Raw genomic sequence first — 230,686 nt, 5'->3', positions numbered from 1 at the left:
CCGCTGCTCGATGTCTTCATGATCGACATGCGCAGCCACCGCGATTCCACTTTGAACCGGCGCGACGACCACAGCGACACCTGCATCCTCGGCGCGGCGCAACTGGCCTGGCTGAAGCGCGAGCTGGTGGCTTCCGACGCCACCTGGAAGGTGATCGCGGCCGACATGCCGATCGGCCTGGTCAGCGAGGACGCGATTGCGCTCGGCGACGGCCCGCCGGAACGGCGCGAGCATGAGATCGCCGATTTGCTGTCGTTCATGAAGCGCGCCGGCATCCGCAACATTGTCTGGCTGACCGCCGATATGCATTACACGGCCGCGCATCACTACGATCCGAACGGCGCGATCTATCAGGATTTCGAGCCGTTCTGGGAGTTCGTCTCCGGCCCGCTGCATGCGGGCACCTGGGCGCCGGCCCCGCTCGACAATACGTTCGGCCCGAAAGCCATGTTCCAGAAGGGGTGCAGCGGCGAGAATCTCGCTCCCTGTTTCGGCCTACAGTTTTTCGGCCGCGTTGACATCGACGGCAAGACCGAAGTCATGACCGTGACATTGAAGGACGTCGACAACCGGGACCTGTGGTCGGTCGATATCGAGCCCCGCCCGGATGCGCGGCCCGGCCGGATCATGGCGCAGCATATCTGAGGCGGCGTTGTTAGGGGGCGCACCAGCAGATAGAAGCCGACCACGATTTGCACGGAGAGGGCGATGATCACCCCCGAGCACGGCGGCGAACGCCCTTACCATCGCACCCCGGACTTGGTCCTGATTGCCTTTCGCGCGGCGATCTCCAGAGGTCAATTTCGCTCAGTGAAATAGATGGAGCGTCGCGCGTCGGCTTAACGCGGCGGGAAGCCAACGTGGCCTTGCCGACGGACAGGCAGTGTGCAAATCCCGGCCTTGAGCCGGCCTGCGATTCATTCTGTTCCGTCCGCCGGAATTCGGGTTTTCGCTACACACCGCCGCGGCTCCAGTCCATACTGGATCGCATCAAAGGGAGGTCTTTCAAATGCGTGAAGCTGTCATCGTTTCCTATGCACGTACGGGGCTGGCGAAGTCCGGCCGCGGCGGGTTCAACATCACCCCGCCGATGTCGATGGCGGCTCACGCCATCAAGCACGCCGTCGAGCGCGCCGGCGTCGACAAGGAATATGTCGAGGACTGCTATCTCGGCAATTGCGCGCATGGCGCGCCGAATATCGGCCGCCAGGCCGCGCTGCTCGCGGGATTGCCGAAGTCGACCGCCGGCGTCTCGGTGAACCGCTTCTGCTCCTCCGGCCTGCAGACCATCGCGATGGCCGCCAACTCGATCCGCTCTGACGGAGCTGACTGCATCGTGGCCGGCGGCGTCGAGAGCATCTCGATCCCCGGCGGCGGCTCGCCCAAGGAATCGATCGATCCGGACCTGCTCAAGGTCGCGCCCGATATCTTCATGGCGATGATCGATACCGCCGATATCGTTGCCGAGCGCTACAAGCTCAGCCGTGAATATCAGGACGAGTACTCGCTGGAATCGCAGCGCCGCATGGCCGCCGCCCAGCAGGCCAACAAGTTCAAGGACGAAATCGTCCCGATGAAGACCAAGATGAAGGTGGTCGACAAGCAGACCAAGGCGGAGAGCATCGTCGACTACACCGTCGACCGCGACGAGTGCAATCGTCCCGACACGACGATGGAAGGCCTTGGCAAGCTCGAGCCGGTCAAGGGCCCGGGCAAGTACGTCACCGCCGGCAACGCCAGCCAGCTTTCGGATGGCGCGGCGGCGGTCGTTCTGATGGAAGCCAAGGATGCCGAGAAGCGCGGTCTCAACCCTATGGGCCGCTTCGTCGCCTGGGCGGCGGCGGGCTGCGAGCCGGACGAGATGGGCATCGGCCCGATCTACGCCGTGCCAAAACTTCTGAAACGTCATGGTCTGAAGATCGACGACATCGATCTCTGGGAGCTCAACGAAGCCTTCGCCAGCCAGTGCCTCTATTCGCGCGACAAGCTCGGCATCGATCCGGAGAAGTACAATGTCAACGGCGGCTCGATCGCGATCGGCCATCCCTTCGGCATGACCGGTGCGCGTCTCACCGGCCACATCCTGCAGGAAGGCCGTCGGCGGAAGGCCAAGTGGGGCGTCGTCACGATGTGCATCGGCGGCGGCCAGGGCGGCGCCGGCCTGTTCGAGATCTATAGCTGAGATTTTTCGAACGCAGCGACACGCAAAACAAAGAGAATGGCCCCGCGAGGGGCCATTTTTCGTTTGGGGGCATCTGGACCGAACACGTGCCCCGATCCGAGGCGTCAGTAACGATACTTCTTCTTGATGACCACGGTCCTGTGGCCATGATGGTGTCCGCGATGCCATCCGCGATGTCGCCTGAATTCGGCACGCGCGCCGTGATGGTGGTGATGGTGTCCTACATGGTAGCCGCGCTTCTTGATCACGACGGTCTCGGCGCCCGCAATCGACGGCGCCGCAATGATAAGCGCGCCGAGTGCGGCAATGACGTATCCAAGCTTCTTCATCCAATCCTCCTCAATTGAGCGAGGATAGAACATCAGATTTTGCACAACGTTCCCGCGGAACTTGAAGAGAATTCTGAACGCATGTTCAGACGCGTGTGCGATGCAGCCCGAATCGATCATTGTCCGATCGCTTCTTTTGTTGTGGCCGTGTCTCGCATGCGTGCGCCCGCGAGAGGTAAAGCTGTGAACGTCGATGCAGTGAGCGCCCACTGGAAACCGGCAGCGCGGCGCTTCAATCCAGCGTGGGACGAGGATGGGCAGGTTTTACTCTTGCTTGCGGAAGGCTGGGAGCGGGCGCATCATCGCGCCATAACAAATCAAATTGGGGAGGCTGCCATGAGCGGGGTTTCACGCCGTCATTTCCTGAGCCTGACAGGATCGGCCGCGGTCGCAGCGATGTCCGGAAGCGCCCATGGCGCGATGGGGCCGAATGACAAGTTCGACCTCGTGATCAAGGGCGGCGACGTGCTCGATCCGAGTCAGTCGCTCAAGGGCAAGCGCGATATCGGTATCCGCTGGGGCATGATCGAGGCCGTCGAGAACGAGATTCCGGCCGCGCGCGCCGCCAAGACCATCGATGCCTCAGGCAAGCTGGTGACGCCCGGCCTGATCGATCTGCATTCGCACGTCTACCCCTATGGTTCGGCGATCGGCATTCCCGCCGACGAGCTGGTGCAGGCCCAGGCCACCACCACGGTGGTGTCGGCAGGCGATGCCGGCGTCAACAATCTCGCGGCGCTGCGGCGTTACATCGTGGCGCAATCGCGGGCGCGAATTTACGCCTTCGTCCACATCGCCAACAACGGCCTGTCCGGTTTCCCGGTAGCCGAGCTCTACAACATTGACTACGCCCAGGTAGATGCCTGCGCGATGGCGCTTGCGGAAAATCCGGACTTCCTGCTCGGCGTGAAGGTCAGGATGTCGGAGAACGTGATCGCCAGGCACGGGCTGGAGCCGCTGAAGCGCGGCATCAAGGCCTGCGAAATGTGCGGCTGGCCGGCCAAGATGATGGTGCATATCGGCGGCGTCGAGACCAAGGAGCTGATGTCGGAGATTCTCGACCTGATGCGGCCGGGCGACGTGCTGACGCATGCCTATTCCGGCGCGCCGAACATCGGCGGCGTCTTCACCAACATCGTTCAGGACGGCAAGCTGCTGCCGGCAGCGCTCGCCGCCAAGCGGCGCGGCGTGATGTTCGACGTCGGCCATGGCGGCGGCAGCTTCGATTTCACGGTGGCGGAGGTCGCGCTTCCCGCTGGCTGCACGCCGGATACGATTTCCTCCGACATCCACGTCTTCTCCGGCAACTCGCCGGGCATGCCGTATTTGCCGAATGTGATGAGCAAATTCATCACGCTCGGCCTTACATTGGAGCAGGTGGTGGCGGCGGCGACATCGACGCCGGCGAAAATCATCAACCGCGCGCCCAAGATCGGCACGCTGCAGATCGGCGCACCCGGCGACGTCGCCATCCTGGATCTGGTGGAGGCGCAGACCTCGTTCGTCGACACCCGCAACAACAAGCGCGAGGGCAAGCTGTTGCTCAAGCCCGTGCAGACCGTGATCAACGGCGTGCCGTTCGGCCGACCCTATCAGGCGCCGTTCGCGGTGCGGTGAGGAATCGTCTCAGGCTGAAGCGAAGGCGAGCCCATCGGTTCGGCCGAGCAGCTTCCTGACGAGCGGCTCGAGATCATCGGGGATAGCATCGCCCCGCCAGGCGACGTGCTGGTCGGTACGCGCAAGGATGAGTTTGTGGCCGCCGGGCGGCGGCGCTTGGTCGCCGGGTACATCGACGATTTCAAACGGGACGCCATTGGCGCGCATCGCATCGGTCAAGGGCGCAACCACGACACCCGGATCGTACCGCAAAAGCGTGTAGCCCGGACCCAACGCATCATAGACGGGCCGTCCGTCCGGCAATTTCGCGAACGGAAGCCGGCATCCCGGCGTCGAGGACGGCGTGAAGTCCGCCATCGTAAAACCCGGATGCCCGGCGCCGTCATAGGCGATGATCGGAGAGCGATCGTAGAAGTACCCGAAGTTGAGGCCGGCACAGCAATATTGCTGCACGTTCAGGTCATAAGCCGCTTGCCCTACCTGCTTGCGGATGGCGTCGCCCTCCGGCCCCGGCTGCTCGATGGCATCAGGAACGGTGCGGCGCTGGCTCAGGACCTTGCCGGCCATCTCCATCGCAAAGCGCGACACTTGTTCGGTGATCGGCAGGCGCTCGGCCTCATAGGCGTCGAGGATGGCGATGTCGGCCCAGCCCTGCAGATAGGCGGCGAGCAGCCATGCGAGGTTCGTTCCGTCTGCGATCCCGGCGTTCATGCCGTAGCCGGCGTAGGGCATCCATAAATGCGCGGCATCGCCGCAGATGAACACGCGTCCCTTGCGAAACCGGTCGGCGACGAGGCGGCGGCCGACCCAGTCCTCCTTGCTCAGAATCTCGTATTCGAAGTCGGGGCCGACGCCGAGGATGGCGCGGATCGAGGCATCGCGATCGACGGATTCGAAGGTCTCATCCTCGCGATTGAGATGATTGTGGATCAGCCAATTCTCGCGGCCGTCGATTGCGACAACCGTGCCACAGCGCCGCGGATTGAGCGACAGCGTCATCCAGGCGGGCCGGTCCATCAGGCCGAGCAGGGCGGGCGCGCGGATGTAGGTCGACTGTACGCGCTGGATGATCGGCGTTCCCTGCAGATTGGCGTCGATCGTCTTGCGAACCAGCGACCGCGCCCCGTCGCAGCCAACGATGAAATCGGCGTGAATCTGAAAGGCGGCTCCGGTATCGAGGTTGCGGACGGTTGCAACGACACCCTCATCGACTTCGCAGAAATCCTCGAATGCGGTGCGGTTCAGAATCTGCAGCCCGTCGATGGCGGCGGCGTGGGCGAACAGCACGGGTTCCATATAGATCTGGTTGATCCGGTGCGGCGGCTCGGCCGTCGGCCAACCGGTGTCTGGTCCGCCGGTGGCGCTATAGCGATCGCGCCGGCAGGGAATGAGGATACGCGAGAGTTCGATGCCCGTTGCCGTGGTGCGGTAAGAGCAATCGTTCGGATAGTCGGCCGGCAATCCGGCGTCGCGCAGCTTCTGCGCCAGGCCGATCCTGCGAAAGATCTCCATCGAGCGCGACGAGACGTGGTTGCATTTCACGCTCGGGGGCTCGCCGGCGGCGCGTGTCTCCACGACAGTGACGGATATTCCCCGCGATGCGAGGTCCATTGCCAAAGTGAGACCAACCGGACCGCCGCCGACCACGAGAACGCTGGTCTTCACCATGTCACTTGCCGCCTTGTCGCTTGCTGCATTGGGACGATCATGCATTACTGAGCGCCACAGACATCATCGGGGGACCCTCAATGTTTCCGTCGATCCGGCAAGGCATGATCCGTACCCTTGTTGTTGCTTTGTCGCTGTCGTTGTCGGCGATTGAAGCAGCAAACGCATATCCCGATCAACCCATCAAGATCATCGTGACGTTTCCGCCCGGCGGCAGTGCCGATATCGTAATCCGCGCCCTGCAGCCCCTGCTTTCGGAAACGCTGCGTCAGCCTATTGTTATCGAGAACAGGGCGGGCGCGGGCGGCAATATCGGGATCGGCGCGGTGGCGCAGGCAGCGCCTGATGGCTACACGCTCGGGGTGGCCGCAGCCGGCGTGCTGACCGTCAATCCCCATCTCAACCGCGCCGCGATGGCGTTCGATCCGATCAAGGATCTGGCGCCGGTCACCTTGCTGGCGGAAATCCCGTTCGTGCTGGTGTCTTCGCAACAATCGGCCATTGCCTCTGTCGCCGATGTCATTGCCAAGGCCAAGGCTCAAACGGCGGGCCTGTCGATCGGCCATGGCGGCAATGGCACGGCGATGCACCTGACCTCGGCCTTGTTCAACCAGAAGGCCGGTGTCGGAATTCAGTTGATCGCTTATCGCGGCACCGCGCCGGCGACGACGGATGTTCTTGCCGGCCATGTCCCGCTGGCCGTGCTGGATATCCCTGCATCCAAGCAGTTGATCGGCGACGGCAAGTTGAAGGCGCTCGGAGTTTCCGCCGCGAAACGCGTGGCCTTCCTGCCCGATGTTCCGACGCTGGCGGAGCAGGGCCTCTCCGGATTCGAATCCGTCGGCTGGTTCGGCATCGTCGCGCCCGCCGGCACGCCGCCCGACGTCATCAAAACGCTGAATGCCGCCTTCGTGAAGGCGTTGAGCGATCCCGCGGCGATCGAGAAAATCCGCGTTCTCGGCGCCGAACCCGCGCCCACCTCGCCTGAGGCATTTGCAAAATTCATCCAGAGCGAAAGCGTGAAATGGGGCAGGCTGATTACCGAGGCCGGCATCAAGGCTGAATAGGACACCAGCCACGGCTCAACTCCGCACCCGCTTCTCCACATTCGCGATCCGTGCCGGCACGCCGAACTCCTTGCGGCAGACTTCGGCGAGCACGGCGACGCCCTCGCGGATCTGTTCATGCGAGGGACTTGCGAAGCACAGCCGCAGCCGGCTGCCGGCATAGGCCTTGTCGGTCGACCATTCAGGCCCCGGATTGATGGCGACGCCTGCGGCAAGCGCGGCCTGATAGAGTTTTAGCGTGTCGACATTGTCGGGCAGCTTCACCCACAGGAAGATGCCGCCCTCGGGCTCCTCGAAATCGGCCGAGGTGCCGAACTGCTCGCTGAGCGCTTCCATCAGCGTGTCGAGCTTGGCGCGCAGGCCGCGAGTCAGCTTCGGCACGTGGGTCGAAAAATGCGGCGCGCAATACTCGGCCAGCACCATCTGCTCCAGCGCGCCGCTTCCGGCGTCGGTCTTCAGCGCCAGCATCCGCGACATCATCTCCCAGGGGGCCACGATGAAGCCGACCCGCAGCGCCGGCGCGATCGACTTCGAGAACGAGCCGATGTGGATGACGCCGCCATGCTTGCTCATGGCGTAGATCGCGGGCGGACGTTTGCCGGCCCAGATCAGGTCGGCGTAGCAATCGTCCTCGAAAATCGGCACGCCATATTGCTGCGACAGTTTCAGCATCTCGGCGCGCCGCGCCTCCGGCAGGATGCTGCCGGTCGGGTTCTGCACGGTCGGGATGGTGTAGATATATTTCGGCGTGATGCCGCGGCTTTTATGGTCGGCAAGGGCTGCCGCCAGCGCATCCATCCGCATGCCCTGCTCGTCGAGAGGGATGCCGATCGCCTTGACACCAAGCCGCGTCAGCCGGGTCAGCGCGCCCTGATAGGTCTCCTGCTCGACCAGCACGGTGTCGCCGCGCGCCAGCAAGGTTTGATTGACGAGATCGAGCGCCTGCAGCGAACCGGAGACGATCATGATATCGTCGGCAATGCAGGCGATGCCGGCGTCGCGCTTGAGTTTCGCACTGAGGAATTCGCGCAAGGGGCGATAGCCCTGCGGGCCGCTGGCGAGGCCGTAGGTCGCGAGCGTCTTGCCCTCGCGCCGGAGTACGGTATTGACGGCGTCGATCAGGCCATCGACCGGAACCTGCTCGGGATCATTGTTGCCGCCGACAAAGCTGTATCTGGCAAGGCCGGTCCACCGCGCTGCCGGCGCCGGCAATCCGGCGGGCAGCAAGGACGCAAAATCAAAGGAAGCGGTAGACATGAATGTTCACTCCATCTTGTTTCTTGTTGAGAGGGCCGACCGGGCGGCTCTCCGTCTCGTCGTCGGCGATGAAGACATCGACGGTCGCGAGGGGTTTTAACGCAATCGGGGACTTGAGGTAGCTCCCCGCCATCTTGCCTGATGTGTCGAAATAGGCGATCCGCTCGGGGATCAGCGGGCGGGAGTTTGCGAAATTCTGTTCGATTCCGCCTGCGGTCCGGGCGCTCGCGGTGAGGGCGTAAGGGATCGACAACACGGCCAGAATCGCGACAAAAGCCCCCATTCTATGGCTGTGACACATTGCTTGTTTGACCCTTGCGCCGAGACCTCTAGGTTGCAAAAGGGGGAAATCCGGAACCATGCACGAGCTTATTCGCGATATCACCTTATGCATCCTGTTCGCCTGGGGGCTCGGCCTGCTGGCGCATTTTTCTCGGCAGCCACTGATTTTGGCCTACCTTATCGCCGGGTTCGTCATTGGTCCATTCGGCATGAAGTGGATCGAGTCGCAGGATTCGATCACCGTCATCTCCGAACTCGGCCTGATCTTCATGCTGTTCATGATCGGGCTGGAAATCGACCTGAAGAAGATCGTGCGCGCCGGCAAGGTGATTCTGTTTGCCGCGGGCGGGCAATTGGCCGGCGGCGTCCTGCTCGGAATATTGTTCTTTATCGGGATCGGCCTGTCGATGGGGAGCGGGCATTTCGACGCGCTCTATCTCTGCATCGCCTGCGCGCTGTCGAGCACGGTCATCATCGTCAAGGTGCTGTACGAGAAGCGCGAGCTCGACACGCTGCCCGGGCGGATTACGCTCGGTGTGCTGGTGCTGCAGGACGTCTTCGCGATCCTGTTCCTGGCGGTGCAGCCGAGCCTCGACAATCTGCAAGTGAGCGTGATCCTCTTGTCGATCGCCCGGGTCGGCGTGCTGGTGGCGACCGCGCTGGTGCTCAGCCGCTATGTGCTGCCGTGGCTGTTCCACCAGATCGCGCGCCGGCCCGAGCTGATCCTGCTCGGCGCATTGGCCTGGTGCTTCCTGATCGGCGAGATCGCGGAGAGGCTGCACCTGTCGCGCGAGATGGGCTCGCTGGTTGCTGGCGTATCGCTGTCGACATTCCCCTATGCGCTCGACGTCACCGCCAAGGTGACGACGCTGCGCGACTTCTTCATCACGCTGTTCTTCGTCTCGCTCGGCATGACCATCCCGATCCCCGGTGCGTCGGTGATCGGGCTGGCGCTCGCGATCGCGGCGTTCACCGTCGTCAGCCGCATGGTGACGACGTTCACGCCGCTTTATCTGATGAAGCAGGGACTGCGCGCGAGCCTGTTGCCGGCGATCAACCTGGCGCAGATTTCGGAATTCTCGCTGGTCGTGATCCAGACCGGCGTGACGGCACACCATATCAGCCCGGAAACGTCGAGCGCGGCGTCGTTCGCCTTCGTGGTGCTGGCGGTCCTGAGCACCTTCGTCATGGGCCGCAGCGACCAGGTCACGCGCGGCCTGATCGGTCCGCTGAAGCGGATCGGCTTGCGCGATCTCGATCACAAGCATGAGGCCGACGGAGGGCACGAGGGCGGGCACGGCGAGGCGCGCCGGATTGTCATTCTCGGGTTCTTCCGCGCGGCCAGCGCCCTGGTTGCCGAGATCGAGCGCCTCAATCCGGCGGCGCTGGAGCAGATCACCGTGATCGACTTCAATCCGCTGGTGTTTAGGACCTTGACGGACCGCGGCATGCACGTGGTCTATGGCGACATCAGCAACGTCGATACGCTGGTGCATGCCGGCGTCGGCAAGGCCGAGTTGATCATACTCAGCATCCCGGATTCGTTGTTGAAGGGCGCCGACAACGAAAAGCTGGTCCGGCACGTCCGCTCGCTCAACCCGACCGCCAAGATCGTCGCCACCGCGGAGATCCTGGCCAACGTCAACGACCTCTACGAGGCCGGCGCCGACTACGTGACGGTGACGCGGCTCAGCGACGCCCACGAACTCTACAAGGTGATCGAAGCCGCCCAGGCCGGGCTCCTGGAGGACAAGCGCGCCGAGACCGACGCGCTGCTCAGCGAGCGCCGCGAGGTGCTGCCTTAGGGGAAAGACGGTGTCGCAGGGCTGACTTCTCTGACAGCCCGGCATATCTAAGGCTGATCGGGCTGAGATCGGCCGATACCGCCGGGTGGAGATCGTCAGTGATTTTTTCCGTTCCGGCAGTATCACAGCAAGGTTCTTCCACTGCGCCCGCCGGCTGAGGTGCTGCCCTGCGTATTGACGCTGGCGCCGGCCATGGAGTCCGGCTAATGCACTGACTAAAGCTAGCTAGATTTCGCGAGATTTTGAGAAATGGCCGATAGTATCCAGGAAGTTCTGCAAGCCTTTGCCAAAGGCGAACTCGTCGTCGTCACCGACGATGACGATCGCGAGGGCGAGGGCGATCTGATCGTTGCGGCTTCGCTCTGCACCGCGGAGAAGATGGCATTCATTATCCGCCACACCTCCGGCATCGTCTGCGCGCCGATCACCACCGACGACGCCAGGCGGCTGCGGCTCGATCCGATGGTGGCGCATAACGAGTCCAATCACACCACCGCCTTTACCGTCTCGATCGACTACAAGCCCGATGGCGGCACCGGCATTTCGGCGGAGGAGCGCGCCTCCTGCTGCCGCGCGCTCGCCAATCCCAACGCCGGCGCCAATGATTTTGCCCGGCCCGGTCATATCTTTCCGCTGATCGCCCGCGACGGTGGCGTGCTGCTGCGCTCCGGCCATACCGAAGCGGCGGTCGATCTCTGCAAGCTTTCCGGCCTGCCGCCGGTCGGCGTCATCTCTGAATTGATGAACGACGACGGCACTGTGATGAAGGGCGAGCAGGTGACGAAATTTGCCGCCACTCACAAGCTCAAGCACGTCACAATCGCTGACATGATCGCTTACCGTCAGGCGCGCGAAAAGTTGATCGAGCGGGTCGCAACGTTCACCACCGACAGCCCGATCGGACCGCTGCAGGGCTACGCCTATCGTTCGCCATTCGACGAGATCGCGCATGCTGCCTTCGTCTATAACGGCGTCGGCGACGGCAAGAACGTGCTGACGCGCTTGCACAAGCCCAATATCGTCAAGGATCTCTTCACCGGCCAGGCGCGGATGCAGGTCGTGCTGGACCATTTCAAGAAGGCCGGCCGCGGCGTGCTGGTTTACTTGCGCGACGGCGCGGCCGGAGTTCCCGTCGAGCCGGTCGGCGAACAGAAGACAGCAGAGGCGGACAGGCACCGGCAATGGCGTGAAGTCGGCGTTGGTGCCCAGATCCTGCGCGATCTCGGCATCACTTCGATCGTCAATCTCACCTCGTCGGTGCACGACTACAAAGGATTATCCGGTTTCGGCATCGAGATCGTTTCCAACGAAAAGTTGGAGTAGTCGTTATTCCGGGGCGCGCGATAGCGCGAACTATGGGGCGCCCTTGCGCCCCTGAGAATCTCGAGATTCCCCAGGGTGCAGTTGCACCCCTGAGGTCTGGTGCTTGCGCACCATCCCGGAATGACGACCACCCAATCCATTTGCGCTTCTGCCGATAGCGCATTAATTTGTCGACAATTTCCATGAGGACAGTGATGCGAAAGGGATTTTCATGAGCGTGCGCCCTCAAGCCAAGGACAAGCCGGAGGCGGCTTCCTTCCAGTGGGACGATCCGTTCCTGCTCGACGACCAGCTCACCGAAGACGAACGCATGATCCGCGACACCGCGCGTGCCTATGCGCAGGACAAGCTGTTGCCGCGCGTCATCAATGCGTATCTGGAAGAGAAGACCGACCGCGAGATCTTCAACGAGATGGGCGAGCTTGGCCTGATCGGTGTCACGCTGCCGGAAGAATATGGCTGCGCGAACGCGAGCTACGTCGCCTATGGCCTGGTGGCGCGCGAGATCGAGCGGGTCGATTCCGGCTATCGCTCGATGAACTCGGTGCAGTCGTCGCTGGTGATGTACCCGATCTACGCCTATGGCGACGAGAACCAGCGCAAGAAATACCTGCCGAAGCTTGCCACCGGCGAGTGGGTCGGCTGCTTCGGCCTGACCGAGCCGGATGCCGGCTCCGATCCCGGCGGCATGAAGACCCGCGCCGAGAAGGTGTCGGACGGCTATCGCATCAGCGGCAGCAAGATGTGGATTTCCAACGCCCCGATCGCCGACGTCTTCGTCGTCTGGGCCAAGTCGGCCGCGCATGACAACCAGATCCGCGGCTTCATTCTCGAGAAGGGCATGAAGGGCCTGTCGGCGCCGAAGATCGGCGGCAAGCTGTCCCTACGCGCCTCGATCACCGGTGAGATCGTGATGGACGGCGTGGTGGTGCCGGAGAGTGCGCTGCTGCCCAACGTATCAGGCCTGAAGGGACCGTTCGGCTGCCTCAACCGCGCCCGCTACGGCATCTCCTGGGGTGCAATGGGTGCGGCGGAAGACTGCATGCACCGCGCGCGGCAATACACGCTCGACCGCAAGCAGTTCAACCGGCCGCTGGCGGCAACCCAGCTCGTGCAGAAGAAGCTCGCCGACATGGAAACCGAGATTGCGCTCGGCCTTCAGGCCTCATTGCGCGTCGGCCGCCTGATGGACGAGGGCAAGATGGCGCCCGAAATGATCTCGATCGTCAAGCGCAACAATTGCGGCAAGGCGCTCGACATCGCCCGCGTCTCGCGTGACATGCACGGCGGCAATGGCATCCAGATCGAGTACCACGTGATGCGCCATACCGCGAACCTGGAAACCGTGAACACCTATGAAGGCACCCACGACGTCCACGCCCTGATCCTGGGTCGGGCGATCACGGGGATTCAGGCGTTTTCGTAAAGTGTGAGGGGCGCGCAGAAGCAGCCCCACATTATGCCGTCATCGCCCGCCTTGTGAGCAATTTGCGCACTGGGGCGGGCGATCCAGTACGCCGCGGCGGTTCGTTTCTTCTCGAACGTCAGTGATTACTGGATACCCCGCCTTCGCAGGGTATGACGGGAGTGATGGTAGGAACTCCCCATGGCCGACAACGACGACATCCCGTTCAACCGCGACTTCCCGCTCAAGCCCGGTGCCGTTGACGAAGCCCGTCCCGGCGTGCGGCGTATCCTGTGCAACAATCCGAGCCCGTTCACCTTCACCGGCACGGTCAGCTACATCGTAGGCAAGGGCAATGTCGCGATCATCGATCCCGGGCCCGATGACGAAGCGCACGCCAAGGCGTTGCTCGATGCCGTGCGCGGCGAGACGGTGACGCATATTCTCGTCACCCACACCCACCGCGACCATTCGCCGAACACCGCGCGGATCAAGGCGGCCACCGGTGCGCCCGTTTATGCCGAGGGGCCGCACCGCGCCTCGCGGCCACGCTTCGAGAGCGAAAAGCACAATCCGGAATCCGGCGCCGACCGCGATTTCAGACCCGACATCGAGGTCAAGAATGGCGACGTCGTCGAAGGCCGGGGCTGGGCGCTGGAGGCGGTCGCAACCCCCGGCCACACCGCCAATCACCTGGCGTTCGCGTGGCCCGAGCGAAAGATCAACTTCGTCGGCGACCACGTGATGGGCTGGTCGACCTCCATCGTCGCGCCCCCGGACGGATCGATGATCGATTACATGGCCTCGCTGGCGCGGCTGGAAGCGCGCGAGGAGGATCTGTATTTTTCAGGCCACGGGCCGGAAATTCCGGAAGGGCCGCGTTACGTCCGTTTCCTGACCCGGCACCGCCAGGCCCGCGAGGCCTCGATCCTGCATCGGCTTGCCAAGGGCGAGACCGACATTCCGACCATGGTTCGCGCGATCTATATCGGCATCGACCCGCGGCTGACGAATGCCGCCGGCTATTCCGTGCTGGCGCATCTGGAAGACCTGGTCGCCCGGGGCATCGTGGCGACCGATGGCGATCCGGTGATTGGCGGGACGTATCGGCTGGCGTAGGGGCGAATAGCGAATGGCGAGTAGCGAATAGGGAAGGGCCGTCCGGCTACTATTCGCTATTCGTCACTCGCCATTCGCTATTTTTTCACATTCTTTGCCTGGGCCTTGGCCGGCGTCTGCGGCTTCTTCGGCGCCGCCGGCTTGGCGTTATCGACGGCGGCGTTGATGTCCTCGATCAGTTTTGAGATGCGGGCGGCGTTGCTGCCGAGGTCGCTTTCGAAATAGCGCGAGGAGGAGCGGATATCGACGCGCGAGTCGTCGCCGTCGGGCGTGATGCGGATCGAGATGTCCTCGCGGAATCCCATGATCGGCGTTCGCGCCACCGCCTCGATGCGGGCGATGCGGCGCGGCGGCTGCGGCGGCCGTTCGTCGATTACGAGCCATTTGCGCTTGTTGACCAGCGCCAGCGTCACCTCATAGGCCCGCTGCGGGGGCACTTCGAGTTCCACGGTCTCGATGTCGGGATAGGCGATCCGCTGCTGCTCGGCCGAATAGAGCCCGGCATAGACCGCGGAGTTGGCGCCTTCGCCGCTGCGCAGCCGGGCCAGCGCCTCGAAGCGCGGAGGATCGATCGGATCGGTGGTGATGTCGTGGATCGGTGGCAGCTTGCGGTATTGCAGAGCGAGGTAGGCCGGGTAGGCGAGCAGAAGGGCGCTGATCAGGAACGCCAGCACGATCCGGCCCATGCCGCGCGAGCCGTTTTGCCAGATCGCGGCAAAGGCGGCGAGGCCCACCAGGATGGAAAGCACGGCCAGACCGAGCGCGCCGAAGAACGTCGCCAGCGCGGGTTTTACCTCCAGGAAGCCGAAGCGGACGATGATGATCGACACCACCACCGCGACCACGGCGAAGATAGCGAGGTTGCGCGACCAGGTGGCGAGGCTGGACACGGGCTCCGACTGGTAAGGAGAGGAAAACCTTCGGGCCATCGGTGAATCTGCCGGGTTTCTGAAATCTGTGTGGCCAGCGGGCCGGCTGCAAACTCGCAAGCTTGAGACCACGGCGTGGCGCGAATTTCAAGTTTGCAGGCAATACTAGAGCATGATCCGGAAAAGTGGGTACCGGTTTTCCGAAAAGATCATGCTCAAATCAAAGAGGTAGAGCGGGCTGACGATTCGAAGAAGAGTCATCCCGCTCTAATGGGGCAAATGCGCTGCGTGCAGCAACCTTACGGGTAACCATCCCTGTAAATTGATTATTAGTTGTACATTGAAGTTGGTCCGATTTTCGTCTACCTCTCGCCGTCTGGTTGTCGTATTTGCCGCAACACGGGACTGTCCTGCACGGGACACCGGCGAGCGCCAGCCAAAGGGGAAACGGCGGGGGCGTCAGCCGGAAGCGCTGCAGGATGATCTCAACTCGTGGTTCTTGTTGCGGGCGGAGTCGCAAAAAAATTGCGGTTGCGCCCCCGGAGTTCTAGGATCGCATAGGGCGCAATCGGCATACGTCCGCGGGGCTGGCGGAAGGCCCCATGAGGGCGAGTGTTCAGTATGAGTGATGCAAAGCACGAACGATATGTCGGCCCGAACGATCCGGCATACTATGCGCCGCGTGAGCAGAGGGAACGAACAAGCAGCGATCAACCGGGCACGATGCTGATGCAGAACGACGATGGCTGGCGTCCGCGAATGCCAACAGAAGGACCGCCCTTGCAGCCCTTCAGCAAGCCCGCACGCCGCCAGGATTCCGAAATGTTCACCAAAGCCGTGGCCCAGGCCATGCAGGAGGCGAGGGAGGCCGCGCCGGTCGAAGCGCCATCTGTGCTCCGCGACCTGTCGGGACGTCGCGCGCTGTTCCAGCAGGTCATCCGTTTCTCGATCGCCGTGGCGATCGCGGCGAGCATCGCGATGCTGCTCGTCATGGCCATTCCGTCGTCGCAGCGCCCGGCCAACCAGGATAATGCGTCGCTTTCGGCCACCTGGCAGTCGGTGAAATCGTCGGTGCTTCCGGCGCCGCAGCCGCAGCCAGCGAGGCGTACGGCGACCTTGGCCGTACAGGACGGCAGCGGGTTCACCAACGATCCCGTGCCGCTCGGCATCCACGTCGGCTCTCCGCCTCCCGACGCCTACGTATCCATCAGCGGACTTGCTGCCAGCGCACGGCTCACATCCGGCAAGCGCGTCGGTCCGAGCGAATGGCGCGTGTCGGCGACGGAGATTTCCGGCGTTTCGGTCATTCCGCCGGATGGCTTCACCGGCCAGATGCTGGTGACGGCGGAACTGCGTGACGGTAATGGCGTGGCGCTCACCGGCACCTCCACGCGGCTGACCTGGGCGCCCGTGCCAAAGGTCCCCGTCGCGGTGCCGCCGGTTGCCGCGCCTGCCCCGATCGCCGCAGCCCCGGTTGCTGCAGCCCCGGTCATCGCACCGCCGCCGGTCGCCATGGCCGCAGCCGCGCCGCCGATGCCGGCCGTGCGGCAACAGGCGGAGGTCGTGCGCAACCTCGATCCGAAGGAGATCGCTGCCCTGATCAAACGCGGGCAGGACCTGCTCGCCGCCGGCGATGTGCAGTCGGCGCGGCTGCTGCTGATGCGTGGAGCGGAGGCGCAGGACGCCCGCGCCGCGCTGCTCGTCGGCACCACCTACGATCCGGCGCGGCTCAGGCAGATGGGTGCCGATGGCCCGCTGGCGGACGTCGCGCAGGCCCGCATCTGGTATCAGCGGGCAAAGGAATGGGGCGAACCCGACGCGCAGCGGCGGCTCGATGCGCTGGCGCTCTCGCGCTGATCTCGGGCGGGCGTGCTACACGCCGCTTGAGTAAGATTTCTTAGGAAGAGGCCGCCTCCCGCTTTGCCGGAAGGCGGCCTCTTTGAATCGAGCCCAGGCTTCGCGTCACGCCGCGGCGTTCGGGAAGCGGTAGCTCTTGAACTGCTCGCGCAGCGCGGTCTTCAGGATCTTGCCGGTTGCGGTGTGCGGGATGCCGTCGACAAAGACGACGTCATCGGGCATCCACCATTTCGCGATCTTGCCATCCATGAATCTCAAGATGTCCTCGCGGCTTGCCTGCTGGCCGGCCTTGAGTTGCACGATCAGCAGCGGACGTTCGTCCCATTTGGGATGGTAGACGCCGATGACAGCGGCTTCCGCGACCGCCGGGTGGCCGACCGCGAGGTTTTCGAGGTCGATCGATGAGATCCATTCGCCGCCGGACTTGATGACGTCCTTGGAGCGGTCGGTGATCCGCATGTAGCCATGCTGGTCGATAGTGGCGACGTCGCCGGTGTCGAAATAGCCATCCTCGTCGAGGATGTCGGTATCGACCTTGAAATAGGCCTTGGCGACCGCGGGCCCGCTCACCTTGAGGCGGCCGAAGGTCTTGCCGTCCCACGGCAGTTCCTTGCCGGCATCGTCGGTGATCTTCATCTCGACGCCGAACGGCGGGTAGCCCTGGGTCTGCAGGATGTCGAGTCGCTCCTCGCCGGTGAGTTCGGCGAACGGCGGCTTCAGCGCGGCTACGGTGCCGATCGGGCTCATCTCGGTCATGCCCCAGGCGTGGCGCACGCGCACGCCCATGTCGACGAACGACTTGATCATCGAGCGCGGCATCGCAGAACCGCCGCACACCACGCTCTTCAGGTGGGGCAGTTTCAGATTGTTGGCTGACATGTGGTTCAGCAGCATCAGCCACACCGTCGGCACGCCGGCGGTATGGGTGACTTTCTCGGTGTCGAGCAGTTCGTAGACCGAAGCACCGTCGAGCTTGGCGCCGGGCATCACGAGCTTGGTGCCCATCGAAGGCGCGGAGAATGCGATGCCCCAGCTATTGGCATGGAACAGCGGCACCACAGGCAGCATGGTCTCGGTGGCGCTGGTGCCGAGCGCGTCGACGTTGTTGGCCATCAGCCCGTGCAGCACGTTGGAGCGATGCGAATACAACACGCCTTTGGGATCGCCCGTGGTGCCCGAGGTGTAGCACATCGCGGCCGCGGTATTCTCGTCAAAGTCCTTCCACGTGAACTTGCCGTCCGCTTCCGCGATCCAATCCTCATAGGCGACCGCGTTCTTCAGCGTGGTCTGCGGCATATGCGCCTTGTCGGTCAGCACGATGTAGCGCTCGACGCTCGGCAGGTTGGCCGCGATCTTTTCCAGGATCGGCACGAAAGTGGTATCGGTGATCACCACGCGGTCCTGCGCGTGGTTGATGATCCAGGCGATCTGGTCGGGGAACAGCCGCGGATTGACGGTGTGACAAATCGCGCCGATTCCCATGATGCCGTACCAGCATTCGAGATGGCGCCAGGTGTTCCAGGCGATGGTGGCGACACGGTCACCGAGCTTGATGCCGTCGCGGTCGAGCCGTTGCGATACTTGCAGCGCGCGTGCATGAATTTCGGCGTAATTGGTGCGATGAATGGGACCTTCGACCGACCGCGTGACGACCTCTTGCGTGCCGTGATACTTCGCCGCGTGTTCGATAATCCGATGGCAAAGCAAAGGCCAATCTTGCATCAATCCGAGCATACGCACTTTCCTCCGATGGTTGTTTTATTGCCGCGCGATCCGCGAACATTGCTGGCGGATCGGGGTTAAGTTCATGGAATTGAAATGAACTTTACCGCGCAGAAAGCAAGCCGAAAATGGGCTAATGGCACCTTTGGCCGCATTGGAGCGGCAATGGTTACCGCTGCCGCGGCCGCGCTGTTGATTGGCATGCCAGTCGAGCCGGCCTGGGCGGCGAAAACCTCACGCGCCGCGCCGTGGGACGACCTGTTCAGGGATTTACAGCCGCGTGCGCGAGGAAAGGCGCGCCGTGTGGCTGTGCCGCTGCCGAAGCCGCGTCCCGCTGAGGCGCCGTCTGCCGAGCCTGAGAAGGCGGCCGAGAAGGAGCAGGCGTCGCCTGAGAAAGACCAGGCCAACGAGCAGGCCGCGCCTGCACCGCAGCCCACGCCACAACCCTCCGCGTGCCGCCTGGCGCTGACGGACGAAGTCGCCATTGCGCCCAGCATCCCCGATATCCGCGGCGCCGGCGGCTGCGGGGGCGAGGACCTGGTGCGGCTTGAGGCGATCGTGTTGCCGGACAAGCGGCGGGTGTCGGTGAAGCCGGCGGCGATCCTGCGTTGTCCCATGGCGTCAGCGCTGGCAGAGTGGATCCGCAAGGATATCGCACCGCTCGCTGAGCGCCTTGGCAGCGCCGTGTCCGATCTCGACAATTTCGACTCGTTCGAGTGCCGTGGCCGTAACCGCATCGTCGGCGCAAAACTCTCCGAGCATGGCCGCGCCAACGCGCTTGATGTGCGCGCCTTCAGGCTCGGCAACGGCCGCCTGATCTCGCTGACCGACCGCACAGTGCCGCGGGAATTGCGCGAGACCGTGCTGCATTCCGTCTGCGCACGGTTCTCGACGGTGCTGGGCCCGGGCTCGGATTGGTACCATGAGGACCACATCCATCTCGATCTGATGGAACGACGCGGCAATTACCGGATCTGCCAATGGGACGTCTGGGACCCGCTGCCGCAGAGAGCGCCGCTGTTGCCGGCCGAACGGCCCGAGGAAGCGCCGCCGCGCGAGGTCGCCGCCAAACCCGACGACGCCAAACCCGACGCCAACAGGTCTGACAAGCCTGATGCAAACAAGTCTGGTGCGAAGCCCGATGCGGCCAAGCCGGACGCTGAATCGAATGGCGAGAAATCGGAAAAGGCCGCGCCGGCGCGCGAACAGAAGCCCGCAACGAAAAAGCGCCGGAAAAACCGGCGCTCTTGATCTTCCACTGCAGTGTAACCAGCGTCGGCTACTGCGCCATCGAGCTGCTGTTGCCGCCGCCCTGCAGCGCCATCTTGGAATTGAACGGCGAGTCGCCCTGCTTGGGTTCGAGCACGACGACCACGGTGCCCGTCTTCACCCGGCTGTAGAGGTCGATGACGTCTTCGTTGGTCATGCGGATGCAGCCCGACGAGATCGAGGCGCCGATATATTCCGGCTGGTTGGTGCCGTGGATGCGGAACAGCGTGTCGCGGTTGCCCTGGTACAGGTAGAGCGCGCGGGCGCCGAGCGGATTGTCGACGCCGCCGGGCACCGAAGCCGGCAGGCCCTCAATACGCTTGTGAATGTCCGCGGTCGGCGTCCATTTCGGCCATTCCGCCATGTTTCCGACGCGCGCGATGCCGGAGAAGGCAAGCGCTTCCTCGCCGACGGTGACGCCATAGCGGATCGCCTTGCCACCGTCCTGGACCAGATAGAGGTAGTGGTTGTCGGAATCGACAACGATGGTACCGGGCAGTTCCTTGCGGTGATAGTCGACGATCGCGCGGCGGAACGGTTCCGGCGGCTTGACCGCGGCGTAACGCGCCTTGGCGAGCTGGGCCTTGTCGTTCGGCTTGAGGGTGGCTTCAGGGGCGGCTTGGTAAGTGGTTGCCGGCATGCAGCCGGACAACGCAAGGCCGGCGGCGAGCAGCCCCAAAATTACTTTCAGCGACGACATGGTGTACTTCCAATCGAAAGTCAGGCGTTCGCAAGCCACAATCTTGCGCCTCAAACGCGACGATTCCATTAATCCCATTATCCGCAAAAGCCGGCTGACATGCCAGCATTTGCGTGTCCGTTCTGCGCTGCGGAAGGCTGGCTGTGGCTTTTATGCCGCAAATTTCGCGACTTCCGGTCTATTTCTAGGCAGGGATGGCGCGGAACCAGATCGCGGCCGCACCGCCGCCACCCCGCTGCCACAAATATCGACTGCCGGTTAATGCGAGGGTCATGAAGCGCTTGCCAGAATCGGGTTTAGTGCCGCTGGGTGGATTTCCACCGTTCCGGAGTTGCCTATGTTTTCGGTGTTTGTTCCCTACGAATCTACCCTGAAGAAGCTCCCGGACGTGGACCCGACGGCATTGCCGGACAATGCGGTCTGGATCGACCTGTTGAACCCGACGGGGCAGGAGGACCGTGCGGTTGAGCGGCTGGCCGGGATTGCGGTGCCGACCCGGGAGGACATGCAGGAGATCGAGATTTCCAGCCGGCTCTACATTGAGAACGGCGCCCGCTACATGACCGCGACGCTGATGTGCCAATCCGACACCGATATGCCGAAGACCACGGCCGTCACCTTCATCCTCGCCGGTCATCGTCTGGTGACGGTGCGCTACGACGAGCCGAAGCCGTTTGCGCTCGTTGAGCACAAGCTGGCGCGCTCATGCCTGCCGGGAATATCGGGCGAGATGGTGCTGATGGAACTGCTCGACGCGGTGATCGACCGCTGCGCTGATATTCTGGAGCGCGCCGGTGCCGAGGTCGACCAGGTCTCGCATGACATCTTCGAGCCGGAAAGCGTACGGCATGGTCAGGCCAAGCGATACTCGCAGATCCTGATCGCAATCGGGCGCAAGGGGGACCTGGTCTCCAAGATCCGCGAGAGCCTGGTCTCGATCGGCCGCGTCGTCACCTTCCTGTCGGCGGTGGTGGAAGGCGCCAAATGGTCCAAGGACATGCGCGAGCAGCTCAAGACCATGCAGCGCGACGTCGTTTCCCTGACCGACCACGCTTCCTATCTCTCCAACAAGATCACTTTCACGCTCGATGCCATGCTCGGCGTCGTCAATCTCGAACAGAACAACATCATCAAGCTGTTCTCGGTAATGGCGGTGGTGCTGATGCCGCCGACCTTGATCGCGTCGGTCTACGGCATGAACTTCAAGGTGATGCCGGAACTCGAATGGCCGCAGGGCTATCCGATGGCGCTCATCATGATGCTCATGGCAGCAGTGCTGCCGTACTTGTTCTTCAGATGGAAGAAGTGGCTGTAGATCACAGTTCCGTGCGGTTCCCGATGTGCGAAAGATCGGCTCAATTCCACCGCTAAAATTTGAGCGGTGGACTGAACGAATGGTCGAAACTTGTCTGCGATAACGCGTCTCTCAGGCCGCGAGGATCCCATGGTTGAGAAACTTATAATGTCGCCACGCAACGTCATCGACCTGGCCCGCTATCAGCAGAGCCGCAGCGTTGGCAAGGCGCAGGCGTTCTCGACGCGGCTTTGCCGGCACTGCGGTGCTGTGCTGGCGGACGGCGAGAACGAGGACGAGTGTTCGAGCACGTTCAACGTCGCTGCGACGACTGCTCTGCGCACTGCGCAGCGGAAGTTTTGCGCGGAGTGAACGGCGAGCATGCGATGTAGCGTAGGATGGGTGGAGCGAAGCGATACCCATCCTTCATCGCGAGCCGGTTGATGAGTTTCGCTGCGCTCTACCCATCCTACAAGATCACGTCATGCACTAAACGTGCTGGCCGCCGTTGATGTGAATCTCGGCGCCGTTCACATACGAACTGGTTTCGGTGCACAGCACATAGATGATTTTGGCAACCTCGTCCGGCGTGCCGAGGCGGTGCATCGGAATCTGCTGCTCGACGATCTTCTCGGTGCCCGGCGACAGGATCGAGGTGTCGATCTCGCCCGGCGCGATCGCGTTGACGCGGACGCCGACCCGGCCGAAATCGAAGGCCATTTCCCGTGTGAGTGACGCAAGCGCCGCCTTCGAGGTCGCATAGGCCGCGCCCGCGAACGGGTGCACGCGCGAGCCCGCGATCGAGGTGACGTTCACCACCGCGCCCCTGGCGTGCTTCAATTCCTCGATCAGTCCGCGCGCGATCATGATCGGCGCGAAGAAGTTGACGTGAAAGACGTGGTTCCAGGTTTCGACATCGGTGTCCATGGTGCCGAGCCGCCCGCCGCCCGGCGCCTTCGGCGAGATCGCGGCGTTGTTGACCAGCGCGTGCAGCTCGTCGTTCTCCAGCCGCCTGCGAATCTCGGAAATCGCACGCACGGTGTCGTCATGACTGCCGAGGTCGACCTCGATGTGATCCTCCGGACCGGCGCCCCACGGGCAGACTTCCGGGAAGGCGTGCCGCGAACAGGTGATGACGCGCCAGCCGGCCGAGGAAAACCGGATCGCGGTGGCATGGCCGATGCCGCGGCTGGCACCGGTCAGGAGCAACGTGCGCCGCGGCGCGTTAGATGAAGAGGGCATTTAGGTTCTCTCGTTGTCCGTTATGCCCGGGGTTGTCCCGGGCATCCACGTCGTGCTGATCACATCGAGGGACGTGGATGGTCGGGACATCCTACACCAAGACGGGTTTCGCGCCTTGGCCCGCCCATGACGCTTTTGAGTTTAGGGATAGAGCCGCACCTTGCTCCAGGCTTGTGACGGCGCATCGCGGCGGAATTCGATGCGGTCGTGCAGGCGGTACGGTCGGTCGTGCCAGAATTCGAAACGCTGGGGCGTAATGCGCCAGCCACTCCAGCCGGGCGGGCGCGGCACTTCGCCGATGACGTATTTGGCCGCGACCTTGGCGATTGCCTGCTCGAAGGCGAAACGGCTCTCCAGCGGCTGCGACTGCTTGCTGGCCCAGGCGCCGATCTGTGCCTGCTTCGGACGCGTCGCGAAATAGGCGTCGGCTTCCTCGTCCGTTACCGGCGTCACGCTGCCGCGGATGCGCACCTGACGGCGCAGCGACTTCCAGTGAAATAGTAAAGCCGCCTTAGGATTTGCGGCGAGTTCGCGGCCCTTCTGGCTGGCGATGTGGCTGTAGAACACGAACCCATCGGCATCAAAGTCCTTCATCAGCACCATCCGGACATCGGGTAGCCCGTCGGCATCGACGGTCGCCAGCGCCATCGCGTTGGGATCGTTCGGTTCGGACTTCACGGCTTCTGCAAACCACTCGGCGAACAGCGCAAACGGTTCCTCGGCCGCGGTAAAATCACCTGATGTTAACGGTGTCGGGTGTTTGATGGAGGTCGTGTCCGTCATGTCAGGAGTCCCAGTTGCGTACCCTCGCGTCCCAGAACGCGTTGCAGCCCCGATACGGGCACGCCCTATATAGGGCATGGGGACGCGTTGGCCTATCGGCGATCGGGTCGAGGGGCGCCGTGATGACGTTGATTTTGATCGGTCTCGGCTCGGGCGGCTGCAGCCTGTCGCGGCCGGATGCCTACGCCAGGATGGGCGCTGCCGACGTCACGGGTGCACTGGGCGAGCAACCGGCCGCCCCACCGGTGCCGACCGAGAGCGATCTCGCCTTTGCCCGCACCGCCGCCTCCGACGTGCTGACCAAGGGCGACAAGGATTCCAGCCAGGCCTGGGAAAATCCGGAGACCGGCGCGCGCGGCTCGGTGACGCCGCTGTCCCAGGCCTATTCTGCGGAAGATGGGCGCACCTGCCGGGATTTCCTGGCGAGTTACGTCAACGGCCGCTCGGAAAGCTGGCTGCAGGGCGCCGCCTGCAAGGCAGGCCATGGTAGATGGGAAATCCATACGATTAAGCCGTGGACGAGGGGATAACGCCTCAAATCGACTTCAAGCGACGTGGGTAGTTGCAAAAATGCAACTGGCTCCCCAGATGAAGCCAAAGCGGGCGAATTGCCCTAAGCTTCAAAAACCGAATTTCCGTGAAGGAGACGTGACGGATGCGCGACCCCTATGAGGTCTTGGGGGTGCCGCGAGGCGCCAGCGCTACGGCGATCAAGAGTGCCTACCGCAAGCTCGCCAAGAAGCATCACCCTGACAACAACAAGAACGATCCGAAGGCTGCGGCGCGATTTTCCGAGATCAACGCAGCCAACGAGATCATCGGCGACGAAGACAAGCGCAAGCAGTTCGATCGCGGTGAGATCGATGCCGATGGCAAGCCGCGCTTCCAAGGTTTTCCTGGTGGCGGCTTTTCCGGCGACCCGCGCGGCCGAGCCGGTGGAGGCGGTTTCGAATCCTACACTTTCCGCAGCGGCGGCGGCCCCGGCGGCATGGGCGGCGCGGGCTTCGAGGACATCCTCAACAGCATGTTCGGCGGCGCAGCCAGGAGCGGACGTGCCGGCGGCGGCCGGACCTTTGAATTCGACACCGGTGGAGTCGGGCTCGATCTCGATCTGAACGTCACCATGACGGTATCGCTGGAAGAGTCGGTCAAGGGCGGGGAAAAGCGCGTCCGTTTGCCGACCGGCAAGGAGCTCAACGTCAAGATCCCCGCAGGCGTCACCGCCGGTCAGCAGATCCGGCTAAAGGGGCAGGGCGAAACCGCGCCGGGCCACCCGCCGGGTGATCTCCTGATTACGATCAGCATCGCCCCGCATCCCTTCTTCAAGGTGGATGGCAGCGATTTGCGCCTGGATCTGCCCATCACGCTCTATGAGGCGGTGCTGGGCGGCAAGGTTCGCGTGCCCACCCTGGGTGGCGCGGTCGAACTCTCGATCCCGAAAAATACCTCGAGCGGCCGCACCTTCCGCCTCAAGGGCAAGGGCCTGCCCAAGCCCGGGGAAACCGGGGACCTGCTCGTCACCACCCGAATTATTTTGCCCGACGGGAACGATAGCGAGCTCGAGGCATTGATGCACAAGTGGCGCGATGGCCACCCGTACAATCCGCGCAGCGATTTCGGATGATTCGGCCGGGTTCGCGGCGCAGATTTTGCGTGGAATTGGATAACGGGGTTCCGAGCAGGAGTTTCCCAAAAAGCGCGCTTTTTCCCGGGAAACAAAGGGTTTTCCGGAAAAGGGGCGGCCTCGAAAGGGGGACCAGCGCGGTACCAAACCCCGATCGAGGCCGCTTGCGCCGATCGGCGGATCGAGCGCTACTCATTTTCGCGTGATCACCCGGTGCATTAATGAGACGCGCCGGTGTTTTGATTCCAGATTTTCGATGTCGGAATTTGGACAAGCGGCGCGGGTGTTGCCAATCTGCCGCATCATGTTGCCTATCCGCCGCTTTTCTCCAGCTGGTCGTAGACGGCCTGGGCGATTGGCGTCAGCCGCTCACGGTCAATGCCGCTGGACACCACCGCATAGGCAACGCCGTCATCGGCCCAGAACAGCGAGTTCTCCTTGCCTTGCTCCTGATATCGCATTTGCGTTGCTTCGGCGTCCGACTTTGCAGTGTAGATCGTAATGCGTTCGCCCGATGCGCTCTCGTACATCATGAAGGATGCGGGCCCCGCGGGACCCGGCAACAGCCGACCGCCGACGAGCTTCAGACCGACCGCCGTCAATTCGGGCGCGCGGACGACCCAACCGCACCGCTTGGACAGCCACTTCTGGAGATGGGCGCGTTCGCTGCCGGGCACTTCGACCGGATGGCGGACCTCCACCACGTAAAGCCGATGCGCATCAAGCGCCTCCGTAGTGAAACTCTGGATCGCCGAGGGCGCGGCGGAAGCGCCGCGCGCCAGCCATCCGACGCCGCCGCCGACGATGAATGCCGCCAGCGCGGCTGCGATCGCGCCGTACACCCATTTGCGCGGCTGTTGTACCAGCTGTTCGATCTCGAGCCGCCTCGGCACCGCCTCGTCGGCGACGGAATCATACCGCGCACGCAGCGCTTCCGCCATCGTGCGCCACGACCGCACCCGCGCGGCATCGTCGGGATGCGCAGTGAGCCACGCCTCGACATCGCCGCGGCGTTCCGCCGGCAGCTCGTTGTCGACGTAAGCATGCAGCTCGTCTTCGGTGACGGGGATGTTGGGATCGGTCATTGTCGTCGTCTCTGTCTATTCGAAACCTGTCGATGATAACGCCTGCCATCACGCTTTGATCATTTCACCCGCCGCAGCGCCGCACGCTCGCCTTCAAGCGAAGCCTTGACGTGCGCGCGTGCGCGGGCAAGCCGGGACATTACGGTGCCGATCGGCACGCCCTGGATGTCGGCAACCTCGCGGTAGCTCAATCCTTCCAGCATCACCAGCAGCAGCACCGAGCGTTGCTCTTCCACCAGCGTCGAAAGCGCGCGCGCGATGTCGCGGCCTTCCGCCTCGGTCCCGCTGGCGTCCGGGTTGTTGTCGAGCAGCGGCATGAATTGCGGCCGCCGCGCCAGCGACCGTCGCCGGTTCTTGTTCAAATTGGTCAGGATCGTATAGAGCCAGCTCCTGACGTCGCCACCGAGAAACAATCGTTCCGAACGCAACGCACGCACCAGCGTGTCCTGCACCAGGTCATCGGCGATATCGGCATCGCGCGCGAGCGCGCGGGCATAGCGGCGGAGCGCCGGTATCATGGCTTCGACACTTTGACGAAACGCGGTCATCGGCGCCAGGTTACAAAGAAGGTTGTCCGGCGTGAACGCCGTATTTCAACATAACACCCAATCGAGGTCTCTATTCCGGCCATTGAGGCGCATGAGAAACAGCGTTAATCCGAATGGCGGATTTGGGCTCGACCGCGCTGGAGCGCTGGTGTACCTCCAAGTCCCATATCGAGCTTGATTGGAAACCGGATGTCGCAAAAATCAGGTCTGATGCAGGGCAAGCGCGGGGTGATCCTCGGCGTTGCCAACAACCGCTCGATTGCCTGGGGCATCGCCAAGGCATGCCACGACGCCGGCGCGGAAATCGCGCTCACCTGGCAGGGCGATGCGCTGAAGAAACGGGTCGAACCGCTGGCCAAGGAGCTGAACGGCCTCCTGCTGGGCCATTGCGACGTCACGGATGCCGCGACGATCGATGCGGTGTTCGATGTGGTCCGCGAAAAGTGGGGCAAGATCGATTTCGTGGTCCACGCCATCGCGTTCGCCGACAAGGACCAACTCGACGGCCGCTATCTGGAGACGACGCAGGATAATTTCTCCAGGAGCATGCTGATCTCCTGCTACTCGCTGACCGCGATCACGCAGCGCGCCGAGAAGCTGATGACAGACGGGGGCTCGATCCTGACGCTGACCTATTACGGCGCCGAGAAATGGATGCCGCATTACAACGTCATGGGGGTTGCGAAGGCGGCCCTGGAAGCCAGCGTGCGCTATCTCGCCGCTGACCTTGGTGAAAAGAACATCCGCGTCAACGCGATCTCGGCAGGGCCGATCAAGACGCTGGCGGCGTCGGGCATCGGCGATTTCCGCTACATTCTGAAGTGGAACGAATACAACGCGCCGCTGCGCCGCACCGTGAGCATCGAGGAAGTCGGCGGCAGCGCGCTTTATCTGTTGTCGGACCTGTCGCGCGGCGTCACCGGCGAGGTGCATCACGTCGATTCCGGCTATCACGTCGTCGGCATGAAGCGCCCCGACGCGCCCGACATCTCGCTCTCCAATTCGGTAGCCAAGGAATAGCCGTAAAGTCCGATGCCTGCGCCCGTGATCTACTACATCCGCCATGGCGAGACGTCGTGGAACGCGGAAGGCAGGCTGCAGGGCGCGCAGGACATTCCACTGAACGATCTCGGCCGCAAACAGGCGGCCCACGCCGGCAACGTCCTCGCCGAGCTCCTCGCGCGCGACGGCCGCGACACGTCCTCGCTTCCGTTCGTTGCAAGCCCGCTTTCGCGCGCGCGGGCGACGATGGAATTGGTGCGCGGCGCCATGAAACTGCCGCCGGAGAATTATGCGCTCGACGATCGCCTGCGTGAGATCGGCTACGGCGTCTGGGAGGGTTCGACGCTGGCCGAGATGCAGGCCGCCGACCCCGTGCTCTATGCCAAACGGCTGACAGCGAAGTGGACGATGGCGCCGGAAGGCGGCGAGACCTATGCCGAGGTGCAGCACCGGATGCGCGACTGGTACGAGTCCGTGCGCGCAGATACCGTCGCCGTGGCCCATGGCGGCACCGCGCGGGCTTTGATGGTGGCGCTCGGTATCGAGACGCCGGCAAGCGCCGCCGACCTCGTGATCGAGCAGGGCGCGGTCTACGTGTTCCGCGACGGGGGGTTACGGAAATACAGTTGAGGATTCTGTATTGACGTTGTATATACAGAGTATATATTCCAAGCAATGCCAAGGGACCGCTCCTCACCCCCCGAAGACTTGGGAAATGTGACCATTGCTGTCGCAGAGCGCTCATCCGTTACGGATGCGAAGGGCAGCATCAACCTGCGCATCGAAGCCAATACCCGACAACTTATCGACGATGCAGCGGCGATCCTCGGCAAGACGCGCACGGAGTTCATGATCGAGACTGCCCGACGGCAAGCGATTGACGTGCTGCTGGACCAGCGTCTGTTCGTACTCAATTCTAAGCGTTACGATGCCTTTATGCACGCGCTTGATAATCCCCCCGCGCCGGGACCGAAGCTGCGGTCGCTGCTGCGCCGAGCGCCGGCATGGCAGAAGTAGAAGAAGCATCGGAACGCCCCGAACCCGGATTATCGGCGCCCGTTCCCCTCACTGCCGAACATGACCTTTCGGGCTTCGACTGCGGCGAACCTGCATTGAACGACTGGCTACGGCACCGGGCTTTGAAGAACGAAAGCCGCTTTTCACGCACTTATGTCGTCTGCGAAGGCAACCGGGCCGTCGCCTATTTCTGCATCTCGGCCGGGGCGGTGGAGCGCGCGGCGGCGCCGGGCAAGGTGCGGCGCAATGCGCCCGACACGATTCCGGTATCGGTCATCGGGCGATTGGCGGTCAGCCGCGACCACGCGGGCAAGGGGCTAGGCGCCGACATCCTCTCGGACGCGCTTCGCCGCATCGCGGTCGCATCACAGAGCATCGGCATTGGAGCGATTCTTGTGCATGCGAAGGATGAAGCGGCGAAGCACTTCTACATGAGATGCGCCGAGTTCATCGAGTATCCGGAAGATAGCCGCACTCTGTTTCTCCCCATCGAAACCGTAGTCGCGGCCTTCGGCTAGCTTCGCGGGTAGTGAGCCGGCCCGGCCATGACGAGAGCTGGCCTATTTGACCCGATGGGCTGCGCGCGTTACCACTCGCAGCGTTATGTTGCCAGTCAACATAAATGATAAATGCTGATTGTTTACATCGACGAGCGTATCTAGCCACCATGTCCCACAACACCTTCGGCCATCTGTTCCGGGTCACGACCTTCGGCGAAAGCCACGGGGTCGCGATCGGCTGTGTGGTCGACGGTTGTCCGCCGCTGATCCCGCTGACATCCGAGGACATCCAGCACGATCTCGACCGCCGCCGTCCGGGCCAGTCGCGCTTCACCACCCAGCGCCAGGAGCCGGATGCGGTCAAGATCCTGTCCGGCGTGATGGCCCATCCGGAAACCGGCGTGCAGGTGACGACGGGAACGCCGATCGCGCTTCTGATCGAGAACACCGACCAGCGCTCCAAGGACTATTCCGAGATCAAGGACAAGTTTCGCCCGGGGCATGCCGACTTCACCTATGAGGCCAAATACGGCCTGCGCGATTATCGCGGCGGCGGCCGCTCGTCGGCGCGCGAGACCGCGACGCGGGTCGCGGCCGGCGCCATCGCGCGCAAAATCCTTCCCGAGGTGAAGGTGCGCGGTGCGCTGGTACAGATGGGCCCGCACAAGATCGATCGCGACAAGTGGGATTGGGACGAGATCGCGCGCAATCCATTCTTTTGTCCCGACAAGGACAAGGCCGCCTTCTTCGAGCAGTATCTGGACGGCATCCGCAAGAGCGGTTCCTCGATCGGCGCGGTCATCGAAGTGATCGCCGAAGGCGTGCCAGCAGGATGGGGCGCGCCGATCTACGCCAAGCTGGACGCCGACCTGGCGGCGGCCATGATGAGCATCAATGCGGTGAAAGGTGTCGAGATCGGCGCGGGCTTTGCTGCTGCCGAATTGTCGGGCGAGGAAAACGCCGACGAGATGCGCACCGGCAATAACGGCACGCGCTTCCTGTCCAATCATGCCGGAGGCGTGCTCGGCGGCATTTCGACCGGCCAGCCGGTGGTGGTGCGCTTTGCGGTGAAGCCGACCTCGTCGATCCTCTCGCCGCGCAAGACGGTGGATCGCGCCGGCGCCGACACCGACATCATGACAAAGGGCCGTCACGACCCCTGCGTCGGTATCCGCGCGGTGCCGGTCGGCGAGGCCGTGATGGCCTGCGTGCTGGCCGATCATTTCCTGCGCCACCGCGGGCAGGTCGGCGGGTAAGGACCAGGCTTTCTCTCACTGCATGGCGTCTGCGATCTTTTCCGCGGCCATCAGGACCGGGAAATTGGTGTTGGCGCATGGCACCACCGGGAAGATCGAGGCGTCGACCACGCGCAATCCCTGCACGCCCTTGACGCGGCCTTGCGTGTCGACGACCGCCATCGGATCGTCCGCCCGGCCCATCCGGCATGAGCAGGAGGCGTGCCACACGCCGATCGCCGCCTTGCGCACGAAGGCTTCGAGCGCCTCGTCGTCGCGCATGACCTGCTCGAACGTAAAACCTTCGACGATGAAGTTATCGATCATGGCGTGACGCAACGCCGCCGGCCCGTCCATCAGCGTTGCGGCAATGGCGGTGAGGATCTTGTTCTTGGTGTTGACCACACCGATCTTGCGCACGCGGTCGGAATACGAGGCCGGGAATGGCTTGTCGGTGACGGCCTTGAGCGGCGCGCTCATCTGCAGCGCCGCCATCTTGCGAAAGCCGCTCATCAGGCGATCCAGATCGCGCCTGTCGGACAGCAGGTTGAACTGGACAATTGGTTCTGCGCGCGGGTCGGTTGAGGCGAGTTTCACCTGCCCGGTTTCCGAATAGGTCTTGTTGACGAAAGTGAGCAGCGAGGCGATCTGCTCGCCGACCGAATGCCACGCCGACTTGGTGAGGACGGCGACGAACATGTCGCCGGCCGGCGTTCCCGGAAGGCCCGAGGAGTAGCGCAGCCCCATCTGGATGTGGCGTCTGGTGTGCGCGTTCATGCGCGCACCACGGCGGACAAACGACGACAGCGCGATCGAGGGATGATCCATCAGACCCTGGCCGACGCCCGCAAGGCCCATCAGGACCGGAATGCCCATTTCCTTCAGGTGCCCGACCGGTCCGATACCAGCACGCAACAGATGCGCCGGCGAATGGATCGCGCCACATGAAAGGATGACCTCGCGACCGCGAAACGCCTGTTCGCGGCCATCGACCAGCGCCTTCACGCCGATGCATTGCGTGCCCTCGAACAGCAGCTCCTTGACTTGCGCGTTGGTCGATATCGTCAGGTTTGCGCGCTTGCGTGTTTCGCGATCAAGATAGCCCATCGCAGCCGAGACACGCTGCTCGCCCTGATTGGAGTGGGTCACCGGAAAGTAGCCGTCGACGAACTCGCCGTTCTGGTCGGGCAGGAACGCATAGCCGGCGAGCTTGCAGGCCTCGCCCACCGCCTGCGAATGTCCTGTCCAATGCTGGTGCGAAATTCGGCGGACGGGGATACGGCCGTCTTTGCCGTGCAACGGCCCGTCGAAATCGAGATCGCGCTCGACCTTCTTGAAGTATGGCAGCACGTCCTTCCAGTTCCAGCCCGCGGCGCCGCGGGCCTCCCACTCCGCGTAGTCGGTCGGCGCGCCGCGGTTGGCCATCTGGCCGTTGATGGAGGACCCGCCGCCCAGTACGCGCGCCTGCTCATACTTGCGGAGCGGCGGGCGGCTTTCATCGGGGTTGTTGTGGCTGACGATTTGGGTCGTGACCTTGAGTTCGGTCCAGTGGAAGCGCGGATCGAAATATGCCAGCCCCGAATAGCTGTCGCGGATCTCGGGCGGTTCGTTGCCGGGCGGCGTGTCCTGGCCTGCTTCGCAGAGCAGGACCTTGTTGGCGCTCCTGGCGGAGAGCCGGTGGGCCAAGACCGAGCCCGCCGATCCGCCGCCGACGATGATGATGTCGTACACTTTGACGTTTCCTGTTATTTTTGCATCGTAAAGCTAGCGCAGCTCCGTCGTCGGGTCACGCCGGGAGCGCGCTTGACCTTTCACGGAGTTGCGCGGCAAATACCGGCGTGATGGATGTCTCAGAACTGCAGAAGCTGACCGACTGGCTGATCGACGGCGGCAGATCCAGGGCCAGCCCGAAGAGTTTCATGGCGGAGACCTGCGAGCGGATGGTGGCGGCGGGCCTGCCGCTGTGGCGCGTCGGCGTCTTCGTTCGTACCCTGCATCCCGAAATCTATGGGCGCAGCTTTATCTGGAAGCCAGGCGCCGAGGTCGAGATCGGTTCGGTCGATTACAATATCCTGCAGTCACCGGATTTTCACACCAGCCCGCTGATCATCGTGTTCCAACATGGGCTGGAAGTTCGAGCCCGGCCCGATGATCCCCAGAGCAGGCGTTTTCCAATCATCGACGATCTTCGCGCCGAAGGCGTCACGGATTATGTCGCCCTGCCGCTGCCCTTCATTGGCGGCACGGTGAACGCATCGAGCTGGACCACCAAGCAGCCGGGCGGGTTCACGGATGAACAGTTGGTGGCGCTGCGGAGTCTTGCGAAGCCGCTAGCGCGGGTGGTCGAGATTCTCAGTTTGAACCGCATGGCCGCGAGTCTTCTGGATACCTATGTCGGCAACAGTGCCGGCGAGCGGATCATGGGCGGCCAGATTCGCCGCGGCCACACCGAGATGATGAATGCCGCAATCTGGCTGTCCGATCTGCGTGGCTTCACGGCGTTGTCGGACCGGCTGCCGGCCGAGACCGTCGTCGATATTCTGAACCAGTATTTCGATTGCCAGGTCGCGGCGATCAAGAAGCACGGCGGCGACGTGTTGAAATATATGGGTGACGGGCTGCTCGCGGTTTTCCCCATCGATGAATATGTCGGCGACGAGCAGAAGGTCTGCTCGCACGTGTTGGAGGCTGCTCACGAATCCCGCGCCAGCGTGGCCGAGCTGAACTATCCGATTGGCGACGCGGTCGAACGTTTTCGTTTCGGCCTCGCCCTGCATGTCGGGCGAATTCTCTACGGCAATATCGGCGGTGGCAACCGGCTCGACTTCACTTGCATCGGTCCCGCGGTCAACCTCGCGGCGCGGCTCGAAAAGATTGCCAGCCAGCTCGGCCGCACCGTCGTCGCCTCCGAAGGCTTTGCCGGAATTTGCCGCGGCGGCTGGAGCGAGCTTGGCGAGTTTCCTGTCGCCGGCTTCGCCAAGGCCGAGCGGGTCTATGGTCTGGCTGACGAAACGTCGGCGAGTTGAGGGCGACTACTCCTCGGGCTCGGTCGTGAACAGGAGCGGATAGCCCTTGGCGCGGCCGGCGTCGGTGGCGCGGGTGGCCTTGGTCTCGGCGACGTCCTTGGTGAACACGGCGACGACGCAGACGCCGCGGCGGTGCGCTGTTATCATCACCTTGTGGGCCTGGTCCTCGGTCATGCGGAATTCGGCCTTCAGCACCGTGACGACGAATTCACGCGGTGTGAAGTCGTCATTGATCAGGATGACCTTGTGCAAGCGCGGCCGTTCGACCTTGGTTTTGACCTTGGTTTTTGGCGTGACGACGGTATCTGCCATTTGTAGTCCCGAAGCGAAGGAAATCCGACGAGCCCGCGGCGTTCAGTTGGCGCGGCGGTCTGCCAGGCGCTGCGCCATGGTCCGATCGCCGCGGCTGACGGCCGTCTCGATCAGTTTACAGGCTCCAGGCCGGTCCTGAAACCGGGGGCGCCGAGAGTTTCAGCTCGATCAAGCCGGCCATCGCGCCGGATTCGGACAGGGCGCTCGCGGTGTGGAACCGGCCGAGCATGCCTGCTGCGGACGAAGTCGATCCTAACCCGAATGTGAAGGACAAATGATTTCAGCGCTTTGCGTCGGCCATTTTGCATGTCACCATCACTGACGTTCGACGGGAGGGCCGCAATGCGCTGGTATGTCTCGATCGGGGTCGTGCTTGTAGCCGGCATGCTCGCTGGCGGCGACGTGGCAGGTATTGCCGCGCCGAACCCAACAAACCAGGCGAACGCCGCTGCTGGCCAACTGGCCGACAAGGACGCCAATCCGACCGTCGACCTCGAACTCGTCCTTGCCGTCGACGTCTCCTATTCGATGGACATGGATGAACTGGCGCTGCAGCGGGAAGGCTACGCGCAGGCGATCGTCTCCAAGGAGTTTTTGCAGGCGCTCAAGAGCGGGCCGAACGGCAGGATCGCGATCACCTATTTTGAGTGGGCGGCATCAACCGACCAGAAGATCATCATCCCCTGGCGCGTGATCGATGGACCCGAGACGGCCGATGCCGTCGCCAACGAGATCGTCAAGACCCCGATCCGCCGGGCATCGCGCACCTCGATTTCGGGTGCGATCAACTTCGCCATGCCGCTGTTCGACGAGAGCCCGCACCGCGGTTTGCGACGAGTGATCGATATCTCGGGCGATGGCCCGAACAACAACGGCGCGCCGGTCCTCATCGCGCGCGATGCCGCGTTGGAAAAGGGCATCGTCATCAACGGCCTGCCGATCATGGTGAAGGAGCCGTCTTATTCCACCATGGATATCGACAATCTCGATTTCTATTACGAGGACTGCGTCATCGGCGGCCCCGGCTCGTTCGTGGTGACCATCAAGGACCGCGACAAGTTCAAGGAAGCGATCCGCACCAAGCTGCTGCTCGAGATCGCCGGCCGCACGCCCGAACGCCCGGTGGTGCCTGCGGCGGGCAGGGAGCCGCGCGTCAATTGCATGATCGGCGAGAAGATCTGGCAGGACAGGTGGGGGAGGTGAATCCGGAATTCGGACTTCACCTCCAAGGGGAAGGTAAGCAAGAAGCGCCTTATCGCCTGAACCGCGCCACCAATTCCACATGCGGCGTATGGCGGAACTGGTCGATGGGTGTGACGCCTTCGATCGTAAAACCGCCGTCGATTAAGATCTTCGCATCGCGCGCGAACGTCGTGACGTTGCATGATACTGCAACCACCGTCGGCACCTTGCTCGCCGCAATCTGGGTGACCTGCGCTTGCGCGCCCTGCCGCGGAGGATCGAACACGACGGTGTCGTAGTCGCGCAGTTCCTGCGGCATCAGCGGGCGTCGGAACAGGTCGCGTGGCTCGGCCTTGACCGGCTTCAGCCCCGAGGTGGACGTCGCGGCTTTCTGCAAGGCTGCTACCGCGCCGGTGTCGCTGTCGAAACCGGTAACACGCGACTTCGCCGCAAGCCGCAGCGCGAAGGGGCCGACGCCGCAGAACAGGTCGGCGATATGTTTGGCGCGCTTGCAATGTTCGGAGACGAGCGCAGCTAGCGCCTCCTCGCCCGCCACCGTGGCCTGCAGGAACGAGCCGGGCGGCAGCGTGACCTGCGCCGCGCCAATCGAAATTACGGGCGGCGTTCGCATCAGCACCAGTTCGCCGTGACGCGTCAGCCGCGCCAGCCGATGTTGTTCGGCGATGCGCGACAGCCGCGCGATCATGGCTGAAGATACCGGCCCGGAGCCGCGCACATCGACGTCGAGGCCGCTATTGGTCGCGGTGATCTGGATGTCGAGCGGTTTGCCCATCGCGATCAACGGCTCGGCGATGGCCCAGGCGGCCTCGATCGCGCCGCTCAATTGGGGATCGAGGATCGGGCAGCGGTCGATCGGAATGATGTCGTGCGAACCGGCCGCGGCATAGCCGACCTTGAGCACGCCATGCGTTCCGATTCGGCCGTGCAGGATGATGCGCCGGCGGCCCGCGCCATGGGCATCGACGAGGGCTGCGACGTCGCAATCGATTCCTGCCTGCGACAGCGTCGTCACCACGAACTCGCGCTTCCAGGCGCGATAGGGTTCGGCGTCCCAGTGCTGGATCGCACAGCCGCCGCAGACGCCGAAATGCGGACAGAACGGTGCGACGCGCTCGACGCTCGCTGTCTCGACCTTGAGCAATCGCCGGCGGTCGGGGTGGTGGCCGGGAACCGGACCGGCCTCTATTGTTTCGCCGCCAAGCGTGTACGGCACATAGATGTTGCCGCCGCCTGATATGGCGACGCCGTCGCCGTGATGGCCGACATGGTCGATGACGAGGCGTTCGCTCTCAGCCACGGCGCGCGCCCATGAAGAACTCGATATTGCCGTCGCCGCCTTTGATCGACGACGGAAACACCTGGATATCGGTGCAGCCGAGCGAGGCGGCGAACGCCGAGATATCGTCGCAGATCGCCTGATGCACCATCGCGTTGCGGATGATGCCGTGCTTGGAGTGCTTTCGTTCCGCCTCGAACTGCGGCTTGATCAGCGCGAGCAGATGCATCGGGGCTGCGGCCAGCGACAGCGCCACCGGCAGCACCGCCTTCAAGGAAATAAAGCTGACGTCGATAACGACGACATCCGGCCGGGCGGGCAGGCGCTTGCCCTCAAACTGGCGAATGTCGGTTTCTTCCATCGATACGACTTTGGGATGGCTCTGCAGCGAGGGATGCAACTGGCCGCGCCCGACATCGATGGCGAAGACGAGGCTGGCGCCGTTAGCCAGCAGTACCTCGGTGAAGCCGCCGGTGGAGGCACCGACGTCGAGGCAGACATGATCCTCGATCTCGATCGGATACTGCTCCAGCGCGCCGGCGAGCTTGACGCCGCCGCGCGAGACGTAAGGGTACGCTGGCTGGGCGGACAGTTCGGCATTGACGGCGATCATCTCCGACGCCTTCAACACGGGCCTGCCGTCGGCCGTCACGCCACCGGCGTCGATCGCAGCGCGTGCGCGGGCGCGGCTTTCGAACAGGCCGCGCTCGACCAGCAGCACGTCCACGCGCGTGCGGGGAGAGGTTTTGCTGTCGTTCTTGTCAGCCAAGTTCAGTCCGATTTGCCGTGGCGCGATCCGCCGCCAAAGCGACGCAGGCCTCGAACGAGGTGAGATCGTGCCAGATATCTTGCGGCCGCTGTCGCGGTGTCACCAGTCTAGCACCATGCAGATCGAGCGTGTGGATCATCATGAGATTGTCGGGCAGGCCGAAATCTTCCACCGCCAGCCCTTCGCCGTCGATCAGGTGGCCGGTGGCGGATCTGGTCACATCGTAGTTCCGCTTTACCCGCTCAACATAAACCGCGGGGTCGTTGCTATAGGCCAGGCAGAGCTTGCCGCGACCGGCCATGTAGCCGAGTTCATAGACCGTGCCGGCGTCGGCACTGGGGCCGCGAAACGGCGTAAGATTGGCAATGATCGCGTCCGCCGCATCCATCATTGCTTCATTGCCCTTGAAGATCGAAAGCGACGCGTCGGCGGCGGCAAGGTTAACCGCGTTATCGAGCGGGTAGAGACCGGTCAGCCCATGTCGGGCGCAGATCGCGGCCTTGCTGCGCCCGATCTCGATTGAATCCGGCAGGAACACGTCGGGACCCGCCAGATAGATCTTCATGGGATTTCCGGCGCTAAAATCAGTCGAACAGCCGACCGCGGCGGGACTGCGTTCCCTCTCCCGCAAGCGGGAGAGGCGGAACGAGGCCGCGGTAAGACCGATTACACCAACGGCGCTTGCCTCAGGCGAGCTTGACGGTCTCGGTCTTGTAATCCTTGCCGAGCGCGTCGAACACCTTGGCGACGATGCCCTTGGCGTCAAGGCCGGCATAGGCATACATCGCGTTCGGCGAGTCGTGGTCGATGAACTCGTCGGGCAGGATCATCGCACGCATGCGCAAGCCGCCGTCGAGCATGCCGTGTTCCGCCAGCGTCTGCATGACGTGCGAGCCGAAGCCGCCGATCGAGCCTTCCTCGATGGTGAGCAGCACCTCGTGGTCGCGCGCCAGCTTCAGCACCAGATCGACGTCGAGCGGCTTCATGAAGCGGGCGTCGGCGATGGTGGTGGACAGGCCGTGGGCGGCGAGTTCGTCAGCAGCCTTTTCGCATTCGGCCATTCGCGTGCCGAACGAGAGCAGGGCGACCTTGCTGCCCTGGCGGACGATGCGGCCCTTGCCGATCTCGAGGGGGATGCCGACCTCGGGCATTTCGACGCCGCGGCCTTCGCCGCGCGGATAACGCACCGCGCTCGGGCGGTCGTTGATCGCGACTTGCGTGGCGACCATGTGCACCAGTTCGGCTTCGTCGGACGCCGCCATGATGACGAAGTTCGGCAGGCAGCCGAGATAGGCGTTGTCGAACGAACCGGCATGGGTGGCGCCGTCGGCGCCGACCAAGCCGGCGCGGTCGATCGCGAAGCGGACCGGGAGGCTCTGGATCGCGACGTCATGGACCACCTGGTCATAGCCGCGCTGCAGGAAGGTCGAGTAGATCGCGCAGAACGGCTTGTAGCCTTCGGTGGCAAGCCCCGCCGCAAACGTCACAGCATGCTGCTCGGCAATGCCGACGTCGAATGTGCGCTCCGGAAATGACTTGTTGAAGATGTCGACGCCGGTACCCGACGGCATCGCGGCGGTGATGGCGACGATCTTGTCGTCCTTCTCGGCTTCCTTGACCAAACTCTGGCCGAACACGTTCTGGTAGGCCGGCGCATTCGGCTTGGCCTTGGCCTGCGCGCCGGTGGCGACGTCGAACTTGACCACGGCGTGATACTTGTCGGCGGAGGCTTCCGCGGGGGCGTAGCCCTTGCCCTTTTGCGTCACGACGTGAACCAGGATCGGGCCGGTTTCCATGTCGCGGACGTTCTTCAAAACAGGCAGCAGATGGTCGAGGTTATGGCCGTCGATCGGGCCGACATAGTAGAAGCCGAGTTCCTCGAACAGCGTGCCGCCGTCCATCATGAAGCCGCGGGAATATTCCTCGACGCGGTTGGCGCGGTTGGCGAGGATTTTCGGCAGGCGCTTGTTGATCTGTTTGGCTGCGTCGCGCAGCGTGCGGTACGTCTTGCCGGAGTAGAGGCGGGAGAGATAGGCGCTCATCGCGCCGACCGGCGGCGCAATCGACATGTCGTTGTCGTTGAGGATGACGATCAGCCGCGAATTCATCGCGCCTGCGTTGTTCATGGCTTCATAGGCCATGCCGGCCGACATCGCACCGTCGCCGATCACGGCAATCACGTTGTTCTTGCCGCCGGAGAGGTCGCGCGCCACGGCCATGCCGAGGCCGGCGGAGATCGAGGTCGAGGAGTGCGCGGCGCCGAACGGGTCGTAGTCGCTCTCGGTGCGCTTGGTGAAGCCGGAGAGGCCGCCGCCGGTGCGCAGCGTGCGGATGCGGTCGCGGCGGCCGGTCAGGATCTTGTGCGGGTAGGCCTGGTGCCCGACGTCCCAGATCAGGCGGTCGCGCGGCGTGTCGAAGATGTAGTGGATCGCGGTGGTCAGTTCGACGACGCCGAGGCCGGCGCCGAAGTGGCCACCGGTCACCGAGACGGCGTCGATGGTTTCCTGGCGGAGCTCGTCCGCGACCTGCCGCACCTGCTCGATCTTGAGCTTGCGAAGATCCTCGGGCGTGCGGATGGTATCGAGAAGCGGCGTTTTACTATATGTGGTCACTGCGATATTCCAATTTTGCATGTCGGGATAAAGGCCCGACGCGAGACGGGAAGCGCGTTAACCGCGCCGCGAAAATCCAGACCCACCTGCCAGTCCGGCAGGCCGGTACCTGATTTGAAAGCCTAGATGCACTCCGGTTTAAACCATGTGATATGCATCACTTAGTCGCTTCTAACCCTTCCCGGTTCAGTTTCTTTAGCTATTTGAGGTGCTTGCAGCCGTGGAAAATCGCCCGGCAGGCTGCTTTCCCCAGCGCATGGAACGGCAAGCTTTACACCAAAGCCGCCGCCAAAGCCAACCCGGAGCGCGGATTCGGTTCGGGGGCGCAGGGCCGAAAAATCTCGATTTTCAACCACTGCGGCGGGCGGTTGGTTCCAACTTGCTCAAATCCGTGGCACTTGCGGCCGCCGTGGTGGCCGCTTCGATCCTCTTCCAGGCCCGATCGCGCGCTCCGGAATCGCCGGTGGCGACATCAAGCGCGGCGTCGGGGACGGCCATGCGCGCGCTGAGCGGGACCGGCCCGCAGACGATCATGAAGAAGTCGTAGGCGTTGGGCCGTTCGTTGGCCATCACGAACTGGAAATGCACGCGGAAGAACTGCCAGCGGAATTTCTCGTAGTGCTCGGGCCGGATGATGTCACGGAAGCGAACCGGCACGATCTTCGGGTTGCGCCGCGCCGCCCCAACGTCGATGCCGTGGCTCGTGATCGGATCGAACTGGTAGAAATTCATCACGTCCTTGCGGGCCTGACAGTCGATCCAGTCGACCGACGGCTCGACCGCCAGCATCCGCAGATGCTCGCGAAATTCTTTCGATACGGCGTGATAGCCGACGATCGGGAAATTGCCGCCGATGGTCAGCAGCACGATCCGCGGCCCGTGACGGCCGAGCGCGGGATCGAGCTTGAGCGCACGCGCCAGCATTTCCGTGCTCAAGAACGATCCGGAACTATGGCCGACGATGACGATCTCGTCGGCGTCGGTGCTCTTGGCGATATTGACCAGATGCTGCGCAAAGCGGTCGATGCGCTGGTCCCATTCCGGACGCTCGCGGTGCGAGAACTCCCAGGTCCAGATCGTGTCGCACAGGAGATAAAGCACGTAGGTGGCATTCTCGGTGTATTTCAGCACCGTGCCGAGCAGGGCAACGAAGAGGGCGGCCGCGATGGCGATGCTGAATGCGTCGGGAATGCCGATGGCGTTCAGGCCCTTCTCGAACACGAAGGCGATGGCGCCGACACACACGGCCTCCAGCAACAGCATCAGGTGCGGATAGGTGATGAAAGTTGCAAAACGCCAGTTCGCCTTGCCGAAGCGGGCGATGGTGCCGGAGAAGAGGAGACGCCAGTAGATCCAGACCGCGTTGAACACCGTGCGCCAGATCGGCGACGCCAGGTCTTGCTGGATGAAGTCCTCGAACCGAAGGAAGTCGTAGGACGTGCGTGTCTGCCAGTCGGAGGCTGTGGTATCGATGGTCCAGGACGCGATCTCGTCGTCGGACGCCACCTTTGGCCGGCCGATGGTGGCCTGGAGCTGGTAAAGCCGGCCGAACTTGCGCAGCTCGGTCCGGAACATGCGGTAATATTGCGCCAGCCCGCGCGGATCGTAGCCCTGAATATAGATGATATGGCGGTGCTCGACGCGCACGTACTGTCCCCAAATGTCGGCGGACTATATCAGGCTGTGCGGGGGGCAAAGAACTAATTCGGCTGGTCCGCCTCCCACGGCCGGGGCCGCGGAATTTGCTCAATATTCCCGATTGTTGCGCGAACCCCGAAAGACCAGACGGCAGGCTTACTGCACGTCGAGCGGCTCGGTCCCCGTGACCTGGCCGTTCGCATCGGTCGTGATCTTGTCGACGCGGGCCTCTGCCTGCCGCAGCAATTCTTCGCAGCGGCGCTTGAGCGCCTCGCCACGTTCGTAGATCGCGACCGATTCCTCCAGCGGCACCTTACCGTCCTCGAGCCGTTTCACGATCGATTCAAGCTCCTCGATCGCCCGCTCGAAGGAGAGTTTTTTGACGTCCATCTGGTTATTTTCGGCCATATCGAGTTCCCGAATGCGCCCGTTCAGGCGGAATCAAACTATAGCGTTTCAAGCGACGTAGGTACCGGCTCCGCACGTAGAAAACGCGGCAAAACAAAGGGCTTCACAAATCTATTGTGGCAGGGATTTACGCGCCCATCAGCGCCGTGACATGCGCCGCCACCGACTCTTTCAGCCCCTGCAGGTCGTAGCCGCCCTCCAGCACCGAGACAACCCGCCCGCCGGCGCTATGGTCCGCCACATCCATCAGCTTGCGGGTGACCCAGCCGAAATCGTCCGCCTTCAGGTTGAGCGAGGCCAGCGGATCGCGGTAGTGCGCGTCGAAGCCTGCGGAGATGATGATCAGTTCCGGCGAGAACTTCTGCAATTGCGGCAGGATCAGGTTTTCGAACGCGGCGCGGAATTTTGCGCTGCCGTCTTCGGAAGCCAGCGGCGCATTGACGATGGTATCATGTTCGCCGCGCTCGCCGCTGGCGCCGGTGCCCGGAAACAGCGGCATCTGGTGCGTCGAGCAATACATCACGGTCGGATCGTGCCAGAAGATGTCCTGCGTGCCGTTGCCGTGATGGACGTCGAAATCGACGATCGCGGCGTGACCAATGCCGTATTTGCGCTGGGCGTGACGTGCAGCGATGGCGACATTGTCGAAGAAGCAGAAGCCCATCGGCTTCGAGACCTCGGCATGATGGCCGGGCGGGCGCACCGCGACGAAAGCATTCTGATGGGTTCCGGACATCACCGCGTCCGTCGCAGCCACCGCGCCGCCGACGCCGCGCATCACCGCTTCCCAGGTGCCCGGCGACATCGAGGTATCGCCGTCGATATAGATCATCCCGCTCTGAGGGGCGATGTGGCGGAGTTCGCCGACATAATGTTCGCCGTGGCACAGCATGACCGAATCAAGACTGCCTTCGGGCGCTTCGCCGCGCGTGAGCGGCTTGAAGCGCTCTTCCCCCAGCACCTCGGCGACCGCGCGCAGCCGGTCCGGGCGCTCGGGGTGCCCCGGAGGCGTGACATGGTCGAGACAGGCGGTATGGGTCAGAAGCAGTGTCATGCAAAATCCTGGCGTTAGGGCGCGCCGGTAAGGAGCGGCTAATCTAGGCTCTTGAGGGCCGCTCGGAAAGGCCTCCGGCCTTTCCGCTCAGTTGATCCTGGTGATGCGATCGGCAGCGGTCGGGCTGACCGGGCTGTTTGCCGCAAAATAGGCGTACAGCGCGTCGACGTCGTAGATGCCGACCTGCGGTGCGGTTCCTTGCGTGAGCACGGTGAATCCGTCGCCGCCGACGAAAAGGAAATTGTTGACGGTGACGCGATAACTCGCGGCCGGATCGATCGGTCGCCCGTTCAGCATCATCCGCTCGGGCAGCACGCGTTCACCGTCAGGCTTGGTCGCGTCCCACGCATAGGCGAATCCCTTCGACACCTGCAGGATCCGCGGGCGCTTCGGATCGAGCCATTGCTGCTCCAGCATGTCCTTGATCTGCTTGCCCGTGAGCGTCAGCGTCACAAGCTGATTGCGGAACGGCTGGCTGGCGAACACGTCGCCATAGGTCACCGCGCCATCTTCCTTCCGCGTTACGTCGGCGCGCACGCCGCCGGGATTGGTGAACGCGATGACCGCGCCGCCTTTCGTCTCGCTGCTGGTCGCGGCGAGTTGCGCATCTGCGATGATGTCGCCGAGCGGGCTCTCGCCGGCGGCATTCGGCACGCGCGACAGTGTTGCCGTCACCGAGCCCGCCGGACGGTTGGCGATCGGCGCGGCCAGCCGGTCATAGGATTCGATCAGCGCGGTCTGTTGGGCGTCCTTCGCCAGCGTTGCGGTGCGGACGATCGTGTTGTCGGCCTTGGCGCTGATGACGTCGCGCGTGACGGGATCGAGCTTGAGATCGATCGCGGTGACGAGCGTGCCGTATTTGTCGCCGGAGGTAACGAGCCGTCCGTCGATATCGCAGACATAGGCGCGATGAGTATGGCCGGAGACCACGACATCCACCGCCTTGTCGAATTTTTTCACGATATCGACGATCGGCCCCGAAACGCCAGGGCATTCGTTGTAATCGCCGGTCGGCAATCCGCCTTCGTGGATCAGGACGACGATCGCCTCGGCGCCGCGCGCCTTCAGTTCAGGGATCAGCGCGTTCACCGTATCCGCCTCGTCGCGGAATTCCAGGTCGGCAACGCCGACAGGTGCAACGAGACCCGGCGTGCCTTTCAGCGTCAGGCCAATGAAGGCGACCGGAATGCCGTCGAACGCGCGGATTTCGTATGGAGGAAACACCGTCTTGCCGCTGCTCTTCTCGATCGTGCTGGCGGCGAGATAACCGGAATTTCGCGCCCGTAAACGGGTGCGGCCCCTGGCATTTGTCGACCGGATGGCAGCCGCCATTCTGCATGCGCAAGAGTTCGTCCTTGCCCTCGTCGAACTCATGATTGCCGACGGAGGAAAGCGCCAGCCCCATCATCGACAGCGCTTCGATCGTCGGCTCGTCATGGAACATCGCCGACAGCAATGGGCTGGCGCCGATCAAGTCGCCGGCCGCCACGAAGATCGAGTTCTTGTGCCCGTCGCGAAGCTGGCTCACCAGCGTCGCCATGTGCTCGGCGCCGCCGGCCTCGACGGTGATCTTCTTCGCCCTGTCTTCGGGATCGGCGATCGTGATTCCGCCCGGCGGCGGACGGAGGTAGCCGTGAAAATCGTTGATCGCGAGGATGCGCAGGTCCACCGGCGCGGTGGTTTGCGCGAGGGATGGCGTCGCAGGCGCGAACAAGATCAACAATGCAAGGATGGGACGGAGAAGCGAATTCATGGCACTGATCAAGTAGCTTGTTGTTATGTACGTCATTACTGCAAGCGGGGCGCGCATTCGCGCGCCCCGTCAGCTCGCAATGACGGTGGCCACATCCTACATGATCCAGCAAGAGGCCAAACTGTCCCGCCCACCGAAGTGACTACAAGGATAACGCAATGCAGCTAGGCGGAATTCATCATCTGACCGCGATCTCGGCGAAGCCGCGGGAGAATTTGGCGTTTTACACCGGCCTGCTCGGCATGCGGCTGGTGAAGAAGACCGTCAACCAGGACGACGTCAGCGCCTATCACCTGTTCTATGCGGACGGTAAAGCCAATCCCGGCACCGATCTCACCTTCTTCGATTTTCCCGCCGCGCCCGAGCGGCGCGGAACCAACTCGATCTCGCGCACCGGGCTGCGCGTCGCCGGCGAGACCCTCGGCTACTGGCGGGATCGCCTCAAGAAAGCCGGCGGCGTCACCGGCGATATCGTCGAGGTCGACGGCCGGCTGACGCTGCCGTTCGAGGATACCGAAGGCCAGCGGCTGGTGCTGGTCGACGATGGTGGCGTGGGGGAAGCTTCGCCGTGGGAGCGCAGCCCGGTGCCGGCAGAGCATCAGATCCGCGGGCTCGGTCCGATCGTGCTGACCGTGCATGAGCTGTCGCAGACCGCGTCCGTGCTGACCGAGGTCATGAACATGCGCCGCGTGCGCGAGTATGCCGCCCACGGTGCCGAGATACATGTTTTCGAGATGGGCGAAGGCGGCCCCGCGGCGGAGCTGCATGTGCTCGAAGACAAGGCCTCGCCAATCGCCCGCCAAGGTGCCGGTGGCGTCCACCATGTTGCGTTCCGTACCCCCGACGAGGCGCAGTACCACGCCTGGACGCAGCGGCTGAACGAGCTCCGCGTCCCCAATAGCGGCGAGATCGACCGCTTCTATTTCCGTAGCCTCTATTTCCGCGAGCCCAACGGCATCCTGTTCGAGATCGCCACCGACGGCCCCGGTTTTGCGACCGACGAGCCGATGGAAACGCTCGGCGAGAAACTGGCGCTGCCGCCGTTCCTGGAGCCGCGAAGGGCTGCGATCGAGGCGGGGCTGAAGCCGATTGCGTAAATTCTGTAGGATGGGTAGAGCGACTTGTCCGCCGTAGCTCAACGAGCGAAGGCGGAAGCGAAACCCATCGCCATAATTCCGTGGCGCCTTTTGTGGTGTGCGCATGTGTATAGTAGTGTCGATCTATACACATAGCGACGGAGCGCTGGCCATGCGCACCAATATCGAGATCGACGACGCGCTGATGGCGGAAGCGCAAAAAGCCTCCGGACAGCAAACCAAGAAGCAGACGGTGGAGCAGGCGCTCCGTTTGATGATCAGGCTGCGAGGTCAGCAGGAGGTCGGCAAGGCCTTCGGCAAGTACCGCTGGCGCGGCAACCTCGCCCGGAGCCGCAAGGGACGAGCGGCCGGGTGATCGTCGTCGACAGCAGCGTCTGGATCGACTTCCTCAACGGCCGCAATGCGCCGCATGTCCGGCGGCTCCGTGCGCTGCTCGGCACAGAAGAGATCGTTGTGGGCGACCTGATGCTTTGCGAGGTGCTGCAAGGTCTCGACAGCGAGCGGGCGGCGCGAGAGGTCGAAGCCCTGCTGCGCCGCTTCGAGATCGTGCCGATGGCCGGCGACGTAATCGCCACCGCCGCGGCCCGCAACTTCCGTTCACTACGCCGACGCGGCATCACGGTACGCAAGACAATCGATCTGTTGATTGGCACCTGGTGCATCGAGAATCGCCGGTCACTGCTCCACAACGACAGCGATTTCCGGCCCATGGCGCGGTATCTGGGGCTCTCGAGGTGCCAGCGCAGGTGGCGCTAGCCGCGCCGCGAGAAGGCGAGATCATGCTTACGAACGTTGACGCAAACAAGTTCGTTATATCAGGCAAACAACCGCGCCAGCGTGAGGCAGCCTGCGGCGCCTCAGGCTTCGTTCTTCGGAACGTACTTTCCGAGCACGCACTTGTAGCGCTGCAATCGCCATTCGCGATACGGGCCCTTGGCGAGCCAGTCGGCGATTCCAATCTGCGCGTTGACCGCGCAGGCGCTCATGGTGATGCCGGACTGGTCACTGGTGGTGACGATTTTTTCGAGACAGAGTTGGCTGTTGCAGAGAACGGCGACGAGAGTAACGAGCATGGCGACCTTCGTTGCTGGATATCAGTTCGTTTGGCTTGCTTGGTTCAACCTATGCAGGGTTCATGCCAGCCACGGTTCACACCGTGGTCTTCGGGGCGCCCCGTAGGGAAATCGGCCCGTAAAAATACGCACTTCAGCCCCAACGCCTTTTCTGGCGCGGCACGGAAAATAGAACGCTCAGGGAATACAGATTGCGTTGACAGTAGAGTGGCGACGCGGACGATTCGCAAAGCGTAGAACTACGGTTGCCCTGCCGGAATGGCGATGACTGTCGTCAAGCGGCAACAGTTCTGTATTGCACCGGGCGGACTCGCGATGAATTCAGATGATCGGCAGATTTCCGCTTCGAAGCGCACTTCTGACTCAATCCGGACATTGCGCCGTGTTGGTTTCGCGCTCCGTGTGCAGAGCGTTCCCTTCCGGGAGCAGGATGAGACATTCATGCAACAACCATCTTCCTAAATTCCGGAAGACGCATCGTTAAGGAGCGAATGTCTGCTGGTGCGGGTATAATCGCATCAACAGTTCGCGCAGGAGTTTTCGATGTCGAAGTTTGCGATTGGCACGCAAGCCGAACACGTCGTTGACGGTCGTCAATCGGGTACGGTTGTTGCCGCGTTTGCGGCCGTCGACGGAAGCTCCGGGTATGCTGTCGAGACGGACGGTTGTGTAGGCCGGCCGTTCACCGGAGCGAGACTGGCTTTCATACTTGCGAGGCGGGGGGCTGCATGACAGGCCGCCCGACCACGCACGCGATCTCCGCGGCCGAGCTGACGGGGGAGGGTGATGCTGCGCGCATCAGGCATCAGCTTGAGAGCCTGGCTAATGCCTCAAATCGTACGCCCAGATTAGTGGCGACACCTGCGGAAGAGATGAGCGTCGAACCATCTGACGAGGCGCCCTTGCCGGCAGCGAAGCGCAGCCGCTCCTCTTCCGCGTCCGGTCGCGCCAAGGCTAGCAAGAGTACCAAGGCCAAGGCCGCCAAGGCCAAAATAGCCGAAGACAAGACAGCCGAAGACAAGGCAGCAGACGTCAAGGCAACCGAGCTCGGTGGTGAGCCGGAGGCGCCCAACGCGCAGCTCGAGCCGCTGACGGTTTCCGTCGCGCCCATCGTGGCGGAGGCCGTTCCCGCCACGTCTACAGCCACCAGCCGCACCATTGCCCTTGTTGCAGCCCTCGCGCTGGCAACGGTCGCGGCCTATTTTTCAGTCGCCGGCATGGCCGAAATATTTCCCGGTGATCCGGTTGCCGTGATGGTGCTTGCCGCCACGATGGAGGCCGGCAAGCTCGTGATCGCGGGATGGCTGGCGGCGCATTGGCGCCGGACCAACTGGAAAATGCGCTCGGTCATGGTCGCGCTCGTTGCCGGGCTTGCGCTGATCAACGCCGCCGGCGTGTTCGGCAAATTGGTCGAGGCGCATGTCAGCGTCGCGGCCACGGCGCGCTCCGGCGTCACCGAGCGCATCGAAGCGCTGGACGCACGCGTCTCGGCGCAATCGTCTGTCGTTGCCGATTTGACCAACCGCATCGCGCAGATCGACCGTGCCGTGGATGAATCGACACGGCGGGGCCGGGTGACGCGGGCCATCAACATCGCAACACACGAGCGCGCGACACGTGACGGGCTGGATACGCAGCGCCAGACGGCCACCGCAACGCTGGTTGGACTGCAGGCGCAACGCGCGGCGCTGGCCGGCGAACGTTCGCGCATCGAGGCATCCGCCGGACCGATCCAGTATCTCGCGATGATGGTCGGTGCTGCACCCGAAGCCGCGGTTCGCTGGCTGATATTATTGATGGTGCTCTGCTGCGATCCCGCAGCGATCGCCTTGACGGTCGCTGCGGCCAGTTCGCGACGCTAGCTAAGTTAGAGAGGTCGCCGAACCCGTCATCGGCGGTAAGCGCGTTCGTTGGACCGGTTACATGGTCCTGCCTTTCGACAATTTCGCGGTTTTCGCCGGTTTTGCGGTTTTCGCCTGTTTTGCTGCCTTGTGATCGTGCCGCTTGTGATCGTGCCGTGCGGTCACACGGACGCGCTTCTTTGCGCTCGCTTGCACGTCCTGCGTCTTCGTTCCGCCGCGGCGAGAGGCATATTCCTTGCCGTCGATCGGCCCGACGTGCGGCGGATCCCTGTCGAGGTAGGGCCGTCCGATTCCAAATTCCTTGCCGTGCTCATCGATCCATTTCCAGAACTTTTCCGTGGAGACCCATCGCTGCGCCCGGCTTGCGCCGTTGACGCTCACCAGGTCAGCCGCGACTCCGCGGCCGTAGCCGCCACGCAAACTCCCGCCATGGTAGGACCGATCGCTTGCCGCCTTCAGGCCGCTGGCGATTGATTGACGGTAGTCATCGCGAAACGCGCTGGTGATGCCGGGCGACAGCCCGGCCTGCTCCGCCGCGTGGAGCATATGAAAGAGCTTTAGCTTGAAGCTCTTGTCCATGCCGCCGATCACGTAGTCCATCATGCTCATGCCGGCTCTTTCCGCGGCCTTCGGGTCCTTCCACGTAAAATCCTCGTCGACACGCCTGGTAAAGGTTTTGGTGACGGTCACCGTCTTGCCCTTCCTCTTGACCGTCACTTTCCTCCGCTCATGCACCTTGATGGCGTCGATCTTGGGCGCGCGCTCGTAGAGAGCCCACAAATAGCGATCGATGCAGGGCTCCGCGACCAGACATTCCTCGTTGATCTCGATGGTGCGCACTGCCTGCACGGCTTTGTCGGGTACAGAATCGGGCGTCATCGTCGTTGCAATCTCGGCGGAAGAAACTTCCGGCGGCAGTATCTCCGCCGGATCGGTCAGCGTGGCCACGACAACTGGTTTCGGCTCATCCGGGCCCGCGGTCGTGTCAGGAGCTTTCGACGTATCAGGAGCTTTCGTTGTGTCAGGGGCTTTCGTTGTGTCAGGCGCTTTCTCGATCACGGATGCGGTAGGGATCGGCACATCGATGGCATCGATGGCGGCGCTTGCCAGGGCGATCACAGGCGGCGTATGCGTGGGCGCGGCGGTTGCGGTGAGAGATGGCTCTTGACGTTCCACGACTGAAGGCGCGTCGGCGTTCTCGATGGAAGCAGCGGCATTCCTGGTGGAAGCGCTGATGACAGAAGCGCTGACGCGTTCGGTGGAAGCCGAATCGAAGCCAGCGGAACAAATGAGAACCCAGCTCGTTAGAGCCAGGCCCGCGAGAATGTTGATGCGGCGCTGCGCCGTCGTCGCTAATCGCCAAGGGTCCATGATCCGGCCTCCCAAGGCTCCGCATGAGCCTGATTACACAAGCACGCGACAGGGTTCATTCTTCGGATTGCGAAATCAATGCGCAACGGCCGGAGACTACGGGACTGTCTGTTTTTTCAAGGGTGTTGCCTCAAAACCACGAGCGGCACAATGGAACTTGTTGTGTATTTTTGGGACTTGCGTGCGGTACCGGCAAGGGCTTACCCCAGCAATGCCGCATCCGCGCCGTTCACCGCATCGGCACTGTCGGTCACCGTCTTCTCCAGCGAGCCCGCCTGCACGGTAATATTCTCCGCAAAGAACCGCGCGACCGTCACGTAGCGCTGCGGATCGCCGGCATCGCCATGGCTCTTCGCGGCCAGCGCTTCGCCGGCTAGCACGCAGCCGCCAAGCGTCGAGCCGAACAGGCGCAGATAAGGCGTGGCGCCGGCGAGCGCGTCGTTCGGCGCAGACGCCACGCGCTCCAGGAGCCACTTGCTGGCGCGCTCGAGCGAGCCGAGCGCCTCGCGCAGTTTCGCGCCGGTCGTGCCGAAGGCGGGATCGTTCGAGGTTTCGACCTGCTTGACGATGCCGCCGAGTTCGTCGAGCAGCGCCCACACCGATGCGCCGCCATTCGCGGCGAGTTTGCGCGTCACGAGGTCGATCGACTGGATGCCGTTGGTGCCCTCGTAGATCGAGGTGATGCGCGCGTCGCGATAATGCTGCGCGGCGCCGGTTTCCTCGATGAAGCCCATGCCGCCATGAATCTGCACGCCGAGATACGTCACCTCGTTGCCGATATCGGTGGAGAATGCCTTTGCGATCGGCGTCAGCAGCGCGCCGCGCGCGGCCGCATCGGCGCGTACCTTCGGGTCCTTGGCGCGGGCGGAGATGTCGAGCGCCACCGCCGTCGCGTAACAGATCGAGCGCGCCGCGGCCGTCATGCTGCGCATCTGCAACAGCATGCGCTTGACGTCGGGATGCACGATGATCGGGTCGAGCCCGTCGCCCTTCTTGCCGATCGCGCGGCCCTGTTTGCGCTCCTGCGCAAAGGCCAGCGCCTGCTGATAGGCGCGGTCGGCAATGCCGACGCCTTCGAGGCCAACGCCGAGGCGGGCCTGGTTCATCATCGTGAACATGCATTGCATGCCCTTGTTTTCCTCGCCGATCAGGTAACCTATCGCGCCGCCATGATCGCCCATCGTCATGGTGCAGGTGGGGGAGGCGTGCATGCCGAGCTTGTGCTCGACGCCGGACGGATAGATGTCGTTGCGCGCCCCGAGCGAGCCGTCGGCGTTGACGAGGAATTTCGGAATCAAAAACAGCGAAATCCCCTTGGTGCCCGCGGGCGCATCGGGCAGGCGCGCCAGCACGAAATGAACGATGTTGTCGGTCATGTCGTGGTCGCCATAGGTGATGAAGATTTTGCTGCCCTTGATGCGGTAGGTGCCATCGTCGGCGCGTTCGGCACGGGTGCGCAGTGCGCCGACGTCGGAGCCGGCCTGCGGCTCGGTGAGCTGCATGGTGCCGGTCCATTCGCCGGAGACGAGTTTTTGCAGATAGACCTTTTTCAGTTCCTCGCTGCCATGGGCGTCGAGCGCCTCGATCGCCGAGAGCGTGAGCAGCGGGCAGAGGCCGAAGGCGATGTTCGACGCGCTCCAGATTTCGGTGCAGGCGGCGTTGATGGCGAGCGGCAGACCCTGGCCACCAAACGCTTCTGGACCCGAAACCGCGTTCCACCCGGCGGCGGCCCAGCGCTGGTAGGCGTCCGGCCAGCCCGGCGCTGTCGTCACCTTGTTGTCGGCAAGCTTGATGCCGTGTTCGTCGCCCACCCGGTTCAGCGGCGCCAGCACGTCGCCGGCGAATTTGCCGGCTTCCTCCAGTACGGCGGCGGCGATCTCGGCGTCGAAATCGCCGTAATGGCCGGCCTTCACGGCCGCCTGCAGGCCGGCGCCGTGGTTAAGCGCGAGCAGGATATCGGAGATCGGCGCGCGGTAAGTCATGACGAAAATCTCGCTTTTTGGGTAGTGAGCTGCCGCCGTCTTCCCACGAAACCGGGGTTCTCTCAACTCTCCGGTGGGCGGTATCGGTCCCGCCCGGGCGCGAAAAACCGGCCCCGGGAGACCGGAAGCAGTGACCCTTTATAAAGGGTCAGATCGAGGGAGCTGATTTTGGGGTGAAATTCGCCCCCGCTGCCTGTTGAAATGGCGCGGCTCCCTCTATAGACCGGCGGTGCCGGATACGGATCGCATCGGTCCCGCGTCCCGGCCCGGCCTTTTGGGGCGTAGCCAAGCGGTAAGGCAGCGGATTTTGATTCCGCCATTCGGAGGTTCGATCCCTCCCGCCCCAGCCAATTGATATTATGAGGTAATCTTGCTTTGTTCGGGGGTGCCATTCCGAACGGTTTCCGGTGCCTCATTCCGAACGGAATCCCCCGGTTCGTTCTGCTCTGCCAGCCGGTGCGCATGGCGCTTGCGTGTCGCCGACAACATGCGCTTGGCAGTGCGCTTCGCGTAGCCCTCATAGGACTGCTGCGTCCTGTGCGTTGACAGCGCGCGGCCCTGGCCGTCCGTCAACTCCGCTTCCTCCAGTTCGGTCATGCCGCCATGCCGGCAGGCGTCCATGGTGAAGTGCGCCGGAAGGCCCAGCTTCTTGCGCATGCGCTGGACCTTGTGCTGCATCGTCGGGAAGGCAAACGGCTTGGCAACGCCTTTCGAGACTTCGCGCAGTATCATTGACACACCGCGTCGCGGCACTGCTGCCAACACTTCCTCGGCGTCGGCGTAGAACTTGAACACGGTGCCGTCAGGTAGCGTTTCCTCCAGAGGGTGAGGGGCGACGGTACCCGTCTTGTGATGAGCCACCCGGACGATCGTCGGCGCGCTCGGCGCGCGGTAGTCGCTCCATTTGATGTAGCCGGCGATGACGTTCTCGGGACGCTGTAGCCACTCAAAGCAGATCACGGCTACGGCGGCAACTTCCGGCTCGCCTGCGGCGATGCAGCCATGCGCAAAGTCATAGACGTCATCACGCGTGACGGCCGGCTTCGCTTTCTTTACCCGGTTTTCGAGTGTGACGCCCAACCAGGGGTTCGGCACGTCCTTTGGGAATTCGTCCGGGAACAGCCGGTGCACAACCCGCCATGCCTTGCGGCATAGCTTCACGACCTTCTCGGCCGTGCGGTCGCGACGCCCGTTCGGGCCGATGACTATTTTCTGATAGAGCTTGTCCGCGCCTCGTGGCGTGATGGTCCTGATCGGCCTAGACCCAACTCTGTCACCGCTTTTGGTGAGAGCATCACAAAGCAGGGTCATTGCCCATTCGTAGTCTCGTCGCGAGCGGACGGCCACTTTCTTGGTGTAGGCCAAGCTCTGCTTGTATTCACGGAATAGCCAATCGACGGTCCCGATCTTCGGCGCTGCGGGTGTCTCGATCGGCTGGCCCTTGCGCTGCTGATCCCATTCATCGAACAGTCTATTGAGGGTGTTTGCCTTCTCACACGCGAGCGCGAAATCAGAACCTAGAGGCTCGCTTGGAACGGGGCATTTCATGGCTCGGTATTTGGTCGGGACCTCGTAATAGTACGAGGTCGCGCCAGATTTTAGCCTCTTGATCCGAACGTGGCGGGGAAGCTGCAAAGTCACAAATCCTCTGCGATGTCTCCTGGCACGCCCGGGGCTATCGCCGCATCCAGATCGTCCCTCAGCCATAGTTTCCGCCGCCCCTCCAATACGCGTGGTTGGGGGTATTCCTTCCCAACCCTCTGTAAGAATGCCTCTATCGTGGACTCGCCGCAATAGCCGGCTGAAAGCGCGGCGCTCATGCGGCGCGGCCATGATCCTGATGGGATGGCGGCTGGTCGGGCGCGGCTCAAATTCTTCTCCGGTCGGTCGAGAATTGGGATCGACACCAGTCATGACCGGAGATGGTTGTTTTCTAGAACACCGTTGATCATCGAATAGCAATTATAAGAAACAACTATCCCAGCAGATGATCGGTGCGATCTTAATTTTCGGAGACATCCCGATGAGCAATTCGCATCATGCCGTTCGATATTTTTCACGCCGGGAGGCGTCCAGCTATTTGTTGGAGCGCCACGGCATAAGCCGATCACCTGCAACTCTCGCAACACTCGCCTGGAAGGGTGACGGCCCGATCTTTCGTAAGGATGGGCCACGCCGCGCCATTTATACAGATATCGATCTCGATGCGTTTGCGGCGTCAGTCTTGTCCAAGCCGATGCGCTCGACCAGCGAAGCCGCCTGACCCGCAACCGCCGAGGGCAACGAAAAGCCCCCGGCGATTTCTCACCGAGGGCGGGTCTGTTTCCGAAAATCGCTACGTGGCAGTTGCGATATTCGCACAACGGCGCGCCCCTTGCAACCATGTAAGGGCACACACAATGAACGCGCACTGTCGTTCAATCGAAGATTGGACCGTCACCGATATCGATCCGTTCGATACGCTCGATCCGCGCATCGCGGACAAAGCGAGGCGACTTCACCGAGTACATAAGTGGGTATTCTTCCCAAAGGGCTGGATCACTGAACCGGGCGGGTCGCTATTGATTTTCGACGGGCGGCTCTATCCGCTGTGTCGCAAGCGGCCAGACGGCACGGTGGTTATCCTGCCGATGGTTGAGTTCGGCCACCCGCCTCTCTTCACGCTCAGAAGGCCGCGCTTTCTGTATAGTGGAATTGACCATCCCTGCGAGGACGAAGGAACGCAACAGCGCTTGATTGGCGTGGTTCAGCGCCTCGGCTTGGAGGAAGAAGTCTACCGTCGTTATGACGCGCTCCATCGAGAGCTCGCGGCGCGCCGCAGAAACTTCCGACGACTTACCTGCAGGCGATGATCGAAGATGAATGCGCCTATTGAAACTCTCCCGCTCTACGGGTTGGATACGCTCGGCGATGCCCGGCAGGTGATCGTCGTCGGGACCGAGCAGGGCCGCGACGCGCTGGCAGGGGAGACGGCGCGGACGGTCCTGTCCTGGGCGGGCGGAACGCAAGGCGTCAAGCATACCGATTGGACGCCGCTGCGCGGGCGCAACGTCGTGATCTGGCCGGCCGCTGATAGGTCAGCCGATGAGATCGCAAACATCCTGACCGGGCTCAAATGCACCGTGCGCGTCATGGTCGCAGCAGATGAGCCCGTGATCCAGGTCGCCGACGCGATCCGTGACGGCTGGGACAAGGCCCGGCTCGACACGTTCATGCGCGACACCGTTCGCCCGTGGTCGCCGCCCAAGCCGCCTGCGCCAGAGAAGGCCGCCGACATGCCTCCGGCTCCTGCCGGTCCCTTCGTGCAGACTGTAGCGACAAAGCCCGCCCTAGTCACCGAGATCGTGCCGTCTAAACGGGACGCCGCGCCTAACGGTCGGGTCAGTCAGATACTCGGGGTCGAACGGTTCGACGTCGAACTTGAGCAATGGCTGATAGATCGCAAGTGGCTCGTAAAGCTGAACCGCCTATCCGGCGAACTTGAAATCCATCTCCCCGGTGGTGTCGTTCCAATGACAGATGAGCGGCTTGCCGAAATCCGGTTCACGGTCGCGTATGCGGCCAACGGCAAAGAGCCAGCAAAAGACAAGATCGCTGACGCGGTGGCGTTGATCGGCGAGCGGCGCGCGTATCACCCGGTCCGCGACTACCTTGCCGGCCTTCGTTGGGACGGTGTGGAGCGGCTTGATGCCTGGCTAATTGACTACGCTGGCGCTGACGACACGCCGCTCAATCGGGCGTTCGGCCGCAAAATTCTCTCTGCGGCTGTCCGTCGTGTGATGCAACCCGGTTGCAAGTTCGACGCCATGCTTGTCCTTGAAGGTGCTCAGGACCTGGGAAAGTCATCCCTCATCCGTGCCCTGTGCCATAACGAAAGCTGGTTCACCGATCAGCTTGAGGTTGGCGCTGACGCCAAGACGACAATCGAGAAAGCGTCCGGGGCATGGATTATCGAGATGCCCGAGCTTGACGGCATGGGCCGGCGCGACACGAACCGCGTTAAGTCGTTCATCACGACAACGCGGGACCGATCGAGGCTGGCATATGGCCGTTATGCCGTCACGCGGGATCGGCAATTTGTCCTTTTCGGCACAACCAACGAAAGCCACTACCTCAACGATCTCACCGGAAATCGCCGCTTCTGGATTGTCAGGGGCAGTCGGATTGATCCTGCTGGCATTGCGGCGATCCGCGATCAGCTCTGGGCCGAGGCCGTCGCGGCCGAACCGAACGAAGCGCTATGGCTGGATGATCCCGATCTAAAATCAGCCGCTGCGGAAATCACACGCGAGGCTTCCGATTTTGGGCCGTGGTTGGAAATCCTCGGAAGCCGCATACCGGCCGGCCCGCTCAAGATCAAGGTGGTAGATGTCTGGAAGCTCGTAGGGTTCGACAGCGCCGAGAGCATTAACAAGCTGAACAAGGCGCATCACTCTCACATAAAGGCGGCAATGGCAGGGCTCGGTTTCGATCGGAAGGATGGCGGCGTTCGCGATTTGGCCGGCCAGAACGTCAAGGCCTATGTGCGTGGCGACTTGCACCAAGCCGAATGGTGGTGCCCAGGCGATCCGCCGCCGGCAACACATTGGTGACGGCCGCGCTTGATCCGCGCGCAACGTGAACCGGCAGGGGCAGCCCTTGCCGGTTTTTTCGTGCGGGTGGTCCGCTGGTTGCCGCCTATCCACGGGCCCGATGGCTGCAACCGGTTCGCCCTGCTGAACCGGTTGCGGACCGGTTGCAGATTCCGCGAACCCGTTGCACCGCCACCGGTGCAACCGGTTGCCTCGTGAACCGGTTGCAGAAAATCCCTTGAGACATCAGGCTTGTAACCAGTGCAACCACTGCAACCGGTTATTCTATTAAAGTAGCTGCATCCCCCTTAGGCCAGCCGTATGCACAAGTATATACGCGCCTATACATTCGCTTACGGCAAGTCTTAGGAAAAAACCGGCTGCACCGGTTGCAGCCGTTGCGCCGTCAGACGTTGATAAAACTTGATCGAGTGGTGGCCACAACCATTCCGCCCCTATGCGTCGGACGTGATGACACCCGATGCACCCATGCCGGCCCTGACGCCCAAACAGCGACGCTTCGTCGAGGAATACCTGCTCGACATGTGCGCTGGCAAAGCCGCGATCCGTGCCGGCTATTCGAAGAAGACGGCAAATCAGCAGGGTCACATTTTGCTCGATCACCCTGGCATAAAAGCCGCGATCGACGCGGCGAAAATCAAGCGCTCCGAGAAAACCGAGACTGATGCCGCCTGGGTGCTCAAGCGCCTCGTTGCTGAGGCCGAGGCTGATCTTGCCGACCTCTATGACGAGAGCGGCGATCTAAAGCCGATAGACGAATGGCCCGAGATTTGGCGGCAAGGCCTCGTTGCCGGTGTCGAGATTGACGCGCTCTACGAAGGGTCGGGCGAGGATCGCAAGCAAGTCGGCCACGTAAAGAAAATCAAGTTGAGCGATCGACTGCGCCGGCTGGAACTGATCGGCAAGCATGTCCGCGTGAACGCCTTCCAGGAGCAGGTGAAGATCGCGGGCGTCGATGAGTTGGCAGAACGCCTCGCTCGCGTAAAGGCGATAGCCAATGCCGATAGGCTTGCACCGCCGGTTACTCCAGCAGCTTTGCTAGCACCGCCGGCCATGCCCGCCGCGACCGTCGTGCCCGCGTCAGAAGCTGCCCCGGCAGAGCGGGCCGAGCCTGCCGCGCCACCGCCGAAGCCGGCCTACAAGCCGATAATGCCGCCGACCCCTGAGCCGGTCATGTGGCCGTCGTTCGGCGGTACCGCCAACTCCGACTATGACCCTCTAACCTGAAAAGACACCACCATGACAACCGTATCGCAACACGCACAGAACATCGTCGCCCTTGCTGGACAGGCAGACGCGCTGATCGCACAGCTTCGCCCTATCCTGGACAGCATCGCGGCCGAGGAGAACGCGCTTCACCGTGAAGGCGTCAAGGATGGGACACCGTTTGTAAGCGGCGCTGTCTCCGGCCGGCGACGTCTCGCTCACTACGCACGCGGGCTCGTATACGAGCCGGAGCACTCGCAAACCGTGACGGAACTGGCAACGTCTGCCTGGAAGGAGTTCATCTGATGGATACGCCGTTGATGACCGTCGATCAAATCGAAGAGCAGATCGGAGCCGCTCGCGAGCGTCTTGCGGTCCTGGATCAGCAAGCGCAGTCCTTCGCACTCCCGGCCGTCGCAGGCGACCAGGATGCCGCCGCTTCGCTCGCACGCATCAATGCGGACGTTCGGCAGATTACGGCCGATGTGTCGGTGCTGGCTCGCGCAAAGCTTACGATCGAGCAGCAGCAGATGAAGGCAAGCGAAGCGGAAGTTACCGCCTATCACCTTCGCCATTTTGAGATCGCGCAGGATCACGCGGCGGCAATCGTGAAACTCGCTTCCCGCGCCGACGATCTAGTCGCCCAGTTCAAGGCGGTGTTCGCAGAAATGTCCGCAACTGAGCGCAAGATTTGGAAGGCGCTACGTGAAGCGTCCGCCCCACCCAGTGATGCTGTTGTCGGTCGGAAGAACCTCGGGCAATTCGCGATTGCCTCGCTGACCGCGTTTACGACGGGGATCGATAGGTATGGTCAGACGCGCGCGGTCGCTGACGTAGCGGCGAAGGCGTGGGCGGACCTTTTGAAAAGCGACGATATCTGAGGGAGAAAGCCTATGTCTGATGATCCCGCCCATTTGCTCTTTCCGAACGACGCACCGAAGCCGCAGCAGCCGCCTGCGGTCAGCGCCCCAGCGGTGGCGGACGCAAGCAAGGCCGTCAGCCCTGCGTCGCCTGCCGGCCCCGTTGCAGCGACAAAGCCAGACGACGTTGCGGCGAAGCTGTTCAAGGATGACGCGGTTGATAGCAACGCAAAGGCTGTGACCGAAATTCTCGGTGGTTTCGCAGCGAGCGCGATCGGAGACGGCGACGGCGGCGAGCGGGCCCGCGCGATCGAAGCCGCTGGCGATGGCTTGATCGCGGACGCCATGGCTTCCGGAACTGACACCAAAGAACTGTTCGCTGTGGTGAACGTCATTCACGAGCTACAAGCGAACAGCCTCACGGAGCCGACCGCCGAACAAGCCGTTCAGCGCATGACGGAAGGGTTGGAGGTCTGTCGGGCCGAGAATATTGCGGACGCCGATCTTGACCTCGGCCGCCGCTTCGTGATGGAGCACCTCGAAAAGATTGCTCCAGGGACAGCCTACACGCTGGAACGGACCGGTGCCGGCAATGATATCCGGGTCATTCGCGCCGTGATCGCAGAGGCGAAGCGCCGGGGCTTCGGGCGGTGATCCCGTGCCCGTGTTGCAGTCAGGCCGTGTCTGAACCCACCGTGGATATGGTGGTGGATATCCTTCGCATTCCGGCGCTGCAAGCTCGCATGCTCGGCGCTGTCTGGAAGGGGAAAGGGCACCCCGTGTCAACGGAGGCGATCATCGCGGCAATGGATCGCGCTACCGACGTCAAGGCCCATACCTACGATGATTTCAAATTCTCTCTTTGCCATCTGCGCAAGCGCTTAAAGCGTGTCGGCATCGCGATCCCGAATGCGGGATACGCCCAGGGCTACTACCTCAAATTCCCGTCGAAAGGTCAACTTCATGTCTAGCACGCTCATCGATTATCAGGCATGGGAAGCCAAGCGCCAGCAGCAGCAGGCCGAGCAGCAGGCCGCCTCCGCTCAGGTCGTGCTCGACAGCGCGACCACTTCGCCTGACGAATTCGCGGGCGACCTGAACCTTGCGAACGAATTCGGCAAGACGACTGGGCTCCCGGTCCCGCCCGCGCCGATGGTGCAGGAATATCGCAGCACCTTTCAACAGGCGATCGAGCGCGAGAAAAATCGTACGATCCTGACATCCTCGCCGCGTCTGGCGGCATGGCTGCGCAACCCCGAGAACGCTGTCGTCGCCAAGGACGATCTCTCGGGGCTGTCCTGGTGGGAAACCGCGATCGGCGCGGGCCAGAACGCCTTTAGCCGTGGCGTCCGGCGTGTTCCGCAGTCCTATAATCAGTTCCTCGCCAACTCGGCAGCGGAGCGCGCGCAGGATCAGATGCGCGGTTTCAGCGACATCTTGTCCGATCAAACCGCGATCCGTGGCGCTGATGGCAGCGTGATCGCGAACAAGCCGATCGCCAACCCTATCGATCTGCTCAACGCCGGAACGCGCTTCCTGACCTCGCGCTATGCGACGTTGACCGGCACCGATGAGCAACAGGCGGCGGCGTACTTTCAACAGCAAGTCGGCCTGATCAATAAGCGGATCGGGGAAATCCCCCTTTCTCCCGCTGGCACGCGAGGCCGGGATAACTGGAATGAGGCAGCGAAGTCCGGCGACCTGGGGTCGTTCATGGGAGCCATCGCGAATGACTTCGGGTCGTTCTCGGCGTTCCTCGGTGAGACGGCGGCCGAAAGTCTGCCGTCGCTCGCGGCGGTTCTCGGCGTCACAGCCGTCACGCGCAGCCCGGCTGCGGGCGCGACGTTCATGGGCGTCAACTCGGCCGTCACTGAGAAGGGCAGCGCGCCGGCTGAGTTCTTCAAGGAAAAGGGGATCGATATCGCGACGCCGGAAGGCGCGGGCAAGGCGATCTCCGATCCGGCGCTGATGCGCGAGGCGATCAAGCGCGGCGACGCGCGCGGCTTGGTTATCGGCCTGATGGATGGCTTGTCGGGTGGCGTGGCGGGCAAGATGCTCGTCCAATCGCACGCGGGAAACATGATCCTGCAAACGATCACGCAAGCCGCGATGGGTGCGGCCGGCGAGGCTGGCGGCCAAGTCGCGGCCGGGCAGCAAATCAGCCTGGGCGATATCCTGCTTGAAGGCTTTGCCGAGTTCGCCACCGCGCCCGTCGAGGTCGCGGGCATGGGCGGCGGCCGGGTGATGGAGGCCGCGCGCAAGGCCAAAGACGCGGGCGATCGGCGCGCGCTGTTCGAAGAACTGTCAGGGCAAGCGCAGTCCTCGATCCTGCGCACGCGGATGCCTGAGAAGTTTCGCCAGTTCGTCGAGGCCGCAACCGCGAACGGGCCGGTCGAGAACGTCTACGTCCCGGCCGGCCAGTTCGTCGAATACTTCCAGGGGATCGGCGTTGATCCCTATGCCCTGGTCGATGAGCTTGAAGGCGTGTCGCGCGATGATCTCGATGCGGCGATTGCGGGCGGCGGCGATCTGCAAATCCCGACCGCGACCTATGCCGCGAAAATCGCGGGCTCGGAGCATGACGCGTTCCTGATGGACAACATGCGGTTCGATCCCGAACAGTTCACAGCGGTCGAGGCCGCAGAGTTCAACGCGCGGTCACGAGACGCGATGGAGGAGGCTTGGCAGGTTGCGGAGAATGTCCGCCAGTACGAGGAAGAGTTCCGCTCATACGAGCAGGAAATCTATGACACGATGGTCTCGCGGTTGCGCTCTGCCGGTCGATCGACTGATGTCGCTACCACGGAAGCCACGTTGTATCCGGCGTTTTACCGCGTCATGGCCGAACGCTCGGGAATGACCACCAAAGAATTCATGCAGCGATATCCGCTGCCCCAGGTGCAAGGCGCGATCCCCGAAGGCATGCAGCTGCGCGATGTCGATGCGCTGAACCGGACGCTCGCGGAAGCGCGGTCCCGCAAGACGGTCAAGGACAATCGGCAAACGCTCCTGGAGTTCATCGACGCACACGGCGGCATCAACGATCCGGGCGGCGAGTTGAAGGCTCGCAACGCCGAAACAGTCTCGCGCGGCAAGGGCAAGAAGTCGCTCAAGCTGGCGCGCGGTGGCGCGGTCGCCGGCATGCGCGACATGTTCGGCGGCGGCAAGAAACACGGGGCCGATGAGGTCGCGCGCGCGGCGATCGACGCGGGGTTCATGTCCGACGATCCTGCGGTCAATGAGTACAAGACGGCGCTCGCCGAAGGGCGCGAGGTCCCGGATATCACGCGTTCGCTGTTCGACGCGATCGATCGCGAGTTGCGCGGGGATGCGCAGTATTCCTCTCAGCAGCAGGCCAACCCGGCGATTGCTGAGGGCGAAGCGCTGGACAGCATCGAGCAATATCTGTCGGGCCTCGGCGTGTCGCTCGATGACGACGATGCCACGATCAAGCAAGCCATACAGCAGGCTCAGGCTGGCGCGGCCTATGGGCAGTCCAGTGATCCCGGCCCGCGCGGTTCGATCCAGTTTCCGGCCGCTGGTGTCGGCAATGGTGACACGGTGATCCGGCTGTTTCAGTCGGCCGATCTCTCGACCATGCTCCACGAAAGCGGTCATTACTTCCTGACCGTGATGCGGGATTTGGCGACGCGCGGCGAGACCGGCGCGGCGGCCGATTACGCGACTGTGAAAGATTGGTGGCGGGCAAACGCGGCCGATGTCGCCAAGGATGCCGTGCGGGTGAAGCCCGATGTTAAGGTGACGGCTGAGGATGTGCAGGCGGTAATCGACAACGGTTCGACCGGCAACGTGAAGAAAGACGCTGCGATCGATGTCGGCATGCAGGAGCAATGGGCGCGGGCTTTCGAGGGTTACTTGATGGATGGCAAAGCGCCGTCCGTCGAACTGCGTTCCGCATTCGAGAAGTTCCGCGCGTGGCTGATCTCGGTCTATCGCCGGCTGTCCGGCCTGAACGTCACGGTGTCGGATGATATCCGCGCCGTGTTCGATCGCATGATCGCGTCGGATGATGAGATTGCCAAAGCGACGGCGGAAACCGGCGACGCCGGCCCGGTATTCGCCACGGCCGAAAGCATGGGCCTCACGGATGAGCAGTATGCGGCTTTCCTCAAGCTGCGGGATCAGGCGCAGGATGAGGCCAAGGCGCGTCTGCTGCGCGAGACAATGGCTCCGATTAAACGCCAACAGGAGAAATGGTTCAAAGAGGAACGCAAAACCGTCCGTGCTGAGGTCGAACGTGAGGTCAACGCCTTCCCGATGTTCCGCGCGCTGGAGTGGATGGGCAATCGGCGATGGCTTGGCGATCTCCCGCCTGAGACCCTCTCCGACATGCGTCTCTCGCGCGCTGATCTGGTCGCTACCTACGGCGAAGGCGTCCTCAAGACCCTGCCGCGCGGCAAGCAGACGATCTACGCGGTTGAGGGTGGAGTGCACCCCGACGATGCTGCGGCCCTGTTCGGGTTCTCGTCAGGAGACGAAATGATCAAGGCCTTGGAGAAGGCCCCGAAACGCAATGACGCCATCGAGGCCGAAACCGATCGCGTGATGCGGGACCGGCATGGAGATGCGTTGAATGACGGCGCGATCGAGGCCGAGGCCCTGGATGCCGTCCACACGGACAAGCGCGGGATGTGGATCGCCGCTGAACTCAAGGCGGTGGTCGAGGTCTCCGGGGCCGGCCAAGCCATGACGATGAAAGAGGCGCGCGCCACGGCACGGCAGACGATCGGTCGGATGCGGACGCGCGACGCGATGAACGCCAACCGGTTCCTCGCTGCCGAACGCAAGGCGGCCGATGAGGCGGCGCGGCTCGGTGCGACCCTGGCGCGGGAAAAAATCTGGCTCGATAATGCCCGGCGCAAGATCGGCACGGCGGCGCGGGCGGCGGTGCGCGGCGAGGGATCGCCTGGTGCGGTTGCCGGCGCGATCGAGGCGAACAACGCCAAGTTTGAGACCTCGATTGCAAGCTATACCGTTCCGGATCGCGAGGTTATCGGGAAAGACGGTCAAGCCCGGATTATCAAGGGCGGCGATCGGTCAGCGACAAGCCTCGGCTACAACGATCTCGTCGCCAAGCTGATCGACGCCAAGCGCCGGCAGTTACTCAATCACGCGCTGTACTCCGAGGCCAGCAAAGCCGCCGATGAGGTCGAGCGTGCCGAGAACTACGTTGGTCGCCTGAACGGCAAATCCAGCCGCGATGCCATTGCCGGAGCCGGCCGGCGCGACAACGCCCAGTTCGATTACCTCGGCGCGATCGACGAATTGCTTGAGCGGTACGACTTCCGCAAGGTCAGCGGCGCGGCCGAACAGCGACGCGGATCGTTGACTGCCTTCGTGGCTGGCATGATCGCGGCCGGGCGCGAGAACGAGCTTGCCATCCCGGAAAGCGTGATGCGCGACGCCCTGTCCAGGCCGTACAAGACCATCGCCATGGACGAACTGCGCGGCGTGGTCGACAGCTTGAAGAACCTGGAGCACATCGCCAAGCGATGGAATGATCTGATCGACGCGACCAACCAGCGCAATTTCAACGCGACCGTTGATGCGATCGCCGATGGCATCGACAAGCATTTACCCAAGCGCCCGCCTGGCCGCGTGCGCACCGAGGCCGAGCAGTTGCGCAACCTCGCCAGTAGCTACCTCAACAGCGTGTTGAATGCGACCACGCTGCTGCGCGAGATCGACGGCTTCAAGGATCAGGGCGACGCCTATCAGGCGATGAAGGCTCCGATCGACGCCGCGCAGAACCGGCTGATTGTGCGCAAGCAGGATGCGGCGACGGCGCTGGAGGGGCTTTATTCGGTCTACAACAAGGATGAGCGGCGTCAGATGGCGACCCGCATGTTCCTGCCCGAATTGGGTCAGTCGCTCTCGAAATGGGAATTGATCGCGCTCGGTCTCAATACCGGAAACGAGGGCAACCGGTCGCGCCTGACCAAGCAGCCGGGCGACGTCAACCCGCACAAGTATACGGATGACCAGATCAACCACATTCTGGCAAACCGTCTAACGGCCAAGGATGCCGATTTCATCCAATCGGTGTGGGATTATGTCGGCTCGTTCAAAGGCGATATTGCTGCCCGCGAGCGGCGCGTGACCGGCGTAGAGCCGGGCTGGGTCGAGGCGTCGCCGGTCGTGATCGGCGGCAAGCAACTGGCTGGCGGCTATTACCCGATCAAATACGACGCGCGTCTCTCGTCAGTCACCGCTGACCGTGAGACGGTCGATATCGCGCAGTCGCTCATTGCCGGTAAATTCGGCAAGGCTCAGACCAAGAACGGCCACACCAAAGAGCGTACGGCTGTCGGCGTCGGACCCGTGTCGCTCGACATGGGCGTGATGCACAAGCACGTCAATCAGGTGATCTATGATCTGGAGATGAGCGAGCCGGTCGCCAACGCTTGGCGGCTGATCCAGGACGGGCGCGTGCGTGGCGCACTGGAGAATGCCGGCCGATCGGCCGATTTCGATGCGCTGCAAGCGTGGCTGAAAGACGCGGCGGAAGGCGAGCTCGGCGCGACCACGGCTGTCGGTTCCGCAATGATGGCTCTGCGATCCAACTTCACTGCGGCGAAGCTTGGCCTGAACCTGACGAACGCGCTCCAACAGATCAGCGGCGTTACTCAGTCCTTTGTCGTGGTCGGCAAGAAGGACATGGCCGTTGGCATCGCCAAGACGGTGCGCGACCCGGCCGCAGCTGCCGGCGCAGCTGTCACCAAGTCGCCCTTCATGGCGACGCGGCAAACCACGTTCAACAAGGACATGAACGCGTTCCTGGACAGCAGCGCGTCTGGCGCAACCCCGTCACGATGGAAGGAATTCAAGAAGGACTATTGGGGTCCGGCCGCCTTCTGGCTGATGCAGAAAGTGCAGTGGCATTTCGCCGACGTCCCGACGTGGATCGCTGGCTATGAGCAGGGCTTGCGGAAGTTCGGCGGCGATGAAGCGCGCGCCGTGGCTCATGCTGATGGTCTCGTGAAGCGCGCCCAGGGCTCGGGCCTGTTCACCGACAGGTCGGCTATCGAGCGCGGCTCGCTCGGCACGATGACCCGGCAGAATGAGTTCGTGAAGCTCTTCTCCACCCTCGGAAGCTACATGTTTGCGAAGGCCAACGTCGCATACGAGCGCGGCAAGAAGGCCCAGCATGTGTTTGCTGAGAGCGGCGCGTCGCAGGCGTCGGCGCTGGAAGCGGCGTCTTTGGCGGCTGATATGGTGTTGCTGTTCAGCGTCGAGGCTCTTGTTGGTGCCGCTGCCAGCGCCGCTGCCGGCGCAGTGTTCGGCGGTGGTGATGATGGCGACGATGACGAGAACTCCGCGCTGTGGCTCGCCAAGAAAACCGCGCTCTCGGTGATCGGAACGCTGCCGTTCGTGCGGGACATGGCGTCTGTGGCTCAGGGCTATGGCGCTGGCGGGGCGTATGGCTCGATCACTGGTGATCTGGCGAAGCCTGTCTGGACCATCGGCAAGGCCGTTGGCGCGGTCGATAGCGAGTTCAGCCGCAGCGATGCGAAGGCGCTCTCCAATGCGCTGGGAGCCACGACTGGATTTCCCTCTGTGATGACCAACCGGGTAATCGACGCTCTGGCCCGGCAGAGCAACGGCGAGCAGGTTTCGCCGCTCGAATATGCTTTCGGAAAATTCGGAAAGGGGAGGTGATGTCGTTCGCTCAAGAACTGAGAAATGAGGCCCGGAAGATCGCCTCGGCCGGGCTCGTCGGCCCCGCCGAGGAACAGGCGTTGCAAAAGCGGCTCACTGATGCCCTTGCCGGTGAACTATCATTCGCAGACGCGACGCTGATGGCATACGTGGCGGCGGCTGCGGCTGGCGGCAGCGGCGATGGCGTGGGGTCGATGTACGGCGCTTGGTACTCCGGCATCGCGGCGAAGTTCTACGACCGGGCGACCGATGCCCGTGGCGCGGCGCGCCGTCAGTGTCCGGATTGAACCGAACGCGGAATCGTAGATTGGTTCGACAATCGTTGTAGCAGCGGAAGCGACATCGCGCACACGATCGGCACAAACAGGTAGTCGCTCGCGTACCCGCCACTCAGCGCCATCGCGGCGACAACGCTGCAAGCAGCGTATCCACCGATAACGGCCTGCATCGATCTTTTGCTTAAGCCGGCCTCCAGGAAGAAACGGTTGATTGCGATCGGTGAGGCCACCACGGCGATGGTTGCGACATTGATGAAGATGTTCGAAATTCCAAACTGTTCGTAAATGAGACTGCCAAACAGCAACGCGAACACGGTCAGTGCCGCCTCAGCATAATTCAATGCGCTCCACTTCATGCCGCCCCCGCTCCCTCTTGCCTGCGAACCTTAGCATGCCGGTCTGTGCGATAGTCGCAACCGCTGTTGCTAAGATCACAACAGCGGTTGCGATCATGCCCACAGACGCAACTTCCCCATCTCAGGGGCAAATTTAAAGAACTAACCGTTCGCCGCCCATGGTCCCGCCAACCTCAAAACTGGCGGGACCTCATGACTGTTGCGAGCGAAGTAAACCGATCAGGCCCGTACATCGGGAACGGTGTCACCACGATCTTTAATTATGGTTTTCGCATCCTCGATGAGGATCATCTCAAGGTCATTCGCACGGAGGCCGGTGTCGAAACGGTTCTAGTGATCGATACCGATTACATTGTGTCGGATGTCGGCGAAGCTAGCGGAGGGCAGGTCGCCCTGACTGTTGCTCCAACGGCCACGCAAACGATCACGATCCTGCGCAACGTACCGTTTACGCAGGAAACCGATCTCGAAAACCAGGGCGCATACTTTGCAGAAACAATCGAGGCGGCGCTCGATCTTGCCGTCATGCGCGATCAGGAACTGAGCGAGCGAGTGGATCGGTCGGATTCCGCTGCTACTGCTGCTGACCGCCAAGCGACCGCCATTGATAGGGCCGCCGCCGCTGCAAGTGTTGCTGCTGCACAGTCCCTTTTGGCCGAAACAGTCGAAGCAAGGGACATTGCAGTTGCTTTGTCTGGACCGGCTCCAGCTAATACTTTCAAGGCGAATGCGACTGGAGCCACAGCGCCCCCTCAGGACATAACCGGTGCACAAGCAGCGGCGCTGCTTCCCGTGTTTGCCTCGGGCGCTAAGGGAGTTGTGCCCGCGCCTACAGCAGGTGACATCGCAGATGGTGCTTACCTTAACGCGGCGGGCATATGGGTTCCTAAGAAGGTTGTGCGTATACCCGGATGGCTGACTATTATCAGGCACAGCGCCACGTCTACAAACGGAACGTCGTCAGGAACATGGGCATTTCCCGGTAATGCTTTATCTGCAAGTACGGTGATGTTCAACTACGGATCATTTATAACCGGCTGTAAATTGTACAGTGCGCGTTGGGTGGTGGCGTGGAACCCTAATGCTACTACAGCCTCGCCAAATGGCGTTGCTTTAGCTACCGCCGACAGCGGACCTACTAATGTCGTACATATTTCAGTCTTTACTCGGGCGAGCACAACCACTCCTGTAGTAGACGGAGCCGATGTTACCGCTACACTACAAGCACTAATTACAGCGGGCACGTCCAAGTTTATCTGTCATCAGGTAGTTGGAAACGGCACTACCGGGCCTATGATTTATTCCTCTGAGATAGAACTCATGTGGGAATTTACGGGTACGTAGAAGCCACTGCGAGGATGATCCCCCCGCCAAACACCACTGACACGATTAGATAGTGAACTCGTGTCCATTCTTCTTTGTCTTCGCGCATAGCGTTTCCCCATGGCGTCCATTTAAACGGAAGGCTTTTTCCTGGTCGAGGATTTCTTCCGCGCCGAGGTTTGCTCCCGGCGCTCGACCTCGGTTACGACGGCCTCCCGGATGAACTGAGCGCGATGCTTGTCTCCAACGAGGGCATCCACGCGCTCCAGCACCTCGCTGGGAAAGCGCACGAGCGTCGGCGTCATGTTCAAAGGCGGTCTACCCATAGGGTCGGAATAAACGATATCGAATATTGCGTCAACTGTGGAAAATAAACGATATCGTTATTGACGCCATAAACGATATCGTTTATATCTTTGCCATCGTTCACGCACAGAAGGTCATGACCCATGTTAGTCAGCATCAATCAAATGGACGCTTCCTTGATCTCGTTGGGGACTGTGCTGCACAATGCGGCGCTCATGTCGCAAGCGGCAATCGACGCGATCCCGGAGAATGCGGATGTCGCCGACGAAATCAACGTTATCGAACTGGCCATCGCTCCCGTCGATGCTTTGGCTCAATTAATCCTGCGGATGCCGTGCAAGAGTGATGCCGGCAGGGCTGTCCGGTCGCGAGCGCAAGCCTGGATGGACAGCCGCTATTGGACCGCTGCGGAGATCGCGGCGTGAACACCGCGTTCCTGCTCATGGCGCAGTACAACGCCGCTGCGATCATCCCCCTTGAAGTAGTCTGCAAGGACTACTTCAGCCACCTGACGCCGGTCGAGTTCGCGCGGAAAGCTACCAACGGGAGCATCGACTTGCCCGTGGTGCGGATCGAGGCCAGCCAGAAGGCGGCGAAGGGGGTTTACCTGACCGACCTCGCCGCATGGATCGATGCCCGCGTTGAGGCCGCGCGGAAGGAAAACGACCAATTGCACGGACGACGGTGAGTATCCCGCCTCAACAAAAAGGGATCTACATGAAAAAGGCCGCCTCATCGGGCGGCCTTCCTTCTTTATCTCTCGCCGCTATTGACCAGCGACCACCGGGCCGACGATCCGCAGCACGATCGCCGCAGAGCGTAGTTATTGCTGACGAACATTGATGCCGATGCCGACGATTATTAAATCTGGAACTTCTTTTTCTGTATCTTTCGCCCAGACTGGTAGTTTTGCGACAGCCTCCAAAGCAGCCTTCACCGCCTCTGCCCGAGAACTCCATCCGACAACAACACCTTCACCCAGGCCGCTGCCGGTGCTTAGCCACGCCTCACTCCACCCCGCTTCCCTGAACGCTTCAAAGATGTTCTGCGCCAATTCTTTGCCGAGATGGTTCTCGTACATAATTTGCGCTCTGCCCTTCTGGATTTCCTTTAGTTTCGCCGCAAGGTTCGCGATTTGCGGTCTCGTTAAAGGTGCCCAGCTGGTTCCGACCATTTTCCGGATGGTTTGTTCCAAGGACTCGATCTTATCTTTGGCTTGCTCTGGGGTCGCTCCGCTCAGTTTAGTTTTGTACTCAGAGATTTCGGCGTCCCGGTGACCGAGCACCGTGCCTATATCTCCAATCAATGGCCCACCAGAGGAAGGCCGCGACGATCAGAAGTGCCACGATAAATGGGATAGGGGCGTTGCTCACGGCAGCCAGCTGCCCCAAAATTTTGTCCCAGTCCGGCATGGTACTCCCCTCGATCTGATCGACCATAATCGTCGATTCTCGCCAAAGGCGCGACCCCCGGGAGGACGCATGTCGGGTGATGACGCGTTCGTCTACGTGCTGAGAGGGCTAGCAATTCCGAATGGGCAAATTTCATGAGTAACATCAACGGGTGAACGAAGGGGGAAAGTTCGGCTTGTGCCTTGAAAACTAAGGAGAAATCAGCGGATTTTGATTCCGCCATTCGGAGGTTCGATCCCTCCCGCCCCAGCCATGCACTCACTCGACCTAGGAGTGTGGTCAATTTTTGCAGACAAATCCTGCATTTTACGGGGATTTGCGCATACAGAGTCTGTCTCCGGAGATCCCAAATTCGGCAACTTTGACGAGAATCTACCGAAAGTCTCCGGCCTACACCGTAGAAGTTCCCGTTTTTGAGGAGACGATAGGAAGAGACCGGTTCGATCGACACTGCGTGGTAGTCGCGGCAGGTGCGGACACCGCCAGCGATGCCCAGACGCAACATAGCCTTCGGAACACGATTCTTCGATTGCAAGAAGCTGAGTTGCCGCGCACCGGCTACAGGGTGCGCGGCACCTCAGGTTCACGGCTTGAACACGAAGCCCGGTGTAATCGCCACGTCCGCGGGAATCGGCTGCAAGTCGGAAAACAGCTCGGGATAAGTCCTCATAACATTGAGAATAAACTTGGGCTCAATGTGCTTGTTAACATCGAAGGTCGCCTTCAGCACGCCGAGGCGTTGCAGTGTGTCCTGCGCCTTCCACAGCGCGCGATAGTTATGCGCAGAGATGCGGCGGTCCACTTGCTGGATGTTGTACTGCATTGCGGTCTCGGCCACATCGAGCTTCAACCCCGGAATCCAGCGCGTACCGATCGCGGCGGCCTGCTTGGGATTGTTGCGCATCCACTTGTCGGCCTCGGAAACGCCGGCGAGAAATTTCTCGATGGTCTCGCCGTTCTTCTCCATCCAGGGACGCAGCGTGACGTTGAAGCCGAGATAGGAGATGACATCGCCACCACGGATGACCTCGATCGCGCCGGGTACGTCCTTCAAGCCAATCACCGGCACGGGATCCCAGCACGCGAAGGCGTCCACGCCCTTTGCAAGGAGCGCGACGTTCATCTCGGGCGGCGGTGTGTTGACAAGTGTCACGTCGGTCGGCGCGAGACCAGCCTTTTCGAGCAGACCGAGGATGTAGAGATGGTTGATCGTTCCGAACGAAGTCGCAATCTTCTTGCCCTTGAGGCTCTTGAGGTCACCCTTGACTGTTCCAGAGTTGCCGTTGGCGATCAGGGCAAGTGTTGCATCGGATCCGAGCTTGGTGGCGTTGCCGCTGAAGTTGCCGAAGAACACCAGATCCATGCCGCGCAGGATGGCGCCGATGGCGGGTACGCCGGCCTGCACCATGTCGGTCTCGCCCGCCTGTAAGGCATTGAGCGCATCGACACCTGTGGCATAAGGGCGCGCAATGGTCACGTCGAGCCCGTATTTCTCGAAAAAGCCGCGCTCGACCGCAATAGGCAGCGCCAGCATGTCGACGGCGGCAACCATACCGACCTTGAGTTTTATGGGATCCTTGGCTTGCGCGAGTGCCAATGACGGCAGCAACAGCAAGACGCAAAGCAGCATCGCAACTCGTCGCGTTTGAGTCATCCTCCTGGTTGAATTGGCTCGACGCGCGTAACCCAGTAAGGGCGGGCGACGGTCGTCAGGTCCGCTCGTTTCACTCCCCGAACTTCAACGGCATTTTCTTGTGTTCCAGATACCCTGCCGTAAGTCTGAAACCTTTGAACGTGGAAACGCTCTGGCGGGAATGGCAGGGTGACCAGTATATTCACCTTTTCCGGACCGCTCGCGAAGTTCACGACCTTGAACGGCGCGGCGATCGTCAACCAAAGCTCCCATGCAAGGTAGCAGCCCGCCACAACCAGCAGGATATGCGTCTTTCGCGATCGAAGGGCATCGCGCACCATGGTTCAGGCCGACCGCACGAGTTGAAGAACGCGCCCTGTCAGGGCCTTGAATTGGTTATCCTCGTTGAGGTCGTCCCATACCCGAGGCCGCGGCAGGTTCACGGCAATCTCTTCCAGCACCCGACCCTTGGACAGGGCCACCACCCGGTTGGCTAGAAAAACAGCTTCTGCAACGTCGTGAGTGATGAAGATGACCGTGGGCCGCTTCTCCTCCCATATCCGGGTTAGTTCCTCCTGCAACGTCATGCGCGTCTGCGCATCGACGCTCGCAAACGGCTCGTCCATCAGCAGCACGTCTGGCTCGTTCGCCAGTGCGCGCACCACGCCGACACGCTGCTGCATGCCGCCGGAAAGCTCAACGGGATAGCGCTCTGCCGCTTCGGTCAGCTTCGCAAGCGACAGATATTCATGGACGATCTTTTCGCGCTGAGCTTTGTGGACGCCGCGCATCTTTGGGCCGAAGGCGACGTTTTCCAGCACGGTCTTCCATGGAAACAGCGCGAACGATTGGAATACCACGCCGCGGTCGGGTCCTGGACCATTCACCGGTCGGCCGTCGAGCAGGATCTCGCCGCCGGTATAAGGAATGAAACCGGCAATCATGTTAAGGATGGTGGTCTTGCCGCAGCCCGAGGGCCCCACGATGGAGACGAACTCGCCTTGCTGCACGTCGAGCGATACATCGTGCACGGCGGTGACGTTGGTGCCGGCGTAGGGGTCGAAGTACGTCTTCGACAAATTGCGGATGCTGAGATTCTTCACCGCGTGACCAGCCCCCAGCGCTGTCCGGTGGCCCGCTCGATGGGCGCCAGTATCCAGCTATCGACGATGTACCAGAGAATTCCCAGGATGATCATGCCGAGCATGATCTCAACAACTGAGCCGGCCCGGCGCGCGTCGAACATGAGAAAGCCGATGCCGCTGGTGCCGACGATGATCTCTGTTGCGATCAGCGCGCGCCAGCCGTAGCCAAGCCCATTGCGCAGGCCGGTCACAATATTGGGGAGCGCGCCTGGCAATACCACTTCCCAAAGCATGCGAGTCCGCGAGGCACCGAGGCTCAGGGCGGCGCGATGCATGACGATGGGAATTGAGCGGACTCCCAGCACCGTGTTCAGGACCACCGGGAAGATCACCGTGTAGACGATGACCGTCGTCATCGTGATCAAGCCATAGCCGAACCAGATCACCAGGATCGGCAGCCAGGCGATGTCGCCGATGGTCTGAAAGAACAGCAACAGCGGCCACAGCGCCGTCTGCGCGCGTCGGCTGAGACCCACCAGTATACCGAGGGGAATGCCGAGTGCGATGCCCCAGAACGCACCCACGGCGAGGCGCACCATGCTATCCTGCAAATACTCCGGCAGGATGCCCGTATAAACCAGCGATCCAAACGAGCGCACGACCTCCATCGGACCTGGCAGGAACGCGCGCGGAAATATTTGCAACTCGGTGACAATCCACCAGGCCGCGATCACGGGAATGAATGGGGCGAGGGAAGCGATCGACGGCCAGCGCGCCGTCAGGCGCACGCAGTAGCCCCAGATATTGAGAAGAAACGACTCATGCGCGCTGCACCATGCCCCAGCGCTCGATGGTGGCGCGCTCGATCGGTGCCAACAGCAGTCGGTCGAGCAGCAGCCACAGCACGCCGATCACAACCATGCCGAGAACAATTACTTCGGTCTTGTAGAAATCGCGCGCCACAAACAGCATGTAGCAGAGGCCTACGTTGGTGGCGATCATCTCCGCTGCGATCAACCCGCGCCAGGCGAAGCCCAACCCGGTGCGGATGCCAGTGACGATATTGGGAAGCGCGCCTGGCAGCAGCACCTCGGTCAACATCGCCCATCGTCCCGCACCGAGCGATGCAGCCGCATTTCGTACATGCAGGGGGATGGTTGATACGCCGAGCAGCGTGTTGTACGTCACGATGAAAAACACGGCATTGAAGATCACGAAGGTGATGGCGCCGAAGCCATAGCCGAACCACAGCGTCGCAATCGGGATCCATGCGATACCAGCCAGCACCGAGAAAAACCTGAACAGGGGCGTGAGGAAACCGGAGACAATGGGACTGACGCCCATGGCAACGCCCAGAGGAATAGCAACCAACAGCGCGAGCGCCGTGCACACCGCAACGCGCAGCAGGCTCGCACCAATGTGCTGAACAAGGGTGCCGTCCTGTATTCCCTCGATCCCGGCCTGAACAACAGAGGTGAGGAAACAAACGCGGGTTGACGTCGAAGGATGGGACCAAAACCGCCCAGAGGACGATCAGGACCGCAAAGGGAGCGCAGAACCAAAGCGCAGAAGAGAGCCAATGTCGCATCACGCTCGCCTCCGATTGCGGGGGGCGCCCAGTCGACGATTCCGGTGACGGGCGCCGGCGTTCAGATTGAATAATTTTGAATGGGTGAATCCTAGGACCTGCTCCATGGCCTTGCGGGCGTTTTTGGCATCCCCCTTCTTCGATGGCGCGAGCGACGACGGCGTGGTTGGGAAGGTTGCCATCGAACCAACCACCGACGCTGTCGACCGCAACCAAAAACACCGCGCTCAGAATTGTGTCGATCGCGCCGCGAAAGCCTTGCAACACCGGATTGTGCGTGGCGTCAAGAATAGCGAGGTGAAACGCCTTGTCCCGCGGCAGTTGAGGCGGCCTGATTGTCTGAGCTCTTCATCGCTTCCAAAGCGGCATTGATCCGCAGCCGGTCCTCCTTCGTGGCGCGGATCGCAGCGAGCGAGGCAGCGGCTGGCTCAATGATTGAGCGGACTTCCTGGATGGCCAGCAGCAACTCGCGGTCGGGTTTGTCCTCGCCAACCAGCCAGTTCAACACGTCGCGATCGAGCAGGCTCCAGTCGCGCGACGGCAAAACACGGGTCCCGTGGCGCGGCCGGACGCTAACAAGTCCCTTTCCTGACAACGTTTTGATCGCCTCACGAACCACGCCACGGCCGGCGCCGAGGCGGACTTCTAGGTCGTGTTCGGATGGCAGCACCGCGCCGGCCGGGATAATCCCTTGAGCGATCTCTCGCCCGAGCGTCGTCAGCACTGCGTGAATGCGGCCGGGCTTCGAACGCTTCTCAGCGGATTTGGTGCGCTTGGTACGCAAGATCTGTTCGCTCCCGACCGGCGGCTCTTTGGCAACCTGGCAAGGCCATAAAAACACGATCCCGGCGCTGGGCGCAATCATCCGATGTTAAACATCCGATCAAATAAGGGCGGCAATATGGTGCCTACCCGTCTCCGGAATACGAGGTCTGGTCACTTATGCTGGATTTTGCTCACCAGTTTCGAAATCGAGCAGCTGCGTCGACCGTAATCTCATAGGCTGCCGACCTACCGGTGGAAGCATGAAGTAAGTTGTCTCGTCACCTGAGGACGGGGGAAAGGCAATAGTTTACGGTGCTCCGAAAGGATTTGCCAGGATAGCAGTGACACTTTGCTGCGACCCTCGTGACCTATGATCGGCTTGCTGGATAAGTTTGTTGTGTTAGTCAGCGGTAGAGCGGGTGAGGTGAGCATGAAGTCGATTCTCATTACTGGTGGAAGCAGGGGTATCGGAAAGGCTGCGGCAATTCTCGCCGCTGAGCGCGGTTGGAAGGTTGCAATCACATATGTGAGCAAGAAATCAGAAGCTCAAAACGTGGTCGCGCAGATCGGCGCAAAAGGTGTAAAATCGCTCAGCGTTCAGGGCGATGTTGCCTCCGAAGCTGATGTCATACGCGTTTTTCGGACGGCCGTTGACGAATTCGGAACTCTGGACGGAGTTGTCATAAATGCCGGTATCGTAGCTCCTGCTGCGCCCCTGCGGGAGATGGGCATCGAGCGTTTGCGGAAAATGTTCGATACAAACGTTCTAGGCGCCTATCTCTGCGCCAGGGAGGCGTCCGCTGTATGAAGACAGGCTCTATCGTGACCGTTTCATCGCTGGCAGCAAAGACGGGCTCGCCCGGCGAATATATCGATTACGCCGGCTCAAAAGCAGCCATGGACGCTCTCACGGTCGGTCTGGCAAAGGAAGTCGGACCGGCTGGCATCCGAGTCAATGCCATACGCCCGGCATTTATTGATACGGAGATTCATTCGGTCTCCGGAAATCCGCAGCGAGCTCACATCCTTGACGCCCAGACACCCCTCGGTCGAGCTGGCACGGCAGAAGAGGTGGCAGAGACCATCATCTGGTTGCTCTCGGACGCTTCGTCTTACGTGAGTGGCGCTCTCATCGACATGGCTGGGGGTCGATAAAAATGGAAACTGTGAGGCTTTCGCATGGATGCAAATGACGCCGATCTGCCGCTTTCGGGAGTTACTGTTGTCTCCCTCGAACAGGCGATCGCAGCGCCTCTCGCAAGCCGGCATCTTGCGGACTGGGGAGCGCGCGTCATCAAGATCGAGCGACCAGGCGACGGAGATTTCTGCCGGGACTACGACCACGTGATGAATGGCATGTCTAGCCAGTTCGTCTGGACCAACAGGTCAAAGGAAAGTCTGGCTATCGACATCAAGAGTCCGCAAGGCAAAAAGATTCTCGATGCATTGCTTCCGAAGGCAGATGTCTTCATACAGAATCTCGCGCCAGGCGCTGCGGAGCGGCTGGGCTTGGACGCAGCATCACTGGTGCAAAGGTTTCCACGCATTATCGCCTGCGACGTTTCAGGCTATGGGTCCGGCGGCTCCTACAGCGACAAAAAGGCTTACGACCTTTTGGTCCAGTGCGAGGCCGGTGTGCTGGCAGTGAACGGCACGGAAGCCGAGCCCGCGAAAGTCGGACTGTCCGTCGTGGATATCGCGACAGGCATGTACGTTCTCAACGGAGTTCTGATGGCTCTGTACCGCCGCGAGAAGACTGGCAAGGGGACCGCCTTTCAGGCATCGTTGTTCGATTCCATTACGGATTGGATGAGCTATCCGGCCTACTATACGCACAGCACAGGAACACCGCTTCCCAGAACGGGGGCGAAGCACGCGACAATCGCGCCGTATGGTCCCTTCCGGGTCGGAGACGGCAAGACCATCTTCTTCGGAATTCAGAACGACAGGGAATGGAGAGCTCTGTGTTCCGTGGTCCTCGGAGATCCGGGCTTCGCCAACCACCCGCTTTACCGCACCAATCCGCTCCGCATGCAGAACCGGGACGCACTGCAGCGACATATCGAGGATCTTTTCGCTACCAAGACCGGCGAAGAGGCGCTGCGGCTGCTGGACAAGGCATCGATAGCAAACGCGAATATGAATTCGGTCGAAACCTTTCTGCAGCACGAACAGCTTCGGGATCGTGGTCGGGTACGAACTGTGCAGACCCCTTGCGGTCCCGTCATGAGTTTCCTCCCGGCTCTCACCATTCCCGGCGTCTCACCTCGGATGGATCCCGTGCCGGCACTCGGGCAGCACAATCGATCCATTCTCGGCGAACTCGGTCTTACGGAGGAGCCATGACGATGGTCGATCAGCGCCCGGCGCGGGTGTATTTGGCCGTGCCTGCGCATCGGTCAGAGATGGTCGCCAAAGCGGCCGTCTTGGCTGCGGATGCGGTCTTCCTGGATCTCGAGGATGCGGTTCCACCCTCCGAAAAGAGCGCGGCGTTGGACGTGGCCGTCCGTTCGCTATGCTCGCTCGATTGGGGCAAGAAGCTCGTCGCGGTGCGCCTAAACGCGATCGACAGCCCGTTCATCGAGCGCGAAATCCGCGCATTGGGGGTGCTTCCCAGACTGGATTCGGTGATCGTGCCGAAGGCCGAGCGGGAGAGCGACATCACAGGAATAGCGGATCAGCTGCAAGACGCAGCACCGGATCGCGCCAGGCCGATGGAACTCGAATTGCTGATCGAAACGGCGTTGGGACTCGTCAATGTCGACCTGCTCGCCGGTTCTCACAAAAGCGTCGCAGCCCTTCATCTCGGCGTGGGAGACTTCGCGGCCTCAATCGGAGCGCGATCGTCGGAGATCGGGGCTTCGCCAGAAGGATATCGCCAGATGGGATCCGCTCAGAGCGGCTATCCGAGCGTGCCGTTAGACCTCTTCGCATATCCTATGATGCGCGTGCTCGTGGCGGCGCGGGCGTTCGGTCTCCGTGCCGTCGACGGCCCCTGCGGCGCGTTCCGCGACACCAGGTTGACCGAGAGCAGCGCACTCAAGGCGGCCGCGATGGGCTTCGACGGAAAGCAGGTCATCCATCCTGGCCAGATCGAACCTACCCTCCGCGCCTTCCGGCCATCCGATAGCGAACTGGCGCACGCGCGGCGGGTCATCGCGGCGATGGAAGAAGCCGAGGCCATCGGCAGGGGAGCGGTTACCTTGGATGGAAAGATGATCGATTATGCCAACATCCGGATGGCGCGCAGGATAATCAACCTGGGGTCCTAGCAACGAATGTCTGCTTGTGAGCCGAAAGCAGACTGCCACGTGTGCCCGGCAGTGTTCGAAAACGGCTCCCTGCTTTCCGGTCCGTCTCCAAGCTCCCACTTCAGTGATGAGAAGGGCGAAAAGTCTCCAACGTGCAAACCGGGCTTTCGGGACGAAATTCTCGCGATATTTCAAAGGCCGAAACTCAATCGGGAATGTGATGGTTCGATCCCTCCCAGGACAGCCAGCCACTCTCTCCACTAGAGATAGCGAGCGGATTCTTGAGGAAAACCTTGCATTTTGCGGGCTTGCGTGCGCTTCTGGTTAATCTCCGAATCCCAAAAACGGCAACTCTGGCGAGAATCTCCAGAATGTCTCCGGCCAGAACTGCAGAATTCCCGTTTTGGGGAGACTTTGGGCGGAGACAAATTTCGAGCCCACTGCGCGGTAGGGTTGGCAGGCGAGCCCGGCCGTCCTTCGACTCTCGGCCGGCACTGAGTCGATTGAAGTACGGCACGCCGATTGCAAGCACAGCTACTTGCAAAAAGACAGCGCTGACCTCGCACTCAACTTTCTGATGCCTGCTCATCGCGACCAAGCAGACGTGCCGTTGTCTTTGCGCCCGCGTCCGCTCATGACCAGTCGGACGCACCACCACATCCAGCGCATTCCGTCTGGTGGGGCACCGGAGATACAGCTGCGCCTCTCGAAGCCGATTTCGGTCGCGTCCAATGATCGTAACTCCGGCAATTGTGAAACAGTTCACATGACAGGACCGTGAACCAGTTTTATTATGTTTGCTTCCAAATTCTGCATTGAGCCAAGCCTCTTCTCACGAAAGCGCATAGATGCGTCGAGATTTGCAGATCAAGACGGGCAGTCTGGCGGGCACATCCGACTTCAGAGTCCTTGCACCAATCAGAAAAGGGCTGGTCCCTTCTCTGGATGCGGTCACCTACAAAACGCGCGTCAAGCGCGTATTGCGTACCCTACACGCCGGCCGCATAGGCGGATTCGAATATGAGTTCGCCCGCATATTGTCCGACGCCGTCCAGCGCGTTGGGTGCATTCATTCGGTCGGCATCGCCGTTCTTGAGCCCGAGGACAAGGTCCTGCTCACGGTCACGTTCGACGGCGCCTGGGAGTCCTATGTCCGCATCATCTGGCAGAAGGTCTCGCGCCTGCTTGACCTGATTTTTTGTAATACCGAGGATTACGTTCTCGGTTACGAGAACAGTTACGAGAAGTGGGGAATCTGGCTCAAACAGGCGCAGAGTGAAGCGCATTTCCTTTACGCTACGCCGGGTTTGACCGTCGACGATATCCGCTATCTTCAGATGGAAGAACGAGTCTACCGGCGCGAAGCTGGTGACTCCGCCGAGTCGCGCGTCACGCAGATCAGGATTCCCACGACGGAAGAGATCGCCGAGCAATCCATCTTCGCAGTCGGCGGCATGGCCGGCATCGATCCCACCAATGCCGGATTCGGCAAGCCATTGAGGATCGAAGAGGCGGGCCGGCCACCGTTCCGCCAAGGCGTTCGTGCCGTTGTCGGACTCTATCGGCTGGCGGACGTATACCCGCCGGACACCACGGACGGCTTGATCCTGCACCGCGCTGCGCACGAATTGCTCCCGGAATTCAACCGGATGCTGCACGACGGAAGCACTTATCGGCAGGGCATTGAGCGGGCACTCAAGCGCTTCCCCGAAGCTATGCGTTGGCTGGGGAAACCTTGCGATGCACCCCCGGTGAGAAAGTTTTTGCCCGTGCCCTTGCCGGACGAACCGCCGTTGCAGGATCCCGGAAACGTGCAGGGCGGGATTCTTCGAGGCTATCCCGACTTCGATCACGGCTGTATGCTGCTGCTGCAATTCGTATCGCCGCGAGGTCTGGCCGCTTTTCTCGGGGCACTCCAAGTCACGTCACAAGCCGATACGTTGGAGCAGGACACGGTCGCGACCAATATCGCCTTTACGGTCGAAGGCCTGCGTGTTGCCGGCCTGCCCGACGACGAGATACGCGAGCTTCCCGAAGAGTTCGTGCAGGGCATGGAACGCCGGGCCGGTCTGTTGGGTGATTTGCGGATCAACCATCCTCGGCGCTGGCGATTGCCGGCGCACAACTGGCACGAGGGGGTGAAAGCGCGGGACATCGGCGACGATGACCCGGCGCCCCGCATCGATCTGAGCGCGGTTCACGCGGTGGTGCAGGTCCGGCTGCGGGCCTCCGGCCTCGTTCCGACGGTGATGCCGAGGGCCCGGCTCATGGCGTCGATGGAAGTGCTAGTCGCCGCCCATCCCGACGTCAGGCCGCTGTCGCTACAATGGATGCAGCGACAGAGAAACGCAAAGGGAGAGTTTGAAGAACACTTCGGATTTGTCGACAGTAATTCGGACCCGGTGCTAAGCAAGAGCAAGGCGGGTGATCGTTTTTCCAATCAAATCCATCTTGGCGAGCTCCTGTGTGGCTATCCAAATCTTGCCGACAAAAACAGCCCCTTGAGCGAAGCACCGGATCGAGTCAAGGCGCTGCTCCAGGACGGAAGCTTTCTTGTGATACGCAAGCTGCGGCAGGATGTTGCCGCCTTCGAAGGGTCCCTGAGTGAGGCTGTGGATCAGACCTCAGCCGCCGGTCACCCGCTGACGCGCGATGAACTGAAGGCGAAGATGATGGGCCGATGGCCCGGCGGCAATGCAAAGGCCGGAGAGCCCTTGGCGGATGTTGCTGCTCCGGGCTCCAACAATTTCCACTTCGACAACGACCCACATGGCGCTTCGTGTCCGCTCCAGGCACACATTCGGCGCGCCAATCCGCGGAACACAGATCCCGCGAAGGGCAGTCGGCCACCTCGCATCGTCCGCCGCGGGATGTCGTACGGCGCCCCGGTTGATCGACATGCCGGCGATGCACAGAACAGCCTCGGCCAGGAACGAGGTCTGATATTCATGGCCTACAATGCCAGCCTTGGCGAGCAGTTCGAGGTGGTCCAACGCTGGCTGAACGGCGGCAACAGTTCGGCCTCGTATTCCGGCCAGGGAGATCCGCTCTGCGGCCACGCCGAATCCGGACGGCGCCGATACTTCCGCTTCGAACACGGGGGTAACACCGTCCGAATGGCGCTCGACGGCTCGGACCGGCTCCATGAGGAGCCCCGCCCCTTCGTGCGGCTCGAGTGGGGAGCTTATTTGTTCGCGCCCTCCAAGAAGGGCCTTTTGATGCTGCAGCGGCGAGGCGAAGGCACGCAGAGCGGCGCACAGGCCGTATTGTGGAGTGCGGCCAAGGGTGAGATCGAGATCGCCCGTTTGCGCGACATCGAAAAGCACCTCGGCGCGGCGGAAGCCGTGACGGCCTGGAAGTCCGCGCTCGAAGATCCGGATGCTGCTACCGACTTTATCGCCGCATCGATCTGGGCGGCCATCCGCGAGCATCATGGCGGCGTGCTGCAAACTCCGTTTGCGGTTTTGGTGGCGGAGCGAGGCTTGGTCGATGATGTGCTGCTGGATCGCCGCCGCAATCTGTCGGTCAAAGGTTATCTTCCCCGCATGCATGCCTCCTTCGGCGAGATTTATCTGGGGCTGGATGCCGGTCAAGGCGGGGACTACGAGCGCGAATCCGAAGCATGCAATCAGGCGATCACGGATCTCGACAAGGAGTCAGCGTTCGAACGAGCGCGGAATTCGACCAGGATCGCGCTGCAAGCGCTGGTCGACGAGGCCATCGGTTACGCCAGGGCTGACGGAGAATCGAGGTGGGATCTGACGCTGGACGTGCGCGAACTCGTTGACCCGCTGCTTGCTGACTTCTGCGAGGAATGGTTTGGGCTTTCTCCAAATGGCAATTTTTTCAGCCGAAGCGGCTATCGCTGGGATTGGAAGCCGGGACGGCCGCCGAACTACCCTGGTCATTTTCTCGCGCCTTCGCGTTATTTCTTCCAACCGTACCCCGGCCAGGAGGTGAAGAGCGTTGGCGAGGCGCATGGTGTCGCCCTGCGCAGCGCAATGAAGGAGTTCTTGCGCAGTCACCCGCAAATCGAAGCACCCGTGGCACGAGCGATACTGCGTTCCAAACCGGGCCAGGATCTGGATTTTGCTGCACGCACGCTAGTCGGTGCCGTGATCGGGTTTGTTCCAACCGTCAACGGCAATATACTGCGGATATTGAACGAGTGGTTGCGCGAGGGGACCCTATGGTCATTGCGCGCGCGCTTTGCTGATACCAAGGCCGCCAGCAGCTTCCTCGACGCCTGTAATCGTCTCGGTGCCGCCTTTATCCCGGCCATGCAGTTGCGCACGGCGCCCGAGGTGATATGGCGAACCGCCGCAGTTGCGCACACCATAGGCGAGGGGCCGCATCGGGTGGACGTCAAGCCTGGCGAGATTGTAGTCGTTGGCGCGATCTCCGCCACCCAGCAGAGCCTGCAAGAGGGAAATCGCGAGCTTCATCACGCGTTTGGCGGCAACCGCAGGGCTACCCCGCATCCGACGCACGCTTGCCCCGGCGCAGACCCGGCACTTGCCGTTATGCTTGGCTTTTTCAGCGAACTGGTCGAGTCACCACTGGCACTGCGCGCCGGACCGGGCCCACTGACGTTGTCGGTAGATGGACGGTTGCCACCTTCTGCCGAGGCCCGGTCGGGCCGGCTAGCGACTAAGTTGCGCACGCGCGCCGATGTTCTTGATCGAGCCCGGCGGCTCGGTCTTTACAGGGACGCTCAAGCATTCCAGCTCCGCAGGGAGCGGGAGCCAAGTGCGGCGGCGCCGCCGCTCGTGACGATGGGCGATTCCTGGTTATTTGATTACGAAGGCTGGAGTGACCTTGCGTCCTCCCTTCGCGAGAAAGGGTACAGTTTTGTCGGCGGAAACTTGGCCGCCAGTCCTGGCAAGCTGCTGTCAGAGATGGCAGCCGACGACTGCCTCGACGATTTGAGAAGATTTCTCAGAAGTCCAGGGGCTAATCCGCCGAAAGCGTTGCTGCTCGGCGGTGGCGGCAATGACGTGGTGACTCCAGACCTGCTCGCAGATCCGCCGAAGCCGGCACCGCTGTGCGCGTTGTTGGTACAGTCACCGCCACCCGGGCAGGAGGAACTCGTAGAGGCAGAGGTTCGTCGATTCATCGATGGCGAACTGCATGGATACTACAAGAAAATCCTCGACGCCGTGAGATCTGTGAGCCCAATCCCGATCCTGATCCAAGCTTACGATCATCCGATCTCTGATGGGAGAGAGCTGATATATAAAGGCGAGGTCCTCGCAGGCCCCTGGCTTAAGCCCATTTTTGTTGAGAGGGGCTATAACATTCCCATGTTTCCAAATAGCAGCCCCGATTTGGTGCGGGCCAGAGATGTTATGCGGCGTTTGATCGATCGCCTCAACGCTATGGTCGCAGGATTCGCGGACAAGAACCGAAAGATCTATCACGTCAACCTCACTGGGACGCTGGCCGCGCACTTCGGAGACCCGGCGAATTACGCAACACTCTGGGACAACGAACTGCACGCCAACGATGCGGGTTTCGACGTGCTGGCTGCGGTGATTGCGGCGAAGCTGCGGGAACTCAGCATCGATTGATCGAAGCGCCCGTTTCCAGCCAGTGATTTGCCTGCGCCGCATGCCACGGCATGTGGAGCGCTTGCAGCTTCGAAGCTGCTTCAGTCATTGTCTGGCGCGCTTTTTCGGCGTTACCCTGACGAATCAGAAGTTCTGCCAACACGGTCTGGTTCAATGCGGCTTCGCGTGGCGATCCGCGCAATGTTGCCGAAGTTTCCGCCCGCCGTAACCAGCGCCGGCTGCCAGCGAGATTGTTTCGCGCGACCGCAAGCCGTGCCAGGGCGCGACACGTCGCCGCCTCACCCAAGCGCTCGCCCTCGCGCGCGCGGCGCAGTACGTGGATAGCGTATCGTCTCGCACTGACGATGTCGCCATCAGCGGCACAGGCCTGCACCAGCCAGCCATAGTAAAGCGAGGAGTAGAATTTGCCGCGGCGCGCTTCGATCCATTGAACCGCATCGCGTAATTGTTGCAAGCCGGCCGAGCTTCCTGTCTGTGCCCAGCGGGCAAATCCGGCGGCCGCACGACAAACCACCAGGAGCAGCAGGGCATGGGTGTTCTCGGCGATTCGCGCGCTCTCGGCCGCTACGCGTTCGGCTTCCTCCCAGCGTCCTTGCCAAACCAGGGAGACGGCGACCCAGTTGCGCACGGAATTGGCTACCGGGTGCGTCGACTCACCGATCAAGTTCATTGCCTCATCAAGGCAAACACTCGCATCTTCGAACTCACCCCGATCAGCGAGCACACCCGCCTTGCACGAAAGCGCGTAGGCCGAGCCGATGGCGATGCCGCCGCCCGGCCGGCTGCGTTGCTGTTTGGCAAAGACCGCGGTGTTCAGCAGCATAATCGCCTCTTCGTATTGACAGGTCGCGGCGAGTATCTGTCCTAGCGACGCTTCAATCTGGGCCGCCAGGCGCAGGTCGCCATCTTGGCGCGCCAAATCCAGTGCGAGACGCGAGTGGCTCTCCCCCTCGCGGAAGCGCCCGAAGCCGTAGCACATGTAGCCGAGCCAGTAATGAGCACGCGACATCGCATTCGCGTCATCCAGCGATTGCGCCAGCGTCACCGCCTGTTCGAAGGTGGTGAGGTCACCGGTCAATGAAAGCGGATCGAAGATGCTGGCCATGCCCAGCTTGTTGGCCAACAGGCACCATCGCAGCGACTGCGCGCGGGTGCGATTGGATACGCGGTCAAGCGTCTCCATAGCGACGAGATACTGCTCACGCGCGCGGTCCAGAGCGAACGCAGCCATGGCCTTGTCGCCGGCGCGTTCGGCGTGATGGGCCGCGCTTTCCCAATGACCCGCGCCACGAGAGTGGTAGGCGAGGGCTTCGAGCGTGTCTTCGCGATCGGCTTGTTCGTAACGTGCCAGCAGCACGGCTTCGATGCGCTCATGCAATGCCCGGCGTTCGCGCAAGCCGATGGAGTCATACACGGCATCCCGGGTGATGCCGTGCTTGAAGCGCAGTCCGGTGCCGGCCGGGTCGGCATAGAGAAAATCCGCATCCGCCAACGCTTTGATCGTCGTCTCATCAGGCGTGCCGCCGCAGGCCGAAGCCAGCAACCCGATCGGCACAGCGTTGCCTATGACCGCCGCCGCTCGCACTACATCTACCTGTTCGGATGGCAGGCGAGCCAGGCGCGAGGCCACAAGCGTACCGACCCAACCCTGAGCGCCGCGGCCTTCCCAAGAGTCAAGGTTTCCGGCCAAAACGGAATGGCACAGTTCTTCAATGAACAAGGGCACGCCACCGGCATAGCTGTGGATTCGTGCGACCAAGAATGGATCCGCTTGGGGCAACCAGCGTCGTACCGCAAGGTCGGTTTCCGATCCCTGGAACGGATCCAGCGTGAGATGCAGTGCCCCCGAAATCCAGGCCGTGCCGTCTTCGCGGGGCCGACTGGCCAGAAGAACACGCGGGCCACGCGGCACACGCAGCAACGCTTCCAGCAACTGGCGGCTAGCGTCATCGGCCCACTGCCAGTCATCGATTACGAGCAGCAGAGGGCACTTTGCGGCGACAGCCGTGAAAAACGCCATGAGGTCGCCAATCAAGAGGCCGGCGGCGAAGCGGCTGCCACCCGCTTCTGCATTATCCGATATCAGGGCCAGAATTGTCTCCGCACGCGGGCCTAATTCGGCGAGCGAAGACTGCAACGCATTGCGGACGGATCCTGTCGCCTCGGCTTCTGGCTTGTCCCCCCGCCTGCCGAGCAAAGCTCGCAGTATCTGTAAGAAGGGTTGCAAGACTTCGGCCCCGAGATAACCGTCGCAGCTCCCGCGCAACAGCGTCACCGCCCCGCCGTCCCACTGCTTCAGCACCCTTTCCAGCAACCGCGTCTTGCCGAGCCCCGGTCCGCCGACGACAACGGCACAAGGGACGGTGGTCACCTGTTGCTCGTCCAGGAACATCAGCAAACGAGTGATAATCTCGCCGCGCCCAATAAACGGCGTCAGGCCGCGGTCAGCTATGTTGGTCGAGCCACGCCCAACCACGATGCGCACGTTAGGGATCCCGAAAGCCGTGCCGGCTCCACTGTTATCCGGATCAAGCTTGAAGAGGTTTTCGTATCGGCCGAGCGCGCCAAGACTAGTAAGGATCTGGCCGGCGCCAGCGTGCCGCGACAAATGAGCCGCGGTGTTGACCACATCGCCGATCAGATCTAGACGACCGGATTCAATGTCGCCTTGCGCAAGCAACAGCGTGCCTGCATGAATTCCTGAATGCATGCGCAGCGGGAAGTGAGTCGGAGGCAAGACATCGTGGCGCATCTGACCGACCCATTCATGGATGTCGATGGCAGCCTCCACGGCTCGCCGGCCGTCGTCCTCGCCTGAGAGCGGATAGCCAAAGATCACAAGGGCGCCGTCTCCCTGCGTTCTGATCACGCGGCCGCCATGCTTGGCTGCCGCTTGGTGCCAGATTTCCCGCAGGTTACCCAACAGTTCGGCGTAATGTTCGGCCTCCATCTCCCTGCCCAGGGCAGTGGAGCTGACAAGATCCGAGAAAAGTACCGTCAAACGATGACGCGCGCCCTTTGCCGTTTCCAGGGTCGGTTTGTCCATCATTGAGGTGAACGCCGGCTCGCCCGTACAAGGCCAGACACGGCTAATTCCGGACCGGCCACTGGGCATCATACATCTTGAAGATGCATAAGCCTACAGAGACGTGGCAGGGTCTGGTTCGGCGGCGACTCTTCAATGTCAGCATCAATCCGCGGTTTTGTCGGCGACTTTGCGTTCACTGACCAACCGCAACTAAGCTTGCGTCGGTCCGCGTCTGGACTCAGCGGGCTCAATGAGGTGGATCGGCCACGCTCGGTGTTTGGGGCGAGGTAGAATGGTAGCTCCCATCGCGCTATTGCGAGCGTCTCCCAGCTTCCCGACTCTCCCACCGGATGACCGAAAAGTCTCCGGGGCTGGAAACAAGGCAGACAAAGCGAAATTCTCTCGACATTTCAAAGGGCTTTTTTCAATTGGATGTCGGAGTTCGATCCCTCCCGCCCCAGCCAGGCTTTGGCCAGTGAAATTAGTCGCTTCTGGCAGCCGTGGATTTTTGACTCTGACCATTAAACAAAGCTGCGACTGGCTACTCCGAGCAGTTTGGCGACACCCGTAAAATGCTGCGAGTCTGATCCAAGGAGAAGGGTGACCTACGCGAAATCACAAAATCGCAGTAAACGGTGGACCGAAGATGCAAGGAGGTCGTCGAGGGCCAAAGACAGTACTGCCCCGCGTCCAACCTCATGTTCGTTGCGAGGAGATATGGCCGTCGAGGCAAAGATCACGAGCCCCTACCTTCCCAGCCTGGTCAGCGCCGTGCGCTTGTGCTGTTCCATCAGCATCGCCACGAATGCGGTGACCTTGGGCGGGCGGAAACGCGCGGCCGGGTAAACGGCATGGATGCCCCCGGCCGGAAGCGTCCACGTCGGCAGTATGTGCGTTAGTCTGCCAGCCTTGATGTCTTCCATGACCAAGAAATCGGGAAGCACGGCGAGACCCGCGCCGGCGAGGGTCGCGGCGAGGACTGCCGGAGTTGTATTGATGGTCAGCGTTTGATTCATGCGAACCGCCTGCCGCTCAAAATCGTTCTTGGTAAAGTGCCATTGCAGCGGCTTTTTGAGCGCGCCGTTGGTAACGAAGGGCAGGGATGCCAGATCTTTCGGCTGTACCACAGTGCCTCTCTTGACGAGGCCCGGCGCGGCCACCAGCAACTGCCGAAAACTCCCAATTCGTCTGGTCTGCAGGTTCGAATCGTCGAGCCTGCCAACGCGGATCGAGAGGTCGATCTGGTTCGCAACGAGGTCGATCTTGCTGTCGGCCAGTATCAAGTCGACACGGCAGGCCGGATGTTTTCGCGAAAACGCCGCCGCCAGCCGCGCAAGCGTGCATGAGCCATAATCGTTTGGAGCAGCGATCCGCAGAAGTCCCATCGGCTCTGCATTCGTCTGAGCCAGTTCCGCGAATGCATTTTCAGCTTCTCGCAAGATCATGACGCAGCGCGCGTGAAGCAAGCGGCCGGCTTCCGTCGGCTCGACACGCCTGGTAGTGCGAACAAGCAGACCGGTTTTGAGCTCCTGCTCGAGCTTGGCGACTTGCTGGCTGACCACGGTCTTCGTGATACCGAGCCTGTCCGCCGCGCCGGTGAAGGAAGTCGCATCCACGACAGCCGCAAAGTAGGCAAGGCGGTTGAGATTGATCGATTCCATGCCTTGCCTCCGGAAGCGTATTGTAAGTTATTAGCATACAGTATGTACTATTACATGCTATTTATCGATGAATAGAACTCGCTTATCTCGCCGTCAACGAAATCGAAGGCGAGACTGCTCATGCGCGTGACCTATCTAGTCGATCCGCTTTGCGGCTGGTGCAATGACGCGGGACCTGCGCTGGAGAAACTCGCCCGGCGGGACGATGTAACGCTTGAATTTGCGCCGACCGGTCTGTTCGCGGGCGAGGGGGCGCGCTCGATGGATGCGCAATTCGCGGCCTATGCTTGGCAGAACGACGAGCGGATTGCGCGCCTGACGGGCCAGCCTTTTTCCGAAGTCTACCGTTCCCGGGTCCTGGGCAAGACCGGCTGCATGTTCGACTCGGCGCCGGCAACCCTCGGCCTGGTCGCCGTGCGCGTCACCGAGCCCACCAGGGAGTTCGAAGCTCTCAAGGCGATCCAGCGTGCCCGCTATGTGGATGGACGGGACATTGGCAGTCTGCCCGAGGTCGGCGACATCCTTCGGTCGATCGGCCTACCTGCCGCGGCTGAACGCGTGCGAACGCTGGACGATGAACTGACGCAGGCCTATCGCCGGCAAATCGAGGCAGCACGGTCCGAGATGCAGCGGTTCGGCATTTCCGGCGTTCCGGCCTTGCTCGTGGGCGATGGCACCGAACGCCATCTGCTGCGCGGCAACCTCCTGTTCGGTCGCTTGGACCTTTTCGTTTCACAGCTGCAGGCCGCCTGATCCCGCCAATCGGCTCAAGGCTCCGCCGTTTTCACGTAGAGATTGCCGGAATACTTCACTTGCCTCCCGGCAACGTTCGATCGTTTCGCAAAAACCAATGGAGATCCAGATGTACACCCGGAGAGATATCGTGATGAAAACCCTGCGGCCGGCGCAACAGCCGTCTTTGCCTCAGCGGAGTTCGGCCATGCCGCCGAATCCAAATTGAGCTGGAAGCATTTTCCAGCGGGTCCCAACGGATTCTTCCGCGCCCCGGTGCTATTATCCGGCCCGACCGAAGCCCTTCTGATCGACGGCGGCTTCAATTATCCAGATGGCCGCGCGTTGGCCGACGCGATCAAGGCGACCGGCAAGAAGCTTACTGCGATCTACATCAGCCAGTCGGATCCGGATTACTACTTCAGTCTGAAGCCAGTCCGCGACGCCCTTCCGAGTGTGAAGGTGATCGCCGCCGCGGCGACGCTCGAAGCGATCAAAGGCAATGTCGAGAAGAAGCTTGCCGTATGGGGACCGCAGCTCAAGGAGAACGGCCCGCAGACCCTCTCCGATGTCATTCTGCCACAGGCATTTGACGGTCCATCTCTGACGGTCGACGGCGAGACCATCGAAATCATCGCCGCGGAAGGCCTGGCCCACCGTCGCTATCTTTGGGTGCCATCGCTCAAGGCTGTTTTCGGCGGCGTCATGATCTTCTCCGGTGTCCACGTCTGGACCGCCGACACGCCGACAGCTTTCGCGCTGCCTGGATCGCAAACCTCGACAAGATTGCCGCCCGCAAGCCGGCCGTTGTGGTGGCCGGCAATATGAAGCCTGATGCGACAACCGATCCTTCAGGCGTTCAGCACACCAAGGCCTATCTGGTCGCATTCGAAGTGGAATTGGCCAAGGCCAAGGACAGCGCGGCGCTGAAAGCTGCGATGGAAGCGCGGTTTCCCAATCTCGGGATGGGCGTCGCCCTCGATATCGGCTCCAAGGTCGCCAAAGGCGAAATGAAATGGGGCTGATGCGTGCGGCGATCTCAATGATCAGCGCCACCTCATGAAGCCTCGTCGGAGGAGAGCGACCAGCAATCCGCTGGTCGCTCTTCTCACGGCCTGCATTCTTCGGGTGCTGCTTCAGACGGCGGAACGCAGGCTAGCTCGACCCGAGGCCGCCCGCCTGTCGGCACCGACACGCGTTCGCGTCCCACAATGATTGCATCGGTGAAGAGTGGGACGATTACGCGTTCGCGCTCGAGAGGCTTGCCGATGCCGGTTCGACCATCGTCGGCGACGGGGAGGAAGAAGCCAGGCCGGCAAGATATCCAGCCTTTGCCGTCGAGCGAGATGCCGCCGCCCGGCACGATCATGTGGACGTGTGGGTGATGGGTCAGTGCCGAGCCCCAGGTGTGCAGGACGGAAGTCACGCCGACCCGGGCGCCGCCGAGGTGCTTGGGATCGGCACCGGCAACAGATCGGCCTCACGCGCAGCCAGCCAGTCCTTTGCCGCGGCACCCTGGCACTTCGGGCAGTGGGGGTTGCGGCAGGTAATGGGCGTCGCCCATTACCTGCCTTATGGGCAAAGCCGGTAATGGGGAGCTGGCAATCGCGATCACCGTATTTTCCTGTGTATTGCCGCTCTCGAGCTCTCCATTACAAGTCGCCCGTGCGGCCCCGTTGGGTCGGCCACTGATGGCCGGTCACATACGGAGACGGACATGTTGGAGACGTACTTCTCGGCAGCGAAGATGCTGGGGCATCTGCGCAGTGGGCCGAGCGGGCCTTACCTTGACGGGTTTGCAGCGGCGCTGGAGCAGCAGGGCTATGGCCCCGAGACAGCGGTACGCTATTTGCGAGCGGCGGCTCACATCGGCCATGTCATGGCCGAGCAAGGCGCGGGCCTGACGGACGTTGATCTCGCCGCGTTCGGCGAGCACCTGCGCACTTGCCGGTGTCCACGCGCCAAAGGCGGCCGGCGCAACCACCACACCATCTACGGTGCCAGGCTCTTTCGTCGGCACCTCGTCGAGCTCGGCCTTTGCCGGTCCGCGGCCGTGGGGGCAGCACCCGCCGAGCCGCAGCTGGTCGCGGACTTCAAGACGTGGCTGCGCAAGCATCGCGGCGCATCCGATGCCACCGTCAGGCTCTACGCCCGCGACGCCGCGGGCCTGATGATGGAGCTTCGATCTGACCCGGCCGGCTGGAGGCCGAACGATGTCCGCAGTTACTTCCTGGAGCGGGCGAGCAATAGCGGGAGTGGCACGATCGAGAAGATTACGACGAGCCTGCGGGCTTTCCTGCGGTATCTCGCAGTCGCAGGCCGTTGTCAGGCAGGTCTCGAGGGCGCCGTTCCGGCCTACGCTCATTGGCAGCTTGCCGACATGCCCCGGTATCTATCGACCGAGCAGGTCGACCGGCTGATCGCTGCCTGTGACGGCGATGCCGGTGCGCGCCGGCGTGATCGTGCGATCGTACTTTTGTTGGTGCGCCTCGGCCTGCGGGCCGGTGACGTGGCGCAACTGCGTCTCACCGATATCGAGTGGCAAACGGGATCGCTGCGGGTCTGCGGCAAGTCGCGCTACGAGGTCCGGCTGCCGCTACCGCAAGACGTCGGGGATGCGATCGCCGCCTACCTCGAATGCCGGCCGTCTACCCGCCGGAACGATGTCTTGTTCCTGCGCACGATCGCGCCGTGCCGGCCATTCCGACGAGGCGACGGCATCTCGTCGGTGGTGAAGCGTATCATGAAGCGGGCCGACATCGTGCCGCCGGTCAAAGGGGCCCACGCTCTGCGGCACACCGCGGCGACCGAGATGCTGCGCCACGGCGTGCCGCTCGACAAGATCGGCCTCGTCCTTCGGCATCGCGGCATCGACACGACGGCCTATTACGCAAAGGCCGACGTCGCGCTGCTGAAGCAGGTTGCTCAGCCCTGGCCGGAGGCGCTCTGATGCTCGACGCCATCGAGACCTATCTCGCGCTCCGCCGCACCACGGGCTTCGCGATGTCGACCGCGGAGTACCTGCTGAAGAGCTTTGCCGCCTTCGCGGCCGAGCGCGGACAAACGTACGTCGAAACAAAAACAGCGATCGACTGGGCCGCGCTCGGACCATCCGTCGCGCAACGCGATGCACGGCTCAGAGCCGTCTGTCGCTTCGTACGCCATGTCCGGGTGGAGGACGTCGGGCACGAGCTGCCGCCGGCAAATCACTTCGGCGCCCGTAAGAAGCGTCGCACGCCGCACATCTACACGACAGACGAGATCAGTCGGCTGGTCGAAGCTGCGCTGCGGCTTCGGCCAATGCGCGGCTTGCGCCCGCACACGCAAGCGACCTTGATCGCGCTGCTCTCATCCACTGGGCTCAGGATCTCCGAAGCCCTGAAGCTGACGATCGCGGACGTGACCCGCGACGGTCTGCTGATCCGCGAGACCAAGTTCCGCAAGACGCGACTGGTGCCGCTGCACGACACGGCGGCCGCCGGCTTGCAGCGATACCTGGCACGTCGCGGGCCCGGCTCAGACGATGATCCGGTGTTCATCGACAAGCGCAATCGGCCGCTACGCTACATTGCCGTCAAGGAGACCTTCGACAGGCTGGTCGACAAGGCTGGCATCAGATCGACGTCGGCTCGCCGTCCTCGCCTGCACGATCTGCGGCACACGTTTGCGGTGCGCGCGCTGCAAGGCAGCCCTACCGGCCGAGGCCGGTGCGGGGCACACATGGCGGCACTCGCGACCTACATGGGTCACGTCAACATCTACGCGACCTACTGGTACCTCGAGGCCACGCCCGACCTCTTGCGCGATGTCGCCACGGCCGGCGAAGCGTTTATGTCCGAAGGGAGGTCATCATGACGCCGATCGCTCCCCTCATCGAGACGTTCCTGCGCGACACACTCGCTTGCCAGCGGGGCGCCAGCCGGCACACGAGGGACTCCTATGCCTCGAGCTTCCAGCTGCTGTTCGTGTTCGCCGCCGACCGGCTCAAGGTCAAACCATCGGCGCTGACGCTCGAGCAGATCGATGCTGGGCTCGTCAGCGCCTTCCTCGAGCATCTTGAGGACGAGCGCAAAAACGCGGCCGTGACGCGCAACGTTCGCCTGGCGGCGATCAAGTCGTTCTTTCGCTTCCTCGAGTACCGACAGCCGGCAGCGCTCGAGCAGATCCGCCGTGTACTGGCGATCCCGTTCAAGAAAACTGACACGCGCCTGGTGCCCTACCTTCTGCGCGAAGAGCTCCAAGCCGTGCTCGACGCTCCCGATCCGGCGACACGCGATGGCATCCGCGATCGCGCAATGCTGCACGTGGCCGTCTGCGCAGGGCTGCGCGTCTCCGAGCTGACGGGCCTCAAGGTCGATGACATCGACCTGCCTTCGATGAGCATCCGCGTGCTCGGCAAGGGACGCCGGGAGCGGACGCTGCCGTTGTGGAAGCCGGCGGCCGCTGCACTGCGTGCCTGGCTGGCCATCCGCGGGCAGGTCGCGACACCCGAGGTGTTCGTCAACGCCCGCGGTGAGCCGCTGAGCCGATGGGGCTTTGCCTATCTGCTCAGGCAGCACGCCGCGACTGCGGCTCGCAAGCAGTCCGGTCTCGCCAGGAAACGCGTCTCGCCCCATGTGCTCAGGCACACCTGCGCGATGGTCGTCCTGCAAGCGACCGGGGACATCCGGAAGGTGTCGCTATGGCTGGGCCACGCTACGCTGACGACCACCGAGGTCTACACGCGCGGCGATCCGACCGAGAAGCTCGATGCGATGGAGGCGATCGTGCCGCCCCACCTGCGGCGCGGCGTCTTCCAGCCCACCGACAAGCTGATCGAACTTCTCAGGCGTACCTCGTAATGGAGAGCGGGGTTGGCGGTGATTAGTGCAGGAGCGCGATCAAGTTGCCGCCAGCTCCCCATTACCGGCTTTGCCCATAAGGCAGGAGTTGTAGGCGATCGTTGTATAGGCGCAGTCCTCGCAGCGCGCGACATGGCCGCCGAGGGCTGCCGTGCGGCAGCGCTCGATCGCCGACATCACCTTCAATTGCTCGGGGCTGACACGGCCGGCATGGGCCTGACGCCATGCCGGGCCACGGTCGCGGAAGATCTCCGCAACCCCCAGAGCCGGGCGCGACATGCGCGCCGCGTCAGCCGGGCGGCCGGACCTCCTTGAGCTTGAGCGCGATGTGCTCCAGCGGGCTCATGACCTCGCTGATCGTCTTGGTGGCGACGCGGGTATAGAGCGCCGTGGTGTCGAGCTTGGCGTGACCGAGCAGCACCTGGATGACGCGGACATCGATGTTCTGCTCCTGGGGCGTTGCCGCTTACGTCGGAGAACGGGCCCTCAAGCACGGTCTGATCACGCGTGCGCTCGGAGACACCGTGAACTTCTGCCCGCCGATGATCATCACCAAGGCCGAGATCGGCGAGATGTATGCGCGCGCCGGACGTGCACTCGACGACACTTATGCGTGGCTGCAGGCCGGTCGCCCGGCGGCTGCGGCCTAGCGTTCCATGAAACCTTGTTCTCGGCTATCGACACAGCAATTGGCAGTTCGGGAAATGCCAGGTAGCGACAAAGTGGCGCCGCCCGCAGGAAGAGACGCTCCACGCGGCGCCAGGACAGCGGCTCTGATGCATGACCCAAGTTGTGACTGAACCGAAACCGTTGGTGAACGTTCGCTTTCACGCAACTCTCGTCTCGCCGCCGCGCGCCCATCAACTCTTCACCAAATCCCCCAGCAGGTTCGCCGTCACAGTCAGCTTGGCGAGCGTCAGTCCGCTGACAGCGATCTCCTCGATGGAGCGGCGGATACGCGTCGCCTCAGGATGAGCCGCGAGCCAGATCTCGGTAGCCTGCTGTCCGCATTGGCCGGTTGTCAGCATATCCGCGGCCAATCTTCTTTCGGCTGCTGCGATCTGGTCAATCGCGCGGTCGATGGCAAGGCGTTCGAAATGATCGTTTGCCGGAACGCTGCGCGCGGCGACGATGATGGGATGAAGGTGGAAATTGGCCTCGGCAGCGAAGAAGGTCGTGGCGGCGTCGCCGATCGCGCGGGTGGTGCGCTCGGCGACAGTCACGATATCCGGTGCGGAGACCAAGGCGTCGAGATCGGCGAGTTCGTTTGCGAGGTCGGTGGGGACGCCGGCATCGACCAGGTCCCGTCGCCGCTTGCTGCGGCCAGCCTGAAAATCCTGCGGCAGGGCGTTGTCGAGCCCGGCGGCGATCTGGCGGATACCCGGGCCGAAGCGCGAGATGACCGCGTCCAGGCCGGCTTTGAAATCAACGTTGCGCACATACCAGATCATGCGGGAGAGCAGGAGATCCTGAATCGCCGCGTAGAGGCCGAGTTGGACTTGACCGTTGATCTCCGTGTCAAGCGCATCAATCGCGTTGTTCAGCCGCTCGAGACCGTAAGATTCCTCCACCGCCACGAAGGCCATGGCGATGGTGGATACGTCGGCGTCCGTCTCATCGATGAGGCGGCCGATGCAGGTCGGGCCGCCCCGATTGATTACGGCATTGGCAAGATTGGTGGAGATGATCTCCCGGCGCAGACGATGGTGTTTCATGGAATCGGGAAACTTGTCTCGAATCTCGTGCGGGAAATATGTTGACAATTCGCCGATGAGATAAGGGTCGTCCGGCACGCTTGTGACGAGCAGATCATCGTAAAGTGTAAGCTTGGCGTAGGCGAGCAGGACGGCGAGTTCCGGCCGCGTAAAGGGTTGGCCGCGCTGAGTGCGCGCGGCGATCGCGACGTCGTCCGGCAGGAACTCAACGGCGCGGTCGAGGAGGGCCCTCCGCTCGAGCGCTTGCATCAGGCGAGCAAGGAAGCCATTGTCGGCCACGCCCTTGCGTTCGGCTAGCGACAACGCCAGCGACTGAAGGTAATTGTTGCGAAGCACCAGCGTGCCGACCTCGTCGGTCATCGCGGCAAGCAGGCTGTTGCGGTCACTCGAACTGAGGCGTCCCTCGCGTTCGGGACGCGCCAGCGCAATCTTGATATTGACCTCGACGTCGGAAGTGTTCACTCCCGCCGAATTGTCGATGGCATCGGTGTTGAGTTTGACGCCTCTCTGCGCCATTTCGATGCGGCCGCGCTGGGTCGCGCCGAGATTGGCACCTTCGCCGATCACCCGGGCGCGGACATTAGAGCCGGTGACACGGATCGGATCATTGGCGCGATCGCCCACCTGATCGTCGCTTTCGATCGACGCGCGGATGTAGGTGCCGATGCCGCCAAACCAGAGCAGGTCGACCCGTGCCTTCAGTATCGCCGTCATCACCTCGAAAGGCGTGGCTTGCGTCTTGTCGAGATCAAGCAGGGCCCGCACCTCCGGTGCGAGTGGAATTGCCTTGAGTGAACGCGAGAACACGCCGCCGCCCTGCGAGATCAGCGATTTGTTGTAGTCCTGCCAGCTCGACCGCGGCATGTGGAACAAGCGCAGGCGCTCGGCGTGGCTGATGGCAGGGTCGGGCGAGGGATCGATGAAGATGTCCCGGTGGTCGAAGGCTGCCACTAGCCTGGTCGCCGGCGAAAGCAGCATGCCATTGCCGAAGACGTCGCCGGACATATCGCCGACACCTGCAACGGTGAAGGGTATGGTCTGGATATCGGTGCCGAGCTCGCGGAAATGGCGCTTGACTGCTTCCCACGCACCGCGCGCGGTGATGCCCATCTTCTTATGGTCATAACCTTGGCTGCCGCCGGAGGCGAAAGCGTCACCGAGCCAATGGCCCTTCTCGACTGAGATCGCGTTGGCGGTGTCGGAGAAAGTCGCCGTGCCCTTGTCGGCCGCGACGACGAGATACGGATCATCCTCGTCGTGCCGCACAGTGTCGTCGGGCGGCACGATCGCATCGCCATCGAGATTGTCGGTAAGTTCGAGCAGCGAGCGAACGAAGATGCGATAGGCTTCGGTGCCTTCCGCCATCCAGGCCTCACGATTGGAGGGCGGCGGCAGGCGCTTGGGCACGAAGCCGCCCTTAGCTCCGACCGGCACGATGACGGCGTTCTTGACCTGCTGTGCCTTGACAAGGCCGAGGATCTCGGTGCGGAAATCCTGCGGCCGGTCGGACCAGCGCAGGCCGCCGCGCGCGACCCTGCCGAAACGTAGATGGATACCTTCGAGACGCGGCGAATAGACAAAGATCTCGTGCAGCGGTCGCGGAGCCGGCAGGTCATCGATTTTGCGGGCGTCGAACTTGAAGGAAATCACCGGGCGCGGATGTCCGTCCTGACCAATTTGCCACAGATTGGTGCGGACGATGGCCTGCACCAGATTGGTGAAGCGGCGCAGAATGCGGTCTTCGTCTAACAAGGCGACGGATTTGAGCAGCTCCTCAATCTCGGCGAGGAGAGCCGTCTCCCGCGCCGAGCGCTCGGCATTGGTGGCGGCGAGCCGCGGGTCGAAGCGAGCCTGGAACAGCGCGACGATGCTGGTAGTGATTGCGCTGTTCTTGCGCAACGTCCCCCACATATAGTCCTGGCTGAACGGAGCGCGGATCTGGTGCAGGTAGTGGGAGAGCGCGCGGATGGCCGAAACTTCGCGCCAGCTCAAGCGCGTGCGCAGGATAAGGGCGTTGTATCCGTCGGATTCGGCGCGATCGCCCACCACCGCCATGATCGAGGCTTCCAGGCGACGGCCGAATTCCTCGGTAATAACGATCGGCTTGCCGTCATTGGCCTCGATCGTCATGTCGTGTAGCCAAACCGGTGCGGGTATAGGCGTGGCGCTGGGCGTAATCTGGTAGGTGCGCTCGTTGACGACGCGCAGGCCGTGATTTTCGATGACCGGGACGCGATAGGACAGTGATAGCGGCGTGCCGCGCGAAAAGACCTTAAGGCCGAAACGCGTCGGATCATCGCCGTCGATGCGGTAGACCGAAAGCGCCACGGGACGAGCGGCGTTGAGCTTTTCGATAGTGGCGATGTCAGTGATGGCCTGTGAGGCGTCGAAGATCTCCGTATAGCCGCCGGTAAAGGCCCGGGCATAACGGTTGGCGAGCAGGCGAGCCCGCATGCCGTCAGTGGTGGTCGCAAGCGCGGCTTTCAGCTTGTCGCCCCATGTTGCGATGATTGCGCTGATCCCGCTTTCAAGCGTGGCGCGCTCGACGACGGGCGTTTTGCCTTCATAGCGCCCGATGATGTAGTGGACGCGCGCAAGCGGACCTTCGGGGAAGGACACGTAGGAGGCTGCCAAGGTCCCCTTGTATACCTGGGCCAGGAAGGCGGCGACACGCGTCCGTACGTCGGTGTCATACTTCTCGCGCGGAATGAACACGAGGATGGAGACGAAGCGGTCAAACTTGTCAGCTCGTGCCAACGCCCGCAAGCGAGGGCGCTCATAAAGCATCAGGATTTCCATGACGAAATTATAGAGCGTCTCGATATCGACCTGGACGATCTCGTCGCGCGGATATTCTTCGAGGATATGCAGCAGTGCCTTTCCGGAATGGCTGTTGGGATCGAAGCCGGCGCGCTCGAGCACCTGCGCCACCTTGTGGCGGGCATAGGGGATTTGTCGCACCGAACGAGTATAGGCGCCCGAGGTGAACAGACCGACGAGGCGCAGTTCGCCGTCGAGCCGGCCGTCCGCTGTGTACAGTTTGATGCCTACGTAGTCCATCCGGACGCGGCGATGGACGCGGCTGCTGACATTGGCCTTGACAACGATCAGGAGTGTCGGCTCGCGCATAAACTCGCGGATTTCCTGTGTCATCACCACCATTTCGGTGCCGCGGCGCAGCACCCTCACATCAGGATCACGCAGGATGCCGAGACCTTCGCCGCTGCCGATCTCGTCCGACGCAGCGCTGTCGGGCGAGAAGCGATATTCGCGCAGGCCCAGGAAGGTGAAATTGTCGGCGCACAGCCATTGCAGGAACTGGTTGGCTTCGGCGAGCTCGTCAATCGGCAGCGGCGGCGGATTGGAGCTCAAGGTCTTGATCGCTCCTTCGACGCGGGCGCGCATGGCTCGCCAGTCGGTCACGCAAGCGCGCACGTCGTTTAGCGTCTGGGTGAGGCCGTCGATCAGTTTCTGCCGGTCGTCAGCGGCGTCGAGACGGGCGATATGCAGATGGATCAGGCTTTCGCGCTCGCCCTTTGACCCTTCGGGCAGTGTTTCGCCATAGAAACGCAGCAGCTTGCCGTACGCATCGCGCTCGACGGCTATGATCGGATGGGCGACCAGTGTGACTTCGATGCCCTGCTCGGCGAGTTCCGCCATAGTCGAATCGAAGAGGAAGGGCATGTTGTCGTTGAGAACTTCGAGCACGGAAATCTCGCGCCCGTCCGGCATCATTGGATTGATGACGCGGATATCGGCACGGCCTGCCGCGCGTTGCTGCACATGCTCCCAAGCCTCTTCCGCCAGGAAGGCGAGGGACGCGGCATCGTAACTGGTGAGATCCTCGCTATTGGTGTGGCCGAACAGAAGCTCGGCAAAAGTCCGGGGGGTCTTGCCCGGCTGAACGCTTCCCGCTGCATCGCGGATCAGGGTTGCCCTGACCCTGTCGTCACGCCAGGACGCCATAACGTCCTCCATTTTCCGCGCCATCCGACCGCCGGCGCGATCTTCCGCTTGACTTTGGAGTGCATCTCTTCGAGGGCCATTGTCTCGACCGCGATTGATCGCGTAAGCGAAATCCTCGGTCTCGGAGCTTCAATAGCTCCTGAAGACGATACCATCCCAAAGCGGCCCCGGCCAGCTATAGCGGTGCCATCCCAGTTCCACAGTGCCCGTGGAGAAGCTCGCCGTGTGCGGTGCGTTCCACGACCCGATCTGCTCGGTCGCCTCCATGAGTCGGAATGCTGAAGAAGATATCGGAGGTTCGGTTGATGTGGGGAAAGGCGGTAGCGGCCCCCCGCTACCACGGGCTACGATTTTCTACGCCAAGCTACGATCTTCTGCGATTTCGTACGGTTGGAGCCCGCTGGCGCCCCCGAAACGTCAATGCAAGCAGCTCACCGCAAGGTCTCAAGCCGTACTGCAAGCACGCGCGCCCGGTCGTACTCGTCGAAATTGATCTATTCGTATTCGTCGATCGTGCGCGGCTCGTTCTGCCTCGCGCCGAAGGGCCGCGGCTCGCAGCGTTCCGCGGCCTATGGGCGCTCGACGTTTGGCCGCGGCCAACCACTGTCCGTCGTTCGATCAGAGTGCCCCGTATTAGCGACCGGGCTCCGGCGCATGACCAGTCGCTACACTGGCGGAATGGTTTGTCAGTGGCTTCAATCCCGTGACGGTGCGCAACAGAACATAGAACACGGGTGTCAGGAAGAGGCCAAACACCGTGACGCCGATCATGCCGGAGAAGACGGCGACGCCCATAGCTCGGCGCATTTCCGAACCGGCACCGGTCGAGAGCACCAGGGGCAACACGCCCATGATGAATGCCATCGAGGTCATCAGGATCGGACGCAGACGCAGACGGCTTGCCTCGATCGCTGCCCGGATCGGCGAACGACCTGCGAACTCCAGTTCGCGCGCGAATTCGACGATAAGGATCGCGTTCTTGGCAGACAATCCCACCAGCACGATCAATCCGATCTGGGTGAAGACGTTATTGTCGCCCTTCGACATCCAGACGCCGAACATCGCGGCAAGCAATCCCATTGGCACGATCATGATGATCGACAGGGGCAGGGTCAGGCTCTCATAGAGCGCAGCCAGCACCAGGAACACGAGGAGGATCGCGAGTGGAAAAACCCAGATGCCGGAGTTGCCGGCGATGAATTCCTGATAGGTCAGGTCGGTCCATTCAAACGCGAAGCCAGGCGGTAGCACTTCGGCGGCGATGCGCGTGGCCGCTTCCTGGGCCTGGCCGGAGGAATAGCCGGGCGCTGCCGCGGCGTTGACGTCGGAGGACAAGAAACCGTTGTAACGGATCGCGCGTTCAGGCCCGGCGCTCTGGCGAATCGTCAAGAGCGTCGAGAGCGGGATCATGTCGCCGGAAGACGAGCGCACCTTCAATTGCCTGATGTCGTCGGCCCGCGCGCGGAACGGCGCGTCGGCCTGCACACGGACCGAATAGGTGCGCCCGAACTTGTTGAAGTCGTTGACGTAGTACGAGCCCAGATAGATCTGCAGCGTGTTGAAGACCTCTGTCACGGGCACGCCGAGCTGCAAGGCCTTGGTGCGGTCAATGTCGGCGAACAACTGTGGCACGTTGACCTGGAAGCTCGAGAAGACGCCGGCGATTTCCGGCGCCTTCTGCATCGCGGCCATGAACGCGTTGGTTGCCTCGTTCAGCGCATCATAGCCGAGGCCCGCGCGGTCCTCGATCTGGAGCTTGAAGCCGCCGATGGTGCCGAGCCCGTTGACCGGCGGCGGCGGGAACATGGCGATGAAGGCCTCCTGGATCCCGGCATACTTCTTGTTCAGCTCGGCCGCGATCGCGGGGCCGCTCAGCTCGGGATCCTTGCGCTCGACGAACGGCTTCAAGGTAGAGAACACGATTCCGGCGTTGGAGGAGTTGGTGAAACCGGAGATCGACAGGCCGGGAAACGCCACCGAGCTCTCGATGCCGGGCTGCGTCAGCGCAATGTCGCTCATCTTGCGGATGACCTCTTCGGTGCGGTCGAGCGTGGCGCCGTCGGGCAGGCGTGCGAAGCCGACGAGGTACTGCTTGTCCTGACCCGGGACGAAGCCGCTCGGCACCTGCTGGAAGAGCAGGGCGGTCAGGCCAATCAGGAGCACATAGACGCCCATCACCGCCGCCTTGCCGGAGATCACTTTGGACACGCTGCCGCTATAATTCTCCGAGGCGCGCGCGAAGACGCGGTTGAAGCCGCGGAAGAACCAGCCGAGCCCTTTTTCCAGAATGAGGGTCAGCCTGTCCTTGGGCTCATTGTGGCCCTTGAGCAGCAACGCCGACAATGCCGGCGACAGCGTCAGAGAGTTGACCGCGGAGATCACGGTCGAGATCGCGATCGTCAGCGCGAACTGCTTGTAGAATTGCCCGGTGAGGCCGGAGATGAAGGCGAGGGGAACGAATACGGCGATCAAGACCAGTGCGATCGCGATGATGGGGCCGGAGACCTCCCGCATCGCCTGGTAGGTTGCGTCTCGCGGCGACAGCCCGCCCTCGATGTTGCGCTCGACGTTCTCGACCACGACGATAGCGTCGTCGACGACGATGCCGATCGCGAGCACCAGGCCGAACAGGCTGAGCGCATTAATGGAGAAACCGAAGACGTACATCACGGCGAATGTGCCGACGATCGACACCGGCACGGCCAGGAGCGGAATGATGGAAGCCCGCCAGGTTTGGAGGAACAGGATGACCACCAGTACTACCAGCGCGATCGCTTCCAGCAGCGTGTGGATCACCGCCTCGATCGACGAGCGCACGAACTGTGTGGGGTCGTAGACGATCTGGTAGGATACGCCCTCGGGCATGTTCTTCTTGATCTCGGCCATGGTGGCGCGGACGTGGTCGGAGATCTGGAGCGCGTTGGAGCCGGGTGCCTGGAAGATCGGGATCGCCACCGCCTGTTTGTTGTCGAGCAGCGAGCGCAGGCCGTATTCGGACGCACCTAATTCGATGCGCGCGACGTCGCGCAGCCGCACCACCTCGCCACGCGAACCGGTCTTGACCACGATGTCGCCGAACTGTTCTTCACTCGCGAGCCGACCTTCGGCGTTGACCGACATCTGAAGGTCGATGCCCTTGACGCTCGGCGAGGAGCCGACCACGCCGGCGGCCGCCTCGACGTTCTGCGCCTGGATCGCTTTCACGATGTCGCTTGCGGTCAGGCCGTGCTCGGCGGCCTTCTGCGGGTCGACCCAGACGCGCATCGAGTAGTCGCCGGCACCGTAGAGCTGGACATCACCGACGCCGTCGATCCGCACAAGGCGGTCCTTGACGTTCAGCACCGCGTAGTTGCGGAGATACGTCATGTCGTAGCGGTTGTTTGGCGACAGCAGGTGCACGACCATGGTAAGGTCGGGCGAGCTCTTCTTGGTGATAATGCCGAGCTGGCGAACTACCGCCGGCAGGCGCGGCTCGGCCTGCTGCACGCGGTTCTGCACAAGCTGTGTCGCCTTGTCAGGATCGGTGCCGAGGCGGAACGTCACTGTCAGCGTCATCGCCCCGTCGGTGGTTGCCTGGCTGCTCATATAGAGCATGTTCTCCACGCCGTTGATCTGCTCCTCGATCGGCGTTGCCACTGTCTCCGCGATCACCTTCGGATTGGCGCCGGGGTAGGTCGCGCGCACCACCACGGAGGGCGGCACGACGTCCGGATACTCCGAGATCGGCATGGCAAAGAGCGAGATCAGGCCGGCCAGGAAGATCACGATCGAAAGCACACCGGCAAAAATCGGCCGATCGATGAAGAACTTTGAGAGATTCATTGCTATGCCCCAAGCGCTGACGGTCGTTAGCGCTGCACGATTTGCCGGCCGCCGGAGTTCGATGCTTGCTGCGGTCCGCGCGAGCCCATCTCCGCAATTTCGGTCTTTAGGAGCGCGCCCGGGCGTACCCGCTGTAGGCCGTTCACGACGATGCGGTCACCGGATTTTAGGCCACCCGTCACGATGCGGAGCCCGTCGACAGCGCCGCCGAGCGTTACTCCGCGATAGACCGCGCGGTTGTCGTCGCTGACCACCATAACGAACTTCTTATCCTGATCGGTACCGATGGCTCGCTCGTCAATCATCACCAGCGTCTGTTGCTGAGGCTGGCCCATCCGCACTCGCGCGAACTGGCCGGGGATGAGGCGTCCATCCTCGTTCTGGAATACCGCGCGGACGCGTATAGTGCCGCTCTGGCCATTGACCTGGTTGTCGATCAACTGGATATGACCTTTGGCCGATGTGCCGCCGGAGGTGTTCATCTCGACGGGTATTTGATCAAGATTGCCGCGCTTGCCCGAATGATCTGCAATGGAATTCAGCGCCCGCAGCACGATCTCTTCGTCCGCATCGAAACTTGCATAGATCGGGTTGACGGAGACCAGAGAGGTCAGGACCGGGGAGGCAGTCCCTGCGGCCACAAGATTTCCGACGGTCACCTCGATCTTGCCGACGCGGCCATCGACGGGTGCGCGGACTTCGGTGTAGTCGAGATTGAGCTTTGCAGTCTGTAGCGTCGCCTCGGCCGCCTTCACATTGGCGATCGCTTCGCGATTGGCGTTGTCGCGCTGATCGAAATCGCGCCGCGTGACGACGGCGTTGCCGACGAGCTGTGCGCCGCGCTCGACTTCGCTCGCAGTGAAGATCGCGCGCGCCTTTGCTGCCTCGAGCTGCGCGCTCGCCTTATCCACTTCGGCGGCATAGGGCGCCGGATCAATCTTGAACAGGATATCGCCGGCTTTCACCAGCGCGCCCTCGGCAAAGTTGGCCGACAGGATCGCGCCAGCGACGCGTGGGCGCAGCTCGACGCGGTTGACGGCTTCGAGACGTCCAGAGAAGTCATCCCACAGTGCGGTCCTACGCGGCTCGACCACCGCGATCGTGACGGAGACCGCCTGCTCGGGTGCGGTCCCTGTGGTCGCCTGGGCTGCATGAAAATAGCGGCCGCTCGCGATCGAACCGGCCGCCGCGAGGACGCCGATGATGGCAACGCCGCCGACAACGCGTCTGAATCGACCGGAATGGAAGGTATTGGCGGATGGGGGCATTTGCGCGCTCCATAACTGTAGTGATCGCTACAGATATGGAGGTGGACGGCGGTCTGCAAGATACTTATGTACTGCGCACTACGAAAATCTTATGTCGCAAGCCGCAAGACTGGAAATCAAATAAAAGAACCACGATAGATCAGAAGGTTAGAGGATTGAACGCCGAGCGGAAAACGGCGTCGGCTTCAAGGGAGTAACGCGAATGGCCATGGGACGCCCGAGAGAATTCGATGCCGATGCCGCATTGGATCAGGCGATGGAAGTCTTCTGGAGACATGGCTATGAGGGCTCGACCATTGCCCAGCTTACCGAGGCGATGGGCATTAACCCGCCGAGCCTCTATGCGGCATTTGGAAACAAGGAAGGTCTCCTGAAGGCTGCCCTCGACCGGTACACGGCCAAACGTGCGGCCTGGATGGAGGGGGTTTTGAGCGCGCCGACCGCCCGCGACGTCGCGGAGCGGATGCTCATGGAGACCGCGGACATCCAAACCGATCCTGACAATCCGCCCGGTTGCCTGCTCGTGCAAGGCGGCCTTGCCTGCGGTACCGGTTCGGAGAACGTTCCCTTTGAGCTCGCAGCGCGCCGTGCACTGACCGAGGATCAGCTACGCGAACGCTTCGTCAAGGCAAAGAAGGAGGGCGATCTGAAGCAGACCGCCGACGCTGCCGCGCTTGCGCGCTATCTTTCGGCGGTCTCCGCCGGCATGGGCGTGATGGCGTCATCAGGCGCCGATCGCGAAGCACTGCGACAAGTGGCGAACGTATCTGTCAAGGTCTTCGAGGAACAGTCGACGAAACGTTGACGATGCCGCAGTTCCGCTTTCTGGATGCAGCCCCGCTCCACGGCAGTGGCCCCGAACCTGCTCCACCTGCTGCGTCGTGTTCCTCAAAATGAGTTGCGTACCTCAAATAACCTCTGCTAGCCTTCAGCCCATGAAGGAGCCGGACGGCAACAACCCTCTTACGCTCAGGGACATCGCCCGCCAGGCTGGCGTCAGCCTCGCGACGGTCGATCGCGTCCTGCACAACCGCCCCGGCGTGCGGCCGGACACGGTTCGCCGCGTCAAGGAGGCGATCGAGCGGAATTCCTTCCAGCCACATGTGGCCGCGGCCGAGCTCGCCCGTGGCCGTGCCCGGCGCTTCGCCTTCGTGATGCCGTCGGGGCCGAACCTGTTCATGCAGCAGATCCAGTCCTATCTCGGCGAGATGTCGGGCTGGCTGTCGGCCCGCCGGCTCGCGGTCGAGATGGTCGCGACCGACGTGTTCGATGCCTCCGTTCTCGCGAGCTCGCTGGAGGCGCTTGCCGGCGAGTATGACGGCGTCGCGCTTGTCGCGCTCGATCATCCGAGCGTGCGGGCCGCCATCAATGATCTCGTCGATGCTGGCGCCAAGGTGGTGACGCTGGTTTCTGATGTGCCTTCGTCGCGCCGTCACTATTATGTTGGCATCGACAATATCGCCGCCGGGCGCACCGCCGGCGCGCTGGTCGGCCGCCTCGTTGGTCCGCGTTCCGGCAAGGTCGCGATCGTCGCCGGCTCGCAAGGCCTGCGCGACCATGCCGAGCGCATCTTCGGCTTCAATCAGGTGATGGCGTCGGAGTTTCCTGGGCTTAACGTGTTGCCCGTGCTCGAAGGGCGCGACGAGGACGGGCGCTCGGAACAGCTCATGTCGCGGCTGTTCGGCAAACATCCTGACATCGTCGGCCTCTACAATGTCGGCGCCGGAACGCAAGGCGTTGCCAAGGCCCTGATCGATTCCGATCGCGAGAAGCAGGTGGTGTTCGTCGGACACGACGTCACCGTGCTGACGCGCAAGCTCTTGTTGCAAGGCGTGATGGATGCGGCGATCTCGCAAAACCCGGGACATGAGGCCCGTGCCGCCGTGCGCGTGCTGCTCGCGCTCGCCCGCGGCGAGCCGATCCTGAGTGAACAGGAGAAGATCCGTATCGACATCGTGATGCGGGACAATCTGCCATAGCCTGCAGAACTGATTTGCAAGACGGCCCGATGTGGGGAAGGCGACAAAGATCGCGAACCGGGCCGGAAGGGAGGATGACGTGTATCTCGGGATGGACATCGGCACGTCCGGTGTGAAGGCGGTGCTCGTGAACGAGGCTGGCGCAATCGTCGCGACAGCCGCGCGCGAGCTTGCGCTCTCGCATCCCGCACCTTTGTGGTCCGAGCAGGATCCGGACGCCTGGGTTGATGCAGCGATCGGCGCCATCGACGATCTCGCGTCCGTTCATCCGAGCGACGTCGCGCAGGTGCGTGGCATCGGTCTCTCCGGCCAGATGCACGGCGCCACCTTGCTCGGCGAGGACGGTCGTCCGCTGCGTCCGGCCATCTTGTGGAATGATGGCCGTTCCCATGTCGAATGCAAGGAGCTGGAGGCGCGCTGTCCCTCGCTCCACGCTATCGCCGGCAATCTCGCGATGCCAGGCTTCACCGCGCCAAAGCTGCTCTGGGTAGCGCGCCACGAGCCCGAGATTTTCGAGCGCGTGGCAAAAGTGCTGCTGCCAAAGGCCTACGTGCGCTACCGCCTGACCGGCGAGATGGTCGAGGACATGTCGGACGCCGCCGGCACGCTCTGGCTCGATGTCGGTCAGCGCCGTTGGTCTGCGGTGCTGCTACATGCCACCGGGCTCGATCTCCACCACATGCCGCGCCTGGTCGAAGGCAGCGAGATCGGCGCGGCGCTCGCCCCCGAACTTTCGAGGCGCTGGGGCATGGCGAAAGATGTCATGGTGGCCGGCGGTGCGGGAGACTGTGCCGCGAGTGCGATCGGGCTCGGCGCCATCACGCCCGGCGATGCGTTCCTGTCGCTGGGAACTTCGGGCGTGGTGTTTCGCGTCACCGACAGTTTTGCGCCGGCGCCGGCGTCGGCTGTGCACGCCTTCTGTCATGCGCTTCCGGGTCTCTGGCACCAGATGGGCGTGATGCTGGCGGCGGCTGCCTCGCTCGCCTGGCTTTCGGGCGTCATGGCGACGCCTGCCGCCGCGCTGCTGGCGCCGCTCGGCGAGACCGTCCGCGGACCGAGCCCGGTCAAGTTCCTTCCCTATCTCGATGGCGAGCGCACGCCACACAACGACGCTGCCGCCAGCGGCGCATTCGCAGGTCTTCGCGGCGCGACGGGACGCGATCAGATCGTCCAGGCCGTGCTCGAAGGCGTGGCCTTCGCCGCGCGCGACAACCTCGCGGCGCTCGGCAACGCCAGCGGGATCACGGAGGTCGACCTTGTCGGCGGCGGCTCGCGCTCGGCGCTGTGGGCCCAGATCTGCGCCGATGTGCTCGGCATTCCCGTCCACCGCGTCGAGGAGGGCGAGGTCGGTGCAGCGCTTGGCGCGGCACGGCTCGGTCGGCTTGCCGCAACCAACGAAAACCCTGCCCAGATCTGCACGCGTCCGCGGCGGCTTGCGAGCTTCACGCCGCGTGCGTCTGCCGAAGCCGCCTACGATGAAGCCTATCACCAGTGGCGAAAACTATATCCCGCGCTGAAGGAGTTCTCCCTGTGAACGTGTCACCCAAATTCTTCGGGGCGAGTGCGCCGGTCGCCTACGGCGGCAAGGACGCTAAAAGCCCGCTCGCGTTCCGCTGGTACGACAAGGATCGCGTCGTGCGCGGACGGCGGCTCGAGGATCACCTGCGTTTCGCGGTCTGCTACTGGCACTCGTTCTGTTGGCCCGGCGGCGATCCCTTTGGCGGCGAGACATTCCTGCGGCCCTGGCATCGTGGCACGGACATGATGGCGTTGGCGCGGGCCAAGGCCGATATCGCCTTCGAGCTGTTCCGCCTGCTCGATGTGCCCTTCTTCACCTTCCACGACGTCGATGTCGCGCCGGAAGGCGCCTCGCTCGCCGAATCCGTCGCCAACCTCAACGCCATTGCCGATCTCTTCGAACAGAAGATGGCCTCTTCCAAGGTGCGCCTGCTCTGGGGTACGGCCAATCTGTTCACGCATCGCCGCTACATGGCCGGCGCCGCGACCAATCCGGATCCGGACATTTTCACCTATGCCGCCGGCCAGGTACGGGCCGCGCTCGAGGTGACCCACCGTTTGGGCGGGCAGAACTATGTGCTCTGGGGTGGACGCGAAGGCTACGAGACGCTGCTCAACACCGACATCAAGCGCGAGCTCGACCAGCTCGGCCGCTTCGTCTCGCTGGTCGTCGAGCACAAGCACAAGATCGGTTTCAAGGGACCGATCCTGATCGAGCCGAAGCCGAAGGAGCCGACCAAGCATCAGTATGATTTCGACGTCGCCACATGCTACGGGTTCCTCCAGCGCTATGACCTTCTGAAAGATGTCAAGCTCAACATCGAACAGAACCACGCCATCCTTGCCGGCCATTCGTTCCAGCACGAGATCGCGCTGGCCCAGGCGCTCGGTGTGTTCGGCTCGCTCGACATCAACCGCGGCGACGATCTGCTCGGCTGGGATACCGACCAGTTCGCGATGAACGTGCCGGAGCTGGCGCTGGCGTTCCACGACATCCTGAAGGCCGGAGGCTTCACGACGGGCGGTCTCAATTTCGACGCCAAGATCAGGCGGCAATCGATCGATCCGGACGATCTGATCCACGCCCATGTCGGCTCGATGGACGCCTGCGCGCGGGCGTTCCTTGCCGCCGCCGACATGCTCGATGCCGAGGCGCTGACGATGCCGATTGCAGAACGTTACGCCGGATGGGCCGATGCCGAGGGACGCGCGATCCTCGCTGGCCAGCGTTCGCTTGCCGATCTTGCTAATCGCGCGCTGGCACCCGGTTTCGATCCGCAGCCGCGCTCGGGTCGTCAGGAATATCTGGAATCACTGGTCAACCGGTACGTCTGAGCGAGGCCGAGCATGGAAACCGCAGGTGCAGCCGGGCAACCGGTTCTGGAATTGACAGGGATCGGCAAGGAGTTCGGCGCGATCCGCGCGCTGCACGACGTCGACATGCAGGTCTTCCCCGGCGAGGTGGTCGGCCTGATGGGCGACAACGGCGCGGGCAAGTCGACGCTCGTCAAAATCATCGCCGGAAACTTCCGCCCCACCCAGGGCGAGGTCCGCTTCGGCGGCAACGCGGTCCATTTCTACCGTCCCATCGATGCTCGCGTGGTCGGGATCGAGGTCGTCTATCAGGACCTGGCGCTTGCCGACAATCTCACGGCGGCGGCAAACGTCTTCCTCGGCCGCGAGCTCAAGCGCAAATTCGGCCCGTTCGCCTTCCTCGATCACAATGCGATGGCGGCGCGCGCGCTGGAGCTGTTCGGCGAGCTGCGCTCCGAGACGAGACCGCATGATCTCGTCAAGCAGATGTCGGGCGGCCAGCGCCAGGCGGTTGCGATCGCAAGAACCCGCCTGTCGAACGCCAAGCTCGTGATGATGGACGAGCCGACCGCGGCGATCTCGGTCCGCCAAGTCGAGCAGGTCCTGGGCCTGATCCATCGGCTGAAAGAGCAGGGCGTCGCCGTCATGCTGATCTCCCACCGCATGCCCGACGTGTTCGCGGTCTGCGACCGCGTCGTCGTCATGCGCCGCGGCGAGAAGCGGGCGGATAAGTCGATCCGCGATACCAGTCCCGAGGAAGTCACTGCCCTGATCACCGGTGCGAAGGAGGCTGCGTGATGGCCGTGCCCCTGGAATCCCCGATCTCCTTCACCAATGTCGGCCGTATCAGGTGGTGGCAGCGCGGCATCTTTGCATCCCAAACCGGCTACGTTCTGCTCGCGCTGCTGGGGCTGCTGATCGCGATGCATTTTGCGAGCCCCTACTTCTTCACGCAGGGCAACATGCAGAACGTGGCGAAGAACTTTTCCTTCATCGCCATTGCCACCCTCGGCATCACCTTCGTGATCATCACCGGCGGCATCGATCTCTCGGTGGGATCGATGATGTGCTTCTCCGCCATGATCACGTCCATGGTGATGTCGGGCCTGTCGACGCCGGGCATGCCCGGCGCGTCCTTGTTCGTGCATCTGGCTGCGGACGGCAAGACCGTGGTCGCCAATGTACCGGGGCTGATCCTGCTTGTCTCGATCCTGGCGGGACTTGTCACCGCGCTGATCGTCGGCCTCGTCAACGGCTTCTGCATCGCCGTGCTCGGGCTGTCGCCCTTTGTCACTACGCTCGGCATGCTCTCGATCGTCCGCGGTCTCGGCTATGTCGTCTCCAACGGGCGCGGCAGCTTTCCGGGCGGACCAGACGCCGACTATTTCTACGCGCTGACATCGGGCGATCTGTTCGGCGTACCGGCGCCATTCATCTATCTCGTGATCCTCGCGGCGGTAATGGCGGTCGTGCTGCACCACACGAGCTTCGGCCGTCACGTCTTCGCGCTCGGCGGCAACGAGAAGGCGGCGGAATTGACTGGCATCCCGGTCGTACGGGTCAAGATCGAAGTCTACGTGATTTGTGCGCTGGCCGCAGGGCTGCAGGGCATCATCGTTTCGGGCTGGCTGGGGTCTGCGCCCGCGAACATGGCGACATCCTACGAACTCAACGTGATCGCAGCGGCGGTTATCGGCGGCGCCAACCTCGCAGGCGGCGTCGGCGGCCCGCTCGGGGCCATCGTCGGCTGCGTGCTGCTTGAGGTGATCCGCAATGGCCTCGTGCTTGCGCAGGTCAGCTCCTACTGGCAGCAGACGCTCGTGGGCGTGATCATTATTCTGGCCGTGCTGGTCGACCGCATCCGCTCACGCATCACTTGAGGTTACTCTGGGAGAGCAACGAACACTTCGTCTATCCGCCTTCTGGAGATCGAATTCAAAAGGATAGGCACAAATGTGGAGGGACCAATGAGGAAAATACTTCTCGCCGGAATGGCCATCGCGATGATGGCGACCCCGGCATTCGCCCAGACCTACAAGTTCGTGATCGTGCCCAAGGCGATGAACAATCCGTTCTTCGACGTCGCGCGCGACGGTTGCCTCAAGCGCGCCAAAGAGCTCGGTAACGTCGAATGCATTTACAAGGGGCCGGTCGAGCATGAGCCTGCGACGCAGGCGCAGATCATCCAGGACTTCATTACGCAAAAGGTGGATGGTCTTGCGATCTCGGTCGCGGATGTCGCAGCGATGACCAAGTCGATCGAGGCTGCGACCGCGGCCGGTATTCCTGTCATCACCTTCGATGCGGATGCGCCTGGCTCCAAGCGCATTGCCTATATCGGCACCAACAACAAGGACTTCGGCCTCGCGCTCGGCAAGCAATTGCTGCAGCTCAAGCCCGAGGGCGGCAAGTATGCCGTCGTCTCCGGTGGTCCGGGCGCCAAGAACCTCGCCGAGCGCGTCGATGGCGTGCGCGAGGCGCTCAAGGGCTCGAAGTGGGTCGAGGTCGCGGGCTCGCCGACCTTCTGCAATGACGATCCTGCGCTCGCGGTCCAGCAGATGGCGGATCTGCGCACTGCTACGCCGGATCTCGGCGCGATAGTTCCGGTTGGCGGCTGGCCGATGTTTGCGCCGGAAGGCTACAAGGCCTTTGTCAACAAGAACAAGAAGGACATCGATGCCGGCAAGCTGACGCTCGTCGTCGCCGATACGCTCAAGATGCAGCTTGAACTCTTGCGTGACGGCTACTCCAACGCGCTTACGGGACAGCGCCCGTTCGAGATGGGCGAGAAGGCGATGGACACTCTGCTGGCAATCAAGAAGGGCCAGAAGGTTCCCGAGGTCATTTATACCGGCCTCGACCTCGTGACCAAAGACAATGTCGCTCAACTGTTGAAGTAGGAAACGTTCTCAGCCCCAACGTTCCTGCGCTACACTCCCTCTCCCGCTTGCGGGAGAGGGAGTGCTGATTCGACCCTGGAGCTTGGAATGAAGCGTACACGGCTTGCGGATAGGCTCGACGTCACGGCGATTGGTCTCGGAACCGCTCCTCTCGGTGGATTGTTTGCGCCGGTTAGCGATGCGGATGCCGAGGCGACGATCGAACGCGCCTGGTCGCTCGGTGTCCGCTTCTTCGATACTGCGCCGCTCTACGGCTTTGGATTGGCCGAACGTCGCCTGGGCAGTTTTCTGCGCCGGCAGGAGCGGAACTCCTTTGCAATCTCCACCAAGGTGGGCCGCTTGTTACGCCCAGCCAGTGCTGCTGCGGAAGACGATTACTACAAGGGCACATCCGCCGAGCGGCCGCGGTTCGATTTCAGCTACGACGGCGTGATGCGTTCGGTGGAGGACAGCCTCGACCGTCTCGGGCTCGACCGCGTCGATGTATTGCTCGTCCATGATCCGGATGACCACTATGAGGATGCAGTTGCCGGTGCCTTCCGCGCGCTCCAGCGCCTGCGCGACGATGGCACGGTCAAGGTGATCGGCGCCGGTATGAATCAATCCGAGATGCTCGCCCGCTTCGCCGAAGCGGCGCCGGTCGATTGCTTCCTGCTGGCGGGCCGCTACACGCTGCTCGACCAGGGTGCGCTGACGAATTTGTTTCCGATCTGCCGTGCGAAGAGCATTGGCGTCATTCTCGGGGGCATCTACAACAGCGGCATCCTCGCGAACCCGCGCGCCGGCGCGAAGTTCAACTACGAAGACGCCGATGCGGCGCTCGTCGCCCGCGCGCTGGCGCTGGAGGCGCTGTGCCGCAAGCATGGCACCGAGCTCAAGGCCGCCGCAGTCCAGTTCTGTATGGCCCATCCGGCGGTAACGGTCGCGCTACAAGGTGCGCGTAGCGCTGCGGAGGTTTCGGACAACATCGCGATGGCCGAGCGGCTGGTGCCGTCCTCCTTCTGGCAGGAGCTGCGCGAGCGCAAGCTGGTCGATGCGGCCGCACCGCTGCCGGGTGGAGCCTGACCCATGGTGATCGACGGTCATCAGCATTTCTGGGATCCCGCGCGTGCCGATTATCCGTGGATGGAGGCGCCTGAACTTGCACGGATCCGCCGCGCTTTCGGCCCGGCCGATCTCGCGCCGGTGCTTCGCGCCAACGGGGTCGACGCGAGCATTCTGGTGCAATGCCGCTCCTCGATTGAGGAGACCGAGGAATTCTTGCGCGTCGCCGCTGCGACGCCGTTCGTCATCGGTGTTGTCGGATGGGCCGATCTCACGGACGGCGCGCTCGACGAGACGCTCGATCGGCTGCGTGGTTCGCCCGGCGGCGACAAGCTGGTCGGCATTCGTCACCAGGTGCACGACGAGTCCGATCCCGATTGGCTGCTCCGCGAGGACGTGCAGCGCGGCTTGGCCGCAGTGGTTGCGCACGATCTCACTTACGATCTTCTGGTGCGCACGCGTGAAACGCCGGCCGCGATCGCAACTGCGCGGACGTTTCCGCAAGGGCGCTTTGTCCTCGATCATGCCGCCAAGCCGCCGATCGCTGAGGGATTCAGCCGTAAATGGGCCGATCTTCTCGTCGCACTCGCCGCTTGCGGCAATGTCTGGTGCAAGCTCTCGGGTCTCGCCACGGAGGCCAGGTGGAACGACTGGGATGCGGAACGTCTGCTTCCGTTCGTCGCGCACACCGCCAAATGCTTTGGCGAGGATCGCCTGATCTTCGGCTCCGACTGGCCGGTGTGTTTGCTCGCGGGAAGCTATGGCGCGACCAAGGGCGCGCTCGAGGAGTGCCTGATGAAGTTTGGTCCGCACGTGCGCGACAAGGCGTTTGGGGCGAACGCTCAGCGGGCATATCTTATTCCTTCCCCAGTGGGAGAAGGTGGCGCGTAGCGCCGGAAGAGAAGTTCTGTCCGCGAACTCACCCGATATCGTCAGCCGCTTTGCACGCCGCCAAGTGGTCGAAATCGGTAGAGTCGATTCTTTCTTCCCAATGCGTCGTCGATGCCGGCGTTGGCCGACGGGTAACGCCCATTTAATGACACTGCGATCAAGCAGCTCTTTCTCAACCATGCACGGCCGTGGACTTGAAGAGCAAAATTACGCCCCCGTCTCACAGCAGTTCTATAGTAGAATTTATATTACTTCGCTCGGGAAGAAGTATTCCCGTCGCATTTCTGACGGACCGCGTTGCTTCACCTGCGCCGGTTGTTGCGCAAACTAAGTTCGTGCGGATGACACGGCAATTACCAATGAATCCTATTAGGTCAGCGCCGGAGACGCCACGCCACCCAAAATGGAGTGAAGCCCATTTCCGGCAACAGAAGAACTGGTTTCGAGGGACTTGACTAGTTCTAAAAAAGAACTGTAGGTTTACAGAACAAGACGGTCGAACAACGGCTGCGACTTGCAGGATCGCGGCCCCGCTTGGGACGCGCGCTCCGCTATTCAGAAGGGGAGGCACGCTATGATGCTCAAAGGTTTCAAGCCTGCTGCCGCGCTAATGCTGTTAGCGCTGGGATCACCGCATTTGCCGCTGGCGCGCCGGGTGTAAAGCCGTCCGCGCTGGGACCAGTTCAGCGAAGTTCTCGATGCCGCTTTTGAGTGACAAGGGACGAGCAGCCAGCGGCGCAACAATAACAGAACCACGTGCCCGTAAGGTGCATCGCGTTTGGGAGGACGAAAAATGTTGATGAAATGGAAGATCGTGGCGGCTCTGGTTTTACTTTTGTGCGGCCCGGCATTCGCAGCCGAAGAGCCAGGAATCTCAGCGACCGAGATCAGGATTGGCGGCGTTTTTCCCTTCAGCGGACCGGCGTCATCGATCGGTCTCGTGGGCAGGGGCGTTATGGCCTATATTCAGTCGGTCAACGACCGCGGCGGCATCAACGGCCGCAAGATCAACTACATCGCGTATGACGACGCATACAGTCCTCCCAAGGCGGTGGAGCACGTCCGCAAGCTCGTTGAGAGCGACGAAGTGTCGTTCATGTTCGGCCAGCTCGGCACTCCCGGCATCTCGGCTACGGCAAAATACCTGCGGTCGAAAGGGGTGCCCAGCATCGCAATTATCAGCGGGTCATCCAAGTTCACAGACGTCGCCAATTACCCGCTGACCACGACAGGTCTTGTCAGCTACGACACCGAAGGAAAAATCTACGCCAAGTATCTGACGAGGGTGCTGCCAAACGCCAAGTATGCCATCCTCTATCAGAACGACGATCTCGGCAAAGATTATGTCAACGCCTTCAAGGCGTTTCTCGGCAAGGATTTCGACCGAAAGGTCGTGACCGCTTCCTACGAGGTCACCGAACCGACGGTTGATTCACAGGTGGTCAATCTGAAGAGCTCCGGTGCGGATGCCCTCGTGATCGCCGGCACGCCGAAGTTCGCCGCGCAGGCTATCCGGCAAGCCTCGGTGATCGGCTGGAAGGCGACCGTGATCATTAATTTTCCATCCGGCTCGGTCGGAGGCACGCTAGCGCCCGCCGGTCTCGACAAATCGGTCGGCGTGATCGTCGGTACGACCAACAAGGATGTTCTGGATTCGGCTTGGAAAGACGACCCGGGCATGCAGGCCTTCCGGGTGTTCTTTGACAAGTATTTGCCGGGCGCCGACATCACCAACGGCAGCTATCTGACCGGCTATCAGCAAGGCGTCCTGCTCGAGCAGATTCTAAAGCAATGCGGCAATGATCTGTCACGCAAGAATATCCTTGCGCAGGCCAAGAACCTGAAAGACTTCGTCGTTCCGACTGCGCTACCTGGCATCAAGGTCAACACCACCGACACCGAGAACATGATTTGGACGCAGATGCGATTGCAGCGGTGGAGCGGCACGAACTGGCAAGCCTTCGGCGACGTGCTGGACGCCAGGTCCGAGTGACCTGGCGCGGGCGAAACGACGGTTCTGGCAAGTTCGCGACTTGGGTGCGAACTGTCGACTGGTCGCGCCCGTCAGACCGATTGACAACTCGCGTTATCCAGGCCGGCGGACCCACGAGCACCAGGTATCGGTGGTGAATCGGGTTGCTGCCTTCAAGCGCTCCTTTCCCGGTAGTCCAGGAGATCATTTTCCATGTCGACGAAGGCACTGACGTTTGCGCCAAGAGAGCTTTGCATAGAGCGTCGAACCGACGGAACGCTCATCTTGAGCTCGCCTGTTGAGTTGGGGGAGTGTGCCTGGCGCATCACGGATTTCCTTCCGACCTGGGCAAACTCTACTCCGGATAGAGTTTTTCTTGCGCAGCGCAATGCGAAGGGCGGATGGGACGAGATTACCTATGGTGAAGCATGGTTGCAGGTTCAGGCGGTCGGCCAAAGCCTGATCGATATGGGCGCAAAGCCGGCTGACAAGCTGGCGGTACTTTCAGGAAACTCCATCGAGAACGCCGTGATCTCGTTTGCCGCGATGTCGATAGGGCTAATTCTGGCGCCGATATCGCCAAATTACACGCTGATGCCCGGCGGCCTGGCTCGTCTCACGGATATCGCGGAGGTGCTGCGTCCGAATTTCGTTTTCGTTCAGAGCGGACGCGACTTTTCTGCGGGCCGCTCCATTCCGGAACTGGCAGCCGCGACCTGGATCAGCGTCGATGGCGCGCCGGACACGGTGCCTTTCCAGGCTCTGACCGCCCGAAGCGGGAGCGACGGATTCGAGCGCGCGTCACGTGCGGTGTCTTGCGACGCTGTCGCAAAGATACTCTTCACGTCCGGTTCGACCGGTTTCCCCAAAGGCGTGCTCAACACCCACCGCATGATGGCGAGCTCACTGCAAATGGGGAGTCTGCTGGTGTCTGCTCCGGACGCGCCGGTGCAGGTCGAGTGGCTGCCATGGCACCATACAATGGGCAGCAACGTAATCCTTCACGGCATCCTCAAGAATGGCGGTACGCTTTACATCGACGATGGCCGGCCGCTGCCTCAGCTCTTCCACAAGACAGTCGCGAATCTCAAGGAAATTTCACCCACCGCCATGTTCAACGTGCCTGCCGGCTATAATCTCTTATGTGACGCGATCGAGAACGATATCGATCTTGGCGCCAGCGTGTTCAAGCGAATGGATAGATTGAGCTATGCCGGAGCTGCAATTTCCCAAGGGACGCTTGAAAAGCTCTATCGGCTGACAGCGTCGATCACCGGCCGGCGAATTCCGGTCATGTCGGGCTACGGCACGACCGAGACGGCCCCGACCATCAGTACGACTCACTGGGCGACCGACCAGCCGGGAGAGATTGGTCTTCCCGCGCCGGGTCTGCAGCTAAAGCTGATTCCTGTTTCCGATACCTATGAGGCGAGGGTCAAGGGACCCAACGTCACCCCCGGTTATCTCGGAAGGCCGGATTTGACGGAAAAGGCCTTCGATGAGGAAGGGTTCTATCGCATCGGCGACACCGTCTCGTTTCTGGATCCGCAGAAGCCGGAGCGGGGCCTGCGTTTTACGGGCAGGATCTCCGAGAACTTCAAACTCGCGAACGGCACGTGGGTCTCGATCGGGAATATGCGCGCAGCAATCCTGGCCGCAACGCGCGGCGTATTGCTGGACATTGTCGTTGCGGGGGAAAACCGTGAATCGTGCGCGCTGCTTTGCTGGTTGAATCCGACCGAGGCGGCGCGAATTTCGAAGACGCCAGCCTCGGATTTAACCTGCGACGCTCTCGTGGTTCAATTTCTTAGAGATCGTTTTCAGGAATATAATGAGTCCGTTGGAAGCAGCGAACGAATCTGTGCATTTTCCCTGCTGAAGGATCCACCGTCAATGGCGGCAGGAGAAATCACCGACAAGGCCTACGTCAATCAACGTGCTGTCCTGAAATATCGTTCTGAACAGGTTGAACGCCTCTACTGCAACGAAGCAAGTCGAGATGTGATCCGGATCTAAGTGCGGTTCAACTGTTCGCGACCGTTGCCGGACATCTCGTGTCCGTCTGATGGCGCTTGCGGATATTCCTGCGTTGCAATCTGCTGAGTCGGGCGCCGATGCGGTTAGCCGCGGTGAGTGGCCACTCAAGCGGCGCTGCGGCGCGCCTTTGCCTTCGGTTTCTCTGGCGCCTTTATTGCCGGGGTGCTTCGGGCACCGGGGCCGGGGTGGGTATGAACCTCCTTGGCCGAAAGTGGCTCGCCGCATTCGGAGCACACCATGACCGGATCGAAGTTTTTTCCGCACTTGCGGTGCTGGTGCAGCAACGGCCGCCCGCGTTCGTCGACCATGTGCGTGTCGCCCCAATGCACAATCGCCATCATGATCGGATAAAGATCGAGGCCCTTTTGGGTAAGAATGTATTCATGCCGTTTGGGCGACTCCTGATAGGGAATGCGACGCAGTACGCCCTGGCGGACCAGTTTCTTCAACCGTTCGGCGAGCAGATGGCGTGTGATTCCGAGCGCGGACTGAAATCCCTCGAAGCGGCGCGTGCGCAGGAAGCACTCGCGCAGGATCAGAAGGGTCCAGCGGTCGCCGATCACGCCGATGGTCCGGGCCATGGAACATGGCTCTTCCTCCAGTTCATCCCATCTCATTCAGTTCATCCCATCTCATTCCTGCTCTCCGGTCTTCCCACACTAGTTCCGCTCGAATCGTCCAGCGAACTATTGGTTCCGCTACCATTCTAGTTAGGTACTAAACTCCAAACAATCCCCTAGGGTTCGCATCAAACTAGGAAAATTCCGCATAATTTGACAGTTCGTTTTTAGAACTGTATGGATAGATGGCACGCTTGGGTTCAGCCTGCTGATTATCGAACTTGACCAACAACGCGCTCTCCGGGAGGAGTCGACATGCCCCTGAAGGTAGAATTCCTGTTCGATTTCGGCAGTCCTAACGCCTATCTGGCTGAAATAGCCATTCCGGGGATCGAGCGGCGTACCGGCGTGAAATTCGCGTATGTCCCGATTCTGCTCGGCGGCATCTTCAAGGCGACGGGCAACATGTCGCCGTTCGATTCGCTTCGCGGCATCAAGAACAAGCCGGAATACCAGGCGCTGGAAACCCAGCGGTTCATTCGCCGCCACAATGTCACGAAATTTCGCCAGAATCCGTTCTTTCCGGTCAATACGCTGATGCTGATGCGTGGCGCCGTCGCCGCCCAATTCGAAGGCGTGTTCGAGCCCTATTTCCGCGCCGCCTACCATCATATGTGGGAGGAGCCGAAGAAGATGGACGACCTCGAAATCTTCCGGAGCGCATTCATCTCCTCGGGGATCGATATCGACCGGCTGATCGCGCGTGCGCAGCAGGATGACGTCAAGAAGAGGCTGATCGATCTGACCAACGACGCCGTCAGCCGGGGAGCTTTCGGCTCACCGACTTTCTTCGTTGGAAAGGAAATGTTCTTCGGCAAGGACCAGCTCCGCGACGTCGAGGAATCGATCGTCGAGCAGACCAGACAGCCTGTTTCCAAGACGGCCTAACGGCTACGAGGGTCCGGATTGAGTGCTAAAAGCCAAACTCCCGGACCCAAAGCAAAAGTGAACTCAGGGAGAATGTCAATGCCTGGCCCGCTTAGCGGTGTTCGAGTCCTCGACCTGACCGGCGTGGTGTCGGGCCCGTTCGCGACCATGTTTCTGGCGGACCAGGGCGCCGACGTGCTGAAGATCGAGCCGATCGGCGGCGATATTACGCGCCGCAGCCGGGCCACCATCGACAAGGACGGCGAGTTCTCCGCGCTGTTCATCTCTTCTAACCGCGGCAAGCGTTCGCTGTCGATCGACGTCAAGAGCACGGGTGGCCGTGAGGTGCTCACCAGGCTGGTCGCGCAGGCCGACGTGCTGGTGCAGAACTTTCGGCCCGGTACCATGGAGCGCCTCGGTTTAGGCGTAGAAGAATTGCGCCAGCGCCATCCGCGCCTGATCTATGTCTCGATCAGCGGCGTCGGCGATACCGGCCCGTATGTAAAGAAGCGCGTCTATGACCCGATCATTCAGGGCCTGTCGGGCTTCGCCGATATCCAGTCGCAGCCGGTAACGAACCGTCCGCAAATGATCCGCACGATCGTATGCGACAAGACCACTGCAGTGTTCACTGCGCAGGCGGTGGCGGCAGCGCTCTATGCCCGCGAGAAAACCGGGCAGGGCGATCATATTCAGGTCGCGATGCTGGATGCGATGATTTCCTACCTGTGGCCCGAAGGTATGATGCAGTATACGGTGGTGGGGGCCGAGGCCGCCGCAGCCGATCCAAACGATCGGCCGGATCTGGTGTTCAAGACCAGTGATGGCTACATCACCGCCGGCACGATTTCGGATTCCGAATGGCAGGGGTTCTGCCGGGCATCCGGCGATCCCGAGCTTGCCAACGATCCCCGGTTCGCGACGCCATCGGCGCGTTCGGTCAACGCTACGGCCCGCATCAACAAGATGGCTGAGTATATCAGCCAGCATACCACCGCCGAATGGCTGGAGCGACTGGATGCCGCGGATGTACCCTGCGCTCCAATCCTGCGGCGGAGCGAAATCATCCACAATGAGCAGGTGGTGGCGCGCGGTATCATCGCAGAATTTGATCAGCCGAAAGTCGGCCGGGTGCGGCAGCCCAAGCCCGCGGCTCGCTTCGAAATCAACGAGGCTGCAATTGGCGGACCGGCGCCGAGGGTCGGTGAGCATTCGCGCGACGTGTTGCGCGAATTGGGGTATGACGACAGCGCCATCGACAAGATGGTCGCCGAACGCACCGTGCGCGTGGCCGTCTAATCCGAAGCCTTCGCGACCGGCGATCGGCCCTCAGACCTTCGCCGCCGCCGGCGTGATCGGTGCCACCGGGACATTCGCCGCGACGGCTTGCTGATAGGCCGCTCGGCTTTGGATGCGCTCAAGGTAAGGCTGCGCGTTGTCGCAAATGCAGACGCCGTAGGCGACGGCCCAATCGAGGCACGTCGTAAGCAGGATGTCGGCGCTGGTAAATTGGTCACCCATCAGGAATGTCCGGCCGTCTGCCAGCGCGACCTCCACGTGTCGCAATTGTTGCCGGAAATATTCGCCGGCCTGTGCGACAACTTCGGGCGCAACTCCATAGATATGTCCCAGTGCATCCGCGCGATGCCGGCGCATGACGTAGAGACTCGTAGAATCGAGCTCAGCCACGATAAAGAAGCACCATTCGAGCCACGCGGCTAACTCGCGCTGGGTTTCGGGAATCAGCGAACGGTCGGGCGTCGAATAGGTTCGCGACAGATAGGCGACAATCGCGGCGCTTTCTCCGATGCAGAAGTCGCCGTCCTGCAGCAAGGGGATCTTCTGGCGGGGATTGAGCCTGGTGTATTCGGCCGTCTTGGTCTCGCCGGTTCGCGGTCCGATCGGCTTGACTTTGTAGGACAAGCCAAGCTCGTGCATGGCCCAGTGCGGGCGGATGGTGCGGCTTGTCCCAACGCCCCATAGGGTTAGATCGGGTGTTGCGCTCATCACCATTTCTCCACGGACGGACGAAGGTCGAGTTCATGGGTCCAGCCGTCTCGGCTTTGCTGATGGGCGAACCAATAGGCCTCGGCGATGGAAGACGTCTTCGTCAGACTGTCCTGTGGAATCTCGCTTGCCTCGATTCCCTTCGCCGCTTTCATGCGTTGATGAATGGCTTCGCTATCCACGCCGGCGTCAATGATGAGATGGACCACGTGGATGTTCTTCGGCCCCAGCTCGCGCGCCATGGCCTGGGCGACCGCTCGAAGTCCAAACTTCGCCGATGAAAATGCCGCAAACCCCTGGCCGCCACGGACACTGGCGGTCGCACCAGTAAAGAAGATAGTGCCGCGCCCACGCGGCAGCATGACGCGCGCGGCCTCGCGTCCGACCAGGAATCCCGCGTAGCAGGCCAGCTCCCACGCCTTAAAGAACAGCTTTTCCGTGGTCTCCACGAGGGGCTTGTTGACATTCGATCCGGCATTGAAAAGGCAGACCTCGATCGGCCCGATGTTGCTCTCGACGTCGGAGAAAAGCTTTTGAACTTCCGCTTCCTGGCGAGCATCGACGCTGAAAGCGTGGATATGATGGCCCGCAGCGGCGAGTTCATCCACTAGTCCCTGGGATTTGGCTGCGTCACGCCGGCAGATACAAACGGTGTAGCCCCCTTTTGCAAAGCGACGCGCGACAGCCGCGCCGATGGCGTCGCCCGCTCCCACGAGTATTGCAACGCCGCGACCTTCCGCCATTCTCGCCTCTCCCATTAGTTCTTATTTGGTACTTATGGGTAGCTCTTATCGGCCTCGTTGTAAACGAGCTTTTCGAGGACCCTTGAAAACGACAGGCATGCTGCCTCTTTTGAGCCGTGGACACCACAAGACGAATTAACAATTGACGAGTTCTAAAAAAGAACGTTAACTTTGATCGCACGCGACGCAGCAAGGGCGACGTTGGCTGTTCGGGAGGTTGACGGTGACGGGTCTTTCAGGGGCAATCGATATCGATGAGATTGCTGCGGGGCTGCCGCGCCGCATCCATGAAATAACGACTGGCCACGTCGTCAATGCCCCGGACCGAATCGCCCTGATCGAAGATGGCGCTGCCTGGAGCTGTCGTGACCTGGACGGGCGGGTCGCCGAGATCACCGTCGTTCTCTCCTCGCTCGGGGTGCGAGCAGGCGATCGTATGATGATCGTCAGCGAAAACTGCATCGCGCTGGCGGCCTTGCTGCTTGCGGCGAGCCGGCTCGACGCCTGGGCAATCGTGGCCAACCCGCGATTGTCGGCGCGCGAGTTGGACCAGATCCGCGATCATAGCGGCGCCCGCCGGATGTTCTTTACGTCAGGTGTTTCGAAAGAGGCCGCGGCGCACGCATCACGCTATGGTGCGGAGAACCGGCAAATTGGCGCGCTGCGGGAGATTGGCGTCGGCCCGCTGAACGAAAGCGCCACTGTCGAGCCGGTGGAGGCCGATCCGGCAAAACAAGTCGCGGTGCTGATCTACACTTCGGGAACAACCGGGACACCGAAGGGGGTAATGCTCTCTCACGAAAACCTGCTGATCAGCGCCAAGACCACGGCGCTTTTCCGTAAGATGGATCGAGACGACAAGATCTATCTGGTGTTGCCGATCTCGCATATCGTCGGCATCTCGCTCCTGATCATGACGCTGATGGTCGGCGGCACGGTGCGGATGGTCAACAAGTACGATCCGGCGGCTACCGCCAAGGCGATCGCGGAGGAGGATATCACCATTCTCAACGGCGTGCCCGCCACCTATCAACGCCTGCTGGAATACAAGAGCGTATCGGGTCCGAAGCGGCTCGATCGGGGCTCGTTGCGCTTGATTTCCGTTGCCGGCGCGCCGGTCGACCTGAATTTGAAGTTGCGTGTAGAGAAGGAGTTCGGCCTTCCGCTCCTCAACGGCTATGGGATCACTGAATGTTCGCCCGGAATATCCGGCGTGCGCTTCGATGCGCCGCGGTCCGACCAGGCGGTTGGCACGCTGCTGCCGGGAGTAGAGGGGCGCATCAGAACAATCGACGGCATACCGCTGTCAAAGGGTGAAGTCGGAGAACTTCACGTTCGCGGACGCAATGTGATGCGCGGCTATTATCGCGCGCCGGAACTGACGGCCAAAGTGATCGACAGCGAGGGTTGGTTCAATACCGGCGATCTGGCGCGCTTCGACGGCGATTGCCTCTATGTCGTCGGCCGCACCAAGGAAATGATCATCCGCTCCGGCTTCAACGTTTATCCCGCCGAGGTGGAAGCGGTCCTCAGTTCACACAAGGACGTGGTGCAATGCGCCGTCGTCGGCCGTCCGGCCGATGGCAATGAGGAGATTGTCGCCTTTGTACAGTTGCTGCCGGGGTCGCGCGCGACGCCGACCGATCTGATGGGCTTCATCCGATTTCAGCTCACCTCCTACAAGCGGCCATCCGAAATCATCGTCCTCGATGCCTTGCCGGCCACTTCGACCGGCAAGATACTCAAGCATAAGCTGGCGGAGTCTTTACGCGAGGGTGACGAAGCTCCACCGGCGCAGACGGCTCCACTTCGTAGACAGCAGATCTAACCTGACCGGGAGAAGACCCTTGCAAAAGAGAAACGCAACCGTGGCCGTGATCGGCGCCGGGGACTACATCGGCGGCGAGATCGCAAAGAAGTTCGCCTCAGAGGGCTTCACCGTGTTTGCCGGGCGGCGTAACGGGGCCAAGCTCGAGCCGTTGGTAAGGGAGATCGAGAAGGCCGGCGGCGAAATTCACGCGCGCTCGCTCGACGCACGCAAGGAGGAGGAAATCATCTCTTTCCTTGGAGACGCCGACAAGCATGCGCCTCTCGAGGTCTGTATCTTCAACATCGGCGCCAACGTCAATTTTCCGATTCTGGAAACCACCGAGCGCGTGTTCCGCAAGGTGTGGGAAATGGCCTGTTATTCCGGCTTCCTCGCTGGGCGTGAAGCGGCGCGGCTCATGCTGCCGCGGGGCAAGGGCAATATCTTCTTCACTGGAGCGACGGCGAGTCTCCGTGGTGGAACGGGTTATGCAGCCTTTGCCAGCGCCAAGTTCGGCTTGCGGGCCGTCGCCCAGGCGGCCGCTCGCGAGTTGGGGCCCAAGAACATCCACGTGGCGCATCTCATCATTGATTCCGGCGTCGACACCGAGTGGGTGCGCCAGCGACGGATCGAGGCACTCGGTCCGAACGCGCTGGATAACCCCGACGCCTTGATGCCGCCGTCCTCGGTCGCGGAATCCTATTGGCTGCTCTATCAGCAGGCGCGCAGCGCCTGGACCTTCGAACTGGAGATCCGTCCGTTCGGCGAGAAGTGGTAAGGAGCCTCGCACGATGGAGCTCGACCTTTCCAGCGAGGACGCTGCGTTTCGTGACGAGGTGCGTGCTTTTATCGCGGAGAACTATCCGCCGGAAATGCGCGTTCCAAACCCCGAGACCGATTTGACCAAGGAGCAGTCGCTGCTGTGGCACAGGATCCTCTACAAGAAGGGCTGGATCGCGCCGCTCTGGCCCAAGGAATATGGCGGCCCGGGCTGGTCGGTCACACAGCGCTTCATCTTTGAACAGGAGACCTCACGCGCCGGGACGCTGCCGCCGCTCGCATTCAGCATCACCATGGTCGGTCCGGTCATCTACACCTTCGGCAACGATGGGCAGAAGCAGAAGTTTCTGCCGCGAATCCTCTCCGGTGACGACTGGTGGTGCCAGGGCTATTCGGAGCCGGGCTCAGGCTCCGACCTTGCGTCCGTTCGCACCAAGGCGGTGCGCGACGGCGACCACTACATCGTTAACGGCCACAAGACCTGGACGACGCTGGCCCAGCATGCCGACTGGATTTTCTGCCTGGTGCGCACGGATCCTGCCGCAAAGCCCCAGGCGGGCATCTCGTTCCTCCTGATCGACATGAATTCGCCCGGCGTCACCGTGCGGCCCATCATCACCATCGACGGATCGCATGAAGTCAACGACGTGTTCCTCGAGGACGTGCGCGTCCCCGTGGAGAATTTGATCGGCGAGGAGAACAAGGGCTGGACCTACGCCAAATTCCTGTTGGGCAACGAGCGTACCAGCATGGCCGGGATCGGCCGGTCCACTCGGTATCTCGGGCGTCTCAAGCAGATCGTGAGAACCGAGATCGGCGAGGATGATCCGTCCTTCGGGGAATTCATCAGGGAGATCGCGCGCGTCGAGCTCGATGTGCTGGCGCTGGAGGCAACCGAACTGCGTATCGTGGCTCAGATGTCACGCGGCATCGATCCGGGGCCGGCCGCGTCGCTGTTCAAGATCCGCGGCACCGAGATATTCCAGCGCATCACCGACCTGACGCACCAGGCGATCGGCAATTACGCTCTGGCCATCCGTGAGCACCCGGTAAGCGCCAACCGCTTCATGCCGGGGCCAGACTACGGGCACACCGCGACCGAAAAGTACCTGAACTCCCGCAAGCTCAGCATTTACGGGGGATCGAACGAAATCCAGCGCAACATCATCGCGAAAGCTGTTTTGGGTCTCTGACAACATCGCACGAGGCATCGGATGGATATTCAGTTGACGGAAGAACAGGAACTGCTGCGTTCCAGCATTCAACGCTTCCTGCGCGAGCAGTACGATTTCGACGAGCGTCGCAAGATCGTTGCGACCGATGAGGGCTGGAGCCGCAGGCACTGGAGATCCTTTGCCGAACTGGGGCTTTGCGCCGCGCCGTTCCAGGAAAGCGCGGGCGGCCTTGGTGGCGGCTCGCTTGCGACGATGATCGTGATGCAGGAGTTCGGCCGCAACCTCGTCGTCGAGCCGTTTCTTGAGACGGTTGTCCTCGCCGGTGGCCTGATCGAGGACGTCGGCTCGGCCGAGCAGCGCCAGGCGTTCCTGCCGAAGATCATGGAGGGGTATGCGATATGGGCGCTGGCGTGGGCGGAGGGACGGTCACGTTATGATTTCCACAACGTCACCACCACTGCACGCCGCCAAGGAGACACATTTGTTCTGAGCGGAACCAAAGCTGCGGTGGTCGGTGCGCCCTGGGCCGACAAGCTGATCGTTTCGGCGCGCACCTCGGGCCAGCAACGCGATCGCGACGGCGTAAGTCTGTTTGTCGTAGATCGCCATGCGGCCAATCTTCACCTGCAGAGCTTCAAGACGATCGACGGTCGGCGCGCCGCTGAACTCACGCTGATGAAAGTCGAAGTGCCGGCCAGCCAGATGCTGGGAAACGAAGGCGAGGGCGTCGCTGCCCTGGAGGCGGCTCGCGATCGCGCCATCGCGGCCCTTTGCGCGGAAGCCGTCGGTGCCATGACGGAGCTGAACTCTGCGACGCTCGAATACAGCAAGACGCGCAAGCAGTTCGGGGTTGCGCTGGGAACGTTTCAGGTGCTGCAGCACCGCATGGTCGACATGTTCATCGCGCTTGAGGAATCGATTTCGCTCACTCAGCATTTGAATCTAAGCCTGGCATCGAAGGAACCGAACGGATCGAAACTTGCGTCCGGCGCCAAGACCAAGGTCGGCTACGCCGCGCGCTTCGTCGCGGAGCAGGCCGTGCAACTGCACGGCGGTATGGGCATGAGCGACGAGCTGAACGTCGGCCACTACTTCAAGCGAATAAGCTCCATCAACGTCCAGTTCGGCGATCCGACCTATCATTTGATGCGGTACGCGCAGCAGAGCTGAATCTCCCTCCCAACGCAGCAAATCGATTGCCGCGCCCTGACCCGAGGTAAACAATGACCGAAGCCGTAATCGTCTCGACTGCTCGCACGCCGATTGGCAAGGCTTACAAGGGTGCCCTCAATCATACGGAAGGCGCGACGTTGCTGGGTCATGCCATTTCCGCTGCGTTGTCGCGTGCGAAGATCGAGGGCGGCGAGGTCGAAGATGTCGTGATGGGTTGCGCCATGCAGCAGGGCGCCACGGGTGTGAACATTGCGCGCAAGGCGCTGCTGCGTGCCGGACTTCCGGTCAGCGTGGCCGGAACCACCATCGACCGCCAATGCGCGTCGGGCCTGCAAGCAATTGCCCTGGCTGCGCGTTCGGTCATCTTCGATGGCGTGGAGGTTGCCATCGGCGGCGGCGGTGAATCCATCAGCCTGGTCCAGAACGCCCAGTTCAACAGCTTTCATGCCGTCGATCCGGAACTGCTCGCGATGAAGGGAGACGCCTACATCGCGATGCTGGATACTGCCGAGATCGTTGCGAAGCGCTACGACATCTCGCGCGAACGCCAGGACGAATACAGCCTCGAGAGCCAGCGCCGGACAGCCGCCGCCCAACAGGGCGGCCGCTTCAGCGACGAACTCGCGCCGATCAAGACTACGATGGCGGTCACGGACAAGGCGAGCGGCGCTGTATCCTATCAGCAGGTGACGCTATCGGCGGACGAGGGGCCGCGTCCCGATACGACCGCCGAAGGTCTCGCAGGTGTCAAGCCGGCCAAGGGGCCGGGCTTCACTATTACTGGCGGCAACGCGAGCCAGCTCTCGGACGGCGCCAGTGCCGCAGTCATCATGAGCGACAAGCTGGCCGCGCAGAAAGGATTAAAGCCTCTCGGTATCTTCCGCGGCTTTGTTGCGGCGGGTTGCGAGCCGGACGAGATGGGAGTTGGCCCGGTCTATGCCGTGCCCCGGCTGCTCAAGCGACACGGACTCAAGGTCGATGATATCGATCTCTGGGAGTTGAACGAAGCATTCGCAGTGCAGGTGATCTATTGTCGCGACAAGCTTGGGATCGATCCGGAAAAGCTCAACGTCAATGGCGGATCGATCGCGGTCGGTCATCCCTACGGCATGACCGGCGCGCGGCTGACCGGCCATGCTTTGATCGAGGGGCGTCGGCGCAAGGCCAAGTATGCTGTTGTTACCATGTGTATTGGCGGCGGCATGGGCGCCGCGGGCCTCCTCGAAATTGTCCACTGACAAACAACAAACCGGCTAGACTAGAGCTCTTTCAAAACACATTGGAGGCACGCGTGAAGACTGCAATTACCGAAATGTTCGGCATCGAACATCCGATCATCCAGGGCGGAATGCACTATGTCGGCTTCGCCGAGCTTGCCGCCGCGGTGTCGAATGCCGGCGGTCTTGGCATCATCACCGGCCTCACCCAGAAGACGCCGGAATTGCTAGCGAAGGAAATCGCGCGCTGCCGCGGCATGACCGACAAGCCGTTCGGTGTGAACCTGACCTTTCTGCCGAGCTTCACCGCGCCGCCATACCCGGAATATATCGCCGCTATCAAGGAAGGCGGCGTCAAGGCCGTGGAGACCGCCGGCCGCAGCCCCGAGCAATATATGCCGGCGCTGAAAGCCGCCGGCATCAAGGTGATCCACAAATGCACCTCAGTGCGGCACTCGCTCAAGGCCGAGAAGATTGGCTGCGACGCTGTCAGCGTTGATGGCTTCGAATGCGGCGGCCATCCCGGCGAGGACGATATTCCGAACATGATCCTGCTGCCCCGTGCGGCGGACGAGCTGAAGATTCCGTTTGTGGCGTCCGGCGGCATGGCCGATGCGCGGAGCCTCGTCGCGGCGCTGTCGATGGGGGCCGCCGGCATGAACATGGGCACCCGCTTCATCGCCACGAAGGAGGCGCCAGTCCACGACAATGTAAAGCAGGCCTTGGTCAAGGCGACCGAACTCGACACCGTGCTGGTCATGCGCGCGCTGCGCAATACGGAGCGCGTCTTGAAGAACAAGGGCGTCGACCAGTTGCTGGAGGTTGAGCGCGAGAAGGGCGCAAGTCTGAAGATTGGCGACATCCACGAGCAGGTCGCTGGAGTCTATCCCAAGGTGATGATCGAGGGCGATATGGACGCGGGCGCCTGGAGTTGCGGCATGGTCGCAGGCCTCATTCACGACATTCCGACCGTGAAGGAACTGATCGACCGGATCATGGCGGATACCGAGCGACTGATCAGGGGCCGGTTGACGGGATTCCTGGACGCGGATAGCGAGGCAGCCCTGAAGGTCGCGTGAAGGCACGACGGGAGCAGCGCGAATGACAGAAGATCGGATCGAGGTCGATACCGGAACAGGTGAGCTGCTGTGTGAAATCCGGAACCGCGTCGCGTTGATCACGCTGAACCGGCCCGAGGCGCGCAACGCCTTGTCCGATCAACTGACCCCCGCGCTGCGGCGCATGATCCGGCAGTGCGGCGAGGATTCCAGCGTCGGCGCATTGCTCATCACGGGGGCTGGCGCTGCTTTTTGCGCTGGCGGCGACGTCAAGGGTATGGGGAGCAATGCTGCCAAAGCCGAAGCGCCGATCGATGAGCGGGTCGCCGATTTGCGCATCAAGCAGCGCACACTTACGGGTGCGTTGGTGGGATTGCGCAAGCCGACGATTGCAGCGCTTCCCGGACCTGCGGCAGGCGCAGGGCTTGCGCTCGCGCTCGCCTGCGACATTCGAATCGCCGCAGAATCGGCTGTGATGACGACAGGATATGCCCGCATCGCCCTGACGGGAGACTACGGCATCGCCTGGCTGCTGACGCGGCTGGTGGGGACGTCCCGGGCACGCGAGTTGATGTTTCTGTCGGAGCGGATCGAGGCACGCCGCTGCGAAACCCTGGGGCTTGTCAATCGGGTGGTCGCCGATGCCGAGCTTCGCGACGTTGCATTTGCGCTTGCAAGGTCCTTGGCTGAGGGTCCCTCGCAAGCTATGGCCGGCATGAAGGACAACCTTGACCATGCCTTGACGGCCGACCTTCTGGATTCGATGGACCAGGAAGCGGAATACATGGTCCGCTCCGCGCGAACGGCGGATCACAAGGAGGCGGTGCGCGCCTTCATCGACAAGCGCAAGCCCGTTTTCGTCGGGCATTAGCGTGCGTTCAATCGCTGGACGTCAGCGTCGCTGACCGGCTTTTGCTGGCCGACGCGAAGGACACACCCGGTCGCCGCGAGCCAGCTGCGGCATTCTGAACGCGGGAAATTCACCAACGCTATCAATGCGCACAAGCAGATTTGCGGCGGACTCCGTTGACGAGGTCGCGCGGGGACACAACATATCCTGTACCGTCGATCCAGGTCACTGCTCAGGAGCAAGATATGAACGCGCCGCCAAAAATCGATCCCGTTACCGCGCGTTCTGACCGGGACGTCCTGCACTGGCTGACAAACGACACGCGTGATGAGCGCTTCATTGACAACATTTTCGCTGAGCTGTGTATCCGGCTCCAGCGAGCAGGCGTTCCGGTCAAGCGGGCGTCGCTTCATATTCTGATCCACCATCCGCAATGGCTTGGCGCACGGATCATGTGGGCCGACGGGATGCGCGAGGCGGAGATTGCGAGGGTCGACTACGACGTCAGGGAGCGATCCGAGTACATCGGTAGTCCCGCCAACGAAGTCCACGACGGCGCCACCGAGGTACGCGAAAATCTCGAACGGGACCCGTCACTGGGCCGCAAGCACGCCGTCTTTGACGAGATGCGTGCGAAAGGCCTGACCGATTATGTGGCGTGGCCGCTGTATCATACGCTCGGTAAGCGGCACATCGTGACTTTTGCAACCGACCGGCCAGGAGGGTTCGACGATGCGCATATCGCCAGCCTGTTGGAACTGTTGCCGGTTCTGGCGCTGGTCAGCGAAATCCGCGTCAAGAACCGGTTGGCGCGAACGCTGCTCGAAACCTATGTCGGGTCGCATGCCAGCGAGCTCATTCTAGCCGGTGCCACTAGGCGGGGCAGCGGGACGACGGTACGCGCCGCCATCATGATCTGCGATCTGCGTGATTTCACCAGGATCTCCGACAACTGGCCGCGCGATGACGTCATTGATCTTCTGAACGGCTATTTCGATGCGATGTCGGAGCCGATTGCGCGACATGGCGGGGAAATACTGAAATTCATCGGCGACGGCCTGCTTGCTATTTTTCCGCTCAGCCAGTCGTCGGCCTGCGCAAATCTGCTGCATGCCGTGGCTGAAGCCCGTCAGGCCATGCTTGCTCTCAACGAAAAAAATAGCGAAACCGGTCGTGAGCCGCTGAATTACGGCATCGGCGTCCACGTCGGAGACGTCATGTACGGCAATATCGGGTCGCGCAGCCGGCTCGACTTCACGGTCATCGGTCCTGCGGTCAACATGGCTTCGCGTCTCGAAGCCCTCACCAAACAGTTGGGAAAAACGGTGCTGCTGTCCCGCGCGTTCGCTGATTTCGTCGAAAACGATTTCGATCTCGAACGCGTCGGGGAATATCCGGTGCGCGGCTTCAACGACCCAATCGAGCTGTTTGCGTACCACGGCTAATCCGACGGGAGCCGCGAGAATCGGAAATTGCAGTGGTTCGCGCCGCCAGCCAGCGTTTGTGTCCTTTCCAGGTGGATGCCTCGCGTTGCATAGGCGTCGAAATCAAGCCCACATATGTTCGGCAAGATTTCTTTATCTCCATGGCGAGCCGCAAATTTGCAAAAGCCGCAAGCTTTGTAGTTGATGCCGAATTCAAAATTGTCACTCGGGCCCGGCTCGACGAAATCGTAGATGAAATCTTCCGGAAACTCTTTCTGATGGCTTTTTGTAGCGCTTTTTATAGCCTGGTCGCGCAGCAAAGTCTGATTCTCTGACGACATGAATTGACGCCCCGAGGCGAGACGTTCCGCTTCCGGCACGGTGAGCAATTGCGCCTTGTAGGTTTCTCGTTCGATTTCGCCGATCACGGACAGCGACACGCCGTGTCGCCGGAGCACTCGGCTGATGGCCATAAAGCCCATGAGACGCATGAAGAAATCGCTCATACGACTTGCCGCGCCTCCGACATAGGGCATTTGGGTGAGCACGATTTCGAATTCGTCCATCACCTCCTGCCTAATCCCATCAATATTGGATAGATGCGCGCGCTCGCACAACATCGCTTCGGCAAGGTCGAGGCGATGGCATGGCGGCCTCCATTGCACCGCGATGCGACTCGTAAAAGGGATGGATGATCTCAGCCATTGGACACCTCAATTTGCAAACATACTCGACAATCCACCGCTACAGGTCCGCTTCTTGCGCCTTTCGGACCTAGCGGTGTCCGGTTTGGGTCTGCAACTCGCCGGATAGCGGACTTGGGTCGAGCCGCGCTCACGAACTTCGATTTATGAGTACACGCCCCTGGTCGGCGGGGCATGGGATCTCAGGGCGTTGCGAACCGACCGTAACCGGGGACACCAAGTCAGCGCAAAGCACCGTTCCTTCAGCCAAGCACTAGAAAATCTATTGCAACGCCACGGCCTATCAGTGTCAAGCTGCAGCGCGATGACCTACACCCTTCCACCACTCAACGCGCTCCGCGCATTCGAAGCCGCCGCGCGGCATCTCAGCTTCAAACTGGCCGCGCACGAGCTGCACGTGACGCCCGCCGCTGTGGGGCAGCAGGTGAAAGCGCTGGAGGCGCGCCTCGGCATACGCCTGTTCGAGCGGCTGCATAAGCAACTCATCCTGACCGCGGCCGGTCAGGCCTATCTGCCCGAGATATCCGATGGTTTTCGTCGCATTGCGGACGCGACCTCGCTATTGAAACCGGCAGGTGCGGTGTTGCTGCAGTTGGGGGTCCACGGCAGCTTCGACCTCCGCCGCCTCGAGTTGGCGGACTTTCGCAGCGCGCATGCGGAAATCGCTTTGCGGGTGCTGCAGCCCGCCGGCTTGCACGAGTTGGTCGAGGGCAAGATCGACCTGCTGATAGCCCACGGTCTTGGCCACCATCCGGGCTATCGCTGCGATCGGGTCAATGAGGGATCCGGTTTCGGTGATTGGCTGATTGCACCTGAGGGCACCGCGGATTGTCCCGAGGTCGTTAGCTTCCGCGAATGGCTGCGCGCCCTGCGGGCCGAGAGCCCGCTCGCAAACCACCGCCGCCCTCGTCTGGTCGGCATCATCGGAAGTTGAGGCGCCGTGAAGCAGAAGAACTCGGCGTCAAAAGCCGCGCTCACGAGTACACGCCCTAACCCCGCGACGCCGCCCAAAAGCTAAAAGGCAGTAGAGCCACACCTTTAGAGCCATAGGTCTAGAGTCATTGATTCGCGCGCAGGCCATTCAGCGCAGTTGCTCCTAGATGTTGCCGGACCGATCCCCTGTGGAGGCTGCTTCTATTTGGAACGGCTGCCAAGCTATTGAAAGGCTACGGGCCGTCTTGAGCTTTTTTCAAAGGCGCCTTGAAATCATTGGATAATTTGGCTGATTTCGATTCCGCCATTCGGAAGTTCGATCCCTCCCGCCCCGGCCAGGCGCTCCGCCGAGCCCGGCACCCTCAATTGCCATTCGGCGCGGAAACAATGCACGGCCTCAAGAACGGTGCTATTGAGATGCTTCCCTTGCGACATCAACGGAATGCATCACCATCCAGGCACCCATGACCCCGTTCTTGTCGCGCTGTCAGTCCTGATCGCCGCGCTTTCTTCCTATACGGCGCTGGATCTCGCGACTCGCATGCGGGCTGCTTCCGGCTCCGCCAGCCTGGGCTGGCTTGGGGCTGCGGCCGTCGCCATGGGCGGCGGCATCTGGTCCATGCATTTCGTGGCCATGCTGGCGTTCAGCCTGCCCGGCGTCGAAATTTCCTACGATCCGCTCCTCACGCTCCTCTCGCTCGCCCTTCCCATTTTGGTCGCTGCAGCCGCGTTCGTCATCGTAAGTCAGCGGTCGAACGCGCTCGTCGTTTCCGGCATTGGAATGGGGCTCGCGATCTCCGGCATGCATTACACCGGCATGAGCGCCATGCGGATGTCGGCTTCGATCCATTACGATCCCCTCTGGGTTGTGCTTTCCATCGCCATTGCGATCGGCGCGTCGATCATTGCGCTGCGCCTCGCCTTTCACATGACGAGCGTGCTCGAGCGCATATCGGCCGGTGCCGTAATGGGCCTTGCGATCTCCGGGATGCACTACGCCGCCATGCGGGGCTCCTCCTTCGTTGCCACGGATGCCATTCTTGGCCGCGCAGCCCACGGCGCGGTTGGGCAGGCGCCGCTCGCGTTCCTGGTCGCCGGCACCACGATCGTCGTCCTCGTCATCGGGCTCGCCGCGGCCGTGTACGACCGCGCCTCGGCAGAACGTGCCGATCGCGAAGCCGAGGCACTTAGGCGGAGCGAGGAGAAGTTTCGCCTGCTGGTGGAGGGGGTGGCCGACCACGCCATCTTCATGCTCGACCCCGAAGGGCGGGTGGCGAACTGGAATCTCGGCGCGCGCCGGCTGATCGGCTACGGCGACGAGATCATAGGTACCCACTACGCCATCCTTCACACCGACGAAGACCGCAAGTCCGGAGTTCCTGATGCCGTGCTTCACGACGCAGAGCGGGAAGGCAAGTCGGCGGGCGAGGGCTGGCGCGTTCGCAAGGACGGCAGCCGCTTCTGGGCCGAGGCGACGATACGCGTGGTGCAAAACGAGCGCGGCGAGGCCATCGGCTTCGCCAAGATCGTGCGCGACGTGACGGAACGGCGCCGAGCCCAGGAAGCGCTGGAGCGCACGCGCGATGCGCTCGTGATATCGCAGAAGATGGAGACTGTCGGACAGCTTACCGGCGGCGTCGCCCACGACTTCAACAACATACTCGCCGTGATCCTGGGCAGCCTCGAATTGGCGAAGAAGCGCCTCCAGCCGGAAGATCCCCGGATTCACCGGCTGCTCGATAACGCGATTCAAGGTGCGCTGCGCGGCGCCTCGCTGACCCAGCGCATGCTGGCGTTCGCGCGCAAGCAGGATTTCAAGCCTGTCGTCGTGGATGTCCCGGAGCTGGTGCGCGGAATGGCGGCGCTTCTGAAGTTTGATCCAGCCATCCGGGTCGAGACCCGTTTTCCGATCGAGCTTTCGAAGGTGAAGGTCGATGCCAATCAGCTCGAGCTCGCGATCCTCAACCTCGCCGTCAATGCGCGCGATGCGATCGCGGCCAGTGGCGGGGTCATCAGCATAGCTGCCCGCGAAGAGCATGCCATCGATGGCCTTGCCGAGGGACGATACGTCGCGCTCTCGGTGAGCGACACCGGATGCGGCATGGACGAGGAGACGCTCAAGCATGCGCAGGAGCCGTTCTTTACGACCAAGGGCGTCGGCAAGGGAACCGGTCTCGGCCTCTCGATGGTGAAAGGGTTGGCCGAACAGTCCGGAGGCGTATTGCTGCTGAAGAGCCACATCGGCGAAGGGACCACGGCCGAGATCTGGCTGCCCGCCTCTCAGGACGAAAAGCTGCCGGTGCCCCATGCGGCGGAGCCGCCGCGTTCCGCGCCCCGCGGCAGCCGCGCCCTTTCCGTGCTGGTCGTCGACGATGATCTTCTCGTCCTCGACAGTGTCGCTGCGATGCTCGACGATCTCGGCCACGCCGTGATCGAGGCACGCTCCGGCGAGGAGGCAGTCCAGCTTCTGCGCCGAATGCCGAAGATTGACATCGTGGTGACCGATTACGCCATGCCGGGGATGAACGGGTTGCTGCTTGCCGAGGCAGTGGCCGCCGAGCGTCCCGGCACGCCCGTGGTGCTCTGCACAGGGTATGCCGAACTGCTCGGCTCGACGCAGCCTCACTTGCCTCGCATCTCCAAGCCGTTCGACCAGGCGGCGCTGCTGGCCGCCATTGAGGAGGTGATGAGCGCACAGGCAGCTTCGCGCTCGGTTGTGACCTTACACCCGAAGAGAGCCTGATAGTCGATGGATCTCATCGCGTCTCAGTGAACGGCCGGAACTCCCGTCACTCGGCCGGCATCGGCTTGGCGCCGTCCTCGATCGCCGGCTTCTTCTTGCCGAACAGCCAGCTCTGCAGCCTGTCGAGATAGATGTAGACCACCGGCGTCGTATACAGCGTGAGAAGCTGCGACACCGCCAGTCCTCCGACGATGGCGTACCCCAGCGGTTGGCGTATCTCGGAGCCCGCGCCGGTGCCGAGCATCATGGGGACGCCAGCAAGCATGGCTGCCATCGTGGTCATGAGGATCGGCCGGAATCGCATGAGGCAGGCGCGATAGATGGCGTCTTCCGCCGACAATCGCTCCTGTTGGCCGACATGCAGGGCGAAATCGACCAGCATGATGCCGTTCTTCTTGACGATGCCGATCAGCAGGATGATGCCGACGATCGCGATCACGCTGAGATCGAGATGAACCGCCATCAACAACAACAGTGCTCCGAGCCCCGCCGACGGCAGCGTCGAAATGATGGTGATGGGGTGGATCAGGCTCTCATACAGGATGCCGAGGATAAGATAGATCACGAACAGCGCCGCCACGATCAGGATCGGCGTTGTTGACAACGAATCGCCGAACGCCTGTGCGTTGCCCTGGAAGCTGGTCTGCAGTGAAAGCGGTTTGCCGAGCTGCTTCTCGATATTCTGGATGGCGCTGGTCGCCTGGCCGATCGCCGTGCCGGGGAGCAGGTTGAAGGAGATCGTCACCGACGGAAACTGTCCCTGGTGATTGACCACGAGCGGAGCGACCTTGACCACGCTGTCGACCAGCGTCGATAGGGGCACCTCCTGACCGGTTGAGGATTTGACATAGATTCCGGTCAACGCCTCGGGCGAGTACTGGAATTTCGGATTGACCTCCATGATCACGTGGTACTGGTTCAGGGTCGTGTACATCGTGGAGACGATGCGCTGGCCAAAGGCGTCATCGAGCGTGTTGTCGATGGTGAAGGGCAGGATGCCGTAGCTCGAAGCCACCTCGCGCTTGATGGAGATGTCCAGCAGGGGACCGGAATTGAGCTGGTCGGTCGCGACGTCGGTGATGCCGGGGACCTTCTTGATCCTGTCGAGGAACAGCGCAGCCCAGTGATTCAGCTCACCGGGATCGGCATCGCCCAGCGTGTACTGATACTGGGTTTTCGAGACGCGTCCGCCGATGGTGATGTCCTGCGCGGCCTGCATGTAGAGCGTGATGCCCTGAATCTTGGCCAGGTTGGTGCGCAGGCGGGCGAGCACCGTTTCCATGCTGTCGCGCTGCTTGTAGGGCTTGAGCGCAATATAGATGCGGCCATTGTTGACCGTGGTGTTGCCGCCGCCGGCGCCGATCGCCGAGCCGACGGATGCGACGGCCGGATCCCGCGTGATGGCATTGAGCAGCGCCTGCTGGCGCTCGGTCATCGCAGAATAGGAAATATCCTGTGCGGCTTCGGACAGGCCGATGATCAGCCCGGTGTCCTGCTGCGGAAAGAAGCCTTTGGGAATGACGACGTAGAGATAGCCGGTCAGCCCGATGGTCGCAAACATCGTCAACAGGGTGATGAAACGGTGACGAAGCACGATCTTGAGACCGGCCTCGTAGACTCCGAGGAGTGAATTGAAGCCACTTTCGAGGATGCGGAATAGCCGTCCGTGCGTCCTGTTTTCCGGCTTGAGCAGCCGCGCACACATCATTGGCGTCAAGGTCAGCGAGATCAGGAGCGACAGCACCAGGGCGACGCTGACGGTGACGGCAAATTCGCGGAACAGCAGCCCGACATATCCGCCCATCAGGAACAGCGGAATAAAGACCGCGATCAGTGACAGCGTGATCGACATGATGGTGAAGCCGATCTCGCCGGCGCCCTTCAGCGCCGCCTCGAATGGCGTGGCGCCGCCCTCCATGTGACGCACGATGTTCTCGATCACGACCACGGCGTCGTCGACCACGAAGCCGACGGCGATCGACAGCGCCATCAGCGACAGGTTGTCGAGGCTGTAGCCGAGCTCGTAGAGGACAGCGAGCGTGCCGATCAGCGACAGTGGAACGGTGACCGCCGGGATGACCGTTGCCCAGAAGTTCCTCAGGAAGATGAAGATCACCATCACCACCAGCGCAACTGTCAGCATCAGCGTGAACTGAACGTCGTGAATGGATGCGCGAACCGTATCGGTGCGGTCGGAGATGACGTTGACCTTGATGGCGGGCGGGATCGAGGCCTGCAGCACCGGCATCTCTGCCTTGATCCGCTCGACGGTGTCGATGACGTTGGCACCGGGCTGGCGCTGGATCGCCAGGATGACCGCGCGCCGGTTGTTGTACCAGCCGGCGATCAGGTCGTTTTCCGGCGCGCTGACGGCGCGACCGACGTCGCGGATGCGAACCGGCGAGCCGTTTCGATAGGCGATTACGAGATTGGCGTAGTCCTCCACCTTCAGGAGCTGATCGTTGGTGTTCAGCGTATAGGTCTGGCGCGGGCTGTTGAGCGTGCCTTTCGGTAAATCGACATTGGCTTGGCCGAGCGCCGTGCGGACATCCTCGAGATTGATGCCGCGTGCGGCAAGCGCCTGCGGATCGAGCTGCACGCGCACGGCGGGCTTTTGCTGGCCGCCGATGCCGACGAGGCCGACGCCCGGTATCTGCGATATCTTCTGCAGCAGAATGTTTTCCGCGTACGCATCTACCGTGGTCAGCGGCAGGCTGTCCGATGTGAGACCGAGCACCAGGATTGGCGTGTCCGCCGGATTGACCTTGCGAATGGTAGGCGGGTAGGGAATGCCGGGCGGCAAAAACGGACTCGCGGCGTTGATCGCCGACAGCGTGTCGCTGACCGTTCCGTCGATCTGGCGGTTCAGATCGAACTGTAGCGTGATCTGGGTGAAGCCGAGTGCGCTCGCCGACGTCATCTGGAGGAGACCCGGAATCTGCCCGAACTGGAGTTCGAGCGGTGTCGCAACCGACGCCGCCATGGTCTGCGGATCCGCGCCCGGCAACTGCGCCGTCACCTGCAGCGTCGGATAATTGACATTCGGCAACGCCGCGACCGGCAGCAACGGGTAGGCGATGAGGCCGCCGACGAGAAGGCCGACCATCAGGAGCGCCGTTGCGATCGGCCGGTGGATGAAGGGCGCGGATATGTTCATGGGATCGTCGCCTGTTGTGCTTGCTGCGCCGCTGCTTCCTCGGCTGCTTCGCCGTGCAGCAGCCTGACATGTGTGCCCGGCTGCAGCCGATATTGTCCGTCGACGACGACCTGCTCGCCGGCCTTCAGCCCGGTATCGATCAGCGCCTCGCCATCGGTGATCTGTGCGACCTTGATGGGGCGCATCGCTACCGTGCTGTCGGGCTTGATGACATAGGCATAGGCGCCGTTTGGTCCCTGCTGCACGACCGAAGCGGGGACGGTCAAACCGTTATGCCGGGTCGTGACGAGCAGCCGCGCATTCACCAGTTCACCCGGCCACAGCTCGCGAGACTTGTTGGGAAAGGTTGCCTTGAGCTGGATCGAGCCGGTCGTCTGCAGTATCTCGTTGTTGACCAGCGCGAGCTCGCCTCGGCCTAGCGGCAGGGTGTCATCTTGATTATAGGCGAGGACCGGAAGCGGCGTCTTGGTCGCTTGCTGTTGCTTGAGGACCTGCGGCAGCACGCCTTCCGGCAGCGTGAAGATCAGCGAGATGGGATCGAGCTGCGTCACGACGACGAGCCCGTTAGCTGTCGTCGGGCTGATGATGTTGCCGACGTCGATCTGGCGTATGCCGACCACGCCGTCGATCGGCGAAGTCAGCCTCGTGTAGCTGAGCTGCACCTTGGCCGCCTCGATCAGCGCCTGGTCGGTCTTGATCGCGGCCTCGAGCTGGCCGACCTGCGCCTTCTGGGTTTCGATCAGTTGCGGCGTGGCCCAGCCTTTGTCGCCGAGTTGGTTGTAACGCGCGAGATTGGCGCGGGCATTGGTGAGCTGGGCCTGGTCGCGCTCCAGATTGCCCTCGAACTGGTCGATCTGGGCTTGATAGGGACGCGGATCGATTTGCGCGAGCAGGTCGCCGGCATGGACGGTCTGCCCTTCGGTGAAATTGATGCTGATGAGCTGGCCCTGGATCTGCGCTCGCACGACATCGGTGTTGTACGCGATCACGGTGCCGACGCCGTTCTGATAGATCGGCACGTCGTGCTGCGCCACCACGCCGGCTACGACCGGAACCGGAGGTGGCGGCGCCGCCGCGACCGCGGCTTTGAACGCATTGGCCTGCGTGAGGTAGAGCAGGCCGCCGGCGGCGACGGCACCGAACAGGACGGCGGGTATTGCAAATTTCATTTTCATGGCTGCTTCTCGCGCGTGGGTTTCCGCTCAACGGAACATCGTGGCGGCGGCTGATAGGCCTGGTATCGTGTTCGGCGCCCCTGTGATGGTCGGTATCCCTGTGATGGCGTCGGTGGACGCGGCGACGGCCGTCGTGTTCGGTGCCGGCAGCGTGACAGCGGGCACCGTCGGGATCGTCGGCGCGATGGTGCTGATGGTGGGTCCGACGGTGATGGTTGGCACCATCGCGGCGGAGCTAATCCCAAGATTGCCGAGCTCGGTCGAGCCCATCGGAATGCCGGTTCGCGCCACGCCGCCTGGCGCCACCGGAGACATCGGTGTCGATGATGCTGCTAGACTACCCGAGCCGGCGCCGCACATGCTCGATGTACCCGAGGTGTCGATCAGGGCCGATGTCGACGGCATGCCCGATGACGACATTCCTGACGAATTTGGCGCTCCCGCCATCGGCATCGCGGACATCGTGCTCTGCGGTGTGACCGTCCCGACTACCACGCCGCCGCCATCGAATGTCGCAGCCGATCCGAACATCGTCGACGGTGCCGTGCCGATCGTCGAGCACACGATGCTGCCGATTGTGCCAGTCTGGTCGGCCGGCGCGGGACTCACGCCGGGTGAGGCGATTTCCGTCGCGCCGAGCGGGATGCCGGTGCCGCCGACCGGCGCGCTTGGCGCCATGCCCAGCGGCGAGGTCGCCGCCAGCAAAGGCGTCGGCATCACCTGAGCCTGCTGCGCAAAGGCCGGGCCGCACAGCATGGCGGAGGCTGCCGTGATCATCAGGAAGCGTTTCATGTTGTTCTCCAGTACCGTCCGACCGGCGCGACAACGCGTGGCGCGACGACGTCCACGCGATATCTTTCGAACCTATTGGGGGATCGGTCCGGAGGACGTCGAAGAAAACAGAAGAACGTCCTCCGAACCGACAGCCTGCGTGCAGGGCCCTGCGCGGTGGGTTCAGCTACAGCTCAGCGGCAAGGGGCTGTAGGGGTGCAGGTAGTACCAGTCGTAGCAATCGGGATAAGCGTAGTACCCGTAGCCGTATCCCGGTCCGTACCTGTCGAAGCGATGCACGGCGTGCTGGTGGAGTCCGAAACCACCGATGCGGCCCCCGCCGATGTGGCCGACGCCGAGGCCTCCCACATGTTCGCCGCCGCCTATGCCGCCGATATGGGCGCCGCCGCCAAAGCCTCCGATGTGGCCACCGCCGCCAAAGCTGCCGCCCATGTGGCCACCGCCACCGAAGCCGCCGCCAAAACCTCCGCCGTGGCCGCCACTGCCGCCACCGCGGGCCTCGGCCGCGCCCGCCGCCAGACTCGAAGCGAGAAGAGCCGTTGCCAGTATCGTGAGCATTCGTTTCATCGTGAGACTCCTTTTCAGTCAGATGCTCGGCGCCGTGACGCGCGAACTTCAACGGACCGCGCGAGCGAAACGTCGGATGGGTGACAGGTAGATGCGATGCACAAGGCATCCATTAAATTCGGCGTTAGTCTTCGCCGCCTTGGCATTCACGAACAGGAGCAGCCGCAGCTATGCGTCAAAGGAGAACACGTTGGCGCGCGGGCAAAAGAAGACGGGCCGGCGGGATATCCCGCCAGCCCGGCATGTTCATTGTTGGGTCGCAACGCGAGCGGATCAGTAACCCGTGTTGGGTTCGCAAGGCGCCGCGTTGGTCCACGGTGCGGTGGCATAGGCGCCGACGCGCGGAGCGCGGACGCAGCTATCGCCTTCGTCGCGGTGCATCGTCGACATCACGCGGCCATTGGCATCGGTTACGACATGCCGCGTGTTGGCGGCCAGTACCGGAGTGGCGAAGGTGGCTGCGGTGAGTAACACAGCCGACAGAAGTTTCACGTTGCGCATGGGTGTTCTCCATAGGTGAGGAAGCCAGGCCGGCTTCTTCCTGTGACGTGCGGCTGGCCCGCCGTCGTCCAAAGCGAATATCGCTTCACGCGCTCTCAACTCGGCGTGAAGGTGATGTGGGTCCCGATCTGTCCGATATCAGCGCCGCTGATCGGCAATGCAGGCCCGCCCATTCATTAAATTGCTATTTATTGGCGCTACGCGCCGCCGACGGCTAACTGTTTCGAGCGGGCCTGCCGTGCTCGTACCCGAGACGGCGGAATGGCCGCCTGGCGGATGGCGCCTGCAGGATATTGTAGGGATCGCGGCGCTGTCTGGCTCCCCTGAACCGTAAGACTTGTGCGTGTCACCATGGCATTATCGGCTCCCCGGCGTATCATTGCCACCTGGCGTCGAGGGTATCTTGATAGCAATCGGATCGATCGGATGACGAAGGTTCTCCTCATAGAAGACGACAGCGAGACGGCGGGAGAAATCACGGCCGAACTGGCCGATCGTGGCTTCGAGGTAGAATGGTCACCCGACGGGCTGGATGGCCTTGCCAAGGCGCGCGACCTGCGTCCGGACGCCATGATCGTCGACCGCCTGCTGCCGGGAATGGATGGCCTCACCGTCATCGAGTCCTTGCGGAAAGATCAGGTGCGCACGCCGGTGCTGGTGCTGAGCGCGCTTGGCGCGGTCGATGACCGCGTGCGCGGATTGCGGATGGGGGGTGACGACTACCTCACCAAGCCGTTTGCGATCGTCGAACTCGTCGCGCGAATAGAGGCGTTGCTGCGCCGCCCGCCGGAAACGCGGGAAACCAACCTGCGGGTGGGGCAACTCGAGCTTGACCTGATCGAGCGGACGGCAAAACGCGGCGAGCGCAGGATCGATCTCTTGCCGCGCGAGTTTCGCCTGCTCGAATACATGATGCGGCGGAGCGATCAGCTCTTGACGCGCGCGATGCTGCTCGAAGAGGTCTGGAACTACAAGTTCGTCCCCGCCACCAACCTGGTCGACGTTCATATGGGTCGCGTGCGGCACAAGGTCGACGGTCCGGGCGACGCCCCGATGATTCAAAATGTCCGCGGCGCAGGGTTCATTCTTCGCGCTGTGCCCTGACTGACTTTTGGCGGCCTTGCCGGGCGCCCGCGCCGTTGGGCCGGCAAGGTGATCGAACGGCAGGCCGGGAAGCTTCAGTTGCAGTTCATTCGCTCGAAGACGTTTCACTGGACCACGGTGCTGGCGGGCCTGTTCGCGATCTTCGTCACGGTTTTGTTCGGGTTCATCTACGTCAGGATCGACGATTACCTGATCGCGCGGTCCGATCGCATGATCACGACGCAGATCGGCTTCTTTGCCGGATTGTCGCGTGAACGCCTGACCGGTGCGCTCAGTGACCATCTCGGGCAGGATTCTCGCGGCGTCCAGTTCACCGGCTTGTTCGACGCGAAGGGAAATCGGCTGGCCGGTAATGTCGCGGCCCTGCCGGACGGGCTCGACATCGGGGCACCGGCGCGGAGCATGCCGCTCGTCCGCCTTGATGATAAGGAAGCCGGTGCGATATCCGTCAGAGCCGTCGCGCGGCGCCTCGAGAACGGCGACATATTGCTGGTCGGGCGAAACGTCGACGAAACGGCGGAAGTCTTCAGGGTCGTCGGAGCGGCGCTGGCGCTTGGCCTGCTGCCTGCGTTCTGTCTCTGGTTGTTGGCCGGCGCCTGGCTGAGCGCGCGTGCCCGCAGGCGGGTCGAGGAGGTCAACTTCCGGGTCCAGCGCATCATTGCCGGAAATCTACGCGAGCGGCTGCCGCACCGGAATGTCGATGAACCGTTCTCGCGGCTCGCCGCCATCGTCAACGGCATGCTCGATGAGCTGGAGACCACGATCAACGCGCTGGCCGGCGTCGGCAACGACATTGCCCACGATTTGCGAACGCCGCTGACGCGCGCTCGTCTGACGCTTGAGCGCGGCCGTACCAACGCGACGACCCTGGAGCAGCTCCAGGAAGTTGTCGACAAGGCCATCGCCGGCATCGACCAGTCGCTGTCGATCGTCACGGCGCTGTTGCGGCTCGCCGAGATCGAGAACAGCCGCCGGTCGTCCGCCTTCGGCGACGTTGCGCTCGGCGACATGCTGCGCGAGGTCTGCGACATGTACGAGCCGATCGCCGAAGACAAGCAGATCGCGCTGAGTGTGAACATAGCCGACAAGTTTTCCGTGCGTGGCGATCGCGACCTGCTGCTGGAGGCTGTGGCCAATCTCGTTGACAATGCCATTAAGTTCACGCCCCGGAGCGGCAGGGTCGAGCTCGCGCTGGTGCGCGGTGAGGGCGAGACCATCTTGCGTGTGACAGATACGGGTCCGGGGATCAGCGCGCAGGAACGTGATGCCGTGTTGCGCCGGTTCTATCGCTCGGACAAGATTCGCAACACGCCGGGCATCGGCCTCGGACTCAATCTGGTCTCGGCTATCGTGAAGCTGCACGGCTTTCGCCTGATCATCCACGCCGGCCCGGGAGGCCGGGTGGAGATCGTTTGCCCCGATGAGCAAGGTGGCCGGACATAAGTCGCTATCCGCCGACGTCACCCATGCCGGCGGTCATCATGCTCGGCGCGGGATGCGTGGTGTACACGCCGATGCTGCCAGACGCTGGGGCCGGCCATGCCGCTTTCCCTTTCGTTATAGGCCTGCATCACCGAGGGTGGCAGCCCTTCCATCCTGTAAGCCGGCGTCGGCGCACCGCCATTCAGGACGTCCAGATTGGGATAGAAAAATGCAAAACTGCCCGGCTCCTGGATGGCTTCTTGCGCGAAGGCAGGCGCTGCCGCCATCATGGACAGCAATCCTGCGACAGCGATGGTCTTGATCGAGGTCATAGTCTTTCTCCATATCATCTACGCGGCAATTCGCTGGACGCGCATGCGCAGTCGCATGCCGCAACGGGCGCGTGTTCTTTTCGAATGCGAACTGCTCGCTTGAGGCTGCATCCGGGCAGCGGATGCATGACGGGGATGTAGGGCGGGCGCGATCTCGTCCCACTAAATTGCCTTTTACATAGTTCAACTGGTCTTGAGCTGTCGTGCAAAGCGTTTTCAGGGAATGCACTAGCTTCGAATTCGCACGAGCGCGCGGAAGCTCACTGCTCGACGTTTCGCGATCTCGCCTCGAACGAGATCGTGCATTTTTAAAATCGAGACCAAAGCGGCACGGACGCTAACAGCGAATTTAGATTCCTCAATTCCAATTTAATGGCTGCATCGCCGTGTCCTCTCCTAGGGTCTGTCTGCCGGACCCGATGGATTGGAGCCACCCATGAACGCCTACAGCACGACCATACTGTCAGACAGGCGCGAGCCGCTGACTGGAGACAGATCGCGAGAGATCGTCGATGAGTATGCCGCACTCATCAAGCGATACGCTCTGCTTGAACCGACGCGCGAGCAGCAGCTTGCCCGGCGCTGGCAGCAGCATCGAGACCGAAGCGCTACCGATGCGCTCGTCACCAGCCATCTCCGACTCGCGGCCAAGATGGCACGCCGCTACCAGCGATACGACCTGCCGCTTGCCGATCTGATCGGGGAAGCCAATCTCGGCCTCGTTATCGCAGCCTCGCATTTCGAGCCGGGCCGTGGTGCCAGGTTTTCCACCTACGCGCTGTGGTGGATCAAGGCTGCGATCCACGATTACATTCTGCGGTCGCGCTCGCTGGTCAAGATCGGGACGACGGCCGCTCAGCGGAAGCTGTTCTTCGGGCTCAGGCGCGCCATGCGCAAGTTCGGAGGCGACAGGACGGGCCTTACGCCGGAGGTGGCCGAGGCCGTCGCGCGGGATCTCGCGGTCCCCGTTCGCGATGTGATCGAGATGAGTAGCCGTCTGACGGGCGACCTTTCCCTGAATGTATCCGTCGATGATGACGGGCCTACGGAATGGGAAGCGAGGCTGGTCGACCCTTCGCCGAACGCGGAGGCTATGATCGCCGAGCAGGATGAAGGCGGGCAACGGGCGAGGGTGCTCCATTCGGCCCTCGATGTGTTGACGGCGCGGGAGCGCCGCGTGTTCGAGGCCCGGCGGCTTCGCGAGGATCCGCCGAGTCTGGAAGAGCTCGGGCGTGAACTGTCGATTTCCGGCGAGCGCGTGCGGCAGATCGAAGCTTTAGCCTTCAAAAAGGTCCGGCGTGCGGCGACAAGGCGCTTGATACATGCTGCCCTGGCAGCTTGAAGGTGGCCCCGAAAACGGCGAGCGACACCCTTCGCGCCGCTCGCAGTCCTTCCGACGGCCCGATCAGCGTGCGGCGCGTTCGACGGCGATCGCGGTCGCTTCTCCGCCGCCGATGCAGAGCGCAGCGATACCGCGCTTTAGGTTCCGCGCTTCCAACGCATGCAGCAGCGTCACGATCAGTCGCGCGCCGGTGGCGCCGATCGGGTGGCCGAGCGCGCAGGCGCCGCCATTGACGTTGAGCTTTTCGGCGGGAATGCCGAGATCCTTCTGCGCCGCCATCGCCACCACCGCGAACGCTTCGTTGATCTCGAACAGGTCGACGTCGGAAACAGCCCAGCCGACCTTGTCGAGCAGCTTGCGGATCGCCGGGATCGGCGCGGTGGTGAACCATTGCGGCTCCTGGCTGTGGGTGGCGTGGCCCTTGATCTCGGCGAGCACTGGCAGCCCGTCGCGATCGGCGAGCGAGCGTCTGGCCAGAACCAGCGCGGCGGCGCCGTCGGCATTCGCGGAAGAGGCGGCCGGCGTGATGGTGCCGTTACTGCGGAACGCGGGCTTCAATCCGGGAATCTTGGCAGGATCCACCTTGAGTGGATGCTCGTCATTGGCGACGACACGCGGACCCGCCTTCTCGGCCAATGTGATCGGCGCGATCTCGGCCCTGAACGCGCCGCCCTCGACCGCCTTGCGAGCGCGGGTCAAGGTCTCCATCGCGTAGGCGTCCTGGTCTTTGCGGGTGAACTGATAGGCCTCCGCGGTGGCCTCGCCGAAGTCGCCCATCGAGCGGCCGGTCTCGTAGGCGTCTTCCAGCCCGTCCATCATCATGTGATCGATGATCCGGTCATGCCCGGCGCGATAGCCGCCGCGCGCCTTGGCCAGCAGATAGGGCGCGTTCGACATGCTCTCCATGCCGCCGGATAGCACGATCGAAGCTGAACCGGCATTGATGATGTCGTGCGCCAGCATCGTCGCCTTCATGCCGGAGCCGCAAACCTTGTTGACTGTGGTGGCGCCGGTGGCGTCAGGCAGTCCGGCGCCGCGCGCAGCCTGGCGTGCCGGCGCCTGGCCCTGTCCGGCCGGTAGCACGTTGCCCATGAACACCTCCTCGATCCGCTCCGGCGCGAGTTTCGCCCGTTCCAGCGCCGCGCCGATCACGTGAGCGCCGAGCCTGTGCGCGCTGAAGGGGGACAACTCACCCATGAACCGGCCAAGCGGCGTGCGGGCAGCGGAAAGGATGACGACGGGATCGGGGCTTGCGGCCATTGCGGGTTCTCCTGTTCGATCGCTCTTATATGACGATAATCATATATTACGGCATTGCAATAGGATGCCGCGCCGCTTTCCGCTACAAGGCGCCGGCTGACAGGTCGCCGGAGAAATGGCCGCGAGTGCCGGCAGGAGCAATGACAGGGAACGAGGGGGCGAAGACCTCCGCGCCCTATCTTTCGGTTGCTGTATCGTAAGGATTATCACCAATGAGCCGTTATCTGCTCCAACGAGCTCATTGTGGCGGTGACCGGTTCCCTGTTTCATCTCCGCGAGGGACGATGCAATCCACTCCAACTGAAGTTCGATGAGCGCCTATGACGCGCCCATGCCTCCACATCCGAAGGCAGCCGGGCACCGTTTCTTTTCTACTGGTGATTTCTTGTGTGCGGATCACAGAAGCGCCGATCCAGGATGGATGGCCCAATGGCAACCGACGCAATGCCGAAAATCAATCGCTAGTGAGATATGGATGACCTGACCGTCATGGATGAATCCGGAGTAATCAGTTCGACGGGACTGTCGAAAGAGACGTGCGCCGCGGCGATCGCGACTTGGGTCCGGTTGCTCACGCCCAGCTTGCGCATGATTTCGCGGACGTGGACTTTCACCGTCGTTTCGGTCATGCCGAGCTTGCGACCGATCACCTTGTTGGGATCGCCTTGGCAGAGGCAAGCGAGCACCGCGTACTGCCGCTCGGTAAATTCGGGCGCGTGCCGCGCGCCGTTCAGGCCATGGTCGCGCTGCATGCTTACCGCCTTACCGTCGAAGAGGGACCCTGGCTGGTCGTAATGACCGTCCTCTGGTCCCAGCGGGGGCGCCTGCGTCTGTTGTTCAGGCTCCGGAAACGCTTGCTCCTGGGAGAGCTCCGGCTGTCTGTATTCGAGAGGCGCCGGCGGGCTGATGGTCTGGCTGGCCAGGATGGCGGTCGCGGGAAAGTAGGTGCCGCCGTGGAGGACGAATGAAAGGGCGTGCAACGCAAGCTCGGGCGCCATGGAATTGCTGAAGTACCCCCGGGCTCCGCAACGGATCGCGGCGAGAACGGTGGCGGGATGTTCATCGTCGGAGATGATGGCGAGTGCCGCCTCCCGGCGAAGGGTATGCAGCACCTGTATTTCGGTGAAGATCTCGTGGGGCGAGGGGGCGCCGACGCTGTAAATCAGCATCTCGCATTCGCTCCGCTCGATAAGCCTTGTGTGCGCCCCATCGGGATCGAGCGAAATCAGCTCGACCTGCTCGTTGCTGGCCCAAGGACTTAAGAAGCTCTCCGCACGAGCTCGTCGAAAGGCCATTGCGTCTACAATAAATACAGTCTTCTTGCGTGGGACTGACATAACGCGCCCCCGGATTTTAATACCGACTATATCGATAGATCCCTTCAGAACCGCTCATAGTCACTGTGAATTAGTTCACCCTGTATCTTAATTGTTCAAAAGAAACTTTACCCTCGTTAACGGGGGATGCCAAGCAGACCGAATGTGACCGGATGTCGTCAAAAACTGGTCATTAAAGCGTGTTTTCTCATCCCTCAACTGCAAAAAGCCGTACCCCGCAACCTGGCTGATATATCTTTTGATACGTATGCCTGCCCTGACCAAGCAGGTACGATAGTATCGTTGTCGGCCTCGCGCATGTCTGCGCCGGTGCGCAGCCGCAAGGCCTTCCTGCCAAAGTCGCCTAGGCTCGACCCGGCGACGGAGGTCCATCTGTCGTCCCGGCCTCATCTGCTTTTTTTGAATCTCCAAAAGCACAGCCTGCGTCGATGGTTGAATATCGCAAGATACCGCGACCGATCGCATGCGTGCATGTTGTTGGCGAACGTGTGGCGTCATTCTGACCAAGCCGGCCTCCGCAATAGCGCGAGATGCCGGCCCAGTCGGGGTATTGCTCGGCTTGCGGCCGGCAATCATCGACTGCCGGCGCATGGTGCGCCCGTGGATTTCCCGCCATGCATTCGAGACCGAACGTATTTCCTCACCGGCGCATGGATGAACCGGCGAAGGCGCTTGACCAAGGATGCGATTGCCCAAACAGCCACCCGATCACCGGACTTCGTTGCCTGAACGGACACGCGTCAGGATGAGCGCACTCGGAGCGGCGCGATGCCCAAAGTTCGCCGGCCGCGAAGGGGTGATCATCGGCTCCGGCCGCTATCGCAGCACTGTCCGCATCATGTTCGACGGTTTCAAGTCGCCGATCTCGCTGCACAGCACCTACATCGAACCGGTGGTTGAGGAAGAAGGTGTCTCCCGCCCGGGCCGGAACGCTACGCCCCCCGGATCTCACCGATAGGAGCAACCGTCGCGCGTGCCTGGTGATCCAACGCGCCGAAGGCGGAGGGACGGAGGCAAGTTCCGCTTGGCTGGAACTGTCGCGCCTGCAGATCGTTGGATTTAATGTCGGGCGAACATTCGTTCGTGATCCCGAAGGGGTTTTCTCATTCTGTTGCCGAGGTGCCGTCTGCTGCAAAGCTCATCCATCCTCATTCCTGGCGAAACCGTCTGGAGAAGGTGCAAGGCAGGGCGGTTGACAATCCTCAATGATGCCGCCGCATATTTCGCCGCTTTGCGGGAGGCGCTGCTGCTCGCAACGCGGCAGGTGTACATCATCGGCTGGGACATCCACAGCCAGACCCGGTTTGTCGGGCCCTCCGGGTACGCCGACGACGGCTATCCGCAAGAGCTCGGCGCGTTTCTGAAAGCGCTGCTAAAGGCGAAGCGCGATCTGCGGATCAACATCCTGATCTGGAATTTCCCGGCCCTCTACGCCGCGGAGCGGGAGTGGAATTCGGCCGCCAAGTTCACCGCGCACGCGTCGGACCGGCTGCGCTTTTGTTTCGACTCCAGCCTTCCCTTAGGCTCAGCGCAGCATCAGAAGATCGTCGTCATTGACGGTGCGCTTGGCTTCGTCGGCGGTCTCGATCTGACGATCCGGCGCTGGGACACCAGCGCGCATGAGACGCATCATCCGCTTCGCACCGACCCCGACGGCAAGCCCTATCCGCCGTTTCACGACGTGCAGTGCATGGTGGATGGCGAAGCTGCGGCCAGCCTGACGGAAGTGGCGGAGAACAGGTGGCGCGCCGCCGGCTGCACGATGGAAAGACCCGCAGCGACCAAGGGCGAGCGCTGGCCAGCCTCGGTCCCGGTGCAGTGCCGGGGAATGACGGCGGGCATCGCCCGGACCGAGATAGCCACCGCGCGCGGTGACGGCGTGAGCGAGGTCGCGCGGCTGTTCGAAGCGTCCATCAACGCGGCCGACCGCTTCATCTATATCGAAAACCAGTTTACCAGCGCCACCGACATCGCGCGCCTCCTGGCGCAGCGGATGCTGGACGTGCCGCAGCTTCGCGTCCTGATCGTCATGCCGAAGATGCATTCGTCCTGGTTCGAATCGCAGGCCATGCAGAGCGGGCGCGGCGGATTTATCGCCCGGTTCGTATCGGCGGGCGTCATGGACCGGGTCCGCTTTGTCTATCCATCGACGCGGGATGCCGAGCAGACGGCCGCGGTCATGGTGCACAGCAAGGTGATGATCGTCGACGATCGCATCTTGCGCGTGGGATCGGCCAACCTCAACAATCGCTCGATGGGGGCGGACACCGAATGCGACCTGGCCTTCGAGGCCACCTCCGACACGCATTGTGAATACATCGCCTGGCTTCGCCGTAGTCTGATCGGGCATTTCTGCGACGTCGATGAACGCGAAATCGAACGCCACGAAGCCGACCTGTTCGGATTTCTCGACCGTCTGGCGGAGGACGACGTCCCGAAATCATTGCAGCCGATCGATCCGGCCGCGTCGGTCGGCGGCGTGGCGGTCATGGTGCAGCCCGTAGCCGATCCCAGGGAACCGCTTCACCTCGACCGCGCCGCCAATCGCATGTGGACGGCAAGAACCATTTTGGCCGTATTCGGCCTCGCTGCGGCGCTCGCCGGCTTGGCGCTGGCCTGGCAGTACACATCGCTGCGCGATTTCGCCGATGTCGGCTTCGTCTCCTCGATCATCTCGCAACCCGCGCGGTCGCAGTTCGCGCCGCTGTTTGCGATTGCCGCCTTCGTCGTCGGCGGGCTGGTGGTTTTTCCGGTGCTGGTACTGATCGCCGCGACCTCTGCGGCGCTGGGGCCGTGGATGGGTTTCCTGAGCGCGAGCGCCGGCGTGCTGCTCAGCGCGCTCACGCTGTTCTCGATCGGCCGCGTGCTGGGCCAGGCGCGCTTGCAGCGGCTGCTCGGGCGCCGGGCCGCCCGGGTTCAGAGCGGCATCATCGGCAAGGGGGTCATGGCGGTCGCCATGATCCGGATGGTGCCGATCGCCCCGTTCTCGATCGTGAACCTGGTGGCGGGCGCCAGCAAATTGAGCCTGCGCGATTTCGTGCTCGGCACCGTGCTCGGCATGGCGCCGGGAATCGCAGTCATGGCCGCGCTCGGCGCGCAGATCGCGGATCTGGCGCGAAACGCCTCCTGGATCAATGTGCTGCTGCTGGCGCTGGCGATCCTCGCCTGGATCGCACTGTGCCTTGGCGTGCAGTTCCTGGTAACCTGGCTGGCGGGACGAAGAACGTGATGGCTACGGTTCGCATCATGACGTGGAACGTTCACGGCATCTTCCAGCTCAATCCCGGATTTGATTTGGATGGCGTCTGTTCCGTCATTCGCCACTGGTCGCCTGATATCGTGGCCCTGCAGGAGGTTGACTCGCGCGGAAGAACCGACGATCCCTTTGCCCTTCTGGCGAAAGCCGTCGGCGACCACAGCGTCGATGCGCGATCGATCGTCACCGAGGACGGCGACTACGGACAGGTGCTGTTGAGCCGCTGGCCGTTCGCCGAGCCCCCGAAAGTTTCCGACGTCTCGTATCAGGAGCGGGAGCCCCGCAGGGCCATTGCCGCGCGCATTTTGTCTGATCATGGCGAGTTGAGGGTCATTGCAACGCATCTCGGCCTCAGCATCCATGAAAGGCACGCCCAGGCGCATGCCCTGGCCGAGCTGGTGCAGCCGACGCGGACGCTCGTGCTCGGCGATTTCAATGACTGGTTCTGGGTGAAATCGGTGCGGGGCGTGCTGGCGCGAATTTGCCCGGTCCGAACGCGGTTACGGACATTTCCAGCGCGCTTGCCGATGATGCGGCTCGACCGAATCTACGCCTCGCCCGATCTCGTGATCCGTTCGGCCTGGACCGATCGCAAGGCGCGCTCCTATTCGGACCATCTTCCCGTCATTGCGGATGTTGCGTTTCCGGAATAGAGGTGTGACGTCAGGTGGGTTTGCTCAGTCGGGTTTGGCCGGGTGCTGCGTTCTCGGGTGGCGCTCATGCAGCAGCACGGCCAGATCGCGACGCAACTCGGAGCGGTTGCGCATCGCGGTTTCGAACAGCGCCTCCTGAATGTCCCGAGGCATATCGCCCCAAACCGCAATCGCGGCCTTGCCGAGCAATGATGCAAAGGTCTGTTCGTCGGTCATGTCGATCCTCCCGATTTTTGACGTTTGGCCGAAACGAAGGTTCCCTATCGATTGAAATCAATCCATCTCGTCCAGTGACAAATATTGAGTCACGAGCCAAGCGGCAGCCCGAGCCGGCCGACACCCGGCAGTTTCAGTGCGGGGCGGCGGATGTCGAAGCCGAGAACGCCTCCGAAAAAATTGAGTTCGATGCCTTCGATCCATCCGATCGTCAGTCCAAGATAACCTCCGAGCGAAGCAAACACGCCGGTCCGCGACGGCGTGAAGCCGACCCAGTTGCCATGGTAAGGATAATCCTTGCCGATCGCCGTCGGCGGCAACACCGCTTCAAGTTCCGGAACGGCATCCATTATCGCCTGGATGAACGTGTTGGAGTTCGGACCCGGCCAGGCGCTGTAATCTCCATTGGCTCGAAACTTGTAAGTCTCGATCACCGAGCGGATTTTGGGAATAAGGGCTTCCGCTTTCGGACCATCGATGCTGACGACCGTTTCGGGAATCTCGCCAAACCAGCGCCCGTCGGCCAAGAATCCGTCGATCCGGATCGGCTCACCCCAAGCCGTGTAATCGTAGCGGCTGTAACGGCTGGCTCCGCGCTCCTTCACGACGATCCAGGTGTGAACCGCGAATATCCCGCGCCAGCGTACCGTCCTTGCCGCGAACACCCTGATCACGGCATCGCTGTGTTCGGAAGCTTTGGCAAGAAGCCCGGCGCTTGAACGGTCCGCCGTTTGCCAGTTCGCGCGCCTGTCGCCGAGCAGGTATTGCACGGCGGAAACAGCCATGGGAACGAGCATGAGCAGGAGGAAAATGACGAGGTATTTCTTCACGGTGGGGAATCAATGTGAGCAGGCACTTGATGTAGTGGCTTTAACTCTGATTTCCAGTTCAGCCCTCCGCAATTCCGCGATCAAAAACGAAGAATGCCGAGCGCAAAAAGCAGGCCGATGGTCACGGCTGCCGAAAGTAACAGCGAGCCAAGACATCCCAGCCTGTTCGAGAAAAACAGGAACATTACGCTTCTGCGCCTATGATTTAGCCTCTCCGACCGTGTCGGCCATCTTCGCGCCGCGCTGACCCAGCGGCTTGTTTCCGCCCTCCGTGCTATCGGCTGCGGTTTGATGCTCGATCTCCGCATTGAGTTCGGCACCGAGCAGCACGACGATCGTGGACATCCACATCCACATCATCAAGCCGATCGCAGCCCCGAGCGAGCCGTACGTCGCGTCGTAGTTTGCATAATTGGAAAGGTAGAACGACAGCAAGGCCGATCCCGCAAGCCACGTCAGCGTTGCAACCACGCTGCCGACGCTCAGCCAGCGCCATTGCGGCGAGCGGCGGCTTGGTCCGAACCGATAGAGCACCGCGAGGCCAAACAGCATCGTCAGGACGAGGAGCGGCCAGCGTCCAAATCGAAACAGCGCATCGGTGACGGTTCCGAGCCCGAGTGTGGACAGAACGATCGGAAGCGCGACCACGGAACCGATGGTGAGAAGCACCGCCACCAGCCCGCCAAAGGTGAGTGCGAGAGAAACCGCATTGAGCTTGAAGAAGCCGCGCTTCTCGTCCTCGTCATAGACCACGTTGAGCGCATCGATGATGGCCTTGATGCCGCCGTTGGCGCTCCATACGGCAAGCAGGAAAGAGAACAGAAACGCCAGCCCCAGCTTGACTTCGCCCTTGGCAAGCACCCGATTGACCTGGTCCCTCACGATGCCGAGCGCGCCCTCCGGCAGGATGCCCGCAAGCATCGTCATGTGGTCGTTGATCGTGCTTGCCTTGGCGAACAGCGCGTAGGACGAGACGAGGGCGGTGATTGCCGGGAAAAGGGCGAGCAGGCCATAGAACACGACGCCTGCGGCGACAGCGAGTAGCCGGTCTTCGCCGACCTGCCGGTAGGTCCTGATCAGGATATCCTTCCACCCTCTCCATGGAATTTGCCACGGAGACACCGCACGGCGGCCGCGGCCCGGATCGCCTGAAGTATCCGGCTCGCCCTTGGCTGGCTCAGGCTTCGTGTCGTGCAGGTAACTCACATGGTTCATGGCGAACCGTCCCCGCGTCTCTACGCCCTTAATGCGCAGCGGGCAACGACGTTCCTAGATCAAGTCGCGATGAGCAGGTGGCGACACCGCGCCGGAGCGCGGTGCCGGCTGACCGTGGCGATCTAGCGGCCCCAGCGCAACACTACGGGATCGAGTTGGCGGGCGATTTCGATGAGACCGGCGCGCGCCGCCGGATGAACCCTTTGCAGGGGATGACGAACCGCGTCCGACCCGATCACGCCGCCCTCCTTCATCAGTATCTTGGCGGCCTGCAAGCCACACTGGCGGTTCTCGTAATTGATCAGCGGCAGCCAGCGCGCATAGGCTGCTATCGCTTCCTCGCGGCGGCCTGCGAGATACGGATCGATGATCTGCCGGATGCCATCAGGATAGCCGCCCCCCGTCATGGCGCCGGTCGCCCCGGCGTCGAGATCGGCCATCAGCGTGATGGCTTCCTCGCCGTCCCAGGGACCTTCGATGCTGTCGCCGCCGGCCGCGATCAGATCGCGAAGCTTCGCCGCCGCCATCGGCACCTCGATTTTGAAATAGCGGATATTCGGAATTTCCCGCGCCATGCGCGCCAGCAGGTCGACCGAAAGCGGCGTCCCGGCAACGGGCGCATCCTGGATCATGATGGGAATGTCGATGGCGTCGGAGACGGTGCGATAGAATTCGAAAATGGCCCTTTCCGGCACGCGGAACGTGGCGCCGTGGTACGGCGGCATGATCATCACCATCGCCGCTCCCGCGTCCTGGGCCTGGCGGCTGCGTTCCGCGCAGATGCGCGAGCCGAAATGCGTCGTCGTCACGATCACCGGCACGCGTCCGGCGACATGCTCCAGCACCGCAACCATAACCGTTTCGCGCTCGGCATCGGTGAGGACGAACTGCTCGGAGAAGTTGGCCAGGATACACAGGCCGTTCGAGCCGGCGTCGATCATGAAATCGATACAGCGCCGCTGCCCCGCGAGATCGAGCTCCCCCTGATCGTCGAAGATGGTCGGAGCGACGGGGAAGACGCCGCGATAGGGCCGTTGTGCAGTCGGGGTCATTTAAGGATGTTCCGTTCGAAAGGGATCAGTGATTGTATGATCGTCCAGTTCATTCATCAACATGATAGAAGGCTCGTCACGATCGAGCAGCCAGACAAGGAAAAAGACCGATGGGGGGAGTTCTGGAGGGCATTCGTGTCCTCGATTTCGGACGTTATATCGCAGGACCGTATTGCGCGACATTGCTGGCGGAGTTCGGTGCGGAAGTCATCCGGGTGGAAAAGCGCGACGGCAGCGAGGACCGTTTCGTGGCGCCGGTCGGTGAAGGCGGCGAGGGCGCGTTGTTCCTGCAGGTCAACCGCAACAAGAAATGCATCACGCTCGATCCGATGAAGCCGCAAGGCCAGGAGGTGATGCGCCGGCTGGTTGCGACATCAGACGTCGTCGTCGCCAACCTGCCGCCGCAGACGCTGCGCGCGATGAAGCTCGACTATGAATCGCTGAAGGCGATCAAGCCGGACATCATCCTGACGACCGCGACCGCTTTCGGTGGGCCGGGGCCATGGTCGGACCGCGTCGGCTTCGACGGTGTTGGCCAGGTGATGTCGGGCGCGGTCTACATGACGGGCAAGGGCGATCCGCCATATCGCGCCGCGGTGAACTGGGTCGACTTCGGCACCGCGCTGCATTGCGCCTTCGGCACGCTCGCCGCGCTGATCGAGCGGGCTAAGTCCGGGCGCGGACAGATCGTCGAGGGCGCGCTGCTCGGAACCGCGCTGTCATTCACCAACGCGACGCTGATCGAGCAGGCGGTGATATCAGCGAACCGCGTGCCCACGGGCAATCTCGGCCAGACCGCGGCGCCCGCCGACATCTACCGCACCAGGGACGGCTGGGTGCTTTGCCAGGTCACCGGGCACCCGCTGTTCATCCGCTGGGCCAGATTGATGGGCGAGGATCATTGGCTGAGCGATCCGCGCTTTGCCGACGACATCAAGCGCGGCGATCACGGACCGATCATCAGCGAACGGATGGCGCGCTGGTGCGCCGAGCGCACCACGCAGCAAGCCGTCGATACGCTTGGCCAGGCGATGATCCCGGCCGGTCCGGTCTTGAGCCCGCAACAGGCGCTGGAGCATCCGCACATCCGCGCCACCGGCTTCATGCAGGATGTCGACTACCCCGGCTTGCCGAACCCTGCGCCAGTGGCGCGCGCCGCGGTGCGGCTGTCGGAGACGCCGGGCGAAATCGTGTCGCGCCCGCCGACGCTTGGCGAGCACACCGATAGCGTGCTGGGCGATATTGGCTATGACGCGGACGCCATTGCAGCGCTGCGAAGAGACGGAATTATTTGACGCTGACGCGTAGAGTGGGCAAAGGAGCGTAGCGACGTGCCCACCATGTAGCATTGAGCCCGCTGCTTGATGGTGGGCACGCGGAGCCTGTCATCGGGCGCGCATCCGCGCGACCCGTTGGCTTTGCCCACCCTACAACTGCGATGTCGTATGTGACTGCCCTCGTAGGATGGGTGGAGCGAAGCGAAACCCATCATCACGTGCATCGGCATTGATGGGTATCGCTTCGCTCCACCCATCCTACGAGGGGGGCTACTGCGTCCGCCGACGGGCTCCTTCCTTGCAAAAGCTTGAAGTTTAAAATATATGCTGAACCCTGATCCTGGAGGCTTGACCGATGTCCCAATTGTCGCGTTCCTCCCATGCGCTCGTCACCGGCGGCGGGCGGGGCATTGGCCTTGCGATATCGGCGGCGCTGTCGAAAGCTGGTGCAACGGTAACAGTGCTCGGGCGCAATCGCGCAACGCTGGATGAAGCTGTTAGCTCCGGCGCGGCCGAGTTCGCAGCCGTCGCTGATGTCGCCGACCGGGCTTCGGTCAAATCAGCCATAGCTGAAGCCGCCGCGCGGCAGCCGATCGACATCCTCATTGCCAATGCCGGCGCGGCACAGTCCGCGCCGTTCGGCCGCTCCGATGCGGCGCTGTTCCAGCGGATGATGGACGTCAACTTCATGGGCGTGGTCCACGCCACGCAAGCCGTATTGCCGGGAATGATCGAGCGCCGCCGCGGCCGGATCGTTGCGGTGGCTTCCACCGCCGGCCTAAAGGGCTATGCTTATGTCAGCGCCTACAGCGCGGCGAAGCATGCCGTCATCGGCCTCGTTCGTTCGCTGGCGCTGGAAACCGCAAAGAGCGGCGTCACGGTCAACGCCGTCTGTCCCGGCTTCACTGAAACTGACCTGCTCGAAGGCTCGATCGAGAACATCATCAAGAAGACCGGCCGCAACCGCGAGCAGGCGATCGCGGAGTTGTCAAAGCACAATCCGCAGGGACGTCTCGTGGCGCCGTCGGAAGTAGCTGACACCGTGCTCTGGCTCTGCGGCGAGGGCGCCGGCGCCATCACCGGACAGGCCATCGCGGTTGCCGGTGGCGAGGTCTGACTGGGTCAACGACAATGCAATTCAGGGAGATCCCATGAGCAAGCCTGCCAATCCCGTCACGCTGCCGCTGGCCGACTATTCGCCGAAGCATTTTGTGCTGGCGGTCGTGGATCGCGTCGCCACGGTGACGCTCAATCGTCCTGAGCGAAAGAATCCGCTGACCTTCGAAAGCTACCGCGAGCTCACCGATTTCTTCCGCGCCTGCGCGATGGATGACGAGGTCAAAACCATCGTCGTCACAGGCGCGGGCGGCAATTTCTCGTCCGGCGGCGACGTGTTCGAGATCATCGGCCCCTTGATTCAGATGGACACCAAGGGCCTCACCGCCTTTACCCGCATGACCGGCGACCTGGTGAAAGCGATGCGCGCGTGTCCGCAGCCGATCGTGGCCGCCGTCGAAGGCATCTGCGCCGGCGCAGGCGCCATCGTCGCCATGGCGTCGGATCTGCGCCTGGCCGCGACGGGCGCCAAGGTTGCGTTCCTGTTCAACAAGGTCGGGCTCGCCGGCTGCGACATGGGCGCCTGCGCGATCCTGCCGCGCATCATCGGCCAGTCGCGGGCTTCGGAACTGCTCTATACCGGCCGCTTCATGACCGCGGAGGAGGGCGAGAAATGGGGCTTCTTCTCTAGGATCGTCACTCCGGAACAAGTGCTGCCGCAGGCGCAACTATTGGCCAAGCAGATTGCGGAAGGACCCACCTTCGCCAACACCATGACCAAGCGTATGCTGGCGATGGAATGGGCAATGTCGGTGGAAGAGGCGATCGAGGCCGAGGCGGTGGCGCAAGCGCTCTGCATGACTACGGAGGATTTTGCCCGCGCCTTCGAGGCGTTCTCGAACAAGCGGACGCCGGTGTTTCAGGGGAATTGAGGGCTGGGCGTGTCCCGGACGCGGTGCAGCGTCCTTCACGCTGCTCCGCAGAGCCGGGACCCATCGACGAGTGGGCCCCTGAGCAGCAGCGCACCGCCATACGCGTCAAAGACGCGCGTGAACGCGCTTATGGCGCTGCGCATCATCCGCGGCATGAAATACTGCCCCTTGCCGGAAAATTATTTTAGGCTTAAAGTAATTCGGAGCTAGCCCGACAGCCTGTTTCGGAGGCGGTAGATGAAGATCGCGATAATCGGCGGCGGACCGGCCGGTCTCTATGCCGCGATCCTCTTGAAGAAACAGCGGCCGCAGGCCGAGATCACCGTCCATGAGCGCAACCGCGCCGACGACACTTTCGGCTTCGGCGTCGTGTTCTCCGACGCCACGCTGGACAATTTCGAAAAATACGATCCGCCGAGCTACCGCCGCATCACCGAGGAATTCGCCTATTGGGACGACATCGCCGTGCATTTCCGCGGCACCGTCCACCGCGTCGGCGGCAACGGCTTTTGCGGCTGCTCGCGCCGCACGCTGCTGTTGATCCTGCAGGAGCGCGCCCGCGAACTCGGGGTCACATTGCTGTTTGAAACCGATATCGACGACGAAGCCCGCTTCGCCGATACCGATCTCATCGTGCTCGCCGATGGCATCAACAGCCGCTTCCGCGACAAGCACATCGAGCATTTCCAGCCGCAGATCGACCTGCGCTCCAACAAATTCGCCTGGATGGGCTCGACACGGCCGCTCGACGCCTTCACCTTCATCTTCCAGGAGACGGAGTGGGGGCCGTTCATCGCGCATGCCTATCAATACGAGGCGGGGCGCTCGACGTGGATCTTCGAAACCGACGCCGAAACCTTTCACCGCGCCGGCCTCGAAGGCCTCAGCGAACGTGAATCCGCCGATCGCATGGCCGAAATCTTCGGCTGGTTCCTCGACGGCCATCCGCTGCTGATCAACCGCTCGACGTGGCGCAATTTTCCGATGATCCGCAGCCAGCGCTGGATCAAGGACAACATGGTGCTGCTCGGCGACGCCAAGGCGACCGCGCATTTCTCGATCGGCTCCGGCACCAAGCTTGCGATGGAAGACGCGATTGCGATCGCCGACGCCATGGCGCAGGCGCCGACCGTCGACGCCGCGTTGCAGACCTACGAGCAGGGGCGGCGCGAGGAGGTCGAGAAGATCCAGCACGCCGCCGACGTGTCGCTGGTCTGGTTCGAGCATGTCGATCGCTTCTGGGATTTCGATCCCGTGCAGTTTGCGTTCGGCGTCATGACCCGCGCCAAGGCGATCACCTACGATAATTTGACGCTGCGCGCGCCGGAGTTCGTCCGCGAGGTCGACAAGGCGTTTGCGAAGCAGGTTCGCGCCAAAGGAATCGATGTCGATCTCGACAAGCCGGCGGCGCCGATGTTCCAGCCGCTCAGGCTGCGCGAGATGGAAGTGAGGAACCGCGCGGTGGTGTCGCCGATGTGCATGTATTCGGCGAAAGACGGCGTGCCCGGCGATTTCCATCTGGTGCATTACGGCTCGCGCGCCATCGGCGGCGCGGGATTGATCTTCACCGAGATGACCTGCGTCGGCCGCGACGCCCGCATCACTCCGGGCTGCACCGGTCTGTGGACCGATGAGCAGCAGGCCGCCTGGACGCGCATCGTCGATTTCGTCCACGCCAATTCGGCGGCCAAGATCTGCCTGCAACTTGGACACGCCGGCCGCAAAGGCGCGACCAAATTGATGTGGGAGGGGATGGACCGGCCGCTGGAACAGGGCGGCTGGGATACGATCTCGGCGTCACCATTGCCTTACTTCCCGGACAGCCAGGTGCCGCGCGAAATGGATCGCGCGGCGATGGACCGCGTTAGGGAAGAATTCGTGGCGGCCACATTGCGTGGCGTGGCCTGCGGTTTCGACATGCTGGAGCTGCACTGCGCCCATGGCTATCTGCTGGCGAGTTTCATCTCACCGCTGACCAACCAGCGTACCGACGAATATGGCGGCGCGCTCGCCAACCGGCTGCGCTATCCGCTGGAGGTGTTCGAGGCGATGCGCGCGGCGTGGCCGGCGCACAAGCCGATGTCGGTGCGCATCTCGGCGACCGATTGGGCGGCGGGCGGCATCACCGGCGATGACGCGGTCGCGATCGCGCGCGCATTCGCCGAAGCCGGCGTCGATCTGATCGATGTTTCCACGGGCCAGACTGTGCGCGACGCGCAGCCGGTCTATGGCCGGATGTTCCAGACGCCGTTCTCCGATCAGGTCCGGAACGAGGCCCGCGTCGCGACCATGTGCGTCGGGAACATCACCACCGCAGACCAGGTCAACACGATTTTGGCCGCCGGTCGCGCCGATCTCGTCGCGCTCGCCCGGCCGCATCTGGTTGATCCGTCCTTCACGATGCGGGCCGCGGCTTGGTATGGCGCCGACATTGCCTGTCCGCCGCAATATCTGCCCGGCAAGGAACAAATTTTCCGCAACAGCGTACGCGACCGGCAGGATTTCGAGGACCTCAAGGTTAAGGCTAAACCGAAAACCCGCGCCGAGCTGAAGGCCGAGGCGACAAAGCCGCTTGCAGCCGAATAGGCCGAATGGCAGGCTCTATCCCTCACTCGTCCCGCGCCAGCGGGGAGAGGTCGAAGAGTAGAGTGGAGTTACACGCATGAAGGCGATCATCGTCGGAGGCGGCATCGGAGGCCTTACCACCGCGCTGATGCTGCGCGCCCGCGGCATCGATTGCGAAGTGTTCGAGCAGTCCGACACCATCCGCGAGCTCGGCGTCGGCATCAACACCCTGCCGCATGCGATCAGAGAATTGACGGGCCTTGGCCTGTTGGACCGGCTAGATGCCGCCGCTGTTCGTACTGATCAGCTGTACTATCTCAGTCGCCACGGCCAGGAAGTCTGGCGCGAGCCGCGCGGCCTCGATGCCGGACACGACGTGCCGCAATTCTCGGTCCACCGCGGCCGCCTGCAAGGCGTGATTCATCGCGCCGTCGAGGAACGGCTCGGCACTGAAGCGATCCACACCGGTTGCCGTCTCGGCGCGTTTGCCCAGCACGAAGGCGGCGTGGTCGCGCACTTCTTCGACCGCACCGGCTCCCATGTCAAAACCGCGCGCGGCGATATTTTGGTCGGCGCCGACGGCATTCATTCGCGCGTGCGCGAGATGCTGTTTCCGGACGAGGGACCGCCGTGCTGGAACGGTTTGATGCTGTGGCGCGGCGCGCGCGACTGGCCGGCCTTCCTGACCGGCCGCTCGATGATCGTGGCCGGCGGGCTGAATGCCAAGGTCGTGGTCTATCCGATTGCGGAAGGCTCGAGTCCATCGAGCCGGCTGACCAACTGGGCGGTGCTGGTGAAGATCGGCGACGGCAATTCGCCGCCGCCGCGCCGCGAGGACTGGTCGCGGCCCGGCAAGCGCGAGGAGCTGATGCCGCATGTCGAGCGCTTCAAGGTGCCATATGTCGACGTGCGCAGTCTGATCTCGGCGACGCCGGAATTTTATGAGTATCCGTGCTGCGATCGTGATCCCTTGCCGTACTGGACCTGGGGCCGGGTGACGCTGCTCGGCGACGCCGCGCATCCGATGTATCCGGTCGGATCGAATGGCGCCTCGCAAGCAATCCTCGACGCGCGGGCACTCGCCGATGAACTGGCGCGCGCCGAACATCCGCGCCAGGCGCTGGTCGCCTATGAGAAGAAGCGCCTGCCGATGACGGCGGAGATCGTGCGCGCGAACCGCCGCGGCGGCCCCGAAGGCGTGATCGACGCCGTCGAGCAACTGGCGCCGGACGGCTTTACCGATATCGAAAAGGTGCTGAGCCACGCCCAGCGCGAAGCGATCGTGCGCGGCTACGCGTCCAAGGCCGGCTTCGCGCCACCGCAGGTCGGGCTCGCGGCGGTGCGGGCGTAACTCACGCCTCCGGAGGCGGCGGCAGGAAGTGGATGTTGTGCTCGGCCGCCAGCGCCACCACCGCGTCCGGCGTCTGCTCCTTCATGTTGTGGATCGCCCAGAACAGGTCGTAGAGCCGCCGTGTCGGCGAGACCCAGAACAGCGTCTTTGCGGTCCGTCCCGACTTGTTGAAGATGCCGTGCGGCTTGCCCATCGGCAGGCGAACCAGATCGCCGGCTGTCGCCTGCGTATCGGCGCCGTCGAGGAAGAAATCGAGCTGGCCTTCCAGGATGTAGAGATACTCGTCCTGATCGGGATGGATGTGCGGCGGCACGAAAGTCTCGGGCGGCAACGTCGCATGCCAGGAGAAGGAATGCTCCGTGACGCTCTTCGGCACATAGGTCTGGCCGAGAATGCTCCAGGAAATTCCCTGGATGCCCTCATTGGCGCGGGTAATGCCGGCGATTTCAGTCTTCATGGTCTCGCTCCCTCTCGATTGTTACTTCGTGGGCGTGCAATCCTTGGCATAGCGATCGCCGTAGTTGGAAAACACCTTCTCGACGATCTCGGTCTGGAATTTGCCGTCCGGGCGCTTGGCGACCTTGGTCAGGTAGAAATTCTGGATCGGATAACCGTTGACGTTGAACTTGAAGTCGCCGCGCAGCGAAGTGAACTCGGCCTTCTTCAGCGCTGCCGAGACCGCGTCCTTGTTCTTCAGATCGCCCTTCACCGCCTTCACCGCGCTGTCGATCAGCATGGCCGTATCGTAGCCCTGCATGGCGTAGGTGCCGGGCACGCTGTTATAGGCGGCCTCGTACGCAGCGACGAATTTTTTGCTGTGGGGATTGTCCATGTTCGGCGCCCAGTTGGCGCCGCCGAACATGCCGACGGCGGCATCCTGCTGCGCGGGCAGGGTCGATTCGTCGACCGTGAACGCCGACAGCACTGGGATCTTGTCGGCGAGGCCGGCCTGGCGGTACTGCTTGACGAGGCCGACGCCCATGCCGCCTGGCATAAAGGTGAACAGCGCATCGACCTTGGAAGAAGCGATCTTGGTCAGTTCGACCTGGAAATCCAGCGTGCCGAGCGGTGTATAGCTCTCCTCGACGATCTCGCCCTTGTAGTCGAGCTTGAATCCGGCCGCCGAATCCTTGCCGGCCTGATAGTTCGGCACCAGCACGTACACGCGCTTGTAGCCGCGGTCCTGGGCGACCTTGCCGAGGATCTCGTGAACCTGGTCGTTCTGGTACGAGGTCACGTAGAAGAACGGACTGCACTCCTTGCCGGCATAGCTCGACGGCCCCGCGTTCGGGCTGATCAGGAACGTCTTGTTCCCCGTCACTGGCCGGTGAATGGCCTGCAGGATGTTGGAGAAGATCGGCCCGACGACGAAATCCACCGTCTCGCGCTCGAGCAGGCCCTTGGCCTTGGTCACGGCGCCATCGGGCTTGAGTTCGTCGTCGACGACGATCACCTCGAGGTCCTTGCCGGCCATCTTGCCGCCGAGCTCCTTGACCGCGAGCTGGAAGCCGTCGCGGGATTGCTGGCCGAGTACGGCCGCCGGGCCGGACAAGGTCGTGATCACGCCGATCTTGATTTTCTCCTGCGCTGCGGCCGGAGCGGCGGCAAACCCCAGCAAAACGGCAAGCCCGGTCAGCTTCAACGACTGCTTCATGATTGTTCCTCCGTTCGGCGGCGCTGCAGCCGAAACCTACGCTACATCAAACGCTCGGGGTGCAGCTTATTCTGATGGCGACGGCACCTGCAAGCGCAACGCATCCATGCAAGCCATGCGCCAATTGCTTGAAACTTAAAGAAATCTGGACAATGATCCCAAGCTGAGCTCTGTTCGGGCTCGCCGAACGTTAAAGCGCAGACAAGATAGGATCATGACTCTCGATTCAGAGACCAAGGCCGTCGAGCTCCCGGAGCATCATGGCGACGAACTCAGACTGTGGCTTCGCCTCCTGACCTGCACGACCCTGATCGAGGGGGAGGTACGCAGCCGCCTGCGCGAGCGCTTCGACGTCACGCTGCCGCGGTTCGACCTGATGGCCCAGCTCGACAAAGTGCCGGAGGGCATGACGCTGTCAGATGTTTCGAAGCGGATGATGGTTTCGAATGGCAACGTCACTGGCCTCGTCGAGCGCCTGGTCGAATCCGGGCACCTCGACCGTCGTACCTCGGACGTCGACCGCCGCGTGCAGGTGATCCGCCTGACCAAGGCCGGTCGTGCCGAATTCCGCAAAATGGCGGCAGAGCACGAGTTATGGATCGCCGATATTTTTAGAGACCTGACGCCGAAGGATGTTCGCGAGCTGATGCGCCTCTTGGCTAAGACCAAAACTTCGGCGCAAAAATCCGCGAGGGCGCGGGGCGACCGAGGCTGACACGGGAAGGGTGATCCGTTGAGCGCCGATGTGGATTAGTGCCCGAACACCCCACGATCATCGCCGGCTGGTCGCGCGATGCCATCGCGCCGCTCACAGATCCAAACTCGTCGATGACGCTGCGGCTGAAGCAATTGGCTGGACGCTAGTTGATCCCGCGCATGGTCGCCGACGGCGTTTCGCCGAACTTGGCGCGATAGGCGCTTGCCATCCGGCTGAGGTGTGTAAAGCCGAGCTCGAATGCGATATCGGTGATGCTGTCGTTAGAAAAGGCGGCGGCCAGTCTGACGTTGAGGTGCGCGAGGCGGATGTCGCGCAGCATCTCCGAAATCGATGTACCGAAATGCCGCCGGAAGCCTAGCTGTAGCGCACGGATGCCCGTGCCAGCGGCTGCAGCAAGCTGCGCGAGATCGAGCGGCTCGTCCGCGTGCGCATATAAGAACTCGCGCGCCCGTCGCAACGATTGCGGCAGCGTTTCGGCCCGGCCGCCAAATCGCTCGATGGCATCGCTGGCGCTGTGATGCTGGCCGTCGAGCAAAGCGCCCAACAACGTCTCGCGTACATTGGCTGCGGCCACCGCCGAAAGCGGCTTTCGCGGTCCGAGGCATTCGGCAAGATCGACGAACTCCAAAATCTGCGACTGAAGCGCGCGGCCGGCTGCTGAGCGGAGATCGATCGCCGGCTCGAACTCGACCGCGCCCGCCGGCCGCCCCGATAACGCCGCGGCCCGTTGCTCCAGCAGACGGCGGTCGACCAGCAGAATGATCTGCGCGCAATTGCTCTGCCAAGTCATTCGCGTCGGGATCGTCGGCGACAACAGCGAGGCGCTGGCGCCTGGGGCGGTTGCGATGTCGCGCGAGGCGGTTTGGATCCGCGCTGAACCGTGCACGGGGATTTGCAACAGGAAGAAACGTTCGAGACAGCCGGGGTCGATCGACACCGATCCGCCATAGGCGACGTAGTTGACGGATAAGCCGCCAAAAACGGCGCTGTTGTGCAACGCAAAGAATTCAGATGATGTCGTTTGCTCGGGCGTCAGTCGATGCGGGCAGAATATCCGCCCCACCGCGTCGGCGGCAGCATCGACGCTGTCGGTCGAAACGCGGTTGAATGCCGCCAGCCGGGCGGTTGGGTCATGGCTGACAATGCTGGTGCCCGTCTCCATAGCCCGGCCTTCCGCATTATTTGAAGCCTATAATATCTCTCAGAGCCGTGGTTGCAAAGGCGATTTGGTAGTCGTGGGTGCCTGGTCGGAAGGCAACGCGGTCTGTTCGTCATTCTGCGCCGCAGCAATCTGAAAAATCTCGCGCGAAGCCGGCCGGATTCGTTTTCCGGCTAGACGACCGCTTCGGCTCGATCCAGCCTGCGCGAACTAGCTTCAGACGTCGCAACCACATCAACTGCGAGAGGAGGGCGATATGGCAGCGCTCGAAAAAGGCATCACCGCCAACGGCACCGGCTACGGCGGCAAGACCTGGAATATTCTCGGTCAGGTCTACTTCCCCAAGGCCGTGACCGATTCAACCTTTGCCTTCGAGACCAACAGCGAGCCCGGACAATTCGTGCCGGTGCACGTACACCCCACACAGGATGAATTCATTCTGGTGCAGGAGGGCGTTCTCGATCTCAAGCTCGACGGCGTCTGGGTGCAGGCCAAGGCCGGCGACCTGGTTCGGATGCCGCGCGGCATCCCGCATGGCTACTTCAACAAGTCGGACAAGCCGGCCCGCGCGCTGTTCTGGGTGTCGCCGATGCAGAAGCTCGAAGCGCTGTTCAACCAGCTTCACAATCTGACCGACCCCGAAGAAGTGGTCCGGATCTCGGCGCAGCATGAAGTGAACTTTTTGCCGCCCGAGGCCAACGAATAGCCCCCTGAACTCATCCTCGCTGGAGACGTCCTCATGGTCAGCCGAAAGAAAGTCTGCGTCATTGGCGCCGGCATATCCGGACTTGCGGCCGCAAAAGCCTTTGCCGCGCGCGGACATCAGATCACGATCGTCGAGCGCAGCGGCGATCTTGGCGGCGTCTGGGAGCCAGCGCGGTCCTATCCCGAGGTGCAAACGCAGAGCCCGAAGGATTTATACCGCTACACCGACAAGGCGATGCCGGATTCTTATCCGGAAATGGCCGAAAGGTCCGCAGGTCCATGCCTACCTGACTGAGTACGCAAAGGACAACGATCTCCTCGGTGCCATCCGCTTCAACACGACCGTGGTGCAAATGGATCGTCGGCCCGATCCTGCGCCGGGCTGGCGGCTCGATCTGCGTGGGCCGGACGGCCGCACCACTCCCGAAGACTTCGATTTCGCCGCGGTATGCACCGGGCAGTTCAATGAGCCGCAGATACTCAGCCTGCCCGGCGAAGACGCCTTCAAGGCGCAAGGTGGGCGTATCCTGCACTCCTCGCAGTACAATGACCCGGCTATCGTCAAAGGCCGCAGGATCGTTGTGCTCGGCGGCTCGAAGTCGGCGACAGATATCGCCGTCAACGCGGTCCATTCCGGGGCGGCGGAAGTGACGCTGGTGTACCGCGAGCCGGTGTGGCGGATTCCCTATTTCATCGGCGGCTTGGTCAATTTCAAACGCATTCTCTACATCCGCGCGCAGGAGGAGATGTTCCGGAGCTGGGGCATCGGCGCGATGTCGCGGTTCGCGCATGCGGTGGCAAAACCGACCGTGTGGGCCAACTGGCGCGGGCTGGAGAGCCTTCTGAAAATTCAGCTCAAGCTCGGCAAATGCGATATGGTGCCGAAGGAAAGGATTGAAGACGGCATCAACTGCTCGGTGCCGATCGCGACGCCGGGATTCTTTCCGATGGTCGCGGACAAGCGCATTAAGGCCATTCGCGGCAGTTTTGAGCGCTATGATGGCAATACGATCGTGATGACCGGCGGGCAACGCGTCCAGGCCGACGTGGCCGTGCTCGCGATCGGTTACAAACTGGGTGTGCCGTTCCTGCCGCGGGCTTACCGAGACAGACTGGTCGATCCCGACGGGCAGTATCGGCTCTATCGGCTGATTGCCAACCCGGACTTGCCCGAAATGGGATTCGTTGGCTTCAACTCCAGCTTCTGCTCGGTGCTGTGCGCAGACCTCGCCGCGAACTGGCTGGTGCGCTATGCCGATGGCCAGCTCGTCCGTCAGCCGACGCCCAAGGAAATGCGCGACAACATCGAGATGATGCTGCATTTCAAGCGCGTCGAGCGGCCGGCCGCCGGCGTCTATGGCGGGTTGTGCGTCGCGCCCTATCACTTCAAGCATTTTGACGAATTGCTCGCCGACATCGGCGTGTCCGGACGCCGGCGCAATCCGCTGGTGGAGAAATTTACCCCGCCCGATGCCGCCGCCTACGGCCGCTTCCTCGCCGCAGCGCCGGACTACCGGGCCGCCTGAGGGGGACGAGTTCCAGGCCGGGCGCGGCCGTTAATCTCTGAGGGTGGGAATACGCGATTCCACCCTCGATTCCACCCTTGCAAAAAATTGTTTTAAGCCTAAAATGATTTGCGAGACGGCGTTGCCGGGCGTCCTCGATATCGATCTCGAGCCTTTCATGGATGGAAGCGAGGGGAGATTGAAAATGTCAGGTAGCACTCCCAGCCGATCCCTTGGCGGGTCTCTCGGCCCGTCGGGGCACGTCGACGATTTTACGCGGCGAAATCTGCCGCCATCAGAGGAATGGCCGGATCTGCTGCTCGATCGGCCGGAATTTCAGTATCCCGAATATCTCAACGCCGCAGTCGAACTGACCGATCGGATCGTCGAAGAAGGCTGGGGCGATCGGATCGCACTGATCGGCAACGGCCGCCAGCGCACCTACAAGGAACTGGCTGACTGGTCCAACCGCCTCGCGCATGCGCTGGTGGAGAACTACGGCGTCAAGCCCGGCAACCGCGTCCTGATCCGCTCCGGCAACAACCCGGCGCTGGTCGCGGCGTGGCTCGCGGCCACAAAAGCAGGCGCCGTCGTCGTCAACACCATGCCGATGCTGCGCGCCGGTGAGCTGAGCAAGATCGTCGACAAGGCGGAGATTGCGCTGGCGCTGACCGATAGCCGCATCGCCGATGAACTGGTCGCGTGCGCGAAGACCAGCCGCTTCCTGAAGCAGGTGGTGAATTTCGACGGCACGTCCAACCATGATGCCGAGCTCGACAGGGTGGCGCTGAACAAGCCGGTCCGGTTCGACGCGGTGAAGACGGGGCGCGACGACGTCGCCTTGCTGGGATTTACCTCGGGCACGACGGGCGAGCCGAAGGCGACGATGCATTTCCATCGCGACCTCATGATCATTGCGGACGGCTATGCCAGGGAAGTGCTCAATGTTACGGAGGACGACGTTTTCGTCGGCTCACCGCCGCTGGCCTTTACCTTCGGGCTCGGAGGGCTGGCAATCTTCCCCCTACGCTTCGGCGCAACGGCGACGCTATTGGAAAACGCGTCGCCGCCCGAGATGGTCAAGATCATCGAGACCTACAAGGCGACGATCTGCTTCACCTCGCCGACCGCGTATCGCGCGATGATGGCGGCGATGGATAATGGCGCCGACCTGTCGTCGCTGCGGCTGGCGGTTTCCGCCGGCGAAACATTGCCGGCGCCGGTGTTCGAAGGCTGGACCCGCAAGACCGGCAAGACCATTCTCGACGGCATCGGCTCCACGGAATTGCTGCACATTTTCATTACCAACCGCGTCGGCGATGCGGTCCCGGGCACGACGGGACATCCCGTGACGGGCTACGAGGCTAAAATCGTCGACGACGACATGAACGAATTGCCGCCCGGCACCATCGGCAAGCTTGCGGTGCGCGGGCCGACCGGCTGCCGCTATCTTGCCGACGCGAGGCAGTCGAACTATGTGCGCGACGGCTGGAACCTGACGGGCGATACCTTTGTCCGCGACGCGAATGGCCGACTGTCCTTTGTCGCCCGCTCGGACGACATGATCGTCTCCTCCGGCTACAACATTGCAGGGCCCGAGGTCGAAACGGCGCTGCTGTCGCATCCTGCTGTCGCGGAATGCGGCGTGGTCGGCGCGCCCGACGAGGCGCGGGGCATGATTGTCAAGGCTTACGTGGTTCTGGCCGGCGGAGCTGCTGCCGACGCCGCGCTGACGCAGGCCTTGCAGGATCACGTCAAGCAGACGATTGCACCCTATAAATATCCGCGTGCGATCGAGTATGTCGCGCAACTGCCGAAGACCGAGACCGGCAAGCTGAGGCGCTTTGCGCTGAGGCAGATGGCTGCGGCCGGCCCGGCGTCGCCAAGCGTTGCCGCGGAATGATTTCTAACCTGATGGAGAAAAGCCGGTGACCGCCCCCAAAGGCCCCACACTGAGCGTGGTGCCTCATCCTACGACCGACACCTCACCGCCGGGCCCGCAAGTGCTGCAGCCGAGCGGTTGGCCGATGCCGAAAGGATATGCCAACGGCATGGCCGCCGATGGCCGGCTCGTCGTGACCGGCGGCGTGATCGGTTGGGATACGCAGGGCCGCCTGGAGCCCGATTTCGTCGCGCAGGTGCGCCAGACGCTTTCGAATGTTTCCGAGATTCTAGCCGAGGGCGGCGCCAGATCTGAGCATCTGGTGCGCCTGACCTGGTATGTCGTCGACATCGAGGAATATCTGGCGAGCCTGAAAGAGCTCGGCCGCGTCTACCGCGAGATTTTCGGCGCGCACTATCCGGCGATGGCGCTGGTGCAGGTGGTGCGCCTTGTCGAGAAGGAAGCCCGCGTCGAGATCGAAGCGACCGCGGTGGTGCCGCGCTGAAACCACTTATCGGGTGTCGTCTTAAAGCTCTGTCCTCAGCTTCCAGAGTTCCGGAAAAAGTTCGACCTCGAGCATCTTGCGCAAGTAGAAGACGCCCGACGTGCCGCCGGTTCCGCGCTTCAGCCCGATGATGCGCTCGACCGTCGTGACGTGGTTGAAGCGCCAGCGGCGGAAATAGTCTTCGAAATCGACCAGCTTCTCCGCAAGCTCGTAGAGCATCCAGTGTTTCGCGGGCGACGCATAGACGGTCTTCCAGGCCTCCAGAACCTCGTCGTTTGGCGTGCGCTTGACGCGCCAGTCGGTTCGGCGGGCGTCTTCGCCGATGTCGAAACCATTGCGCGCCAGTAGCAGCAACGCCTCGTCATAGAGGCCCGGCTCAGCGAGAATTTCCTCGAGCTTGGCCATGATGTCGGCGCGGTGGGCATGCGGGCCAAGCAGCGCCAAATTGCGATTGCCGGCGAGAAACTCGATCGCGCGGTACTGGTACGATTGAAAACCCGAGGACTGCCCGAGCTGATCGCGAAACTCGGTGTATTCGCTGGGTGTCATCGTCCGCAACACGTCCCAGGCGGTATTGAGCTGCTCGAAGATCCGGGCGACACGCGACAGCATCTTGAAGGCAGGATGCAACTGGTCCTGGCGGATCGCCTTGATGGCGGAACGGATTTCGTGGATGGCCAGCTTCATCCAGAGTTCGGAAGTCTGGTGCTGGATGATGAACAGCAGTTCGTCATGCGCGTCCGAGAGCGGCTCTTGCGCGTCCAGAACGCGTTCCAGATGCAGATAATCGCTGTAGGACATGCGCCCTTCGAACGATATCTGAGCTCCCTCACGCGAAGATTCGTCGGGCTTGCCAGTCATGTTACGAGCGCCTTTTTGCGGTAATCCGCGGTATCCCAGCGGCGATTGGTCAAGACGTCGGCGATGACGTCGACCGCCGCGCGAACCTCGGCTTCTCCGATGTAGAGTGGCGTAAAGCCGAAGCGCATCATGTCAGGCGCGCGGAAGTCGCCTATCACGTCGCGCGCGATCAGCGCCTGCATGATCGCGTAGCCATCCGGGTGACGAAACGAAACCTGGCTGCCGCGCCGCTTTGCGTCCCGCGGCGAAGCCAGTGTCAGTTCGGGACAACGTCCTTCGACTTCGCGAATGAACAGGTCGCCAAACTCGGTCGATGCATGACGCACGTCGGTCATGCTGACGCCGTCCCAGACATCGAGGGCGGCGTCGAGCGCGGCCATCGCAATGATCGGAGGCGTACCCACCCGCATTCGCTCAATGCCCGGCCCGGCCCGATAGTCGAGGTCAAAGGCAAAGGGCGCATGATGACCCATCCAACCGGAAAGCGCCGGCCGCGCCGTATCAGCGTGCTTCGGCGCAACATAGATGAAGGCTGGCGCACCAGGACCGGCATTGAGATATTTGTAGGTGCAGCCGACGGCGAAATCGGCTTCGGCTCCTTCCAAGTCTACCGGAAGCGCGCCCGCGGAATGCGCCAGATCCCAGACCGTCAAGGCGCCGGCGGCATGCGCCCTGCGCGTCAGCGTGCTCATGTCGTGCAGCCGGCCGGTGCGATAGTCGACCTCGGTCAGCATCAGCACCGCGACCGTCTCGTCGATGGCGGCTTCGACGTCTTCGGGGGCGATGACCTTCAACTCGTGGCCACGGCCGAGCGTTTCAAGTAGACCGCTGGCAATGTAGAGATCGGAAGGAAAGTTGCCGGTGTCCGACAAGATCACGCGCCGCGACGGATTGAGTTCGAGCGCCGAGGCCAGCGCCTGGTAGACTTTGATGGACAGCGTATCGCCCACCACAACCGTCCCGTCGGCAGCGCCGATCAACCGGCCGATTCGATCGCCGATACGCCGCGGCTGCGTCATCCACCCGGCGACGTTCCAGCCCTTGATAAGGTGCTTGCCCCATTCCTCCGACATCATGCGGCCGACGCGATCGGCGGCTGCAACGGGCAGGGGACCGAGCGAATTGCCGTCCAGATAGATCACGCCATCCGGGATGGCGAACAGGGATCTTGTTCGCGTGAAATCGGTCATGTCTTTCCTGGTCCGCGCGCCCGGCGGAATTATTCGCGCTGATATGGATTATTTCAAGCTTGAAATTTATGGGCGTAAGGTGCGCTTTCAGGTATAGACTGGCTGCCTGCGGGCATCGATCGGACATCGGCCCGGCCACAAGATCGAATGGAAGCCGAACCGCGTGATTTTTCATCAGATTTCCGACTGGAACGATGCCTATGCGAATGGCCCGAACATTCCAGGCGGCGAACGCTGGCCGGCGGCGTGGGTACAGCCCGCGCAGACCTATCGCGACGCACTTCAAGGCAGCGGCCGCGCAACGCTCGACGTCGGCTATGGCGGGCGCCCACGAAACCGCTTCGATCTCTTTGGGCCGGAAGGCCGGCCAAAGGGCCTGGTCGTCTTCGTCCATGGCGGATTCTGGAAGGCGCTCGACAAGAGCTTTTGGTCGCATCTGGCGCGTGGATCGGTTGAAAGCGGCTATGCGGTGGCGATGCCCTCCTACACGCTGTGCCCGGTCGTGCGCATCTCCGAGATCACGCGCGAAATTGCCGCGGCCGTCGAGCGCGCCGCCGCGATGGTCGAAGGTCCGCTTTTTCTGGCGGGCCATTCCGCCGGCGGGCATCTGGTGACACGCATGAGCTCGGCGACGTCGCCGCTCCCGGACGATGTCAGGGCGCGCATCAGCCACACCGTCTCCATTTCTGGCGTTCATGACCTCCGTCCGCTGATGAAGGCCGCCATGAACACGGACCTTCGGATCGACGAGGCCGAGGCGCTCGTGGAAAGCCCCGCATTGCTGCAGCCGATGCCGAATGCGCGCGTAACATGCTGGGTAGGCAGCGCCGAGCGCCCGGAATTCGTCCGCCAGAACGCGCTCCTCGCCAACATCTGGACCGGGCTCGGCGCGAAAACCTGCGTGATCGAAGAACCCGGTCGGCATCATTTCGATGTCATCGACGGGCTCGCCGATCCCCGTCACCAACTCACCAGGGCCTTGTTGTCGCCGTAGCCTGCTGAATTTGTGAAATGAACGGCGGTCGCAATGTGGCCTTGCCACCCGGTGGTTCTGACCTGCCAATCATGCTGCTTGAAATGTCTGTACAGCCTGACGCGCGCCCAGTGCGTAGAGTTTTGCGAGCGCCCCGGTGACGGCGCTGCGCATGCGAGGATCGTTACCGAGCGTGCCGAAGATGGAGCTGACCTCCAGCAGCGCGGGAGCAAGCCGCTCTGCGACCGGACCGGCACGCTCGGCGATATCAGCCAACTCTCGCGCAAGGGGATCGCGCACGTCGATGGCGCGGCCTCGCTCGTCGATGCCGGTGACGTAACGCATCCAGCCGGCCACGGCGAGCGCGTGGGTATCGATCGGCAGCCCCAGCCGAAGCCGGTCTTGCATGGTCGCGAGCAGCCGTTGCGGCAGTTTCTGCGAACCGTCCATCGCAATCTGCCAGGTGCGGTGATGTAGGGCCGGATTGGAGAAGCGCTGCAGCAGTGATGCGCTATAGGCCGCCATATCAGTGCCCGCAGGCATAGCCAGCGTCTGCGCGGCGTCCTGCATCACCTGTCGGGCAAACGCCACAAAGCGATGGTCGGTCATGGTTGCGGCGATGGTCTCAAAGCCTGCGAGATATCCGAGATAGGCGAGCGCCGAGTGGCTGGCGTTGAGCAGCCGCAGCTTCATATGTTCGAACGGCGTTACATCCGAGACCAGTTGCACGCCCGCAGCCGCAAAGTCCGGCCGTCCGGCCGGAAAGCGGTCTTCAACGATCCATTGCGTGAACGGTTCTGTGATGATCGGCCATGCGTCGATCATGCCGAGCGCTGAAGAAATCTCCGCCCGGTCGAGGTCCGTGGTCTCCGGCACGATCCGGTCCACCATGGTCGAAGGGAAGGCCACCTCGGCTTCAATCCATTTGGCGAGATTGCGCGATCTCAAGGCGGCGAACTGCGTCACGATGCGCCCGACCGTTTGGCCGTTGCCGGAGAGATTGTCGCAGGAGAGAACGGTAAAGGGAGCTGCGCTTGCGATCCGCCTGCGCGCGAGCGCGGCCACCAGGTGTCCGATGGCCGAACGCGGCGTGCCGGGATTCTGCAGGTCATGAACGATGTCGGGATGATGCTCGTCCAGATCGCCGGTCTGCGGCGTATGGCAATAGCCCTTCTCGGTGATCGTCAGCGAGACGATACGCGTGGCCGGGTTGGCCAGGCGCGCGATCAACTGGCCGGATTTTTCGGTGGCGACGTCGATCGCGAGAACCGAGCCGATGATGCGGTGATCGGAGCCCGCGCCGGAGCGAACGGCCAGCGTGTAAAGGCCGTCTTGTGGGGCGAGGGCATCGCGTGTCGCCGGGCTGCGCAAGCTGGCCCCGACGATTCCCCAATCCGTAGCGCCGCCTGCCAGGAGGTCGTCGATCACCACCGCTTGGTGCGCCCGGTGGAACGCGCCAATTCCGAGATGAACGATGCCTGGTGAGATTAGCGAGCGATCATATGCCGGTTGCCGGATGTGGCCGGGAAGCCGAGGAAGGTTGGCGTTCGAAAGGCGGAAGTTGCCGCCTTTCGGGCCGGAAGGTGGGATTTTTGCCGTTTCGCTTGACATAGGAAGCTCGATCTATCAATCTTTGGTCAATTGGTAAGGCCAATGTCCCAGATTTATTGGCCTTGGTCCGAGCAAAGCAAGAAAAATCGATTCGCTTGAGGATCGTCAGGGGAGCCGAGCGTGCCGCTCGAAGCCGTGGAAGCGCGACGCCTTTATCGCCAGGTTGCCGATCAGCTTCGCGCGTTGATCGACAGCGGCGAATACCGCGTGGGCAGCCGGCTTCCGACCGAACGCGATCTTGCCGAACAGTTGAAGGTGTCGCGGCCGACGGTACGCGAAGCGCTGATTGCTCTGGAAGTCGAGGGCAGGGTTCGGATTCGAGTTGGTTCCGGGATTTATGTCAGTGAGCCGGCGGCGCTCGCACCGCCTTTGCCATTGGCGGCCGAGATTGAAGGCCCGTTCGAACTGCTGCGCGCGCGCGAATTCCTCGAAGGCGCCATCGCCGAACAGGCGGCGCGGGTGGCGACAGCCGAAGATATCGCGCGCATCGATGCTTCGCTGGAGGCGATGGCCACCGTGCAGCATCCGGGCGAAGCCTCGATGATCCATGACCGCGCGTTTCACATCGCGGTCGCCGGCTGCCTCGACAACGCCGTGCTGGTCCGCGTGGTCGGCGAGCTGTTCGACCAGCGGCTCAATCCCTACTTCGCCAAGCTCGCCCACTATTTCGAAAATCCGGAATCCTGGAATGCGGCGCTGGCCGAGCACCGCGCGATCCGCGATGCCATCGCCGCGCACGATTCCGATGCCGCCCGCATGGCGATGCGCGAGCACCTGGCGCGTTCGCAGGCCCGCTTTGCGCAAAATTTCGGAGCGGAAGCTTCGTCCGCCTCGCGCATCCGCGCAAGCAGCGGCTGAACGACGAGAATTCGAACGGTTCGACGAAACGCCGGGCCGGTTGGGTAACAAAAGCAAATTGTAACGACGGAGGAAATTCACGTGTTGAAGAAATTGACGATTGCATTCGCAGCATCTGCTGCGGCGCTGCTGGCCGCGACCACATCGGGCATGGCGCAGGCCAAACTGAAATGGGCCCACGTTTACGAAACGTCTGAGCCGTTCCACACGGCTTCCGTCTGGGCCGCGGGCGAGATCAACAAGCGTACCAACGGGCGCTACCAGATCGATGTCTATCCGGCTTCGCAGCTCGGCAAGGAAACCGACATCAACCAGGGGCTTTCGCTGGGCTCCGTCGACATCATCATTTCCGGCTCGAGCTTTGCGGCCAAGAGCTTTCCCCCGATCGGCGTGACCTACTATCCCTACACTTTCCGCGATGCCGATCATCTCCTGGCCTACACCAAGAGCGACGTCTTCAAGGAGCTTGCCAAGGGCTACGAGGACAAGAGCGGCCATCACATCGTGGCCGTGACCTATTACGGCGTGCGCCACACCTCTTCGAACAAGCCGATCAAGGCCTGCGCCGACATGAAGGGCCTCAAGATGCGCGTGCCTGACGTGCCGGCCTATCTCGCGATGCCGCGCGCCTGCGGCGCCAACACCGCGCCGATCGCCTTTGCCGAGGTCTATCTCGCCCTGCAGAACGGCACCGTGGAAGCCCAGGAAAATCCGCTCACCACGATCGAGGCCAAGAAGTTCTACGAGGTGCAGAAGCACATCGTGCTGACAGGCCACATCGTCGATCACCTCAACACCGTCGTCGCCGGCGCGCTCTGGAAGAAGCTCTCGGAAGAAGACCGCAAGATCTTCACTGACGTCGCCCAAGAAGCGGCGGCAAAGGCTACGACCGAGATCAAGACCAACGAGGCCAAGCTGGTCGACTTCTTCAAGCAGAAGGGGCTGACGGTCACCGAGGTCAACAAGGACGAGTTCCGCGACACCGTGATCAAAACCACGAAGTTCGAGACCTTCGACTACCGCAAGTCCGACTGGGATCGCATCCAGGCGGTGAAGTAAACGGCCAGGCCTTCGTCCGTGCTTGCCGCGATTTTCGGCGGCAGGCACGGCGGAAGCCTCGAATACGCCAGCTCGGGGAGGGCGCATGTCGACGGTTGAAGTGCACAAGCAGATCACGGCGGACGAGATCGCCCACACGTTTGAGGACGAGGTCCCCAAGGGCGCCGATCTCGGCCAATACGCCGCCGAGGACTGGCTGGCGCTCGCGATCTTCTGGATCATGGCGCTGTCCGTCTTCCTGCAGTTCTTCACCCGTTACGTTCTCAACGACAGTTACGCCTGGACCGAGGAGATCGCGACCTATTGCCTGATTGGCGTGGTCTTTATCGGCTCGGCGATGTGCGTGCGGCTGTCGCGGCACATCCAGGTCGATCTGCTGTTTCGCTATCTGCCGCATCTGCCGGCGCGCACGCTCTCCACCGTCATCGACCTGATCCGGATCGCGTTCTTCGGCTATGCGATCAAGTTGGTCTGGCAGTTCATCCAGATCATCGGCGACGAGCGGATGACCACGATCAAGTTTCAAAAGGGATTTGTGTATTACGCCGTTCTGCTCGGCTTCGTGCTGATGTTCGCGCGCTCGATCCAGATCGCGGTCGAGAACTGGCGGCGCGGTTACTCCATCCTGGAGCGACCCGGCGCATTCGACGGAACGGAAGGCTGACGCCATGCTGCTGCTGCTCGGGGGATTTCTGCTGCTGATGCTGGTCGGCCTGCCGGTCGCGCTTTCGATGGCGGTATCGTCGCTGGTCTACATTCTCGTCACCGGCATCACGCCGGATGTCACGCTGGCGCAGCGCATGATTGCCGGTGTCGAAAGCTTTCCGCTGCTCGCGGTGCCGTTCTTCATTCTGGCCGGCAATCTCATGAACATCGCGGGCGTGACCGGCCGCATCTACAAATTCGCGGTCGCGCTGGTGGGCTGGATGCGCGGCGGCCTCGGCCACGTCAATATCGTCGGCTCCGTGATCTTTTCCGGCATGTCCGGCACCGCGATTGCGGACGCCGCGGGGCTCGGCACCATCGAGATCAAGGCGATGAAGGATCACGGCTACTCGACCGAGTTCGCCGTCGGCGTGACCGCGGCGTCCGCCACGCTAGGCCCGATCATTCCGCCGTCGCTGCCGTTCGTGATCTACGGCATGATGGCGAACGTCTCGATCGGCGCGCTGTTTCTGGGCGGCTTGATTCCGGGCGTGTTCATGACGTTGGCCATGATGGCGACCGTGGCCTATTTCGCCCACAAGAACGGCTGGGGCAGCGATACGCCGTTCTCCTGGCCGCAACTCGGCTCGGCCGCGATCGAAATCCTGATCGTGCTGGCGTTCCCGCTGGTCATTTGGCTGCTGGTCGTCGCCGGGCTCTCGGTGAACATGGCGGTCGGAATCGGTCTCGTGGCACTGCTGGCGCTCGACTGGTATTTCGATTTCTCCGCCGTGATGGCGCTGATGGCTCCTGTCATCCTGATCGGCGGCATGACGCTCGGCTGGTTTACGCCGACCGAAGCCGCAGTCGCCGCCGTGATCTGGTCGCTTTTCCTTGGGCTCGTGCGTTACCGCTCGATGACGCTGCAGACCGTCGCCAAGGCGACGTTCGACACCATCGAGACCACGGCGTCCGTGCTATTCATTGTGACCGCGGCCTCGATCTTTGCATGGCTCTTGACGGTGTCACAGGCGGCGCAGACGCTGACCGATGCGATGCTCGGCATCACCCAGAATAAATGGGTGTTCCTGCTGCTGGCGAACATCCTGATCCTGTTCGTCGGCTGCTTCATCGACACCATCGCCGCGATCACCATCCTGGTGCCGATCCTGCTGCCGATCGTGCTCAAGCTCGGCATCGACCCCATTCATTTCGGCCTGATCATGACGCTGAACCTGATGATCGGTTTGTTGCACCCGCCGCTCGGTATGGTGCTGTTCGTGCTGGCCCGCGTGGCGAAATTGTCCGTCGAGCGCACGACCATGGCGATCCTGCCGTGGCTCGTGCCGCTCCTGTTGGCGCTCGTCGCCATCACCTACATCCCGGAACTGACGCTCTGGCTGCCTAAATACATGGGACTCTCAAAATGACATCGATGGCTTTGGCTGCAACGCTGTTCGGCCCGGAAGATCTGCGCATGGTCGAGCGCCCGCTCGATCCGCTTCCCTCCGGCATGGTGCGCATTCGTTTCGGCGCCGGCGGCATTTGCGGCTCGGACATGCATTATTACCGTCATGCCCGCACCGGCGACTTTGTCGTGACCTCGCCGCTGGTGCTCGGCCATGAGATTGCGGGTGAGGTGGTCGAGATCGCAGGTTCGGCGCCGGGCGTAAAAGTCGGCGATCGCGTCGCCGTCAACCCGTCGCGCTGGTGCGGCCATTGCAAGCCGTGCCGCGAAGGCCGGCCCAATCTCTGCGAAAACATCTTCTTCATGGGATCTGCCTCGAAGACCCCGCATATGCAGGGTGGCTTTGCGTCTTACTTTGAGGCCATCCCGGTGCAGTGCGTGAAGATTCCGGACCACGTGACCTATCAGGCGGCGGCGCTCGCCGAGCCGCTCGCAGTCTGCCTGCACGCGGTCGCCCGCGCGGGAGACGTCACCGGCAAGCGCGCGGTGCTGTTCGGCGCCGGCCCGATCGGTCTCCTGACCATGCTGGCGGCGCAGCGCGCCGGGATCGCAGAGACGACCGTCGTCGACATCGCGGCGGCGCCGTTGGCGTTCGCCACGAGATTGGGGGCCAATCATGTCGTCGATATCTCCGGCGGCGAAGAGGCGCTGAAGGCGCAGGCTGCAGCGCAGCCGTTCGATGTGGCGTTCGAAGTCTCGGGCACCGCGGCGGGCTTGGCCAGCGCGATCGGAGCCGTCAGGCGCGGCGGGGTCGTGGTTCAGGTCGGCAACCTGCCGGGCGGGCAGATTCCGGTGCCGGCGAACGCGGTGATGGCCAAGGAGATGGACCTTCGCGGCTCGTTCCGCTTCGGGACGGAATTCTTCACGGCGGTCGAACTGATCGCCGACGGCAGCGTGGACGTGCTCTCGCTGGTGACGGCGCAACGCCCGCTCGCGGTCGCGCCTGATGCGGTGCGGCTGGCGCTCGATCGTTCGCAAAGCGTCAAGGTCGTGCTGACCGCTTGATGGCCGTTCTCACTTCAGGAGCTTCCGCATGATGCTGCAGGGATGGCGGTGGTACGGACCCAACGATCCCGTATCGCTCGACGATATCCGTCAGGCCGGCGCGACCGACGTGGTGACGGCGCTGCATCAGGTGCCGATCGGTGAGGCCTGGACGCGCTCAGCCGTCGAGGAGCGGAAGAACCTGATCGAGAACTCGCAGCCGGGCCGCTCGCCGTTGACTTGGTCGGTGGTGGAATCGATTCCGATTCCTGATGACGTGAAGCGGTTGGGGGGCAAGGCGACGCGCTCGATCGAGGCGTGGATCGCAAGCCTCGAAGCGGTAGCCGCGTCCCGCATCAAGACCATCTGCTACAATTTCATGCCGGTGGTTGACTGGTGCCGCACCGATCTCGAATGGGAACTGCCGAACGGCGCCAAGGCGATGCGCTTCGACCAGGACCGGTTCGCGGCGTTCGACCTGCACATCCTTGAGCGCCCCGAAGCGCCGGCCGAATATTCCGAGGCCGCGCAGCGTCGCGCCAGGCAGGTCTATGAAGCGATGACGCCGGCCGATATCGACGTCCTCATCACCAACATTGCCAGCGCGCTGCCGGGATCCACCACCGATGCCCTGACCATTCCGCAATTCCGCGACCGGCTGCAGCAGTACCGCGGCATTGATTCCAAGGTGCTGCGTCAGCACTTAAGCGAATTTCTCGCGCGCGTCGCGCCGGTGGCGGAGCAACTCGGGGTAACGTTGACGTTGCATCCGGACGATCCGCCGCGCCCGCTGTTTGGCCTGCCGCGCATCGCCTCATCGGCGGAGGATTATCAGGCGCTGTTCGACGCAGTGCCATCCAAGGCCAATGGCATATGCTTCTGCACCGGCTCACTCGGCGTGCGCGCGGAGAACGATCTGCCCGCGATGGCCAAGCGCTTCGCGCCGCGGATCGGCTTTGCCCATCTGCGCGCCACCAAGCGGGAAGCCGACGGCCTGTCGTTCTTCGAATCCGATCATCTCGATGGCGACGTCGATATGATCGCGGTGCTCAAGGCGCTGCTCGCCGAGAACCGCAACCGCTCGTCGAACAATCAGATCGTGTTCCGGCCGGACCACGGCCACCGCATGCTCGACGATCTCGCCGCGACCAAGCGCACCAATCCCGGCTACACCGCGATCGGCCGGCTGCGCGGCCTAGCCGAGTTGCGCGGTGCTATCCGCGCCATTGAACACGCCGGGTAATTGCACTTCTGTCCGCTTCAGTCCCTGTTTCGCTGCCTCGAAGGCCGCCAACCGTGCGGCGAATTTGCCGTTCGCAAGGCCAGCGCGCGCGAGGAGGGTGGGGGCGGGCAGCGTCTCGAAAAAATGACAGGCCACGCGATGGCCGGGTGCCGCCTCGCGCAGCTCCGGCTCCGAACAGCGCGCCTGCGTCCTTTTGCGCTTCGGCGCGACGACTTCTTGCGATGCGAAAAATCCGCGCCACGGGATTTTCGCTAACAACGTGCTCGGCATCGCGCTCATCTCGACGATGAGCGAAATCAGTGAATGCGTACGGTTGTGAATGAACCGGCAGTTACGCGCGCAAGGATTCGATTCACCCCGCGATTTATGGGGCGACGTTCCCGGCGTGCTTGCTGGACGCACGGACCGATGAACGTTCGAACTCGTGAGAGACATCCATCAGGTGCATCACCTCGATGCAATCGGCGTTCAGGCGGTCGTTGTCGACCAGCCGCCCCGCAAGCACCTTCGCCTGCGAGGGATCGTCGGACTGGACATCGACCCAGCGCTGGAGGCACTTGAAGCTGTGACCGTCGGAATTCAACAGGTCCTTGTAGAAGGAGACGCGGTAATTGCTCATCTTGGCACTCCCCGTCGGTCTGGCATCTAGGCGCTAGCTTATACTCTCAGGCGCGGACGTCGGCCAGCCGCTTGCCAGCCCGCGAAGTCGATTTAATCTAACGCGCTGTTCGAGATGCCGGCCATGCACCCTGTAGCTGTGTGAGGCGCCAAAAAGCTGCCGGCAGGATCGAGGCGGCGACGGCGCTTGCGCCGAGTGCCAGTGAACTCGTATCCCGCGGCCGGCAGCCAGCCGGGGCTATGCAATGGACCGGCGTCATGCTCGGTCTTGTCCGGGCGAAATGGCTTTGGGCCCATATTCGAGCCGGTGGCCGCCCGGTGTGTGTTCCATTATACATAGTTCTCGAATCCACCCTGGCTCCGCTCATAAATGCCTGACGGTACCGCCACCGCTCATCATTACCGACCCAAGCTCGTCACCGTTCTGTCGGAGGGCTACGGTCTTGCCAGCTTTCGGAAGGACATGCTGGCGGCGCTTACGGTCGCGATTGTCGCTCTGCCGCTCTCGATGGCGATTGCCGTCGCCTCGGGCGTATCGCCCGAGCGGGGGTTATACGCCGCCGTCATCGGCGGCTTTTTAGTATCGGCGCTCGGCGGCAGCCGCTACCAGATCGGCGGCCCCGCCGGCGCATTCATCGTCCTGGTATCGGCCACGGTGACGCAGTTCGGTCTGGAAGGGCTGCTGCTGACGGTTTTCATCTCCGGCTTCATGCTGACGCTGATCGGCCTTTTGCGGCTCGGCGCGCTGATCCGTTATATCCCCCATGCGGTGACCGTCGGCTTCACCTGCGGCATCGCGGTCACGATCTTTGCCAGCCAGCTTCGAGATCTCGGCGGCCTGAAGCTTCCGGCTGCCGAACCGGGGCCGCTGCTGCCCAAGCTTGCAATGCTCGGCCAGTCCTTGCCGACCATCTCGCCGGCTGCGGTCGCGATCGGCATCGGCTCGGCGGCCCTGATCTTCCTGCTGCGGCGGCTTTCGCCGAATGCGCCAGGAATGCTGATCGCGGTCGTGCTGGCCGCAGTCGCCGCCTGGCTGTTCCATTTGCCGGTGGAGACGATCGGCAGCCGTTTCGGCCAGCTTCCGGATGGATTGCCGGGACCGCGTCTGCCGGCGATCTCGTATGCAACTGTGCTCGAGGTGTTGCCGGCGGCGCTGTCCTTCACGCTGCTCGGGGCGGTCGAAAGCCTGCTGTCCGCAAAGGTCGCCGACGGCATGACCGGGCGCAAGCACCGCTACAACATGGAGGTCGTGGCGCAAGGCATCGCCAACGTCGCCTCAGCTCTGTTCGGCGGCATCAGCGTCACCGGCACGATCGCCCGCACCGCGACCAGTATCCGTGCGGGGGCGTGCAGCCCGGTCTCCGGCATGACCCATGCGCTCTTCGTACTGGTGTTCATGGTGGCCGCAGCTCCGCTCGCAAGCTTTGTCCCGTTGTCGGCGCTGGCGGGCGTGCTGGTCGTCGTCTGCTGGAATATGGTGGAGAAGGAGGAGTTCCTGCGCCTGCTTCGCAACTGGCGCAGCGCGGCGGTGCTGCTCGCAACCTTCGGCCTGACGCTGATCGAAGACCTGACGGTCGGGATCATCGCCGGATGCGCATTGGCCGCGGCGTTTGCGATCTACGAGCGCGTCCGCGCCTAATCCTTTTCCGCCGGCTTGGTCGCGAACTGCGGAAACATCGCCGCGACGACGGGGCCGTCGGTGCGCCAGGAATGGCAGCCGCCGATGAAGAACGGACGCTGGCCGGAGCTCTGCTGGTTCTCCAGCGTATCGCGGCCTTCCGGATTTCTGCCATAGGACATGGTCTGGTACAGCGTGGTCACAGCGGGGCCGAGCAATTCGGCGAGATGCGTGCAGGTCTCGATCCGGCCGATCTTGCGTCGCACCGTCTCGCGCCAGCCCGGGCCGATCCGCTCGCCGACCAGGCGCTGCAAGATCGGCTCGACCTCGATGCAGGTCGGGTAGGGCGTGGCGCGCATCATCGCCTCCGCCTCGCGGATGGTCATGCCGTCGTCGATCGCCAGCCGCAGGCCGATATCGTGAACGGGATCGCCCGGCTTCAGTTCGCTGCGGAAACGATCGGCACGCTGGGTGAAAGGTTTGGTGTCCCGCAGCCACGCCTCGACTTCCCAGAGCCCGTCGTCCCGCAGAAAGCCTTCGCATTGGACCGATCGCGTATGCATCAGGCGACGCGCTGGCTTGCTGTTCTCCAGAGACATTAGTCCGTATCCTGCTTCGATGCGTCGCTTCAGCCGAATTTCACGATCATCTTGCCGAGCGCCGACCGCGACTGCATGGTCTTGAACGCCTCGCGGAAATTCTCGAACGGCACGATCCTGCCGACCACGGGCTGCAATTTTCCCGATGCCAGCCAGTCGAATAATTGCGCCATCAGGCGGGCGTGAGTTTCCGGCTCGCGCTTCTGGATCTGGGCGAGGTCGACGCCGAGCAGTGCGCCGCCCTTGAGCAGCGGCAGGTTGAACGCCAGCGCTGGAATGGTGCCGGAGGCGAATCCGACGACGAGGTGGCGTCCGCGCCAGGCGATCGAGCGAAACGCCTGCAGCGAGACTTCACCGCCGACGGGATCGAAAATGACATCCGGCCCATGCCCGCCGGTCAATTCCTTCAGCGCCTCCCGCCAATCCGCCTGGGTGTAGTCGATGGTGTGATCGGCGCCGTGACGAACCGCGAAGTCGCGCTTTTCCGCCGTCGAGACCGCGGCGATCACCCGCGCGCCCATCAGTCTGCCGATCTGGACGGCTGCGATGCCGACGCCGCCGGCCGCGCCCAGCACCAGCAATATCTCGCCTTCCCGCAGCGCCGCGCGGGCATCCAGCGCGTAGAGCCCGGTCAGATAGTTGGCTTGAAACGACGCGCCAGCCTCGAGCGGAACTTGCGGCGGCAGGTGCTTGAGAGCCGCAGACGGCACCGAGATATATTCGGCCAGCGCGCCGGAACGGGCCATGCCGATCACCGGCATGCCCGGCTTGAACGCGTCGATATTGCCAGCGACGGCATCGACCGTTCCGGCAAACTCTGTTCCCGGCACGAACGGCAGCGGGTCCTTGGTCTGATAGAGACCCTGCACCTTCAAGCCATCGACGAAGCCGACGGCCGCCGCGCCGACCCTGACGCGGACTTCGCCCGCGGCGAGGCCGGGCGTATCGATCTCCTTGATCGAGATACCGTCATTAGAATTGTAGTTCTCGACAACGACCGCCTTCATGCAAATTCTTTCATGGGTTTTCTCTTCATGTCCCAAGACCTTGCGCCGGTGTCTTGAGGTACCTGCGGATACTTGAGGTGAGCTCTATTCGGCTGCTTCGGCCTGCCGGTCGATCGCCAGCGCCCCTTGCTTGATGAGTGGAATCAAGTCACGCCCGATCGCCATCGTGTCGTGCGGATTCTCGAAACCGCGCAGCAAGAAGGAATGAATGCCGAGCCGGTAATATTCCAGCACTGCTGCCGCGATCTGCTCGGGCGTTCCGACCAGGCATGACGTATTGCCGGGAGCACCGGTGGCACGCGCAATCCCCATCCATAGGCGCTCGTCATGGACGTCGCCGCGCGCGGCGTAGCCGAGCAGGCGTTCGGCGGAATGGTTGGTCGGCTGGGGCGCGGCACCGATCTTGCGCTCGACATCCGCCAGCAGCGCGTTCGCCTTGTCCCACGCCGCGCCTTCGCTGTCTGCCATGATCGGCCGCAGCGACATGTTGAAGCCGACCTGGCGCCCGAAGGCGGCTGCGCGCCGCCGGAAATCCTGCACCCGTTCCCGCGTTTCCTTCAGCGGCTCGCCGAAGATCGCAAACACGTCGCAATGCTTCGCGCCCATCTCCAGCGCACCCTCGGATGAGCCGCCGAAGAAGAGGGAAGGGTAAGGCTGCTGATACGGCTTGATGTCGGAGAAACCACCCTCAACCCGGTAGAACTCGCCGTTGTGATCGATCGGGCTGTCGCTGGTCCAGAGCTTCCGCATTACGTCAAGATATTCGCCGGCGCGGCGATAGCGGTCGTTCTTGGGCAGGAAATCGCCTTCGCTGGCCTGATCCTGGTCGCTGGTACCGGCGATGATGTGCAGCGACATCCGCCCCTGCGTGAGCTGGTCGAAGGTCGCGACCTGCCGCGCCGCCAGCGCCGGGGCCACCGAACCCGGCCGGTGCGCGATCAGGAACTTGATCCGCTCGGTGTGATCGGCGGCATAGAGTGCAATCGCAAAACCTTCGGCGGCGGAGGCGTAATAGCCGACAAGGACGGAATCATAATTCCACTGCTCATGCAGCCGGGTGAAATCGACCACCCATTGCCGCGATATCTGTCCCTTGATCAGGTGAACCGCGACGCCCTCCTGCTGGGTGCCGATCATTCCGATGATTCTTGCGGGCATGGACGTTTCCCCGGTCGCTGATGTTTGACCGGAATGAAACGCGCAAGGCCAAGGGAAAGCAAGCGTTCCGCAGCGTTTTCGAGCGAAGTGGATACCGGTTCGCGTGAAGAAAACGCATCAAAAAAGACCCCAGGACCGTTCCGTCACGCGTCGTGTTCACGGCTGGCATCCGCTGTCGCCAGCGCTTCGCCGTGCCGGCGTGACAGCGCCGAGGTAATGTTGCGCTCGGTCAGGTCCATCAGGCGATGCATCGCGCGCCGCGCGCCGTCGGGATTGCGCGCCCAGATCTCGTCGAGGATGGCGCGGTGATAAGGCAGGCTCTTGCGCGGCGCGCCCGGGTTCAGCGTCGAGAGATCGAACGACATCCGCAGCGCCGCCTCGACGGTGGCGCCGAATGCGACCAGAAAGTCGTTGCCGGTCGCCGTCAGGATGCCGCGATGGAAGCGAAGGTCGGGCTCGGAATAGGCGCGGCTGTCCATTCCGGCGGCGTCCATCTCCCGGTAAGCCCGTTCGATCCGGGCGAGGTCGGCGTCCGAGCCGCGCTCGGCACAGATTGCGCAAGCCTCCGGTTCGACGATCCGGCGCACCTGTGTGAGCTGGCGGGCGAACTCTTCCGTCGGACGCAGCGCCCATGTCCATTCCAGAAGCTCTGCATCCAACATGTTCCAGTTCATCCGCTCGCGGACATGAGTGCCGGCCTTCTGCCGCGCCGCAATCAAGCCCTTTGCCTTGAGGATGGACAGCGATTCCCGGATCGAGGTGCGGCTGACGCAGAATTGCGACGCGAGCTCGATCTCGCGCGGCAGCGTGCTTCCCTCCTGCCACGTGCCGGAGACGATGAGCTTGGCGATTTCCCGCGCGACGTGGGTGTTGGACTGACGGAATTCGACGTCCCTGGGCAATCGTGGACCCTCAAGCCTTGAAATAATATTGTCTGCTTTATTGCGATGCGATGTCAATTCATACCTTAAAAATAGTGTACGCGAGAGAAGCCTCCTTTTGACAGCACATTTTATGTCGGTCATATTATCCAAAAGACCGTCGGGAGGTACCATGACCAAGAAGAATTCGAGCCATAAATCCGCGGGCTTCAGCCGCCGAGCGCTGCTTCAGGCCGGCGCCGCCACCCTCGGCGCGGCCGGATTTCCGCTGCCGGCCATTGCACAAACAAAACCGTTTGCCGGCGTCACGCTGCGGGGTGCGTCCTTTCAGCACCGCTTTTTCACGCTGCTGCAGAACTACATCCCGGAGTTCGAGGCGCAGACCGGCATGAAGGTTGATCTGCAACTCTCGGCGTTTCCGGTCTACAACCAGCAGGCCAATCTCGAATTGTCCTCGGGCGGCTCGGCGTTCGATTTCGTCAACGTCACCTTCATCCTTGCCGCGCGCTGGGTGGCGGCCGGCTTGCTGGCCAATCTCGACGAGTTCACCGGCGATCCCAACCTGACGCCGGCGGAATGGAGTCCGAAGGATTTCGTCGAGGGCGCGCAGGTGCCTTACCGCGACGCCAAGGGCGCCACCTACGGTTATTCCTGGGAAGGCGGGGCCATGGTGATGGGCCTGTCGCGCATGGATCTGATGGAGAAAAAGGGCCTCAAAATTCCCAGGACCTTTGCCGAATTGCAGCAGGTCTGCACCGAGATCAACGGCACCGACAACGTCAACGGCATCGTCAGCTTCCAGCTCCACCACTGGTGCCTGCCGCCTTACATCCAGGGTTTTGGCGGCAACATCTTCCGCAAGCCGCCTGCCGACATCATGCCGACGCTGAACTCGCCGGAAGCGGTTCAGGCCGTTGATTATTACGCGAACCTTCTGAAGAACTACGCGCCGAAGGGCGTGCTGACCTACACCGAGGATCAGGCGCGGCAATCCCACATGACCGGCCGCTCCAACATCTTCATTCATTCCAGCGCCTGGATTACGCCGATCCTGCTCTCGAACGACAGCAAGGTGAAAGATACCTCCCGCGTCGTCAGGATGCCCGCCGGGCCTGTGCACGACTACCCGGCCGCCAACAGCCAGGGTCTCGGCATTCCCAAGCACGCCAAGAACAAGAAAGCGGCGTGGGAATTCATCAAATGGGCGCTCAGCCCCGAAATCTCGATGCGGCTCGTCAAGGAGCACGGCCATTCCTCGGTCTGCCGCAGATCCGTGATCGAGAGTGAGGAATACCGCAAGCTGAACACGGTCAACGGCCAGGACCTTGGCGCGCTCTATCTCGAAGTTCTGGGGCTGCCGGCCAAGGGCGATAACTACATGGCCTATCGCACGGTGAAGGAGTTCCCGATCGTTGGCGATGTCCTCAACAAGGCGTTCGAGCAGGTGGCTACAGGACAGCTTGCAGCCCAAGCTGCGATGAACGCAGCGCAGGAGCAGGCGGTCGCCAATCTCCGCCGCGCCGGGACCACGCTTTGAGCGGAGAAGGACTGGTCGACGCCGAGCGCCGCCGCTTCAATCGCCTGGCCCTGGCGCCGAGCCTGATCGTGTTGTTCGTGATCGCAGGTTTGCCTGCGATCTATCTTGTCGTGATCAGCCTGACGCCATTCCAACTGGTCAATCCGGGATCGTCGACCGATTTCAGCTCGCCCTTGCGGAACTATCTCCTGCTCCCCGGCGATCCGCGCTTCGTCAATTCGCTATGGGTGCAGGCCAAGCTGTCGTTCTGGGGCGTGCTGTTGCAGGTCCTGTTCGGCATGCTGTTGGCGCTATTGCTGCACACGCAGTCGCGCGTCGTGGAATTCGCCCGCACCCTGTTTCTGATTCCGATGGTGCTGCCGCCGATCGTCGTGGCGATCATCTGGAAGCTGATCTACACGCCCGACATCAGCCCGCTCTATTACGCGGCAAGCCTGCTCAACGTGACCATGCCGTCGCTTACTTCGAGCGTCGATTTCGCGCTGAGCGCTATCATCATCGCCGACACCTGGGAATGGATGCCCTTCACCTTCCTGATGGTATTGGCCGCGCTGCAGACCATTCCGGAGGAGTTTTCCGAAGCCGCCCTGGTCGACGGCGCCAACCGGCTACAGATCTTCTTCTACATCACGCTGCCCTTCATCACGCCGATCCTGGTCATATCGGGCATGTTTCGCCTGATCGACAGCGTCAAGGCATTTCCGCTGGTGTTCCTCTTGACCGGCGGCGGGCCGGGCAGCGTCACCGAGGTGACCAACTATTATGCCTATCTGCTCGCATTCGATTTCAACGAAATCGGCTATTCCAGTTCGGTCACGATCGTGATGCTGCTGCTCGTCGTCGCGGTCAGCCTCGGTGTGGTGTGGATGGGCCGCCGCCGCGAGGCCATGGCATGAGTGGGGGCATGAGTGGCCCGGTCCGCCGTTCGGCCAGCCCACGCCGGCTCGTTGCGATCGGCGTGACGCTCATCGTGCTGCTGTCGCCGTTCCTCTGGCTCTTGCAGATGAGCTTCAAGTCCAACGACCTGATCCTGCAGTTTCCGCCGCCCTTGATCTTCACGCCGACGCTGCAAAATTATGCGTCGCTCTGGCAAGGCGCGTTCGCGGCCTCCTTTGTCAACAGCCTGATGAGTGCGTCATTCTCCACGGCGCTGGCCCTCGTTCTCGGGGTGCCCGCGGCCTACGCGTTGTCGCGATGGGCGGGGCGGGGAAAGCACGCGCTCAGCTTCGCCATCCTGGTGACGCGAATGGCGCCACCGATCGCGTTCACGATTCCGTTCTTTCTGTTCTATCGCTGGATCGGGCTGCTCGACACCGTCACCGGGCTGGTGCTGGTCTACACCAGCTTCAACCTGCCGCTGGTGATCTGGATGATGCAGCCGTTTTTTGAAACCGTGCCGTCGTCGCTGGAAGAGGCCGCGCTGGTCGACGGTGCGTCGACACGGGTCGTCTTCCTCCAGATCGTGTTGCCGATGGTCGCGCCCGGCATCGCCGCCACCGCGATCCTGTGCTTCCTCTACGCCTGGAACGACTTCTTCTTTGCGCTGATCCTGACGCGGACCAATGCGCGCACGGCGCCGGTCGCCGTGGTCAACTTCATGAACTACGAGGGATGGGAGTGGGGCAAGATCGCCGCGGGCGGCTCGCTGGTGATGGCGCCGGTCCTGATTTTTTCGCTTGCCGTGCGCCGCTATCTGGTAAGCGGGCTGACGGCGGGCGCCGTGAAAGGGTGAGAGCGATGCGGCTTCCGACCGGTGCTTCACGATTTGTATTCATCTTTGCCCATCCGGCCGGCCATGTCGGCGCGCCCCGTCACTACACGCCTTACTTTCAAGGCGCAGGGCTGGACTGGCACATGGTGCCGCTCGATATCGCGCCGGAACATCTTTCCGAAACGATCCGCACGCTCGCGAAATCGCCGAGCGTCGCCGGCTTCAATCTCACGATGCCGCACAAGCCGGCGGCGTTCGAGCTGTGCGATGCGGTCGGGCAGGCCGCAGAGTTCGAAGGCGTCGTCAACACGATCCGGATCGAGCCCGGTGGACGGCTGGTCGGCGAATCCTTCGATGGCGGCGGTTTCCTGAATGCGGCGCGCGAGGAGGGGATATTCGATCCCGACCGCCGCTGCGTCGTGATCGGGGCGGGGGGAGCCGGCCGCGCGATCTGTCACGCGCTGGTTGCCGCAGGCGTGAGGCGGCTGCGAATCCTGAACGAAACGCCAGGGCCGGTCGAAATCCTCGCCCGAAAGCTTCGCAGCCGCTTCGCCGATCTCGAGATCTGCCTCGACGAAAGATTCGATGACGCTGGCCTGCTCGTCAACGCCACCTCGCTTGGGCTTCGCAAGACGGACGCCCTGCCGATGAATCCCGCGAGGCTGCCGGATGATTGCGCCGTATTCGATATCATTGCCGCCCGCCGGACCGAGTTCATGCAAGCTTGCGCCGCGCGCTGCCTGAAGGTGGTCGATGGCGTCGCGATGATCAAACACCAGTTGCCCCTGCAGACCGCATTCTGGCGCGGCGGATCCTGAGCCATCGCGCATCGCAACCGCGTGCCATCACGCCAAAGTTCCCCGATCGATCTCCGCGCTGCGCTAGATGAATTGCTGCGCTGCGCCAGATGCGGGACCAATGCACGGATCCGTGCGTTAGCGGCCGAACGACGCTGCGCAGTGGGAATCCGGCATGGAAGATCTTCTGTCAAAGACCGAACAGGCGTTTGCTTGGGTGCCACAATGGCTGGTCGGGCTTGGCCTCGTCGCCGGCGCCATTGCTGTGGCACTGTTCGTGTATGGTATTGCCGCAAAAATCATCAAGCGCGCGCTGCGGATGCGGTGGCCGGCCGTGACGCTGTTTCTGCAAAGGGTCTCCGGCCCGGCGCGGCTGGCAATTTGTCTCGTCGCCGTGGCGCTGGTGCTGCCGCTGGCGCCCTTGAACGACGTGCTGCGTGAACAGCTCAGGCACTTCTTCGTCGTTGCCGTGATCGCGTTGATCGGATGGATCACGGTTCGCGCCGTGGACATGGGAGCCGCGCGCTATCTTCAGCGCTTCCGCCTCGATACCGACGAGAATTTTCTCGCCCGCAAGCACGTCACCCAGGTGCGTGTCTTCAAGCGCGTGATCGATACCTTGATCGTCATCATTGCCGTTTCCACGGCTCTGATGACCTTCGAATCCTTCAAGCAGTACGGCGTCAGCCTGTTCGCCTCCGCCGGCGCGGCCGGCCTGATCGTCGGCCTTGCCGCAAGGCCTTTGCTCAGCAACCTCATCGCCGGCGTTCAGATCGCGATCACGCAACCGATCCGGATCGAGGACGCCGTCATCATCGAGAATGAATGGGGGTGGATCGAGGACATCGCCTCGACCTATGTCGTGGTCCGGTTGTGGGACTGGCGCAGGATGGTCGTGCCGCTGTCCTACTTCATTGAGCGCCCCTTCCAGAACTGGACCCGCGACAGCCAGTCGCTGATCGGGGCCATCACGCTTCATGTTGATTATTGCACCGATGTCTCGCGGATCAGGCAGCGGCTCGAACAGGCCGTGCGCGAGTCCAAATTGTGGGATGGCGCCGTGGTCAATCTCCAGGTGATCGAGGCCAGCCCGCGGTCGATCGAGCTTCGGGCGCTGGTCAGCGCCAGATCCGCGCCGCAAGCCTGGGATCTACGCTGCGAGATCAGGGAAAAGCTGCTCACCTCCATTCGCGAGGAGATGCCGGAAGCCTTCCCGCGCGAACGTGCCATGATATCGCCCCGGCTCGCCGACTTCGGCGACACTTTCGAGCACGGCGATAAGCGGTCCAGTCCGGTGGCGGCAAGGGCCCACAGCTAGCGCCTGCACAGGGACGAATTCCCGGGCCCGATGTCCTCGCCGAAACTGCCGAATGGGGCCTTGCGTCCGCTTGTTCGGGCTGTAATGGATACGGCTGAACCACGTCCTCACCTATATCCAGAAGAAGAGATCGATGAGCCAACTGATTGTCCGTGCCGGTGAATTTACTTTCCAGGCCCGTTTCGAGGAGCAACTGGCGCCGAAGACGGTCGCTGCCTTTCGCAAGGCGATGCCGTTCGAGAGCCAGGCGATCCATGTCCGCTGGAGCGGCGAGGGTGTCTGGATGCCGCTCGGCGATCTCGATTTCGGCGTCTCCTACGAGAACCACACCAGCTATCCCGCGCCCGGCCAGATCATTCTTTATCCCGGCGGCATCAGCGAGACCGAAATCCTGCTGGCCTATGGCGGCGTGCACTTTGCGAGCAAGATGGGCCAGCTCGCCGGCAACCACTTCATCACCCTGACTTCGGGGCTGGAGAACCTGACCGCGTTCGGCAAGACCGTGCTGTGGAAGGGCGCGCAGAAGATCCGCTTCGAGGAAGTCTGATCATGGCGGCGCCGGCTTATCCGCGCGACTTCCGCGGCTACGGGCGCAACCCGCCCGACCCGAAGTGGCCCGGCAACGCGCGGGTTGCGGTGCAGTTCGTGGTCAATTTCGAGGAAGGCGGCGAGAACAATGTTCTCGACGGCGATCGCGCCTCGGAGGCTTTTTTGTCCGACGTGCTGGGTGCGCAGCCCTGGCCCGGACAGCGCCATGCCAATATCGAGTCGATGTTCGAGTATGGCTCGCGCGCCGGCTTCTGGCGGCTGTGGCGGATCTTCGCCGAGCGCAATTTGCCGGCCACCGTGTTCGGCGTCGCGAAGGCGTTGCAGCGAAATCCCGACGTGGTTGCTGCCATGAAGGAGGCCGGCTGGGACATCGCCAGCCACAGCCTGAGATGGATCGAGCACAAGGACATGTCGGAGAACGAGGAGCGCACCGAGATCGCGGCGGCGATCCGCGTCCACACCGAGGCGACGGGGCAGCGCCCACTCGGCTGGTATACCGGGCGCTCCTCGATCAACACCTTAAGGCTTCTGATGGAAGCCGGCGGGCTGCTTTATCTCAGCGACTCCTATGCCGACGACCTGCCGTACTGGATCAAGTCGCGGGGCTCAAAGCCGCATCTGGTCATCCCCTATACGCTCGACGCCAACGACATGCGCTTTGTCAACGCGCAGGGCTTTGGCGGCGGCGATGAATTCTTCACCTACCTCAAGGACAGTTTTGACGTTCTTTATGCAGAAGGTGAGAGCGCGCCGAAGATGATGTCGGTCGGCCTGCATTGCCGGGTCGTCGGCCGCCCCGGCCGCGCGGCGGCACTGATGCGGTTTCTCGACTACATCGGAAACCACGAGCGCGTCTGGATGCCGACGCGGCTGCAGATCGCGCAGCACTGGCACGCCAACCTGTCGCATCTTGCCGATAGCGCTTTCGATGTCGGATGAAGCAATGCTCGGCGATGAAATCGTAAGCCGTATCAATCAGCTCGGAATGATTTCCGAGACGCCGCAGCATCTGGCGCGGATATTCCTCTCGCCTGAGCATCGCACGGCAGCCGATCTCATTCTGTCCTGGATGCGGGATGCCGGCATGGAAGCGCATCTCGACGCCATCGGCAATGTCTGCGGCCGTTACGAAGGCGACCGTCCGGGATTACCCTGCCTGATGCTGGGCTCGCACTACGACACCGTGCGCGATGCCGGCAAATGGGACGGACCGCTCGGGGTCATCACCGCGATCGCCTGCGTCGCCGATCTGAACCGGCGCGGCGTGCGGCTGCCGTTCGCGATCGAGATCGTCGGGTTCGCCGACGAGGAGGGCGTGCGGTTTGCCTCTACGCTGCTTGGCAGCCGGGCAGTCGCGGGAACCTTCGACGCAAGCGTGCTCGACGCGCGCGACCGTGACGGCCTCACCATGCGCGAGGCCATGCTGCAATTCGGCCTCGACCCTGGCCGGATCGGTGCGGCGGCGCGCACCCGCCGCGAGCTGCATGCCTATGTCGAACTGCATATCGAGCAGGGGCCGGTGCTGGAACAACAAAAAATTCCTATCGGCGTGGTGACGGCCATCGCGGGCGCCACGCGGCTCGCCGCAAATCTCTCCGGCATGGCCGGCCATGCCGGGACGGTGCCGATGCCGCTGCGGCGCGACGCGCTGGCCGGCGCTGCCGAATGCATCGTCGCGGTCGAGCAATTCTGCAAGGCCGGTGGCGCCGGCCTGGTCGGCACCGTCGGCGTGATCAACGCGTCGCCGGGCGCGACCAACGTGATCCCGGGACGGGTGTCGTTCACGCTCGACATCCGCGCGCCGACCGATCCGCACCGTAAGCGGGCCATCGCCGAGATCGTGCAGCAGATCGAGGCAATCGCAAAGCGCCGTGAGCTGTCGCTGCAGATCGACGTCACCCATGAGAACCGCACCGTGCCCTGTGCGCCCTGGCTGAAAGCGCAGGTCGCGGAAGCGGTTGCTGCCGAAGGCTATGGCGTGTTCGAACTGCCGAGCGGGGCAGGGCATGACGGCATGGCAATGATCGATATCGCCGATGTAGCCATGCTGTTCGTGCGCTGCCGCGGCGGCATCAGCCATAACCCGGCCGAGCATGTCGAGACCGCCGATGCCGATGCCAGCGCGCGCGTGCTGCTGCGGCTGATCGAGAATTTCCGGCCGGAGTAAAGGCGGCAGGCCCAAGTTCAGCGTTCGTCCGGATTAGATTTGCTCACCTGCAAGAGCTGACCTGAGCGCTGCTGCCATGCCGCTTTATGACAATGCGGTGACATCATGATTCATCTGACAGAAAGACGAATCGACGATGTCTGAAGTACCAAGGCGTGGGCAAATCGAAACCACGGAACTCTGTTTCTCATATGCATCGCCACATTCCATTTTCATCACATCGCCAATACCGATTCTACCGGGGGCCGCTCGCCACCTGCGTTGCCAACGGGATTCAGGCTGTCAACTTTCTCGGCGATCGGTTCCTGAGAAAATATCGCTCATCGGCCGGCATCGATGAACTGTACAGGCACGCGATCGACAGCGCCTTTTCTCCGGAGGAATCCTTTCTGGTCACAGGAGCGCCGCACGCATCGGCCTATTATCCCCGGGACTTTGCTTGGTTCTATCCCGATGTTCTCGATCCCGAGACCATCATGGATTCCGAGGATGCCGTCCGCAGGGTTCGTTTGCTCGAGAAGAGCGTCCGGCTGATGTTGGAGGCCGTCCGCGCCAACGTCGTTACAACGACCATTGTTCCCGCAGGCAGCGATCGTTACATCGGCGTCAATTACTTCTCGCTGCCGTCGGATACGCTGCTGGGCATTCTCGCGGGTCTGGAGCAGATTATGCGCGCGGACCAAAGGCCGTCTTCGTTTTTGGCGGTGGCGCAAGGCGCCTATGCCGGCCGCTTGTTGCTTGCCGAATATCGGAAGGACCTGGAGAAAGCGATATTTCAACTCGCCGGCTCGTTGCAGCCGTTCGACGACAACGGCCTCACGGCTTTGCTGTGCGACGTAACGGCACCCCGTTCCGCGGCGACAGATACCCGCGCCGAGCGCAGGCGGTTCGTCACCAATGCATGCGTCTACGCGACCTTTGTGCGCGGAATACGCTTGGGGGTGATCGACCAGATCGAGCTGGAAGGGCTGCTCGGACGCACGCTTTCACAATATAAAAAGCAATTGCTCGGGCTGTTCGGCAAGCATGGCTATATCCGGCATTCCCTGGATTCCAGCAGCGAACCGGGGGCGTCTTCCGTTGCCCTGGACTTCGTCAATGTGCACCAGGGATTTTGGGATCTGATCGAGGTGAGCGAACGCGCGCTATTCGCAGCCACGACGGATCTGATCCTTGGCGAACCGCGCTTTCGAATCCCGGATACATCACACTTCCTGGTGTCCACGGATAACCCGCAGAACAAGATGATCCACAAGATTGCGGCTCCGGCCTACCAGGGGCGTTCCTGCTGGCCGACGTTTAACGTCGAGTTCGCCGATCGCATGCTGGAGTACGATGAATTTTCCGGCACTGACAAGTACCGGTCCTGCGCCCGCGATATACTGCGGGACATCCGTCGAGCGACCGAAACGCACGGCGGATATCAAGAGCTCCTGTCGGAAAGGGGTCTCAAGTACCGCACATGGGCCTATCAGGGCGCCGTCGCGCACTCCTGGTTTCCTCGTTTCCTGACGGTCTGGAGCAGAGCATTCGGGACGCCGCTGCTTACCGGAAACTAGACCATCTCATTTTTATAGCGCGATGGCTGATGGTGAATTTCCGGCCGCCGGAGGCGACGACGGCCTGATCGTCACCGTCCCCTGAGATTCGCGCCGCGGGCCAAAGCGGCCGCAGTGTCAAGCCCGACGTCGCGCACCAGCGGGTCGGCATGGCGGTGAACCAGCCACCATTGCCCGGCTTGCCTGCGATAGACCTGCGTCACACGAAGTGACCAATCCTGGTTCGGCAAACCGCCGACTTCGCCGTGTTGACGCTCGATCATCGCAAGAACGACCAGATCGTCCGAGGCGTAGGTTTGGACGAGTTCGAGCTTCGCGTCGCCGTTCCTAAAATAGCTGGCGAGCCGCGCCAGCCGTTCGGGACTTCCATCGAAGCCGCGGCTGGCTTCACCGCCGAACGGTTGCATCAGCGTAAAGTCGTCTGCGATGCGCGCCAGACCGAACCATTTGTCCATGTCGCCACGCATGAAAGTCGAAGCCTGGGTCTCGGTCTTCCTGACGAGATCGGCAAGTTCATCCGAACGTGCCGTCGTTGGCTCCTGTGCCGCACTGGCCGACAGCGGCATCGCGAGTGCGGCGTTCAGTGCCAAACGTCTCCAGCCATCCGATTTGAACATATTGGTGTCTTTCCATTCAGTGAGCCGGTGACTGACCGGCGGGTGGCGCCCAAAATCTCATTTCAGTCGTACTGAATCCAGTGATATGATTTCAGCATTATGCTGAACCAGATTGATCTCGCCCGCATCGATCTCAACCTGCTCGTGCTGTTCGAGATCGTCTTTGAGGAGCGGCATGTCGGCCGGGCGGCGGAGCGGCTGCACCTTTCGCCGTCCGCCATCAGCCATGGCCTTGGCCGGTTGCGAGCTCTGCTTGGCGATCCCTTGTTCCTCAGGACCCCGAAGGGCGTTGTTCCGACGGAGCGCGCCTCGCAGCTCGCGCCATCGGTGGCTGAAATTCTCGCGCGTATCCGCGGCGTCGTTTCGTCGGCTACGCCGTTTGATCCGCGGCATTCGAAGCGCCGCTTCGTCATTGGCGCGCCCGATGGGATTTCATCGGTAATCCTGCATCGGTTGCTGGGGACGTTGCGTGAGGTGGCGCCGGGCATCGATGTGGGCATCCGGCAGCTACTGCCGGCACGAGGCTTCACCGCGCTTCATCTTGCATGGAAGGATGCACTGAACGAACTTGAAGACCGGACAATGGATATCGCGATCATACCTCTCGACGATGTTCCGACCCGTTTCCATCGGCAGATGCTGTACGAGGAAGAGTTTGTTATCGCCGTACGCAAGGGCCATTCGTTCCAACGCAGCCCGACTCTCAAGCGTTACTGCGAGCTGGAACATCTCGTCGTTTCGCACACTGCTGATGTCTCCGGATTCGTGGATGCTGAGCTCGCGAAGAAAGGCCTGACGCGGCGCGTGGCTTTGACCGTGCCCAATTTCATTTTCGCGCTTTCGGTGCTGGCCGAAACCGAGATGGTCTCCGCGCTGCCGAGACGATTTCTGGAGATCTACGGCGCCCGCTTCGACGTCGTGGCCGTCAAGGCCCCGCTGCCGCTGCCGCGCTTTTCGATCAATATCGTCCTGCCGAAAGTGGCGATGATGGATGCCGGCCTCGCCTGGCTGGTCCAGTTGGTTGGACAGGTGCGAACAGAACAGAGCGGATCATCAGGTCTTCGACCGGGCAACCGTAATCGCAGCTTGCACAGCGAATGAGCAACTGCCCGCCTGCGATGCGCTCGATGAACGCGAGCCGAGATCAGTATCGACGAACAACGGACTGACACTACAGCCGATTTTTTCCAAACGCATCGCCGGCCGCCATTGTACACAATGGCACGCGCCTTGCTTGATCTCTCCCGAGGTGTTCTCTCGTTCGGGGCGCGTACGTCATGGCGAACTCAAGAAAGCTCGCAGCGGAGCCGTACCCGATCGAGCTCGACTGGGCGGCGGCCGCGCTCCTCATCATCGACATGCAGCGCGATTTCATGGAGCCCGGCGGCTTCGGCGAAACGCTGGGCAACGACGTCAGCCAGCTCGCGCGCGCGGTGAAGCCGATCGCCGCCGTGCTGGAAGCGGCGCGCGCGGCCGGCATGCTGGTCATTCACACCCGCGAGGGCCATCTGCCCGACCTTTCCGACGCGCCGCCGGCCAAGGTCGAGCGCGGCGCGCCGTCCTTGCGCATCGGCGATCCTGGCCCGATGGGCCGCATTCTCGTTCGCGGCGAACCCGGCCACGACATCATTCCTGAGCTCTATCCGCTCGACAGCGAGATCGTGATCGACAAGCCGGGCAAGGGCGCCTTCTACGCCACCGAGCTCGGTGACGTCTTGCAGCGCTACGGCATCGAGAACCTCTTGGTATGCGGCGTCACCACTGAGGTCTGCGTCAACACCACGGTGCGCGAAGCCAACGACCGCGGCTATCGCTGCGTGGTGCTGGCAGATGGTTGCGCCTCCTATTTTCCCGAATTCCACGAGATGGGCCTGAAGATGATCAAGGCGCAGGGCGGCATCTTCGGCTGGGTCTCGGATTCAGCCGCGGTGCTGGACGCACTTTCACCGGAGATTCCAACAACGGCAGTAGCGGGGGCATCACGATGAGCGCAACGGGGACATCAGGCACATCCACTTTCAAGCCGGCACTGTGGACGCCGGGCGACTGGAACGCGCTGTTCGGCTTCGGCACCAACATCCTCGTCAACATGCTGGTGCTGACCGGCTTGCTGCGCTTTGTGCTGAAGATGCCTGATAGCATCGTTTTTGGCCGTATCCTGCCGGCGCTCGGCCTGATGATGTGCCTCTCGACGTTCTATTACGCGTATCTCGCCTACAAACTGGCGCAGAAGACCGGCCGCAACGACGTCTGCGCGTTGCCGTCCGGCGTCAGCGTGCCGCACATGTTCATCGTCACCTTCGTGATCATGCTGCCGATCACGCTCAAGACCGGCGATCCCGTGAAGGGCTGGTCGGCCGGACTGGTCTGGGTGTTCTTCCAGAGTTTTATTCTGATGATCGGCGGTTTCATCGCGCCCTACATCCGGAGAATCACCCCGCGCGCGGCGTTGCTCGGTACGCTAGCCGGCGTCTCCGTCACCTTCATCTCGATGCGCCCGGCGCTGGAAATGTACATGACCCCGCAGATCGGCCTGATCTGCTTCGCCATCATCCTGGTGAGCTGGTTCGGTGGCGTGAAATATCCGAAGGGGATTCCGGCGGGCCTTGTCGCCATTGCCGCCGGCATGCTGATCGCGTGGGGCTCGAACCTGTTCGGCCTCGGGCTCGGCGGGCTGAGCCTGAAGGGCCTCAGTGATGCCTTTGCCGATTTCGGCTTTTCGGTGCCGCTGCCGGCCTTCGGCCACGTCTTCTCCGGCTTCGAATTCCTCGGCATCATCCTGGTGACCGCAATCCCGTTCGGCATCTACGACCTCGTCGAAGCCATGGACAATGTCGAAAGCGCGGAAGCCGCCGGCGACGAATATCCGACCACGCGCGTGCTGACCGCCGACGGCGTCGTCAGCCTGATCGGCTGCCTGATGGGTAATCCCTTCATCAACGCTGTCTATATCGGCCATCCCGGCTGGAAAGCGATGGGCGGGCGGATCGGTTATTCGGCAGCGACTGGCATCATGGTGGTGCTGCTGTCGTGGTTCGGCATCATCTCGGTGCTGCTGGCGCTGGTGCCTGTGGTCGCGATCTCGCCGATCCTGCTCTATATCGGCATGCTGATCGGCGCGCAGGCGTTCCAGACCACGCCGCTCAAGCACGCGCCAGCGATCGTGCTGGCGCTGACACCGCATCTGGCGGCATGGGCGAAGCTGCAGATCGACACCATGCTCGGTGCGAGCATGGCTGCGGCGCAAACCGTCGGCGGTCTCGCCGCCGACAAGGTCGATGCGGTCAAGGCGGCCGCCATCGCCGCGCTGCCCCAACAGGGTGTGCTCTATCACGGGCTGGAAGTGATGGGCGGCGGCTCGATCCTCGCCGGCCTCGTGCTGGGCGCAATTGGCGTGTTCGTGATCGAGAGGGACTTCATGAAGGCGTCAGCCTTTGCGCTCGCCGGCGCGGCCATGACGTATTTCGGTTTCATGCACGGCGAAGCCGTCGGCATCGGCGGCGGTCTCGGTGTCACGCCGGGCGTGGCGCTGGCCTATGCCGTGATGGCGGCGGGGCTGTTTGCGCTGGCGAAGACGAGTCCGAGCGTGGATTACAGCGCGCATCCGGAGCTACCTGCAGCAGCGCCCGCGGAGTAACCGGCCGTCGCGTTCCCCGGACGCAGCGCGTTCGGGATCGCGCTTCGCGTGATTCCGGCGGTGCGCTGCAGAGCCGGGGTCCATGGCGCGGCTGGGGTCGGCTCTGCGAAGCAGCGTACCGGACGATGCGTCGCATTGCCGGGAGAACGCTGCATCGCGTCCGGGACACGAGCACTCCGACTTACCCCTTCTCGAACACCAGTATCGTGCCGTTGCCCTCGGCCGGTGGCACTACGACGTGGCCGGCGCTCTTCACGCCGACAGCGCCGAGCGCCTTTTCCGCCGCCGCGAGATCGGCCGCGATCACCAGCCCGGCGCCGCCGCGCTCGGGCAGCCCCGCCAGCGGAACGTCAGGGTAGCGCGTGCCGAGCTGGGTCTTTGTCAGGAATATGAAGTCGGCGCGGTCGCCGCCTGAGGGGACCGCAATGACGCCGTCCGGTTCGACCATTGCCTCACGATCGATCATGCTCGCGAGTTGCGCGGCGTCATCCGCCGGCTCCGGGGTGATGATCAGCACCTGCTTCAGGCGCTTTGCGCCATTGGCGTGCTTCATCAACTCGGGAATCCAAACCGTCTCGCGCGTCTTGTGTTGGCAGGCAAACATGCGCACGCCGCCCGGCGCTTCCGCCGTCGGCCATTGGAACGTGCGAAACTTGGCCGCCGATATCGTGCCATCCGGCATCGTCACCGGACGTTCGAAATCGGTCGGTCCAATCGGCGGATAGCCGCGCGCGCGAATTTCTTCCGCGCCTTCGGCGGAATCCACCGCCGTGAACGCGATGCGCTCGATGCCTTCGCCATTCTCTTCCAGATATGTCCGCGCCGGAGCATTATGTTCCGTCGGCGTCAGCACGCCGAGCAATTCCATATAGTCGGGGTCGAACATGATGGTGTAGTTGCCCGATCCCATATGTGCGCTGTGGGTGCCGCGCGGCGACACGGTGAAGCCGAGCCGCTTGTAGTTTTCGGCGGCCTTGTCGAGATCTTTCACCATGACCACGGCGTGATCGATTCCGATGATGTTTTTGAGTGCCACTCTTTTGTTCCCTGAGGCTCGTTAGCGGTCTAAGCTAATCAGAACGATCAGTTGCCTGCAAGAAAGGATCATGATGAACACGAGCAACGTCCGCTGGCCCGATTCACTGTGGGCGGCCGTGACGCCATCGGGGCCTGATTTACCGGAACTGATCGGCTCGCAGCAGGCCGATGTGATCGTGATCGGCGGAGGCTTCACCGGACTTTCCACCGCGCTGCATCTGCGCGAAGCGGGCGTCGATGTCGCGATTGTCGAAGCCGCGGAGCCGGGCTGGGGTGCATCGGGCCGCAACAATGGCCAGGTGATCCCGACGCTGTCGCGGCCCGATCCCGAAGATATCATCGCCAGGCACGGCGCGGCCGGCGAACGTTTCGTCGGCGTGTTGCGCGACAGCGCTTCTTATCTCTTCGACGTGACGCGGCGCTACAAGATCGACGCCGAGGGGGAACAGGCCGGCTGGGTTCAGCCCGTGCATTCGCCCGGCCGCATCAAGATCGCGGAACGGCGGGTGCGGCAGTGGTCGAAGTTCGGCGCGCCGGTTGAGTTGCTGTCGCGCGAGCAGACGCGCGAAATGCTCGGCTCCGATGCATGGTTCGGCGGCTTCTGGAACAAAACCGGCGGCCACATCAATCCGCTGGCGCTGGCCCGTGGCCTCGCGCGCACCGTGCTCGGCCTCGGCGCGCGCATTTACGCGCGCTCGCCGGCGGAAAGTTTTGAACGCCGGGGCGACCGCTGGGTGGTCAAGACGGCGAAGGGCGAAATCTTCGGCCGCGCGCTAGTCGTGGCGAGCAATGCCTATAGCGGCGAGTTCTCCAAATCACTGGTGCCTGAGATTGCGCGCGAGGTGATGCCGGTGCTGTCGTGGCAAATGGCGACGCAGCCGTTGTCGGACAACGTCCGAAAGACGATCATTCCCGGCCGGCAGGCGATGTCGGATACCCATGGCGAACTCTATTTCGCGCGCTACGACGCGCGAAACCGCCTGGTCACCGGCGGCGCGGTGATCGGCCCCGGCAACAAGGTGGAGCGGATCAAGGCGCGCGTCACCGAACGCCTGCAGCGGCTGTGGCCGCAGATCGGCGAGGTCTCGTTCGATTATGTCTGGAACGGTTATGTCGGCATGACCACGGATTTCCTGCCGCGCGTTCACAAGCTCGGGCCCAATGCGTTCGGCTGGACCGGTTGCAACGGCCGCGCCGTGGCGCTGACGATGCCTCTCGGCAACGAGCTGGCAAAGGCCGTCCGCGGCGTGCCGGAGAACGAACTGGCGCTGCCGTTCACCGAGCCAGTGCCGATCGTCGCCCACGGCATTCTGCGCAAGCTCGCGCCGCTGATGCTGCTGGTCTACCGCCGGCGAGATGCCAGGGAGATGGCGTGATCTTCTCCCTCTCCCCGCTAAAGGGCGGGGAGAGGGAGCTACACCGCCTCCGTCGCATGCTCCCGCGCAAACTCCCCGCCGGGGATCGAGTCGAGCAGCGCGCGCGTATAAGGATGCTGTGGATTGCCGAAAACCTCCGCCGCGCGTCCGTGCTCCACCACCTCACCATCCTTCATCACCGCGACAAGGTCGCAGATTTGCGCGGCGACGCGAAGATCATGTGTGATGAAGACGATCGAAAGCCCGAGCCGCATCCGCAATTCGGCGAGCAGCTTTAACACCTGCGCTTGCACGGAAACATCGAGCGCCGACACCGGCTCGTCCGCCACCAGCACGTCCGGATTCAGCGCCAGCGCCCGCGCAAGTCCGATGCGCTGGCGCTGGCCGCCGGAGAATTCGTGCGGATAGCGGTCCCTGGCGGAAGGATCCAGCCCGACCAGCGCGAATAGTTCTTTCGCATCCGCAATCGCCTTGGCGCGCGGCGTGCCGTGCACGATTGGTCCCTGCGCCACCAGCTCAGCCGCCTTGCGGCGCGGATTGAGCGAGGCGAACGGGTCTTGAAACACCATCTGGATATGCCGCGTCTCGCGGCGGACCTCTTCACGCGGCATTTTTGCCCAGTCGCTGCCATCGAGCACGATCGATCCGGTATCGGGATCGATCAGCCGCACGATGCAGCGCGCCAGCGTCGATTTGCCCGAACCGGACTCGCCGACGATGCCGAGCGTCGCACCGCGCGGCAGGTTGAGCGACACGTTCTTCACGGCCGCCGTCACCCGCGCGCCGCGCCCGAGAAAACCGCCGGTGCGATAGGTCTTCGAGACATCGGTGATCGTCAGGATGTTGTCAGAGGCAAGCGCCCGCGGGGGAGGTGCGTTCAGTGGTGGTACAGCGGCGATGAGCTGCTTGGTATAGGCGTGCTGTGGATGGTGCAGCACGTCGGAAGCCGTACCCTGTTCGACGATGACGCCGTGCTGCATCACCGCCACGCGGTCGGCAATCTCGGCGACAACGCCGAAATCATGGGTAATGAACATGACCGCCGTCCTGCGGCGCCGCTGCAGGTCGCGGATCAGTTCTAGTATCTGCGCCTGCGTCGTGACGTCGAGCGCCGTGGTCGGCTCGTCGGCAATCAGGAGTTTCGGATCGAGCGCCAGCGCCATCGCGATCATGGCCCGCTGGCGCTGCCCGCCGGATAGCTCATGCGGATAGGCCTTTGCCGCCAGCTTCGGATCGGGAATGCGGACGTCGGCGAGCAGCGCCAGCACTTTCGCGCCTATCTCCGCCTTTGACAGTTCGGTATGGATCGAGAACATCTCGGCGATCTGGTCGCCGATGGTGCGCAGCGGATTGAGCGCCGTCATCGGCTCCTGGAAGATCATCGCAATGCCGGCGCCGCGTACCTCGCGCATTTCAGCAACCGAAGCTGCGCAGAGGTCGCGGCCCTCGAATAGCATCCGGCCGCCATCGATCGTTACCTCATTGGGCAACAGCCGCATGATCGCATTCGCCATCATCGACTTGCCGGAGCCGGATTCGCCGACCACGCAGAGGATCTCGTTGGAAGCGATTTCCAGCGACACGCCCGATAGCGCATGCGCTCTATCCGCGCCGCCGGGCAGGCGAACGCTCAAGCGATCGAGCAAGAGGATGGTATCTTTCGCGCTCATCGGCCTTTCAGCCTCGGATTGAGCGCATCATTGAGGCCCTGGCCGACCAGCGACACCGCGAGCACGGTAACGAGGATGGCGATGCCGGGGATTGCTGACACGTACCACTGCACCCGCAGCACATCGCGGCCGAGGCCGATCAGATTGCCCCAGGACGCCACGTTGGGGTCCGACAGCCGCAGGAAAGCGAGCGCGCTTTCGAGCAGGATCGCGACCGCCATCACTACGCTGGCGTAGACAATGACGGGCGGCAGCGCATTGGGCAGGATCTCGCCGAAAATGAGCTGGATATTCTTCATGCCGAGTGTCCGCCCGGCCTGGACGAATTCGCGGTTGCGCAGCGACAAAAACTCCGCGCGGGTCAGCCGCGCCGGCGCCGGCCACGACACCACGCCGACGGCGATCGTGACCGTCGTCAACGTCGAGCCGAACACGGCGACCAGCACCAGCAGCAGCACGAAGTTCGGCAGCGTCTGGAACGCCTCGGTAATCCGCATCAGGACATTGTCGACCCAGCCGCCGTAGTAGCCGGCGAAGGCGCCGACCAGGATGCCGATCAGGATCGCAATTGCGGTTGCAACGCCACCGATCAAAAGCGATATCCGCGCGCCATAGAATATCTGCGCGGCGATATCGCGTCCTGAATTGTCGGTGCCGAGCAGGAAGCGGGGGTTGGAGAACGGCCAGACCAGCGGCCGGCCGGCGAGCGCCAGCGGATCGCGCGGGTAGAACCAGCCGGCCGAGATCGCCATCGCGATCACGATCAGGAGCAGGATCAGGCCCGCGACCGCGGCGGGACTTCGGAAGTAGCGCTTGACCGCGTCCACCGCGCTAGCCCTCCGCCGTGATGCGTGGGTCGAGCCGCGCATAGATGAGGTCGACGATGAAGTTCACGGTGATGACGAGCAGCGCGGAGACGAAGACGATGCCCAGCAAGGTATTGAGGTCGCGCTGCACCACCGATTCATAGGCAAGCCGCCCGAGCCCCGGCAACGAGAACACGCTTTCGACCACCACCGATCCGCCCAGCATGGTGCCGGCCTGCAATCCAATCAGCGTCACCATCGGCAACAGCGCATTGCGCAGCACGTGTCGCGTCACCACGTGCGTCTCGTCGAGGCCCTTTGCGCGCGCGGTGCGGACGTAGTCGAGGTTGAGCACTTCCAGCATCGAGGCGCGCATGATGCGAAGGTAAATGGCGAGAAAGATCAACCCGAGGGTGAGCGTCGGCAGCACCAGGTGACTTGCGATATCGAGGGCTCGCCAGATGCCGGTCCGGACCACTCCGATATCCTCAAAACCACCGGGCGGCAGCCATTGCAGATAGACCGAGAACACGACAATGGCCATCAGGCCGAACCAGAACGAGGGCGTGGCGTAGAAGATCAGGCCGAGCGTGGAGATTAACGTATCGGGCCAGCGGTTGACGCCGCGCGCGGCGATCACGCCGAACACGAGCCCGAAGAAGAACGCAAACGACAGCGACGCGGTCATCAAAAGGATCGTCGGCGGCAGCCGTTCCAGGATGACCGAGGCCACCGGCTTGCCGTAGATCGAGGAGAAGCCGAGGTCGAGCCGCACCAGCCGCCAGAGGTAATTGCCGAGCTGGGCCGGGATCGAGAGGTCGAGCCCGTAGAATTTGCGCAGCTCCTTGGCGGTCGCGGCATCGCCGCCGCCCATCTGCGCCATCATGGCATCGACGGTGTCGCCCGGTGCGAACTGCAGCAGCAGGAACACGCCGATCAGGATCAGGATCAGGGTCGGGATCGAGGCGGCAAGCCGCCGCCCCGCAAGGCTGAGGATGCGCATACGCCTATCTTGACGGATATCGGCTTAAGCCGAAAGCCAAAGATCGTGCCAACTCGTCGATCCCCAGCGCGGGGTGTTGGAGTGGTTGCGTGCCTTCGCCGTAATCGTGGTGACGAAAATCTGCTCGATCGGCATCCAGACCGGCAGCTCCGTGTTCACTTCCTTGACGAACTGGGCGTAGAGCGCCTTGCGTTTGGCCGGATCGATTTCGGTCGCGGCATCATCGATTGTCTTGTCTACGTTCTTGTCTTGCCAGCCCCACTGGTTGGTCCAGGGCGCGCCCTTCGGCTGGCCCGAGCGATACCAGACCGTGGTCGAGACCGCGGGATCGTTGCGATACTGGTGCCAGCCGGTGGCGATATCGAAAGCGTGCTCGTCATAGACCTGCTTGAGGAAGCCGCCGCCGTCGTTGCGCACGATCTCGACGGGAATGCCGATCTCGCCGAGCGATTGCTGGATGAAGGTCGACCACAGCGAGATGTCCTCGCCCCACGGCGCAGGCAACAGTCTTAGCGAGAAGCGCGTGCCTCCACGTGCCGCCTTGAAACCGGCTTCGTCGAGCAGCGCTGCGGCCTTGGCCTTATCGTAAGGATATTGCGGCGTGTTCGGCCCGGGATAGAAGTCCGTCGAGGTCGAGGGGATCGGCCCGGTGCCAAGCTTGGCGAAATCGCCGAGAAAGTTCTCGATGAAGAACGGCACGTTGATCGCATGGGCAATCGCACGGCGGACGCGGATGTCGGACAATTCCTTGCGGCGGAAGTTGAACTCGAGCGTATTGGTCCGCGCGTTGCCTTCATTGCCCTTGGTGGAGACGATAAAGCGCTTGTCCTTCGAAAGCCGGGCCAGGTCCGAGAGCGTTAGTCCCGAGAACGGCGAGTAGTGCAACTCGCCGGCCTCCATCTGCGCGGCCGCCGCAGATCGGTCGGTGATCACGCGCCAGACGATGCGGTCGAGATAGGGAGCGTTCGGACGCCAGTAATTCTCGTTGCGGTCGGCGATGATGTATTGCCCGCGCTCATACCTGACGAACTTGAACGGGCCGGTGCCGACGGGTGCGAGGTTGGTCGGGTTCTGCCTGATGTCGCCGCTCTCGTAGAGATGCTTGGCCGAGACGTAACCGAGGTCGGGCAGGGCGCGGAGCAGCAGGTTCAGCGGCATCGGCCGCTCATATTTGAAGATCGCGGTCTGGGCATCAGGCGTTTCGACGGCGGTGAGGAAGAGCTGCAGCGTCGATCCGTAATTGAGGATCTTCTTCCACATGTTCATGGCGGTGAATTCGACGTCAGCCGAGGTGAACGGCTTGCCGTCGTGCCAGGTGATGTCCTTGCGCAGCTTGAAGGTCACGGTCTTGCCGTCGGGCGCAGCTTCCCAGCTCTCGGCGAGCACGCCGACCGGCCGGCCGTTGGCGTCGAGATCGACGAGGTTTTCCTGGATCTTGCCGCCGATGATGTAGACGCCGGTGGAGGCCTGGATGCTCGGATTGAGCTGGCGCTGCTCGGCGCCGTAATGGACGTTGAACACGCCGCCCTTGCGCGGCGTTTCCTGCGCGAAGGCCCGCATCGGATTGACAACGTTGGCCGCGATGGCTGCCGACGTCAGCAGCGCGGTGCGGCGATTGATCTCAAGGCGCGTCAAATCCATGCGTAGTCTCCGAACACGATATTGATGGCAGACCGTTCACGCGTCCGCCTTAAGGGCGATGTTACGATGGAAGACCAACGCGAGTCATTTTCAAATCAACGCGCAGAGCGGAAAATCCTTCCAGAAAACAACGTGCTTACTGGCCGATCAGTCTGTGCATTTTGTCGTGTCAGAGGGCAGATCACGGCTCGCCCCGATAGAGGCAAAGACGCGAGGGCAGTCTCAGATTGTCCTGAATCGGGGCCTCGGGGCGCGCTGATTCCCCATAAAAATAGGCCCCGGACGGCCTCCGATGCTAAAAACCCCGGAAAAATTGGACGAATCACTGCAACTCGACTAGCGAGATAGTTGTGCAGAATGTCGGAAACCCTGTTTTTTAGGCGTTTTCCGCCATATCGTCGCCTGTGCCAGAATCAATGGAGCAACCATGGCCACCCAAATGTCTAAGTCGCAGCTCATCGAGAAGATCGCGACCACCACCGAAGTTTCGAAGAAAGAGGTCAAGAGCGTGATGGACACGCTCGTTGACGTCGGCCACAAGGAGCTGAAGAAGAACGGGGTGTTCCTCGTTCCCGGCTTCGCGAAGTTCGTCGTGGTGAAGAAGCCGGCGACCAAGGCTCGTAAGGGCACCAACCCCTTCACGGGCGAGGAAATGATGTTCAAGGCCAAGCCGGCCCGCAAGATCGTCCGGGCCCGCCCGGTCAAGGCCGCCAAGGACGCGGTTTAAGAAGAGCGAAAAGGCCCCTGGCGACGGGGGCCTTTTTGTTTTACCTCGCCCCGCTCTTGCGGGGAGAGGTCGCCGCGCTTACGCGGCGGGTGAGGGGCGCGCTCTCCGCTTACTCCGATCTTTCGAATTTGCCGAAACAGCCCCTCACCCCAACCCTCGCCCCGCAAGAGCGGGGCGAGGGAGAAGATGCAGCAGCGCAGCTCGCTCTTACACCACCGGCGACCGCCCGCCATCGACATTGATGGCGGTGCCGGTGATGAACGAGCCCTGATCGGAAGCGAGGAAGCAGGCCAAATTGGCGAATTCCTCCGCTGTGCCGATGCGCCCCAAAGGCGTGCCCTTGGCGAGATTCTTGGCAAACACCTCGAAATCCATATCGGGTGCCTGCGCGGCGTGGCGCTTGACCCATTGATCGCTCATGATCAGGCCGACCAGCATGGCATTCACCAGGATGTTGTGCTCGCCGCCTTCGCTCGCCATCACCTTGGTCAGCGCCATGCCGGCCGCCCGTGAGACCGAGGTCGGCGCCGAGGAGGCAGCCGGCGCCTTGGCGTAGGTGTTGAGCACGTTGATGATGCGGCCCCATTTGCGCGCCTTCATGCCCGGCCAGACCAGCCGGCTGAAGCGGATCGCGGCGAATAGTTTGAGATCGAGGTCTTCCTGCCAGGCCTCGTCGGAGATGTTCTCGAACGCCATCGTCCGCGCGGTGCCTGCATTGTTGATGAGGATGTCGACCGGGCCGAGGTCGGCGACAATCCTTTCATGCGCATTGCCGATGCCTTTCGCCTTCGAGACGTCGCAGACGTAATCGCGGACCTCCAGTCCGTCCTTCGCAAGCAGCTCCCGCGCTGCCGTCAGGTCGGCTGCGCCGCGCGCGAGGATCGCCACTTTGGCGCCGGAGGCGGCAAATCGCCGCGCGACGGCGAGGCCAATGCCTTTGCTGCCGCCGGTGACGACGGCGACTCTGTCCTTCATCGTGACTTGCATGTGGTTCTGCCTGTGAATTGACCCGGGAACGGGTCGAGTGACCCCCATTGTTGCCGTACCTCATCGCAGCGTCAACGCGCGCTCTTGCACGATGACGAATCCGTGAGGGGCGGAAATACCATCCGTGTTGGCCGGCACTTTCGAAAAGGATTTTCCCCGTTTGCCGCCACCGGGAACGGCAATGTTGCTATTTTTCGAGCGCGCCTTGTGGGGCTCGGCGGCCGCGCCAAGATCAAGCAGAACAACAATGGAGTCCAGGAGACCACCATGGGCCTGCAGCAAGCAAAACTCGAATCGCTTCCCTTCGTCACCGCCGAGCTGAACTATCTCGCGCCGACGCCGGGAAAGCCCCGCACCTACGCTTTCGATCCGCCGCCGGGCGAACCCAAATCCACCGCGCTGCCCGAACCGCACAACGTCCCGATCTTCGACGCGCGCCTGATCGCGGCAAACCTTTCGCTCGACCGCGAAGGTTTTGCGCTGGTCCGCCATCCCACCATCGTCAGGAATTTCTATGACGATAAGGAAGTGAGGAACGTCTACTATCCCGCCGTGGAAGCCTTCCTGAAGGCGACGCTCAAAGCCGACCGCGTCTTCATCTTCGATCACACCGTGCGCAAGCGCGTGGAGGGCGCCGCCGATATCAGGGGGGCCGGACCGCGCCAGCCGGCTACGCGGGTCCATGTCGACCAGACCGATAAATCAGGCGCCAGCCGCGTGCGCGAACATCTGCCGGATGAGGCCGACGAGCTTCTGAAGGGACGGGTGCAGGTCATCAACGTCTGGCGGCCGATCCGGGGTCCGTTGCGCGATGCGCCGCTGGCGATGTGCGACGGCCAGACGGTCGAGCCGGGCGATCTCGTCGCTTCCGACCTGATCTATCCGAACCGCAGCGGCGAAACCTATTCGGTAAAATACAACCCGAACCATCGCTGGTACTACATTCCGGAAATGCGGACCGACGAGGCGTTGCTGTTGAAGTGCTACGATTCCGCAACCGACGGCCGCACGCGGTTCGGGCCGCATACCGCCTTCATGGATCCGACAACGCCGGCCGATGCGCCGCCGCGCGAGAGCATCGAACTGCGAACGCTGGTGTTCCACAGGAATTGATCGCTGCGAGCGGGCGGATTCGCGTTCTCACCATATTGGTGCTACCTCGCCCCGAAACAGTTTTGGGGCGAGACGGCTCATGGACGACGGCAAGGCCGACGGTGCGGATGTCAATTTCCGCGCCCTGATTTTTGCGCTGCTGGCGCTGGCCTGCGGTCACATGCTGTCGACGCTGCTGCGAACCATTCCGGCCATCAGCCTCGACGTGATGGCGGCCGATTTTAAAACGCCCTCGCAGACGCTGGCGAGCCTTACCTCGATCTATCATTTTGCCTTTGCCGCTTCGCAGATTCCGGTCGGCGCAGCGATGGATCGGTTTGGCGTGCGGCCGGTGTCGCTCAGTCTGCTGGCGGGAACCATCGTCGGCGCGCTGGCGTCGGGTCTGGCCACCGGACCGGAGGGCTTTCTGTTCGGTCAATTCCTGCTCGGGGTCGCCACCTCGGGTATGCTGATGTGCCCGATGACGCTGGCGGCGAAACAGATGTCGGCGGCGCGCTTCGGTTTGTGGTCCGGCATCATTCTATCGATCGGCAATATCGGCATGCTGCTGTCGTCGAGCCCGCTGGCCCTGGTCGTCGAGCAATGGGGATGGCGGGCCGGATTCTGGATCTCCGCCGGCTTCGGAGCTGTGGTGGCGGTGGCTGTGTTCGCGCTGGTGCCGAAGCAACCGGCCGCGCATGCCGACGACTCCTCGCCGTTATCGCAAATGGCCGAGGTGCTGCGCATCGGCCTGTCGCGACCACTGCGCGGCCTGATCGCGCTGTCGCTGGTCTCGCTGGCGGTCTCGCTGGTGTTGCGCGGATTATGGGGCGGACCGTGGCTGATGGAGGTCAAAGGGCTTGGCCGCATCGAAGCCGGCAACGCGCTCGGCCTGTTCACGCTCGCGTTGATCGTTGGTCCCCTCCTGATGGGCATCCTCGACCGCAATATCGGCCACCGCCGCGAGGTGCTGGCCGCCAGCCATTGCTTCGTAGCCGTGTTGCTCGCGCTGATGGCGGCGGGCGCGCCGTATTATCCGCTTTCGGAACTGTTCGGGATGACCGCGATGCCGCCGCGACTTGACACCGTGCTGCTGGTCATGATCGGCATCGCGATATCGGCTCAGCCGCTGCTCTTCGGCATGACGCGGCAATTGGCGGGCGCGCAGAGCGCCGGCAAGGCGCTCTCCGCCGTCAACCTCGCGTTCTTCCTCGGCGCCGCGCTGATGCAATCGGCAACCGGCGTGGTCGCGGCGGTGCTGGGCCTGCCCGCGGTGCTGCTGTTCATGGCGGCGGCCTTGATCGTGGGGACGGTGGTATTTTTGCTGTACACCTAGGATGGGCGGAGCGGAAGCGATACCCATCAATGCCAGCCTCCCGTGTTGTGATGGGTTTCGCAAGAGCTCAACCCATCCTACACTCTGATGCTGAACAACTGACAACGGGTAACAATGTCCGCCAGGATCGATCCCATCACGCGCTCCGTCGTCCAGCACCGCCTCAGCTCGATCGTGAAGGAGATGGGTGAGGCGATGCTTCGCACCTCCTATTCGCAGATCCTCAATTCCAGCCGCGATTTTTCGCTGGCGATCTGCGACACGAGCGGACGACTGATCGCGCAGGCCGATCACCTGCCGGTTCATGTCGGCGCGCTGCCATGGGCGACGCTCGCGGTCGAAGAGCGCTTCAAGGACGTTAAGCCCGGCGACGTGATCCTGCTCAACGATCCCGATTATGGCGGAAGCCATCTGCCTGATTTGACCGCCTTCGTGCCGGTGTTCGACGGCGAGCGGCGGCTGCTCTGGACCATCGTGCGTGCGCACCAGAGCGACATCGGCGGCGCCACCCACGGCGCTTATAACCCCGCCGCGACCGAGATCTATCAGGAAGGGCTGCGCGTTCCGCCAATCAAGCTCTATGAAGCGGGCAAGCTCCGCGACGATCTGCTTGACCTGCTGGCGCTGAACATTCGCAATCCCAGAGAATTCCGCGGCGATCTCGCGGCGATGCTCGGCGCGGCGCACCTCGGCGAGCGGCGGCTGTCGCGACTATTCGCCGAGTTCGGCGCGCCGGTGGTCGAGGCCGCCGTCGAGGCCATCCTCGACGCCACCGAGCAGCAGACCCGCGCGGTGGTCTCGACCTGGAAGGACGGCGTGTTCTACGGCGAGGCATTTCTCGACGATGACGGCCATGGCCGCACCGATATCCGCATCGCGGCGAAGGTGACCAAGAATGGCAGTGACGTCGAGGTCGATCTCTCCGACTCCGATCTGCAATCGACCAGCTTTGTGAACTCCTCGCACGCCAACATGCAGGCCGCGGTCGCGATGGCCTTTGCCTATCTGATCGATGCGGAAATCCCCAAGAACACCGGCGCGCTGCGTCCGCTGAAGGTAATTGCGAAACAGGGCACCGTGGTGTGGGCGGATCCGGGCCGGCCGGTAACGCTGTGCACCAGCCATCCCTCGAATGAAATCGTCGAAGCCATCGTGAAAGCCCTGTCGGCGTCCTGCCCGGAGCGCGCAATGGCGGGCTGGAGCAGGCGTTTTCGCATCGCAATTCAGGGTGAAGACCCGCGCACGGGAAAGAATTTCATCTGGCACCTGTTTCAGGCGCGGCCGGGCGGCGGCGCGTCGTCCGGCGGCGACGGCTGGTCGTCGATCGGCGAGTGGCACTCGGTCGGCGGGCTGAAGTTCGGGAGCCTGGAGGTCGCCGAAGTGCGCTTTCCCCTGCATTTCCGCATGCATGAATTCCGCCCCGGCTCCGGCGGCGACGGACAGCATCGTGGCGGCCTCGGCGTGTCGCTCGATCTGGTGCTGGAGACGGAAAAGCCTGCGAAGGGCAATACCGCCGGCGACGGCGCGCGCCACGGTCCGTGCGGCATGCTCGGCGGTGAGGACGGCACGCCGCATCACTATCGTCTACTCTCCGAGGGCCGCGAGCCCCGCGTGTTGCGTACCAAGGAAGTCGGCATCGAACTGCGCCCCGGCGATTGCCTCGAAATCCGTTCTTCCGGCGGCGGCGGCTGGGGGCCGCCTGCGAAACGATCGGCGGAGGCGCGGCGGCGCGACCGCGAGCAGGGCTTCACGGAAGTCCCGGCGGAGCGGGCGTCCTCATGATGTTCAGGATAGGCGTTGACGTCGGCGGGACCTACACCGATCTCGTGGCGACTGACGAGACCGGCCGCACCGTGTTTGCGAAATCGCCGTCCACCCCGGCGGATCAATCGCTCGGCGTGATGGCAGGGCTGGAAGAATTGGCGCGGCGGCTCAACGTCACGCGCTCGGACATGCTCGCGGCGACCGATCGCCTCGTGCACGGCACGACGGTCGCGACCAATGCGCTGCTGGAGCGCAAGGGTGCAAAAGTGGCGCTGATCACCACCGAAGGTCATCGCGACGTCATCGAGATGCGCGAAGGCCTGAAACCGGACCGCTACGATCTGCGCTCACCGCCGCCGGCGCCGCTGGTGCCGCGCGATTTGCGTTTCGGCGTCAAGGAGCGGCTCAAGGCCGACGGCAGTGTCCTTATTCCGCTCGACCCAAAGTCGCTCGACAACGCAATTGCCGGCATCAGGCAATCGGGCGCGACCTCGGTCGCGGTGTGCTTTATGCATTCCTATCTCAACCCGGTTCACGAACTCGCCGCCGTCGAGCGCTTGAGGCAGGCGCTGCCGGACATCAGCATCTCGCGCTCCAGCGACGTGCTGCCGCAGATCAAGGAATATGAACGGGTCTCGACCACGATCGTGAACGCCTATGTCGAGCCGATCGTGCGGCGCTATCTGACCAATCTCGAAGCGCGGCTCGGCGAGGCCGGCTTCAAGGGCAGTCTCTTCGTGGTGCTGTCGCATGGCGGCATGGCGCCGGTCGAGGAAGCTTCGCGCCTTGCCGCGGGCACGGTGCTGTCGGGCCCCGCGGGCGGCATGTCCGGCGGACGGCGCTGCTCCGACTTGGTCGGCATTCCCGATCTGGTGCCGTTCGACATGGGCGGCACCTCCACCGATATCTCGCTGATTTCTGGGGGACAGGTCTCGCTCTCCGCAGACGGCATGCTGGCCGGCCAGCGCATCGCGCTGCGCAGCCTCGATATCGCGAGCATCGCCGCCGGCGGCGGCTCGATCGCGAGCGTCGATGCCAGCCGCACGCTCCGTGTGGGGCCGGAAAGCGCGGGCTCGGTACCGGGCCCGGCCTGTTACGGCAATGGCGGCGAGGCCGCCACTGTGACCGACGCCAATGTCGTGCTCGGCTATCTCGACGCCGCAGCCTTCATGGGCGGCAAGCGCCGGCTCGACCGCGCGGCGTCGGAACTGGCCGTCGACCGCATCGCGGCAGCGATGGAGCTGTCGCGCGTCGAGGCCGCCGCGGGCATCTACCGCATGATCAATCTGAACATGGCCGACGGCATCCGCCTGATGACGCTGCGCCGCGGCGTGGATCCGCGAAAATTTGCGCTGTTGAGTTTCGGCGGCGCGGCGGGCCTGCACGCGGCGGAAGTCGCGCGCGAACTCGAAATCAAGCGCATCATCGTGCCGACGGTGGCGTCCGTGCTGTCGGCCTGGGGCATGCTGACCAGCGATCTCCGCTACGAAGTCAGCCGCACGCATTATGGTGCCGGCGCGCGCATCTCCGCTGATGAAGTGCGCGCGCTGTTTGCCGGGTTGGAGCAGCAGGCCGCCGGCCGGCTGCGCTCGTGGTTCAACGGTCCAGTGTCGATCGAGCGCTCCGACGAAATGCGCTACGGCGAGCAGATCTTTGAGATTGACGTCTCGCTCGACGGCCTAGACTGGAACGCGCCCAATCTCGTGGACCACATCGAAGATCGTTTCCATATCAGGCACGAGGAGCTCTACACCTATGCCTCGCGTGGCCAGGAGGTCGTCTTCGTCAACGCCCGCGTCGCCGCCATCGGCGAAGTCCAGCGGCAGGACGAGCGCGCGCGCGAGGCCGCATCATCCAGCGCCTGTTCGCCGCATAGCCGGCGGCAAGCCTTCTTCGGCGGCTGGCGCGAAGTCCCGGTCTACGCCCTCGACGAGCTGCAGCCGGGCCATACGATGACGGGGCCGGCGATCATTGAAGCCGAGACCACCACGGTGCTCGTCGACACTGGCGACCGCGTCACGGTCAACGCGCTTGGTTGGCTGGATATATCGTTGCAATGATACGTAGCCCGGATGAGCGAAGCGATATCCGGGGCCGGCCGTTGTCCCGCATGTCGCGGAGCCTGTCATCACCGCGCGAGCGCAATTGCGCTCGTCGCGTGGCGCGCATTCGTGCGACCCGTTGGCTCGGGCGGGCTGCGTCGCTGCTCAAATCGGTGCATTACCGATTTCGGCCCCTACATGGCCAATCTCGACCATGCACACGGCCAAGACCCAATTCGTTCGCCAGCCACAACGGAACCGTTGCCTCTTGAGGCCCTTCGCGTATCACCGGCACTACGGGCCCGCCGCATGGATCGACCCGGTCGTCCTCAGGGCGATAACGATATCGCGGAACGATATTGTAATCCCAGTAGGGAGTTGGCCTTACGACGGGCACCCTGATGATGGGCCTTTCCCGTGGTTCACGAACGACTTGGGCCGTCTGCGCATGCGCTGCGGTACCAAACGTGCCCAGGTTACACAGGACCAGGGCCGTTCCCAAAGCTACGATCGTTATCCTCATGCCTCGACCTCCTTGCCACACATTGCTTAGACGCAACTCGGATATCCAGCGATGTTCGAATTCGTGCCGCTGCTGAGGGTATATCGGACATCAAACACGCCTGAACCGCAACGTCTCATTTTATGAAGACTGGCGACCCATTTGGCGCGGCAATGCCGCGCCGCCAACATTTCATTTTAACAACCTGAACTCCCGCGCTATCATCGTCATCGCTGGGTGGCGTCACGAGCTCTGAACAGCTCGGGTTCGAGGGCCGCGTTGATGAAAACAAGAATAGAATGGCTGTCAGCAGCCTTCTTCGCATTGTGCTTGGGATCGATACTGGCCGCCCCGCAGCCGGCCCGGGCTGCCGGCGTGACCGACACCGAAATCCGCATCGGCAACATCATGCCCTACACCGGGCCGCTGGCCGCCTTCGCCTCGATCGGCAGGGCGGAGGCAGCCTATTTCGACATGATCAACGAGCGCGGCGGCATCAACGGGCGCAAGATCAGATTTATCTCCCGCGACGACAGCTCGAATCCGAAAACGGCGGTCGAGCATACCCGTGATCTCGTCGAGCAGGAACGCGTGCACCTGATGTTCGGATCGTTCGGCACGCCGGGCAATCTGGAGACGCGAACCTATCTCAACGAGCGGAATATCCCGCAGCTCTTTGTCGCCTCTGGCGACGAGGAGTGGGCGCATCCGAAGCGGTTTCCCTGGACGATGGGCTGGCAGCCGACGTTCCGGGCCGAGGGGCGCATCTACGCCAACTACATTCAAGCTGCCTATCCGAGCCGGAAGATCGCCGTGCTCTGGCAGAACGATCAGTTCGGCCGCGATCTGTTCCGGGGATTGGAGGAGGGGCTCGGCATCACCGCCAACATGATCGTCGCCGATATTGCCGTCGATGCGGACATGTCAATCGATACCCAGGTCGACATCCTCAAGAACTCCGGCGCCGAAGTGCTCGTGCTCAATTGTGCGCCGCCGATCGCGGCGCGTGCGATCCGTAAGGCGGCTGAACTGGGGTGGCATCCGGTGTTGTTGCTGGTCAATGCGGCAGCGTCGATCGCGAACGCGCTGCGACCGGCGGGGCTTCAGAATTCCGTCGGCGTGATTTCCACCTCGTTCCTGAAGGATGCCAGCGACACCACCTGGAAAAATGACCCCGCCATCAAGGAGTGGCTCGCCTTCATGGACAAGTACTATCCTGACGGCGACAAGGACGACAGCAATGCCATCTTCGGCTACGCAGCAGCCGAGACGCTGGTGCAGGTATTGACCCAGTGCGGTGACGACCTGTCGCGCGAAAACATCATGCGGCAGGCGGCGTCGCTGCGGAACTACCGGAGCACGGTCGCATTCCCGGGAATAACGATCAACACCAGCCCGACCGACTTCCATCCGATCGAGCAGATGCGCCTGGTGCAGTTCGACGGCAACTCATGGCAGCCAATCGGCGATGTCATCGAGAGCGCGTTCCTGGGCGTGCCGGGCGATAAGTGAGCGACGACCATGTAGGATGGGTGGAGCGAAGCGATACCCATCAGTGTCTTGCGCAGTGGTCGATGGGTATCGCTGCGCTCCACTCATCCTACGCGGTATCGGCCACTACTTCTTCTGCCCGTAATTCAACAGCCCGCCCTTGCTCTTCGGCGGATGGGCGCGCAGGCCTTCCTCGTTGGGTTCGGTGCCCCATCCCGGACGATCCGGCATCACGAGGTGGCCGTCGACGATCTCGGGCACGTGGGTAAACAGTTCATGGTCCCACGCCAGGCGATCGATGTCGGTTTCCATGATGCGCAAGTTCGGCACCGCGGCGGAAAAGTGCGCGTTCTGCATGGTGCAGAGATGGCCGTAGAAATTATGCGGGGCTACGTTGACCTCGAAATGCTCGGCGGCCGCGGCGATCTTCATCGATTGCCACACCCCGTTCCATGGCGTGTCGACGATCGCGACATCCATCGCCTGTTCGTTGAAATAGGGCAGGAACTCGCGCAGGCCCAAGAGCGTCTCGCAGGATGACACCGGATGCGGGCTCTGGCGGCGGATGTAGCCCAGCGCCTGCGGGTTGAAGGTGTCGATCTCTACCCAGAACAGATCCATGTCCTTGATGGCGCGCAGTATCTTGAGGTAGCCCTCGGTCTTGGCATTGAAGTTGAGGTCCAGCAGCAGATCGACGTCGGGGCCGGCGCCGTCGCGGATTGCCTCCAGATGCATGCAGAGATTGCGCAGCACCTTGCGATCGACGTTGATCTCGGGTTCGAACGGCGAACCAAAGCCCGGCCGCCAGCCTTGCGGCTTGCCGTCGGTGTAAACGAAGATGTTGGTCTTCATCGCCGTAAAGCCTTTTTCGCGTACCTCGCGGCCGATCGATTTCACACCATCGAGACCGGTAATCGCGGGCTTGAACCAGTCGGGATGGTTGATGCGCCAGGTCGCGCAGTGCGACCAGTAGACCCGGATGCGGTCGCGGATCTTGCCGCCGAGCAGTTCGTAGCAGGGCACGCCGAGCGCCTTGGCCTTGACGTCGAGCAACGCGTTCTCGAGAGCCCCAAGCGCCAGCGCCACCACGCCGCCGGCGGCCGGGCGCGTCGCGGCGAACAGTTCGGCGTAAATCCGCTCGTGCTGGAACGCGTTCTTGCCGACGACGCGCGCGCCGAGCCGCTCGATCGCCGCCGTCACGCCGGGCGCGCCAAAACCCTCGTCGTACTCGCTCCAGCCGACGATGCCGTCCTCGGTCATGATCTTGACGAAGTGGTAGTTCCGCCATCCGGCGTCGCAGGCGAGCGTTTCGACGCTTCTAACGGTGGTGGCTTTTTTCATGATTTCCTGCCCCGGGCTTGTTGTTGTGGTTGGCTGATAACAACAATGGATCGGCGGGGAGGTCAATTGCGAGGAAGCGCATAGGCTAGAGCAGGGCCTGCATGGTTGCCCGGCGATGCGAAGCATCGTGCGGAGACGCGGCCGAAGGTCCGGCAAACCTACGGAGCAAATAGCGTCGGCCTCCGCCGGTCGAACACCTGCCGCCCGTTCTTGAATCCCATCAGCACATCAGGCAATTCCGCAATCGCGTTTATCCCGCTGTCGGTATCGAGAATGATCAGGTCCGCCGGATTGCCCACAGCGACGCCGTAGTCGCGCAGGTTCATCAGCCGTGCCGGAAGCTCGGTCACGAGATCGAGGCAGGCGTCGAAATCGCTGATCCCGGCATGCGCGACATTGGCGTAGAAATTCGCCATCCGCAGCAGCGAGGCGTCGCCGAACGGCGTGAAGGGATTGAGCACATTGTTGGTCGCCACCGAACAGAGAACGCCATCTTCAACCAACTTGTGCGCCACCGTCAGCCCGCGCGGCGCGTTATGCGTGGCGTCGCGGCCCATCAGATAGAGATCGGTCGCGGGCAGCACGGTGACGGCGACGCCGGATTTCGCCAGCCGCGCCGTTGCCGCCTTCAGCCGGTCCGGCGGCAGCGCCGATAATTTGGTGGCGTGACCGATCGCGACGCGACCCTGATAGTTACGCCGCTCGGTCTGCCGGCAGACCTCGTCGAGATGCCACCAGGACGGATCGAGATCGAAGTCGAGGTGCAGGTCGATATCGACATCGAATTGCCGCGCGAGATCGAAAATCCTTTCGAGATGCGCGTTCGGATCGGTGTCCATATAGGGGCAGCCGCCGATCACTTCGCCGCCGTCGCGCAGGGCCGCAATGAGCAGTTCCTCGGCGCCGGGATCGTTGGTCAGGCCCTCCTGCGGAAACACGCAGATCGAAAGATCGAGCGCCCAGGCATAATCGCGCTTGAGCGCCTTCACCGCCTCAAAACCGCGCAAGCCGATCCGCGGATCGATTTCGACATGGGTACGCATCCGCGTCGTGCCATGCACGATGGCGCGCTCGATCACGCGCGCGCCGCGGGTGTAGACGTCTTCCACCGTGAAATCGCGCTTCATCGCGGCGACCGCGGCGATGGCTTCGCTGACGCTGCCGTGGTTGTGCACGCAGCGGCCGAGCAGGCAGGCCTTGTCGAGATGGATGTGGGTGTCGACGAAGCCGGGCAGGGCAAGCTTGCCGCCGACCTCGATTTCGGCTGCTTCGCAGGCAAGCCGGGGTTCGATGGCCACGATACGCCCACCTGCGGTGCCGATATCGACAGGCGTCGCCAAGGTTCGCGTCCTGGCGTTGCGGAAGATCAGGTCAAAGGCGGTTTTGGTGTTCATCAGGCGTCGGGCTGGAGGAGGTCTCAACCTATCGGAAGCGGGGGCGCCGGGCAGCTCCAGATTGTGTGCAATTGGAAGCTTAACTGTTCAAAATATGTGCATGCAGTTTGCGGGTCGGACTGTAGTATCCCTGGCATCAGGAGAAGCCGCCATGTCTGTCGCCGCGAAAGCCGAAGCGAAGGGAATGTCCGACGCCGAGGTGGTCAAAGCCTATCTCACGGCATCGATGATCCCGGATCCCGATGCGGCCGCGGCCTACATGAAGCCGGGCACGATCATCACCTTCACCGGCGGCCGCGAGTTCGACCATCCCCGCGGGCCGACCGGCTTCAACGCGCGGCGTTATCGCTGGGTCAAGAAGAAGATGGACCGCTTCGACGTCTGCCCGGGCGCCGAGGAGACCGTCGTCTACAGCATCGGCACGCTCTATGGCGAATGGCTCGACGGCACGCCGTTCAAAGGCAATCGCTATGTCGATCGCTTTGTGGTCAGGGGTGGGCTGATCGTGAAGATGGATGTCTGGAACGACAGCGCCGAGCGGATTTTGGTGCAGATGGGGATTGAGGCGTGACCGGTGCAGCCTTCGTCATTGCGAGGAGCGAAGCGACGAAGCAATCCATCTCACCGCACACGTGGAGAGATGGATTGCTTCGCGGAGCCTGTCATCCGGCGGCGCTTCGCGCCGACCGGGTGGCTCGCAATGACGGCGTGGGAACTACCTCGCCCTGACCACCTTCGGCAGCTTCACCACGCGCTCACTTTCACCTTCCTCCGCATAAGGCGCCAGAATATCCAGCAAATCGCGGCCGCGCGGCGGGGCGGGGGCCACCAGCGCGCGGCTGGCCACCGAATCCAGATGGCTGTGCATCAGGCTCATCACCTTGGACTCGTCGCCCTTGACTAGCGCGGCGATGATTGCGCGATGCTCGTTGATCGCGCATTCGGACGAATGCGGACGGCTGTAGAGCGATAGCGTCAGGCAGCAGCGATAGGCGACCTCGCTGACGTAACGCACCAGGATCGGGCTGTTCGTCATGTTGGCGAGCAGGATGTGGAATTCCGTCGCGAGGCGGATAGACACCGCATCCGAGCCGTCGCGCGCGCGGTCCTCGGCATCGACATGGGTGTTGAGCTCGGCAATCTGGCTCTTGGTCAGCTTGCCGGCGAGTTGCCGCACCACCAGGCGCTCGAGTTCGATCCGGATATCAAAGGCATCGCGCGCTTCCTGCCAGCTCGGCGTCGCCACCACGGCGATCCGGTTGCGGCGCAGCTCGACAAGACCTTCCGCGGCCAATTGGCCCAGCGCATGCCGCGCAATGGTGCGGCTGACGCCGAACCGCTCGCCGAGCGAATCCTCCGGCAATTTCGCGCCGGGCGCCAGCGCCTGCTCGATAATGGCGCGGCGCAGCGCGCGGCAGATCACGCCGACCTTGTCGGATGGGACAGCAGTCTTGCTGGCGGGGCGGGGCGCCATCGGCGAATCCTGACGGGTGCTTCGAATGGGTCCTCTTATCACAATTGCCGACTGATCGTGCGCCTCAATTGCATGCACTTTGAGTGTCGAACTGCACAAAAGGAATCCGCCGGATCGGGCGGCAAACCGCCGGCCCGTTGATTCCAAAGGCAAGTTTGGCTGGCATCCGGCTTGCATGCACTTCTAGCCATGATGCGCATGCAACCACATTCCGAATTTCAGGGCGCGCCGGTTCCGGGCTCCGCAGCTCCGATCGCGATCGAACTGTCGGAGGCTTCCGTCACCTTCGGCCGCGGCCCCCGCGCGGTGCCGGCCCTCTCCACGACAAGCTTGCGGATCGCCGATGGCGAGTTTGTCGCGCTGGTCGGGCCGTCCGGCTGCGGCAAGTCGACCATCCTGCGGCTGGTGAGCGGCCTGGTGCTGCCGACGACGGGCGTCGTCATCGTCGGTGGCCGGGAAGTCGCCGCCCGCGCTTTACGCGTCGGCATGGCGTTCCAGAATCCGACCATGCTGCCGTGGATGTCGATTGAGCGGAACATCATGCTGCCGCTCAAGATCGTCGAGCCGTTTCGCTCGCAATTCCGAAGGCTGCGCAAAACCGAATTCCGCGACAAGGCCAATGCGCTTTTGGAGCAGGTTGGCCTCAAGGGGTTCGGCAACCGCTACCCCTGGCAACTCTCCGGCGGCATGCTTCAGCGCGCCAATCTGTGCCGCGCGCTGATCCACGAGCCGCGCATGCTGCTGCTCGACGAGCCCTTCGGCGCGCTCGACCAGTTCACGCGCGAAGAGCTGTGGTCGATCCTGCAGGACCTCTGGATCGCGCACAAGCCGACCGTGCTCTTGGTGACGCATGATCTGCGCGAGGCTGCCTTTCTCGGCAGCCGCATCTGCGTAATGAGCGCGCGGCCCGGCCGCATCCTCGACGACAGCCGGGTCGATTTCGCCCGCCCACGCACCGTGGCCATGACCTTCGAGCCGGATTTCGTGGCGCTGAACCAGAAATTGCGCGCGTTTATCGTCGATGCCAGAACGGCTTCCGCGCAAGGGGTAGCCTGACATGCCCGAGTTCGATTATCGCCAAAAAGCCCGGTCGGCGGCACTGATCGTGCTGTTCTTCGTCGCCTGGGAATTGTTCTGCCTGATATCAGGCATGTCCGACCTGGTGCTGCCGCGTCCCTCGCAAGTATTCGTCACGCTGGTCGAGAAATTCCCCATCCTGTGGCCGCACATCCTGCAGACGCTGGCGACGACGATGATCGGGTTTGTTCTCGGCGTCGGGCTCGGCGTCGTATTGGGCGCGGTGATCGGCGTCTCGAAAACTGCGTATGACACGGCCTATCCGCTGCTGGTTGGATTTTCCTCGATTCCGAAAGTCGCCGTCGTGCCGATCTTCGTGCTGTGGTTCGGCTCCGGCTCGGTGCCGGCAGTGCTGACAGCGCTCTCGATCTGCTTCTTCCCGATCGTGGTCAACATCGCGACGGGGCTGGCGACGACCGAACCCGAACTCGAAGACGTGCTGAAAGCGCTCGGCGCCAGCAAGTTCGATATCCTCTGGAACGTCGGCTTGCCTCGCACCATGCCGTTCTTCTTTGCCTCGCTGAAGGTCGCGATCTCCTACGCCTTCGTCGGCGCGGTACTGTCGGAGACCGTCGCCTCGAACCGCGGCATCGGCAACGTGATGATGACCGCGTCCTCGAATTTCAACGTGCCGCTGGTGTTCGCCGGCCTGTTCGTGCTCGCCGGCCTCGGCGTCGCGCTCTACGTGATCTTCTCGGTAATCGAGGGGCGCGTCACCGGCTGGGCCACCCGCAAGAACGACATGGTCGCCACGTGAAGGTTTTCGCCAACCGCCATCCAACCCTTATCGAGGAGAATACGATGTTAGCCAGAGTAAGCGCCGCGCTGTTGGGAGTTGCCTTGTTCGCCGGTGCCGCCAGCGCCCAGGAAACCACGATCAAGTTTACGCTGGGTTGGAAGACGCAAGGCTCGGATGCCGCGTTCTTCTATGCCAAGGACAACGGCTTCTTCAAAGAGGAAGGCCTCAACGTCGTGATCGACCAGGGTGAGGGCTCCGGCGCCACCGTGACGCGCATCATGTCGGGCGCCTACGACGCCGGCTTCGGCGACGTCAACGCGATCATCCAGAACGCCTCCACCAAGCCGCAGGACGCGCCTGTAATGGTCTACATGATCTGGAACCAGCCGCCGTTCGCCATCGTCACCAAGAAGACCAGCGGCATCAACACCATCAAGGACTTTGAGGGCCGCACGCTCGGCGGCGCGCAGGGCACGCCGACGACCCGCTTGTTGCCGGTGTTTGCCAACAAGAACAAGCTCGAGGGCGAGAAGATCAAGATCTCCAACATGGCGCCGAACCTGCAGGAGCCGATGCTGATCAAGGGCGATATCGACGCGGCTCTCGTGTTCAACATCACGAGCTACTTCAACCTGGTGCTGAACCGCCAGGATCCCGACAAGGACTACAAGTGGTTTTCGTTTGGCGATTATGGCCTCGATCTCTATTCCAACGGCATGATGGTGTCGCGCAAGCTGCTGGCGTCCAATCCCAAGGCCGTCGCCGGCCTCGTCCGCGCCGTCAACAAGGCCGTGATCGCGATCGCCAAGGATCAGAATGCGGGCATGAAGGCCGCGCTGAACTATGACAATCTGATCAATGCCGAAGTCGAGAAGCGCCGCCTGCAGTTTTCCTTCGACAAGCTGATCGTCTCGCCCGAGATGAAGGAGATCGGCGTCGGCGATGTCAAGGACGACCGCATGGCCCGCGCCATTGGCATCATCGTCGAAGGCTACCAGCTCGCCCGCGCGCCGGCGCCCTCGGAGATTTTCTCCCGCGAATTCCTGCCGCCGCGCGCCGAGCGGGAGCTGGTGTATACGGCGAATTGAGTCGGGTGCTTCAGGCCGTCATTGCGAGGAGCGAAGCGACGAAGCAATCCATGGCGCCGCACGCGGAGATATGGATTGCTTCGCTTCGCTCGCAATGACGGAATGCGATTATGACGATGGATGTTCCGGCACACAGCCTATTCTCCGGCCCCGGCTCCGGCCTGCTCGACAACGTCGTGCTTCAACACGACAATGGCCTCATCACGTCCATATCGCTTGCGACGCCGTCCACACCCGGCCCGCGCTCACTCATTCTTCCCGCCTTCGTCAACGCCCATGATCACGCGCGGCCGACCGCGTCCTCGTTCGGCGCGCTCGGCATGCCCTTGGAAAGCTGGATACTGCGCTCCGCGCTCGGCACGCCGGTCGATCCCTATCTGACAGCGGCCTCGGCATTGGCCCGTTCGGCGCGGGCGGGCTGTGCGGCGATGATGGTGCACTACACCCGGCCAAGCGGCACCATGCCGCTGGTCGAGGAGGCAAAGGCGATTGCGCGCGCGGCGTCCGACGTCGGCATCCGCATCGCGTTTGCGCTCGCGGTGCGCGACCAGAATCCGGTGGTCTATGGCGATAGCGAACTCGTGCTGTCGCAGCTCTCAAGCGACGACCGCAAGACAATTGAAGAATTGTTCGTCCGTGCGCCGATGTCGCCAAAGGCCTATATCGAACTCACGGATGCCATCGCCTCGGCCATCGCAGGTCCCAAGGTCGATGTGCAGCTCGGCCCCGCGGGCGTGCAGTGGTGCTCAAAAGCGTTGCTCGAGGCGGTGGCTGAGAACTCGGCCCACACCGGGCGACGCATCCACATGCATCTCCTGGAGACAATCTATCAGCGCGGCTGGGCTGACCAGCATTTTCCGGATGGCGTCGTCCGTTATCTCCGCGACATCGGCTTCCTGTCGGAGAGGCTGACGCTGGCGCATTGCATCCACGCCCGCCCCGACGAGATCGAAATGATCGCCGCGTCCGGCGCGCGTATCGTCACCAACTTCTCCTCCAATTTGCACCTGCGCTCGGGCCTCGCGCCGATCGCCGCGGCGCATCGATGTGGCTGCGCCATCGCGGTCGGCGTCGATGGTCTCGCGCTCGACGAAGACGACGACGTGCTGCGCGAGATGCGGCTGGTCCAGATGATGCACGGCGGCCTCGGCTTTGAGCGAACCTGGACAGCTTCCGAATTCCTCGCGCTCGCGATCGCCAATGGCCGCAAGGCGACCGGCGCGCCCGGAACGGGCGCCCTCATATCAGGCGCGCCGGCCGATTTCGTGTCCATTGATCTCGATCGGCTCGACCGCGACCGCATCATGCCGGTCGATCCCATCGATCTCCTGTTCGCCCGCGGCAATGCGTCTTTCTTGCGCGACGTCGTAGTGGACGGACGGCTCATCGTCAGCGAAGGCCGTTGCACCGGTGTCGATCTCCCCGCGATCGAGCGGGAGCTGCGCGGAATCTATCGCGCCAATGCAAGACAACTCGCACCATTTCAGCGGGCCTGGCCGCCGCTCGCAGCGTCGCTGCAGGGCTGGTTCGAAGCCCAGCTCGATTGCCGGTAGATCGCTAAGCGCCTGAGTTTGCCGTGTGAATTCCGTCATGTGGAACGAAATTCCACTTGCGCAGAATCTCGGCAACGGTTCATGTCGGGTAAACAAGAAACTGCCGGTAGCCGCCTCGCGCTGTTGATTGGGGTATGGGAAGCACGCGGGGCAGGTGAGTGATCGCCGCATCATTTCGCTCTGATGTCCAGACGGAACTGTTCATGTCCTTCCATAAATTGCTGATTGCCAACCGCGGCGAGATCGCCATCCGCATCGCGCGCGCCGCTGGCGACGCTGGCCTTGCGACGGTCGCAATCTACTCCGCCGACGACGCGCAATCGCGGCATGTCCGCGCCGCCGACGCTGCCTTTGAAATCCTCGGGCGCGGCGCGCGGGCCTATCTCGATATCGAGGCAGTGATCGCAGCCGCCAAGGCGACCGGCTGCGACGCCGTGCATCCCGGCTATGGCTTCCTCAGCGAGAATGCCGCGTTCGCTCGCCGCTGCATCGAGGAAAGCATCGTCTTCGTCGGCCCGTCGCCGGAAGCGCTCGATCTGTTCGGCGACAAGGCGCAGGCCAAGGCGCTGGCAAAAAAATGTGGCGTGCCCGTTATCGATGGCACCAGCGGGCCGACCAGCCTCGGTGAGGCCAAGGCCTTCCTGGAATCGCTCGGCGCAGGCGGCGCCATCATGATCAAGGCCATCGCCGGCGGCGGCGGCCGCGGCATGCGCATCGTCGACGACGCGGGCAGGCTGGAGGAGGCCTATACGCGCTGCCAATCAGAGGCGATGGCGGCCTTCGGCAGCGATGGCGTCTATGTCGAGCGCCTGATTCGCAATGCCCGCCACATCGAGGTGCAGGTCATCTGCGACCACCACGGCGCGATCAGCCATCTGTGGGAGCGTGAATGCACGATCCAGCGCCGCAACCAGAAGCTCATCGAGGTCGCACCAAGCCCGTCGCTGAACGACGCCTTGCGCACGCGCATCATCGACGCCGCCAAGGAACTTGCGGCCGCCGCGAACTACGACAATCTCGGCACTTTCGAATTCCTCGTCGATAACGACGCCAGGACCAGCGACAAGGCGTTCGCCTTTATCGAGGCCAATCCGCGGCTGCAGGTGGAGCATACCGTTACCGAGGAGGTGCTCGGCCTCGATCTCGTGCAGTCGCAGCTTGCGGTCGCGGCCGGTGCGACGCTGGGCTCGCTTGGGCTAGCGCAGGGCTATATCCCGAGGCCGCGCGGCTTTGCGATCCAGCTCCGGGTCAACATGGAGGTGATGGACGAGACCGGCGCCACCAGGCCGACCGGCGGCACGCTGGCCGTGTTCGACCTGCCGTCCGGCCCCGGCGTGCGCGTCGATACGTTCGGCTATTCGGGCTACCGGACCAGCGCCGCCTTCGACTCGCTGCTTGCAAAGGTCATCGTGCATTCGCCAGGCGGCAA

Annotated in this window: 193 protein-coding genes, 1 tRNA gene and 9 pseudogenes (2 of these 203 only partly in view); 121 read left to right on the top strand and 82 right to left on the bottom strand. The window is 62.5% G+C overall.

Translation table 11 applies throughout. The features are described 5' to 3' along the window. A pseudogene (locus CQ13_RS13815) lies at positions 1 to 645 on the top strand (alkaline phosphatase D family protein) (it extends 926 nt beyond the left edge of the window). A 364-nt stretch (positions 646 to 1,009) separates the two neighbouring features. Continuing rightward, entirely contained in the window at positions 1,010 to 2,182 is a 1,173-nt protein-coding gene (locus tag CQ13_RS13810; protein ID WP_028346836.1) for a thiolase family protein, read from the top strand. Positions 2,183 to 2,286: 104 nt separating this feature from the next. Here the strand turns inward: CQ13_RS13810 and CQ13_RS13805 are convergent, their stop codons facing one another. Then, positions 2,287 to 2,511 (bottom strand): hypothetical protein, encoded by a 225-nt coding sequence (locus CQ13_RS13805; RefSeq protein WP_057843545.1) that lies wholly within the window; start codon positions 2,509 to 2,511, stop codon positions 2,287 to 2,289. 336 nt (positions 2,512 to 2,847) lie between these two features. On the opposite strand from CQ13_RS13805, the gene CQ13_RS13800 reads away from it, so the two are divergent. Next, positions 2,848 to 4,128: an amidohydrolase family protein gene (locus CQ13_RS13800; RefSeq protein WP_057843397.1), complete on the top strand. Its 1,281-nt coding sequence runs from the start codon at positions 2,848 to 2,850 to the stop codon at positions 4,126 to 4,128. Positions 4,129 to 4,137: 9 nt separating this feature from the next. On the opposite strand, the gene CQ13_RS13795 is transcribed toward CQ13_RS13800, so the two are convergent. After that, entirely contained in the window at positions 4,138 to 5,841 is a 1,704-nt protein-coding gene (locus CQ13_RS13795) for an FAD-dependent oxidoreductase (protein ID WP_156433657.1), read from the bottom strand. 35 nt (positions 5,842 to 5,876) lie between these two features. Between CQ13_RS13795 and CQ13_RS13790 the strand changes: the two genes are divergently transcribed. After that, on the top strand, positions 5,877 to 6,863 hold the full coding sequence (locus CQ13_RS13790) for a Bug family tripartite tricarboxylate transporter substrate binding protein (protein ID WP_082637448.1): 987 nt from the start codon (positions 5,877 to 5,879) through the stop codon (positions 6,861 to 6,863). Positions 6,864 to 6,878: 15 nt separating this feature from the next. On the opposite strand, the gene CQ13_RS13785 is transcribed toward CQ13_RS13790, so the two are convergent. Together CQ13_RS13785 and CQ13_RS13780 are read right to left on the bottom strand one after the other, a co-directional pair. Beyond that, a complete protein-coding gene (locus CQ13_RS13785; protein ID WP_057843396.1) occupies positions 6,879 to 8,120 on the bottom strand; it encodes an aminotransferase-like domain-containing protein in 1,242 nt (413 codons plus the stop codon). Then, complete coding sequence (locus CQ13_RS13780; protein ID WP_057843395.1) at positions 8,101 to 8,403, bottom strand: DUF3124 domain-containing protein; 303 nt, start codon at positions 8,401 to 8,403, stop codon at positions 8,101 to 8,103. Before CQ13_RS13780 ends, CQ13_RS13785 begins: the two co-directional genes overlap by 20 nt. A 76-nt stretch (positions 8,404 to 8,479) precedes the next feature. On the opposite strand from CQ13_RS13780, the gene CQ13_RS13775 reads away from it, so the two are divergent. The 4 genes from CQ13_RS13775 to CQ13_RS13760 all read left to right on the top strand — a co-directional run bounded on the left by CQ13_RS13775 (position 8,480) and on the right by CQ13_RS13760 (position 14,054). Next, positions 8,480 to 10,207: a cation:proton antiporter gene (locus CQ13_RS13775; protein ID WP_057843394.1), complete on the top strand. Its 1,728-nt coding sequence runs from the start codon at positions 8,480 to 8,482 to the stop codon at positions 10,205 to 10,207. A 249-nt stretch (positions 10,208 to 10,456) separates the two neighbouring features. Further along, a complete protein-coding gene (gene ribB / locus CQ13_RS13770; RefSeq protein WP_057843393.1) occupies positions 10,457 to 11,530 on the top strand; it encodes a 3,4-dihydroxy-2-butanone-4-phosphate synthase in 1,074 nt (357 codons plus the stop codon). 211 nt (positions 11,531 to 11,741) lie between these two features. Then, complete coding sequence (locus tag CQ13_RS13765; protein WP_057843392.1) at positions 11,742 to 12,956, top strand: acyl-CoA dehydrogenase; 1,215 nt, start codon at positions 11,742 to 11,744, stop codon at positions 12,954 to 12,956. A 180-nt stretch (positions 12,957 to 13,136) separates the two neighbouring features. Then, positions 13,137 to 14,054, top strand: coding sequence for an MBL fold metallo-hydrolase (locus tag CQ13_RS13760; RefSeq protein ID WP_057843391.1), 918 nt, complete (start codon positions 13,137 to 13,139; stop codon positions 14,052 to 14,054). A 77-nt stretch (positions 14,055 to 14,131) separates the two neighbouring features. Here the strand turns inward: CQ13_RS13760 and CQ13_RS13755 are convergent, their stop codons facing one another. Further along, on the bottom strand, positions 14,132 to 14,983 hold the full coding sequence (locus CQ13_RS13755) for a DUF1499 domain-containing protein (protein ID WP_057843390.1): 852 nt from the start codon (positions 14,981 to 14,983) through the stop codon (positions 14,132 to 14,134). Positions 14,984 to 15,745: 762 nt separating this feature from the next. On the opposite strand from CQ13_RS13755, the gene CQ13_RS13750 reads away from it, so the two are divergent. After that, on the top strand, positions 15,746 to 16,780 hold the full coding sequence (locus tag CQ13_RS13750; RefSeq protein ID WP_245309170.1) for an SEL1-like repeat protein: 1,035 nt from the start codon (positions 15,746 to 15,748) through the stop codon (positions 16,778 to 16,780). A 105-nt stretch (positions 16,781 to 16,885) separates the two neighbouring features. Here CQ13_RS13750 and CQ13_RS13745 read toward each other — a convergent pair whose 3' ends face one another. Then, positions 16,886 to 18,514 carry a fatty-acid--CoA ligase gene (locus CQ13_RS13745; RefSeq protein WP_057843388.1) on the bottom strand — a complete coding sequence of 543 codons (1,629 nt, stop codon included), beginning with the start codon at positions 18,512 to 18,514 and terminating at the stop codon, positions 16,886 to 16,888. A gap of 84 nt (positions 18,515 to 18,598) precedes the next feature. Here CQ13_RS13745 and CQ13_RS13740 point away from each other — a divergent pair, with 84 nt between their 5' ends. Continuing rightward, positions 18,599 to 19,753: an extensin family protein gene (locus tag CQ13_RS13740; protein ID WP_057843387.1), complete on the top strand. Its 1,155-nt coding sequence runs from the start codon at positions 18,599 to 18,601 to the stop codon at positions 19,751 to 19,753. 28 nt (positions 19,754 to 19,781) lie between these two features. Here the strand turns inward: CQ13_RS13740 and CQ13_RS13735 are convergent, their stop codons facing one another. Next, positions 19,782 to 20,471 (bottom strand): L,D-transpeptidase, encoded by a 690-nt coding sequence (locus tag CQ13_RS13735; RefSeq protein ID WP_057843542.1) that lies wholly within the window; start codon positions 20,469 to 20,471, stop codon positions 19,782 to 19,784. 337 nt (positions 20,472 to 20,808) lie between these two features. Here CQ13_RS13735 and CQ13_RS13730 point away from each other — a divergent pair, with 337 nt between their 5' ends. Next, a complete protein-coding gene (locus tag CQ13_RS13730; RefSeq protein ID WP_057843386.1) occupies positions 20,809 to 21,786 on the top strand; it encodes a magnesium transporter CorA family protein in 978 nt (325 codons plus the stop codon). Between the two features lie 129 nt (positions 21,787 to 21,915). Then, positions 21,916 to 22,137: a hypothetical protein gene (locus CQ13_RS13725; protein ID WP_057843385.1), complete on the top strand. Its 222-nt coding sequence runs from the start codon at positions 21,916 to 21,918 to the stop codon at positions 22,135 to 22,137. Positions 22,138 to 22,254: 117 nt separating this feature from the next. Here CQ13_RS13725 and CQ13_RS13720 read toward each other — a convergent pair whose 3' ends face one another. Both CQ13_RS13720 and pdxH read right to left on the bottom strand, forming a co-directional pair. Then, positions 22,255 to 23,007, bottom strand: coding sequence for an SDR family NAD(P)-dependent oxidoreductase (locus CQ13_RS13720; RefSeq protein WP_057843384.1), 753 nt, complete (start codon positions 23,005 to 23,007; stop codon positions 22,255 to 22,257). A 141-nt stretch (positions 23,008 to 23,148) separates the two neighbouring features. Beyond that, positions 23,149 to 23,790 carry a pyridoxamine 5'-phosphate oxidase gene (gene pdxH, locus CQ13_RS13715; RefSeq protein ID WP_057843383.1) on the bottom strand — a complete coding sequence of 214 codons (642 nt, stop codon included), beginning with the start codon at positions 23,788 to 23,790 and terminating at the stop codon, positions 23,149 to 23,151. Positions 23,791 to 23,912: 122 nt separating this feature from the next. On the opposite strand from pdxH, the gene CQ13_RS13710 reads away from it, so the two are divergent. Continuing rightward, positions 23,913 to 24,320 (top strand): RT0821/Lpp0805 family surface protein, encoded by a 408-nt coding sequence (locus CQ13_RS13710; protein ID WP_057843382.1) that lies wholly within the window; start codon positions 23,913 to 23,915, stop codon positions 24,318 to 24,320. 125 nt (positions 24,321 to 24,445) lie between these two features. Further along, positions 24,446 to 25,414 (top strand): DnaJ C-terminal domain-containing protein, encoded by a 969-nt coding sequence (locus tag CQ13_RS13705; RefSeq protein WP_057843381.1) that lies wholly within the window; start codon positions 24,446 to 24,448, stop codon positions 25,412 to 25,414. Between the two features lie 311 nt (positions 25,415 to 25,725). On the opposite strand, the gene CQ13_RS13700 is transcribed toward CQ13_RS13705, so the two are convergent. Both CQ13_RS13700 and CQ13_RS13695 read right to left on the bottom strand, forming a co-directional pair. Continuing rightward, the gene (locus CQ13_RS13700; protein WP_057843380.1) at positions 25,726 to 26,499 is read right to left on the bottom strand and encodes an anti-sigma factor family protein; all 774 of its coding nucleotides are present in this window, start codon (positions 26,497 to 26,499) and stop codon (positions 25,726 to 25,728) included. Between the two features lie 59 nt (positions 26,500 to 26,558). Further along, positions 26,559 to 27,047 (bottom strand): RNA polymerase sigma factor, encoded by a 489-nt coding sequence (locus tag CQ13_RS13695; protein WP_057843379.1) that lies wholly within the window; start codon positions 27,045 to 27,047, stop codon positions 26,559 to 26,561. Positions 27,048 to 27,236: 189 nt separating this feature from the next. On the opposite strand from CQ13_RS13695, the gene fabI reads away from it, so the two are divergent. The 5 genes from fabI (at position 27,237) to aroC (ending at position 30,822) form a co-directional block, all read left to right on the top strand. Then, a complete protein-coding gene (gene fabI / locus CQ13_RS13690) occupies positions 27,237 to 28,067 on the top strand; it encodes an enoyl-ACP reductase FabI (RefSeq protein WP_057843378.1) in 831 nt (276 codons plus the stop codon). Between the two features lie 12 nt (positions 28,068 to 28,079). Next, on the top strand, positions 28,080 to 28,679 hold the full coding sequence (locus CQ13_RS13685; RefSeq protein ID WP_057843377.1) for a histidine phosphatase family protein: 600 nt from the start codon (positions 28,080 to 28,082) through the stop codon (positions 28,677 to 28,679). A gap of 45 nt (positions 28,680 to 28,724) precedes the next feature. Next, positions 28,725 to 29,066, top strand: a complete 342-nt coding sequence (locus CQ13_RS13680) for a type II toxin-antitoxin system TacA family antitoxin (protein ID WP_057843376.1) — start codon at positions 28,725 to 28,727, stop codon at positions 29,064 to 29,066. Next, positions 29,054 to 29,584, top strand: coding sequence for a GNAT family N-acetyltransferase (locus CQ13_RS13675; RefSeq protein WP_057843375.1), 531 nt, complete (start codon positions 29,054 to 29,056; stop codon positions 29,582 to 29,584). Before CQ13_RS13680 ends, CQ13_RS13675 begins: the two co-directional genes overlap by 13 nt. A 149-nt stretch (positions 29,585 to 29,733) precedes the next feature. Beyond that, positions 29,734 to 30,822 carry a chorismate synthase gene (gene aroC / locus CQ13_RS13670; protein WP_057843374.1) on the top strand — a complete coding sequence of 363 codons (1,089 nt, stop codon included), beginning with the start codon at positions 29,734 to 29,736 and terminating at the stop codon, positions 30,820 to 30,822. Between the two features lie 15 nt (positions 30,823 to 30,837). Here aroC and CQ13_RS13665 read toward each other — a convergent pair whose 3' ends face one another. Then, entirely contained in the window at positions 30,838 to 32,532 is a 1,695-nt protein-coding gene (locus CQ13_RS13665) for a GMC family oxidoreductase (protein WP_057843373.1), read from the bottom strand. A 110-nt stretch (positions 32,533 to 32,642) separates the two neighbouring features. Between CQ13_RS13665 and CQ13_RS13660 the strand changes: the two genes are divergently transcribed. Further along, positions 32,643 to 33,827 carry an adenylate/guanylate cyclase domain-containing protein gene (locus CQ13_RS13660; protein WP_057843372.1) on the top strand — a complete coding sequence of 395 codons (1,185 nt, stop codon included), beginning with the start codon at positions 32,643 to 32,645 and terminating at the stop codon, positions 33,825 to 33,827. A gap of 6 nt (positions 33,828 to 33,833) precedes the next feature. On the opposite strand, the gene clpS is transcribed toward CQ13_RS13660, so the two are convergent. After that, positions 33,834 to 34,139: an ATP-dependent Clp protease adapter ClpS gene (gene clpS, locus CQ13_RS13655; RefSeq protein ID WP_057843371.1), complete on the bottom strand. Its 306-nt coding sequence runs from the start codon at positions 34,137 to 34,139 to the stop codon at positions 33,834 to 33,836. A 342-nt stretch (positions 34,140 to 34,481) separates the two neighbouring features. On the opposite strand from clpS, the gene CQ13_RS13650 reads away from it, so the two are divergent. Continuing rightward, positions 34,482 to 35,342 carry a DUF1194 domain-containing protein gene (locus CQ13_RS13650; protein WP_057843370.1) on the top strand — a complete coding sequence of 287 codons (861 nt, stop codon included), beginning with the start codon at positions 34,482 to 34,484 and terminating at the stop codon, positions 35,340 to 35,342. A 49-nt stretch (positions 35,343 to 35,391) separates the two neighbouring features. On the opposite strand, the gene CQ13_RS13645 is transcribed toward CQ13_RS13650, so the two are convergent. The 8 genes and pseudogenes from CQ13_RS13645 to CQ13_RS13610 form a co-directional block, all read right to left on the bottom strand. Continuing rightward, the gene (locus CQ13_RS13645; RefSeq protein ID WP_057843369.1) at positions 35,392 to 36,639 is read right to left on the bottom strand and encodes a class I SAM-dependent RNA methyltransferase; all 1,248 of its coding nucleotides are present in this window, start codon (positions 36,637 to 36,639) and stop codon (positions 35,392 to 35,394) included. Continuing rightward, positions 36,632 to 37,387, bottom strand: a complete 756-nt coding sequence (locus CQ13_RS13640) for a TlyA family RNA methyltransferase (RefSeq protein ID WP_057843368.1) — start codon at positions 37,385 to 37,387, stop codon at positions 36,632 to 36,634. The genes CQ13_RS13645 and CQ13_RS13640 overlap by 8 nt, the downstream gene beginning before the upstream one ends. Continuing rightward, positions 37,380 to 37,952, bottom strand: coding sequence for a nucleoside 2-deoxyribosyltransferase (locus CQ13_RS13635; protein WP_057843367.1), 573 nt, complete (start codon positions 37,950 to 37,952; stop codon positions 37,380 to 37,382). The genes CQ13_RS13640 and CQ13_RS13635 overlap by 8 nt, the downstream gene beginning before the upstream one ends. 121 nt (positions 37,953 to 38,073) lie before the next feature. Further along, a complete protein-coding gene (dxs, locus tag CQ13_RS13630) occupies positions 38,074 to 40,020 on the bottom strand; it encodes a 1-deoxy-D-xylulose-5-phosphate synthase (RefSeq protein ID WP_057843366.1) in 1,947 nt (648 codons plus the stop codon). A gap of 327 nt (positions 40,021 to 40,347) precedes the next feature. Further along, positions 40,348 to 41,646, bottom strand: a complete 1,299-nt coding sequence (locus CQ13_RS13625) for a hypothetical protein (RefSeq protein ID WP_057843365.1) — start codon at positions 41,644 to 41,646, stop codon at positions 40,348 to 40,350. A gap of 147 nt (positions 41,647 to 41,793) precedes the next feature. Next, positions 41,794 to 42,045, bottom strand: coding sequence for an exodeoxyribonuclease VII small subunit (locus tag CQ13_RS13620; RefSeq protein ID WP_028346794.1), 252 nt, complete (start codon positions 42,043 to 42,045; stop codon positions 41,794 to 41,796). A gap of 127 nt (positions 42,046 to 42,172) precedes the next feature. Further along, positions 42,173 to 43,099, bottom strand: coding sequence for a histone deacetylase family protein (locus CQ13_RS13615; RefSeq protein WP_057843364.1), 927 nt, complete (start codon positions 43,097 to 43,099; stop codon positions 42,173 to 42,175). Positions 43,100 to 43,186: 87 nt separating this feature from the next. Further along, positions 43,187 to 44,852, bottom strand: a pseudogene (locus CQ13_RS13610) (bifunctional metallophosphatase/5'-nucleotidase). A gap of 158 nt (positions 44,853 to 45,010) precedes the next feature. Between CQ13_RS13610 and CQ13_RS13605 the strand changes: the two are divergent. The 3 genes from CQ13_RS13605 to vapC all read left to right on the top strand — a co-directional run bounded on the left by CQ13_RS13605 (position 45,011) and on the right by vapC (position 46,705). Next, positions 45,011 to 45,949, top strand: a complete 939-nt coding sequence (locus CQ13_RS13605) for a ring-cleaving dioxygenase (protein WP_057843363.1) — start codon at positions 45,011 to 45,013, stop codon at positions 45,947 to 45,949. Between the two features lie 151 nt (positions 45,950 to 46,100). Further along, positions 46,101 to 46,304 (top strand): type II toxin-antitoxin system VapB family antitoxin, encoded by a 204-nt coding sequence (locus tag CQ13_RS13600; RefSeq protein WP_057843362.1) that lies wholly within the window; start codon positions 46,101 to 46,103, stop codon positions 46,302 to 46,304. Continuing rightward, entirely contained in the window at positions 46,301 to 46,705 is a 405-nt protein-coding gene (gene vapC / locus CQ13_RS13595) for a type II toxin-antitoxin system VapC family toxin (protein WP_057843361.1), read from the top strand. Before CQ13_RS13600 ends, vapC begins: the two co-directional genes overlap by 4 nt. Positions 46,706 to 46,806: 101 nt before the next feature. On the opposite strand, the gene CQ13_RS13590 is transcribed toward vapC, so the two are convergent. Beyond that, on the bottom strand, positions 46,807 to 47,022 hold the full coding sequence (locus CQ13_RS13590; protein ID WP_057843360.1) for a hypothetical protein: 216 nt from the start codon (positions 47,020 to 47,022) through the stop codon (positions 46,807 to 46,809). A 728-nt stretch (positions 47,023 to 47,750) separates the two neighbouring features. Here CQ13_RS13590 and CQ13_RS13580 point away from each other — a divergent pair. Further along, a complete protein-coding gene (locus tag CQ13_RS13580) occupies positions 47,751 to 48,884 on the top strand; it encodes a hypothetical protein (protein WP_156433655.1) in 1,134 nt (377 codons plus the stop codon). Between the two features lie 57 nt (positions 48,885 to 48,941). Here the strand turns inward: CQ13_RS13580 and CQ13_RS45595 are convergent, their stop codons facing one another. Together CQ13_RS45595 and CQ13_RS13570 are read right to left on the bottom strand one after the other, a co-directional pair. Continuing rightward, entirely contained in the window at positions 48,942 to 50,255 is a 1,314-nt protein-coding gene (locus tag CQ13_RS45595) for a D-alanyl-D-alanine carboxypeptidase family protein (protein ID WP_245309168.1), read from the bottom strand. 200 nt (positions 50,256 to 50,455) lie between these two features. Next, positions 50,456 to 52,237 carry an acyl-CoA dehydrogenase family protein gene (locus tag CQ13_RS13570; protein ID WP_057843357.1) on the bottom strand — a complete coding sequence of 594 codons (1,782 nt, stop codon included), beginning with the start codon at positions 52,235 to 52,237 and terminating at the stop codon, positions 50,456 to 50,458. A 275-nt stretch (positions 52,238 to 52,512) separates the two neighbouring features. On the opposite strand from CQ13_RS13570, the gene CQ13_RS13565 reads away from it, so the two are divergent. Beyond that, positions 52,513 to 52,587: transfer RNA gene (locus CQ13_RS13565), tRNA-Gln, on the top strand. A 7-nt stretch (positions 52,588 to 52,594) separates the two neighbouring features. Here CQ13_RS13565 and CQ13_RS13560 read toward each other — a convergent pair. Then, a complete protein-coding gene (locus CQ13_RS13560; RefSeq protein ID WP_156433654.1) occupies positions 52,595 to 53,602 on the bottom strand; it encodes a hypothetical protein in 1,008 nt (335 codons plus the stop codon). 622 nt (positions 53,603 to 54,224) lie between these two features. Between CQ13_RS13560 and CQ13_RS13550 the strand changes: the two genes are divergently transcribed. After that, on the top strand, positions 54,225 to 54,500 hold the full coding sequence (locus CQ13_RS13550; RefSeq protein WP_245309167.1) for a hypothetical protein: 276 nt from the start codon (positions 54,225 to 54,227) through the stop codon (positions 54,498 to 54,500). 295 nt (positions 54,501 to 54,795) lie between these two features. Here the strand turns inward: CQ13_RS13550 and CQ13_RS44385 are convergent, their stop codons facing one another. Then, positions 54,796 to 55,257 (bottom strand): hypothetical protein, encoded by a 462-nt coding sequence (locus tag CQ13_RS44385; protein ID WP_197427328.1) that lies wholly within the window; start codon positions 55,255 to 55,257, stop codon positions 54,796 to 54,798. A 132-nt stretch (positions 55,258 to 55,389) separates the two neighbouring features. Here CQ13_RS44385 and CQ13_RS13540 point away from each other — a divergent pair, with 132 nt between their 5' ends. From CQ13_RS13540 to CQ13_RS13505, 8 genes are all read left to right on the top strand, one after another. Continuing rightward, a complete protein-coding gene (locus CQ13_RS13540) occupies positions 55,390 to 56,829 on the top strand; it encodes a virulence-associated E family protein (protein ID WP_197427327.1) in 1,440 nt (479 codons plus the stop codon). Between the two features lie 468 nt (positions 56,830 to 57,297). After that, a complete protein-coding gene (locus CQ13_RS13535; protein WP_082637472.1) occupies positions 57,298 to 58,056 on the top strand; it encodes a terminase small subunit in 759 nt (252 codons plus the stop codon). A gap of 12 nt (positions 58,057 to 58,068) precedes the next feature. Next, positions 58,069 to 58,341, top strand: coding sequence for a hypothetical protein (locus CQ13_RS13530; protein WP_057843352.1), 273 nt, complete (start codon positions 58,069 to 58,071; stop codon positions 58,339 to 58,341). Further along, positions 58,341 to 58,916, top strand: coding sequence for a hypothetical protein (locus tag CQ13_RS13525; RefSeq protein WP_057843351.1), 576 nt, complete (start codon positions 58,341 to 58,343; stop codon positions 58,914 to 58,916). Before CQ13_RS13530 ends, CQ13_RS13525 begins: the two co-directional genes overlap by 1 nt. A gap of 12 nt (positions 58,917 to 58,928) precedes the next feature. Then, positions 58,929 to 59,549 (top strand): prolipoprotein diacylglyceryl transferase, encoded by a 621-nt coding sequence (locus CQ13_RS13520; protein WP_057843350.1) that lies wholly within the window; start codon positions 58,929 to 58,931, stop codon positions 59,547 to 59,549. 26 nt (positions 59,550 to 59,575) lie between these two features. Further along, positions 59,576 to 59,866, top strand: a complete 291-nt coding sequence (locus CQ13_RS13515) for a hypothetical protein (protein ID WP_245309166.1) — start codon at positions 59,576 to 59,578, stop codon at positions 59,864 to 59,866. Next, the gene (locus tag CQ13_RS13510) at positions 59,859 to 66,575 is read left to right on the top strand and encodes a hypothetical protein (RefSeq protein ID WP_057843348.1); all 6,717 of its coding nucleotides are present in this window, start codon (positions 59,859 to 59,861) and stop codon (positions 66,573 to 66,575) included. Before CQ13_RS13515 ends, CQ13_RS13510 begins: the two co-directional genes overlap by 8 nt. Next, positions 66,575 to 66,862 (top strand): hypothetical protein, encoded by a 288-nt coding sequence (locus CQ13_RS13505; RefSeq protein WP_057843347.1) that lies wholly within the window; start codon positions 66,575 to 66,577, stop codon positions 66,860 to 66,862. The genes CQ13_RS13510 and CQ13_RS13505 overlap by 1 nt, the downstream gene beginning before the upstream one ends. Here CQ13_RS13505 and CQ13_RS13500 read toward each other — a convergent pair. Continuing rightward, positions 66,847 to 67,209 carry a hypothetical protein gene (locus CQ13_RS13500; protein ID WP_057843346.1) on the bottom strand — a complete coding sequence of 121 codons (363 nt, stop codon included), beginning with the start codon at positions 67,207 to 67,209 and terminating at the stop codon, positions 66,847 to 66,849. The two genes, CQ13_RS13505 and CQ13_RS13500, sit on opposite strands and share 16 nt — an antisense overlap. Before the next feature lie 192 nt (positions 67,210 to 67,401). Here CQ13_RS13500 and CQ13_RS42910 point away from each other — a divergent pair, with 192 nt between their 5' ends. Continuing rightward, on the top strand, positions 67,402 to 68,553 hold the full coding sequence (locus CQ13_RS42910) for a hypothetical protein (protein ID WP_156433652.1): 1,152 nt from the start codon (positions 67,402 to 67,404) through the stop codon (positions 68,551 to 68,553). Between the two features lie 110 nt (positions 68,554 to 68,663). Here CQ13_RS42910 and CQ13_RS13490 read toward each other — a convergent pair whose 3' ends face one another. Continuing rightward, a complete protein-coding gene (locus tag CQ13_RS13490) occupies positions 68,664 to 68,837 on the bottom strand; it encodes a YlcI/YnfO family protein (protein ID WP_245309165.1) in 174 nt (57 codons plus the stop codon). A gap of 195 nt (positions 68,838 to 69,032) precedes the next feature. Between CQ13_RS13490 and CQ13_RS13485 the strand changes: the two genes are divergently transcribed. Next, positions 69,033 to 69,263: a hypothetical protein gene (locus CQ13_RS13485; protein WP_156433651.1), complete on the top strand. Its 231-nt coding sequence runs from the start codon at positions 69,033 to 69,035 to the stop codon at positions 69,261 to 69,263. Continuing rightward, the gene (locus tag CQ13_RS13480; RefSeq protein ID WP_057843342.1) at positions 69,260 to 69,526 is read left to right on the top strand and encodes a pyocin activator PrtN family protein; all 267 of its coding nucleotides are present in this window, start codon (positions 69,260 to 69,262) and stop codon (positions 69,524 to 69,526) included. Before CQ13_RS13485 ends, CQ13_RS13480 begins: the two co-directional genes overlap by 4 nt. A gap of 135 nt (positions 69,527 to 69,661) precedes the next feature. On the opposite strand, the gene CQ13_RS13475 is transcribed toward CQ13_RS13480, so the two are convergent. The 7 genes from CQ13_RS13475 to CQ13_RS45590 all read right to left on the bottom strand — a co-directional run bounded on the left by CQ13_RS13475 (position 69,662) and on the right by CQ13_RS45590 (position 75,280). Further along, on the bottom strand, positions 69,662 to 70,123 hold the full coding sequence (locus CQ13_RS13475; RefSeq protein ID WP_245309164.1) for a hypothetical protein: 462 nt from the start codon (positions 70,121 to 70,123) through the stop codon (positions 69,662 to 69,664). 710 nt (positions 70,124 to 70,833) lie between these two features. Then, a complete protein-coding gene (locus CQ13_RS13465) occupies positions 70,834 to 71,880 on the bottom strand; it encodes an ABC transporter substrate-binding protein (protein ID WP_057843341.1) in 1,047 nt (348 codons plus the stop codon). 20 nt (positions 71,881 to 71,900) lie between these two features. After that, positions 71,901 to 72,224, bottom strand: a complete 324-nt coding sequence (locus CQ13_RS40970) for a hypothetical protein (RefSeq protein ID WP_245309163.1) — start codon at positions 72,222 to 72,224, stop codon at positions 71,901 to 71,903. A 3-nt stretch (positions 72,225 to 72,227) separates the two neighbouring features. Further along, positions 72,228 to 72,986 (bottom strand): ABC transporter ATP-binding protein, encoded by a 759-nt coding sequence (locus CQ13_RS13460; protein WP_057843340.1) that lies wholly within the window; start codon positions 72,984 to 72,986, stop codon positions 72,228 to 72,230. Then, positions 72,983 to 73,756 carry an ABC transporter permease gene (locus tag CQ13_RS13455; RefSeq protein WP_245309162.1) on the bottom strand — a complete coding sequence of 258 codons (774 nt, stop codon included), beginning with the start codon at positions 73,754 to 73,756 and terminating at the stop codon, positions 72,983 to 72,985. Before CQ13_RS13455 ends, CQ13_RS13460 begins: the two co-directional genes overlap by 4 nt. Before the next feature lie 31 nt (positions 73,757 to 73,787). Then, positions 73,788 to 74,312: an ABC transporter permease gene (locus CQ13_RS13450; RefSeq protein WP_245309161.1), complete on the bottom strand. Its 525-nt coding sequence runs from the start codon at positions 74,310 to 74,312 to the stop codon at positions 73,788 to 73,790. A 527-nt stretch (positions 74,313 to 74,839) separates the two neighbouring features. Then, entirely contained in the window at positions 74,840 to 75,280 is a 441-nt protein-coding gene (locus tag CQ13_RS45590; RefSeq protein WP_245309160.1) for a FadR/GntR family transcriptional regulator, read from the bottom strand. Between the two features lie 471 nt (positions 75,281 to 75,751). On the opposite strand from CQ13_RS45590, the pseudogene CQ13_RS13440 reads away from it, so the two are divergent. The 4 genes and pseudogenes from CQ13_RS13440 to CQ13_RS13425 all read left to right on the top strand — a co-directional run bounded on the left by CQ13_RS13440 (position 75,752) and on the right by CQ13_RS13425 (position 84,142). After that, positions 75,752 to 76,476, top strand: a pseudogene (locus tag CQ13_RS13440) (SDR family oxidoreductase). A gap of 24 nt (positions 76,477 to 76,500) precedes the next feature. After that, positions 76,501 to 77,667: a CaiB/BaiF CoA transferase family protein gene (locus tag CQ13_RS13435; protein WP_057843338.1), complete on the top strand. Its 1,167-nt coding sequence runs from the start codon at positions 76,501 to 76,503 to the stop codon at positions 77,665 to 77,667. Then, positions 77,664 to 78,593 carry an HpcH/HpaI aldolase/citrate lyase family protein gene (locus tag CQ13_RS13430; RefSeq protein ID WP_245309159.1) on the top strand — a complete coding sequence of 310 codons (930 nt, stop codon included), beginning with the start codon at positions 77,664 to 77,666 and terminating at the stop codon, positions 78,591 to 78,593. Before CQ13_RS13435 ends, CQ13_RS13430 begins: the two co-directional genes overlap by 4 nt. 827 nt (positions 78,594 to 79,420) lie before the next feature. Next, a complete protein-coding gene (locus CQ13_RS13425) occupies positions 79,421 to 84,142 on the top strand; it encodes a GDSL-type esterase/lipase family protein (protein ID WP_057843337.1) in 4,722 nt (1,573 codons plus the stop codon). Here CQ13_RS13425 and CQ13_RS13420 read toward each other — a convergent pair. Then, positions 84,129 to 87,191, bottom strand: coding sequence for an ATP-binding protein (locus tag CQ13_RS13420; RefSeq protein WP_197427326.1), 3,063 nt, complete (start codon positions 87,189 to 87,191; stop codon positions 84,129 to 84,131). The two genes, CQ13_RS13425 and CQ13_RS13420, sit on opposite strands and share 14 nt — an antisense overlap. A 725-nt stretch (positions 87,192 to 87,916) precedes the next feature. Then, entirely contained in the window at positions 87,917 to 88,831 is a 915-nt protein-coding gene (locus tag CQ13_RS13415; protein WP_057843335.1) for a LysR family transcriptional regulator, read from the bottom strand. Between the two features lie 120 nt (positions 88,832 to 88,951). Between CQ13_RS13415 and CQ13_RS13410 the strand changes: the two genes are divergently transcribed. Together CQ13_RS13410 and CQ13_RS13405 are read left to right on the top strand one after the other, a co-directional pair. Continuing rightward, positions 88,952 to 89,584, top strand: a complete 633-nt coding sequence (locus CQ13_RS13410; RefSeq protein ID WP_057843334.1) for a DsbA family protein — start codon at positions 88,952 to 88,954, stop codon at positions 89,582 to 89,584. A 109-nt stretch (positions 89,585 to 89,693) separates the two neighbouring features. Continuing rightward, positions 89,694 to 90,588 (top strand): annotated as a pseudogene (locus tag CQ13_RS13405) (MBL fold metallo-hydrolase). 266 nt (positions 90,589 to 90,854) lie between these two features. Here the strand turns inward: CQ13_RS13405 and CQ13_RS40965 are convergent. Next, positions 90,855 to 91,111, bottom strand: a pseudogene (locus CQ13_RS40965) (transposase); the annotation flags it as partial. A gap of 199 nt (positions 91,112 to 91,310) precedes the next feature. Between CQ13_RS40965 and CQ13_RS13395 the strand changes: the two are divergent. From CQ13_RS13395 to CQ13_RS13385, 3 genes are read left to right on the top strand one after another with little or no spacing between them, the layout of a single operon-like run. After that, a complete protein-coding gene (locus tag CQ13_RS13395; RefSeq protein WP_245309158.1) occupies positions 91,311 to 92,513 on the top strand; it encodes a tyrosine-type recombinase/integrase in 1,203 nt (400 codons plus the stop codon). Then, positions 92,513 to 93,418, top strand: a complete 906-nt coding sequence (locus CQ13_RS13390) for a tyrosine-type recombinase/integrase (RefSeq protein ID WP_057843332.1) — start codon at positions 92,513 to 92,515, stop codon at positions 93,416 to 93,418. The genes CQ13_RS13395 and CQ13_RS13390 overlap by 1 nt, the downstream gene beginning before the upstream one ends. After that, positions 93,415 to 94,404 carry a tyrosine-type recombinase/integrase gene (locus CQ13_RS13385; RefSeq protein WP_057843331.1) on the top strand — a complete coding sequence of 330 codons (990 nt, stop codon included), beginning with the start codon at positions 93,415 to 93,417 and terminating at the stop codon, positions 94,402 to 94,404. The genes CQ13_RS13390 and CQ13_RS13385 overlap by 4 nt, the downstream gene beginning before the upstream one ends. Positions 94,405 to 94,485: 81 nt before the next feature. Here the strand turns inward: CQ13_RS13385 and CQ13_RS13380 are convergent. Beyond that, positions 94,486 to 94,683: pseudogene (locus CQ13_RS13380) on the bottom strand (transposase zinc-binding domain-containing protein); the annotation flags it as partial. A 10-nt stretch (positions 94,684 to 94,693) separates the two neighbouring features. Further along, entirely contained in the window at positions 94,694 to 94,825 is a 132-nt protein-coding gene (locus CQ13_RS40960; RefSeq protein WP_430649683.1) for a hypothetical protein, read from the bottom strand. A 4-nt stretch (positions 94,826 to 94,829) separates the two neighbouring features. On the opposite strand from CQ13_RS40960, the gene CQ13_RS13375 reads away from it, so the two are divergent. Beyond that, positions 94,830 to 95,054 carry a hypothetical protein gene (locus CQ13_RS13375; RefSeq protein WP_197427325.1) on the top strand — a complete coding sequence of 75 codons (225 nt, stop codon included), beginning with the start codon at positions 94,830 to 94,832 and terminating at the stop codon, positions 95,052 to 95,054. A 210-nt stretch (positions 95,055 to 95,264) separates the two neighbouring features. On the opposite strand, the gene CQ13_RS13370 is transcribed toward CQ13_RS13375, so the two are convergent. The 3 genes from CQ13_RS13370 to CQ13_RS13360 all read right to left on the bottom strand — a co-directional run bounded on the left by CQ13_RS13370 (position 95,265) and on the right by CQ13_RS13360 (position 105,175). Continuing rightward, positions 95,265 to 100,097, bottom strand: coding sequence for an NAD-glutamate dehydrogenase (locus CQ13_RS13370; RefSeq protein WP_057843538.1), 4,833 nt, complete (start codon positions 100,095 to 100,097; stop codon positions 95,265 to 95,267). A gap of 621 nt (positions 100,098 to 100,718) precedes the next feature. Next, positions 100,719 to 103,907: an efflux RND transporter permease subunit gene (locus tag CQ13_RS13365; RefSeq protein ID WP_057843328.1), complete on the bottom strand. Its 3,189-nt coding sequence runs from the start codon at positions 103,905 to 103,907 to the stop codon at positions 100,719 to 100,721. A 26-nt stretch (positions 103,908 to 103,933) separates the two neighbouring features. Continuing rightward, positions 103,934 to 105,175: an efflux RND transporter periplasmic adaptor subunit gene (locus CQ13_RS13360; protein WP_057843327.1), complete on the bottom strand. Its 1,242-nt coding sequence runs from the start codon at positions 105,173 to 105,175 to the stop codon at positions 103,934 to 103,936. 202 nt (positions 105,176 to 105,377) lie between these two features. Between CQ13_RS13360 and CQ13_RS13355 the strand changes: the two genes are divergently transcribed. The 11 genes from CQ13_RS13355 to CQ13_RS13305 all read left to right on the top strand — a co-directional run bounded on the left by CQ13_RS13355 (position 105,378) and on the right by CQ13_RS13305 (position 118,809). Further along, positions 105,378 to 105,980 (top strand): TetR/AcrR family transcriptional regulator, encoded by a 603-nt coding sequence (locus CQ13_RS13355; protein WP_057843326.1) that lies wholly within the window; start codon positions 105,378 to 105,380, stop codon positions 105,978 to 105,980. Positions 105,981 to 106,110: 130 nt separating this feature from the next. Beyond that, positions 106,111 to 107,154 (top strand): LacI family DNA-binding transcriptional regulator, encoded by a 1,044-nt coding sequence (locus CQ13_RS13350; protein ID WP_057843325.1) that lies wholly within the window; start codon positions 106,111 to 106,113, stop codon positions 107,152 to 107,154. A gap of 79 nt (positions 107,155 to 107,233) precedes the next feature. Continuing rightward, complete coding sequence (gene xylB, locus CQ13_RS13345; protein ID WP_057843537.1) at positions 107,234 to 108,688, top strand: xylulokinase; 1,455 nt, start codon at positions 107,234 to 107,236, stop codon at positions 108,686 to 108,688. Further along, positions 108,685 to 110,007: a xylose isomerase gene (gene xylA, locus CQ13_RS13340; RefSeq protein ID WP_057843324.1), complete on the top strand. Its 1,323-nt coding sequence runs from the start codon at positions 108,685 to 108,687 to the stop codon at positions 110,005 to 110,007. Before xylB ends, xylA begins: the two co-directional genes overlap by 4 nt. A gap of 12 nt (positions 110,008 to 110,019) precedes the next feature. Then, positions 110,020 to 110,784, top strand: a complete 765-nt coding sequence (locus CQ13_RS13335) for an ATP-binding cassette domain-containing protein (RefSeq protein WP_057843323.1) — start codon at positions 110,020 to 110,022, stop codon at positions 110,782 to 110,784. Next, positions 110,784 to 111,866, top strand: coding sequence for an ABC transporter permease (locus CQ13_RS13330; RefSeq protein ID WP_057843322.1), 1,083 nt, complete (start codon positions 110,784 to 110,786; stop codon positions 111,864 to 111,866). The genes CQ13_RS13335 and CQ13_RS13330 overlap by 1 nt, the downstream gene beginning before the upstream one ends. An 87-nt stretch (positions 111,867 to 111,953) precedes the next feature. After that, positions 111,954 to 112,886 carry a sugar-binding protein gene (locus CQ13_RS13325; RefSeq protein WP_057843321.1) on the top strand — a complete coding sequence of 311 codons (933 nt, stop codon included), beginning with the start codon at positions 111,954 to 111,956 and terminating at the stop codon, positions 112,884 to 112,886. An 87-nt stretch (positions 112,887 to 112,973) separates the two neighbouring features. Further along, positions 112,974 to 113,951, top strand: coding sequence for an aldo/keto reductase (locus CQ13_RS13320; protein WP_057843320.1), 978 nt, complete (start codon positions 112,974 to 112,976; stop codon positions 113,949 to 113,951). A 3-nt stretch (positions 113,952 to 113,954) separates the two neighbouring features. After that, entirely contained in the window at positions 113,955 to 114,821 is an 867-nt protein-coding gene (locus CQ13_RS13315; protein WP_057843319.1) for an amidohydrolase family protein, read from the top strand. 793 nt (positions 114,822 to 115,614) lie between these two features. Beyond that, positions 115,615 to 116,814, top strand: a complete 1,200-nt coding sequence (locus CQ13_RS13310) for an ABC transporter substrate-binding protein (protein ID WP_057843318.1) — start codon at positions 115,615 to 115,617, stop codon at positions 116,812 to 116,814. 192 nt (positions 116,815 to 117,006) lie between these two features. Continuing rightward, entirely contained in the window at positions 117,007 to 118,809 is a 1,803-nt protein-coding gene (locus CQ13_RS13305) for an AMP-binding protein (RefSeq protein WP_057843317.1), read from the top strand. 125 nt (positions 118,810 to 118,934) lie between these two features. Here the strand turns inward: CQ13_RS13305 and CQ13_RS13300 are convergent, their stop codons facing one another. After that, on the bottom strand, positions 118,935 to 119,447 hold the full coding sequence (locus CQ13_RS13300) for a winged helix-turn-helix transcriptional regulator (protein WP_057843316.1): 513 nt from the start codon (positions 119,445 to 119,447) through the stop codon (positions 118,935 to 118,937). Positions 119,448 to 119,705: 258 nt separating this feature from the next. Between CQ13_RS13300 and CQ13_RS13295 the strand changes: the two genes are divergently transcribed. Next, complete coding sequence (locus CQ13_RS13295) at positions 119,706 to 120,338, top strand: 2-hydroxychromene-2-carboxylate isomerase (RefSeq protein ID WP_057843315.1); 633 nt, start codon at positions 119,706 to 119,708, stop codon at positions 120,336 to 120,338. Positions 120,339 to 120,416: 78 nt separating this feature from the next. Then, positions 120,417 to 121,616, top strand: a complete 1,200-nt coding sequence (locus CQ13_RS13290; protein ID WP_057843314.1) for a CaiB/BaiF CoA transferase family protein — start codon at positions 120,417 to 120,419, stop codon at positions 121,614 to 121,616. A gap of 30 nt (positions 121,617 to 121,646) precedes the next feature. Here CQ13_RS13290 and CQ13_RS13285 read toward each other — a convergent pair whose 3' ends face one another. Both CQ13_RS13285 and CQ13_RS13280 read right to left on the bottom strand, forming a co-directional pair. Continuing rightward, positions 121,647 to 122,324, bottom strand: coding sequence for a glutathione S-transferase family protein (locus CQ13_RS13285; RefSeq protein ID WP_057843536.1), 678 nt, complete (start codon positions 122,322 to 122,324; stop codon positions 121,647 to 121,649). Continuing rightward, on the bottom strand, positions 122,324 to 123,067 hold the full coding sequence (locus CQ13_RS13280) for an SDR family NAD(P)-dependent oxidoreductase (RefSeq protein ID WP_057843313.1): 744 nt from the start codon (positions 123,065 to 123,067) through the stop codon (positions 122,324 to 122,326). The genes CQ13_RS13285 and CQ13_RS13280 overlap by 1 nt, the downstream gene beginning before the upstream one ends. A 223-nt stretch (positions 123,068 to 123,290) precedes the next feature. On the opposite strand from CQ13_RS13280, the gene CQ13_RS13275 reads away from it, so the two are divergent. The 8 genes from CQ13_RS13275 (at position 123,291) to CQ13_RS13240 (ending at position 132,572) form a co-directional block, all read left to right on the top strand. Next, positions 123,291 to 124,895, top strand: a complete 1,605-nt coding sequence (locus CQ13_RS13275; RefSeq protein ID WP_057843535.1) for a class I adenylate-forming enzyme family protein — start codon at positions 123,291 to 123,293, stop codon at positions 124,893 to 124,895. 19 nt (positions 124,896 to 124,914) lie between these two features. Then, positions 124,915 to 125,652 carry an SDR family oxidoreductase gene (locus CQ13_RS13270; RefSeq protein ID WP_057843312.1) on the top strand — a complete coding sequence of 246 codons (738 nt, stop codon included), beginning with the start codon at positions 124,915 to 124,917 and terminating at the stop codon, positions 125,650 to 125,652. Positions 125,653 to 125,665: 13 nt separating this feature from the next. After that, on the top strand, positions 125,666 to 126,847 hold the full coding sequence (locus tag CQ13_RS13265) for an acyl-CoA dehydrogenase family protein (protein ID WP_057843311.1): 1,182 nt from the start codon (positions 125,666 to 125,668) through the stop codon (positions 126,845 to 126,847). 21 nt (positions 126,848 to 126,868) lie between these two features. Beyond that, positions 126,869 to 127,999, top strand: a complete 1,131-nt coding sequence (locus CQ13_RS13260) for an acyl-CoA dehydrogenase family protein (protein WP_057843310.1) — start codon at positions 126,869 to 126,871, stop codon at positions 127,997 to 127,999. 53 nt (positions 128,000 to 128,052) lie between these two features. Then, positions 128,053 to 129,240 carry an acetyl-CoA C-acyltransferase gene (locus CQ13_RS13255; RefSeq protein WP_057843309.1) on the top strand — a complete coding sequence of 396 codons (1,188 nt, stop codon included), beginning with the start codon at positions 128,053 to 128,055 and terminating at the stop codon, positions 129,238 to 129,240. A 53-nt stretch (positions 129,241 to 129,293) separates the two neighbouring features. Then, positions 129,294 to 130,298 carry an NAD(P)H-dependent flavin oxidoreductase gene (locus CQ13_RS13250; protein ID WP_057843308.1) on the top strand — a complete coding sequence of 335 codons (1,005 nt, stop codon included), beginning with the start codon at positions 129,294 to 129,296 and terminating at the stop codon, positions 130,296 to 130,298. A 22-nt stretch (positions 130,299 to 130,320) separates the two neighbouring features. Further along, complete coding sequence (locus CQ13_RS13245) at positions 130,321 to 131,148, top strand: enoyl-CoA hydratase-related protein (RefSeq protein WP_057843307.1); 828 nt, start codon at positions 130,321 to 130,323, stop codon at positions 131,146 to 131,148. A gap of 224 nt (positions 131,149 to 131,372) precedes the next feature. Beyond that, positions 131,373 to 132,572, top strand: a complete 1,200-nt coding sequence (locus CQ13_RS13240; protein WP_057843306.1) for an adenylate/guanylate cyclase domain-containing protein — start codon at positions 131,373 to 131,375, stop codon at positions 132,570 to 132,572. Here the strand turns inward: CQ13_RS13240 and CQ13_RS13235 are convergent. Next, a pseudogene (locus tag CQ13_RS13235) lies at positions 132,569 to 133,256 on the bottom strand (L-2-amino-thiazoline-4-carboxylic acid hydrolase). The gene CQ13_RS13240 and the pseudogene CQ13_RS13235 sit on opposite strands and share 4 nt — an antisense overlap. A 303-nt stretch (positions 133,257 to 133,559) precedes the next feature. On the opposite strand from CQ13_RS13235, the gene CQ13_RS13230 reads away from it, so the two are divergent. Together CQ13_RS13230 and CQ13_RS13225 are read left to right on the top strand one after the other, a co-directional pair. Beyond that, entirely contained in the window at positions 133,560 to 134,189 is a 630-nt protein-coding gene (locus CQ13_RS13230) for a LysR family transcriptional regulator (RefSeq protein ID WP_057843305.1), read from the top strand. Positions 134,190 to 134,630: 441 nt separating this feature from the next. Then, a complete protein-coding gene (locus tag CQ13_RS13225) occupies positions 134,631 to 136,931 on the top strand; it encodes an MHYT domain-containing protein (protein WP_057843304.1) in 2,301 nt (766 codons plus the stop codon). Between the two features lie 46 nt (positions 136,932 to 136,977). On the opposite strand, the gene CQ13_RS13220 is transcribed toward CQ13_RS13225, so the two are convergent. Together CQ13_RS13220 and CQ13_RS13215 are read right to left on the bottom strand one after the other, a co-directional pair. Further along, positions 136,978 to 140,088 (bottom strand): efflux RND transporter permease subunit, encoded by a 3,111-nt coding sequence (locus CQ13_RS13220; RefSeq protein WP_057843303.1) that lies wholly within the window; start codon positions 140,086 to 140,088, stop codon positions 136,978 to 136,980. Continuing rightward, positions 140,085 to 141,263, bottom strand: coding sequence for an efflux RND transporter periplasmic adaptor subunit (locus tag CQ13_RS13215; RefSeq protein WP_057843302.1), 1,179 nt, complete (start codon positions 141,261 to 141,263; stop codon positions 140,085 to 140,087). The genes CQ13_RS13220 and CQ13_RS13215 overlap by 4 nt, the downstream gene beginning before the upstream one ends. Here CQ13_RS13215 and CQ13_RS13210 point away from each other — a divergent pair. Beyond that, complete coding sequence (locus CQ13_RS13210) at positions 141,262 to 141,987, top strand: hypothetical protein (protein ID WP_156433649.1); 726 nt, start codon at positions 141,262 to 141,264, stop codon at positions 141,985 to 141,987. The genes CQ13_RS13215 and CQ13_RS13210 overlap by 2 nt on opposite strands. A gap of 230 nt (positions 141,988 to 142,217) precedes the next feature. Here the strand turns inward: CQ13_RS13210 and CQ13_RS40955 are convergent, their stop codons facing one another. Continuing rightward, positions 142,218 to 142,622, bottom strand: a complete 405-nt coding sequence (locus CQ13_RS40955; RefSeq protein ID WP_082637446.1) for a hypothetical protein — start codon at positions 142,620 to 142,622, stop codon at positions 142,218 to 142,220. Positions 142,623 to 142,895: 273 nt separating this feature from the next. After that, positions 142,896 to 143,123, bottom strand: a complete 228-nt coding sequence (locus CQ13_RS13200) for a hypothetical protein (protein WP_057843299.1) — start codon at positions 143,121 to 143,123, stop codon at positions 142,896 to 142,898. Positions 143,124 to 143,549: 426 nt separating this feature from the next. On the opposite strand from CQ13_RS13200, the gene CQ13_RS13195 reads away from it, so the two are divergent. Both CQ13_RS13195 and CQ13_RS13190 read left to right on the top strand, forming a co-directional pair. Then, positions 143,550 to 144,227, top strand: a complete 678-nt coding sequence (locus CQ13_RS13195; protein ID WP_057843298.1) for a response regulator transcription factor — start codon at positions 143,550 to 143,552, stop codon at positions 144,225 to 144,227. 78 nt (positions 144,228 to 144,305) lie between these two features. Further along, positions 144,306 to 145,670 carry a sensor histidine kinase gene (locus CQ13_RS13190; RefSeq protein ID WP_245309157.1) on the top strand — a complete coding sequence of 455 codons (1,365 nt, stop codon included), beginning with the start codon at positions 144,306 to 144,308 and terminating at the stop codon, positions 145,668 to 145,670. A gap of 17 nt (positions 145,671 to 145,687) precedes the next feature. On the opposite strand, the gene CQ13_RS13185 is transcribed toward CQ13_RS13190, so the two are convergent. After that, positions 145,688 to 145,981 (bottom strand): hypothetical protein, encoded by a 294-nt coding sequence (locus CQ13_RS13185; protein WP_057843297.1) that lies wholly within the window; start codon positions 145,979 to 145,981, stop codon positions 145,688 to 145,690. 436 nt (positions 145,982 to 146,417) lie between these two features. Here CQ13_RS13185 and CQ13_RS13180 point away from each other — a divergent pair, with 436 nt between their 5' ends. Then, positions 146,418 to 147,323, top strand: a complete 906-nt coding sequence (locus CQ13_RS13180) for an RNA polymerase factor sigma-32 (protein WP_082637445.1) — start codon at positions 146,418 to 146,420, stop codon at positions 147,321 to 147,323. Positions 147,324 to 147,386: 63 nt separating this feature from the next. Here CQ13_RS13180 and CQ13_RS13175 read toward each other — a convergent pair whose 3' ends face one another. Together CQ13_RS13175 and CQ13_RS13170 are read right to left on the bottom strand one after the other, a co-directional pair. Continuing rightward, positions 147,387 to 148,583: an acetyl-CoA C-acyltransferase gene (locus CQ13_RS13175; RefSeq protein WP_057843296.1), complete on the bottom strand. Its 1,197-nt coding sequence runs from the start codon at positions 148,581 to 148,583 to the stop codon at positions 147,387 to 147,389. A gap of 461 nt (positions 148,584 to 149,044) precedes the next feature. Continuing rightward, a complete protein-coding gene (locus CQ13_RS13170; RefSeq protein WP_197427324.1) occupies positions 149,045 to 149,878 on the bottom strand; it encodes a response regulator transcription factor in 834 nt (277 codons plus the stop codon). Between the two features lie 787 nt (positions 149,879 to 150,665). Here CQ13_RS13170 and CQ13_RS13165 point away from each other — a divergent pair. From CQ13_RS13165 to CQ13_RS13155, 3 genes are all read left to right on the top strand, one after another. Beyond that, complete coding sequence (locus tag CQ13_RS13165) at positions 150,666 to 150,878, top strand: hypothetical protein (RefSeq protein ID WP_057843294.1); 213 nt, start codon at positions 150,666 to 150,668, stop codon at positions 150,876 to 150,878. A gap of 234 nt (positions 150,879 to 151,112) precedes the next feature. Beyond that, complete coding sequence (locus CQ13_RS13160; protein ID WP_057843293.1) at positions 151,113 to 153,149, top strand: VTT domain-containing protein; 2,037 nt, start codon at positions 151,113 to 151,115, stop codon at positions 153,147 to 153,149. After that, positions 153,149 to 153,829: an endonuclease/exonuclease/phosphatase family protein gene (locus CQ13_RS13155; RefSeq protein ID WP_057843292.1), complete on the top strand. Its 681-nt coding sequence runs from the start codon at positions 153,149 to 153,151 to the stop codon at positions 153,827 to 153,829. Before CQ13_RS13160 ends, CQ13_RS13155 begins: the two co-directional genes overlap by 1 nt. Before the next feature lie 24 nt (positions 153,830 to 153,853). On the opposite strand, the gene CQ13_RS13150 is transcribed toward CQ13_RS13155, so the two are convergent. The 4 genes from CQ13_RS13150 to CQ13_RS13135 all read right to left on the bottom strand — a co-directional run bounded on the left by CQ13_RS13150 (position 153,854) and on the right by CQ13_RS13135 (position 157,142). Continuing rightward, a complete protein-coding gene (locus CQ13_RS13150) occupies positions 153,854 to 154,045 on the bottom strand; it encodes a hypothetical protein (RefSeq protein WP_057843291.1) in 192 nt (63 codons plus the stop codon). An 89-nt stretch (positions 154,046 to 154,134) separates the two neighbouring features. Beyond that, positions 154,135 to 154,842 (bottom strand): DUF3750 domain-containing protein, encoded by a 708-nt coding sequence (locus CQ13_RS13145; RefSeq protein WP_057843532.1) that lies wholly within the window; start codon positions 154,840 to 154,842, stop codon positions 154,135 to 154,137. A gap of 231 nt (positions 154,843 to 155,073) precedes the next feature. Then, positions 155,074 to 156,090 (bottom strand): YihY/virulence factor BrkB family protein, encoded by a 1,017-nt coding sequence (locus CQ13_RS13140; protein ID WP_082637444.1) that lies wholly within the window; start codon positions 156,088 to 156,090, stop codon positions 155,074 to 155,076. 122 nt (positions 156,091 to 156,212) lie between these two features. After that, complete coding sequence (locus CQ13_RS13135; protein WP_057843290.1) at positions 156,213 to 157,142, bottom strand: dihydrodipicolinate synthase family protein; 930 nt, start codon at positions 157,140 to 157,142, stop codon at positions 156,213 to 156,215. Between the two features lie 110 nt (positions 157,143 to 157,252). Between CQ13_RS13135 and CQ13_RS13130 the strand changes: the two genes are divergently transcribed. The 5 genes from CQ13_RS13130 (at position 157,253) to CQ13_RS13110 (ending at position 164,323) form a co-directional block, all read left to right on the top strand. Beyond that, a complete protein-coding gene (locus CQ13_RS13130; RefSeq protein ID WP_057843289.1) occupies positions 157,253 to 158,437 on the top strand; it encodes a CaiB/BaiF CoA transferase family protein in 1,185 nt (394 codons plus the stop codon). Positions 158,438 to 158,774: 337 nt separating this feature from the next. After that, the gene (locus CQ13_RS13125) at positions 158,775 to 159,536 is read left to right on the top strand and encodes an SDR family NAD(P)-dependent oxidoreductase (protein ID WP_057843288.1); all 762 of its coding nucleotides are present in this window, start codon (positions 158,775 to 158,777) and stop codon (positions 159,534 to 159,536) included. Between the two features lie 34 nt (positions 159,537 to 159,570). Then, positions 159,571 to 160,407 (top strand): enoyl-CoA hydratase family protein, encoded by an 837-nt coding sequence (locus CQ13_RS13120; RefSeq protein ID WP_057843287.1) that lies wholly within the window; start codon positions 159,571 to 159,573, stop codon positions 160,405 to 160,407. 237 nt (positions 160,408 to 160,644) lie between these two features. After that, the gene (locus CQ13_RS13115; RefSeq protein WP_057843286.1) at positions 160,645 to 162,993 is read left to right on the top strand and encodes a bifunctional salicylyl-CoA 5-hydroxylase/oxidoreductase; all 2,349 of its coding nucleotides are present in this window, start codon (positions 160,645 to 160,647) and stop codon (positions 162,991 to 162,993) included. Positions 162,994 to 163,069: 76 nt separating this feature from the next. Beyond that, positions 163,070 to 164,323: a flavin-dependent oxidoreductase gene (locus CQ13_RS13110; protein WP_057843285.1), complete on the top strand. Its 1,254-nt coding sequence runs from the start codon at positions 163,070 to 163,072 to the stop codon at positions 164,321 to 164,323. Position 164,324: 1 nt separating this feature from the next. On the opposite strand, the gene CQ13_RS13105 is transcribed toward CQ13_RS13110, so the two are convergent. Both CQ13_RS13105 and CQ13_RS13100 read right to left on the bottom strand, forming a co-directional pair. Next, entirely contained in the window at positions 164,325 to 164,780 is a 456-nt protein-coding gene (locus CQ13_RS13105; RefSeq protein WP_057843284.1) for a cupin domain-containing protein, read from the bottom strand. A gap of 21 nt (positions 164,781 to 164,801) precedes the next feature. Further along, the gene (locus tag CQ13_RS13100; RefSeq protein ID WP_057843283.1) at positions 164,802 to 165,977 is read right to left on the bottom strand and encodes an ABC transporter substrate-binding protein; all 1,176 of its coding nucleotides are present in this window, start codon (positions 165,975 to 165,977) and stop codon (positions 164,802 to 164,804) included. 214 nt (positions 165,978 to 166,191) lie between these two features. Here CQ13_RS13100 and CQ13_RS13095 point away from each other — a divergent pair, with 214 nt between their 5' ends. Beyond that, positions 166,192 to 166,692 (top strand): MarR family winged helix-turn-helix transcriptional regulator, encoded by a 501-nt coding sequence (locus CQ13_RS13095; RefSeq protein ID WP_057843282.1) that lies wholly within the window; start codon positions 166,192 to 166,194, stop codon positions 166,690 to 166,692. Between the two features lie 145 nt (positions 166,693 to 166,837). Here the strand turns inward: CQ13_RS13095 and CQ13_RS13090 are convergent, their stop codons facing one another. Beyond that, positions 166,838 to 167,857 (bottom strand): AraC family transcriptional regulator, encoded by a 1,020-nt coding sequence (locus CQ13_RS13090; protein ID WP_057843281.1) that lies wholly within the window; start codon positions 167,855 to 167,857, stop codon positions 166,838 to 166,840. Between the two features lie 253 nt (positions 167,858 to 168,110). Between CQ13_RS13090 and CQ13_RS13085 the strand changes: the two genes are divergently transcribed. The 4 genes and pseudogenes from CQ13_RS13085 (at position 168,111) to CQ13_RS13070 (ending at position 172,451) form a co-directional block, all read left to right on the top strand. Further along, on the top strand, positions 168,111 to 168,560 hold the full coding sequence (locus CQ13_RS13085) for a cupin domain-containing protein (RefSeq protein WP_057843280.1): 450 nt from the start codon (positions 168,111 to 168,113) through the stop codon (positions 168,558 to 168,560). Between the two features lie 33 nt (positions 168,561 to 168,593). Further along, positions 168,594 to 170,085, top strand: a pseudogene (locus CQ13_RS13080) (flavin-containing monooxygenase). A gap of 184 nt (positions 170,086 to 170,269) precedes the next feature. Continuing rightward, the gene (locus tag CQ13_RS13075; protein ID WP_057843531.1) at positions 170,270 to 171,967 is read left to right on the top strand and encodes a benzoate-CoA ligase family protein; all 1,698 of its coding nucleotides are present in this window, start codon (positions 170,270 to 170,272) and stop codon (positions 171,965 to 171,967) included. Positions 171,968 to 171,992: 25 nt separating this feature from the next. After that, positions 171,993 to 172,451 (top strand): RidA family protein, encoded by a 459-nt coding sequence (locus CQ13_RS13070; protein WP_057843279.1) that lies wholly within the window; start codon positions 171,993 to 171,995, stop codon positions 172,449 to 172,451. 21 nt (positions 172,452 to 172,472) lie between these two features. Here the strand turns inward: CQ13_RS13070 and kynA are convergent, their stop codons facing one another. Both kynA and kynU read right to left on the bottom strand, forming a co-directional pair. Beyond that, a complete protein-coding gene (kynA, locus tag CQ13_RS13065) occupies positions 172,473 to 173,312 on the bottom strand; it encodes a tryptophan 2,3-dioxygenase (protein ID WP_057843278.1) in 840 nt (279 codons plus the stop codon). Then, entirely contained in the window at positions 173,309 to 174,502 is a 1,194-nt protein-coding gene (gene kynU, locus CQ13_RS13060; RefSeq protein WP_057843277.1) for a kynureninase, read from the bottom strand. Before kynU ends, kynA begins: the two co-directional genes overlap by 4 nt. Before the next feature lie 163 nt (positions 174,503 to 174,665). On the opposite strand from kynU, the gene CQ13_RS13055 reads away from it, so the two are divergent. Next, complete coding sequence (locus tag CQ13_RS13055; RefSeq protein WP_057843276.1) at positions 174,666 to 175,496, top strand: alpha/beta hydrolase; 831 nt, start codon at positions 174,666 to 174,668, stop codon at positions 175,494 to 175,496. Positions 175,497 to 175,565: 69 nt separating this feature from the next. On the opposite strand, the gene CQ13_RS13050 is transcribed toward CQ13_RS13055, so the two are convergent. Beyond that, entirely contained in the window at positions 175,566 to 177,086 is a 1,521-nt protein-coding gene (locus CQ13_RS13050) for a mannitol dehydrogenase family protein (RefSeq protein WP_057843275.1), read from the bottom strand. 120 nt (positions 177,087 to 177,206) lie between these two features. Here CQ13_RS13050 and CQ13_RS13045 point away from each other — a divergent pair, with 120 nt between their 5' ends. From CQ13_RS13045 to uxuA, 6 genes are all read left to right on the top strand, one after another. Next, on the top strand, positions 177,207 to 177,944 hold the full coding sequence (locus CQ13_RS13045) for a FadR/GntR family transcriptional regulator (protein WP_057843274.1): 738 nt from the start codon (positions 177,207 to 177,209) through the stop codon (positions 177,942 to 177,944). A 150-nt stretch (positions 177,945 to 178,094) separates the two neighbouring features. Beyond that, the gene (locus CQ13_RS13040) at positions 178,095 to 179,003 is read left to right on the top strand and encodes a sialic acid TRAP transporter substrate-binding protein SiaP (protein ID WP_430649686.1); all 909 of its coding nucleotides are present in this window, start codon (positions 178,095 to 178,097) and stop codon (positions 179,001 to 179,003) included. 85 nt (positions 179,004 to 179,088) lie between these two features. Continuing rightward, a complete protein-coding gene (locus tag CQ13_RS13035; RefSeq protein WP_057843272.1) occupies positions 179,089 to 179,667 on the top strand; it encodes a TRAP transporter small permease in 579 nt (192 codons plus the stop codon). Between the two features lie 4 nt (positions 179,668 to 179,671). Further along, entirely contained in the window at positions 179,672 to 181,078 is a 1,407-nt protein-coding gene (locus tag CQ13_RS13030; RefSeq protein WP_057843271.1) for a TRAP transporter large permease, read from the top strand. Next, a complete protein-coding gene (locus CQ13_RS13025; protein ID WP_057843270.1) occupies positions 181,075 to 182,121 on the top strand; it encodes an L-idonate 5-dehydrogenase in 1,047 nt (348 codons plus the stop codon). Before CQ13_RS13030 ends, CQ13_RS13025 begins: the two co-directional genes overlap by 4 nt. Positions 182,122 to 182,152: 31 nt before the next feature. Beyond that, positions 182,153 to 183,343, top strand: coding sequence for a mannonate dehydratase (gene uxuA / locus CQ13_RS13020; protein ID WP_057843530.1), 1,191 nt, complete (start codon positions 182,153 to 182,155; stop codon positions 183,341 to 183,343). Here the strand turns inward: uxuA and CQ13_RS13015 are convergent. Together CQ13_RS13015 and CQ13_RS13010 are read right to left on the bottom strand one after the other, a co-directional pair. Then, positions 183,296 to 183,613, bottom strand: coding sequence for a hypothetical protein (locus CQ13_RS13015; protein ID WP_197427323.1), 318 nt, complete (start codon positions 183,611 to 183,613; stop codon positions 183,296 to 183,298). The genes uxuA and CQ13_RS13015 overlap by 48 nt on opposite strands. 94 nt (positions 183,614 to 183,707) lie before the next feature. Beyond that, positions 183,708 to 183,962: a hypothetical protein gene (locus CQ13_RS13010; RefSeq protein ID WP_057843268.1), complete on the bottom strand. Its 255-nt coding sequence runs from the start codon at positions 183,960 to 183,962 to the stop codon at positions 183,708 to 183,710. 369 nt (positions 183,963 to 184,331) lie between these two features. On the opposite strand from CQ13_RS13010, the pseudogene CQ13_RS13005 reads away from it, so the two are divergent. Further along, positions 184,332 to 185,579, top strand: a pseudogene (locus CQ13_RS13005) (SulP family inorganic anion transporter); the annotation flags it as partial. A 17-nt stretch (positions 185,580 to 185,596) separates the two neighbouring features. Here CQ13_RS13005 and CQ13_RS13000 read toward each other — a convergent pair. The 4 genes from CQ13_RS13000 to CQ13_RS12985 form a co-directional block, all read right to left on the bottom strand. Beyond that, positions 185,597 to 186,178 (bottom strand): DUF2889 domain-containing protein, encoded by a 582-nt coding sequence (locus CQ13_RS13000; protein ID WP_057843266.1) that lies wholly within the window; start codon positions 186,176 to 186,178, stop codon positions 185,597 to 185,599. A gap of 29 nt (positions 186,179 to 186,207) precedes the next feature. Further along, positions 186,208 to 187,185, bottom strand: a complete 978-nt coding sequence (locus CQ13_RS12995) for an NADPH:quinone oxidoreductase family protein (RefSeq protein ID WP_057843265.1) — start codon at positions 187,183 to 187,185, stop codon at positions 186,208 to 186,210. Positions 187,186 to 187,269: 84 nt separating this feature from the next. Further along, positions 187,270 to 188,343 carry an LLM class flavin-dependent oxidoreductase gene (locus tag CQ13_RS12990; protein ID WP_057843264.1) on the bottom strand — a complete coding sequence of 358 codons (1,074 nt, stop codon included), beginning with the start codon at positions 188,341 to 188,343 and terminating at the stop codon, positions 187,270 to 187,272. A 143-nt stretch (positions 188,344 to 188,486) separates the two neighbouring features. After that, positions 188,487 to 189,245, bottom strand: coding sequence for a FadR/GntR family transcriptional regulator (locus CQ13_RS12985; RefSeq protein WP_057843263.1), 759 nt, complete (start codon positions 189,243 to 189,245; stop codon positions 188,487 to 188,489). 151 nt (positions 189,246 to 189,396) lie between these two features. Between CQ13_RS12985 and CQ13_RS12980 the strand changes: the two genes are divergently transcribed. From CQ13_RS12980 to CQ13_RS12940, 9 genes are all read left to right on the top strand, one after another. Next, on the top strand, positions 189,397 to 190,761 hold the full coding sequence (locus CQ13_RS12980) for an ABC transporter substrate-binding protein (RefSeq protein ID WP_057843262.1): 1,365 nt from the start codon (positions 189,397 to 189,399) through the stop codon (positions 190,759 to 190,761). Continuing rightward, the gene (locus tag CQ13_RS12975; protein WP_057843261.1) at positions 190,758 to 191,657 is read left to right on the top strand and encodes a carbohydrate ABC transporter permease; all 900 of its coding nucleotides are present in this window, start codon (positions 190,758 to 190,760) and stop codon (positions 191,655 to 191,657) included. The genes CQ13_RS12980 and CQ13_RS12975 overlap by 4 nt, the downstream gene beginning before the upstream one ends. Positions 191,658 to 191,665: 8 nt before the next feature. After that, positions 191,666 to 192,493: a carbohydrate ABC transporter permease gene (locus CQ13_RS12970; protein ID WP_156433648.1), complete on the top strand. Its 828-nt coding sequence runs from the start codon at positions 191,666 to 191,668 to the stop codon at positions 192,491 to 192,493. A gap of 5 nt (positions 192,494 to 192,498) precedes the next feature. Then, complete coding sequence (locus CQ13_RS12965) at positions 192,499 to 193,290, top strand: shikimate dehydrogenase family protein (RefSeq protein WP_057843529.1); 792 nt, start codon at positions 192,499 to 192,501, stop codon at positions 193,288 to 193,290. A gap of 154 nt (positions 193,291 to 193,444) precedes the next feature. After that, positions 193,445 to 194,587 (top strand): mechanosensitive ion channel family protein, encoded by a 1,143-nt coding sequence (locus CQ13_RS12960; RefSeq protein ID WP_057843259.1) that lies wholly within the window; start codon positions 193,445 to 193,447, stop codon positions 194,585 to 194,587. Between the two features lie 133 nt (positions 194,588 to 194,720). Next, positions 194,721 to 195,134 (top strand): DUF3830 family protein, encoded by a 414-nt coding sequence (locus CQ13_RS12955; RefSeq protein ID WP_027536371.1) that lies wholly within the window; start codon positions 194,721 to 194,723, stop codon positions 195,132 to 195,134. A 2-nt stretch (positions 195,135 to 195,136) separates the two neighbouring features. Then, positions 195,137 to 196,075 carry an allantoinase PuuE gene (gene puuE / locus CQ13_RS12950; RefSeq protein ID WP_057843258.1) on the top strand — a complete coding sequence of 313 codons (939 nt, stop codon included), beginning with the start codon at positions 195,137 to 195,139 and terminating at the stop codon, positions 196,073 to 196,075. A 4-nt stretch (positions 196,076 to 196,079) separates the two neighbouring features. Further along, positions 196,080 to 197,303, top strand: coding sequence for an allantoate amidohydrolase (locus CQ13_RS12945; protein WP_347337035.1), 1,224 nt, complete (start codon positions 196,080 to 196,082; stop codon positions 197,301 to 197,303). A 191-nt stretch (positions 197,304 to 197,494) separates the two neighbouring features. Beyond that, positions 197,495 to 198,862 carry a hypothetical protein gene (locus CQ13_RS12940; protein WP_057843256.1) on the top strand — a complete coding sequence of 456 codons (1,368 nt, stop codon included), beginning with the start codon at positions 197,495 to 197,497 and terminating at the stop codon, positions 198,860 to 198,862. Positions 198,863 to 198,933: 71 nt separating this feature from the next. Here CQ13_RS12940 and CQ13_RS12935 read toward each other — a convergent pair whose 3' ends face one another. Both CQ13_RS12935 and CQ13_RS45585 read right to left on the bottom strand, forming a co-directional pair. Continuing rightward, complete coding sequence (locus CQ13_RS12935; RefSeq protein ID WP_245309156.1) at positions 198,934 to 199,452, bottom strand: YybH family protein; 519 nt, start codon at positions 199,450 to 199,452, stop codon at positions 198,934 to 198,936. Between the two features lie 84 nt (positions 199,453 to 199,536). Beyond that, positions 199,537 to 199,707, bottom strand: coding sequence for a hypothetical protein (locus CQ13_RS45585; protein WP_245309181.1), 171 nt, complete (start codon positions 199,705 to 199,707; stop codon positions 199,537 to 199,539). Here CQ13_RS45585 and CQ13_RS12930 point away from each other — a divergent pair. From CQ13_RS12930 to CQ13_RS12920, 3 genes are all read left to right on the top strand, one after another. Continuing rightward, on the top strand, positions 199,627 to 200,580 hold the full coding sequence (locus tag CQ13_RS12930; protein WP_245309180.1) for a LysR family transcriptional regulator: 954 nt from the start codon (positions 199,627 to 199,629) through the stop codon (positions 200,578 to 200,580). The genes CQ13_RS45585 and CQ13_RS12930 overlap by 81 nt on opposite strands. Positions 200,581 to 200,756: 176 nt before the next feature. Then, complete coding sequence (locus CQ13_RS12925; RefSeq protein WP_057843254.1) at positions 200,757 to 201,467, top strand: cysteine hydrolase family protein; 711 nt, start codon at positions 200,757 to 200,759, stop codon at positions 201,465 to 201,467. Next, the gene (locus CQ13_RS12920; protein WP_057843253.1) at positions 201,464 to 203,116 is read left to right on the top strand and encodes a hypothetical protein; all 1,653 of its coding nucleotides are present in this window, start codon (positions 201,464 to 201,466) and stop codon (positions 203,114 to 203,116) included. The genes CQ13_RS12925 and CQ13_RS12920 overlap by 4 nt, the downstream gene beginning before the upstream one ends. 181 nt (positions 203,117 to 203,297) lie before the next feature. On the opposite strand, the gene CQ13_RS12915 is transcribed toward CQ13_RS12920, so the two are convergent. After that, entirely contained in the window at positions 203,298 to 204,152 is an 855-nt protein-coding gene (locus CQ13_RS12915; RefSeq protein WP_057843252.1) for a VOC family protein, read from the bottom strand. Positions 204,153 to 204,225: 73 nt separating this feature from the next. On the opposite strand from CQ13_RS12915, the gene CQ13_RS12910 reads away from it, so the two are divergent. After that, positions 204,226 to 205,530, top strand: coding sequence for an NAD(P)/FAD-dependent oxidoreductase (locus CQ13_RS12910; RefSeq protein WP_057843528.1), 1,305 nt, complete (start codon positions 204,226 to 204,228; stop codon positions 205,528 to 205,530). A gap of 38 nt (positions 205,531 to 205,568) precedes the next feature. Here CQ13_RS12910 and CQ13_RS12905 read toward each other — a convergent pair whose 3' ends face one another. Genes CQ13_RS12905 through CQ13_RS12890 form a run of 4 tightly spaced genes read right to left on the bottom strand, consistent with a single transcriptional unit; the run spans position 205,569 to position 210,650 of the window. After that, positions 205,569 to 207,200: an ABC transporter ATP-binding protein gene (locus CQ13_RS12905; RefSeq protein WP_057843251.1), complete on the bottom strand. Its 1,632-nt coding sequence runs from the start codon at positions 207,198 to 207,200 to the stop codon at positions 205,569 to 205,571. Next, positions 207,197 to 208,027, bottom strand: coding sequence for an ABC transporter permease (locus CQ13_RS12900; RefSeq protein ID WP_057843250.1), 831 nt, complete (start codon positions 208,025 to 208,027; stop codon positions 207,197 to 207,199). Before CQ13_RS12900 ends, CQ13_RS12905 begins: the two co-directional genes overlap by 4 nt. 4 nt (positions 208,028 to 208,031) lie before the next feature. Further along, positions 208,032 to 209,009, bottom strand: coding sequence for an ABC transporter permease (locus tag CQ13_RS12895; RefSeq protein WP_057843249.1), 978 nt, complete (start codon positions 209,007 to 209,009; stop codon positions 208,032 to 208,034). A gap of 24 nt (positions 209,010 to 209,033) precedes the next feature. Then, positions 209,034 to 210,650, bottom strand: a complete 1,617-nt coding sequence (locus CQ13_RS12890; RefSeq protein ID WP_057843248.1) for an ABC transporter substrate-binding protein — start codon at positions 210,648 to 210,650, stop codon at positions 209,034 to 209,036. 427 nt (positions 210,651 to 211,077) lie between these two features. Between CQ13_RS12890 and CQ13_RS12885 the strand changes: the two genes are divergently transcribed. Then, on the top strand, positions 211,078 to 211,377 hold the full coding sequence (locus tag CQ13_RS12885) for an HU family DNA-binding protein (protein ID WP_057843247.1): 300 nt from the start codon (positions 211,078 to 211,080) through the stop codon (positions 211,375 to 211,377). 207 nt (positions 211,378 to 211,584) lie between these two features. Here the strand turns inward: CQ13_RS12885 and CQ13_RS12880 are convergent, their stop codons facing one another. Next, entirely contained in the window at positions 211,585 to 212,352 is a 768-nt protein-coding gene (locus CQ13_RS12880; RefSeq protein WP_245309155.1) for an SDR family oxidoreductase, read from the bottom strand. A gap of 72 nt (positions 212,353 to 212,424) precedes the next feature. Next, complete coding sequence (locus CQ13_RS42905; RefSeq protein WP_156433647.1) at positions 212,425 to 212,646, bottom strand: hypothetical protein; 222 nt, start codon at positions 212,644 to 212,646, stop codon at positions 212,425 to 212,427. Between CQ13_RS42905 and CQ13_RS12875 the strand changes: the two genes are divergently transcribed. From CQ13_RS12875 to CQ13_RS12855, 5 genes are all read left to right on the top strand, one after another. Continuing rightward, positions 212,632 to 213,477 (top strand): CmcJ/NvfI family oxidoreductase, encoded by an 846-nt coding sequence (locus CQ13_RS12875; RefSeq protein WP_057843527.1) that lies wholly within the window; start codon positions 212,632 to 212,634, stop codon positions 213,475 to 213,477. The genes CQ13_RS42905 and CQ13_RS12875 overlap by 15 nt on opposite strands. Before the next feature lie 79 nt (positions 213,478 to 213,556). Continuing rightward, positions 213,557 to 214,792: an MFS transporter gene (locus CQ13_RS12870; protein ID WP_057843245.1), complete on the top strand. Its 1,236-nt coding sequence runs from the start codon at positions 213,557 to 213,559 to the stop codon at positions 214,790 to 214,792. A gap of 114 nt (positions 214,793 to 214,906) precedes the next feature. Next, the gene (locus CQ13_RS12865; RefSeq protein ID WP_057843244.1) at positions 214,907 to 216,574 is read left to right on the top strand and encodes a hydantoinase B/oxoprolinase family protein; all 1,668 of its coding nucleotides are present in this window, start codon (positions 214,907 to 214,909) and stop codon (positions 216,572 to 216,574) included. Then, positions 216,571 to 218,616 carry a hydantoinase/oxoprolinase family protein gene (locus CQ13_RS12860; RefSeq protein ID WP_245309154.1) on the top strand — a complete coding sequence of 682 codons (2,046 nt, stop codon included), beginning with the start codon at positions 216,571 to 216,573 and terminating at the stop codon, positions 218,614 to 218,616. The genes CQ13_RS12865 and CQ13_RS12860 overlap by 4 nt, the downstream gene beginning before the upstream one ends. A gap of 766 nt (positions 218,617 to 219,382) precedes the next feature. Further along, positions 219,383 to 220,612, top strand: coding sequence for an ABC transporter substrate-binding protein (locus CQ13_RS12855; RefSeq protein ID WP_057843243.1), 1,230 nt, complete (start codon positions 219,383 to 219,385; stop codon positions 220,610 to 220,612). 105 nt (positions 220,613 to 220,717) lie between these two features. On the opposite strand, the gene CQ13_RS12850 is transcribed toward CQ13_RS12855, so the two are convergent. Continuing rightward, a complete protein-coding gene (locus tag CQ13_RS12850) occupies positions 220,718 to 221,932 on the bottom strand; it encodes a mandelate racemase/muconate lactonizing enzyme family protein (protein ID WP_057843242.1) in 1,215 nt (404 codons plus the stop codon). Positions 221,933 to 222,090: 158 nt separating this feature from the next. After that, positions 222,091 to 223,326 carry an amidohydrolase family protein gene (locus tag CQ13_RS12845; RefSeq protein ID WP_057843241.1) on the bottom strand — a complete coding sequence of 412 codons (1,236 nt, stop codon included), beginning with the start codon at positions 223,324 to 223,326 and terminating at the stop codon, positions 222,091 to 222,093. Between the two features lie 151 nt (positions 223,327 to 223,477). Between CQ13_RS12845 and CQ13_RS12840 the strand changes: the two genes are divergently transcribed. Further along, entirely contained in the window at positions 223,478 to 223,897 is a 420-nt protein-coding gene (locus CQ13_RS12840; protein WP_057843240.1) for a nuclear transport factor 2-like protein, read from the top strand. 144 nt (positions 223,898 to 224,041) lie between these two features. On the opposite strand, the gene CQ13_RS12835 is transcribed toward CQ13_RS12840, so the two are convergent. Beyond that, complete coding sequence (locus CQ13_RS12835) at positions 224,042 to 224,800, bottom strand: GntR family transcriptional regulator (protein ID WP_057843239.1); 759 nt, start codon at positions 224,798 to 224,800, stop codon at positions 224,042 to 224,044. Positions 224,801 to 224,992: 192 nt separating this feature from the next. On the opposite strand from CQ13_RS12835, the gene CQ13_RS12830 reads away from it, so the two are divergent. The 5 genes from CQ13_RS12830 to CQ13_RS12810 form a co-directional block, all read left to right on the top strand. Continuing rightward, positions 224,993 to 225,856 carry an ABC transporter ATP-binding protein gene (locus CQ13_RS12830; protein WP_057843525.1) on the top strand — a complete coding sequence of 288 codons (864 nt, stop codon included), beginning with the start codon at positions 224,993 to 224,995 and terminating at the stop codon, positions 225,854 to 225,856. A 1-nt stretch (position 225,857) separates the two neighbouring features. After that, entirely contained in the window at positions 225,858 to 226,634 is a 777-nt protein-coding gene (locus CQ13_RS12825) for an ABC transporter permease (RefSeq protein WP_057843238.1), read from the top strand. 44 nt (positions 226,635 to 226,678) lie between these two features. Further along, positions 226,679 to 227,704, top strand: coding sequence for an ABC transporter substrate-binding protein (locus CQ13_RS12820; RefSeq protein WP_057843524.1), 1,026 nt, complete (start codon positions 226,679 to 226,681; stop codon positions 227,702 to 227,704). 110 nt (positions 227,705 to 227,814) lie between these two features. After that, a complete protein-coding gene (locus tag CQ13_RS12815; RefSeq protein ID WP_057843237.1) occupies positions 227,815 to 229,257 on the top strand; it encodes an amidohydrolase family protein in 1,443 nt (480 codons plus the stop codon). Positions 229,258 to 229,460: 203 nt separating this feature from the next. Next, positions 229,461 to 230,686, top strand: the start of a protein-coding gene (locus CQ13_RS12810; RefSeq protein ID WP_057843523.1) for a carboxyl transferase domain-containing protein. 2,095 nt of this gene lie beyond the right edge of the window; only the first 1,226 of its 3,321 coding nucleotides appear in the window; the start codon lies at positions 229,461 to 229,463; the stop codon falls past the right edge of the window.

Source organism: Bradyrhizobium retamae, assembly GCF_001440415.1.
Classification (GTDB): domain Bacteria; phylum Pseudomonadota; class Alphaproteobacteria; order Rhizobiales; family Xanthobacteraceae; genus Bradyrhizobium; species Bradyrhizobium retamae.
This window is presented reverse-complemented; position numbering and strand designations above follow the sequence as displayed.

Coding starts and splice junctions, on each gene's coding strand:
- CQ13_RS13810 (WP_028346836.1), top strand. CDS start 1,010: ATGCGTGAAGCTGTCATCGTTTCCTATGCACGTACGGGGCTGGCGAAG.
- CQ13_RS13805 (WP_057843545.1), bottom strand. CDS start 2,511: ATGAAGAAGCTTGGATACGTCATTGCCGCACTCGGCGCGCTTATCATT.
- CQ13_RS13800 (WP_057843397.1), top strand. CDS start 2,848: ATGAGCGGGGTTTCACGCCGTCATTTCCTGAGCCTGACAGGATCGGCC.
- CQ13_RS13795 (WP_156433657.1), bottom strand. CDS start 5,841: ATGCATGATCGTCCCAATGCAGCAAGCGACAAGGCGGCAAGTGACATG.
- CQ13_RS13790 (WP_082637448.1), top strand. CDS start 5,877: ATGTTTCCGTCGATCCGGCAAGGCATGATCCGTACCCTTGTTGTTGCT.
- CQ13_RS13785 (WP_057843396.1), bottom strand. CDS start 8,120: ATGTCTACCGCTTCCTTTGATTTTGCGTCCTTGCTGCCCGCCGGATTG.
- CQ13_RS13780 (WP_057843395.1), bottom strand. CDS start 8,403: ATGGGGGCTTTTGTCGCGATTCTGGCCGTGTTGTCGATCCCTTACGCC.
- CQ13_RS13775 (WP_057843394.1), top strand. CDS start 8,480: ATGCACGAGCTTATTCGCGATATCACCTTATGCATCCTGTTCGCCTGG.
- ribB (WP_057843393.1), top strand. CDS start 10,457: ATGGCCGATAGTATCCAGGAAGTTCTGCAAGCCTTTGCCAAAGGCGAA.
- CQ13_RS13765 (WP_057843392.1), top strand. CDS start 11,742: ATGAGCGTGCGCCCTCAAGCCAAGGACAAGCCGGAGGCGGCTTCCTTC.
- CQ13_RS13760 (WP_057843391.1), top strand. CDS start 13,137: ATGGCCGACAACGACGACATCCCGTTCAACCGCGACTTCCCGCTCAAG.
- CQ13_RS13755 (WP_057843390.1), bottom strand. CDS start 14,983: ATGGCCCGAAGGTTTTCCTCTCCTTACCAGTCGGAGCCCGTGTCCAGC.
- CQ13_RS13750 (WP_245309170.1), top strand. CDS start 15,746: ATGTTCACCAAAGCCGTGGCCCAGGCCATGCAGGAGGCGAGGGAGGCC.
- CQ13_RS13745 (WP_057843388.1), bottom strand. CDS start 18,514: ATGCTCGGATTGATGCAAGATTGGCCTTTGCTTTGCCATCGGATTATC.
- CQ13_RS13740 (WP_057843387.1), top strand. CDS start 18,599: ATGAACTTTACCGCGCAGAAAGCAAGCCGAAAATGGGCTAATGGCACC.
- CQ13_RS13735 (WP_057843542.1), bottom strand. CDS start 20,471: ATGTCGTCGCTGAAAGTAATTTTGGGGCTGCTCGCCGCCGGCCTTGCG.
- CQ13_RS13730 (WP_057843386.1), top strand. CDS start 20,809: ATGTTTTCGGTGTTTGTTCCCTACGAATCTACCCTGAAGAAGCTCCCG.
- CQ13_RS13725 (WP_057843385.1), top strand. CDS start 21,916: ATGGTTGAGAAACTTATAATGTCGCCACGCAACGTCATCGACCTGGCC.
- CQ13_RS13720 (WP_057843384.1), bottom strand. CDS start 23,007: ATGCCCTCTTCATCTAACGCGCCGCGGCGCACGTTGCTCCTGACCGGT.
- pdxH (WP_057843383.1), bottom strand. CDS start 23,790: ATGACGGACACGACCTCCATCAAACACCCGACACCGTTAACATCAGGT.
- CQ13_RS13710 (WP_057843382.1), top strand. CDS start 23,913: ATGACGTTGATTTTGATCGGTCTCGGCTCGGGCGGCTGCAGCCTGTCG.
- CQ13_RS13705 (WP_057843381.1), top strand. CDS start 24,446: ATGCGCGACCCCTATGAGGTCTTGGGGGTGCCGCGAGGCGCCAGCGCT.
- CQ13_RS13700 (WP_057843380.1), bottom strand. CDS start 26,499: ATGACCGATCCCAACATCCCCGTCACCGAAGACGAGCTGCATGCTTAC.
- CQ13_RS13695 (WP_057843379.1), bottom strand. CDS start 27,047: ATGACCGCGTTTCGTCAAAGTGTCGAAGCCATGATACCGGCGCTCCGC.
- fabI (WP_057843378.1), top strand. CDS start 27,237: ATGTCGCAAAAATCAGGTCTGATGCAGGGCAAGCGCGGGGTGATCCTC.
- CQ13_RS13685 (WP_057843377.1), top strand. CDS start 28,080: ATGCCTGCGCCCGTGATCTACTACATCCGCCATGGCGAGACGTCGTGG.
- CQ13_RS13680 (WP_057843376.1), top strand. CDS start 28,725: ATGCCAAGGGACCGCTCCTCACCCCCCGAAGACTTGGGAAATGTGACC.
- CQ13_RS13675 (WP_057843375.1), top strand. CDS start 29,054: ATGGCAGAAGTAGAAGAAGCATCGGAACGCCCCGAACCCGGATTATCG.
- aroC (WP_057843374.1), top strand. CDS start 29,734: ATGTCCCACAACACCTTCGGCCATCTGTTCCGGGTCACGACCTTCGGC.
- CQ13_RS13660 (WP_057843372.1), top strand. CDS start 32,643: ATGGATGTCTCAGAACTGCAGAAGCTGACCGACTGGCTGATCGACGGC.
- clpS (WP_057843371.1), bottom strand. CDS start 34,139: ATGGCAGATACCGTCGTCACGCCAAAAACCAAGGTCAAAACCAAGGTC.
- CQ13_RS13650 (WP_057843370.1), top strand. CDS start 34,482: ATGCGCTGGTATGTCTCGATCGGGGTCGTGCTTGTAGCCGGCATGCTC.
- CQ13_RS13635 (WP_057843367.1), bottom strand. CDS start 37,952: ATGAAGATCTATCTGGCGGGTCCCGACGTGTTCCTGCCGGATTCAATC.
- dxs (WP_057843366.1), bottom strand. CDS start 40,020: ATGCAAAATTGGAATATCGCAGTGACCACATATAGTAAAACGCCGCTT.
- CQ13_RS13620 (WP_028346794.1), bottom strand. CDS start 42,045: ATGGCCGAAAATAACCAGATGGACGTCAAAAAACTCTCCTTCGAGCGG.
- CQ13_RS13615 (WP_057843364.1), bottom strand. CDS start 43,099: ATGACACTGCTTCTGACCCATACCGCCTGTCTCGACCATGTCACGCCT.
- CQ13_RS13605 (WP_057843363.1), top strand. CDS start 45,011: ATGCAGCTAGGCGGAATTCATCATCTGACCGCGATCTCGGCGAAGCCG.
- CQ13_RS13600 (WP_057843362.1), top strand. CDS start 46,101: ATGCGCACCAATATCGAGATCGACGACGCGCTGATGGCGGAAGCGCAA.
- CQ13_RS13590 (WP_057843360.1), bottom strand. CDS start 47,022: ATGCTCGTTACTCTCGTCGCCGTTCTCTGCAACAGCCAACTCTGTCTC.
- CQ13_RS13580 (WP_156433655.1), top strand. CDS start 47,751: ATGACAGGCCGCCCGACCACGCACGCGATCTCCGCGGCCGAGCTGACG.
- CQ13_RS45595 (WP_245309168.1), bottom strand. CDS start 50,255: ATGGACCCTTGGCGATTAGCGACGACGGCGCAGCGCCGCATCAACATT.
- CQ13_RS13570 (WP_057843357.1), bottom strand. CDS start 52,237: ATGACTTACCGCGCGCCGATCTCCGATATCCTGCTCGCGCTTAACCAC.
- CQ13_RS13550 (WP_245309167.1), top strand. CDS start 54,225: ATGATCGGTGCGATCTTAATTTTCGGAGACATCCCGATGAGCAATTCG.
- CQ13_RS44385 (WP_197427328.1), bottom strand. CDS start 55,257: ATGCTTGACGCCTTGCGTTCCGCCCGCCCAGGACAGGACCGTCCGCGC.
- CQ13_RS13535 (WP_082637472.1), top strand. CDS start 57,298: ATGCCGGCCCTGACGCCCAAACAGCGACGCTTCGTCGAGGAATACCTG.
- CQ13_RS13530 (WP_057843352.1), top strand. CDS start 58,069: ATGACAACCGTATCGCAACACGCACAGAACATCGTCGCCCTTGCTGGA.
- CQ13_RS13525 (WP_057843351.1), top strand. CDS start 58,341: ATGGATACGCCGTTGATGACCGTCGATCAAATCGAAGAGCAGATCGGA.
- CQ13_RS13520 (WP_057843350.1), top strand. CDS start 58,929: ATGTCTGATGATCCCGCCCATTTGCTCTTTCCGAACGACGCACCGAAG.
- CQ13_RS13510 (WP_057843348.1), top strand. CDS start 59,859: ATGTCTAGCACGCTCATCGATTATCAGGCATGGGAAGCCAAGCGCCAG.
- CQ13_RS13505 (WP_057843347.1), top strand. CDS start 66,575: ATGTCGTTCGCTCAAGAACTGAGAAATGAGGCCCGGAAGATCGCCTCG.
- CQ13_RS13500 (WP_057843346.1), bottom strand. CDS start 67,209: ATGAAGTGGAGCGCATTGAATTATGCTGAGGCGGCACTGACCGTGTTC.
- CQ13_RS42910 (WP_156433652.1), top strand. CDS start 67,402: ATGACTGTTGCGAGCGAAGTAAACCGATCAGGCCCGTACATCGGGAAC.
- CQ13_RS13490 (WP_245309165.1), bottom strand. CDS start 68,837: ATGACGCCGACGCTCGTGCGCTTTCCCAGCGAGGTGCTGGAGCGCGTG.
- CQ13_RS13465 (WP_057843341.1), bottom strand. CDS start 71,880: ATGCTGCTTTGCGTCTTGCTGTTGCTGCCGTCATTGGCACTCGCGCAA.
- CQ13_RS40970 (WP_245309163.1), bottom strand. CDS start 72,224: ATGGTGCGCGATGCCCTTCGATCGCGAAAGACGCATATCCTGCTGGTT.
- CQ13_RS13450 (WP_245309161.1), bottom strand. CDS start 74,312: ATGGGCGTCAGTCCCATTGTCTCCGGTTTCCTCACGCCCCTGTTCAGG.
- CQ13_RS13435 (WP_057843338.1), top strand. CDS start 76,501: ATGGATGCAAATGACGCCGATCTGCCGCTTTCGGGAGTTACTGTTGTC.
- CQ13_RS13430 (WP_245309159.1), top strand. CDS start 77,664: ATGACGATGGTCGATCAGCGCCCGGCGCGGGTGTATTTGGCCGTGCCT.
- CQ13_RS13425 (WP_057843337.1), top strand. CDS start 79,421: ATGCGTCGAGATTTGCAGATCAAGACGGGCAGTCTGGCGGGCACATCC.
- CQ13_RS13420 (WP_197427326.1), bottom strand. CDS start 87,191: ATGATGGACAAACCGACCCTGGAAACGGCAAAGGGCGCGCGTCATCGT.
- CQ13_RS13415 (WP_057843335.1), bottom strand. CDS start 88,831: ATGGAATCGATCAATCTCAACCGCCTTGCCTACTTTGCGGCTGTCGTG.
- CQ13_RS13410 (WP_057843334.1), top strand. CDS start 88,952: ATGCGCGTGACCTATCTAGTCGATCCGCTTTGCGGCTGGTGCAATGAC.
- CQ13_RS13395 (WP_245309158.1), top strand. CDS start 91,311: ATGCTGGGGCATCTGCGCAGTGGGCCGAGCGGGCCTTACCTTGACGGG.
- CQ13_RS13390 (WP_057843332.1), top strand. CDS start 92,513: ATGCTCGACGCCATCGAGACCTATCTCGCGCTCCGCCGCACCACGGGC.
- CQ13_RS13385 (WP_057843331.1), top strand. CDS start 93,415: ATGACGCCGATCGCTCCCCTCATCGAGACGTTCCTGCGCGACACACTC.
- CQ13_RS13375 (WP_197427325.1), top strand. CDS start 94,830: ATGACGCGGACATCGATGTTCTGCTCCTGGGGCGTTGCCGCTTACGTC.
- CQ13_RS13370 (WP_057843538.1), bottom strand. CDS start 100,097: ATGGAGGACGTTATGGCGTCCTGGCGTGACGACAGGGTCAGGGCAACC.
- CQ13_RS13365 (WP_057843328.1), bottom strand. CDS start 103,907: ATGAATCTCTCAAAGTTCTTCATCGATCGGCCGATTTTTGCCGGTGTG.
- CQ13_RS13360 (WP_057843327.1), bottom strand. CDS start 105,175: ATGCCCCCATCCGCCAATACCTTCCATTCCGGTCGATTCAGACGCGTT.
- CQ13_RS13355 (WP_057843326.1), top strand. CDS start 105,378: ATGGCCATGGGACGCCCGAGAGAATTCGATGCCGATGCCGCATTGGAT.
- CQ13_RS13350 (WP_057843325.1), top strand. CDS start 106,111: ATGAAGGAGCCGGACGGCAACAACCCTCTTACGCTCAGGGACATCGCC.
- CQ13_RS13335 (WP_057843323.1), top strand. CDS start 110,020: ATGGAAACCGCAGGTGCAGCCGGGCAACCGGTTCTGGAATTGACAGGG.
- CQ13_RS13330 (WP_057843322.1), top strand. CDS start 110,784: ATGGCCGTGCCCCTGGAATCCCCGATCTCCTTCACCAATGTCGGCCGT.
- CQ13_RS13325 (WP_057843321.1), top strand. CDS start 111,954: ATGAGGAAAATACTTCTCGCCGGAATGGCCATCGCGATGATGGCGACC.
- CQ13_RS13320 (WP_057843320.1), top strand. CDS start 112,974: ATGAAGCGTACACGGCTTGCGGATAGGCTCGACGTCACGGCGATTGGT.
- CQ13_RS13315 (WP_057843319.1), top strand. CDS start 113,955: ATGGTGATCGACGGTCATCAGCATTTCTGGGATCCCGCGCGTGCCGAT.
- CQ13_RS13310 (WP_057843318.1), top strand. CDS start 115,615: ATGTTGATGAAATGGAAGATCGTGGCGGCTCTGGTTTTACTTTTGTGC.
- CQ13_RS13305 (WP_057843317.1), top strand. CDS start 117,007: ATGTCGACGAAGGCACTGACGTTTGCGCCAAGAGAGCTTTGCATAGAG.
- CQ13_RS13300 (WP_057843316.1), bottom strand. CDS start 119,447: ATGAGATGGGATGAACTGGAGGAAGAGCCATGTTCCATGGCCCGGACC.
- CQ13_RS13295 (WP_057843315.1), top strand. CDS start 119,706: ATGCCCCTGAAGGTAGAATTCCTGTTCGATTTCGGCAGTCCTAACGCC.
- CQ13_RS13290 (WP_057843314.1), top strand. CDS start 120,417: ATGCCTGGCCCGCTTAGCGGTGTTCGAGTCCTCGACCTGACCGGCGTG.
- CQ13_RS13285 (WP_057843536.1), bottom strand. CDS start 122,324: ATGAGCGCAACACCCGATCTAACCCTATGGGGCGTTGGGACAAGCCGC.
- CQ13_RS13280 (WP_057843313.1), bottom strand. CDS start 123,067: ATGGCGGAAGGTCGCGGCGTTGCAATACTCGTGGGAGCGGGCGACGCC.
- CQ13_RS13265 (WP_057843311.1), top strand. CDS start 125,666: ATGGAGCTCGACCTTTCCAGCGAGGACGCTGCGTTTCGTGACGAGGTG.
- CQ13_RS13260 (WP_057843310.1), top strand. CDS start 126,869: ATGGATATTCAGTTGACGGAAGAACAGGAACTGCTGCGTTCCAGCATT.
- CQ13_RS13255 (WP_057843309.1), top strand. CDS start 128,053: ATGACCGAAGCCGTAATCGTCTCGACTGCTCGCACGCCGATTGGCAAG.
- CQ13_RS13245 (WP_057843307.1), top strand. CDS start 130,321: ATGACAGAAGATCGGATCGAGGTCGATACCGGAACAGGTGAGCTGCTG.
- CQ13_RS13240 (WP_057843306.1), top strand. CDS start 131,373: ATGAACGCGCCGCCAAAAATCGATCCCGTTACCGCGCGTTCTGACCGG.
- CQ13_RS13230 (WP_057843305.1), top strand. CDS start 133,560: ATGACCTACACCCTTCCACCACTCAACGCGCTCCGCGCATTCGAAGCC.
- CQ13_RS13225 (WP_057843304.1), top strand. CDS start 134,631: ATGCATCACCATCCAGGCACCCATGACCCCGTTCTTGTCGCGCTGTCA.
- CQ13_RS13220 (WP_057843303.1), bottom strand. CDS start 140,088: ATGAACATATCCGCGCCCTTCATCCACCGGCCGATCGCAACGGCGCTC.
- CQ13_RS13210 (WP_156433649.1), top strand. CDS start 141,262: ATGGCTGCTTCTCGCGCGTGGGTTTCCGCTCAACGGAACATCGTGGCG.
- CQ13_RS13215 (WP_057843302.1), bottom strand. CDS start 141,263: ATGAAAATGAAATTTGCAATACCCGCCGTCCTGTTCGGTGCCGTCGCC.
- CQ13_RS40955 (WP_082637446.1), bottom strand. CDS start 142,622: ATGAAACGAATGCTCACGATACTGGCAACGGCTCTTCTCGCTTCGAGT.
- CQ13_RS13200 (WP_057843299.1), bottom strand. CDS start 143,123: ATGCGCAACGTGAAACTTCTGTCGGCTGTGTTACTCACCGCAGCCACC.
- CQ13_RS13195 (WP_057843298.1), top strand. CDS start 143,550: ATGACGAAGGTTCTCCTCATAGAAGACGACAGCGAGACGGCGGGAGAA.
- CQ13_RS13185 (WP_057843297.1), bottom strand. CDS start 145,981: ATGACCTCGATCAAGACCATCGCTGTCGCAGGATTGCTGTCCATGATG.
- CQ13_RS13180 (WP_082637445.1), top strand. CDS start 146,418: ATGAACGCCTACAGCACGACCATACTGTCAGACAGGCGCGAGCCGCTG.
- CQ13_RS13175 (WP_057843296.1), bottom strand. CDS start 148,583: ATGGCCGCAAGCCCCGATCCCGTCGTCATCCTTTCCGCTGCCCGCACG.
- CQ13_RS13170 (WP_197427324.1), bottom strand. CDS start 149,878: ATGGCCTTTCGACGAGCTCGTGCGGAGAGCTTCTTAAGTCCTTGGGCC.
- CQ13_RS13165 (WP_057843294.1), top strand. CDS start 150,666: ATGAGCGCACTCGGAGCGGCGCGATGCCCAAAGTTCGCCGGCCGCGAA.
- CQ13_RS13155 (WP_057843292.1), top strand. CDS start 153,149: ATGGCTACGGTTCGCATCATGACGTGGAACGTTCACGGCATCTTCCAG.
- CQ13_RS13150 (WP_057843291.1), bottom strand. CDS start 154,045: ATGACCGACGAACAGACCTTTGCATCATTGCTCGGCAAGGCCGCGATT.
- CQ13_RS13145 (WP_057843532.1), bottom strand. CDS start 154,842: ATGCTCGTTCCCATGGCTGTTTCCGCCGTGCAATACCTGCTCGGCGAC.
- CQ13_RS13140 (WP_082637444.1), bottom strand. CDS start 156,090: ATGAACCATGTGAGTTACCTGCACGACACGAAGCCTGAGCCAGCCAAG.
- CQ13_RS13135 (WP_057843290.1), bottom strand. CDS start 157,142: ATGACCCCGACTGCACAACGGCCCTATCGCGGCGTCTTCCCCGTCGCT.
- CQ13_RS13130 (WP_057843289.1), top strand. CDS start 157,253: ATGGGGGGAGTTCTGGAGGGCATTCGTGTCCTCGATTTCGGACGTTAT.
- CQ13_RS13125 (WP_057843288.1), top strand. CDS start 158,775: ATGTCCCAATTGTCGCGTTCCTCCCATGCGCTCGTCACCGGCGGCGGG.
- CQ13_RS13120 (WP_057843287.1), top strand. CDS start 159,571: ATGAGCAAGCCTGCCAATCCCGTCACGCTGCCGCTGGCCGACTATTCG.
- CQ13_RS13115 (WP_057843286.1), top strand. CDS start 160,645: ATGAAGATCGCGATAATCGGCGGCGGACCGGCCGGTCTCTATGCCGCG.
- CQ13_RS13110 (WP_057843285.1), top strand. CDS start 163,070: ATGAAGGCGATCATCGTCGGAGGCGGCATCGGAGGCCTTACCACCGCG.
- CQ13_RS13105 (WP_057843284.1), bottom strand. CDS start 164,780: ATGAAGACTGAAATCGCCGGCATTACCCGCGCCAATGAGGGCATCCAG.
- CQ13_RS13100 (WP_057843283.1), bottom strand. CDS start 165,977: ATGAAGCAGTCGTTGAAGCTGACCGGGCTTGCCGTTTTGCTGGGGTTT.
- CQ13_RS13095 (WP_057843282.1), top strand. CDS start 166,192: ATGACTCTCGATTCAGAGACCAAGGCCGTCGAGCTCCCGGAGCATCAT.
- CQ13_RS13090 (WP_057843281.1), bottom strand. CDS start 167,857: ATGGAGACGGGCACCAGCATTGTCAGCCATGACCCAACCGCCCGGCTG.
- CQ13_RS13085 (WP_057843280.1), top strand. CDS start 168,111: ATGGCAGCGCTCGAAAAAGGCATCACCGCCAACGGCACCGGCTACGGC.
- CQ13_RS13075 (WP_057843531.1), top strand. CDS start 170,270: ATGTCAGGTAGCACTCCCAGCCGATCCCTTGGCGGGTCTCTCGGCCCG.
- kynA (WP_057843278.1), bottom strand. CDS start 173,312: ATGACTGGCAAGCCCGACGAATCTTCGCGTGAGGGAGCTCAGATATCG.
- kynU (WP_057843277.1), bottom strand. CDS start 174,502: ATGACCGATTTCACGCGAACAAGATCCCTGTTCGCCATCCCGGATGGC.
- CQ13_RS13050 (WP_057843275.1), bottom strand. CDS start 177,086: ATGTCAAGCGAAACGGCAAAAATCCCACCTTCCGGCCCGAAAGGCGGC.
- CQ13_RS13040 (WP_430649686.1), top strand. CDS start 178,095: ATGGCGCAGGCCAAACTGAAATGGGCCCACGTTTACGAAACGTCTGAG.
- CQ13_RS13035 (WP_057843272.1), top strand. CDS start 179,089: ATGTCGACGGTTGAAGTGCACAAGCAGATCACGGCGGACGAGATCGCC.
- CQ13_RS13030 (WP_057843271.1), top strand. CDS start 179,672: ATGCTGCTGCTGCTCGGGGGATTTCTGCTGCTGATGCTGGTCGGCCTG.
- CQ13_RS13025 (WP_057843270.1), top strand. CDS start 181,075: ATGACATCGATGGCTTTGGCTGCAACGCTGTTCGGCCCGGAAGATCTG.
- uxuA (WP_057843530.1), top strand. CDS start 182,153: ATGCTGCAGGGATGGCGGTGGTACGGACCCAACGATCCCGTATCGCTC.
- CQ13_RS13015 (WP_197427323.1), bottom strand. CDS start 183,613: ATGCCGAGCACGTTGTTAGCGAAAATCCCGTGGCGCGGATTTTTCGCA.
- CQ13_RS13010 (WP_057843268.1), bottom strand. CDS start 183,962: ATGAGCAATTACCGCGTCTCCTTCTACAAGGACCTGTTGAATTCCGAC.
- CQ13_RS13000 (WP_057843266.1), bottom strand. CDS start 186,178: ATGTCTCTGGAGAACAGCAAGCCAGCGCGTCGCCTGATGCATACGCGA.
- CQ13_RS12995 (WP_057843265.1), bottom strand. CDS start 187,185: ATGAAGGCGGTCGTTGTCGAGAACTACAATTCTAATGACGGTATCTCG.
- CQ13_RS12990 (WP_057843264.1), bottom strand. CDS start 188,343: ATGCCCGCAAGAATCATCGGAATGATCGGCACCCAGCAGGAGGGCGTC.
- CQ13_RS12980 (WP_057843262.1), top strand. CDS start 189,397: ATGACCAAGAAGAATTCGAGCCATAAATCCGCGGGCTTCAGCCGCCGA.
- CQ13_RS12970 (WP_156433648.1), top strand. CDS start 191,666: ATGAGTGGCCCGGTCCGCCGTTCGGCCAGCCCACGCCGGCTCGTTGCG.
- CQ13_RS12965 (WP_057843529.1), top strand. CDS start 192,499: ATGCGGCTTCCGACCGGTGCTTCACGATTTGTATTCATCTTTGCCCAT.
- CQ13_RS12960 (WP_057843259.1), top strand. CDS start 193,445: ATGGAAGATCTTCTGTCAAAGACCGAACAGGCGTTTGCTTGGGTGCCA.
- CQ13_RS12955 (WP_027536371.1), top strand. CDS start 194,721: ATGAGCCAACTGATTGTCCGTGCCGGTGAATTTACTTTCCAGGCCCGT.
- puuE (WP_057843258.1), top strand. CDS start 195,137: ATGGCGGCGCCGGCTTATCCGCGCGACTTCCGCGGCTACGGGCGCAAC.
- CQ13_RS12945 (WP_347337035.1), top strand. CDS start 196,080: ATGCTCGGCGATGAAATCGTAAGCCGTATCAATCAGCTCGGAATGATT.
- CQ13_RS12940 (WP_057843256.1), top strand. CDS start 197,495: ATGCATCGCCACATTCCATTTTCATCACATCGCCAATACCGATTCTAC.
- CQ13_RS45585 (WP_245309181.1), bottom strand. CDS start 199,707: ATGGCTGATGGCGGACGGCGAAAGGTGCAGCCGCTCCGCCGCCCGGCC.
- CQ13_RS12925 (WP_057843254.1), top strand. CDS start 200,757: ATGGCGAACTCAAGAAAGCTCGCAGCGGAGCCGTACCCGATCGAGCTC.
- CQ13_RS12920 (WP_057843253.1), top strand. CDS start 201,464: ATGAGCGCAACGGGGACATCAGGCACATCCACTTTCAAGCCGGCACTG.
- CQ13_RS12910 (WP_057843528.1), top strand. CDS start 204,226: ATGAACACGAGCAACGTCCGCTGGCCCGATTCACTGTGGGCGGCCGTG.
- CQ13_RS12905 (WP_057843251.1), bottom strand. CDS start 207,200: ATGAGCGCGAAAGATACCATCCTCTTGCTCGATCGCTTGAGCGTTCGC.
- CQ13_RS12895 (WP_057843249.1), bottom strand. CDS start 209,009: ATGCGCATCCTCAGCCTTGCGGGGCGGCGGCTTGCCGCCTCGATCCCG.
- CQ13_RS12890 (WP_057843248.1), bottom strand. CDS start 210,650: ATGGATTTGACGCGCCTTGAGATCAATCGCCGCACCGCGCTGCTGACG.
- CQ13_RS12885 (WP_057843247.1), top strand. CDS start 211,078: ATGGCCACCCAAATGTCTAAGTCGCAGCTCATCGAGAAGATCGCGACC.
- CQ13_RS12880 (WP_245309155.1), bottom strand. CDS start 212,352: ATGAAGGACAGAGTCGCCGTCGTCACCGGCGGCAGCAAAGGCATTGGC.
- CQ13_RS12875 (WP_057843527.1), top strand. CDS start 212,632: ATGGGCCTGCAGCAAGCAAAACTCGAATCGCTTCCCTTCGTCACCGCC.
- CQ13_RS12870 (WP_057843245.1), top strand. CDS start 213,557: ATGGACGACGGCAAGGCCGACGGTGCGGATGTCAATTTCCGCGCCCTG.
- CQ13_RS12865 (WP_057843244.1), top strand. CDS start 214,907: ATGTCCGCCAGGATCGATCCCATCACGCGCTCCGTCGTCCAGCACCGC.
- CQ13_RS12860 (WP_245309154.1), top strand. CDS start 216,571: ATGATGTTCAGGATAGGCGTTGACGTCGGCGGGACCTACACCGATCTC.
- CQ13_RS12855 (WP_057843243.1), top strand. CDS start 219,383: ATGAAAACAAGAATAGAATGGCTGTCAGCAGCCTTCTTCGCATTGTGC.
- CQ13_RS12850 (WP_057843242.1), bottom strand. CDS start 221,932: ATGAAAAAAGCCACCACCGTTAGAAGCGTCGAAACGCTCGCCTGCGAC.
- CQ13_RS12845 (WP_057843241.1), bottom strand. CDS start 223,326: ATGAACACCAAAACCGCCTTTGACCTGATCTTCCGCAACGCCAGGACG.
- CQ13_RS12840 (WP_057843240.1), top strand. CDS start 223,478: ATGTCTGTCGCCGCGAAAGCCGAAGCGAAGGGAATGTCCGACGCCGAG.
- CQ13_RS12835 (WP_057843239.1), bottom strand. CDS start 224,800: ATGGCGCCCCGCCCCGCCAGCAAGACTGCTGTCCCATCCGACAAGGTC.
- CQ13_RS12830 (WP_057843525.1), top strand. CDS start 224,993: ATGCGCATGCAACCACATTCCGAATTTCAGGGCGCGCCGGTTCCGGGC.
- CQ13_RS12825 (WP_057843238.1), top strand. CDS start 225,858: ATGCCCGAGTTCGATTATCGCCAAAAAGCCCGGTCGGCGGCACTGATC.
- CQ13_RS12820 (WP_057843524.1), top strand. CDS start 226,679: ATGTTAGCCAGAGTAAGCGCCGCGCTGTTGGGAGTTGCCTTGTTCGCC.
- CQ13_RS12815 (WP_057843237.1), top strand. CDS start 227,815: ATGACGATGGATGTTCCGGCACACAGCCTATTCTCCGGCCCCGGCTCC.